The 229,507-nt window shown below is 44.2% G+C and carries 259 protein-coding genes, 1 tRNA gene, 1 other RNA gene, 1 pseudogene, 3 riboswitches and 1 other annotated feature; of the genes and pseudogenes, 45 read left to right on the forward strand and 217 right to left on the reverse strand.

All coding sequences use genetic code 11. The features are described from left to right. Positions 1-247: 247 nt before the first annotated feature. From ACFOJ8_RS08810 to clpB, 5 genes are all read right to left on the reverse strand, one after another. Positions 248-1,024, reverse strand: a complete 777-nt coding sequence (locus ACFOJ8_RS08810) for an amino acid ABC transporter ATP-binding protein (RefSeq protein WP_380657127.1) — start codon at positions 1,022-1,024, stop codon at positions 248-250. Continuing rightward, positions 1,021-1,722, reverse strand: coding sequence for an ectoine/hydroxyectoine ABC transporter permease subunit EhuD (gene ehuD, locus ACFOJ8_RS08815; protein ID WP_380656024.1), 702 nt, complete (start codon positions 1,720-1,722; stop codon positions 1,021-1,023). The genes ACFOJ8_RS08810 and ehuD overlap by 4 nt, the downstream gene beginning before the upstream one ends. Then, positions 1,722-2,384 (reverse strand): ectoine/hydroxyectoine ABC transporter permease subunit EhuC, encoded by a 663-nt coding sequence (gene ehuC / locus ACFOJ8_RS08820; RefSeq protein WP_380656026.1) that lies wholly within the window; start codon positions 2,382-2,384, stop codon positions 1,722-1,724. The genes ehuD and ehuC overlap by 1 nt, the downstream gene beginning before the upstream one ends. 66 nt (positions 2,385-2,450) lie before the next feature. Further along, positions 2,451-3,335 (reverse strand): ectoine/hydroxyectoine ABC transporter substrate-binding protein EhuB, encoded by an 885-nt coding sequence (gene ehuB / locus ACFOJ8_RS08825; RefSeq protein WP_380656029.1) that lies wholly within the window; start codon positions 3,333-3,335, stop codon positions 2,451-2,453. A 231-nt stretch (positions 3,336-3,566) separates the two neighbouring features. Further along, complete coding sequence (clpB, locus tag ACFOJ8_RS08830) at positions 3,567-6,155, reverse strand: ATP-dependent chaperone ClpB (RefSeq protein WP_380656032.1); 2,589 nt, start codon at positions 6,153-6,155, stop codon at positions 3,567-3,569. A gap of 180 nt (positions 6,156-6,335) precedes the next feature. Between clpB and ACFOJ8_RS08835 the strand changes: the two genes are divergently transcribed. Then, complete coding sequence (locus tag ACFOJ8_RS08835) at positions 6,336-7,157, forward strand: undecaprenyl-diphosphate phosphatase (RefSeq protein WP_380656035.1); 822 nt, start codon at positions 6,336-6,338, stop codon at positions 7,155-7,157. 101 nt (positions 7,158-7,258) lie between these two features. Here ACFOJ8_RS08835 and ACFOJ8_RS08840 read toward each other — a convergent pair whose 3' ends face one another. Then, on the reverse strand, positions 7,259-7,567 hold the full coding sequence (locus ACFOJ8_RS08840; RefSeq protein ID WP_380656038.1) for a metal-sulfur cluster assembly factor: 309 nt from the start codon (positions 7,565-7,567) through the stop codon (positions 7,259-7,261). 109 nt (positions 7,568-7,676) lie between these two features. Between ACFOJ8_RS08840 and ACFOJ8_RS08845 the strand changes: the two genes are divergently transcribed. The 3 genes from ACFOJ8_RS08845 to ACFOJ8_RS08855 are packed head-to-tail and all read left to right on the forward strand — an operon-like array spanning position 7,677 to position 10,697. After that, a complete protein-coding gene (locus ACFOJ8_RS08845) occupies positions 7,677-8,489 on the forward strand; it encodes a Cof-type HAD-IIB family hydrolase (RefSeq protein ID WP_380656041.1) in 813 nt (270 codons plus the stop codon). Between the two features lie 19 nt (positions 8,490-8,508). Beyond that, entirely contained in the window at positions 8,509-9,351 is an 843-nt protein-coding gene (locus ACFOJ8_RS08850; protein WP_380656044.1) for a DegV family protein, read from the forward strand. Between the two features lie 2 nt (positions 9,352-9,353). After that, positions 9,354-10,697 carry a CoA-disulfide reductase gene (locus ACFOJ8_RS08855; protein ID WP_380656047.1) on the forward strand — a complete coding sequence of 448 codons (1,344 nt, stop codon included), beginning with the start codon at positions 9,354-9,356 and terminating at the stop codon, positions 10,695-10,697. A 106-nt stretch (positions 10,698-10,803) separates the two neighbouring features. Here the strand turns inward: ACFOJ8_RS08855 and ACFOJ8_RS08860 are convergent, their stop codons facing one another. From ACFOJ8_RS08860 to ACFOJ8_RS08940, 17 genes are all read right to left on the reverse strand, one after another. Next, positions 10,804-12,207, reverse strand: a complete 1,404-nt coding sequence (locus ACFOJ8_RS08860) for an alpha-amylase family glycosyl hydrolase (RefSeq protein ID WP_380656049.1) — start codon at positions 12,205-12,207, stop codon at positions 10,804-10,806. A 132-nt stretch (positions 12,208-12,339) separates the two neighbouring features. Beyond that, positions 12,340-12,714 (reverse strand): YisL family protein, encoded by a 375-nt coding sequence (locus tag ACFOJ8_RS08865; RefSeq protein WP_380656052.1) that lies wholly within the window; start codon positions 12,712-12,714, stop codon positions 12,340-12,342. A gap of 54 nt (positions 12,715-12,768) precedes the next feature. After that, a complete protein-coding gene (locus tag ACFOJ8_RS08870) occupies positions 12,769-13,671 on the reverse strand; it encodes a fumarylacetoacetate hydrolase family protein (RefSeq protein ID WP_380656054.1) in 903 nt (300 codons plus the stop codon). Between the two features lie 49 nt (positions 13,672-13,720). Continuing rightward, on the reverse strand, positions 13,721-14,827 hold the full coding sequence (locus ACFOJ8_RS08875; RefSeq protein ID WP_380656057.1) for a DUF418 domain-containing protein: 1,107 nt from the start codon (positions 14,825-14,827) through the stop codon (positions 13,721-13,723). Further along, the gene (gene addA / locus ACFOJ8_RS08880; RefSeq protein WP_380656060.1) at positions 14,820-18,263 is read right to left on the reverse strand and encodes a helicase-exonuclease AddAB subunit AddA; all 3,444 of its coding nucleotides are present in this window, start codon (positions 18,261-18,263) and stop codon (positions 14,820-14,822) included. Before addA ends, ACFOJ8_RS08875 begins: the two co-directional genes overlap by 8 nt. Further along, positions 18,244-21,753, reverse strand: a complete 3,510-nt coding sequence (locus ACFOJ8_RS08885) for a PD-(D/E)XK nuclease family protein (RefSeq protein ID WP_380656062.1) — start codon at positions 21,751-21,753, stop codon at positions 18,244-18,246. The genes addA and ACFOJ8_RS08885 overlap by 20 nt, the downstream gene beginning before the upstream one ends. A gap of 43 nt (positions 21,754-21,796) precedes the next feature. Then, positions 21,797-22,330 (reverse strand): signal peptidase I, encoded by a 534-nt coding sequence (gene lepB, locus ACFOJ8_RS08890; RefSeq protein ID WP_380656065.1) that lies wholly within the window; start codon positions 22,328-22,330, stop codon positions 21,797-21,799. Between the two features lie 12 nt (positions 22,331-22,342). Then, positions 22,343-22,948, reverse strand: coding sequence for a TVP38/TMEM64 family protein (locus ACFOJ8_RS08895; protein WP_380656068.1), 606 nt, complete (start codon positions 22,946-22,948; stop codon positions 22,343-22,345). A gap of 75 nt (positions 22,949-23,023) precedes the next feature. Next, positions 23,024-24,346, reverse strand: coding sequence for a glucose-6-phosphate isomerase (locus ACFOJ8_RS08900; protein WP_380656071.1), 1,323 nt, complete (start codon positions 24,344-24,346; stop codon positions 23,024-23,026). A gap of 66 nt (positions 24,347-24,412) precedes the next feature. Next, positions 24,413-25,210, reverse strand: coding sequence for a tryptophan synthase subunit alpha (gene trpA / locus ACFOJ8_RS08905; RefSeq protein ID WP_380656074.1), 798 nt, complete (start codon positions 25,208-25,210; stop codon positions 24,413-24,415). After that, positions 25,207-26,412, reverse strand: coding sequence for a tryptophan synthase subunit beta (gene trpB, locus ACFOJ8_RS08910; RefSeq protein ID WP_380656078.1), 1,206 nt, complete (start codon positions 26,410-26,412; stop codon positions 25,207-25,209). The genes trpA and trpB overlap by 4 nt, the downstream gene beginning before the upstream one ends. Next, positions 26,384-27,019 carry a phosphoribosylanthranilate isomerase gene (locus ACFOJ8_RS08915; RefSeq protein ID WP_380656085.1) on the reverse strand — a complete coding sequence of 212 codons (636 nt, stop codon included), beginning with the start codon at positions 27,017-27,019 and terminating at the stop codon, positions 26,384-26,386. The genes trpB and ACFOJ8_RS08915 overlap by 29 nt, the downstream gene beginning before the upstream one ends. Then, positions 27,020-27,784 carry an indole-3-glycerol phosphate synthase TrpC gene (trpC, locus tag ACFOJ8_RS08920; RefSeq protein ID WP_380656089.1) on the reverse strand — a complete coding sequence of 255 codons (765 nt, stop codon included), beginning with the start codon at positions 27,782-27,784 and terminating at the stop codon, positions 27,020-27,022. Between the two features lies 1 nt (position 27,785). Further along, positions 27,786-28,805, reverse strand: coding sequence for an anthranilate phosphoribosyltransferase (gene trpD, locus ACFOJ8_RS08925; RefSeq protein WP_380657130.1), 1,020 nt, complete (start codon positions 28,803-28,805; stop codon positions 27,786-27,788). A gap of 77 nt (positions 28,806-28,882) precedes the next feature. Continuing rightward, positions 28,883-29,047: a hypothetical protein gene (locus tag ACFOJ8_RS08930; RefSeq protein ID WP_380659916.1), complete on the reverse strand. Its 165-nt coding sequence runs from the start codon at positions 29,045-29,047 to the stop codon at positions 28,883-28,885. Positions 29,048-29,119: 72 nt separating this feature from the next. After that, positions 29,120-29,348 (reverse strand) — a binding site (T-box leader). A gap of 96 nt (positions 29,349-29,444) precedes the next feature. Then, on the reverse strand, positions 29,445-30,635 hold the full coding sequence (locus ACFOJ8_RS08935; RefSeq protein WP_380656095.1) for a MalY/PatB family protein: 1,191 nt from the start codon (positions 30,633-30,635) through the stop codon (positions 29,445-29,447). Between the two features lie 85 nt (positions 30,636-30,720). Then, positions 30,721-31,311, reverse strand: a complete 591-nt coding sequence (locus tag ACFOJ8_RS08940; protein ID WP_380656100.1) for a TetR/AcrR family transcriptional regulator — start codon at positions 31,309-31,311, stop codon at positions 30,721-30,723. Positions 31,312-31,433: 122 nt separating this feature from the next. On the opposite strand from ACFOJ8_RS08940, the gene ACFOJ8_RS08945 reads away from it, so the two are divergent. Then, positions 31,434-34,748, forward strand: coding sequence for an efflux RND transporter permease subunit (locus tag ACFOJ8_RS08945; protein ID WP_380656105.1), 3,315 nt, complete (start codon positions 31,434-31,436; stop codon positions 34,746-34,748). Between the two features lie 62 nt (positions 34,749-34,810). Here ACFOJ8_RS08945 and ACFOJ8_RS08950 read toward each other — a convergent pair whose 3' ends face one another. From ACFOJ8_RS08950 to ACFOJ8_RS08975, 6 genes are all read right to left on the reverse strand, one after another. Further along, positions 34,811-36,055 (reverse strand): Glu/Leu/Phe/Val family dehydrogenase, encoded by a 1,245-nt coding sequence (locus ACFOJ8_RS08950; RefSeq protein ID WP_380656113.1) that lies wholly within the window; start codon positions 36,053-36,055, stop codon positions 34,811-34,813. Positions 36,056-36,125: 70 nt separating this feature from the next. Beyond that, positions 36,126-37,319, reverse strand: coding sequence for an ornithine--oxo-acid transaminase (locus tag ACFOJ8_RS08955; protein WP_380656115.1), 1,194 nt, complete (start codon positions 37,317-37,319; stop codon positions 36,126-36,128). A 70-nt stretch (positions 37,320-37,389) separates the two neighbouring features. Further along, on the reverse strand, positions 37,390-38,931 hold the full coding sequence (gene pruA / locus ACFOJ8_RS08960; RefSeq protein WP_380656118.1) for an L-glutamate gamma-semialdehyde dehydrogenase: 1,542 nt from the start codon (positions 38,929-38,931) through the stop codon (positions 37,390-37,392). A gap of 296 nt (positions 38,932-39,227) precedes the next feature. Further along, entirely contained in the window at positions 39,228-39,626 is a 399-nt protein-coding gene (gene ygs / locus ACFOJ8_RS08965; protein ID WP_380656121.1) for a S1 domain-containing post-transcriptional regulator Ygs, read from the reverse strand. Between the two features lie 138 nt (positions 39,627-39,764). Beyond that, the gene (locus tag ACFOJ8_RS08970) at positions 39,765-39,971 is read right to left on the reverse strand and encodes a hypothetical protein (protein ID WP_380656123.1); all 207 of its coding nucleotides are present in this window, start codon (positions 39,969-39,971) and stop codon (positions 39,765-39,767) included. A 126-nt stretch (positions 39,972-40,097) separates the two neighbouring features. Further along, entirely contained in the window at positions 40,098-40,688 is a 591-nt protein-coding gene (locus tag ACFOJ8_RS08975; RefSeq protein WP_380656125.1) for a peptidylprolyl isomerase, read from the reverse strand. A 189-nt stretch (positions 40,689-40,877) separates the two neighbouring features. On the opposite strand from ACFOJ8_RS08975, the gene ACFOJ8_RS08980 reads away from it, so the two are divergent. From ACFOJ8_RS08980 to mnhG, 7 genes are read left to right on the forward strand one after another with little or no spacing between them, the layout of a single operon-like run. Continuing rightward, positions 40,878-43,286 carry a Na+/H+ antiporter subunit A gene (locus tag ACFOJ8_RS08980; RefSeq protein WP_380656127.1) on the forward strand — a complete coding sequence of 803 codons (2,409 nt, stop codon included), beginning with the start codon at positions 40,878-40,880 and terminating at the stop codon, positions 43,284-43,286. Then, positions 43,261-43,728 (forward strand): Na(+)/H(+) antiporter subunit B, encoded by a 468-nt coding sequence (locus ACFOJ8_RS08985; protein WP_380656130.1) that lies wholly within the window; start codon positions 43,261-43,263, stop codon positions 43,726-43,728. Before ACFOJ8_RS08980 ends, ACFOJ8_RS08985 begins: the two co-directional genes overlap by 26 nt. Beyond that, on the forward strand, positions 43,728-44,069 hold the full coding sequence (locus ACFOJ8_RS08990; RefSeq protein ID WP_380656133.1) for a Na(+)/H(+) antiporter subunit C: 342 nt from the start codon (positions 43,728-43,730) through the stop codon (positions 44,067-44,069). Before ACFOJ8_RS08985 ends, ACFOJ8_RS08990 begins: the two co-directional genes overlap by 1 nt. Then, the gene (locus ACFOJ8_RS08995) at positions 44,059-45,552 is read left to right on the forward strand and encodes a Na+/H+ antiporter subunit D (protein ID WP_380656136.1); all 1,494 of its coding nucleotides are present in this window, start codon (positions 44,059-44,061) and stop codon (positions 45,550-45,552) included. Before ACFOJ8_RS08990 ends, ACFOJ8_RS08995 begins: the two co-directional genes overlap by 11 nt. Beyond that, positions 45,553-46,032 carry a Na+/H+ antiporter subunit E gene (locus ACFOJ8_RS09000; RefSeq protein ID WP_380656139.1) on the forward strand — a complete coding sequence of 160 codons (480 nt, stop codon included), beginning with the start codon at positions 45,553-45,555 and terminating at the stop codon, positions 46,030-46,032. Further along, the gene (locus ACFOJ8_RS09005; protein WP_380656142.1) at positions 46,029-46,328 is read left to right on the forward strand and encodes a Na(+)/H(+) antiporter subunit F1; all 300 of its coding nucleotides are present in this window, start codon (positions 46,029-46,031) and stop codon (positions 46,326-46,328) included. Before ACFOJ8_RS09000 ends, ACFOJ8_RS09005 begins: the two co-directional genes overlap by 4 nt. Beyond that, complete coding sequence (gene mnhG / locus ACFOJ8_RS09010) at positions 46,321-46,695, forward strand: monovalent cation/H(+) antiporter subunit G (protein WP_380656144.1); 375 nt, start codon at positions 46,321-46,323, stop codon at positions 46,693-46,695. Before ACFOJ8_RS09005 ends, mnhG begins: the two co-directional genes overlap by 8 nt. A 43-nt stretch (positions 46,696-46,738) precedes the next feature. Here mnhG and ACFOJ8_RS09015 read toward each other — a convergent pair whose 3' ends face one another. The 6 genes from ACFOJ8_RS09015 to ACFOJ8_RS09040 all read right to left on the reverse strand — a co-directional run bounded on the left by ACFOJ8_RS09015 (position 46,739) and on the right by ACFOJ8_RS09040 (position 51,006). Beyond that, positions 46,739-47,116, reverse strand: coding sequence for a hotdog fold thioesterase (locus ACFOJ8_RS09015; protein WP_380656147.1), 378 nt, complete (start codon positions 47,114-47,116; stop codon positions 46,739-46,741). Then, positions 47,109-48,596, reverse strand: a complete 1,488-nt coding sequence (locus ACFOJ8_RS09020; protein WP_380656150.1) for a leucyl aminopeptidase family protein — start codon at positions 48,594-48,596, stop codon at positions 47,109-47,111. The genes ACFOJ8_RS09015 and ACFOJ8_RS09020 overlap by 8 nt, the downstream gene beginning before the upstream one ends. A gap of 11 nt (positions 48,597-48,607) precedes the next feature. Continuing rightward, positions 48,608-48,925 carry a YuiB family protein gene (locus tag ACFOJ8_RS09025; RefSeq protein ID WP_380656153.1) on the reverse strand — a complete coding sequence of 106 codons (318 nt, stop codon included), beginning with the start codon at positions 48,923-48,925 and terminating at the stop codon, positions 48,608-48,610. 70 nt (positions 48,926-48,995) lie between these two features. Next, positions 48,996-50,201: an NAD(P)/FAD-dependent oxidoreductase gene (locus tag ACFOJ8_RS09030; RefSeq protein ID WP_380656156.1), complete on the reverse strand. Its 1,206-nt coding sequence runs from the start codon at positions 50,199-50,201 to the stop codon at positions 48,996-48,998. A 126-nt stretch (positions 50,202-50,327) separates the two neighbouring features. Then, positions 50,328-50,690, reverse strand: coding sequence for a HesB/IscA family protein (locus ACFOJ8_RS09035; RefSeq protein WP_380656159.1), 363 nt, complete (start codon positions 50,688-50,690; stop codon positions 50,328-50,330). Positions 50,691-50,742: 52 nt separating this feature from the next. Beyond that, positions 50,743-51,006 (reverse strand): DUF1450 domain-containing protein, encoded by a 264-nt coding sequence (locus ACFOJ8_RS09040; protein ID WP_380656161.1) that lies wholly within the window; start codon positions 51,004-51,006, stop codon positions 50,743-50,745. Positions 51,007-51,110: 104 nt separating this feature from the next. Here ACFOJ8_RS09040 and ACFOJ8_RS09045 point away from each other — a divergent pair, with 104 nt between their 5' ends. Next, entirely contained in the window at positions 51,111-52,169 is a 1,059-nt protein-coding gene (locus ACFOJ8_RS09045) for an NAD(P)/FAD-dependent oxidoreductase (RefSeq protein WP_380656165.1), read from the forward strand. A 41-nt stretch (positions 52,170-52,210) separates the two neighbouring features. On the opposite strand, the gene ACFOJ8_RS09050 is transcribed toward ACFOJ8_RS09045, so the two are convergent. Next, positions 52,211-52,453: a NifU family protein gene (locus ACFOJ8_RS09050; RefSeq protein ID WP_145284074.1), complete on the reverse strand. Its 243-nt coding sequence runs from the start codon at positions 52,451-52,453 to the stop codon at positions 52,211-52,213. Positions 52,454-52,551: 98 nt separating this feature from the next. Here ACFOJ8_RS09050 and ACFOJ8_RS09055 point away from each other — a divergent pair, with 98 nt between their 5' ends. Next, the gene (locus ACFOJ8_RS09055; protein WP_380656170.1) at positions 52,552-52,860 is read left to right on the forward strand and encodes a YuzD family protein; all 309 of its coding nucleotides are present in this window, start codon (positions 52,552-52,554) and stop codon (positions 52,858-52,860) included. 38 nt (positions 52,861-52,898) lie between these two features. On the opposite strand, the gene ACFOJ8_RS09060 is transcribed toward ACFOJ8_RS09055, so the two are convergent. From ACFOJ8_RS09060 to ACFOJ8_RS09075, 4 genes are all read right to left on the reverse strand, one after another. Beyond that, positions 52,899-53,441, reverse strand: a complete 543-nt coding sequence (locus tag ACFOJ8_RS09060) for a biotin transporter BioY (protein WP_380656177.1) — start codon at positions 53,439-53,441, stop codon at positions 52,899-52,901. Between the two features lie 121 nt (positions 53,442-53,562). Then, positions 53,563-54,519, reverse strand: coding sequence for a 2-hydroxyacid dehydrogenase (locus ACFOJ8_RS09065; RefSeq protein ID WP_380656183.1), 957 nt, complete (start codon positions 54,517-54,519; stop codon positions 53,563-53,565). Then, positions 54,520-55,284: a TIGR01457 family HAD-type hydrolase gene (locus tag ACFOJ8_RS09070; protein WP_380656188.1), complete on the reverse strand. Its 765-nt coding sequence runs from the start codon at positions 55,282-55,284 to the stop codon at positions 54,520-54,522. Then, the gene (locus tag ACFOJ8_RS09075) at positions 55,274-55,705 is read right to left on the reverse strand and encodes a DUF86 domain-containing protein (protein ID WP_380656193.1); all 432 of its coding nucleotides are present in this window, start codon (positions 55,703-55,705) and stop codon (positions 55,274-55,276) included. Before ACFOJ8_RS09075 ends, ACFOJ8_RS09070 begins: the two co-directional genes overlap by 11 nt. Positions 55,706-55,792: 87 nt before the next feature. Here ACFOJ8_RS09075 and ACFOJ8_RS09080 point away from each other — a divergent pair, with 87 nt between their 5' ends. Next, positions 55,793-56,059, forward strand: a complete 267-nt coding sequence (locus tag ACFOJ8_RS09080; RefSeq protein ID WP_380656196.1) for a DUF3055 domain-containing protein — start codon at positions 55,793-55,795, stop codon at positions 56,057-56,059. Positions 56,060-56,109: 50 nt separating this feature from the next. Here ACFOJ8_RS09080 and ACFOJ8_RS09085 read toward each other — a convergent pair whose 3' ends face one another. From ACFOJ8_RS09085 to ACFOJ8_RS09115, 7 genes and pseudogenes are all read right to left on the reverse strand, one after another. Continuing rightward, a complete protein-coding gene (locus ACFOJ8_RS09085; protein ID WP_380659925.1) occupies positions 56,110-56,241 on the reverse strand; it encodes a hypothetical protein in 132 nt (43 codons plus the stop codon). 17 nt (positions 56,242-56,258) lie between these two features. Further along, positions 56,259-56,519, reverse strand: a pseudogene (locus ACFOJ8_RS09090) (YutD family protein); the annotation flags it as partial. A 4-nt stretch (positions 56,520-56,523) separates the two neighbouring features. Continuing rightward, positions 56,524-57,444 (reverse strand): lipoyl synthase, encoded by a 921-nt coding sequence (lipA, locus tag ACFOJ8_RS09095; protein ID WP_380656201.1) that lies wholly within the window; start codon positions 57,442-57,444, stop codon positions 56,524-56,526. Positions 57,445-57,576: 132 nt separating this feature from the next. Beyond that, a complete protein-coding gene (locus tag ACFOJ8_RS09100; RefSeq protein ID WP_380656203.1) occupies positions 57,577-59,169 on the reverse strand; it encodes a Na+/H+ antiporter NhaC family protein in 1,593 nt (530 codons plus the stop codon). Positions 59,170-59,254: 85 nt separating this feature from the next. Next, positions 59,255-59,417, reverse strand: a riboswitch (Lysine riboswitch). Between the two features lie 47 nt (positions 59,418-59,464). Then, positions 59,465-60,781: a bifunctional metallophosphatase/5'-nucleotidase gene (locus ACFOJ8_RS09105; RefSeq protein ID WP_380656206.1), complete on the reverse strand. Its 1,317-nt coding sequence runs from the start codon at positions 60,779-60,781 to the stop codon at positions 59,465-59,467. 10 nt (positions 60,782-60,791) lie between these two features. Next, positions 60,792-61,613, reverse strand: a complete 822-nt coding sequence (locus ACFOJ8_RS09110; RefSeq protein WP_380656209.1) for a sulfite exporter TauE/SafE family protein — start codon at positions 61,611-61,613, stop codon at positions 60,792-60,794. A gap of 73 nt (positions 61,614-61,686) precedes the next feature. Continuing rightward, entirely contained in the window at positions 61,687-62,535 is an 849-nt protein-coding gene (locus ACFOJ8_RS09115) for a DUF72 domain-containing protein (protein ID WP_380656212.1), read from the reverse strand. 51 nt (positions 62,536-62,586) lie between these two features. Between ACFOJ8_RS09115 and ACFOJ8_RS09120 the strand changes: the two genes are divergently transcribed. Both ACFOJ8_RS09120 and ACFOJ8_RS09125 read left to right on the forward strand, forming a co-directional pair. Continuing rightward, complete coding sequence (locus ACFOJ8_RS09120) at positions 62,587-63,291, forward strand: ABC transporter ATP-binding protein (RefSeq protein WP_380656215.1); 705 nt, start codon at positions 62,587-62,589, stop codon at positions 63,289-63,291. Next, entirely contained in the window at positions 63,288-64,049 is a 762-nt protein-coding gene (locus tag ACFOJ8_RS09125; protein ID WP_380656219.1) for an ABC transporter permease, read from the forward strand. Before ACFOJ8_RS09120 ends, ACFOJ8_RS09125 begins: the two co-directional genes overlap by 4 nt. A gap of 113 nt (positions 64,050-64,162) precedes the next feature. Here ACFOJ8_RS09125 and ACFOJ8_RS09130 read toward each other — a convergent pair whose 3' ends face one another. Next, entirely contained in the window at positions 64,163-64,312 is a 150-nt protein-coding gene (locus ACFOJ8_RS09130) for a hypothetical protein (RefSeq protein ID WP_380656222.1), read from the reverse strand. Positions 64,313-64,323: 11 nt separating this feature from the next. Further along, the gene (locus ACFOJ8_RS09135; protein ID WP_380656224.1) at positions 64,324-64,881 is read right to left on the reverse strand and encodes a thioredoxin family protein; all 558 of its coding nucleotides are present in this window, start codon (positions 64,879-64,881) and stop codon (positions 64,324-64,326) included. Between the two features lie 127 nt (positions 64,882-65,008). Here ACFOJ8_RS09135 and ACFOJ8_RS09140 point away from each other — a divergent pair, with 127 nt between their 5' ends. Then, positions 65,009-65,917 (forward strand): EamA family transporter, encoded by a 909-nt coding sequence (locus tag ACFOJ8_RS09140; protein WP_380656227.1) that lies wholly within the window; start codon positions 65,009-65,011, stop codon positions 65,915-65,917. A 43-nt stretch (positions 65,918-65,960) separates the two neighbouring features. Here ACFOJ8_RS09140 and ACFOJ8_RS09145 read toward each other — a convergent pair whose 3' ends face one another. The 17 genes from ACFOJ8_RS09145 to ACFOJ8_RS09225 form a co-directional block, all read right to left on the reverse strand. After that, positions 65,961-66,893 carry a prenyltransferase gene (locus tag ACFOJ8_RS09145; protein ID WP_380656230.1) on the reverse strand — a complete coding sequence of 311 codons (933 nt, stop codon included), beginning with the start codon at positions 66,891-66,893 and terminating at the stop codon, positions 65,961-65,963. Between the two features lie 33 nt (positions 66,894-66,926). Then, positions 66,927-67,241 (reverse strand): hypothetical protein, encoded by a 315-nt coding sequence (locus tag ACFOJ8_RS09150; protein ID WP_380656233.1) that lies wholly within the window; start codon positions 67,239-67,241, stop codon positions 66,927-66,929. Next, positions 67,238-68,779 carry an NAD(P)H-hydrate epimerase gene (locus ACFOJ8_RS09155; RefSeq protein ID WP_380656235.1) on the reverse strand — a complete coding sequence of 514 codons (1,542 nt, stop codon included), beginning with the start codon at positions 68,777-68,779 and terminating at the stop codon, positions 67,238-67,240. The genes ACFOJ8_RS09150 and ACFOJ8_RS09155 overlap by 4 nt, the downstream gene beginning before the upstream one ends. A gap of 197 nt (positions 68,780-68,976) precedes the next feature. After that, positions 68,977-69,846 carry a YitT family protein gene (locus ACFOJ8_RS09160; RefSeq protein ID WP_380656238.1) on the reverse strand — a complete coding sequence of 290 codons (870 nt, stop codon included), beginning with the start codon at positions 69,844-69,846 and terminating at the stop codon, positions 68,977-68,979. Positions 69,847-69,928: 82 nt separating this feature from the next. Beyond that, positions 69,929-71,326, reverse strand: coding sequence for a Fe-S cluster assembly protein SufB (sufB, locus tag ACFOJ8_RS09165; protein ID WP_380656239.1), 1,398 nt, complete (start codon positions 71,324-71,326; stop codon positions 69,929-69,931). 5 nt (positions 71,327-71,331) lie between these two features. Continuing rightward, positions 71,332-71,784, reverse strand: coding sequence for a Fe-S cluster assembly sulfur transfer protein SufU (gene sufU / locus ACFOJ8_RS09170; protein WP_380656242.1), 453 nt, complete (start codon positions 71,782-71,784; stop codon positions 71,332-71,334). Continuing rightward, on the reverse strand, positions 71,774-72,994 hold the full coding sequence (locus ACFOJ8_RS09175; RefSeq protein WP_380656244.1) for a cysteine desulfurase: 1,221 nt from the start codon (positions 72,992-72,994) through the stop codon (positions 71,774-71,776). The genes sufU and ACFOJ8_RS09175 overlap by 11 nt, the downstream gene beginning before the upstream one ends. A gap of 21 nt (positions 72,995-73,015) precedes the next feature. After that, entirely contained in the window at positions 73,016-74,332 is a 1,317-nt protein-coding gene (gene sufD, locus ACFOJ8_RS09180; protein WP_380656247.1) for a Fe-S cluster assembly protein SufD, read from the reverse strand. A gap of 14 nt (positions 74,333-74,346) precedes the next feature. After that, a complete protein-coding gene (sufC, locus tag ACFOJ8_RS09185) occupies positions 74,347-75,132 on the reverse strand; it encodes a Fe-S cluster assembly ATPase SufC (protein ID WP_380656250.1) in 786 nt (261 codons plus the stop codon). A gap of 212 nt (positions 75,133-75,344) precedes the next feature. After that, the gene (locus ACFOJ8_RS09190) at positions 75,345-75,680 is read right to left on the reverse strand and encodes a DUF4870 domain-containing protein (RefSeq protein WP_380656252.1); all 336 of its coding nucleotides are present in this window, start codon (positions 75,678-75,680) and stop codon (positions 75,345-75,347) included. A gap of 145 nt (positions 75,681-75,825) precedes the next feature. Beyond that, complete coding sequence (locus tag ACFOJ8_RS09195; RefSeq protein ID WP_380656255.1) at positions 75,826-76,674, reverse strand: MetQ/NlpA family ABC transporter substrate-binding protein; 849 nt, start codon at positions 76,672-76,674, stop codon at positions 75,826-75,828. Positions 76,675-76,711: 37 nt separating this feature from the next. Continuing rightward, positions 76,712-77,404 carry a methionine ABC transporter permease gene (locus ACFOJ8_RS09200; protein WP_380656258.1) on the reverse strand — a complete coding sequence of 231 codons (693 nt, stop codon included), beginning with the start codon at positions 77,402-77,404 and terminating at the stop codon, positions 76,712-76,714. Continuing rightward, positions 77,401-78,420, reverse strand: a complete 1,020-nt coding sequence (locus tag ACFOJ8_RS09205) for a methionine ABC transporter ATP-binding protein (RefSeq protein ID WP_380656261.1) — start codon at positions 78,418-78,420, stop codon at positions 77,401-77,403. The genes ACFOJ8_RS09200 and ACFOJ8_RS09205 overlap by 4 nt, the downstream gene beginning before the upstream one ends. A 97-nt stretch (positions 78,421-78,517) precedes the next feature. Then, positions 78,518-78,617: riboswitch (SAM riboswitch) on the reverse strand. A 36-nt stretch (positions 78,618-78,653) separates the two neighbouring features. Continuing rightward, positions 78,654-78,968, reverse strand: a complete 315-nt coding sequence (locus ACFOJ8_RS09210; protein WP_380656264.1) for a thioredoxin family protein — start codon at positions 78,966-78,968, stop codon at positions 78,654-78,656. Continuing rightward, positions 78,922-79,329 (reverse strand): toprim domain-containing protein, encoded by a 408-nt coding sequence (locus tag ACFOJ8_RS09215; protein WP_380656267.1) that lies wholly within the window; start codon positions 79,327-79,329, stop codon positions 78,922-78,924. The genes ACFOJ8_RS09210 and ACFOJ8_RS09215 overlap by 47 nt, the downstream gene beginning before the upstream one ends. A 61-nt stretch (positions 79,330-79,390) precedes the next feature. After that, positions 79,391-79,771, reverse strand: coding sequence for a glycine cleavage system protein GcvH (gcvH, locus tag ACFOJ8_RS09220; RefSeq protein WP_380656270.1), 381 nt, complete (start codon positions 79,769-79,771; stop codon positions 79,391-79,393). A 68-nt stretch (positions 79,772-79,839) separates the two neighbouring features. Next, complete coding sequence (locus ACFOJ8_RS09225; RefSeq protein WP_380656272.1) at positions 79,840-80,196, reverse strand: Spx/MgsR family RNA polymerase-binding regulatory protein; 357 nt, start codon at positions 80,194-80,196, stop codon at positions 79,840-79,842. A 141-nt stretch (positions 80,197-80,337) separates the two neighbouring features. Between ACFOJ8_RS09225 and ACFOJ8_RS09230 the strand changes: the two genes are divergently transcribed. Then, positions 80,338-80,655, forward strand: a complete 318-nt coding sequence (locus tag ACFOJ8_RS09230) for a thioredoxin family protein (RefSeq protein ID WP_380656275.1) — start codon at positions 80,338-80,340, stop codon at positions 80,653-80,655. Positions 80,656-80,697: 42 nt separating this feature from the next. On the opposite strand, the gene aroD is transcribed toward ACFOJ8_RS09230, so the two are convergent. Further along, the gene (gene aroD / locus ACFOJ8_RS09235) at positions 80,698-81,441 is read right to left on the reverse strand and encodes a type I 3-dehydroquinate dehydratase (protein ID WP_380656278.1); all 744 of its coding nucleotides are present in this window, start codon (positions 81,439-81,441) and stop codon (positions 80,698-80,700) included. Positions 81,442-81,691: 250 nt separating this feature from the next. Here aroD and ACFOJ8_RS09240 point away from each other — a divergent pair, with 250 nt between their 5' ends. After that, positions 81,692-82,012, forward strand: coding sequence for a DUF3243 family protein (locus tag ACFOJ8_RS09240; protein ID WP_380656280.1), 321 nt, complete (start codon positions 81,692-81,694; stop codon positions 82,010-82,012). Between the two features lie 47 nt (positions 82,013-82,059). Here ACFOJ8_RS09240 and ACFOJ8_RS09245 read toward each other — a convergent pair whose 3' ends face one another. From ACFOJ8_RS09245 to ACFOJ8_RS09315, 15 genes are all read right to left on the reverse strand, one after another. After that, the gene (locus ACFOJ8_RS09245; protein WP_380656283.1) at positions 82,060-83,517 is read right to left on the reverse strand and encodes a Mur ligase family protein; all 1,458 of its coding nucleotides are present in this window, start codon (positions 83,515-83,517) and stop codon (positions 82,060-82,062) included. Positions 83,518-83,614: 97 nt separating this feature from the next. Beyond that, entirely contained in the window at positions 83,615-83,992 is a 378-nt protein-coding gene (locus ACFOJ8_RS09250; RefSeq protein ID WP_380656286.1) for a YbgA family protein, read from the reverse strand. Positions 83,993-84,366: 374 nt separating this feature from the next. Beyond that, a complete protein-coding gene (locus ACFOJ8_RS09255; RefSeq protein ID WP_380656289.1) occupies positions 84,367-84,789 on the reverse strand; it encodes a universal stress protein in 423 nt (140 codons plus the stop codon). Positions 84,790-85,325: 536 nt separating this feature from the next. Then, a complete protein-coding gene (locus ACFOJ8_RS09260) occupies positions 85,326-85,637 on the reverse strand; it encodes a hypothetical protein (RefSeq protein ID WP_380656292.1) in 312 nt (103 codons plus the stop codon). 1 nt (position 85,638) lies between these two features. Further along, positions 85,639-86,031, reverse strand: a complete 393-nt coding sequence (locus ACFOJ8_RS09265; protein ID WP_380656295.1) for a YolD-like family protein — start codon at positions 86,029-86,031, stop codon at positions 85,639-85,641. 80 nt (positions 86,032-86,111) lie between these two features. Then, complete coding sequence (locus tag ACFOJ8_RS09270) at positions 86,112-86,756, reverse strand: hypothetical protein (protein WP_380656298.1); 645 nt, start codon at positions 86,754-86,756, stop codon at positions 86,112-86,114. Then, positions 86,757-86,924, reverse strand: a complete 168-nt coding sequence (locus ACFOJ8_RS09275; protein WP_380656301.1) for a hypothetical protein — start codon at positions 86,922-86,924, stop codon at positions 86,757-86,759. 310 nt (positions 86,925-87,234) lie between these two features. Next, positions 87,235-88,338: an N-acetylmuramoyl-L-alanine amidase family protein gene (locus tag ACFOJ8_RS09280; protein ID WP_380656303.1), complete on the reverse strand. Its 1,104-nt coding sequence runs from the start codon at positions 88,336-88,338 to the stop codon at positions 87,235-87,237. Between the two features lie 43 nt (positions 88,339-88,381). Further along, positions 88,382-88,651, reverse strand: a complete 270-nt coding sequence (locus tag ACFOJ8_RS09285) for a phage holin (protein ID WP_380656306.1) — start codon at positions 88,649-88,651, stop codon at positions 88,382-88,384. Positions 88,652-88,844: 193 nt separating this feature from the next. Beyond that, positions 88,845-89,156 carry a hypothetical protein gene (locus ACFOJ8_RS09290; RefSeq protein WP_380656310.1) on the reverse strand — a complete coding sequence of 104 codons (312 nt, stop codon included), beginning with the start codon at positions 89,154-89,156 and terminating at the stop codon, positions 88,845-88,847. Positions 89,157-89,220: 64 nt separating this feature from the next. Beyond that, a complete protein-coding gene (locus ACFOJ8_RS09295) occupies positions 89,221-89,514 on the reverse strand; it encodes a hypothetical protein (RefSeq protein ID WP_380656312.1) in 294 nt (97 codons plus the stop codon). Then, positions 89,507-91,366, reverse strand: a complete 1,860-nt coding sequence (locus tag ACFOJ8_RS09300) for a phage tail protein (protein ID WP_380656314.1) — start codon at positions 91,364-91,366, stop codon at positions 89,507-89,509. Before ACFOJ8_RS09300 ends, ACFOJ8_RS09295 begins: the two co-directional genes overlap by 8 nt. 124 nt (positions 91,367-91,490) lie before the next feature. Next, a complete protein-coding gene (locus ACFOJ8_RS09305; protein WP_380656317.1) occupies positions 91,491-91,682 on the reverse strand; it encodes a hypothetical protein in 192 nt (63 codons plus the stop codon). A gap of 7 nt (positions 91,683-91,689) precedes the next feature. Further along, positions 91,690-92,745: a hypothetical protein gene (locus ACFOJ8_RS09310; protein WP_380656319.1), complete on the reverse strand. Its 1,056-nt coding sequence runs from the start codon at positions 92,743-92,745 to the stop codon at positions 91,690-91,692. A 73-nt stretch (positions 92,746-92,818) separates the two neighbouring features. Beyond that, positions 92,819-95,302 carry a M14 family metallopeptidase gene (locus ACFOJ8_RS09315; protein WP_380656322.1) on the reverse strand — a complete coding sequence of 828 codons (2,484 nt, stop codon included), beginning with the start codon at positions 95,300-95,302 and terminating at the stop codon, positions 92,819-92,821. 72 nt (positions 95,303-95,374) lie between these two features. Between ACFOJ8_RS09315 and ACFOJ8_RS09320 the strand changes: the two genes are divergently transcribed. After that, a complete protein-coding gene (locus ACFOJ8_RS09320; protein ID WP_380656325.1) occupies positions 95,375-95,587 on the forward strand; it encodes a hypothetical protein in 213 nt (70 codons plus the stop codon). A gap of 97 nt (positions 95,588-95,684) precedes the next feature. Here the strand turns inward: ACFOJ8_RS09320 and ACFOJ8_RS09325 are convergent, their stop codons facing one another. The 49 genes from ACFOJ8_RS09325 to ACFOJ8_RS09565 form a co-directional block, all read right to left on the reverse strand. Continuing rightward, positions 95,685-96,680 (reverse strand): hypothetical protein, encoded by a 996-nt coding sequence (locus ACFOJ8_RS09325; RefSeq protein ID WP_380656328.1) that lies wholly within the window; start codon positions 96,678-96,680, stop codon positions 95,685-95,687. After that, complete coding sequence (locus tag ACFOJ8_RS09330) at positions 96,680-100,582, reverse strand: phage tail tape measure protein (protein ID WP_380656330.1); 3,903 nt, start codon at positions 100,580-100,582, stop codon at positions 96,680-96,682. Before ACFOJ8_RS09330 ends, ACFOJ8_RS09325 begins: the two co-directional genes overlap by 1 nt. A 3-nt stretch (positions 100,583-100,585) precedes the next feature. Then, the gene (locus tag ACFOJ8_RS09335; RefSeq protein WP_380656333.1) at positions 100,586-101,017 is read right to left on the reverse strand and encodes a hypothetical protein; all 432 of its coding nucleotides are present in this window, start codon (positions 101,015-101,017) and stop codon (positions 100,586-100,588) included. Then, entirely contained in the window at positions 100,957-101,481 is a 525-nt protein-coding gene (locus tag ACFOJ8_RS09340; RefSeq protein ID WP_380656336.1) for a hypothetical protein, read from the reverse strand. The genes ACFOJ8_RS09335 and ACFOJ8_RS09340 overlap by 61 nt, the downstream gene beginning before the upstream one ends. Positions 101,482-101,535: 54 nt before the next feature. After that, positions 101,536-102,126, reverse strand: a complete 591-nt coding sequence (locus ACFOJ8_RS09345; protein ID WP_380656339.1) for a hypothetical protein — start codon at positions 102,124-102,126, stop codon at positions 101,536-101,538. Beyond that, positions 102,127-102,549 carry a phage tail terminator protein gene (locus tag ACFOJ8_RS09350; protein ID WP_380656342.1) on the reverse strand — a complete coding sequence of 141 codons (423 nt, stop codon included), beginning with the start codon at positions 102,547-102,549 and terminating at the stop codon, positions 102,127-102,129. It lies immediately after the preceding gene. Continuing rightward, positions 102,546-102,974, reverse strand: a complete 429-nt coding sequence (locus ACFOJ8_RS09355; protein ID WP_380656344.1) for a hypothetical protein — start codon at positions 102,972-102,974, stop codon at positions 102,546-102,548. Before ACFOJ8_RS09355 ends, ACFOJ8_RS09350 begins: the two co-directional genes overlap by 4 nt. Beyond that, positions 102,964-103,290 carry a hypothetical protein gene (locus tag ACFOJ8_RS09360; RefSeq protein ID WP_380656347.1) on the reverse strand — a complete coding sequence of 109 codons (327 nt, stop codon included), beginning with the start codon at positions 103,288-103,290 and terminating at the stop codon, positions 102,964-102,966. Before ACFOJ8_RS09360 ends, ACFOJ8_RS09355 begins: the two co-directional genes overlap by 11 nt. A gap of 8 nt (positions 103,291-103,298) precedes the next feature. Then, positions 103,299-103,673, reverse strand: a complete 375-nt coding sequence (locus tag ACFOJ8_RS09365; protein WP_380656350.1) for a hypothetical protein — start codon at positions 103,671-103,673, stop codon at positions 103,299-103,301. 9 nt (positions 103,674-103,682) lie between these two features. Further along, positions 103,683-103,976: a hypothetical protein gene (locus ACFOJ8_RS09370; RefSeq protein WP_380656353.1), complete on the reverse strand. Its 294-nt coding sequence runs from the start codon at positions 103,974-103,976 to the stop codon at positions 103,683-103,685. A gap of 42 nt (positions 103,977-104,018) precedes the next feature. Next, a complete protein-coding gene (locus tag ACFOJ8_RS09375) occupies positions 104,019-105,044 on the reverse strand; it encodes a major capsid protein (RefSeq protein ID WP_380656355.1) in 1,026 nt (341 codons plus the stop codon). 31 nt (positions 105,045-105,075) lie between these two features. Then, positions 105,076-105,444 carry a hypothetical protein gene (locus tag ACFOJ8_RS09380; RefSeq protein WP_380656358.1) on the reverse strand — a complete coding sequence of 123 codons (369 nt, stop codon included), beginning with the start codon at positions 105,442-105,444 and terminating at the stop codon, positions 105,076-105,078. Then, on the reverse strand, positions 105,445-106,074 hold the full coding sequence (locus ACFOJ8_RS09385; RefSeq protein ID WP_380656360.1) for a phage scaffolding protein: 630 nt from the start codon (positions 106,072-106,074) through the stop codon (positions 105,445-105,447). 123 nt (positions 106,075-106,197) lie between these two features. Next, positions 106,198-106,425, reverse strand: a complete 228-nt coding sequence (locus tag ACFOJ8_RS09390) for a hypothetical protein (RefSeq protein ID WP_380656363.1) — start codon at positions 106,423-106,425, stop codon at positions 106,198-106,200. A gap of 176 nt (positions 106,426-106,601) precedes the next feature. Beyond that, entirely contained in the window at positions 106,602-106,826 is a 225-nt protein-coding gene (locus ACFOJ8_RS09395; protein WP_380656366.1) for a hypothetical protein, read from the reverse strand. 29 nt (positions 106,827-106,855) lie between these two features. Continuing rightward, positions 106,856-107,920: a phage minor capsid protein gene (locus ACFOJ8_RS09400; protein ID WP_380656368.1), complete on the reverse strand. Its 1,065-nt coding sequence runs from the start codon at positions 107,918-107,920 to the stop codon at positions 106,856-106,858. A gap of 6 nt (positions 107,921-107,926) precedes the next feature. Beyond that, positions 107,927-109,558, reverse strand: a complete 1,632-nt coding sequence (locus ACFOJ8_RS09405) for a hypothetical protein (protein WP_380656371.1) — start codon at positions 109,556-109,558, stop codon at positions 107,927-107,929. Between the two features lie 12 nt (positions 109,559-109,570). Next, positions 109,571-110,851 (reverse strand): PBSX family phage terminase large subunit, encoded by a 1,281-nt coding sequence (locus ACFOJ8_RS09410; protein WP_380656374.1) that lies wholly within the window; start codon positions 110,849-110,851, stop codon positions 109,571-109,573. After that, a complete protein-coding gene (locus ACFOJ8_RS09415) occupies positions 110,848-111,273 on the reverse strand; it encodes a terminase small subunit (protein WP_380657132.1) in 426 nt (141 codons plus the stop codon). Before ACFOJ8_RS09415 ends, ACFOJ8_RS09410 begins: the two co-directional genes overlap by 4 nt. A 307-nt stretch (positions 111,274-111,580) precedes the next feature. Beyond that, positions 111,581-112,000: a hypothetical protein gene (locus tag ACFOJ8_RS09420; RefSeq protein ID WP_380656375.1), complete on the reverse strand. Its 420-nt coding sequence runs from the start codon at positions 111,998-112,000 to the stop codon at positions 111,581-111,583. Positions 112,001-112,007: 7 nt separating this feature from the next. Further along, positions 112,008-112,502, reverse strand: a complete 495-nt coding sequence (locus tag ACFOJ8_RS09425; protein WP_380656378.1) for a Holliday junction resolvase RecU — start codon at positions 112,500-112,502, stop codon at positions 112,008-112,010. Positions 112,503-112,547: 45 nt separating this feature from the next. Next, positions 112,548-113,006 (reverse strand): dUTP diphosphatase, encoded by a 459-nt coding sequence (dut, locus tag ACFOJ8_RS09430; protein ID WP_380656381.1) that lies wholly within the window; start codon positions 113,004-113,006, stop codon positions 112,548-112,550. Then, positions 113,003-113,311 (reverse strand): hypothetical protein, encoded by a 309-nt coding sequence (locus tag ACFOJ8_RS09435; protein WP_380656384.1) that lies wholly within the window; start codon positions 113,309-113,311, stop codon positions 113,003-113,005. The genes dut and ACFOJ8_RS09435 overlap by 4 nt, the downstream gene beginning before the upstream one ends. After that, positions 113,312-113,590: a hypothetical protein gene (locus ACFOJ8_RS09440; RefSeq protein WP_380656385.1), complete on the reverse strand. Its 279-nt coding sequence runs from the start codon at positions 113,588-113,590 to the stop codon at positions 113,312-113,314. 4 nt (positions 113,591-113,594) lie between these two features. Beyond that, a complete protein-coding gene (locus tag ACFOJ8_RS09445; RefSeq protein ID WP_380656388.1) occupies positions 113,595-113,816 on the reverse strand; it encodes a hypothetical protein in 222 nt (73 codons plus the stop codon). Next, a complete protein-coding gene (locus ACFOJ8_RS09450; RefSeq protein WP_380656390.1) occupies positions 113,817-114,281 on the reverse strand; it encodes a class I SAM-dependent methyltransferase in 465 nt (154 codons plus the stop codon). Continuing rightward, on the reverse strand, positions 114,278-114,673 hold the full coding sequence (locus tag ACFOJ8_RS09455; protein WP_380656393.1) for a hypothetical protein: 396 nt from the start codon (positions 114,671-114,673) through the stop codon (positions 114,278-114,280). Before ACFOJ8_RS09455 ends, ACFOJ8_RS09450 begins: the two co-directional genes overlap by 4 nt. Continuing rightward, positions 114,670-114,855, reverse strand: coding sequence for a hypothetical protein (locus ACFOJ8_RS09460; RefSeq protein ID WP_380656396.1), 186 nt, complete (start codon positions 114,853-114,855; stop codon positions 114,670-114,672). The genes ACFOJ8_RS09455 and ACFOJ8_RS09460 overlap by 4 nt, the downstream gene beginning before the upstream one ends. Positions 114,856-114,889: 34 nt before the next feature. Next, complete coding sequence (locus ACFOJ8_RS09465) at positions 114,890-115,210, reverse strand: hypothetical protein (RefSeq protein WP_380656399.1); 321 nt, start codon at positions 115,208-115,210, stop codon at positions 114,890-114,892. Between the two features lie 10 nt (positions 115,211-115,220). Next, positions 115,221-115,988: a ParB N-terminal domain-containing protein gene (locus ACFOJ8_RS09470; protein ID WP_380656401.1), complete on the reverse strand. Its 768-nt coding sequence runs from the start codon at positions 115,986-115,988 to the stop codon at positions 115,221-115,223. Positions 115,989-116,000: 12 nt separating this feature from the next. Further along, on the reverse strand, positions 116,001-116,210 hold the full coding sequence (locus ACFOJ8_RS09475) for a hypothetical protein (RefSeq protein WP_380656404.1): 210 nt from the start codon (positions 116,208-116,210) through the stop codon (positions 116,001-116,003). Then, on the reverse strand, positions 116,207-116,656 hold the full coding sequence (locus tag ACFOJ8_RS09480) for a DUF7448 domain-containing protein (RefSeq protein ID WP_380656407.1): 450 nt from the start codon (positions 116,654-116,656) through the stop codon (positions 116,207-116,209). Before ACFOJ8_RS09480 ends, ACFOJ8_RS09475 begins: the two co-directional genes overlap by 4 nt. Then, on the reverse strand, positions 116,653-117,033 hold the full coding sequence (locus ACFOJ8_RS09485) for a hypothetical protein (RefSeq protein WP_380656409.1): 381 nt from the start codon (positions 117,031-117,033) through the stop codon (positions 116,653-116,655). The genes ACFOJ8_RS09480 and ACFOJ8_RS09485 overlap by 4 nt, the downstream gene beginning before the upstream one ends. Beyond that, entirely contained in the window at positions 117,008-117,463 is a 456-nt protein-coding gene (locus ACFOJ8_RS09490; protein ID WP_380656412.1) for a hypothetical protein, read from the reverse strand. The genes ACFOJ8_RS09485 and ACFOJ8_RS09490 overlap by 26 nt, the downstream gene beginning before the upstream one ends. 5 nt (positions 117,464-117,468) lie before the next feature. Beyond that, complete coding sequence (locus tag ACFOJ8_RS09495; RefSeq protein ID WP_380656415.1) at positions 117,469-118,431, reverse strand: phage replisome organizer N-terminal domain-containing protein; 963 nt, start codon at positions 118,429-118,431, stop codon at positions 117,469-117,471. A 15-nt stretch (positions 118,432-118,446) separates the two neighbouring features. Further along, on the reverse strand, positions 118,447-118,956 hold the full coding sequence (gene ssb, locus ACFOJ8_RS09500; protein ID WP_380656417.1) for a single-stranded DNA-binding protein: 510 nt from the start codon (positions 118,954-118,956) through the stop codon (positions 118,447-118,449). After that, positions 118,949-119,371: a hypothetical protein gene (locus ACFOJ8_RS09505; protein WP_380656420.1), complete on the reverse strand. Its 423-nt coding sequence runs from the start codon at positions 119,369-119,371 to the stop codon at positions 118,949-118,951. Before ACFOJ8_RS09505 ends, ssb begins: the two co-directional genes overlap by 8 nt. Positions 119,372-119,373: 2 nt before the next feature. Beyond that, positions 119,374-120,198 carry a recombination protein RecT gene (recT, locus tag ACFOJ8_RS09510; RefSeq protein WP_380656423.1) on the reverse strand — a complete coding sequence of 275 codons (825 nt, stop codon included), beginning with the start codon at positions 120,196-120,198 and terminating at the stop codon, positions 119,374-119,376. 2 nt (positions 120,199-120,200) lie between these two features. Then, complete coding sequence (locus ACFOJ8_RS09515; protein ID WP_380656426.1) at positions 120,201-120,395, reverse strand: hypothetical protein; 195 nt, start codon at positions 120,393-120,395, stop codon at positions 120,201-120,203. 7 nt (positions 120,396-120,402) lie between these two features. Beyond that, positions 120,403-121,344: a YqaJ viral recombinase family nuclease gene (locus ACFOJ8_RS09520; protein WP_380656429.1), complete on the reverse strand. Its 942-nt coding sequence runs from the start codon at positions 121,342-121,344 to the stop codon at positions 120,403-120,405. A 22-nt stretch (positions 121,345-121,366) separates the two neighbouring features. Next, positions 121,367-122,059, reverse strand: a complete 693-nt coding sequence (locus ACFOJ8_RS09525) for a hypothetical protein (protein WP_380656431.1) — start codon at positions 122,057-122,059, stop codon at positions 121,367-121,369. Positions 122,060-122,078: 19 nt separating this feature from the next. Next, positions 122,079-122,285, reverse strand: a complete 207-nt coding sequence (locus tag ACFOJ8_RS09530; RefSeq protein WP_380656434.1) for a hypothetical protein — start codon at positions 122,283-122,285, stop codon at positions 122,079-122,081. A gap of 15 nt (positions 122,286-122,300) precedes the next feature. Then, entirely contained in the window at positions 122,301-122,504 is a 204-nt protein-coding gene (locus ACFOJ8_RS09535; RefSeq protein WP_380656437.1) for a hypothetical protein, read from the reverse strand. Between the two features lie 5 nt (positions 122,505-122,509). Then, positions 122,510-122,905, reverse strand: coding sequence for a hypothetical protein (locus tag ACFOJ8_RS09540; RefSeq protein ID WP_380656439.1), 396 nt, complete (start codon positions 122,903-122,905; stop codon positions 122,510-122,512). A 122-nt stretch (positions 122,906-123,027) separates the two neighbouring features. Beyond that, positions 123,028-123,192 (reverse strand): hypothetical protein, encoded by a 165-nt coding sequence (locus ACFOJ8_RS09545; RefSeq protein ID WP_380656441.1) that lies wholly within the window; start codon positions 123,190-123,192, stop codon positions 123,028-123,030. Beyond that, positions 123,192-123,413: a helix-turn-helix transcriptional regulator gene (locus ACFOJ8_RS09550; protein WP_380656444.1), complete on the reverse strand. Its 222-nt coding sequence runs from the start codon at positions 123,411-123,413 to the stop codon at positions 123,192-123,194. The genes ACFOJ8_RS09545 and ACFOJ8_RS09550 overlap by 1 nt, the downstream gene beginning before the upstream one ends. Next, a complete protein-coding gene (locus ACFOJ8_RS09555) occupies positions 123,410-123,916 on the reverse strand; it encodes a hypothetical protein (RefSeq protein WP_380656446.1) in 507 nt (168 codons plus the stop codon). The genes ACFOJ8_RS09550 and ACFOJ8_RS09555 overlap by 4 nt, the downstream gene beginning before the upstream one ends. 117 nt (positions 123,917-124,033) lie before the next feature. Next, positions 124,034-124,378 carry a hypothetical protein gene (locus ACFOJ8_RS09560; protein ID WP_380656448.1) on the reverse strand — a complete coding sequence of 115 codons (345 nt, stop codon included), beginning with the start codon at positions 124,376-124,378 and terminating at the stop codon, positions 124,034-124,036. Then, the gene (locus ACFOJ8_RS09565) at positions 124,378-125,160 is read right to left on the reverse strand and encodes a phage antirepressor (protein WP_380656450.1); all 783 of its coding nucleotides are present in this window, start codon (positions 125,158-125,160) and stop codon (positions 124,378-124,380) included. The genes ACFOJ8_RS09560 and ACFOJ8_RS09565 overlap by 1 nt, the downstream gene beginning before the upstream one ends. Before the next feature lie 52 nt (positions 125,161-125,212). Here ACFOJ8_RS09565 and ACFOJ8_RS09570 point away from each other — a divergent pair, with 52 nt between their 5' ends. After that, on the forward strand, positions 125,213-125,497 hold the full coding sequence (locus ACFOJ8_RS09570) for a hypothetical protein (protein ID WP_380656453.1): 285 nt from the start codon (positions 125,213-125,215) through the stop codon (positions 125,495-125,497). Here the strand turns inward: ACFOJ8_RS09570 and ACFOJ8_RS09575 are convergent. From ACFOJ8_RS09575 to ACFOJ8_RS09585, 3 genes are all read right to left on the reverse strand, one after another. Then, complete coding sequence (locus tag ACFOJ8_RS09575; RefSeq protein ID WP_380656456.1) at positions 125,475-125,633, reverse strand: hypothetical protein; 159 nt, start codon at positions 125,631-125,633, stop codon at positions 125,475-125,477. The two genes, ACFOJ8_RS09570 and ACFOJ8_RS09575, sit on opposite strands and share 23 nt — an antisense overlap. A 228-nt stretch (positions 125,634-125,861) precedes the next feature. Then, positions 125,862-126,098, reverse strand: coding sequence for a hypothetical protein (locus tag ACFOJ8_RS09580; protein WP_380656457.1), 237 nt, complete (start codon positions 126,096-126,098; stop codon positions 125,862-125,864). 11 nt (positions 126,099-126,109) lie between these two features. After that, positions 126,110-126,331, reverse strand: a complete 222-nt coding sequence (locus tag ACFOJ8_RS09585; RefSeq protein WP_380656460.1) for a helix-turn-helix transcriptional regulator — start codon at positions 126,329-126,331, stop codon at positions 126,110-126,112. Between the two features lie 162 nt (positions 126,332-126,493). On the opposite strand from ACFOJ8_RS09585, the gene ACFOJ8_RS09590 reads away from it, so the two are divergent. From ACFOJ8_RS09590 to ACFOJ8_RS09610, 5 genes are all read left to right on the forward strand, one after another. Beyond that, on the forward strand, positions 126,494-126,838 hold the full coding sequence (locus ACFOJ8_RS09590; RefSeq protein ID WP_380656462.1) for a helix-turn-helix domain-containing protein: 345 nt from the start codon (positions 126,494-126,496) through the stop codon (positions 126,836-126,838). Then, on the forward strand, positions 126,835-127,530 hold the full coding sequence (locus ACFOJ8_RS09595) for an ion channel (RefSeq protein ID WP_380656464.1): 696 nt from the start codon (positions 126,835-126,837) through the stop codon (positions 127,528-127,530). Before ACFOJ8_RS09590 ends, ACFOJ8_RS09595 begins: the two co-directional genes overlap by 4 nt. Positions 127,531-127,605: 75 nt before the next feature. Continuing rightward, positions 127,606-128,352, forward strand: coding sequence for a hypothetical protein (locus tag ACFOJ8_RS09600; RefSeq protein ID WP_380656467.1), 747 nt, complete (start codon positions 127,606-127,608; stop codon positions 128,350-128,352). 97 nt (positions 128,353-128,449) lie between these two features. After that, positions 128,450-128,896, forward strand: coding sequence for an ImmA/IrrE family metallo-endopeptidase (locus ACFOJ8_RS09605; protein WP_380656469.1), 447 nt, complete (start codon positions 128,450-128,452; stop codon positions 128,894-128,896). Between the two features lie 11 nt (positions 128,897-128,907). After that, on the forward strand, positions 128,908-129,969 hold the full coding sequence (locus ACFOJ8_RS09610; protein ID WP_380656471.1) for a site-specific integrase: 1,062 nt from the start codon (positions 128,908-128,910) through the stop codon (positions 129,967-129,969). 83 nt (positions 129,970-130,052) lie between these two features. On the opposite strand, the gene ssrA is transcribed toward ACFOJ8_RS09610, so the two are convergent. The 16 genes from ssrA to ACFOJ8_RS09690 form a co-directional block, all read right to left on the reverse strand. Then, positions 130,053-130,418, reverse strand: a transfer-messenger RNA (tmRNA) gene (ssrA, locus tag ACFOJ8_RS09615). 71 nt (positions 130,419-130,489) lie between these two features. Continuing rightward, the gene (gene smpB / locus ACFOJ8_RS09620; protein ID WP_380656474.1) at positions 130,490-130,957 is read right to left on the reverse strand and encodes an SsrA-binding protein SmpB; all 468 of its coding nucleotides are present in this window, start codon (positions 130,955-130,957) and stop codon (positions 130,490-130,492) included. A gap of 2 nt (positions 130,958-130,959) precedes the next feature. Further along, complete coding sequence (gene rnr, locus ACFOJ8_RS09625; protein WP_380656477.1) at positions 130,960-133,293, reverse strand: ribonuclease R; 2,334 nt, start codon at positions 133,291-133,293, stop codon at positions 130,960-130,962. Positions 133,294-133,307: 14 nt separating this feature from the next. Continuing rightward, a complete protein-coding gene (locus tag ACFOJ8_RS09630; protein WP_380656480.1) occupies positions 133,308-134,054 on the reverse strand; it encodes an alpha/beta hydrolase in 747 nt (248 codons plus the stop codon). Positions 134,055-134,151: 97 nt separating this feature from the next. After that, the gene (secG, locus tag ACFOJ8_RS09635; protein ID WP_160654022.1) at positions 134,152-134,382 is read right to left on the reverse strand and encodes a preprotein translocase subunit SecG; all 231 of its coding nucleotides are present in this window, start codon (positions 134,380-134,382) and stop codon (positions 134,152-134,154) included. 104 nt (positions 134,383-134,486) lie between these two features. Beyond that, positions 134,487-135,452, reverse strand: a complete 966-nt coding sequence (locus ACFOJ8_RS09640) for a carbohydrate kinase family protein (RefSeq protein ID WP_380656483.1) — start codon at positions 135,450-135,452, stop codon at positions 134,487-134,489. A gap of 128 nt (positions 135,453-135,580) precedes the next feature. Beyond that, complete coding sequence (gene eno / locus ACFOJ8_RS09645) at positions 135,581-136,882, reverse strand: phosphopyruvate hydratase (RefSeq protein WP_380656485.1); 1,302 nt, start codon at positions 136,880-136,882, stop codon at positions 135,581-135,583. Between the two features lie 62 nt (positions 136,883-136,944). Then, positions 136,945-138,468, reverse strand: coding sequence for a 2,3-bisphosphoglycerate-independent phosphoglycerate mutase (gpmI, locus tag ACFOJ8_RS09650; RefSeq protein WP_380656488.1), 1,524 nt, complete (start codon positions 138,466-138,468; stop codon positions 136,945-136,947). Continuing rightward, positions 138,468-139,220, reverse strand: a complete 753-nt coding sequence (tpiA, locus tag ACFOJ8_RS09655) for a triose-phosphate isomerase (protein WP_380656491.1) — start codon at positions 139,218-139,220, stop codon at positions 138,468-138,470. Before tpiA ends, gpmI begins: the two co-directional genes overlap by 1 nt. 36 nt (positions 139,221-139,256) lie before the next feature. Continuing rightward, positions 139,257-140,444 (reverse strand): phosphoglycerate kinase, encoded by a 1,188-nt coding sequence (locus tag ACFOJ8_RS09660; protein WP_380656494.1) that lies wholly within the window; start codon positions 140,442-140,444, stop codon positions 139,257-139,259. Between the two features lie 106 nt (positions 140,445-140,550). Beyond that, the gene (gene gap / locus ACFOJ8_RS09665; protein ID WP_380656496.1) at positions 140,551-141,552 is read right to left on the reverse strand and encodes a type I glyceraldehyde-3-phosphate dehydrogenase; all 1,002 of its coding nucleotides are present in this window, start codon (positions 141,550-141,552) and stop codon (positions 140,551-140,553) included. Between the two features lie 32 nt (positions 141,553-141,584). After that, the gene (locus tag ACFOJ8_RS09670) at positions 141,585-142,607 is read right to left on the reverse strand and encodes a sugar-binding transcriptional regulator (RefSeq protein ID WP_380656498.1); all 1,023 of its coding nucleotides are present in this window, start codon (positions 142,605-142,607) and stop codon (positions 141,585-141,587) included. Positions 142,608-142,724: 117 nt separating this feature from the next. Further along, positions 142,725-142,985: a glutaredoxin family protein gene (locus ACFOJ8_RS09675; protein WP_380659917.1), complete on the reverse strand. Its 261-nt coding sequence runs from the start codon at positions 142,983-142,985 to the stop codon at positions 142,725-142,727. A gap of 2 nt (positions 142,986-142,987) precedes the next feature. Then, positions 142,988-143,440 (reverse strand): threonine/serine exporter family protein, encoded by a 453-nt coding sequence (locus ACFOJ8_RS09680; RefSeq protein ID WP_380656502.1) that lies wholly within the window; start codon positions 143,438-143,440, stop codon positions 142,988-142,990. A 10-nt stretch (positions 143,441-143,450) separates the two neighbouring features. Continuing rightward, entirely contained in the window at positions 143,451-144,236 is a 786-nt protein-coding gene (locus tag ACFOJ8_RS09685) for a threonine/serine exporter family protein (RefSeq protein ID WP_380656505.1), read from the reverse strand. 19 nt (positions 144,237-144,255) lie between these two features. Beyond that, a tRNA-Arg gene (locus ACFOJ8_RS09690) sits at positions 144,256-144,327 on the reverse strand. 180 nt (positions 144,328-144,507) lie between these two features. Between ACFOJ8_RS09690 and clpP the strand changes: the two genes are divergently transcribed. After that, a complete protein-coding gene (gene clpP / locus ACFOJ8_RS09695; RefSeq protein WP_380656508.1) occupies positions 144,508-145,101 on the forward strand; it encodes an ATP-dependent Clp endopeptidase proteolytic subunit ClpP in 594 nt (197 codons plus the stop codon). A gap of 111 nt (positions 145,102-145,212) precedes the next feature. Further along, positions 145,213-146,154, forward strand: a complete 942-nt coding sequence (locus ACFOJ8_RS09700) for a TIGR01777 family oxidoreductase (RefSeq protein ID WP_380656511.1) — start codon at positions 145,213-145,215, stop codon at positions 146,152-146,154. Positions 146,155-146,201: 47 nt separating this feature from the next. Here the strand turns inward: ACFOJ8_RS09700 and whiA are convergent, their stop codons facing one another. The 22 genes from whiA to ACFOJ8_RS09810 form a co-directional block, all read right to left on the reverse strand. Next, a complete protein-coding gene (gene whiA / locus ACFOJ8_RS09705; protein ID WP_380656514.1) occupies positions 146,202-147,149 on the reverse strand; it encodes a DNA-binding protein WhiA in 948 nt (315 codons plus the stop codon). A gap of 19 nt (positions 147,150-147,168) precedes the next feature. Continuing rightward, positions 147,169-148,149, reverse strand: a complete 981-nt coding sequence (locus ACFOJ8_RS09710; protein ID WP_380656517.1) for a gluconeogenesis factor YvcK family protein — start codon at positions 148,147-148,149, stop codon at positions 147,169-147,171. Beyond that, positions 148,136-149,020 carry an RNase adapter RapZ gene (gene rapZ, locus ACFOJ8_RS09715; protein ID WP_380656520.1) on the reverse strand — a complete coding sequence of 295 codons (885 nt, stop codon included), beginning with the start codon at positions 149,018-149,020 and terminating at the stop codon, positions 148,136-148,138. The genes ACFOJ8_RS09710 and rapZ overlap by 14 nt, the downstream gene beginning before the upstream one ends. A 162-nt stretch (positions 149,021-149,182) precedes the next feature. Next, on the reverse strand, positions 149,183-150,127 hold the full coding sequence (gene trxB, locus ACFOJ8_RS09720; protein WP_380656523.1) for a thioredoxin-disulfide reductase: 945 nt from the start codon (positions 150,125-150,127) through the stop codon (positions 149,183-149,185). 80 nt (positions 150,128-150,207) lie between these two features. Continuing rightward, entirely contained in the window at positions 150,208-151,626 is a 1,419-nt protein-coding gene (locus ACFOJ8_RS09725) for a tetratricopeptide repeat protein (protein ID WP_380656526.1), read from the reverse strand. Then, positions 151,619-152,107 (reverse strand): acyltransferase, encoded by a 489-nt coding sequence (locus ACFOJ8_RS09730; RefSeq protein WP_380656529.1) that lies wholly within the window; start codon positions 152,105-152,107, stop codon positions 151,619-151,621. Before ACFOJ8_RS09730 ends, ACFOJ8_RS09725 begins: the two co-directional genes overlap by 8 nt. A 3-nt stretch (positions 152,108-152,110) precedes the next feature. Then, positions 152,111-152,938 (reverse strand): prolipoprotein diacylglyceryl transferase, encoded by an 828-nt coding sequence (gene lgt / locus ACFOJ8_RS09735; RefSeq protein WP_380656532.1) that lies wholly within the window; start codon positions 152,936-152,938, stop codon positions 152,111-152,113. Next, entirely contained in the window at positions 152,928-153,866 is a 939-nt protein-coding gene (hprK, locus tag ACFOJ8_RS09740) for an HPr(Ser) kinase/phosphatase (protein WP_380656535.1), read from the reverse strand. The genes lgt and hprK overlap by 11 nt, the downstream gene beginning before the upstream one ends. A gap of 192 nt (positions 153,867-154,058) precedes the next feature. Beyond that, positions 154,059-155,216, reverse strand: a complete 1,158-nt coding sequence (locus ACFOJ8_RS09745) for a DUF4097 family beta strand repeat-containing protein (protein ID WP_380656537.1) — start codon at positions 155,214-155,216, stop codon at positions 154,059-154,061. A gap of 1 nt (position 155,217) precedes the next feature. Beyond that, on the reverse strand, positions 155,218-158,058 hold the full coding sequence (gene uvrA, locus ACFOJ8_RS09750; RefSeq protein WP_380656540.1) for an excinuclease ABC subunit UvrA: 2,841 nt from the start codon (positions 158,056-158,058) through the stop codon (positions 155,218-155,220). Between the two features lie 6 nt (positions 158,059-158,064). Then, positions 158,065-160,044: an excinuclease ABC subunit UvrB gene (gene uvrB / locus ACFOJ8_RS09755; RefSeq protein ID WP_380656543.1), complete on the reverse strand. Its 1,980-nt coding sequence runs from the start codon at positions 160,042-160,044 to the stop codon at positions 158,065-158,067. Positions 160,045-160,123: 79 nt separating this feature from the next. Continuing rightward, the gene (locus ACFOJ8_RS09760; RefSeq protein WP_380656546.1) at positions 160,124-160,360 is read right to left on the reverse strand and encodes a DUF2198 family protein; all 237 of its coding nucleotides are present in this window, start codon (positions 160,358-160,360) and stop codon (positions 160,124-160,126) included. Positions 160,361-160,363: 3 nt separating this feature from the next. Continuing rightward, complete coding sequence (locus ACFOJ8_RS09765; RefSeq protein ID WP_380656548.1) at positions 160,364-161,002, reverse strand: YfbR-like 5'-deoxynucleotidase; 639 nt, start codon at positions 161,000-161,002, stop codon at positions 160,364-160,366. Continuing rightward, positions 161,002-161,589, reverse strand: coding sequence for a TlpA family protein disulfide reductase (locus ACFOJ8_RS09770; protein WP_380656550.1), 588 nt, complete (start codon positions 161,587-161,589; stop codon positions 161,002-161,004). The genes ACFOJ8_RS09765 and ACFOJ8_RS09770 overlap by 1 nt, the downstream gene beginning before the upstream one ends. Positions 161,590-161,729: 140 nt before the next feature. Beyond that, a complete protein-coding gene (locus ACFOJ8_RS09775; RefSeq protein ID WP_380656553.1) occupies positions 161,730-162,833 on the reverse strand; it encodes a LysM peptidoglycan-binding domain-containing protein in 1,104 nt (367 codons plus the stop codon). A gap of 335 nt (positions 162,834-163,168) precedes the next feature. Further along, positions 163,169-163,630, reverse strand: coding sequence for a c-type cytochrome (locus ACFOJ8_RS09780; RefSeq protein ID WP_380656555.1), 462 nt, complete (start codon positions 163,628-163,630; stop codon positions 163,169-163,171). A gap of 378 nt (positions 163,631-164,008) precedes the next feature. Then, positions 164,009-165,119 (reverse strand): peptide chain release factor 2 gene (gene prfB, locus ACFOJ8_RS09785; protein WP_380656558.1). Its coding sequence is split into 2 segments (ribosomal slippage): positions 164,009-165,046 and positions 165,048-165,119, totalling 1,110 coding nucleotides; the frame shifts between segments, so codons are not numbered across the junction. A gap of 17 nt (positions 165,120-165,136) precedes the next feature. Next, complete coding sequence (gene secA / locus ACFOJ8_RS09790) at positions 165,137-167,659, reverse strand: preprotein translocase subunit SecA (RefSeq protein WP_380656561.1); 2,523 nt, start codon at positions 167,657-167,659, stop codon at positions 165,137-165,139. Between the two features lie 148 nt (positions 167,660-167,807). After that, positions 167,808-168,368 (reverse strand): ribosome hibernation-promoting factor, HPF/YfiA family, encoded by a 561-nt coding sequence (gene hpf, locus ACFOJ8_RS09795; protein WP_380656563.1) that lies wholly within the window; start codon positions 168,366-168,368, stop codon positions 167,808-167,810. A gap of 55 nt (positions 168,369-168,423) precedes the next feature. After that, a complete protein-coding gene (locus tag ACFOJ8_RS09800; RefSeq protein ID WP_380659918.1) occupies positions 168,424-168,942 on the reverse strand; it encodes a ComF family protein in 519 nt (172 codons plus the stop codon). A gap of 143 nt (positions 168,943-169,085) precedes the next feature. Then, complete coding sequence (locus ACFOJ8_RS09805; protein WP_380656570.1) at positions 169,086-170,336, reverse strand: DEAD/DEAH box helicase family protein; 1,251 nt, start codon at positions 170,334-170,336, stop codon at positions 169,086-169,088. 67 nt (positions 170,337-170,403) lie between these two features. Beyond that, positions 170,404-171,276, reverse strand: coding sequence for a DegV family protein (locus ACFOJ8_RS09810; protein WP_380656573.1), 873 nt, complete (start codon positions 171,274-171,276; stop codon positions 170,404-170,406). A 99-nt stretch (positions 171,277-171,375) separates the two neighbouring features. On the opposite strand from ACFOJ8_RS09810, the gene ACFOJ8_RS09815 reads away from it, so the two are divergent. After that, complete coding sequence (locus ACFOJ8_RS09815; protein ID WP_380656576.1) at positions 171,376-172,008, forward strand: YigZ family protein; 633 nt, start codon at positions 171,376-171,378, stop codon at positions 172,006-172,008. Here ACFOJ8_RS09815 and ACFOJ8_RS09820 read toward each other — a convergent pair whose 3' ends face one another. Next, a complete protein-coding gene (locus ACFOJ8_RS09820) occupies positions 172,009-173,061 on the reverse strand; it encodes a glycosyltransferase family 4 protein (protein ID WP_380656578.1) in 1,053 nt (350 codons plus the stop codon). Positions 173,062-173,207: 146 nt separating this feature from the next. On the opposite strand from ACFOJ8_RS09820, the gene ACFOJ8_RS09825 reads away from it, so the two are divergent. Then, entirely contained in the window at positions 173,208-174,164 is a 957-nt protein-coding gene (locus ACFOJ8_RS09825; RefSeq protein WP_380656580.1) for an LCP family glycopolymer transferase, read from the forward strand. A 21-nt stretch (positions 174,165-174,185) separates the two neighbouring features. Next, positions 174,186-175,232, forward strand: coding sequence for a GGDEF domain-containing protein GdpS (gdpS, locus tag ACFOJ8_RS09830; RefSeq protein ID WP_380656583.1), 1,047 nt, complete (start codon positions 174,186-174,188; stop codon positions 175,230-175,232). 29 nt (positions 175,233-175,261) lie between these two features. Here gdpS and ytxJ read toward each other — a convergent pair whose 3' ends face one another. Further along, positions 175,262-175,582 (reverse strand): bacillithiol system redox-active protein YtxJ, encoded by a 321-nt coding sequence (gene ytxJ / locus ACFOJ8_RS09835; RefSeq protein WP_380656586.1) that lies wholly within the window; start codon positions 175,580-175,582, stop codon positions 175,262-175,264. A 103-nt stretch (positions 175,583-175,685) separates the two neighbouring features. Here ytxJ and ACFOJ8_RS09840 point away from each other — a divergent pair, with 103 nt between their 5' ends. Continuing rightward, positions 175,686-175,928 (forward strand): hypothetical protein, encoded by a 243-nt coding sequence (locus tag ACFOJ8_RS09840; protein WP_380656589.1) that lies wholly within the window; start codon positions 175,686-175,688, stop codon positions 175,926-175,928. A gap of 9 nt (positions 175,929-175,937) precedes the next feature. Here ACFOJ8_RS09840 and ACFOJ8_RS09845 read toward each other — a convergent pair whose 3' ends face one another. Then, a complete protein-coding gene (locus ACFOJ8_RS09845) occupies positions 175,938-176,834 on the reverse strand; it encodes an EMYY motif lipoprotein (protein WP_380659919.1) in 897 nt (298 codons plus the stop codon). A 167-nt stretch (positions 176,835-177,001) separates the two neighbouring features. On the opposite strand from ACFOJ8_RS09845, the gene murB reads away from it, so the two are divergent. Continuing rightward, positions 177,002-177,919, forward strand: coding sequence for a UDP-N-acetylmuramate dehydrogenase (gene murB, locus ACFOJ8_RS09850; protein ID WP_380656594.1), 918 nt, complete (start codon positions 177,002-177,004; stop codon positions 177,917-177,919). A 56-nt stretch (positions 177,920-177,975) separates the two neighbouring features. Here murB and ACFOJ8_RS09855 read toward each other — a convergent pair whose 3' ends face one another. The 13 genes from ACFOJ8_RS09855 to nrdI all read right to left on the reverse strand — a co-directional run bounded on the left by ACFOJ8_RS09855 (position 177,976) and on the right by nrdI (position 190,520). After that, the gene (locus ACFOJ8_RS09855) at positions 177,976-179,007 is read right to left on the reverse strand and encodes a siderophore ABC transporter substrate-binding protein (protein WP_380656597.1); all 1,032 of its coding nucleotides are present in this window, start codon (positions 179,005-179,007) and stop codon (positions 177,976-177,978) included. A gap of 107 nt (positions 179,008-179,114) precedes the next feature. Then, on the reverse strand, positions 179,115-179,936 hold the full coding sequence (locus ACFOJ8_RS09860; RefSeq protein WP_380656599.1) for an iron ABC transporter ATP-binding protein: 822 nt from the start codon (positions 179,934-179,936) through the stop codon (positions 179,115-179,117). After that, positions 179,933-180,892: an iron chelate uptake ABC transporter family permease subunit gene (locus ACFOJ8_RS09865; RefSeq protein WP_380656602.1), complete on the reverse strand. Its 960-nt coding sequence runs from the start codon at positions 180,890-180,892 to the stop codon at positions 179,933-179,935. The genes ACFOJ8_RS09860 and ACFOJ8_RS09865 overlap by 4 nt, the downstream gene beginning before the upstream one ends. After that, the gene (locus ACFOJ8_RS09870; protein ID WP_380656604.1) at positions 180,885-181,853 is read right to left on the reverse strand and encodes an ABC transporter permease; all 969 of its coding nucleotides are present in this window, start codon (positions 181,851-181,853) and stop codon (positions 180,885-180,887) included. The genes ACFOJ8_RS09865 and ACFOJ8_RS09870 overlap by 8 nt, the downstream gene beginning before the upstream one ends. Positions 181,854-181,991: 138 nt before the next feature. Continuing rightward, entirely contained in the window at positions 181,992-182,669 is a 678-nt protein-coding gene (locus tag ACFOJ8_RS09875; RefSeq protein ID WP_380656607.1) for an SDR family NAD(P)-dependent oxidoreductase, read from the reverse strand. A gap of 85 nt (positions 182,670-182,754) precedes the next feature. Further along, positions 182,755-183,162, reverse strand: a complete 408-nt coding sequence (locus ACFOJ8_RS09880; RefSeq protein WP_380656610.1) for a FixH family protein — start codon at positions 183,160-183,162, stop codon at positions 182,755-182,757. Positions 183,163-183,302: 140 nt separating this feature from the next. Next, entirely contained in the window at positions 183,303-183,767 is a 465-nt protein-coding gene (gene ribH, locus ACFOJ8_RS09885; protein ID WP_380656612.1) for a 6,7-dimethyl-8-ribityllumazine synthase, read from the reverse strand. A gap of 11 nt (positions 183,768-183,778) precedes the next feature. Next, the gene (ribA, locus tag ACFOJ8_RS09890; protein WP_380656614.1) at positions 183,779-184,951 is read right to left on the reverse strand and encodes a GTP cyclohydrolase II; all 1,173 of its coding nucleotides are present in this window, start codon (positions 184,949-184,951) and stop codon (positions 183,779-183,781) included. Further along, complete coding sequence (locus ACFOJ8_RS09895; protein WP_380656620.1) at positions 184,944-185,585, reverse strand: riboflavin synthase; 642 nt, start codon at positions 185,583-185,585, stop codon at positions 184,944-184,946. Before ACFOJ8_RS09895 ends, ribA begins: the two co-directional genes overlap by 8 nt. Positions 185,586-185,590: 5 nt before the next feature. Then, positions 185,591-186,625: a bifunctional diaminohydroxyphosphoribosylaminopyrimidine deaminase/5-amino-6-(5-phosphoribosylamino)uracil reductase RibD gene (gene ribD / locus ACFOJ8_RS09900; protein WP_380656622.1), complete on the reverse strand. Its 1,035-nt coding sequence runs from the start codon at positions 186,623-186,625 to the stop codon at positions 185,591-185,593. A gap of 148 nt (positions 186,626-186,773) precedes the next feature. Next, positions 186,774-186,916, reverse strand: a riboswitch (FMN riboswitch). Positions 186,917-187,039: 123 nt separating this feature from the next. Continuing rightward, the gene (gene nrdF / locus ACFOJ8_RS09905) at positions 187,040-188,014 is read right to left on the reverse strand and encodes a class 1b ribonucleoside-diphosphate reductase subunit beta (protein WP_380656625.1); all 975 of its coding nucleotides are present in this window, start codon (positions 188,012-188,014) and stop codon (positions 187,040-187,042) included. Positions 188,015-188,044: 30 nt separating this feature from the next. Beyond that, positions 188,045-190,150 carry a class 1b ribonucleoside-diphosphate reductase subunit alpha gene (nrdE, locus tag ACFOJ8_RS09910; protein WP_380656627.1) on the reverse strand — a complete coding sequence of 702 codons (2,106 nt, stop codon included), beginning with the start codon at positions 190,148-190,150 and terminating at the stop codon, positions 188,045-188,047. Beyond that, complete coding sequence (gene nrdI, locus ACFOJ8_RS09915) at positions 190,113-190,520, reverse strand: class Ib ribonucleoside-diphosphate reductase assembly flavoprotein NrdI (RefSeq protein ID WP_380656630.1); 408 nt, start codon at positions 190,518-190,520, stop codon at positions 190,113-190,115. Before nrdI ends, nrdE begins: the two co-directional genes overlap by 38 nt. Positions 190,521-190,895: 375 nt before the next feature. Here nrdI and ACFOJ8_RS09920 point away from each other — a divergent pair, with 375 nt between their 5' ends. Then, the gene (locus ACFOJ8_RS09920) at positions 190,896-191,762 is read left to right on the forward strand and encodes a DMT family transporter (protein ID WP_380656633.1); all 867 of its coding nucleotides are present in this window, start codon (positions 190,896-190,898) and stop codon (positions 191,760-191,762) included. Between the two features lie 35 nt (positions 191,763-191,797). Here the strand turns inward: ACFOJ8_RS09920 and recQ are convergent, their stop codons facing one another. From recQ to ACFOJ8_RS09940, 4 genes are all read right to left on the reverse strand, one after another. Then, a complete protein-coding gene (gene recQ, locus ACFOJ8_RS09925; RefSeq protein ID WP_380656635.1) occupies positions 191,798-193,588 on the reverse strand; it encodes a DNA helicase RecQ in 1,791 nt (596 codons plus the stop codon). Positions 193,589-193,740: 152 nt separating this feature from the next. After that, positions 193,741-194,682: a hypothetical protein gene (locus tag ACFOJ8_RS09930; protein WP_380656638.1), complete on the reverse strand. Its 942-nt coding sequence runs from the start codon at positions 194,680-194,682 to the stop codon at positions 193,741-193,743. After that, positions 194,679-194,936, reverse strand: a complete 258-nt coding sequence (locus ACFOJ8_RS09935; protein WP_380656641.1) for a hypothetical protein — start codon at positions 194,934-194,936, stop codon at positions 194,679-194,681. The genes ACFOJ8_RS09930 and ACFOJ8_RS09935 overlap by 4 nt, the downstream gene beginning before the upstream one ends. Positions 194,937-194,961: 25 nt before the next feature. Then, positions 194,962-195,174, reverse strand: a complete 213-nt coding sequence (locus ACFOJ8_RS09940; protein ID WP_380656644.1) for a hypothetical protein — start codon at positions 195,172-195,174, stop codon at positions 194,962-194,964. A gap of 63 nt (positions 195,175-195,237) precedes the next feature. Between ACFOJ8_RS09940 and ACFOJ8_RS09945 the strand changes: the two genes are divergently transcribed. From ACFOJ8_RS09945 to ACFOJ8_RS09955, 3 genes are all read left to right on the forward strand, one after another. Further along, the gene (locus tag ACFOJ8_RS09945) at positions 195,238-195,420 is read left to right on the forward strand and encodes a hypothetical protein (protein WP_380659920.1); all 183 of its coding nucleotides are present in this window, start codon (positions 195,238-195,240) and stop codon (positions 195,418-195,420) included. A 145-nt stretch (positions 195,421-195,565) separates the two neighbouring features. After that, positions 195,566-196,753: an MFS transporter gene (locus tag ACFOJ8_RS09950; protein ID WP_380656647.1), complete on the forward strand. Its 1,188-nt coding sequence runs from the start codon at positions 195,566-195,568 to the stop codon at positions 196,751-196,753. Between the two features lie 114 nt (positions 196,754-196,867). Continuing rightward, entirely contained in the window at positions 196,868-197,128 is a 261-nt protein-coding gene (locus tag ACFOJ8_RS09955; protein ID WP_380656650.1) for a GlsB/YeaQ/YmgE family stress response membrane protein, read from the forward strand. Between the two features lie 34 nt (positions 197,129-197,162). Here the strand turns inward: ACFOJ8_RS09955 and ACFOJ8_RS09960 are convergent, their stop codons facing one another. Continuing rightward, entirely contained in the window at positions 197,163-197,465 is a 303-nt protein-coding gene (locus tag ACFOJ8_RS09960) for a hypothetical protein (protein ID WP_380656653.1), read from the reverse strand. Positions 197,466-197,600: 135 nt separating this feature from the next. Here ACFOJ8_RS09960 and ACFOJ8_RS09965 point away from each other — a divergent pair, with 135 nt between their 5' ends. Next, positions 197,601-200,474 (forward strand): DUF3427 domain-containing protein, encoded by a 2,874-nt coding sequence (locus ACFOJ8_RS09965; RefSeq protein WP_380656655.1) that lies wholly within the window; start codon positions 197,601-197,603, stop codon positions 200,472-200,474. A gap of 33 nt (positions 200,475-200,507) precedes the next feature. On the opposite strand, the gene ACFOJ8_RS09970 is transcribed toward ACFOJ8_RS09965, so the two are convergent. Next, entirely contained in the window at positions 200,508-201,836 is a 1,329-nt protein-coding gene (locus tag ACFOJ8_RS09970; protein WP_380656658.1) for a hemolysin family protein, read from the reverse strand. Positions 201,837-202,189: 353 nt separating this feature from the next. Between ACFOJ8_RS09970 and ACFOJ8_RS09975 the strand changes: the two genes are divergently transcribed. Beyond that, a complete protein-coding gene (locus ACFOJ8_RS09975) occupies positions 202,190-202,633 on the forward strand; it encodes a MarR family winged helix-turn-helix transcriptional regulator (protein WP_380656661.1) in 444 nt (147 codons plus the stop codon). A gap of 16 nt (positions 202,634-202,649) precedes the next feature. Here the strand turns inward: ACFOJ8_RS09975 and ACFOJ8_RS09980 are convergent, their stop codons facing one another. From ACFOJ8_RS09980 to ACFOJ8_RS10020, 9 genes are all read right to left on the reverse strand, one after another. Beyond that, on the reverse strand, positions 202,650-203,501 hold the full coding sequence (locus ACFOJ8_RS09980) for a DegV family protein (protein ID WP_380656664.1): 852 nt from the start codon (positions 203,499-203,501) through the stop codon (positions 202,650-202,652). 62 nt (positions 203,502-203,563) lie between these two features. Beyond that, on the reverse strand, positions 203,564-205,180 hold the full coding sequence (locus ACFOJ8_RS09985; protein ID WP_380656666.1) for an ATP-binding cassette domain-containing protein: 1,617 nt from the start codon (positions 205,178-205,180) through the stop codon (positions 203,564-203,566). Continuing rightward, positions 205,180-206,736, reverse strand: coding sequence for an ATP-binding cassette domain-containing protein (locus ACFOJ8_RS09990; protein WP_380656669.1), 1,557 nt, complete (start codon positions 206,734-206,736; stop codon positions 205,180-205,182). The genes ACFOJ8_RS09985 and ACFOJ8_RS09990 overlap by 1 nt, the downstream gene beginning before the upstream one ends. A 62-nt stretch (positions 206,737-206,798) precedes the next feature. Then, positions 206,799-207,824: a GTP 3',8-cyclase MoaA gene (gene moaA / locus ACFOJ8_RS09995; RefSeq protein ID WP_380656672.1), complete on the reverse strand. Its 1,026-nt coding sequence runs from the start codon at positions 207,822-207,824 to the stop codon at positions 206,799-206,801. After that, complete coding sequence (gene mobA, locus ACFOJ8_RS10000; protein ID WP_380656675.1) at positions 207,799-208,407, reverse strand: molybdenum cofactor guanylyltransferase; 609 nt, start codon at positions 208,405-208,407, stop codon at positions 207,799-207,801. Before mobA ends, moaA begins: the two co-directional genes overlap by 26 nt. Then, positions 208,404-208,637: a MoaD/ThiS family protein gene (locus ACFOJ8_RS10005; protein WP_380656678.1), complete on the reverse strand. Its 234-nt coding sequence runs from the start codon at positions 208,635-208,637 to the stop codon at positions 208,404-208,406. Before ACFOJ8_RS10005 ends, mobA begins: the two co-directional genes overlap by 4 nt. Before the next feature lies 1 nt (position 208,638). Next, complete coding sequence (locus tag ACFOJ8_RS10010; protein WP_380656681.1) at positions 208,639-209,082, reverse strand: molybdenum cofactor biosynthesis protein MoaE; 444 nt, start codon at positions 209,080-209,082, stop codon at positions 208,639-208,641. Next, a complete protein-coding gene (mobB, locus tag ACFOJ8_RS10015; protein WP_380656683.1) occupies positions 209,069-209,536 on the reverse strand; it encodes a molybdopterin-guanine dinucleotide biosynthesis protein B in 468 nt (155 codons plus the stop codon). Before mobB ends, ACFOJ8_RS10010 begins: the two co-directional genes overlap by 14 nt. After that, positions 209,533-210,789: a molybdopterin molybdotransferase MoeA gene (locus tag ACFOJ8_RS10020; protein WP_380656686.1), complete on the reverse strand. Its 1,257-nt coding sequence runs from the start codon at positions 210,787-210,789 to the stop codon at positions 209,533-209,535. Before ACFOJ8_RS10020 ends, mobB begins: the two co-directional genes overlap by 4 nt. A gap of 62 nt (positions 210,790-210,851) precedes the next feature. Between ACFOJ8_RS10020 and moaC the strand changes: the two genes are divergently transcribed. Continuing rightward, a complete protein-coding gene (gene moaC, locus ACFOJ8_RS10025) occupies positions 210,852-211,334 on the forward strand; it encodes a cyclic pyranopterin monophosphate synthase MoaC (protein WP_380656689.1) in 483 nt (160 codons plus the stop codon). A gap of 20 nt (positions 211,335-211,354) precedes the next feature. Here moaC and ACFOJ8_RS10030 read toward each other — a convergent pair whose 3' ends face one another. From ACFOJ8_RS10030 to ACFOJ8_RS10080, 11 genes are all read right to left on the reverse strand, one after another. Next, the gene (locus ACFOJ8_RS10030; RefSeq protein WP_380656692.1) at positions 211,355-211,849 is read right to left on the reverse strand and encodes a MogA/MoaB family molybdenum cofactor biosynthesis protein; all 495 of its coding nucleotides are present in this window, start codon (positions 211,847-211,849) and stop codon (positions 211,355-211,357) included. 9 nt (positions 211,850-211,858) lie between these two features. Continuing rightward, the gene (locus ACFOJ8_RS10035) at positions 211,859-212,860 is read right to left on the reverse strand and encodes a ThiF family adenylyltransferase (RefSeq protein ID WP_380656695.1); all 1,002 of its coding nucleotides are present in this window, start codon (positions 212,858-212,860) and stop codon (positions 211,859-211,861) included. Between the two features lie 4 nt (positions 212,861-212,864). Then, positions 212,865-214,049 (reverse strand): nitrate/nitrite transporter, encoded by a 1,185-nt coding sequence (locus tag ACFOJ8_RS10040; protein ID WP_380656698.1) that lies wholly within the window; start codon positions 214,047-214,049, stop codon positions 212,865-212,867. 97 nt (positions 214,050-214,146) lie between these two features. Beyond that, on the reverse strand, positions 214,147-214,680 hold the full coding sequence (locus ACFOJ8_RS10045) for a hemerythrin domain-containing protein (RefSeq protein ID WP_380656701.1): 534 nt from the start codon (positions 214,678-214,680) through the stop codon (positions 214,147-214,149). 15 nt (positions 214,681-214,695) lie between these two features. After that, positions 214,696-215,346, reverse strand: coding sequence for a response regulator (locus tag ACFOJ8_RS10050; protein WP_380656705.1), 651 nt, complete (start codon positions 215,344-215,346; stop codon positions 214,696-214,698). An 11-nt stretch (positions 215,347-215,357) separates the two neighbouring features. Continuing rightward, the gene (locus ACFOJ8_RS10055) at positions 215,358-216,389 is read right to left on the reverse strand and encodes a sensor histidine kinase (RefSeq protein WP_380656708.1); all 1,032 of its coding nucleotides are present in this window, start codon (positions 216,387-216,389) and stop codon (positions 215,358-215,360) included. After that, positions 216,382-216,843: a GAF domain-containing protein gene (locus ACFOJ8_RS10060; protein WP_380656711.1), complete on the reverse strand. Its 462-nt coding sequence runs from the start codon at positions 216,841-216,843 to the stop codon at positions 216,382-216,384. The genes ACFOJ8_RS10055 and ACFOJ8_RS10060 overlap by 8 nt, the downstream gene beginning before the upstream one ends. Before the next feature lie 32 nt (positions 216,844-216,875). Further along, a complete protein-coding gene (gene narI / locus ACFOJ8_RS10065) occupies positions 216,876-217,550 on the reverse strand; it encodes a respiratory nitrate reductase subunit gamma (protein WP_380656714.1) in 675 nt (224 codons plus the stop codon). After that, positions 217,543-218,121, reverse strand: a complete 579-nt coding sequence (gene narJ, locus ACFOJ8_RS10070; RefSeq protein WP_380656717.1) for a nitrate reductase molybdenum cofactor assembly chaperone — start codon at positions 218,119-218,121, stop codon at positions 217,543-217,545. Before narJ ends, narI begins: the two co-directional genes overlap by 8 nt. Next, positions 218,114-219,667, reverse strand: a complete 1,554-nt coding sequence (gene narH / locus ACFOJ8_RS10075) for a nitrate reductase subunit beta (protein WP_380656720.1) — start codon at positions 219,665-219,667, stop codon at positions 218,114-218,116. The genes narJ and narH overlap by 8 nt, the downstream gene beginning before the upstream one ends. After that, the gene (locus ACFOJ8_RS10080; RefSeq protein WP_380656723.1) at positions 219,657-223,328 is read right to left on the reverse strand and encodes a nitrate reductase subunit alpha; all 3,672 of its coding nucleotides are present in this window, start codon (positions 223,326-223,328) and stop codon (positions 219,657-219,659) included. The genes narH and ACFOJ8_RS10080 overlap by 11 nt, the downstream gene beginning before the upstream one ends. A 219-nt stretch (positions 223,329-223,547) precedes the next feature. Here ACFOJ8_RS10080 and ACFOJ8_RS10085 point away from each other — a divergent pair, with 219 nt between their 5' ends. After that, positions 223,548-224,252 (forward strand): response regulator transcription factor, encoded by a 705-nt coding sequence (locus ACFOJ8_RS10085; RefSeq protein ID WP_380657135.1) that lies wholly within the window; start codon positions 223,548-223,550, stop codon positions 224,250-224,252. Further along, positions 224,249-226,030 carry a two-component system histidine kinase PnpS gene (gene pnpS / locus ACFOJ8_RS10090; RefSeq protein ID WP_380656725.1) on the forward strand — a complete coding sequence of 594 codons (1,782 nt, stop codon included), beginning with the start codon at positions 224,249-224,251 and terminating at the stop codon, positions 226,028-226,030. The genes ACFOJ8_RS10085 and pnpS overlap by 4 nt, the downstream gene beginning before the upstream one ends. A 64-nt stretch (positions 226,031-226,094) precedes the next feature. Here the strand turns inward: pnpS and ACFOJ8_RS10095 are convergent, their stop codons facing one another. Beyond that, a complete protein-coding gene (locus ACFOJ8_RS10095; RefSeq protein WP_380656726.1) occupies positions 226,095-226,781 on the reverse strand; it encodes a DUF542 domain-containing protein in 687 nt (228 codons plus the stop codon). Between the two features lie 136 nt (positions 226,782-226,917). Here ACFOJ8_RS10095 and ACFOJ8_RS10100 point away from each other — a divergent pair, with 136 nt between their 5' ends. Both ACFOJ8_RS10100 and ACFOJ8_RS10105 read left to right on the forward strand, forming a co-directional pair. Then, positions 226,918-227,889: a hypothetical protein gene (locus tag ACFOJ8_RS10100; protein ID WP_380656729.1), complete on the forward strand. Its 972-nt coding sequence runs from the start codon at positions 226,918-226,920 to the stop codon at positions 227,887-227,889. A gap of 44 nt (positions 227,890-227,933) precedes the next feature. Next, positions 227,934-228,497 carry an LOG family protein gene (locus ACFOJ8_RS10105; protein WP_380656732.1) on the forward strand — a complete coding sequence of 188 codons (564 nt, stop codon included), beginning with the start codon at positions 227,934-227,936 and terminating at the stop codon, positions 228,495-228,497. Between the two features lie 22 nt (positions 228,498-228,519). On the opposite strand, the gene ACFOJ8_RS10110 is transcribed toward ACFOJ8_RS10105, so the two are convergent. Together ACFOJ8_RS10110 and ACFOJ8_RS10115 are read right to left on the reverse strand one after the other, a co-directional pair. Next, a complete protein-coding gene (locus ACFOJ8_RS10110; protein ID WP_380656735.1) occupies positions 228,520-229,074 on the reverse strand; it encodes a GNAT family N-acetyltransferase in 555 nt (184 codons plus the stop codon). A gap of 87 nt (positions 229,075-229,161) precedes the next feature. Continuing rightward, positions 229,162-229,506 (reverse strand): hypothetical protein, encoded by a 345-nt coding sequence (locus tag ACFOJ8_RS10115; protein ID WP_380656738.1) that lies wholly within the window; start codon positions 229,504-229,506, stop codon positions 229,162-229,164. Position 229,507: the final 1 nt, after the last annotated feature.

The raw sequence follows: 229,507 nt of genomic DNA on the forward strand, positions 1-229,507 counted from the left end.
TGTCGAATTGCGCAAGATTGCCGCATAAAAAGCTGAGATTCTAATCAATTAGAATCTCAGCAAAAATTATTTTATTCATCTGTAAACTTTAGTGGTCTCAGGTCAGTTTTAACTTCTGCGGGCATTATTTTTATTACCGTTAGATGACTACATCAAAGGGGAAAATCGATTGCGTCAAACCGAATTCAGTTATCAGTTAATTTCTTCAATTAGTGGTTTCACTAAAGAAGTAGTGTTTTTTCCCAATCTACACTTCTTTTCTGAAACGCTTCAGAAATTCCTGTAACCTAGGATTTTCAGATTTGTTAATGACCTCGTCAGCAGTACCGGATTCCGCTATGACACCATCGTCTAAGAACAATACACGGTCTGCAATCTCTAAAGCGAAGTCCATTTCATGAGTAACAAGTACCATCGCCATCTCTTCATGCTCAGCAAGGTCTCGAATTACTTCCAGTACTTCTCCAACGAGTTCTGGGTCGAGCGCAGATGTGACTTCGTCGAAAAGCATTATTCTTGGTTTCATGACGAGCGCACGCGCCATGGCGACGCGTTGCTTTTGTCCACCAGAAAGGTTAGAAGGATACATCTCATATTTATCTCCCAAACCAACACGTGTAAGCATTTGTTTAGAAAGATCGATCGCTTCTTCTTTTTTCATTTTCTTTACTTGTATAAGGGGCATGACACAGTTATCAAGTATCGTTTTATGAGGGAATAGATTAAAGTGTTGGAATACCATTCCGATATCTTTCCTGACGGAACGAAGGTGTTTCTCATTAGCTGTCTTTTCTTTTCCGTTCACTTTCATCTTCCAAAGATTCTCTCCAGCCACTATGATGTCCCCATCGGTTGGTTCTTCAAGTGTCATAAGAAGACGAATAATAGTAGTTTTCCCGGACCCACTCGGTCCAATGATCGCAATTTTTTCAGTCGGATGGATATCAAGATTGATACCCTTTAAAACATGGGTATCACCAAATGATTTATGGACGTCGTCATATTGTACAATCGGCTCCATTATTCAACCGCCTCCACTTTCTTCTGCTTTTTATCAAATTGATGGTTCATTTTATTCTCAAGCCTTCTAATTAATAAACTAGAAGGATAACTTAGCAATAGGAATAATATAGCTACAATGGTTAGCGGTTCAATATAGGACCATGTTTGAGAACCGTAACTCCTTGCGATACTCAGTATGCCCACCACGCCGATGGTTGCTGCAAGTGGCACTTCTTTAAACAATATGATCAAGTAGTTACCAAGCATAGGAATTGTAGGCGGCAGCGCTTGCGGCAGCACAATCTTCGTCCACTTATCGCGCATCGAAAAGTTTAGTGCTTTTGAAGCTTCCCACTGGCCTTTATCGACACTACCGATTCCTGAGCGATAGACTTCACTAATATATGTAGAAAAGTGAACGCCGAGAGCGAGCATGGCAGCTACAAATGGTGTAAACGACACTCCGATATAAGGTACCATCGGAAACGCAAAGTATAGAAAGAAAATCTGTACGATCGGTGGCGTCGAACGGATGAATTCTCGGATCCAGTACACTACGAAGTTAAATGGTTTGAACGGTGTCGATTCAAGTATCAACCATACGAAACCTATAATTAATGCTAGTAAATAGCTGACTACCGTAAGCCCAAGTGTAATCTTGAGCCCTTCCAAAATAAGTGGAAATGCGTCGAGGAATGTTTCCCAACTCCAGTATGTCATCAGTTAGCCACCCCTTTCCCAGAGATTTTTTCACCTTTTTTAGAAAGCCAGATGAGTGGCAGTGCAATAATGAAATACATGACTAGTACCATCATGTAAGCCATTGGTCCTTGAGACAGGTTTGAAGAACGATAAATGTCCCCATAATATAATATGTCTGTCAGTCCAATTAGAGAGACCAGTGCCGTGCCTTTAAGAATCTGAATAGAGTAATTCCCAAACTCAGGTAACATCAATCTTAGAGCTTGAGGCACTACGACGTAGCGCATACGTTGGAACCTTGAAAGGTTCAACGCAATACTTGCTTCCGTCTGGCCTTTATTGATCGAAAGAATAGAACTTCTGACCACTTCTGACATGTACGCCCCGTAGTTTAAAGCAATTGCGATGACGCCGACCCACCAATTGCTACCGAGGTTAATGTTGAATAGCATTGGTACAGCGTAATAGAGCCAAAACAGTTGTACAATCAAAGATGTACCTCTAAAAACTTCAACGTAGACAGTGGTGAAACCACGGATCAGTGGATTTTTTGCGAGCCTTAAAAGACCAGTGGCGAATGCCATTATGAACGCTAACAATGCGGAGGCCAGAAAAATACTCACTGTCGTCCATACACCCTGCGATAGAAATTCTAGTATGTTCACCCCAGTACCAAACATTTTTTCACTCCTTTTATAACAATAAAAGGTCCAGTGTTTCCTTAGGAATGACTGGACCTAGTAATTTTATTCTCCTGCACAAAGCTGCTCAGTTGTCATTTCGCCGACTTCTACGCGGTTATCCTCTGCTGTAAATCCTTCAGCATTATCCAAGACCTCATCAATTGTGCCATCTTCTTTCAATGTTTCTAATGCCTCATTATAAGCTTCACGAAGTTCTTCGTCTTCGAGATTGAAAGCTACAGCACCAAAACTTGGGATACCTTCGATATCAGGTTGTTCAAAGTCCTCCACGAGTTCGATATCGTCACTATCGAGTGATTCGTATGCCCTTCTAAGTGTTGCGTCAGTCGCTGCTGTTACATCTGCGTTTCCAGACTGAACAGCAGATAGTTGCCCAGGAATGTCTCCAACTGACATGAACTGGCTTGAATCTACACCTTCTTCCTCAAGGAATTCAAATTGTGTCGTTCCTTCCATCAGCGCCACAGTCACATCCGGATTATCTGCGATATCAGCATAACTGTGGATATTCAGTGGGTTACCTGAAGCAACGATGAGTCCTTCGCCATATTGCATCTCAGGTTCAGCGAAAAGCGCATTGTCACATCGATCCGGTTGAATTGCCATACCAGCCGTTACAGCGTCGTACTGGCCAGCTTGTACTCCTGGAATCAACTCGCCCCAATCTGTTAAACGACCTTCGACATTATCAATTCCCATTTCTGAGAATACTGCTTGAGAAATATCGATCGCTGCACCTTCAAGTTCGCCGCTCTCTGAGTTTTGGTAGGCATAAGGCGGTTCGTTCGCAAATCCAACATTAATTGTTCCGTTTTCTTGAAGTTCATCCAGTTTTCCCGAACCTTCGTCGGAGTCTGAACTTCCATTACCACATGCTCCAAGCGCGAGCACAAGGCCAAGTGTCAATAATCGTGCGTAGTTCTTCAAAAAATCTCCCTTTCAGTGATATATTTTGCTGATTAAGCACGTGTACGCTCTCAGTATACAGAACTCATTATATGTGTCAAATCGCCATAAAAAGAAATAATGCCCAATTATTGATTTTTGTGGTTGCATTATTTATGTCTTTTAAGTTGAAAAATTCTATGATAACGAGTCAAATTCACACTAAAACTATGTAACAAAAAAAGCCACACCCATCATAGGTGCGGCTTTACACTACATATCAAATTGAAGTTCACCATCGCGATAGTCTATCTTTACGTCAATACCCTCTGTCATGTCCGCTTCAATGAGCTTCCTTGCAAGCGGCGTTTCAATATGACGCTGGATGAAGCGTCTGAGTGGCCTGGCGCCAAACTGCGGTTCATAGGCTTCATCGGAAATCCAGTCCTTGACGGCGTCAGTTACCTCAATCGTCATGTGCTGATCTGCAAGGCGTCTGTTCAGATCGCTAATCAGTTTATCCGTGATCATTTTCATATGTGCCTTGGACAATGGACTAAAGATGACGATATCATCCATACGGTTAATGATTTCAGGTTTGAAATACTGATGGATTTCTTTCATGACATAGCTTTTCGTATCATCAGAAATCTCTCCGTCCTGTCTGACATTATCGAGTAAGTGACTAGAACCGATATTTGATGTCATGATGATGATTGTATTCCTAAAATCCACAGAGCGTCCTTTCGAATCGGTTAGACGCCCTTCATCGAGCAACTGAAGCAGAATATTGAATACGTCTGAGTGGGCTTTTTCCACTTCATCCAGCAAGATGACGGAATATGGTTGACGGCGAATGGCTTCTGTCAACTGGCCACCTTCCTCGTGACCAACATAACCCGGAGGCGCACCGATCAGTCTGGATACGGCATGTTTCTCCATGTACTCACTCATATCGATTCTAATCATATGCTTCTCGGAATCGAACATTGTAGCCGCAAGAGTTTTTGCAAGTTCCGTCTTACCGACACCAGTCGGACCAAGGAACAGGAAGCTACCAATTGGACGATTCGGGTCTTTTATGCCTGCGCGTGCCCGTATGACAGCATCCGCAACGAGATCCACCGCTTCATCCTGACCAACAACACGTTCATGCATGATGTCGGAGAGTTTGAGCAATTTATCCTTTTCTGTTTCGACCAGTTTCGATACCGGTATACCGGTCCACTGACTCACGATATAGCCGATTTCATCCTCTGTTACCACTTCTCGGATGATACGGTTTTCACCAGCACTCTCTTCTTGCAGTTTTTCTTCCAGTTCATGCAATTCACGCTCAAGTTGCGGCAGTCTGCCGTGACGGAGCTCAGCGGCGCGCTCAAGCTCATAGTTGTTCTCTGCATCTTCAAGTTCCTGACGGGTGCGGTCCACTTCTTCGCGCTTGTCGTTAACTTTCTGAATCTGGCTTCTTTCTTTTTCTACACGTTGTGCGAGAGTCTGCTGTCCTTCACGTGCTTCTGACAATTCCTTTTGGAGTTCTGTCAGCCGCGCTCTTGAAACAGAGTCGTCCTCTGACTTTAGTGCTTGCTCCTCAATTTCAAGTTGCATGACCCGGCGGTTGATCTGGTCAAGCTCAGTCGGATTTGAACCCATCTCTGTGCGAATCGTAGCACTTGCCTGATCCATGAGGTCTATCGCCTTATCCGGGAGGAAACGATCAGTGATGTAACGGTCTGATAGTTCTGCTGCGGCCACGAGGGCACGGTCCGTAATTCTGACACCATGATGTACTTCGTAACGTTCCTTCAATCCGCGTAGTATGGAAATCGTGTCTTCGACGTCAGGTTCTGGAATCTGCACTTTTTGGAAGCGGCGTTCTAACGCAGAGTCCTTTTCGATATACTCTCGGTATTCATTTAACGTCGTCGCACCGATGCAGTGGAGCTCACCCCGAGCGAGCATCGGCTTTAGCATATTGCCGGCGTCCATGGCCCCTTCCGTCTTGCCTGCACCAACGAGCATATGGATTTCATCGATGAATAGAATGATGCGGCCATCCGATTCTTTTACTTCCTTAAGCACCGCTTTGAGACGTTCTTCGAACTCGCCACGGAACTTGGCCCCTGCAACCAGTGCAGAAAGGTCAAGTTCGAAAATGGTTTTATCTAGAAGGCTGTCTGGTACATCCTTGCGGACAATGCGCTGTGCCAAGCCTTCCACAATTGCTGTCTTACCGACACCCGGCTCACCAATCAGTACAGGATTGTTCTTGCGTTTACGGCTTAGGATACGGATTGAGTTGCGGATTTCTTCATCCCGTCCGATGACGGGATCCACGTTCCCACTGCGCACTTCTTCCACCAGATCGCGTCCATATTTTTCAAGCACTTCATATTGAACTTCCGGATTTTGTGTTGTCACACGATTCCCTCCTCTGACTTTATTGATGATTTCTTTGATCACTTCTTCTTTATTGCCGACCGCTTCTTTCATTACAGCTTCTGTTTGTATACTTGCAAGCAGCATATGTTCGACTGAGACGTACTCATCTTCCATCTCTGCCATGATTTTCTCAGCACGGTTTACAAGCTGGGTAAAGCCGTTCGACATATACTGGCCATATTCGACATTATCGCCTTTGACGACATTATATTTGGATAACTTATCGTCATATCTATCAAGCATCTGGTCGACATCGATATTGGCACGTTCAAGCACGTCGCGTGCCATGCTGTCATCCACGGTTAGCAGTGCCTTCATGATCGCTTCCACCTCGATCGACTGGAGCTTCATATCCACTGATAGCGACTGTGCGCGTTCGATGATGGACTGGACGGTATAGGTCATCTTGTTAATATCCATTTACCTCACCTCTTTACTGAAATAGTGTTCAATTACTTTAAAGAAAAGCATTCGTAATTTATTTGACCTTTTTTGACCTTTAATTATATTATACACTTACCCTATTATTTTTCAAGTAATCAATAGCTTTTATCGGGTATTTATTTTATATTATAAGCTAAGTCTTTAGGAGGTTTGAAAATGGATATCATTGAAATTATACGTTACATATTTTTGGGACTGCTGCAAGGCTTTACAGAACCTATACCTGTTTCATCAAGCGGACATTTGGTCATTGCCCGTGAACTTTTAGGCATAGAGGCAAGAGGGCTATCCTTTGAAATACTTTTGAACACTGCTTCACTGATTGCGGTGCTTTATATTTATCGAAAGGATATTACAGCAATCATTGTGAATTTAAGTCGCTACTTGTTCAAAGGCGCACGTGATGCGGAAGCGAAGACAGACTTCCGCTACACTATCTATCTCGTCATTGCGACCATTCCGGTCGGTGTGCTCGGTATTCTGCTCGGAGACATTATCGGTGACGGTGCTTCCATGCTGACAGTTGGAGTGATGCTACTTGTAACTGGTGTTGCCCTTTGGTTCATCAAGAATAAAAGGGGTGTCAAACGAGACGGTGATTTGAATTTAAAAGATGCAATCATCGTCGGTATTGCACAGTGTGTTGCACTCATGCCTGGTATCAGCCGAAGCGGTGCCAGCCTTGTCGGTGCGATGAGTGTCGGAATGAACCAGAAGAACGCACTGCGGTTTGTTTTCTTGCTCTATATCCCAGTATCACTCGGAACAGCACTCATCTCTATTGGGGACATAGCCAGTGATCCTGAACTCACGACACTCGCCCTCCCTTATGCCCTATCGTTCATTGCGGCCATCATCGCCACATACTTCGGTTTGAAGTGGCTACAGGGTATCATGGAACACGGCAACTTGATTATCTTCACCTACTACTGTTTCGCACTAGGAACATTTTCCATTCTGTACTCCCTATTCACCTAGTATAGAAAAATAATATTAGACCGGTCGACCACAGCGTCGATCGGTTTTTTTATGCAGAAAAAAAGTCCTCCTGAATCAGGAGGACTTCACTATATGATAGCTTAGCTTACACCGAGTGCAATTTTAGCGTAACGGCTCATTTTATCTTTATCCCATGGTGGATTCCAAACGATGTTAACTTCCGTCTCTTTGACTTCAGGCAGTTCGGAAAGTGCTGTCTTGACTTGGTCCACAATCTGTGGTCCCATCGGGCAGCCCATGGATGTCAGAGTCATTTCAACGCCTGCTCTGCCATCTTCGTCTAGGTGCACACCGTAGACGAGACCGAGATTGACGATATCGATGCCAAGTTCAGGGTCGATGACGTTCTCGAGTGCGCCCATCATGCTTTCTTCCATTGCTTTATCCATTTATCTCACTCCTTCCAGAGTATATACTATTAATATATCAAAAAAATTACACTATATAAACATAAATGATATGATAGTTTTATGAATATCGACAAGGAGATTTAACGTAATGGAAAAACACCTTATATGCTTGGACCTGGATGGCACGCTGCTGACAGACGAAAAAATCATCAGCCCATTCACCAAGAAAGTATTATTTGAACTTAAAACACGCGGTCACGCACTCATGATTTCAACCGGCCGCCCCTATAGAGCGAGTGAGCCTTTCTACCGCGAACTCGGTATGGATACGCCGATTGTCAATTTCAACGGTGCTTTTGTTCACCACCCGCAAGATCTATATTTCAAGACCGTACACGAGGAACTGGATCTTGAAGTGGCTCGTGAGATCGTCAAACGTGTCCCGGACTTGAACATCCAAAACATTATTGCTGAAGTGAAAGATCATGTCTACATTCATTACCACGATGAAGTATTGTTCGAAGCTTTCGGTATGGGCAGTCCCCAGGTCAAGATTGGCGATCTGACACAGAACATAGAAAGCGGACCGACCTCAATTCTTATCCAAGCTGAGGAACCGGAAGTGCCAGGGATTCGCCAAGCACTCGATGATCTTTTCGCGGAAACAATCGAACATCGCCGCTGGGGGGCGCCGTATCCAGTCATCGAGATTATCAAAAAGGGCATCAATAAAGCAGTCGGTGTCGACTATTGCCGCGGCTATTTGGGTATCGATAAAAAACATACCATCGCTTTCGGTGATGAAGATAATGATACTGAGATGTTGCGCTTTGTAGAGCATGGTGTCGCCATGGGTAACGCCATAGACGAAATTCAAGAGGTAGCAGACCATAAGACGGATACAAACAACAACGATGGCATTGGCCATTTCCTGAATGACTTTTTCAAATTGAATTTATAATAAAGAAGGGAGCAATCGTATGCAATTGATCGCAGACAGCTGTTCTGATATTTCCTTAGAGACGCTGAAAACAATGGGAATTGAAATGATACCGCTTAAAATCACAATCGACGACAAGGATTATCTAGACCAGCACGAAATTTCAAGTGAGGAAGTACTCAAGAGCATTAAAGACGGAAAGCGTCCACTTACCAGCCAAGCCAATCCGGAAGATTTTACGAAAGTATTCTTAAAATATGTGGAGAAAAACGAGCCGGTACTCTATGTCGCATTCTCCAGTGAGCTCTCAGGCACCTATCAGAGTGCGGTCATTGCACGGGACACCGTTCTTGAAGACCATCCGGAAGCGGATATCACACTCATAGATACAAAAGCAGCAAGCTATGGGCTGGGTCTGATCATCGAGCGTGCGCATGCCTACTTGGAAGAAGGACTCGATAAAGACACGCTCCTCGCGAGACTCGAGAAAGATGTCAAAGCAATCCGCCACTTCTTTACAGTTCAGGATCTCGACTATCTTGCCAAAGGCGGTCGACTGTCAAAAGGCCAGGCGTTCCTCGGTGGACTACTCAATATCAAGCCGCTCCTTCATGTCGAAGAAGGCAAGCTCGTACCACTTGAGAAACATCGTGGCGTTAAAAAAGTGCACAACAGTATGATTCAGCACCTGATTGCAGATAATGTTACACACGAAGTGCATATCACTCATGCTGATGCAGCCTCCCAAGCAGAGCAGCTGAAAGACAAAATACTGGCTGAAACGAAAGTTTCCGAAGTTGAAGTCAGTACAATCGGTCCGACAATCAGCAGTCATACCGGAAACGGTACAGTCGCCATGTTCTATTTCAATGAAGGAGTGTAATGATGCCTAGAGTAATTATTGTAGGTGGAGTGGCAGGCGGTGCGACAACTGCTGCCCAATTACGTAGAATAGACCCAGACATCGACATCACTATATATGAAAAAGGCCGCGATATCAGTTACGGAAATTGCGGACTGCCCTACCACATCGGTGGGGAGGTCAAGGAGCGTGATCAGCTCATCGCAGCGACTCCGGAAAGCTTCATGGAACGTGATATCGTTGTCAGAACATATCATCAGGTGACTGGTATCGATGCTGATAAGAAGAAGGTCCAGGTCAAAGATATACTGAATGATCGAACGTTCGACGCTGAATATGACTATCTCATCTTATCGCCTGGTGGTGCCCCGCGAACCATTCCTGCACTGCTTGATGTGCCACAGGCATTTGTCCTCCACACACTTGAAAATCTGGATGAGATTAAAGCCCACATGCACAATAAGACTATTAAGCATGCAGTCGTTGTCGGCGGTGGTTATATTGGTCTAGAGATGGTTGAAAACCTTGTCCACCGGGACATCGATGTAACGCTTGTCCATCGTTCAGAAAATCTATATCATCCTCTCGAGCCCGACATGAGTGCTTTCATCGTAGATGAACTCGCAGCAAAGGGCATCGATGTAAAATTAAACGCAGAAATTGTGGAAGTCGTCGGAGACACGGTCACTCTATCAACAGGTGAAGAAATTGATGCACAGATGATCATTGCCGGCATCGGTATTACGCCACGAACTGATTTCCTCAGAAACTCCAATGTCGTTTTGAATGAAGCCGGGTATATATGTGTCGATCAGTACGGTCGGACTAATTACAAAGATGTCTATGCCGTCGGTGACGCCATAGAAACTTCTTACCAGCATCTGGATCACCCCGTCAATGTCGCATTGGCCTGGGGCGCACACCGCATGGCTTATATCATAAGCAACCACATCAGTGGTGATAAAGCGGCACGCTTCGAAGGTCTACTTGGTACCAATATCATCAGATTCTTCGATCATGATATTGCTACACTCGGACTGCAGGTGTCAGAGCTTGATAGCTATCCACATTTCGTTATCGATCATAAGCAGAAAAATAAAGCAGGGTATATGTCAGATAGTGTACCGATTCACGTGCGCCTCCATGTGTCAAAGAGTGATGGAAAAATCCTTCGGGCTGCTGTTGTCGGTACCGAAGGCGTCGACAAACGCATCGATGTTCTCGCCGCACACATTCGACTTGGCGGCACTGCCATGGACCTTGCCAACATCGAAGTCGCCTATTCTCCACCTTACTCTAGCCCAAAAAGTGTACTCAACATGGTCGGATATAAGGCGATAGAAAAGATGAAAAAATTAAAAGAATGACGAAATATGCCCCCCCTCCTAGAAATCTAGGAGGGGGCATTCTGTAGATTACAATTAAAGATATTCAATGATCAGATCTCGTACACAACAGTTATAATGTGCGATTTCAACGCTTACGTCTTTTAGCTACAAACCAGATGAATATACCGAATCCACCAAATATGAGAAGACCGGCATAGAGATAGCCATTGTTGAATCCAGTTTCTTCAACGATAGCGTAGAGTTCCGTCTCTTCCCGATCGAGAATTGCGTAAAATGCATCGCCCTCAGTATCGCTGCTACGCAGTAGATCACCAATCAAGAGACCACTGAGCATTTTCCCTTCGTCTTCTGCCTCTATTGGTACATCGACACTCTTCGTTACGGAACTGTCGTTGATGTTCAGGATAAAATCAACATCCGACGTTCGGTAACGCTGAACGTAATGTCCTTCTGCGTTCTTTATTACTTCCCGCTCTCCATTATAGAGTTGCGGATATTTTGAGAAGACCTCATTGAGTGCGACGATGTGGTCGACCACTTCCTTATCCGTCCATAAATCCATCTGCGGATGGATTTCAGGGAAGTCCGACCCGTTGAAGGCAACTTCTGTGCCGTATTGGAAAGCAATTGCACCAGGGTAGCCATACAAATAGGTGATCAGCTGACTGATACGTGTGCCTGGAAACATGTTCGCTTCGACTGCATGTATCGTGAAACGCTCTGTGAACCAGTGATCTGCAAGCAGCAGTATATCTTCCGTCGGATATTCCGGTATTTCGGTATCTACTGTACTGAATGCCTCAATGATGGCGTTTCGCAGTGCTGGATCGGTCGTATGATCGAAGCCTTCCACAGTGACGTTCTCACCTTCAATGATCGCATACGTTTCCACGCCTTCTGGCATAAAGCGCTGGGCGTCGATATCACTCTGGATGACATTCATGCTCAGTCCGTCGACATTATATTCGTCAACGAATGTCTGGGCCATCTCTTGATATTGTGCCTGATTGTCTATATCAGTCAAATCGATGAACTGGACATCGGTTGTATCATAGTAACTCTGTTGAATATCGCTCAATACCGGGGTGTCCAGCACTTCATAACCATCGACTACTATAACCGGCATATCAACGATGATTTTCATACCGCGTGCATGGGCAGCATCAATCAGATTCTCGAGTGCTTCCCCACCGCCGAATGACGCTGCAATCTCTTCGTAACTCTCGACATCGTAGCCGAGGTAGTCATCATCGGCCTTTTCAAATACCGGAGAGAGCATTACCGTATTAAACCCCATCTCCTGTATGTATTCTAAATTATTCTCAATACCGACAAAATCGCCACCAAACGGCAGCGCCTCGCTTTTATCCTCAGTAACGTTCACGTCATTGGAATCATCACCATTCAAGAAACGGTCTACAATGACCGTATAGATGCGCTCAGCCTCTCTATCTTGGGCAGAAGCTTGTGGACTGAAGATGCCAACGCCTGCAAGCAGGACTGCCACATATATCACTAGTTTCCTCATTGCTATCCTACCTTCTGTTTTTATAATGCCAGTATACTAGATAAAATTTCAAAATAAGTACATGTCAATAAACGTTCACAAATTTACATTAAAAAAAGGCACTCTTTGAGAGTGCCTAGGCCCTGCTTTAGCCTATGAGAAAAGTGCAGTCAAAGGACCAGCTGGCAGATATATGCCGAGGGCAATCGTTACAATCAGAAATACAATCAGTATGATGACCAAATTTCGTCCAGTTCCGGATTTTCTTTGCCTAATCAACGCCATTTCCATCAGACCGATAGAAACCAGACCAGATAGGAACTTAAGACCGTACATCATCTGATCGCTACTACCGTAATCAAGGAACATCATAAGACCTGTAAAGATGACGATAAGGTAGATGAGTCTCAGGACCATGTGCAGTGGCTTGGAGTAAGCGGACTGACCATCCGGAGTATCCACTGAATTGTACGTGATGATGAATAGGATGACTGCCAGCACGATTGCTGTCAAATGCAAGTGTATCATCGAATCTTCCTTTCAAATATGAATCATGAATATCTTATCATATTTCAGAAGAGATTACTTGTCGATATATGTCGTCAATGTCCCGATTCCATTGATCGAAACACGCACCTCATCACCAGGTTGCAGATACTGGGGTGGCTTCATGCCTGCCCCGACCCCACTTGGTGTACCTGTCGCAATCACATCACCCGGTTCGAGAGTAACATATTTTGATACTTCCGCAATTAGTTCATCCAGTTTCAACACCATCTCCTTTGTGCTACCGTCTTGTCTAATTTTGCCATTGACTTTTGTGACAATAGAAGTCTGTTCCGGATTCGGTAATTCATCTTTCGTTACGATAAATGGACCCATCGGGCATCCTCCTTTTAAACTTTTTGAAAGGAATGCCTGGTGATGCTCCTTTTGAAGATCACGTGCCGTAATGTCGTTGATGATTGTATAACCGTATATATAGTCGAGCGCCATTGAACTCCGTATTTTCTCAGCACGCTTACCAATTACTACACCGAGTTCGCCTTCATAGTCGAGCTGTGAAGTGATGTCCTGATGATTTGGTATTGTTTCCTCATCGCCTGAAAGGCTTGAAGCTGCCTTTGTAAACACATAAAGACTTTGAACTTCGTTGTTTAGCTCTTCTGCGTGAGACTTATAGTTTCTACCAAATGCAATGACATTGTTCGGCGGTGTCACAGGCGCACGGAATGTGATTTCATTGAATGACGCCTTGTATTTATCTGCTTTACCGGACTGCTGTGCTTTTTCCACTAATTTTCGAACATGTTCCTGGAAATCCAATGTATGATATCTAGAGATACCTTCTAACAATGTTTTGGGATAGTTTTTATCGTCCCCGAAAGCTTCAAAAAGTTTCGGAAGAATCCATGCACTTTCCTCACGTTTTACTTTAACGCCATAGTACGTCTGATCCCGATATTCAAATGTTAGAAATTTCATGGAATACGCTCCTTAATATGTGTATTTCCTTTATTATAACAGACTATAACTATTTGTTGATTCCATTTTCAGAATTATTGGTGAACAAATTTTCTAAACTCCCAATCCGATATCTGTGCATGACGGCTGCGAGCACCATGATGAAAATATAAATCACGAGTACGATCCATACCATTCCAACGATCTCAACCTCTCCATACAACCGCAGGCCAATACCGTAGAATATAAACATGAAAAGAATGTTCGACAAAATATAGAGTGTCAGTGCATACCTTCCAATTCGACTTAAGATGTCGAGCGTTCTTACAGGGGCGATGACACTTAGGAGAATTAGCAAAATGAAGTATCCAAGCGCAAGTACAGGCCCACCGAAATTCTCTGCCAGAAGCCTGCCACTGTAGCTGCCGAGTGTCAGCACCTGTATGATTTTTATCGCCATTCCCCCGCCAGCGAGAACTAAGAAAAGCAGCGTGGTGAGTAGAAGGTTCGATTTTGTAAATTTGGCTATACCGATCTTGCCGAGGCTCATGCCGACGAGAATCCATGGCAGTATGGTGAATACGAGCGCATAAAGCGAACTTGCTACGTTACTCGTGAGAATTTCAATGTTCAGACCGATGATCGCAAAGTAGTCTGTATTTGCAAATACACTAGTGTAAGTGTTAACGTCCTGCAGTGCTGTATAGACGATGTCGCTTGATGAACCGACGTTGGCAAAGAAGCCAACCAGTACGTTCATTATCAGATGAAAAAGAAAAAGTGCCATACCTGAAACAAACGTTGCCACAAATCCGGTACGCAAGAAAAAAAGTGCAATAAGTGTCATCAGTGCGAGCCCTGGCAAAAAGTCGAAACCAAAGATGAAAATGGTTTGTATGATGCCGATGATCAAGATGAAAACTGTTATCTTGAACAAGTTGCTGATGCCATGATCCCTAAACGTATGAATTGTGTAGCCAACAGCGAGCGCTACCAGCGGCACGACGGCCCCACCGATGAATATGTCGAGTATCTGGTAACTGCTCAAATTGCTGCCACTCAGATACTCGTAAGGATTGACTGCTTCAAAAGGCATCATATAGTGGAGGCCGTTCAACAACAATACCCCCATCAAGATGATACTGAAAAGCATTGTTGGACGGTGTTTTTCATTCATCAAATCTAATCGCTCCATAATCAAAGAAATATAGATATACCGTAACATCTTTCTGTAATGCCTGCATCAAAGACCGTCTATAGATATCCATCTGGGTGCTGTATCGGGCAATTAGGTCCGCTTCGGTCAGGCCAGTGTGCTGGACACGATCCGTCTTGTAATCGATGATAACGAAATCGTCGTCCATCTCGAGCAGTGCATCAACGATTCCTTGCACCATTTGATGCTCAAAATTCGAATAGCCGATGGCTTTCTGGTTCATGATAAAAGGTATTTCAGTGTGAATCGAACGTTGCCCTTCGAGTAAGCTGCACATCATTTCGTCTTGAAGAAATGTATCAATATTACGGATCATCTGCGCTTGGTGCGCTTCTGTAATGAGCGGATCATCAGACGTCTGAGTCATGATCATTTCTTCGATAAACACACTTCTCTCCTGTGTTTCGAGCTTACGTAAATCGTCGTAGCGGTTGAGGAGATGCATCATCATCTGGTGCATCATCGTGCCGAATACTGGCGCATCCAATGTATCATTACGGAAATTCGGCGCCCGGAAATTCGGGGTTCGGTCATGGCGGATGATGGCACTGTCGTCAGGTGGCGTTTCATTGCGTCGCTTGATTTCCGTCACTGATTCCTTATATACCGTCTCCGTGGCCTCTACGTGAGGATAACGGTAAAGTATACGTTCTTTTAGCAACTGATTGTCACCGATCTTCATCGCCTCGATTTCATCTAGAGAAGTATGTTGAATTGTGCGCGGTGCTGGTGTTATCTCTTCAATATACCGTATTTTAAGTGCATCCAGTGATGTATTGACGAGCACTGGCGCCAACAAATCTTGAATACTCCGGATCGATAGCCGGTCATCGGCATGCACCTTTCCGCCTTCGTAAGTAAACTTCTCCGTCATCTCCTGTTTATAGATAAACGGGATAACGAGCTGGTCGATGGCCCGCGTCATTGCAACATAGACGAGGCGCATCTCCTCACTGATTCGCTCCTGTTGGATCATCTGTCGGACCACCTGCGCGTGAATGCTCGGTAAGATGACTTGACCAACCGGCATGAAACGCTTAAAGGCAATGCCTGCATCCGGATGAATAGTGACCTTCTTCATTAGATCCATCATATTGAGTTGCCTATAGAGGCCTGCATAAATGACATACTTGAATTCGAGCCCTTTAGAAGCATGGATCGTCATGACACGCAACGTATCGGCATCATCAGAAACTGTATTCTCCTCACCGAAGTCTTGGCCGTCTTGGATCATACGATGGATATATGCAATGAACTCATACAGTGATAGATGAGACATCTTTTCAAATTCCATTGCTTTCTCGATGAATCCGTTCAGATTAGCGCGTCGCGTCAATCCACCCTTCAATCCTGCAAAATATTCTACAATATTGAGTTCGATATAGATTTCGTCAATCAGCTCCGGTACACTCATATATCTCGCATAGGACTGAAGTGTCACGAGTGTATCCACAAATGTCTCAATTTTCTTCATGATAAGTGCCGGACCTTCATAAAGTCGCAGCGCTTCAAACATATAATCGCAGTCGGAAGATGCACGTATGTGGGCAATATCATCTTCAGTGAAATCGAACATCGGTAGACGCATGGTACCAACTAAGTGATCGTCTTGCAACGGGTTATCGACAATCGACAGAATACTAATCATGGTACGAATCTCTAATGTATCGAGGTAACCGGAACGGTTATTTACGAAAACCGGCAGCTCCGCTTCCGATAGAAGTTTGCGGTAAGCTTCATTATCCCTCGTATTGCGTGTCAGAATAACGATGTCGCTATAGTCGACACCTTCCTTTTTGAACTGCTTTACGACTTGTGCGATATGCACAATCTCAGCATCATCCCCATGCTCTTCGGCTTCCTCAATGACATGACATTCCGACTGTAGCGGAGGGGCATCCAGATGATTGCCCTGAACGAGACGGTGAGTGTCGTCATATTCGACTTCTCCAACCTCCCTGTCCATGATGCGCTCAAAGACCGCATTAGTCAGGTCGATCACTTCACCTCGAGAACGGAAGTTGTGGTTCAGACTGATCAGCCTGCCACTATCTGGATTACCGAAGCGTTCCGACTTCTCGATGAAAAGCGACGGATCGGCTTGTCTGAACTTATAGATGGACTGCTTGACGTCCCCGACCATAAACAAGTTACCCGTCGCTTCATCGCCTGTTTTAAGAGATTGGATGATGGCTTCTTGGACCCGGTTGATGTCCTGATATTCGTCGATCATAATTTCCTTAAAACGGCTTTGGTAGAGCTTTTGTACAGCACCACCTTCAGCGTTCAAAATGGCAAGCGCATAGTGTTCATAATCTGAGAAATCCATTTCATTACGCGACAATTTCTGGGTTTGGAAACGATCGACAACATCTGTAACGATGCTAATCAGCGTGTTGCTTGGTCCATTCATCGGTGACATTTCTTCTGCAACACGGTCGAGCGTATAACTGCGCGTCTCCTTGATTTCGGCGTAGCGCTGCTTTACCCTATTCTGCAAAGTGAGCAACTGCGCTTTAGCATCCGGGTCCTCGATATTTTTAATAAATGCCGTCCGGCCGTCCTTGAGTGCAAATGGGGGGAGTTCTAAAGGCTCACCATTCCGGTTGGCCTCAATTGACTGGCGGACTTTCCCGGCAAGTGCTTCCAGTGCATCGAAAGCATCGCGTACCTGTGTATCTTTAATTGTACTATGCGATACAGTATTATAGTGGTGGCGCAGCAGATCGACATCATGTGCCAAGGCATCCAGCTTGAGCTTGATGTTGTGTGCATGGGCATCAAGAATCGACTGCAGGTGTTCCATGTTGCGGTACTGATCCATATTGCGCGCTAGATAACCCTTGGGATCCGGACTGGCGACTGCAGTGTAATAGAGGTCGCGCACCGTGTTCAGTAGACCATCGTTGCTCTTGTCGGTCGACAGCATCATGGCAAGTGTATTGAAGTCCGCATGACTTTCTGAATAATAGGATTCAAGCACATTTGAAATGACTTGATCCAATCGGATCTTCATTTCGACGTCGCCAAGTGTCCGCATATCAGGAGACAGGCCAATCGTATTGTAGTGCATCTGGATCAGATGCAAGCAGAAGCTGTGGAGTGTAGAAATGTGAGCTTCTTTCAACTTCAGCATTTCATTGTAAATCTTTGGATCGCGTTTATGCTGATAGGCTTCTCTAAGTGCTTTTTCAATCTTATCCTTCATATCCCGCGCACTCATATTGGTGAATGTGGCAACAAACACCCCATCAATGCCATAGCGTCCATCAAGCACCCGTCGGATAATCCGTTCGACAAGAACCGTCGTCTTTCCACTGCCTGCTGCAGCGGCCACCAAAACATCGGATCCCTCGTATTCAATTGCCTCAAGTTGCTTATCTGTCCACTGGACCATCAATCGACACCTCACTTTCAAATAGACTGACTGCTTCATCGTTCAATTCGTTCTTACGTATATCCGGTCGATTCATAAGTGCATCGATATGACAGGCCGACTTGAAATCGCACATCTCACACGCCAGCCGTCTATTTCCTGAATCGATCGCCATTGGTGACGCACACACTTCGCCGCCATATATTTCATCAGTTGCATTGCGATACATATCCATGATGTGACCGGCATAATGCTCGAACAGTCCAGGGCTTAAGTATTTTCCCTTCGTCCGCGCATTGATCTTACCGTTTTTTGACACCGATATCGGCAGATAATCTCCATAGTCCTTGAAGTCTGGCAACGTAGACAGCATGCCACTGATACCAATTGAAGTATCGTCAAGGATTGAATCATAAGCTTCATTTTCATTGATGAAGACACCATCAGGGCGCATGCGTTTCTTATGCTCGCGCGCAATATCTTCTGAAGCCGCCTCATCGTCAAGTGAGAGCAGTGGATCCTTCACCGGGAAGAATAACATGCTGTTTGGCATGATTTTCTCCTTCCCGAAATATGCCGGTCCTTTTGTCATTAGTACATGCATATAAGTCATCATCTGAAGCTCGAGACCATTCAGTATACCTTCTCTTGAGAGGCTCCTCGCACTCGATTTGTAGTCGATCAGATTAACGTAGGCACCCCCAGTGGTTTCGTACATGTCGACGCGGTCGATTTTTCCACGCAGATGAATCTGATAACCGTCTTTACTTGTTAAGGTCATCTCTTCCATTGGACTGTCCTTGAAGCCAAAAGAAAGTTCGACGTCCGCAATCTTGTAGTTCCCTAGCTTCTCAATATCCTTCATAAATAAGAGCAGCTTAAGAATGGCTTCTCTTGCCCGGGATTTGAGTGACTGGTAGTAGCCACTATGTTCGAAGATACCGAACTGGATTGCTTGGGAGAATTGTTCAATGGATTTTGCCACTTGTGCTTTTATACTTTCTTCACTGTGATCCAATGTATACTCAAGACGCGTGACGACATCGTACAGCACTTCATGGTACAGATTACCGAGCTCAAGCGGTGCGACTTGATATGGTTTCCTCACCCTGAGTTTCAGACCGTATCTGCTGAAATGCTGAAATGGACATCTGAAAAAAGATTCGAAGCGCGATACACTGGCATTCATTTCTTCGGAGTATAGTGCCTCTGCTACTTCCCGTGACAATTTACCAGCACGGTTATCATAAGTTAGGTTGCGCCTGAGCCTCGGATACACATCATGCCAACGTTCTTCCATCAGTACATGATAAGCTTCGAGCCAGCCTCTATATTCCGGCAATTTGAGAAACTCCGATGGAGTACTGACCGGTGCTGACATCATCTCGCGTACTTTCAAGTGTAAGGTCGGTTCCATGCTCTCTATGGAAGTGATGAGACGGGTTGGATTGAATCGATCATACTCCATAGTCCGTCTATATTCGTAATTTCTTACTTTACGCTCTCCTGGTAGCATCTCATCGAGGAAAGGACTGATTTTTGTCACTTCACCAGATGGCAGTGTGGCCGACCAGCTGAGATAAAGCCCCTCAGTCGCACGTGTCGCCCCGAGATAGAATACGAACCGTTCATCTTGACTGAGTGTACGGGAATCCGGTGACAACTCAATAGACGCATTCTCGAATACGATTTTCTCCTCGTCGGAAATGAGGTCTGTATTGCGGCTCTCACGTGGCATGACGTCGCGGTTCAGACCAATGATAAAGATATATTTTTTGTTCTCCACCTTGGAAAGATCAAGAGATCCAACCATCACTTGGTCGATGGTCGATGGTAACAGGCTAAATTCCGCATTCTTCAATCCATCAATGAACGTCTCATAAAAGATGGCGAACGAGACTTGTTCATTATCAAACACCGTATAGGCATCGTCCAGTAGGCGGATGAACATATTATAAGCCTGCTCAGTTTCATCCCTTGTCTGTACGTCATGACGCGCATCAAGTGTTTTCATCTCTTCTGACAGTTTGTCCAGTATGTCTTCTTCCAAGACAAAATTATAGATGGCGTTGATGTAATCGCGGACAGTTTGTTCTTCCCTGAATGATTTGAAGAGATTTTCAAGTTTTGTAAGCACTTGATTCTTGAAGGTGATAACGCCAGCGTTGGCTTCACTCCTGTCCACACGTTTGAGACCATAGTCGGTTACTTCCATATGGTAGCGGAACTGATCATCATCGAATAATGCAGCACCGTTCAAACCACGTTCAAGCGCAAAATTCTCGAGCTGATCGATGTGGTGTCTTTCAGAAGCCTCGCATAAGTAGCCTGTCTTCAGTACATTCATGAAAGCACCAAATTCATAGTTTCTCATGTAGCATTCAAGAAGACTCATGATGAACTGAACAAAAGGGTGAGACCGCATCGGCACCTTCTTGTCGATATGGTATGAAATGTTGTATCTGCGGAAAGCAGTTTGGATGACCGGTTCATAGTTTGTATCACGATAGAGCACACCAATATCCGTATAGTATGCCTTGCCCTCGAACACGAGAGACTCTATCTCGCGTGCAACATCATTGACTTCTTCAAGGACATTCGGAGCTTCGGTAAAGATTACTCCGTCGTAGTCGTAAATCTGCTCTCCGAGGTCGAAGTAGTGTTCAGTCTGGATAAGTCCTGCCCGAGTGGAACGCCTAAAGTCCTCCCCGAAATGCTCAAACGTCAACTTGTCATCGCCGAGAAGGTAGCGTAGTCGCTCGATGACTGCATCCGTCTTTCTGAATAATTGCTTGTTCGTCCCCTGATGGGTCAGCAGCAAATTGATATCTCGCACACGGGTTTCGAGTGCTTGTATCAGTGCGAACTCACTTTCCGTAAAGTTATGGAAACCATCGATATAAATCACAGCGTCTTCAAGTGAGCGGATTGGTGTATCTGTGTATAGTAGATTGATGAACTGGTCGCTTAGATTGATGTCTTCGATCTGGAGTTCTGTGATGCGCTCCTCCCAGTTACGATAAATAAGTTCGAGATCGTGCATCTTATCTTGCACGCGCCCGGCAGGCGCATCTACCCTTTCAAAGTCATCCGGCGAGACCCGATAGGAGCGGAATTCACTCAGCATATCGAGCACCTTGCCTGAAAATTTTATGTACTGTGCACTGTCGCGGTAAAAGTCGAACTCCGCCTTCATTTCATTCATCATCTTATGGATTAGCATGATATGTCCACTCTCTGACAATGCATCGCGTGTAGAATGACCTGTCTCATTGAAGACATGCCACATCAGTCGTGCAAAACTGAATACCGCTGTACGCAAACTACCGATACCTGGATTCTCATCCGTCGGATTGGTAATTATATTTTCATATCTCAACGTATTCTGGGTCGGGGTGATGATATATATACTTGAGCCGAGGGGCGCCTCGCTTGTAATCGCTTCTATCTCCTCGAACATCCGCCTGGTCTTTCCTGTACCACTGACACCTGTCCAGATATTGATTCCCATATATTTCTCTCCTTATGCAAAAGACACCCCGCAGGGTGCCTTTCTAGTCAAAATTCACTGCAATCCTGTTCAGCGGCCAGAATCTCAATTGTACTTCTCCAACAATTTGGGAGTCGTCGACTGTACCAAAATCCCGACTGTCCCGGCTCACCGGCCGATTGTCTCCAAGTACTATATATTTTCCTTCAGGTAATGTATCACCTTCCACACCAAGCTCCGGCAAGGTGAAATCATCCAGGTACGTGTCTCCTGTGTGCACAACATAATCCTCTTCAAGTGGTTCACCGTTCACAAGAACCTGCTTATCTTCCATGACTACAGTGTCGCCCGGTGTACCAATAACACGTTTGACATAGGCAGGGCCGGCCTCGGAATTGAAAACAATGACGTCTCCTGTTTCATATTCGCTGAAATGCTCCATGAATTTATTTACAACTACTCTGTCTTCATCTTCAAAAGTCGGATCCATGCTCAAGCCGTCCACAGTATAGGAAACGAATAGAAACGATCGGATAATGACGATGAGGACGACAGCAACGATAATCGCAACCAGCCACTCACCAATTTCCTTCTTCACTCGACTTCACCTCTATTTTTCTAGTTTGCTGTTAATATATTTTTGGTACCACTTTGAAAAGAAATAGAGTAGCACCAAGAAAACGATTGAAATGGTCAACTGTAGCGGTGAAGTGAAAAATGACGTGATATCGTAACCGACAACTGACATCAGCAGAATCATGATCGCTTTTGCTACAACCAATATAAATAAGTATACGCTTTTTCTGAGATTCGATAAAGCAGCAATAACATTGACAACGGAACTCGGAGTGAACGGGAGCGATATGAGAATTACTAGGAAGACAACCCCTCTTTGTTCGATAAAATTCAGCATTTTACTAAGTTTTTCATGCTTGGCTATGTACCTCTGGGCAGGTCCCCTGAAGAAGTACCTTACTATCAAAAAGACAAGATAACTGCCAAGCACAGTACCTGAATAGCTCGTCAGAAATCCTAAGATAATGCCGTATGAATTGAGATTGATGATCACAATCGCGAACAGCGGCAAAAAGGGCAAGAACGCTTCTCCGAGCACAAGTAGAAAACCGACAATAATACCGAGTGACTCGAAATCTTCGAATAACAATTTCAGCCCTTCTTGCGTTGTTAATCTTTCAAACAGATCTTGAACATCCAATAGTATGACCTCGCATATCTAATAAAGGCTATATTACAGAGTAATATAGCCTGATTACCATTAATTATATAATTTTTAATTAAGTCTGTCATTCAATTGCTTCTTCAGATCCTCATAGCCTGATTTACCAAGAAGCGCGAACATATTCTGCTTATATGCTTCGACGCCTGGCTGATTGAAGGGGTTAACACCAAGAAGATAACCACTCATTGCACATGCAAGCTCGAAGAAGTAGGCCATATAGCCGAACGTGTATGCATCGAGCTTCGGTACAGTGACAATCATGTTCGGTACACCACCGTCAACATGGGCAAGTACAGTACCTCTCATGGCTTGATGATTAACTTCGTCTACAGTCATGCCTTCAAGATAATTCAGACCATCAAGATCCTGCTCCTCTGCTTCGATGGTAACATCGCTGAGTGGCGTTTCAACATTGATGACTGTTTCCATCAGCATACGTCTGCCTTCTTGGATATATTGACCGAGCGAGTGCAGATCAGTCGTAAAGTTTGCACTGTGCGGGAGAATGCCTTTGTTGTCTTTCCCTTCGCTCTCTCCAAAGAGCTGTTTCCACCACTCACCGAAGTAGGACAAACGATCGTCATAGTTGATCAGCATCTCTACGTCATACCCTTTATTGTATAGGGCGTTACGGACTACGGCATACTGGTAAGCCGGATTACTGTCGAGCGAAGCCTCCTGGAGTTCGTCCATGGCATCACGCGCACCTGACATCATTGCCTCGATATCTATACCCGATGCAGCAATCGGCAACAGACCGACAGCCGTCAGCACTGAGTATCTCCCCCCTACATCATCTGGGACAACAAACATCTCGTAACCTTTTTCGTTGGCAAGTGTATTGAGCGCTCCCTTTTCCTTGTCTGTCGTCACATAGATGCGCTCGGTCGGATTGTCGTACTTCTCTTCTAGCAGCTTCTTGAAGACGCGGAATGCGATGGCAGGTTCGGTTGTCGTTCCAGATTTACTGATGACATTGATTGAAAAATCTTTGTCTTTGAGATAATCTTTCAGCTCATTCATATAATGGCTTGAGAGATGATGACCGGCAAAAACAATCTCAGGTCCATCGTTACCGAATGTCGGCGTCAGCATTTCAACAGCTGCTTTTGCACCTAGGTAGGAACCACCGATCCCGATGACGACGAGGACCTCGGAATCGGATTTTATTTTCTCTGCGGATGTCTGGATTCTCGAGAACTCTTCCTTGTCGTAGTCCTCAGGCAACTTCACCCAACCCAAGTAGTCATTGCCAGCACCTGTACCGTTGTGAATCATGTCGTGTACACTTGAAACAAACGGTGATAGACCAGAGAGTTCCGCTTCGCTCATAAAAGGCGTTACATTGGAATAGTCAAATTTAATGTGTGTCATAGTATCCTCCAAAAGTTTTTTACATGCTTATATTGTATTGTATTTAAAACAGGGACACTATTTCAATCAATTTGACGTATTTATCGCAATATCCGCACTTCTCGGGATGAGTCTCTTTATTTCTTCGATATCGTTCTGCTGGAGCAACTCAACAATTCGACTGCCTACAATGACGCCATCGCAGTGCGAACCGACCTTTTGAGCTTGATCGTGTGTACTGATGCCAAAACCGGCACAAACAGGTACATCACTCATTTCAGAAATACTTTCTAGATAGTCATAAAGCGTGTCATCAAATCCCTCTCTCGTGCCTGTCGTTCCTCTGACTGTAACCGCGTAGATGAACCCTTGTGCACCTTCAATGACTTCTTTAATACGGGCTTTTGAACTGCTGAGCGTAATAAAACGGATCATTGCGATGTCATGTGCAGCAAGTGGTGTACTGAACTCCGCGGCTTCTTCAAGTGGGACATCGGGAATGATGACGCCGCACACGTCTGCCTGAGCTGCCATTTCTGCAAAGGTATCCGCGCCCAGACGGAGTACAGGATTCGCGTAGGTCATGAGAACGACTGGGATGGAAATGTCCTCTTTAATACGCGCAAGTTCAATGAGGATACTTCTGAGTGTCACACCTTCTGCCAGTGCACGTTGCCCTGCTGCCTGAATAACAGGGCCATCCGCTACCGGATCGGAAAAAGGGATGCCGAGCTCTATGACAGACGCTCCTGCCTCTTCTATCGACAATATTTGATGCTTCAGGTTATGAAGACCACCGTCACCAGCCATGATATAAGCAATGAATGCTTTCTCTCCTTTGTTTCTCAATGTCTCGAAGGTTTGTTCCATCTTCATTCTGCTCATAGTTCTCTTCCTTCCTCACGTGCTTTGATCTGAGCAACATCTTTATCGCCACGGCCAGACAGGCAAATGACTAGAATCTCATCCGAGGACATTTCCCCCGCCACTGCCACTGCATGATATACTGCATGGGCACTTTCAAGTGCCGGAATGATGCCTTCCGTATAGGACAGCATCTTGAATGCTTCGAGCGCCTCTTCATCCGTTACGTGTGCATATTCAGCACGTCCGATATCTTTTAGGTAACTGTGTTCCGGACCAATGCCGGGGTAGTCGAGTCCAGCGGAAATCGAATAGGCTTCTTGTACTTGTCCTGCCTCATCCTGAAGCAGGTGCATCTTCGATCCATGGAGGATGCCAACCTCCCCCTCATTCAACGACGCGGCATGCTGACCAGTCTCGATGCCGTGGCCTGAAGCTTCAACACCAATGAGACGGACCTCTTCGTCATCGATGAAGGGATGGAACATACCCATAGCATTACTGCCACCGCCGATGCACGCAACAACAGCTTCAGGCAGCCTACCTTCTATATCCATTATCTGCTCTTTTGTCTCCCGGCCGATAACGGACTGGAAATCACGTACAATCTGTGGAAACGGGTGGGGCCCCATCACAGAACCAAGGATATAGTGAGTATCCTCAACATTGGCCACCCAGTAGCGCAACGCTTCGTTTACAGCATCCTTCAGTGTCCCTCTGCCTTGATCGACACTGACCACCTTTGCACCGAGTAGCTCCATTCTAAAAACATTCAGTTCCTGTCTTTTAACGTCTTCCTTGCCCATGAAGATGACACACTCGAGCTTGAGTAGTGCACACACTGTCGCTGTTGCAACACCGTGCTGGCCAGCACCGGTTTCGGCAACCACCTTCTTTTTGCCCATTTTTCTAGTGAGTAATGCCTGACCGATCGTATTGTTTATCTTGTGTGCACCGGTGTGGTTCAAATCTTCCCGCTTAAGGTAGATTTTCGCACCCCCCGCCTTTGCTGTCAGCTCTTCTGCAAAGTAAAGCGGTGTTTCCCGGCCGACGTAATCCTTCAAATAATGATCAAGTTGTTGCTGGAAGACCTCATCATGCTGTGCTGCTCTATATTCTGATTCAAGTTCCTTGATTGCACCCATCAATGTTTCTGGTACATATCTGCCACCAAATTCTCCATAATGTCCGCTTTCATTCGGTTGTGTATAAGTTTTTACCATTTCTATCGACACCTTTCATCTTTTCCATCAGTTCGTGAATTTTTTTCTCATCCTTCTTACCACCGGTTTCTACACCACTCGATATATCGACACCTGCCGGAGCAACCGACTCGTAGGCTGCGCGAATATTGAGGCTGTTGATGCCACCGGCCAGAATCAGCTTGTTCTTGTCGATTGCTGAATCATCAAGAGCCGACCAATCGAAGGCATGGCCTGAACCGCCGCGGTATTTGCCAGGCGGGCTGTCGATCAGTATATAGTCTGCATCATACTGGAACATTTCTCGTACGCTCATCTGATTGATCGAGAAAGCTTTAATAACAGGAAGACCGAGTGTGTTTACATATCCCTTCGATTCGTCACCATGAAGTTGCACATAATCCAGTCCGACTGCTTCATATATATCCATCACTTCACGAGCGGGCGCATTGACGAATACCCCGACACACTGAATGCGTCCCCTTACCGCATCCACTATCCTTCGTGCTTTTTTGGCGTCGAGCTGCCGGCGGCTTGGTGCAAACACAAGACCGATCATATCCGCTCCCGATTCCACCGCCCATTCGGCCGCTTCAGGCGACTGGATGCCGCAAATCTTGATTTTCATCTATAGCGCCACCTTGAGAGTTTGTATGACTTTTTCAGGATGTTCTGATCGCATCAGTGTTTCACCAACGAGTAGCGCACGCGCTCCGGCATTCTTCATGCGTTGTGCATCTGCTTCGGTGCGGATACCACTCTCTGCAATAAAAATCGTATCTGCATCACCGTACTTTGCTAAAAGCGCTTCTGTGTTTGCGATATCCACTTCGAATGTCTTTAGATCCCGGTTGTTGATGCCGATCAGCTCTGGCGCCAATTTCAACGCCCGCTCCATCTCCACATCGGTGTGCACTTCAACAATGCATTCCATGCCATAGCTACTGGCGTGGTCATACAGCCGCCTGAGTGTCTCGTCGTCAAGCGCGGCAACAATAAGCAAAATGACATCTGCACCGTAGAGGTAGGCGCGATCGACTTGGCGTTCGTCTATAATGAAATCCTTGTTTAGTACGGGGACATCAACCGCACATTTTACAGCCTCAAGATCTCTCAATGATCCTTTGAAATAGTTGCGGTCCGTCAGAACAGAAATGACATCGACCCCACCCCTTACGTACTTCTCGGCCTGCGCCTTCGGGTCGATATCAATATTGATATCTCCTTTCGAAGGGGAGGCCCGCTTCACTTCGCCGATGACTGACATCGTCTCGGCGTTTTCGAGCCTTTGCCTAAAAGATACCGGTCTGCGGCTTTTCACAACTTCCTGCGTATCCATTGCTTCCACTTCAGTGCGTTTATAAGAGATGATTTCTTCAAGTATTGCCGACATTTTAGATTCCGCCTTTCTGTGTATAATCGATCAGATGATTCAGCTTAGAGAGCGCTCTACCGGAATCAATACTCTCTCTCGCTTTTTCAATGCCTTCTCGTATTGTTTCGGCTACACCGGCACTGAAAAGACCGATTCCCGCATTGAGTAAGACCGTATCCCGCTGTGCAGGCGTCGCTTCGCCTGATAGGACGTTCGTGAGAATCTCTGCATTCTCCCGGCTGTCGCCACCTGTGATTTCCTCTATCGCATATCTCGGCAGGCCAACTGATTCTGGCGTAAATGTCATGTTCGTGATGCGACCATTATCTAATAGTGTCATGTGATTTTCGCCAAGCAATGAAGCCTCATCCATTGAGCCTGCACCATTAATGACGACTGCCCGTTTTCTGCCAAGCCGTTTCAATACGTGGGCCATCATCTCTACCTTATCCGCCTTATATACACCAAGAAATTGATAATCGAGCTTTACAGGATTGATCAATGGACCAATCAGGTTGAATATAGTCGGTACTTTGAGGTCGTTCCTCACTTTCATGACCTGCTTGATCTTCGGGTGCGCATGTGGCGCAAATAGAAAAGCGATGCCATTTGTATCCAACAGCAGATCAATGTCTTCGGGATTGAAAGAAAGAGACACTCCCACTTCCGACAATACATCCGAACTACCGGTCCGGCTGGTGACGCTTCGATTACCGTGTTTTGCAACCTTTACACCGGCACCCGCTAGTACAAATGCTGATGTGGTGGAGATATTGAAGCTATTGGAACCATCTCCCCCGGTGCCACAGTTATCCATCACCCCTTCGAGATATCTATGAATCGGCATTGCGTGAGTTCTTAGCACTTCGACAAGTGCTGCGATTTCATCGACTGTCTCTCCTTTGGCCTTTAGACCCATAAGGAATGCTGCAACCTCACTATCGGTAACTGATTCGGTCAACAATATCGATACCGCATCTTGCATTTCCTCAAATTTTAAATCTGCTCTCTCCGATAGCTTTGCCAAATATGGTTTCATGCTTCTTGTCGTTGTTTTCTGAACTGCTTCTAATCTCATCATTTTTACCTCCCAGAATATAAAAATCCTCCATAGACTTATAGTCTATGGAGGACGATATCACCGCGGTGCCACCTCATATTGAACGCATTGCGCTCCAGCTTAACATCACGTAACGTGTGACAGACGTGTGCATTCGAATCAGGCCCATTCATAATACAGGCATGCATCGGTTCCCAGTAATCCCGACTCTCTGTAGGCATGCGGTGTACTACTACTTGTTCTGATATGCACTAATTTTCTTTTTTAAAATACAAAAAGCTCCCCTGTCTCTTAAAAAGGACGGGGAGCCGTGGTACCACCTTTATTGACCAGCTGTTGCTGGTCCACTCAAGATGTGGATACACTATATCCACATCAGCCATGTAACGTTGGTAGACGCCAGTGCCTTTTGGCAACCGGTTATACAGAAGTCCATTCACAAAATCATTGCACCGGTTCACAGCACCCACCGGCTCTCTTTGGCATTGAGAAATTGCTACTTCTCTTCTTCAATCAATATATTCATTTGATTGGATATCATATTAATACATATTGGAGACGATGACAACCCTTAAGCTCAAAAAAAGAAAACTTTTTCAGAATTATTCGTCTTTTCGACTAGTCGAGATCTTTAAATGCATCTTTAATTCTGTTCATGGCTTCTTCTAGCACAGAGCGTGGGGAAGGGACACAGATTCTCTGGAAATCATTACCTTCTTTGCCGAACATCTTGCCGTCTTCGAGAAGTACGTTAGCCTCATTGTAGATGCGGTCGTGAACCGCCTTCTCAGAGATACCATAACCGCTGAAATCCATCCAAAGCACATAGGTCCCGGCTGGACGATGGACTTTGACCTTTGGCATTTCTCGCTCTAGGAAGTCGAGGATAAAATCGATGTTGCCGTCGATATATGCCTTCACCTGTTCGAGCCATTCGTCTCCTTCATTGTACGCTGCAATCAGCGCTGCCACTGTAAACGGACTCGGCAGACTCATCCCTTGTTCATCTTGGAATTTTTTCCTAAGTGCCTCATCGGAAATGATGACGTTCGTACAATGCAGCCCCGCCAGATTGAATGTCTTATTGATAGCGGTCAGTGTAACAATGTGAGCTGTATGCCTAGACGCCTTGATGATTGGGGTGAACGACTCGCCCACCCGGATCAGATCGCCGTGAATCTCATCTGCGATGATGGTGACATCATTGTCATGACAAATATCTGAAAGCCGCTGCAGTTCATCCGGTCGTATGATGTTGCCGGTCGGATTGTGTGGGTTGCACATGATGAACATTGATGTGTCGGCTTCTTTAGCCAATGCTTCAAATCCTTCAAAATCAATGCTGTAACTTCCACCTTCATTGTGTATCATTGCATTATTTCTTACAATGCGACCATTATCTTCTATCGCCGAAGTAAAAGGCGGATAAACCGGGCGCTGTATGATGATGCCATCCCCTTTTGTGGAATACGCTTTGACCGCGATATTCAAGGAGTGTACTGTACCCGGTGCATAGACGATTTCTTTCTTCTCTATATTCCAGTCATACTTCCGAGAAAACCACTTCTGTATGGATGCATAGTAAGTATTTGGAGCAATCGTATAGCCAAATATTTGATGATCGACCGTCTTTCTTAGAGCGTCGACAATCGGTGCGGCCACCTGGAAATCCATATCTGCGGTAAACAGCGGGATAGTATCTTCATCATAGCGTTCCGTCAATCCGAACTCCTTGATCATTTCACCGCCATCCCATTTCATGGCGTATGTATTTCTTCTGTTGATTGGTGTATCAAAATCGTATTTCAACTCGACCCCTCCTAATGATTGCATATGTTGCAATTATAAACTCAAAACACGAAGATATGAAACGATTCGATTATCCACATGGAATCTATATTCGATCATTAAGCATGCGGTTGGCTATGCTTAGAGATCCTTCATGCGAAATCCGCTCGTATAGCTGCTTTAGCGTTTCTTCGGATATATTGCTTTCATTCTCGACCCACAGCTGATACATATTGATCATGCCGGATACATGATACTCTATAAGGTACTCGTATTCTTCAGTTTCTCGGATATTGAGCTCTCGGACAAAATTCATGATGATGCCGCGCACTCTTGCTTTCAGCTCATGAGTGAATTTTGGATCTCCGCCTGGCCCAAGCAAAATGGCAATCCGCTCACCATGATCCTTTAGATACTCGGAAACGCCATTAATTGATTCTTGTATCTTGCCATCGTTGTTACGCAACTCTTTGAGTGGATCAATTAGCATGTCTTCAGTCGGCATTAGAGCCGCCTTCTGTATTTCCAGTACTTCATAGACATCCGAAAAATACGTATAGAAAGTCCCTCTATTGTATCCGGCCAAATCCGTTATATCCCGAACTGTAATCTTTTCTATGGGTTTTTCTATATATAAGGACCAAAATGCGTCTAGAAGATTTTTTCGCGTCTCTTCCTTACGACTTGATTTCGACATAATCTTCCCTCTTTTCAACACTTGGCATTGGATTGTTTATTGAATGAACTATATAATATGACTTACTATTGAACATTGTACAACATGTTGTTGGATTAGGGTATCCATTAAAATTTATAGGAGTGAAAGTTTTGAGACTAGCGGATTTTTCAATAAAAAGACCAAAATTCACCATCGTCGTCATGATTATTCTGATTTTACTCGGAGCCGTATCATTGACGAGATTACCGCTCCAGCTCCTGCCGAACGTACAGCCTCCCGTTGCAGCAGTAGCAACTACATATCAGGGTGCTGGACCTGAGGAAGTCATGCAGGATGTCACTCGGCCACTAGAAGCGGAACTGTCGACTGTCAGTGGCCTGACGAATATCACCTCCCAATCACAGGAGAGTTCATCTATCATTATTCTTGAATTCGGATACGACATGACGATAGAAGACGTCGAAAACGAAATCACTCGGACAATTAGTGATACCGAACTGCCCGATCAGGCTGGAGATCCTTCCTTCCTGGAGTTCGATATCACCATGTTCCCAAGCATGACCCTTGCTGTTACTTCGGAGAATGAAAGTATCGGTGAATTTCAAGGACAGGTCGAAGATCTGATTAGTGAACTTGAGAACATCAATGGTGTGGCTTCGATCAGCGAAACCGGCAACATTACAGAGGAGATCAGTGTCACGCTCGACACGGAAGCACTGGAACAATATCAGTTGAGCCAAAGTGACATTGCCAATATTATCGAGGCGAATAATATCTCCATTCCAAACGGCACCATCGTCGATGAAGAAGCAGGAGAATCCATCACTACGCGTACAATAAGCAATATCGATGGCGTAGAATCCCTTGAGCAGCTCGTCCTGCTCGATCTACCTGAGGATGGTGGTACTGTAACGCTTGATGATGTCGCAGATGTAGCCATCACTGAGGTGGACAACGATGTCTTCACACGACTGAACCAGGAGGAGGCGATGCAGGTTGAAATGAGCCTGTCATCGGACTCAAACGCCTCTACCGTCAATTCCGAGTTCCGTTCTGTACTGGAAGAAAAGCTCGACACGGAAGAGTTTGAAAATCTGACTGCAGAAATCCTATACGATGAGGGTGAATATATCGACATTGCCATAAACAGTGTCTACCTCTCACTGATCAGTGGAGCGATTCTTGCGATGGTCGTCCTTTTCGCTTTCCTGCGTAATCTGAGATCACCACTCATCATCGGTATCGCCATTCCATTTTCAGTCATTACAACATTTGCATTGTTGTTCTTTACAGATATCAGCATCAATATGATGACACTCGGTGGACTGGCTCTTGGTATCGGTATGCTCGTCGACAACGCTGTTGTTGTCATAGAGAACATTTACAGACATCTATCCATGGGCAAGCAGCCCAAGCAGGCAGCGGCCGATGGGGCAAGAGAAGTTGCTGGTGCCATCACAGCATCGACCATGACGACAGCTGCAGTCTTCTTACCGGTTGTATTCGTTAGTGGTCTGGTCGGCCAATTGTTCACACCATTCGCAATTACCGTGGTTTTCAGCCTGCTTGCATCTCTGTTTGTTGCATTGACTATAGTACCTATGCTCTCAAGCCGCATTCTTACTGCCCTACCGGCAGATGCAGAAGACAAGCGTCAGAATCGCTCGTATATGAAAGTCATCAGGAAACTATCACGCTGGACACTTGCACACCGAGTACTCGTGTTGTTCCTGACAGGCGTCATCCTCGCGGTCGGTGTTGTAGGCATCTATCTCCAAGGCATCAACCTGCTGCCTGAGAGTGATGAAGGTGCGTTGACTGTCGAAGTGACTATGCCACAAGACGCCATTCTATCCGACACGGAAGAAACGATTAGCCGTATAGAGGAAAAGCTTGAAGAATACTCAGAAGTCGATTTCTATATGAGTACCATTGGATCTGGTTCCACCATGAGTCCAGTCAACGAAAGTAACGTCGGAAGCATCACAGTAACAATGGTCGACCCAGGAGACCGCAATACTACGACTAATGAATTTATCCGAAATATTGAAAGTGAAATCGAGAACGTGGATACCAGTGCTGATATCAGTGTCAATCCGGTATCCCAGACAGGAACCGGTTCAGATCCGAACACACTGACTGTAAATCTTTCCGATGAAAATCCAGAGAATCTCGAAGAATCCGAAAATACGATTATTGAAGCACTGGAAGAAGATAGTAGAATAGAAGAAGTCACTTCGAGCCGTGAGAATATGATTCAGGAGCTGCAAGTCAGAGTCGACCGCCAAGCTGCGCGGGAGAACGGTCTGCAACCAGGAGAGATCGGCACTGCCATCTACGAGGCAACGAATGGTGTGCCTGCCTCCACTGTTTCAGAAGGCAATGACTTCCTGACAATCAATGTCAGATACCCAGAGAGTGTTACATCAAGTCTTGAAGACTTTGAAAATATCCGAATTGTGAATGGTCAAGGGGAGTACGTGCCTATTGGCGATGTCTCTGAGTTCGAGGAAGCTGAAACATTACCGTTGATCACCCGTATCGATCAGAGGGAAACGACTGAGCTTACAGTGCGCTACGATCCACAGATGAGCTTGAACCAGGCTGGAGGCCATGTAGAATCGATTATAGACGATACCGATTTCAGCGATGATACTGATACTTCCATCGGCGGCGATCTTGAAATGTTGACTGATGCCATTCCTCAGTTAACACTCGCTGTCATACTCGGCATCATCTTTATCTATCTTGTTATGGTCGCACAATTTGAATCATTCAAGCACCCATTCGTTGTACTATTTGCTCTGCCACTGAGCATCATCGGTGTGATGTTCTCATTGCTCATCACAAATAACCCACTCAGTGTAATAGCTGTAGTAGGGATTATCCTGTTGCTTGGTATCGTCGTCAATAACGCCATACTTCTAATAGATTACATTAATCAGCAGAAGGAGAAAGGCATGCCGACGATTGAAGCAATTGAAAAAAGTGTACAAGACCGCTTCCGTCCGATTGTTATTACCGCGCTTACCACTGCACTGGGTATGCTGCCTCTTGCAATTGGCATCGGCGAAGGTGCTGAACTCGTTGCACCGATGGGTGTCGTTGTTATTGGTGGGTTAGTCAGCAGTACATTCTTGACGCTATTCATCATCCCGATCATATACAGCTACTTCGATAATGAAACGAGAAAAATGAATAAGAAGTATATGACACCTGACGGTGAGATTATTACTCAAAAGGAAATCGATGCAAACAAACGGAAAGAACAGGAACTGGCCTCAACAACTGATGACTACGACTACAGTGATTCTACATCAGAGACAGTTACGGATGAATACAACGCACCAAAAGTACAAGAAGATCATCCATCCTCGAAAAATTCTGAAGAAAATTATCTTGATGAGTTACAGCGTTTGATCGACAGAATGAAAAAAGATAGAAGAAACGACTAACGCATAAGAAAAAGGCGGTTCATCCAATTGGATGAACCGCCTTTTTTAATGCACTGGATAACCTACGCCCAGCCTCTATAGCGCGCAGCTTCAGCTGTACGTTTGATTCCGATGATGTAAGCCGCAAGACGCATGTCGATATGACGCTTCTCATGGAGATCGTAAATATCATCGAAAGCCTTCTTCAGCTTGATTTCAAGCTTCTCATTCACTTCATCTTCATCCCAGTAGTAGCCCTGATTATTCTGAACCCACTCGAAATAAGAAACCGTTACACCGCCTGCAGATGCTAAAACATCCGGCACAATGAGCTTTCCATTATCAGTTAGGATACGTGTTGCTTCTTTTGTGGTTGGTCCATTGGCCGCTTCACAGATGATGTCAGCTTTGACACTGTGTGCATTATCGACAGTGATTTGGTTAGCGATGGCTGCTGGAATCAGAACGTCGCAATCGATACCGAAAAGCTCTTCATTCTTCATTACGTCATCAAAAAGGTTCGTCACCATACCGAAACTATCGCGACGGTCGAGAAGATAGTCTATATCCAGGCCATTCGGATCGTGAAGTGCACCGTTGGCATCAGATATACCGACAATCTTTGCCCCTTTGTCGGAAAGAATTTTGGCAAGGAAGCTACCTGCGTTGCCAAAGCCCTGAATGACGACACGAATATCTTCTATTCTCATACCACGCTTTTCAAGCGCCTGTTGCAGACAGATGATGACACCCATTGCAGTCGCACGGTCCCTGCCTTGGGAGCCACCAAGAACAAGTGGTTTACCAGTGATGAATCCTGGAGAGTTAAATTCATCGATGATACTGTATTCGTCCATCATCCATGCCATGATTTGGGAGTTGGTAAAGACATCCGGTGCTGGAATATCCTTAGTCGGCCCGACAATCTGGGAAATGGCCCGAACATATCCACGGCTAAGCCTTTCGACTTCAGCGATGCTCATTTCTCGCGGATCACACACGATGCCGCCTTTACCCCCACCATATGGCAAGTTCACTATTCCTGATTTCAAGGTCATCCACATTGACAGAGCAACGACTTCCTCTTCGTTGACATCAGGGTGGAATCGTACGCCTCCCTTAGTTGGCCCAACAGCATCGTTGTGCTGCGCACGGTAGCCCGTGAAAACTTTTACGGAACCGTCATCCATACGCACCGGAATGCGTACTTTAAGAAGACGTAGTGGTTCTTTGATCAGTTCATACATCCCCTCGTCAAAGCCGAGCTTGTCTAGAGCTTCATGAATGATGGCCTGTGTGGAAGTGATAAGATTAGATTTATCTGACATTTTGTATCCGCCTCTTTTATGGAACTGTTTTCACTGCTATTGTAACACATTAAAGACTGTTTGAAAGGGGTTATTTGGAGAGGACTTGCTTCACTTTTTCAATGGCCCAGTCCAGGTCTTCCTGAGAAATTACGAGCGGCGGAGCAAAGCGGATTACGGTATCGTGCGTTTCTTTACATAGAATACCGAGACTCTTTAGCTCCTCACAATATGGGCGTGCAGATTCTGTCAGGTCGACACCTATGAATAGACCGCGCCCTCTTACTTCCTTGATCAACGGTGTGTCAATCTTCTCGAGCTCGCCTTTAAAGTAGTCACCGAGTTTACGTGAACGTTCCACAAGATCTTCATCGATTAGAACATCAAGTGCAGCTTCTGAAACGGCACATGCCAATGGATTCCCACCAAACGTGGAACCATGAGATCCTGGGTTGAACACTTCAAGAACTTCCTTATCAGCAACGACACATGAGATAGGGAAGACACCACCGCCAAGAGCTTTACCGAGTATGTACATGTCAGCCTTAACATCTTCCCAGTCTGTCGCAAACATTTTACCTGAACGCCCAAGGCCCGCTTGGATCTCGTCGGCGATGAATAGAATGTTATGTTCATCACAAAGTTCTCTGACTGCTTTCAAGAAGCCTTCTGGTGGAATGTTAATACCTGCTTCACCTTGGATAGGCTCAAGCAGTATCGCTGCAGTATTTTCCGTCACTGCATTTCTAATCTGCTCAATGTCACCAAAATCGACAAGCTTTATGCCATCGAGCAATGGACCATAGCCTCGGCGATATTCAGCTTCCGAAGACAGGGATACTGCAGCCAATGTACGGCCATGGAAGTTCTGGTTCATGGCAATAATTTCAGCTTTGTTGTCTTCCACGCCTTTAACGTCGTAAGACCAGCGGCGCGCTGCCTTAATTGCTGTTTCAACTGCTTCTGCCCCAGTGTTCATTGGCAATACCATTTCCTTGCCTGCAAGCTTACATACTTTTTCATACCAAGGACCAAGCCTGTCGGAGTGAAACGCTCTGGATGTCAACGTCAACTTGTCCGCCTGATCTTTCAATGCCTGTATAATTTTCGGGTGTCTATGCCCCTGGTTTACTGCAGAATATGCACTAAGCATATCAAGGTACTTATTGCCTTCTGGATCTTTGACCCACACACCTTCTGCTTCCGAAATAACAACCGGAAGTGGCTTGTAGTTCGGTGCCCCATACTGTTCTGTCTGACTAATAATTTCTTGTGATTTTGTCATTGTCTCTTCCTTTCCAAAAAACAGCGGGTAGGTGCCCGCTGTTTTAATTTAAATTTAATTATAATCCATTCTAGAATTGTTCGGAACTTGTCTTACCCTGCATGTGCAGCGTTAGATAGTCCGGACCGCCCGCTTTCGAATCCGTACCGGACATCTTGAATCCGCCGAACGGCTGATAACCAACGATGGCTGCTGTACAACCACGGTTGAAGTACAAGTTACCGACGTGGAAGTCACGACGCGCCTGCTCGATATGCTCACGGTTTCGTGTAATTACCGCACCCGTCAGACCGTAGTCCGTCGAATTGGCATATTCGATTGCTTGATCGAAATCCTTCGCTTTGGCGAAGCCGACTACTGGACCGAAGATTTCTTCTTGCATGATCCGATCATCGTGCTTCAAACCTGAGAATACCGTTGGATGAACGAAGTGACCTGTTTCATTTTCAGTCTCTCCGCCTACTTCAAGTGTACCTTCTTCTTTTCCAATTTCAATATACTTTTTAATTTTTTCAAGTGAAGCGTCATCGATAACCGGACCGACATTGATATCTGATTCCGGATTACCAACCTCTAGTTTCTTCGTCTTCTCTACTACCTTATCCAGTAGTTCATCATGGATGTCGTCTAGTGCGATGACACGGGAGCATGCAGAACATTTTTGTCCACTGAATCCGAATGCAGAAGTAACGATAGCTTCCGCTGCCAATTCGAGATCTGCATCAGAATCGACAACGATCGTATCTTTACCACCCATTTCAGCAATAACACGCTTCAAGTGCGTCTGTCCTTGCTGTACAATCGCAGCTTTTTCAAAGATACTTGTACCCACGTCACGAGATCCAGTGAATGAAATGAAGCGTGTATCCTTATGTTCTACAAGATAATCACCAATGTCTCTTGAGGAACCAGGAATGAAGTTGACAACGCCTTTTGGCAGTCCCGCCTCTTCCAGCACTTCCACAAACTTATAGGCAATGACCGATGTGCGGGAGGACGGCTTAAGGAGTACTGTGTTGCCTGTCACCGCAGCTGCAGCTGTAGTACCCGCCATGATAGCGAAGGCGAAGTTCCATGGAGAGATTACGAGACCTACGCCCAGTGGAATGTAGTGGAACTGGTTATATTCGCCTGGACGAGATTCAACATGGTCGCCATTCTTCAATTTGAGGTGGTTACGTCCATAATATTCGAGGAAATCGATTGCTTCTGCCGTATCAGCATCCGCCTCTTTCCACGGCTTTCCGCCTTCTTTAACAAGGAGTGCCGTAAATTCGAACTTTCTTTTTCGAATGATGGCTGCTGCTTTGAACAATACGTCCGAACGGAATTCAAACGAAGATTTTCTCCATGTCTCAAACGTTTCAAGTGCCACGTCCATTGCTTGCTGGGCATGTTCTTGATTTGCTTGGGATAGATACCCAATTTTTTCTTCTTTATATGCAGGGTTGTAGGATTCTTTCTTATCATCTGTCATGATGCGCTCTCCACCAATGATCAGTGGATAATCCTGACCGAGATACCCCTTGACTGTATTCAGACCCTCTTCGAGTTTCCTCCGGTTTTCCTCTTTCGAAAAATCCGTAAATGGCTCATGTTTGTACGGTATCATTAAGATAACCTCCTTAAAATATTAAACTCTATGAATAATAATGGACTTTTTTTCAGACTTTTTCAAGCTTTTTGATAAAGGGTATGTGAGCGCTTCAGTACGCTCTGCAAAGGTATTCAGCACTATGGATATCTATGCTCAGATGAAAGAATGGATATCATTCACACTGTTGGTTGCGCTTTCAATAATGAAATGACTATGCAATTTACAGAATAAACAGAAAGCCCGCAAATCATTGATTTGCGGGCTTTCTGTTTCGCGAACGGTGCATTGTTACAAGCACTTGACCGGACATTCTACTTCATACGTCGTTTCGCCATTTCTATCCATTGCGGCATCTTTTGTCTAAGGGACTCGAAGCCATATTCTTCCGTATCCTTGATCTGATCCAAGACTGAACGTCTGTCCCGTTTCCTTTCCTCATTCCTGAAGTATTCATTATCTTTCAGGGTCAAGTTCAGTTTGCCATTATCGTCCACACTGAGCACTTTCGCCTTGACGATCTGACCTTTAGATAAAAACTGATTGACGTCATGGACATAATCGTTCATCACTTCTGAAATATGAATGAGTCCTTCTTGATTATCAGGGGTTTTGACAAAAGCACCATACGGCTGGATACCGGTTACTTTGACCTTCACAAACTGGCCTTTCCGATATTTCTTTGTCACATGGATTACCCCACTAACTTTCATTAGTTCATACGCATCCATTATTTTATCATAATAGGAGGTGATTATCTAATCATCGCTCAATTGGAAATAAAAAACGCAAGGATTGCCCCACCAGAGGCACCTCGCGTTACATATAGTACGGGAAATCTATACCGTTTACTACGACCGTCGGGACGTTTCCCTGTCTTCCTGTTGCATTCTTTCCATTACCTGTTGCTCAAAATCTCTCATCTTCTCCTCTTGGCGATCGGAGTGCCTCTTGACGATACGATAGGCAATATAGGCGAGCACGATTGCAAGCCCGACAACAAGAAGGGCGGGTATATATTCAGTTTTATCATCAGGAAAATATAGAAACTCCATCATAGTCGATCACTCACCTTTACTGCCTACAGTATATCAAAAACCCGTTCCGCGTAAATTACCCATTAATGACCATTTTGTGATCATTTGATATCAAAAAAAGGACTCCCAGAGTCCTTTTTAATATTTCTATTCAACTACATTAATTGTTTCGATGACAACATCCTGCATCGGACGATCCTGAGGTCCTTTTTTAACATCGGCAATTTTTTCAACGACGTCCATGCCTTCGATTACGTGTCCAAATACAGTATGGCGCTGGTCAAGCCATGGTGTGCCACCATGCTTTTCGTACGCTTCAATTATCTCACTCGGATAGCCTGCGCCTTCGAGTTGGCCGAGCATCTGAGCCGGAACTGCCTTGGCTTGGACAATGAAGAACTGGCTACCATTGGTACCAGGTCCCGCGTTCGCCATGGACAATGCACCATAAAGATTGAAAGCCTCCGTTGAAAACTCATCTTCAAAGCTTCCACCGTATATACTTTCTCCGCCCATGCCTGTGCCGGTCGGGTCACCGCCTTGAATCATGAAATCTTGGATAACGCGGTGGAATATCTGGCCATCATAATAGCCATTTTTAGCATGTGTTGTGAAATTTTCGACAGTCTTTGGTGCGATATCTTTGAAAAGCTTCACTGTTACATCACCGTGATTTGTCTTGAGGACAGCTTGCACTTCATTGCTGCCAACTTCAGATGATAGCTGTGGGTAAGTCATATTAGTGCCTCCTGGTTTCATTTATTGCAGATCCTGCGATGAAAATATGAAAATTCTATGACAGATCACTGCTTTTTTCCTATTTATACTATACCTTCATTTTTACTTTTTTAAAACCCTAATACATTTATTTAACCTTGTTATTACTGTATAATCATTCTATATGATGTTAAAAAAGGAGGATATATTTTGACGCTAATACATCTGGCGATTATACTGCCGATACTTGCTGCCATAGTGGTACGCATCATCTATAAGTATTATAGACGTCTTCATCTGGGCTGGTTCGTATTACCAGTTCCCCTAATTATATTTATATACTTGCTGACCTTCATCCCTCGGGTGAGTAGCAACGAGGTTGTATATGAAACAATGCATTTCATGCCGAGAATTGGGATGAACTTTGATGTCTACATAGACGGTCTTGGGCTTCTGTTTGCGCTATTGATTTCCGGTATCGGCGCACTGGTTGTTCTCTATTCCATCGGCTACCTGTCGAGGGAAGAGCACCTCGGCAATTTCTATGTCTACCTCCTTATTTTCATGACTGCCATGCTTGGGGTCGTACTAAACGACAATGTCATCATGCTCTATCTCTTCTGGGAACTGACTTCAATCTCCAGTTTCCTGCTTATTGCCTTTTGGCATAAACGAGAGCGGTCCCTCTACGGTGCACAGAAGTCGATGCTCATTACTATGTTCGGCGGATTTATGATGCTCGGTGGTTTCTTGCTTTTGCAGAATATTACTGGCACAGCAAGTATCAGAGGAATGCTCGACTCTGTCGCTCTCATTCAGGAAAGCTCATTAGCACCGCTTGTAGTTATACTCATCCTGCTCGGTGCGTTTACAAAATCGGCACAGTTTCCATTTTATATCTGGCTACCGGATGCAATGGAAGCACCGACCCCTGTCAGTGCATATCTGCACTCGGCTACAATGGTTAAAGCAGGAATCTACCTGGTTGCGCGCATGACACCACTCTTTGCATTTTCGGAGATGTGGGTGTGGATTATCCTGCTTGGTGGTCTAATCACAATGACCTGGGCTTCGATTAATGCTGTCGTCAAAGACGACTTGAAAGCTGTACTGGCATTCTCTACTGTCTCGCAGCTCGGGTTAATCATGTCTCTACTTGGTCTTGGGGCGCTCAGTGTACTGACCGGTGCAAATGAAGCTCACTTCTCAGTTGCGGTTGTTGCAGCAGTTTTCCATCTGATCAATCACGCAACATTCAAAGGTGCACTATTTATGCTGACTGGTATTGTAGACCACGAAGCAGGTACAAGGAGTCTTAAGAAGCTTGGCGGACTGCTTACAGTCATGCCGATATCATTTACCCTGACAGTGATTACTGCGTTGTCTATGGCAGGACTACCACCGTTTAATGGTTTCCTATCTAAGGAGCTTTTCCTTGAAGCTATGATCGATGTGCCTGAAGCAGGATTCAGTTCGCTGGCAAACGTAGGCTTTATCTTCCCGCTACTGGCAATTATCGGAAGCATCTTTACATTCGTGTATTCGATTCTTCTAATATATGGTGTCTTCTTCGGTAAGCGTACTTACGACACACCTAAGGAGCCTCATGAAGCCCCGGCGCTTATGCTGATTTCACCCATTTTCTTATCTGCTCTAGTACTACTCTTTGGCTTCTTTCCAAACATTCTTTCAGGAAGAATCATTGATCCGGCTGCCATGAGTATCATGGCCTCCGACACGCCGCTTGGCACTAACCTCTACATGTGGCATGGATTTGATAACCCTGCATTATGGGCAACTATTGCTGTTGTCATAATCGGTTCTCTGCTATTTTACTTCAAGAACAAGTGGATCTTTATTTATGACTATCATAAAGAACGTTTTACCCTGAATTATCTTTATGATCAAGGGTTGATCTATAGCCGTCTTGGTTCACAGAAACTGACGGATGGGTACATGACAGGTTTCCTTCGTTCCTACATGGCTTACATCTTCTTGTTCTTCATTATCATTGGTGCAGTGACATTCATAAACACTGGGTTCCAAATGGACTTTAGCGACCTTGCACCAGTTGGGATACAGGAGATTATTGTTGCGATCATCATACTTGCATCACTGGCTGTAATACTTGTTACAAAATCCCGTCTTGTTGCCATCATCATGCTTGGTGCAATTGGCTTTGCTATGTCACTATTCTTCGTATTCTTCAGATCTGCGGACCTTGCATTGACACAGCTTGCAATTGAAACAGTGACGGCCGCACTTTTCTTGGTCTGCTTCTATCACCTGCCGAAACGGAGCCGTCACGAGGAACGTATGCGTTTTAAAATGACGAACTTCCTAATCGCCTTAGGTGTCGGTGTCATGTCAATACTACTTGGGCTTTCTGCTTACTCGAATCGTCTTTTTGATTCGATCAGCCAGTTCCATATTGATAATGTCTACGAGCTTGCTGCCGGCGGTAATATGGTCAACGTCATACTTGTCGACTTCCGTGGTTTCGATACATTGTTCGAAACGCTTGTCTTTGGTATCGCAGGTATCGGAATATATGCTTTGATGAAATTAAGACTGAACAGAAAGGATGAGAAGGATGAAACACAAGCTAAAAAAGGCTGACTCGCATAAGGGCCAAAAGCAGATGAATGATGTGTTTCTGCAATTCGTTTCCAAAGTGGTCTTTTTCATCGTCATAATGTTCTCGTTCAACCTGTTCTTTGCAGGCCATTATACACCGGGAGGCGGTTTCGTTGGGGGGCTGCTTGCAGCTTCTGCTCTAATCCTACTTCTGATTGCATATGATAAAAAGACAATGCAAAAAATGTTGCCAATAGACTTCAGAATGATCCTTGCTGTCGGTCTACTGTTTGCAGCTGGTGTTCCAACGCTCTCGTTCTTGTTTGGAACACCATTCTTTACGCATCAGTTCACCTATATCGAAGTACCAGTTTTCGGTGAGATTGCACTGCACTCCGCTGTTTTGTTCGACATTGGTGTATTTTTGACTGTTGCTGCAACATCCCTTTTCATCATCGTACTTGTCGGGGAGGCTGAAAACTAATGGAAATCATTACAATTATATTAGCCGGCATCCTGATTGGTTCTGCTGTTTATCTGATTCTATCCAAAAGCGTTATCAGAATCATCATAGGTACTGCGGTTTTGAGTCACGGAGTCCACCTAATGTTCCTAACCATGGGAAAGCTAAAGCGTGGTAATATTCCGGTTCTAGATGACGATGTTTCCAACTATGCTGACCCACTGCCTCAGGCACTAATTCTTACAGCAATTGTCATCGCATTTGCACTGACCGCCTATACACTTGTATTGGCACTTAGAAGTTACCGGGAACTCGGTACAGATAATGTTGAAGAAATGAAAGGAGTTCCACATGACGACTAATATTCTACCTCTTTTGCCGATCATGATTCCTTTTTTCTCAGGTATTATCATGTTATTCATCGGAAAACGCCCGGTCGCACATAGAGTCATCGCAGCAATCAGTGGGTTGCTTCTCATACTTTCGTCACTATGGCTGATTATCGAGGTCTACCAAAATGGCACGATGGTGACTTTCCTCGGGAACTGGGCATCGCCTTTTGGTATTAGCTTGGTCATGGATATGGCTGCAGTACTTCTGATTACGACAACAGCCATCATCACATTCCTGACCGTCATCTATTCGTTCCAGACAATCGGTATCGAAAGGGAGAAGTTTTACTATTATGTGATGATTATGTTCATGATCACCGGCATCAACGGTGCATTCTCAACTGGTGATATATTCAACATGTTCGTATTCTTTGAAGTTTTCCTGCTTGCCTCATACGTCCTGATTACTTTGGGCGGTACAAAAATACAGCTTCAAGAAGGATTTAAGTATATTGTTGTAAACATCATCGCCTCCAACTTTTTCGTACTTGGCCTTGCCTATCTGTATTCAGTGACAGGATCCTTGAACATGGCTGATATCAGTAATAAGCTCTCCGGATTTGATGGAAGTTTCAGCATCATGAGTTTGATTGCGATTGTCTTCCTATTTGTGTTTGCGACGAAGGCGGGATTATTCCCACTTTACTTCTGGCTTCCAGGATCCTACTACGCTCCGCCGATGCCTATTCTCATCTTCTTCGGGGCATTGCTTACAAAGGTTGGCGTATATGCCATCGCAAGGACTTATAGTCTGTTTTTCATGGACAATACAGCTTTCACACACCAGTTGCTGCTGTTTTTAGCACTTATCACCATCGTGATGGGATGTATCGGTGCGTTAAGCTTCTCTGATATGAAAAAGATCATCATCTACAATATCATCATCGCCGTCGGAATCATTCTTGTCGGAGTTGCTATGATGGATGAATCAGGTATGCTCGGTGCTTTATACTACCTAATACATGACATGATTATAAAAGCAGCACTCTTCATGCTCGTCGGTTTCCTAATCTACCGGACAGGACAAACAAATGCAGATAAGCTTGGTGGTCTGATAAAACAGCATCCTTTTGTCGGGGTGATGTTCTTCGTAGCTGCACTGGCACTTGCAGGCGTTCCCCCTCTCTCTGGTTTTTACGGAAAACTGTTCATCGTACAGTCAGCATTCGAAAATGGTCAGCACATCGCCGGTATCGTTGTTTTGGCCTCTAGCCTAGTTGTCCTTTATTCCGTCATGAATCTTTTTATAAAAGTATTCTGGGGAGAAGAGATGGATTTTACAACTTTAAGACCTGTTAAAAGTGACAAGATACTGTTTGCTTCCATCGCAATGGTAATCGTATCGATTGCTTTCGGCTTGGCGGCTGACGCATTGTATCCATTGTTCGAAATGGCTGCACAATCTTTTTATGACCCATCCTCTTATTCAGAATATATAACGGAGGTGGAATAGATGGCCTTACAAATACTCATCAACCTCGCCCTTGCGTTCCTGTGGATGTTTATGGCTTCGAACTTTTCTGTAGCATCATTCTTTGCCGGATATATACTCGGTTTTCTGGCAATCTACATGCTTAGGAACTTTCTACCAGAATCGATCTACACTAAGAGATTGTACGCTATCATTCGTCTTTGTTTCCTGTTCATATGGGAAATGACGAAAGCGAACATCGATGTGATAAAAATTGTACTTAGTCCAAAAATGGATATACGTCCTGGATTTTTCGCGTACCCATGTGAACTTGAAGATGAGTGGTCAGTCAGTTTACTCTCCGCTCTGATCACGCTTACCCCAGGTACTGTCGTCGTGGCAATATCAGACGACCATTCCACCCTGTATATTCATGCTTTGAACATGAAGGATAAGCAAGAAGAGATAGATTCAATCAAGAATGGTTTTGAAAATGCAATCAGCGAGGTGAAACAAGGATGAATACATTTCTTGAGGTTGTTATCATATTCAGCATCATCGTCCTTGCCCTATCTATGCTGGGTATGGTCTACCGCATGATCAAAGGACCTTCACTTCACGATAAAGTTGTTGCGCTAGATGCATTCGGAATTCTCCTTATGGCTATGATTGCCTTAGTAGCCATGCAGCTGCACACTACCTACTTGCTGGTTGTCATTCTGTTAATTGGAATACTTGCATTCATCGCTACCATCGCATTTGCGAAATTCTTGGAGAGAGGTGTGATCATCGATAATGATAGAGATTATAATGACTAGTATCATTGCTTTTTTCATACTTGCTGGTGCTTTTTTGGCAGCAGTCAGTGCAATCGGAGTCATCCGTCTGCCCGATGTCTACTCAAGGCTCCATGCATCGTCGAAAAGCTCAACGCTTGGTGTAATGATGATGATGCTCGGCACTTTCCTCTACTTCTGGTACATTGATGGATACGTCGACAGCAAACTGTTTCTGGCAATCCTCTTCATTTTCATTACGGCACCCGTATCAGCCCATATGATTTCGCGTAGTGCAATTCACTCGAACGTCAATCCTTATAAAATGACGATTATGAATGAACTTGCAAGAGATGAAGAAGGTGCAACCGATTTGCCTAATGAACTGGAAACACACGAACACGACTAAAATAAAAAACGATGGATTCCCTTTTTTGGAATCCATCGTTTTTTTATCTCTTCTTTTTCACTGCCATCGTACATCGGGAGAGACAGACAAGATTTGCTTCCTCATCTGTAATTTCTATCTCCCATATTTGCGTACTTTTGCCCTGATGACGGCATTTCGCTGTAGCAGTAAGCTTACCCGATTGCTTGGTCTTGATGTGATTTGCATTGATTTCCATACCAAAAGTGATTTCGTCCTCTTCGATAATTGCTGCTGCCCCCATACTTGCTGCAGATTCAGCAAGTACAACGTTGGCACCGCCATGTAAGTAACCAAATGGCTGCAACACTTTCTCGGTCACTGGCATCTCCATAATCATGAGACCAGGGCTATCTTCAACTGTAACGATATCTAGAAGTTCAATTAGACCGGTCCTATCCATGAAAATGACCTGCTTCAAACATTTTTACGATAGTGTGAATCATCACACCGGTAGATCCTTTAGGACCTTGAGGTGTCGCTTTAGTAGTGGTTCCTGTACCGGCGATGTCAAAATGGATCCATGGGGTACCATTTGCAAACTGCTTAATGAAGCAGGCAGCAAAGGAGGCACGCCCTGGTTTCTCTACATGGTTGGTTAGATCAGCAACTGGTGACTGGCGAACACTTTTTTCCTCTATATCGGAGATTGGCAACTGCCAAACGGCCTCTCCGGTTTGCTCCGACATTTCAATTAACGGCTTTAGGAAGTCAGCATCTTTATTCGTGAAGACACCTGTACGTTCATCACCCAGTGCCGCAACTACAGCCCCTGTCAATGTAGCGAAATCCATAATTAAGCTTGGTGAGTACTGTGATGCATGGAATACGGCATCTCCAAGTACGAGACGTCCTTCTGCGTCAGTGTTCTTTACTTCCACTGACTGACCACTATAAGATATATAAACGTCATCTGGCCTCATGGCGTTGCCGTCAATCATATTCTCCGCCAATGCAACAACACCAATAACATGTACAGGTAGCGACATGCTGGATATTGCGTTCAGCATACCGACAACATTCGCCGCACCACTCATGTCATACTTCATCTCAGGCATCCCTGTCTTTGATTTAATGGAGTATCCACCCGTATCGTAAGTGATACCTTTTCCGACGAGTGCCACGGGCTTGTGGCCTTTTGCGTCCGGATGACAGTATTCGATGGTTACAAGGCGCGGCTTGGCATGTGATGCTTTCCCTACTGCTGTAATCAAACCATAGCCTTCTGACTCAAGTGTATTTTCATCTTTGACCATCCCCGTGACATGGGGGTGAGACTCGAAGATTTCTGCAATCTTACCTGCCATGACTTCTGGTGTCATAAGATTTGGTGGTGTTTCACTGAAGTTCCTAGCCATATTAATACCTTCACCGAGCTTTCCATAGCGGGAGACAGTTTCTTTAACATCTATGCTACTTGTTACAGAAAAGGTAGCCGTTTCACTGAACAAAGGTGGTTGATCCATTTTATAGGAATAGAATTCATACACGCTGATGTTTGCCATGAGTCCGAGTAGCTCAGCCGCACTATGCACTTCAACAGGGAATGTGTCTAGTAAGATTTGGCCTTTGATAGTATCCGTATCTTTAAGGAACTGGAACATACTGCCGAATGCTTCCGACAGTCTAATCCGGTCGAGCAGCGAGACATCCCCAAGACCGACGGCGATAACTTTATGATAGTCACGCTGGATAACTACGCCGGTCGTAGTCACGGCTCCGAATTCTGTCGATAGTACGTTTTCTTTAATAATCGCCTGCAGTTGACCATTGAGTAGTGTATCAACCTCTTCGTAGTTACTCATTTGCGTAGGCTCGTGCGGTAGTCCAATTATAATTGGTTCTTCTGTTGCGACGTATTTATCGCGGAATTGAAATTGCATCATTGTTCCTCCTAGAACATCTGGTATCCGGCTTTACGCAAGTAGCGAATTGTCATACCTGCAAGTATTGTTCCTACCAGCCCACTCCCGAGCATAAGAATATCTGCAATATGCAGACTGACAAGTCTTTCTCCTAAAATACTGAAAGCCTCAGATGTATTTGTGAAATATTCTGCTGTTGATATGCCATCGACGATGAACAGGACTATAAAAGGATAGACGCCCACCATCAGCCATGTCATCTTCAATATCATATTCAAAATGAAACTGATTCCATAGAATAGGACAAAGAAAAGCAACATGGATATTGCAAGTTGTATTATTGACATTTTCTATTACCCTCCACATAAAAAAGGCATGGGCATTAAATCAATACCCATGCCTGTGTTATCGGTTGTATCAGAGCATTTTGCCTTTTGAAACAGCAAGCATCGGTCCACCGATTTTGAATACTGCTCTGGAATCGATGACGCGTTTCATAAGCGCAGCCTTGCGGCCTTTAATCTGACGCCCCATTACGAGACCAATTCCATCTTTAGAGCCGAGCGAACAAACTGTACCACGGTCATTGTAGGAGAACGGTTCAAGCTTATCGCCTTTTAATGACAATTGGATATTTTTCGCTGTATGCTCAGCAAGTTGCATTGCGATTTGAGCAGTGGTCGGCCATGGGCGGGATTCTTCACCATTCATCACTGCTGCCACATCACCGATTGCGTAAATATTATCGTAACCTTCGACCCGTAGATCTGCATTTACCATAATACGCCCGCGCTTGACGCCTTCGAATGATTCGTCCATCAACCTATTACCGCGCACGCCTGCTGTCCACACGATGCTGCTCGCTTCAAGCTGTTGCTTCTCACCCTCTACCTCGACAACGAAGCCGTTCTCATTGGCAGCCACGATTGGCGTACCCACCATGAACTTAACACCCCGGTCTTTCAAGTACTGCATAGCATATTCCACAAGATTTTCTGGGAACATCGGTAACATTTTCGGCGCTGCTTCGACACAAGTAAGATTTACTTTATTGTAGTCGATGCCATGACGTTCACACAGCTCGGGAATACTTTCTACAAGTTCACCAAGGAATTCGATACCCGTAAAGCCAGCACCACCAACAAGGATGGAAATATCCTTATCTTCATTGGACTGCTTATACTTGGCAAAATTGCGCTCGATCTCTTGGCGTGCTGCAAGTGCAGTCTGCGGGTTGACGAGTGAGTGCGCGTGCTCCGCCATACCTTCGATGCCGAACGTTTCACTTTCAAATCCAAGTGCTACGACGAGAATATCGTAGTCGAACGTCCCTTGAGTCGTTTCAACCTGCTGTGACTCTTTATCGATCGCAGTCACTTCGGCAGGCACAAAGACAACTTTCTGAGTATCAATGACTTTATTGATTGGATAGACGCCCTCTTCCCAATCAATCGTCCCAGCAGCCGTTTCGTGCAACCACGTTGCTTCGTAGTGATATTCGTCTTTATTGATGAGTGTAATGTCGGCATCCTGATGAGATAGCATCTTTTGAAGTTTGGTCACAGTCTGCAGACCAGCGTATCCTGCACCAAGTACAAGAATTTTCTTTCTCTCAAAGCTCATTATTAGTTCACCTTTTCTCTCCGATATTTAAATTTCACATAAATTTAGACATAATGAAATCGCTAATATTATTCTTCTATAATATTAGCGATTTTCTTCACATATATCAAGCGGTTTGCTAAATTATCAGCAATCCGGCTGAGGTGTCCCAGCGTTCGCAGCCGTTCTGAATGACGAGCCGCAGCCGCAGGATAATGTGGCGTTCGGATTTTCTATTGTGAAGCCGCCACCCATCAGCGACTGTTTATAATCTATGACAGTACCATCGATGACAGGAATGTCGTACTTGTCCAATAGTACTTTGACACCATGGAATTCATATACTTCGTCGTTTTCGGACTGCTCCATTTCGGCACCCATACCGTAAGTTAGACCTGTACAACCGCCACCTTGGACTTTGAATCTGAGGTAGCCATCCGCCATGTCGTTGCTCTCTAGCATATCACGTACTTCATAGGCTGCACTTTCCGTTAAAGTTATATGAGACATTTTATCACCTCTTATTACCTTTTATTAAACTAATTATAAAGCAAACATTGGACTAGTTCAAATCATCCATCCAATCTGAAACTTCGTTCTGATTTCTCTCTATTCTTTTATAGATTTTTTCAAGAAGCTTATCTGGTGTCATCGCGCTGACAATTTCACCATCTACGAGTACAAAGAATGCCTTGCTGCATAGGCCGCAATTGTTAAGGCATCCGTAATCCAAAACATCGATTTCCGGATTCTCGTCGAGCTCACGATACACTGCTTCTGTTCCTTTAAGCATGTTCGATGAACAGAACTCCACAAGGGTAAACATTGGATTCCCTCTTTCTCAGTATTATTACAGGCTTCGATTGTAGTTTATACTGTTAAATATTATAATGAAAGTAATAGACTTTCTAAAACAAGGCGGTACTGACTATGAAAAATATTGTGTGTCTCGGAGGCGGATATGGCAACATGCGTTTCATTCAACGCATACTGCCTAAATTGCCACCAGACTCTACTATCACACTGGTTGACAAAAACCCATTTCACGGGTTGAAAACAGAATATTACGCGCTTGCTGCTGGAACAAAAAGTGAAAAGAAAGTTCGGGTGGACTTCCCGGATGACGATAAGGTCAACATTATTTACGATACGATCAAAAGTATTAAACTCGAAGAAAATGAAGTGATTCTTGAAAACAGCACAATTGGTTACGACACACTCATCATCGGGCTCGGCTGTGAAGATAAATATCATGGTGTACCGGGTGCCAGTGAGTACACATATAGTATCCAAACCCTAAGACAATCTCGCACCACTTATGAGAAAATTGGTTCGCTAACTCCGGGAGCCAAAGTAGGCATCATCGGTGCCGGGCTCAGTGGTATTGAAGTGGCTAGTGAGCTCCGTGAGGCGCGCAGTGACCTTACCATCAAACTATTTGACCGTGGAGATCGCATATTGCCCATGTACCCTGCACGTCTCAGTGCTTATGTGAAAAGATGGTTTGATGAAAACGATGTTGCTGTCGTCCCGAACGCCAATATTGTCAAAGTGGAAACAGATAAGGTTTACAATAACAATGAATCCCACGACCTCGATATGATCATATGGACAGCAGGTGTACAGCCTGCAGAAGCAGTACGAGAGTTGCCAGTAGAATTCGGTGCTGGTGGGCGCGTTGTCCTTAATCAATACCATCAGATTCCAAATTTCGAAAACGCTTACGTTGTTGGGGATTCTGCTGCATTGGAGCATGCTCCTTCAGCGCAAGTCGCAGAAGGTCAGGCAGAACAGATTGCCGAAGTCATTGATCTTCTTATAAAGGACAAAACACTTCCGACTGAGATGCCTGAAATAAAGATGCAGGGAATTCTCGGTTCCCTCGGATCCAAAGAAGGATTCGCCTACTTGAAAGAACGTACCGTAACGGGTCGTATTGCGCGGATGCTAAAAAGTGGTGTATTGTGGATGTACAAGCTCGGTAACTAAAGAACAGCCCCCGCATAGCGGGGGCTGTTGATGTATATGATTTAAAATACCTGCTCGACTTCCACAAAACCCGGAACTTCCTCAAGCAGTGCACGTTCAATACCAGCTTTAAGTGTAATCGTGGAGCTTGGGCAAGTTCCACACGCACCAAGAAGGCGCAGTTTAACAATGCCATCTTCTACATCCACAAGTTCACAATCTCCGCCGTCTCTAAGTAGGAACGGGCGCAATTTATCAAGCACTTCATCGACTTGTTCGAACATCGTATCTTGGCTAGTAGTCATGAAATTCACTCCTTATTCTTTCTTACGCAAATGATTATATATCTATTATAATGGATATGATAAGAAAAATCCATCATCTGAAAGGCGGATGTTATTCTATGAAATATGTGATCAACGTATATGGACGCGACGTCGTTTGTGCCAGCTGTGTCAATGCACCGGGATCGAAAGATACTTATGAATGGCTTGAAGCGGTTCTAGCACGCAAATATCCGACAGAGGATTTAAATTTCAATTATATCGATATCGATCGCACCGACAATCTCTCTGATTTCGATGAAAGTATCATCGAACGCATCAACGAAGACGAATTGTTCTATCCGCTTGTGACAATAAATGATGAGATTGCTCAAGACGGTCACGTCCAGCTAAAGCCCATCCAAAGAATGATTGAGAAGCAAGCATGAGCCCCGCCACTGGAATATATCCAGTGGCTTTTTATATTCTAGTTGCTAGCAAGATTCAGCCCACGTGCATGCAGCGTTCGTGCGAATAGACTGGTGAGTACAGCAACTACGATATCCTTCAAGATGAAGGGCAGGACTGCCACCTTAAATGCTTCAGCTGCATCCATCGGTGTACCGAGCACGATGTTCATAATGAAGATGAAATATAGAAAGCCGAGTAGGAAAACCGATATCAGTGCCAGTAGTGTAAAACCAATGCTACCTAATAGTTGTGTTCCATAAGCAGTACCAAGACCCGCGAAGAAAGCTGCCGGTATAAGTCCAACGATAAAGCCAAACGTCGGGGAGAAGACTGTCGCAATACCTCCCCCACCAGCAAAGACAGGCAGACCGACGAGTCCCATCAGCAAATATACGATGGTACTCAGTGCCCCAAGTCTTGGTCCAAGAAGTAGACCTGCAAGAAGTGCCATTGGTACTTGGAAGGTGACGGGCACCGGTCCAATGGGAAGTCGGATCTGAGCACCGACCGCAATGAGTGCAGCAAATAAAGCAACATAGACTAGATGTTTTGTTGACATGTAGTTCCCTCTTTTCGTGATTTGACTACTATCATACCACCAGCCACCTTATTTGTTAACCTATTTTTTATAAAGGTTTACAAATAATTTATAATTAGATCCCCTTTAGAGGGGATCCACTCTACTTCACAGGTGTAATAGGCTGTCCACCGTTCAGTACTTCCATTATATTATTAACGCACAGGTTCATCATGTTGTTTCTCGTATCTACTGAGGCACTACCGATATGCGGAAGCAGGGTCATATTATCTATATTGACAAATGGGTGATCCTTGTCGATCGGCTCATTCTCAAATACATCCAGAGCAGCACCTTTGATCTGGCCCTGTTTCACCGCTTCAGCTAAATCCGCTTCAACAACATGGGCACCGCGCCCGATATTTATGAAGAATGCCGTGTCTTTCATTCGCTCGAATGCTGCTTTGTCAAAGCGATACTTCGTCTCATCTGTCAGAGGTGCTGCACATAATACAAAGTCGGATGCAGACAGCAGGTCCTCGAACGATACAAATTCTGCTCCAAGGGAGTCTCCGAGTTCTGACTGACTACGATTATGATAAAGCACTTTCGTGCGAAAGCCACTAAGTCTTCTCGCAAATGCTGCACCGATTGAGCCCATACCAAAAATACCGACTGTTTTTCCGAATATATCAGTACCAGCCATATGATACGGACTCCAACCAGACCATTCCCCTGCCATCAGTTGGCGGTTCGCCTCGAGTACCCGGCGTGCTGATGTAAGCATGAGAGTAAACGCGAGCTCTGCGGTGGTCTCTGTCAAAACATCCGGTGTATTTGTAATGATGACGTTATGGTTTCTTGCCGCCTCGATATCGATATTATCGTAGCCCACTGCAAGATTGGCGACCACTTTGAGGTGCTTCGCATTCGCAAGCATCTCTTCGTCAATCTTGTCGCTAAGCATGGTGAGTACGCCATGAGCATCTGATGTTTCCTCAAGGAAACGTTCACGCGGCATTGGCTGCTCGGCTTCATCCCATACAAAGACTTCAAAGTCCTTTTCAAGCTTTTCAACCATCGACGGATTGATCCTTCTCGTAATTACAATCTTCTTCATTTACTCAACACTCCATTCACTCAATTGATCTATCATATGTTCAGGCTGTCTTTCTTGCGTCTTTACCTGTTCCCGAGAAGTAACACCAGTATTGACATGTAGCGTCGCCACTCCGTTATCAAGACCAGTCCGAATGTCAGTATCATAGTTGTCACCGACTAGAATTACTTTATCTTTAGACAGACCCAGTGCTTTGACAGCTGCCTCAAGAATAATACCTTTAGGTTTGCCGATGACAATCGGTTCCACATCCGTTGTGCTTGCAAGGACAGAGACGAGTGAACCATTTCCCGGGAGGAACCCTTCATCACTTGGAAACTTTCTATCCGGGTTGGTCGATATAAATTTTGCCCCTGCAGAAATCAGGCGCGCCCCATGTGCCAATTTTTCATACGTAAGTGCAGTATCAAGACCCATGACGACAAAGTCAGGGTTCTCATCTGTTAAAACACATCCTGCAGCCTCCAAAGTGGAAGACAAGCCACTTGTACCGATGACATGAACGGAGGCCCCAGGAAACTCTGCCTTCAGATAGGCAGCTGTCGTCATGGCAGATGTATAGAGTGTTCTTGGGTGGATATCAAATCCCATATCAATTAGTTTTTGCGCTGCCTCGGTCTGTGTTTTCGTCGCGTTATTTGTCAGAAATACATAAGGGATGGCTGCTTTATTCAATCTGTCTATAAAATCAATTGCGCCTTCAATCACCGTGCCACCGTTGTACATCGTACCATCCAGATCAATCAGATACCCTTCATACTTCATGTTGACCTCCTCGAAAAGCTGTAATTGCCTGACCTTCATTTTGGAAGAAATTGAAGACATTCTCTTTGTAGTCCCGGTAAGCTGATAGATGTGCAATGAAGTCATCCTTCATCTCTTCGTGGCTGAGATTTGTATAGTTGCGTGTGAGCTCGCTACGCCACTTAAACGTTGCCTGGAAATGGTGGTTGTCTGACTCTTTTATTACCCCTTCATTGGCCATGATATCCATAACATCTTTATAGCTGCCTGGATCACGCAAAATGAATGCGTCTATAATCATGTTGCCTACGTCTACGACCGCCTCTATTAACATGTGACAAGCCCGTTCCAGAGCAAGTCCATGCCTTTTTTCAAACGCCTCTGTCAGTTGTTCTATATAATCGAGACGCTCTAGCAGTACGTCTTTATCTACAAAATACATTATCGACACTCCTATCACCGTTCTTTTGTAACTCACTCAATAATATGATAGCATAATTCCTGTATACTTGAACTGGAGGAGAACGCCGTGATCGACTTCTTTCTTTATGATGAATCGGAAGATACAAATACACGCTACGTCAGTTTCGTTGGAGAGCACTCCCGATACGATTTGGCGATTATACAGACTGACCGCTACTTCGGTAAGAGTCTCGTATTGAATACCCAGAGTAACAGATTTGGTATCATCGGAAGCGATGACCTTGAAGAAGAGGGCTATATCGCCCATATACTCGGACTAAACGACGAAGAGGCTGCTGAGGTGGAGTCTTTCCTCTCTGAAATCATCGTTTAAATGAATATAAAAATCGAGCCTGCGTTTCCCCTTCAGGAAACGCAGGCTTTCTACTGTTTATTACTATGCTGGCGGGCAGCGAGTGTTCTCGCGTTTGTTTGAGTCTCAGGAACTTCGTTCACTGTTTCAGCTTCCTTAGTCTCCACCGCGTCTTCATCGCCATCCTCTTCGCGCTCTTTCATTTCCGTCTTAGGGACTTTGCGCAGAACAAAGTATGCACACCCGAAATTACAGTATTCGTATAGATAGTCCTGGATAGCACTATACTTCTTATCCCGTTCTACCTTTTTTTATTATCTCTGTAGAAACCGGTCAATCGCAGCTTTTCGTAGCCGATATCGCCAACAATATAGTCGTATTTGTTAAGGACTTCACTGTACTTGCTTTCAAACTGCGTTTCATCAAAAGCATCTCGGTAATTTTCGACCAGTTCGAAATTCATATGGTCCACCGTAATCATAGTTCTACTCACCTTTCAATAATTCGTCGCCTATAGCCTGTCTTGCTTTGGCTGCTTCATTCACCTGCTCATCGGCATGATAGCTTGAACGCACCATCGGCCCCGCCTGACAGTGCTTGAAGCCTTTTTCCATCGCCACTTTTCTAAGTTTACCAAATTCAAGTGGTGTATAGTACTTCTGGACTTTGAGGTGTTTTCTTGAAGGTTGCAGGTATTGGCCGATTGTCATGATATCTACATCATGTGCTCTCAAGTCGTCCATTGTCTGGTGAATTTCCTCCACCGTTTCACCTAGGCCGACCATAAGGCTTGATTTCGTCGGTATTTCAGGATACATCTCTTTGGCACGCTGCAGAAATTCGAGAGTTCTGCGGTATTTTGCTTTAGCACGCACCCTCGGTGTCAGGCGCTCGACAGTTTCGATATTATGGTTCATGATATCAGGTTTGGCATCCATTAATGTCTTTAAGTTGTTATACTCACCGCCCATATCGGAGGGTAATACCTCAATTGTGGTAAATGGATTCTTCTCGCGCACTTTTCTTACAGTTTCTGCATAGACAGCAGATCCTCCATCTTTCAGGTCGTCTCTTGCCACTGCAGTAATGACGACATGCTTTAAATTCATCAGCTGTACAGATTCCGCTACACGGTTCGGTTCATCCCAGTCGAGCTCATTCGGAAGACCAGTTTTCACAGCACAGAATCTACAGGCGCGTGTACATACTGCGCCAAGAATCATGAAAGTCGCTGTCCGACGCTCTCCCCAGCACTCATGTATATTAGGACACTTTGCTTCCTCACATACAGTATGCAGATTCTTCTCACGCATCATCTTCTTCAGACCAGTGTAGTTCTTGTTGGTGTTCAATTTGATTTTCAGCCAGTCGGGTTTTCTTAGTATTTCTTCGTTTTTCGTGACCATAACGCAACGCCCCCCTATATCTATGTCATAATCATATTATCATAATTATACTATTGTAGTAGGAAAAATTTAAATTGTTTAAATTATCGAATATACAAAAAACCACCACTGTAGAGTGGTGGTTTTATCAAACTAGGATTGTGCTTTCTTTCTGTTGATCGGCGTATAAATGACCTTCGCTACAACGAAGACAAGTATGATTAATACCAGAAGTACACCGAGTGATAACAGGAGACTCGATGTCAGTCCAAGAACCAAATAGCCGATCAGTGCGATTATCGCAGACCCGACTGCATAAGGGAGCTGTGTCATAACGTGCACAATATGATTACACCCTGCACCAGTTGAGGACAGAATTGTGGAATCGGATATCGGCGAACAGTGATCACCGAATACCGCACCAGCGAGCACAGCAGCGATACTTGGTAGCAGTAGATCTGTTTCTCCAAGTGAAATCATGATTTCACCAGTGATTGGAATCAATATACCGAAAGATCCCCAACTCGTCCCTGTGGCCAAAGCCATTATACAAGCTACAGCAAAGACGACAGCAAGCAGTACACCGACCGGTAAGTTGGAACGTTCGACTATATCGCCGAGAAGTTCCCCCGTACCAAGCTGACCGATCAGATCACCGATCATCCACGCCAGTGTCAATACAAGGATGGCTGGGAACATCGCCTTGAAACCAGTCTTAACACCGAGCCAAATTTCACTCTTGCCGAAGTCTTTATCATGACGAGTGTCCTTGAAGAAATAGAACAAGCTCAGCGCTAGTCCGACAACACCCCCGATGACGAGCGAATGTGTAACTAGCGTATTCTCGAAAATACTGAAAATATTCATGGACTCACCGGTGATTGCCCCTGTTACAAACATTGAAATGACGACAGTGATTGCAAGTCCAAGTATTGGAATGATCAGTGCTTTCGCTGAGCCGTCCGGATGTACTGGGAGTGCTTCATCGGTCTCTCCCGGAGCTTCCCGTGGGTTTTCAACAAGTTGCCCTTCATTGAGGGCCAACGTTTCATGTTTGCGCATCGGTCCGATATCAAATCGGGTGACGATGACAATGAACATCATAGCAATCGCGGTCAGTACATAGAAATTCATTGGAATCATATAGACGAAAGCTTGAAACGGCGTGATTGCAACGAGACCAGCTGCTGCAAGCAATGGCGCCACAAGACCCATGATACCAGCACCCCAGCTGGATATCGGGGCAATGACGGAGACCGGCGAAGCGGTCGTATCAATCAGATAAGCCAGTTTGGCCCTGGAAACGTTGTATTTGTCAGTCAGTGGCTTAGCCACTTGGCCGACAATCAGTGCACTAAAATAGTCGTCGATAAAGACAATGATACCAAGCAGGGCTGTTGTTAGATTTGCCCCCCTGCGTGACTTTACTTTTGTCAGTGCCCATCCGGTAAATGCTCTGGCACCGCCCGACATATTAATGAAGGCTGTCATAATGCCAAGCAAACTTAAAAAGATAAGGATGAAGGCGTTCCATGTATTGATGGCACCATCATCAACAAAAATCATAGCGAAGCTACCCCAAATTATCTGAAGGGTTTCTAAAATTGCGGCCCCTGCAACGACAAATGCTGAAGTAACAATACCGACACCTAGACTGATGCCTACTTTACGTGTCAGTATCACCAAAAGCAGGGTAAGCAGTGGTGGAATGAGGGAGTTGTACTCCCAGTTGAGTATGCTTTCCATATATTTGTAACCTCCTAAAACTTATTTGAACCACAAAAAAGACATCACAGCAGCATTACAGAATCAGCCACCGTGACGTCTCTCACTAGTTTGTAGCGCATCATCGCAATGACAGTGCCAAGCCTATTCGACCTGACCCCAGAAAAACACCCCGCCGGGTGCATTCTTCGGCAACTGCTCCTTTCCACGATTTCAAAGCATGCCTGCTCCCTCGTGTACTCATGGCCGTTGCGACCTCTACCTTTTATTCTTCAATTGTTACAGCATATTATAGCACATATTGTGTGTTTTTCAACTACAATTCGGAACCGTAAATCTTGACGATGTCTCTTAGGAATTCGGGCATTTTGTATATCTTCTTTGAATATCTAAATTGCGGGAATATCCTGCCGAATGTATACATGTCGAGTGTGCCGAGGGTATAATGCTTTCGGTCCTCAATCACTTCACCATTAACATAATATTCGCGTTCGGATTGGACGTAACCGATATTCTCGGCAACAAAGCAACCGAATATATCGCCCCTGAAACCGAGCCCTCTTATAATCTCGTCTTTGAACTCATGCTTTGAGGCCTGATTGAATACTTCTTTCAATTCACGCCCCGTCAGCTCAATCTGGACTGTATTGATGGCATGGGGAAGTACTTTGTGAAGATCATAGTCTGTCAGTGCCCCGCCCTCAAACGGTTTTACGATAAGGCCAGTATGGATTAGACTTACGTCGCTGTCTGTAAATAGACGGACCATACGAGCGAGTGAAGTAATAAAGTGACTCGTTGAATATAGCCTGCGTTCTATCGGTGCAGCGGAATCTTTGATTACGGTCGACAACATGTCGCGTCCAATTTCGTAATAGTGATCGTCACTGCTTGTAAGCAGATCGGTATCATAAAGTCGGGCACGTTTGCCGATAAGTTTCTTTCCTTCAAACTGGAGGGTCACCTCACCGACATAATCACCATACCGTCCGGCTGCCCCAAGCAGTGTATCGCCGATCCATTCTCCTTCTTCAAAATAGTGATGAGTATGGGAACTTAATATGACATCTATCTCGGGAAACATCATTGCGAGCGATTCGTCGTCATATCTGCCAAGATGACTCATCATGACGATGCAGTCTACTTCTGTATTAATTTCACGTATCGCTTTTAAAACCCAATCGAAGCTTTCTGACACTTCCCAGCCAAGTGCCTTATAGAACGGTGTAAACTCTACAGTTGCTGCGATAAAACCGAATTTGATGCCATTGACTTCCTTGATAACGTAGGGTTTGAAGTATGGAGATTCACTGCCTACTTCACGCAGGTTGGCACAGATGATATCAAAATCTGCGTTATCGTAAAGAGATTTGAGATCGTCCTTTTGCAGTGTAATCCCTTCATTATTACCGATGGTTGCCACGTCGCATCCCGCTTCGTTGAGTATGTCGATATTCCCTTTGCCGAGTGTCGCTTCAGTGTAGGGATGCGATCGATCGACGTGATCACCGAGGTCGACATATACCATTTCGTCTTTAAGTTGTCTTTTTTTATTGTTTAGAAAGTCTTTTATCTTCAAATAGTTGTACAGATGACTGTGGATGTCATTTGTATGAAAAAGCTTCACTTCCATCGAATCACCTCTATATGATGGTCTGTAAAATCATGTATACGCCAAGCAGCAACAGCACCGTACGCAGCACTACCACCATCGTATCGGAATTAAAGCGCCGATTGATGGAGACACCGATCTTGGCGCCAAGGAAGGCTGCTGGAACGAGGAACAGTACGTACCAGAAGTCTACATTACCCTGGAGCACATGACCAGTAGCAGCAGCCGTCCCAGAGAAGAAAACCATCATCATGCTCGTACCGATGGCGATGGATGCCGGCATACGGAACACAAGCAACATGAGCGGTGTCATAAGCGCCCCCCCACCAATACCGAAAAGACCAGTAAAGAAGCCAACGATGAATGTCGAGATGATGGCGATGTACGCTGGGAATCCATAGTGGTGGACTTCCCCCATATTGTCAACATGCGGCTCCATGTAGCGTTCGTTCTGGAAAATTGAGATCGGTTTGATTCTATCTCTTACAAGAAGGAGAGTACTCAGGCCAATCAGAAATATACCGAAGTAGAGGTTGAAGCTGTCGATGGTGAAGAACTGGCTGGCGTAAGAGCCAACAAAAGCGCCTGGCATGATGCCGATCAAAAACCGCAGGCCATTTTTCATATCGACTTGGTTGCTTCGTCCATAGGAGAGCATCGCAGACAACCCGATAACAATCAGCACAACACTTGACGTACCGACGGCACTCTGCGGAGTGATTTGTTCTAGTATTCCTATGTTGATACCAAAAAATATCAGCAGCGGCACAATGATGACACCGCCACCAATGCCGACCAGAGATCCAAGGGTAGACGCAAGAAGTCCGATCAGTACGAGGATGACGTATTCCATTTCTATTACTCCTTTAGAGAACCAGAGAATCCTGGCTTAATTATCCCTTGGAATTTTCCCTTTGTTTAATTGCCTAAAATAGTTTTAGCTGTTTGGGTGAAAGCCCATCATAACGAATCCCCATCAACGTCATGAAATCTTGAGCATTACCTGCGGCATGGCCACCTGAATTATTGTTGAAGACGATATAGACATCTTTGGTCTTATGCTTTAGAATTTCAACCTGTTTCTTGAGCCATTCCAGTTCTTCTTTGTTATAATCGTATAGATATCTGACGTTGCGCCATTCCTCACTCGTCCGATCCTTCTGCGTCCATCCATGTACATTACGACCATGGAGTCGGATGAAGGCCGTACGATTTGTCACACGGTTGACGAAAGGAATGCTGCCGATGCCGGCCTGCGGTTCATCACAGATGCTATGGATGACATCATTGCTGTCTAGAAATGATAATGTCTCCTCCCGGTACTGCTCTTGGAACCACGTTTGGTTTCTGAACTCGACAGCCACTTTATAAGGTTTGAGTTGCTCTATTGCGTATTTTACGTAGCGGATATTTTTATGGCTGCAGTCAAACCACGGTGGAAATTGAAGTAGAACAAACCCAAGTTTCCCTGCCTTATCCATCGGTCGCAACATATCTCTGTATGCGCTGAAGACATCTTTAATGGAGTCGTAGTGGTCACGGTAGTCACTGTGTCCAGTCATATACTGATGGGCTTTGACAACAAATTTAAATTTGTCCGGCGTTTCACTACACCATTTTTCGATTGTTGACGTTTGTTGGATGGCGTAATAAGTTGAATCCAATTCAACAATAGGGAAATAGCTGGCGTATGTATTCAGTTTGTCTTTTTTATTTGAGAGGTCTGTATAGAGATCATGATGGTCTCCCCAACCTGTCAATCCAATATAGATCATAGAAATCACCTTGCTTTATTGTAACACAACTTTTAAGGAGCACACTTCAATATGAGTATAATCGAATTTGAAAATGTTAGTCATCGGAATATCCTCCATAATATCAGTGGCCAATTCAATAAAGCCAGAATTACGACTTTTGTTGGTCCAAGCGGTGCAGGTAAGACGACGTGCTTGAAGCACATTAACGGTCTTTTATCACCGGATTCAGGAAACATATTCTTTGATGGCGAGAACATTCAGAACATGGATATGATTGAACTGAGAAAACGTGTCGGTATGGCTTTCCAAAGTGCGCCGATGATTGGTGGGACGGTATACGACAATTTGAATTTACCGAAAGCCATCTTTGATGAGAGACTGACGCCGGATCGTGCTGTAGAACTGCTTGGACACGTCGACCTCGGGGGTATTCCACTCGATCAGAACATCAAATCGCTCTCCGGTGGAGAAAAGAGTCGTGTGTCCCTCGCCCGGACACTCGTCAATCGTCCGGAAGTGCTGCTGCTTGATGAAATCACATCAAGTCTTGACTACCGCATGGTCAAAGAAGTGGAACGACTCGTAGTCAGACTACAGCGTGAATTTAACGTCACAGTCATCTGGATTACCCACGATCTTGATCAGGCGCGCCGTGTCAGCGACGACATGTGGTTCCTTGCAGACGGTAGGCTCGTTGAATATGGGGATGCTACGTTCATCGATGATTCGAATAACCCGATCATCAGAAAATTTCTAGAGGGGGAAGCACTTTGACATATACACAACTCGCCTTATCGCTCATCTTCATAGCCATTCCCCTCGGACTCGCTCTCGTGCTCAAGCTCGGCCTTGAGAAAGATATCATCATTGCGACCATCCGATCAATCGTACAGCTACTAATCATCGGCTATATCCTTACATTCGTCTTTGAGAGCGACACCCCGCTCTTTATACTGCTTATGATCCTACTCATGATCGCCGCAGCAACACAGAACATTATCAAGAAAGGAGATGGCATCCCGGGTATCACCTGGATGATCGTCTTTACACTTGTTGTTGTAGAGGTTTCTACAATGGGTATTATGCTCGGATTCGGCATTATTCCGTTTGCACCAGAAGAAGTCATTCCTATCAGTGGAATGGTCATTGGGAACTGCATGGTCCTCTCGCTTCTTTTCTTAAATAAATTTAAAGATGAAGTCGACCGCAGTGATGAGACTATAGAACTGATATTGTCCATGGGCGGCCAGCCGAAAGTCGCCATCGACAAAAGTCTGAAATCCGCCATACAGACGAGTATGATACCGACAATTGAAGCACAGAAGACCATGGGGCTGGTTCAACTTCCGGGCATGATGAGTGGACTAATTATTGGAGGTGCCGATCCAATGGAAGCTGTAATGTATCAGCTTTTGATTCTATTCCTCATATTGACCACAGCAGCCATGTCCTCAGTTATGGTTGGGTATCTAGCTTATCCGAAACTCTTTAATCAAAAGATGCAGTTCATCGGTCTGCAGTATAGAAAATAGACACAACAGAGAGATAAATACTGTTATTTTTCCCATCATGACAGTGTCTAGAAAGAATTTTCGTATAAAATCTTCGAAAAAACATGCGCCCTCATTACGAGGAGCGCATGTTTTCATTTATCATTTGTCACTTCTTCATATCTTACGGCGATATACGTAACAGCCCCTGCGAGGATGCCTGTCATGACACCTTCTAGTAGCCCACCAGCTAGTCCACCTACTAAAACATAAGATAAAGCACGCCTTTTCATCATTTTAATCACAACTATCCCCTTTAGATATTTTTTTCAAGCGTGTCCTTAATACTTTCATATGTGTCATGCCACATCTTCTCTTCGGTTGTAAAACGACCTGTCAATGTCTTGATTGCCGCTTTGAATGCTGCATCGTATTCAGATGATTCCTTATCCGGTAGTCCACCCATTAACTGGGTAACTTCACTCTGAACAGCATCTGCCCGCGGCCCCCAATGAGTAACCTCTTCTCCCTCATCATCAATAAAGATGAATACCGGAATTGACCGGGATTTGCCGTTGGTCAAGTACTGATCCATCAGTTCCAGATTACTATCCCGGAGAATCATGCGTACTTGCATATGGCTTTTCTCGGCAAGATGGAGCAGAATGGGAATATTCATCATTGCATCCCCGCACCAGTCTTCCGTGATTGCAATTACACGTAAAGACCGCGCTTCAAGATTTCGGAAGAAATCGTCATCCTGTGGAATCTCAAATTGATCGTAGACTCTCTGCAAGTTCTCCTTATGCTTTGCCATACCTTCAATATACGCTTCTGCTGTGATTGCCTGATCGTACCAATGATCAAGTGTCATTCTTTCTCCTCCAATATCTGTATTATGCCACCAGTATAGCATGGGACCTGTCGATAAATTGAACATCGTGCATTGAACTCGCCATCAATTTCAACTATTATTTTGATAACGAGAAAGGAGCATGTACATGACAACTGGATCGAAACACGTCCGCGGATTGATATTCGTACTGCTCGGCGCCACATTATGGGGCATCGGTGGAACAGCTGCCGACTACATATTCAAAAACACACCCGTCACTGTCGAGTGGTACGTTGCATTCAGACTCAGTGTGAGCGGTATTATACTCCTTTTAGCATACTGGTTGTTCTCAAGAAAACAGCAACCCATCAGAATGGATCGCCGTACACTCATCATGCTCATCATCTACAGTCTTCTTGGTATGACAATGGTCCAGTATTCATTCATGGCAGCGATCGGTTATGGCAATGCGGCAATCGCGACAGTACTCCAATATACTGGACCGATCTATATTATTCTATGGCTGGTCATACGTGGATTCTCAAAATGGCGCTTTTCCGACATCTTCATTATCCTTGGCATGATTACCGGCATTGTTCTGCTGGCGACGAACGGAAATCTTTCGTCGCTCATCGTCTCTCCTAAAGCACTTATATGGGGACTGGTATCTGGAGTGGCCCTTGCCTACTATACACTCCATGCACAGATTCTACTCCATCGGTTGCACCCGCTGCAGCTTGTCGGAGGCTCGATGTTCTTCGGGGGAATCGCAATGAACTTCATTCATCCACTCTGGCAGTTCGATCGTGGATTCGAATGGACGACACCGTTGGTCGCAATTCTCCTTTTATCGGTCCTGATTGGCACCACGCTGGCATTTTTGCTTTATATCAGTAGCCTAAAGCATATTTCCTCTAAAGAAGCCGGCATTCTGGGTACACTGGAACCTGCATCGGCAGTCGTGAGTTCCGTCATTTGGCTCAACATCAGCATGGGTTGGTATCAAGTGCTCGGCATCGCCATTGTACTCGGGATTGCTTTATTCATTTCCGTTGGTCGTAAGGACAAGACATAAAAAAGAGAGCTCCGATTTACAGAGCTCCTTGGGGATGGCTTTTCTACATACCCGGAAACAGTCCAAGCCATATCGCTGTGCCCATGGCGAGTAGCAGCAGCACTTTCTCGTAGGCCGTCACCTGTTTGACATCATCGACGTTGATCTTCAGAACTAGATAGATCCCGTACCCCAGCATAAGCAACGTACCGATTGCTGCGATCGGACGATCCCAGATGACGGAAATTGCGAGCAGGCCGACAATAATCAAATAGATCAGTGCAGGCGTTGGTGCAGCTTTCATACCGAACTTTTGAGCAGCCCATACGACGGTTGTTTGCTTCATTGGTGTTGCATTTTGGTCCGCCTTTATATCGGGAACGTGATGAATCATTACCCAAGCCATACACCAAAGCGCATTAATCAGTGCATTCTGCCAAGCCCACAGCGGAATGCTCTCCAGCATGATCCATGGCGCTGCAAGACCGAGTAGAAACATCGATGGGAACAGGCTGAGCCATTCACCAAGAAATGGTCTGTATGCAAAACGGAACGGCTTTAATGAGTAGCTGATTGCCCCCCATAAACCGACAATCGTAAGTATTGCGAGTTCCACCCGTCCAAAAACGATGAAGAGTCCAGCTGCGACCAAGAGAAGAAGTGTGACTACTGTACCAATGCGTACAAGCATACTGAAAGACATTACTCCATTTTGAAGCACTCGACTACCGCCAGAAAGCATGCCTGGACTCTCTTGATCTGTACCAGACTTGAAATCAACAATATCATTGAATACGTGTGTCAATACGCCATGTACAAGTAGTGCGCCGACCACTAGCAGAATGAATAGTAAAAAAAGATCTGTTTTTGAAATATCATATCCGAATGCTAGTGGCAATACAGTCGAGATAATCGTTGCGATGCTTGATGTAACCACGGCCACTACTCTGAGTAGCATACCGAACCCTTTTAGGCTCAATGATCCCTGTTTTTGCATAACCTTGCCCCTTCCGTCTCCTTATAGCGATATCTAATATCCATTTTCTAATGCCTGCTCAATCTCCCGTTTCCAGCGTTTCCTCTTATTAACGACAAAGCGCATCGTATCGCCACTGTGCAGAACGATTTCCAAACCATTTGATATCGGAATCAAGTTGAAAATACGGTGAGAAATCAAGTGGACTTGAGAAATTTCGCCCAGTGCAATTTCCGTCTGCTTTTTATTTAAGTTCATGGCGTGTGGGATATGGTATACGTACTCGGAAGTTAGATGTAACTTGCCACCTACGGCGACACCATTTTTTAAAAGGTTACCATTACCACTTCTGATTGTCCTCTCCTTCATACATTATCCTCCATCTGTCTGAGCACTTTCTTACTTGATGAGATGATTATTTCCGGAGTCACTCCATAGTGCGAGCACTCGATTGCTGCATTTTCCCCTGAAGCTGCATGCAGATAAACGCCAGCCCGCATCGCATCTTCGGGCAGTGCACCTTGAGCCAAGAAAGCAGCAATCATGCCTGTAAGAATATCCCCACTGCCTCCTTTAGCTAAAGCATCATTGCCGATTGGATTGATCCATGTACCATTTGGCGTTGCTACAATCGAACGATGACCCTTAAGTACAAGATTTACATCATGTGTTTTGGCAAAATTTTCAGCAATACCCATGCGATCGGCCTCCACTTCAGGGACGGATTTGCCGGTCAGCATAGCCATTTCTCCTGGGTGGGGCGTCAAAATGACAGAGCCATCATAGTGGGTCAGAAATTCCAGCTGATTTTTCATATGAAATAGCGCATCCGCATCAATGACGACAGGCTGTCCGTCAAGATGTTCCATAATATCCATGACGAATTCAGGGCCTTTATGGAAACGCCCCATTCCAGGACCGATAACAACAGCTGTTACTTTTTCAAAGAGTGTTGCTTCTATCCCTTCGCCAGTGAAATGACCATCTTCGCTTGGCAAAGTTTGAATTAATGCAGTTTGATTCTGGCTTGCAATGACTGGATAGATCTCCTCGGGAATAACTAAAGTAGAAAGGCCGACACCGCAGTGAAATGCTGTATGGCCACTGTAAATTGGGGCACCTACAAACGGTTTTGAGCCACCAAAGACAATTGCGTGGCCGAACGTTCCCTTATGACCAAAAGTTGGCCGCTTCGGCATGGATGCCGCTGCCAGTTCACGAGTAATGACAACGGGGTTTTTCATATCGAGTGTCTCTGCTAATGTCTCAGGTACGGAAATATCCTTCACTTGCCAGTGACCGATTACAGAGGGTCCCTCCTGCAAGAAAAATCCGATTTTTGGCATGACGAATGTAAATGTCTCGTCTGCTTTTATCGCCACATTTTCGATATTACCTGTATCGCAATCGAGACCGGAAGGAATATCAACTGATATGACATGAAGATCGTGTGCATTCACCTGTTCGATAATCTGGTCAAATGGCTCTCTGACTGCACCTTTCACACCTGTACCAAGCATCGCATCCACTAATACTTCCGACTGCTCTAATACTGCCTCAAGACTCGTCATGCCTTCTCCTATGACATGAAGCGGCAGTTTACGCTTTTGATAAATGTCGTATTGTGTACGGGCATCGCCTTCAAGTTTTTCTTCGCTTGTTAGTAACCACACCTCAGGCGTATAACCCGCATCGAACAGCCGCCTCGCAATAACGAATCCATCGCCGCCATTATTCCCACTGCCGATTAATACGACAATATGTACAGATTGATTTGGATATGCTCTCATAATTTCTTCGGCAACCTGATTGCCTGCAATCTCCATTAATACAGCACCAGAAATACCGATTTTATTCATCGCATAATCTTCAATATCGAGCATCTGTTTGCGACTTGCAATCTTCATTGTAATCCCCCGTTCACTCTTTATGTCACTATACCCTTTATTCTTGGGAATAAATAACACATATGAAATTACGCCCAATCAGGTGTAACCCCTCGACATACAGGGCTATCACCAGTGTAGAATACTATGAAAATAAGATTACATTCAAAGTGGAGCGAAATCTCTGTGAGCATCGCTAAAGAAGGTACATAGTATATTTATTGACGAACATCCTGCTTGATAAAGGAGCCTTTTCTGACATCAGAAACATCGTATACAGTGAGAAAGGCCTGAGGGTCAATTCTTCCGACTACTTCTTTCATCTTCTGTTCTTCCAAACGGTTGATTACGCACGTAATCTGTGTCAGCTCCATTTTACTGTACCCGCCTGTAATAGTATTGTATGTACACGTTCTTCCAAGTTCTTCTCTTACTGCTTCAATGATAATTTCAGGATGTATGGTAACGATAACGAATGCTTTCGATCCACTGAGCCCTTCTTCGATTAAATGAATCACTTTTGAAGCGATAAAATAAGCAATGGCTGAAAGAATAGCTCCTTGAAATCCGAATACAGTGGAGACAAGCAAAAATACAAACGTATTCAGAAATAAAATGAGATCACTCGTGCCGAATGGTAGTTTCCTTGAAAGTAGCACAGCGAACATATCAATGCCATCAAGTGCCCCACCGTTACGCAAGGCAATACCCATACCAACACCTATGATGACACCACCGACTACAGTGATTAAAAGTGAGTCGCCTTCGATAATCGCTGGCAGGTGATGCATGATTGCAGTGAAATATGCTAATGATAAGATACCTGCCACCGACAAAGCTGCAAACTTGATTCCGATTTGACGGTAACCGAGCCAAATGAAAGGAATATTCAATAAAGCAATCAACAGGCCTAACGGTATACCAAATGTTGCAGAGCCAACAATGCTGATACCGGTTACACCACCGTCAGATACCCGGTTCGGAATCAGTACCGACTCAAGGCCATAAGCCGTAATAAATGCACCAGTGATCACCATGATGATGCGGCCTATAAAGATAAGAACCTGTTTTTTCTTCAAATTTTTCATGAATGTTATACTTCCTTTTTCCAGTTCATTTCTAACAAAAAAGACTCCCTGCCGTAGTATGACAGGGAGTCGAGCAGTGCTATTAACCGATGGACCCTTCCATTTCGAAGGAGATTAGACGGTTCATTTCGACCGCGTATTCCATTGGCAGTTCTTTTGTAAATGGCTCGATAAAGCCCATGACAATCATTTCTGTCGCTTCGACTTCACCGATACCACGACTCATGAGGTAGAAGAGCTGTTCTTCTGATACCTTTGAAACTTTTGCTTCGTGTTCCAGCGAGATATTATCGTTCAAAATCTCGTTATAAGGAATCGTATCTGAAGTGGACTCATTGTCCATGATGAGTGTGTCACATTCGATGTTAGAACGTGCATTATCTGCATTTCTACCGAAGTGAACCTGTCCTCTGTAGGATACTTTACCGCCTTGTTTTGCGATGGATTTAGAAACGATTGTAGATGATGTGTTTGGTGCAAGGTGAATCATCTTCGCTCCAGCATCCTGCAATTGTCCTTTACCAGCAAGTGCAATCGATAGTGTCATACCGCGTGCGCCTTCACCTTTAAGGAATACCGCTGGATATTTCATGGTAATCTTAGAACCAATGTTTCCATCGACCCATTCCATAGTACCGTTAGCATCAACAAACGTACGCTTTGTTACAAGGTTGTATACGTTATTTGCCCAGTTTTGGATTGTTGTATAACGGCAATATGCATCCTTCTTGACGATGATTTCAACTACTGCAGAGTGCAATGAGTTTGTTGTATAAACAGGTGCAGTACAACCTTCAACGTAGTGTACACTAGATCCTTCGTCACAGATAATTAGAGTACGTTCGAACTGACCCATGTTTTCCGAGTTAATACGGAAATACGCTTGAAGTGGCGTGTCTAGTTTGACACCTGGTGGGCAATAGATGAATGAACCACCGGACCAGACCGCTGAATTGAGTGCAGCAAATTTATTATCTGTATACGGAATGACTGTTGCCCAGTATTCTTTGAACAACTCTTCATTCTCACGTAGTGCGGAATCAGTATCCTTAAAGATAACACCTTTATCTTCAAGATCCTTCTCCATATTGTGGTATACAACTTCGGATTCGTACTGTGCAGAAACACCAGCAAGGTACTTTTGCTCTGCTTCAGGGATACCGAGCTTGTCAAACGTACGTTTGATTTCTTCCGGTACTTCATCCCAAGAGCGTTCTGACTGCTCAGAAGGCTTTACATAGTACGTAATTTCATCGAAGTTGAGTTCGGAAAGATCGCCACCCCAAGTAGGCATTGGCATTTTATAGAAATGGTTCAAAGATTTCAGTCTGAAGTCGAGCATCCATTCCGGCTCTTCTTTCATTTTGGAAATTTCGCGTACAATTTCTTCTGTCAGTCCACGATCTGAACGGAAAATAGATACGTCTTCATCATGGAAACCATATTTGTAATCATCAATTTCCGGTGCTTTTTTAGCCATATAACTCACTCCTTATTATTATTGCTATCTGAGGTCTTAACCCCTTTTTCAAGTGCTTTCCAAGAGAGGGTAGCACATTTGATGCGTGCCGGGAACTGGCTGACGCCTGATAGGGCTTCAATATCTCCCATATCTTCGTCCATTTCGTAATCTTCGCCCAGCATCATTCTGCTGAACTCATCTCCCATAGCAAGTGCTTCGTCGATTTTCTTACCAGTGATGGTTTCGGTCATCATTGAGGCACTGGCAATGGAGATGGAACAGCCTTCGCCATCGAATTTGACATCTTCGACAACATCATCGACAACATTTAGCGTCAACCGAATACGATCGCCACAAGTCGGGTTGTTCATATCCACAGTAAGAGTGCCATCTTCGATGGTGCCCTTGTTACGCGGATTCTTATAGTGGTCCATGATGACTGAACGGTAAAGCTGGTTGAGATTATTAAAATTCATACGAGAAAAACTCCTTCGTTCGCTTGAGCCCTTCTATAAAGACGTCGATTTCTTCTTTGGTGTTATATATATAGAAACTTGCTCTTGCAGTTGATGATACTTGGAGCCACTTCATCAGTGGCTGTGCGCAGTGGTGCCCTGCTCTGATGGCAATGCCTTCGCTGTCAAGGGCCGTAGCAAGGTCATGTGGGTGCACATCGGCGAGGTTGAACGTAATCAAACCAGCGCGTTTGTCCGGACCATAGATTTCAATACCTTCCACTTCACGCATCTGCTCAAGCGCATATTCTACAAGTTCCTGCTCATGCTGGAGGATTGTCTGTGGACCGATTTCTTCGATGTATTCAATCGCATGCGCAAGTCCAATCGCTTCGGCAATCATTGGTGTACCTGCCTCGAATTTGACCGGCAAATCGGTCCATGTGGAAGTTCTAAGATCTACGAAGTCGATCATATCACCACCATATTCAATCGGCTCCATCTCATCGAGTAGTTCACTTTTACCATAAAGTACACCGATACCAGTTGGACCAAGCATCTTATGACCACTGAATGCATAGAAATCCACATCCAAATCCTGCACATCTACTGACATGTGTGGTACCGCTTGGGCACCATCCACAGAAATGTAGGCACCATGTTGCCGTGCGACTTTAGCAATTTCTTTGATGTCGTTGATTGTTCCAAGCACATTGGAAACATGAGTAATCGCAACAATCTTTGTTTGCTCACCAATTGTCGCCTCTACATTCTCCATTGAAAGCGTGCCGTCCGAATCCATCGGGATGAACTTCAGTTCTGCTTGCTTTCGCTTTGCCAGCTCCTGCCATGGCACGATATTGGCATGGTGCTCCATTTCGGTCACAACAATTTCATCTCCAGGTTCAATGACCATGTCCCCGAAACTGCGCGCGACAAGGTTGATTGCTGCAGTGGTTCCCCGTGTGAATATGATTTCCTCGTACCGTTTCGCATTGATGAATGATCGCACTTTCATACGCGCCTTTTCATAACCATCCGTTGCTTTTGTACCGAGGGTGTGCACACCGCGGTGCACGTTGGAATTGTATTCCTTGTAGTAAGCAGTCATTGCATCTATTACAGGTAGAGGTGTCTGGCTTGTCGCTGAGGTATCGAAATAGACAAGCGGCTTACCATTGACCTGCTGATCAAGGATCGGGAAATCCTTTCTGATATCGTCAATATTCATTCGGGAAAACCCCTTTAAAGCTTATTTTGAGAGTACTTTCAACTCGATAACTTCCTTGAGTTGTCTTTTAACAGACTCAATCGGCAATGCACTGACAACAGGATCAAGGAAACCATGAATAACGAGTCTTTCCGCTTCCTTCTTTGAAATACCGCGGCTCATCAAGTAGAAGAGCTGGATTGGATCCACACGTCCGACGGAAGCCGCGTGTCCTGCTGTTACATCGTCTTCATCGATCAGGAGAATTGGATTCGCATCTCCACGTGCTTTTTCACTGAGCATCAACACTCTGGATTCCTGCTGAGCATCACTGCCTGCAGCGCCGTGCTTGATATACCCTACACCATTGAAGATGCTAGAAGCGCTGTCTTTCATGACACCATGTTTCAGAATATGTCCATTGGAGTCTTTTCCGTAGTGGATGATCTGCGTTGTAAAGTTCAGTTTCTGATTTCCGCGTCCCACGACAACAGTCTTCAGGTTTGAATTAGAATTATCCCCCATCAGATACGTCGTATTGTCATTGATGACATCCGAATCGTTCATCAAACCGAGCGCCCAATCGAGCGTTGCATCTCTGCCAACAATACCGCGTCGATTGATGTAGCCAGTGAATCCTTCAGCGAGGAAGTCCACGGCACCATAATCGATTTTGGCGTTATCCTTGGCAATGACTTCAGAAATGATATTAATTTGCTCTTCGGATTTATCGACAGTGGAAAGATAGTTTTCTACGTAAGTCAGTTCCGAACCTTCATCTGCCACGATAAGGACGTGGTTGAAAAGGGAAGTCTTTTCGTCGTCATGGAGGACGACCATTTGTACGGGATCTTTGATTTGTACATTTTTAGGTACATATACAAACAATCCGCCGTTAAGCATTGCTGTGTGATATGCTGCGAGCTTATGCTCATCAACTTTGACACCTTCAGTCATGAAGTACTTTTCGACGAGTTCAGGATGATTCGCACTTGCTTCGATGATGTTCTCAATCACCACACCCTGCTCGAGCAATTCTTCTGACACCTGTAGATATGCTGGTGTGTTGTTATGCTGAACATACACATTCTTTGTATGCTCTATATCAAGTAGATTTCTTACCGCTTCTGGCAATTCTTCAAGCGAACCATATACTGCACTATCGGTTACAGGCTCGGAAACAGTGAAGAAGTCCCATTTGTTCAGTTTTGTCTTATCTGGCTTGGGCATTTCAAGATTTTCGATAGTTGCCAATGCTTCTTTCTTCTTGCTGATGAGAAGTTCAGATTCTCCGCGTGATTCTGCACGGGAGATGACTTCATCAGCGTTAATAACAAATTCATTAACTTCAGTAGCCATGGTCATCCTCCTGTCTATTCTACATCTGCAGCGATAGTTTCGTCTTCGATGCCAAGTTCTTCTTTGATCCAGTCATAACCTTCAGCCTCAAGGCGCTGTGACAGTTCCCCACCGCCGGATTTAACCACACGACCTTGCATCATGACATGCACGAAATCAGGTGTAATGTAGTTGAGAAGACGCTGGTAGTGTGTAATGATTAGCGCGCCGAATTCTTCTCCGCGCATTTCGTTGATACCTTTGGATACGACTTTGAGTGCATCAATGTCGAGGCCGGAGTCGATTTCGTCGAGAATACCGAACTTAGGCTCAAGCATCATAAGCTGGAGTATTTCGTTACGTTTTTTCTCACCACCGGAGAAGCCTTCGTTCAAGTAGCGTGTAGACATGTCGAGATCCATTTCCAAGTAGTTCATATTTTTGTCTAATTTCTTGATGAACTGCATCAAGTTGATCTCGTTACCTTCTTCACGCTGTGCATTGATTGCAGAACGCAGGAAGTCGGAATTTGTTACACCAGAAATCTCGGATGGATATTGCATACCGAGGAAAAGACCTGCTTGCGCGCGCTCGTCCACTTCCATTTCAAGGACATTTTCACCGTCAAGCAATACTTCGCCTTGAGTTACGTCGTATCTTGGGTGCCCCATGATCGCCTGGGCTAGCGTGGATTTACCCGTACCGTTTGGTCCCATTACAGCATGGATTTCTCCCTGTTTGATTGTGAGATCGACACCTTTGAGTATTTCTTTGCCGTCTATTTCGACATGTAGATCTTTGATTTCTAGAACAGAAGCCATTTGTTAACCCTCCAACAGATAATTTATATAATATTCTCTGTACCAGTTTATAATAATTCTAAATAATAGTCAAAGTCTGGCACAGGATTTTATTTACTACTACATTATAACGTAAATGCGCCCCACTTTAAACCTTTAGACTTATTCAAAAAGTTGTCAGCTCACAAAATAAACCCTGCGACTGATAATAATCGCAGGGTAAATGAAAATAACTATTTGATGATGTCTAACGTAAATGGCGGTTTGTACACAATGCCATCGTTGGCTTTTATCGCACCGACAATCAAAAAGACGTAGAATAGGACGGTGACGATAGGTCCAAGGATCAGACCAATAAGCACAACAGATGAGAGCCAAGCGATGAACATATAGAGTGTGTAGGAAATGCCGAAGTTTAGCACATGACGCAACGCTTCTTCGGTTGCCGGGTTGTCATCCTTTTTCAGTACCCAAATGAGCAGCGGACCGATAACTGCTGTAAACGCTGAAATAATGTACGACACCATGACGAGGGCCTTATCAAAAGACGGGGCATTTTGTCCATTCATTTTACTTCCTCCTTCGTTAATACATTACACAATAAATATACGCTTTAATTGGAAAAAGTAACAGTGATAAGGGTACTAATTGATAATAACTAGGCGAATATTTTCAATTAAAAACCCCAAGACCTCAGGTCTTGGGGGGATCTAGCTATTCGGCAGGAATTACTGCACCTTCATAATTATCTTCGATGAACTGTTTGATTTCATCACCTTGTAGTACTTCAACAAGTTTTTGGATATCTTCACGTTCTTCATCACCACTGCGTACAGCGATTAAGTTAGCGTAAGGAGACTCACCATCTTCGACAACGATAGAATCATCAACTGGGTTTAGTCCACCATCTAGGGCGAAGTTTGAATTGATGATCACTGCTGGTGCCTCATTGTTTTCGTACATTGAAACAAGTAGTTCAGGTGCTGTCTGATTATTGAAGTCGAAATTCTTCGGATTCTCAGTAATATCATCGAACGTTGCATCTTGGATTTCGATACCTTCTTCGATTTCAATCAATCCTTCATTAACAAAGAATGATAAGAATCGTCCTTCTTCAGCAGGGTTGTTGGATACGAGGATCGTTGAACCGTCCGGCAGGTCTTCTAGAGAATCATAGTCTTGGGAGTATACAGCCATTGGTTCGATATGAACGTTTCCAGCGCTCACAAGGTCATAGTCGTGTGAAGCCGACTCCGTTTCAAGATACGGCGTATGCTGGAAGAAGTTTGCGTCTACTTCTTCATCTGCGAGCAAGCGGTTCGGTGTTGTATAGTCGTTGACGATTGCTATATCGAGTTCAATACCTTCATCTTCAAGGAGCGTCGCTGCCTCTTCAAGAATTTCTGCGTGCGGTGCCGGAGAAGCTGCGATGGAAATCGTTCCACCGTCTTCTGTGCTCTCTGCGCTTTCGTCCGATGTTGATTCGTCGGAACCACCATTGCCACATGCTGCTAGAATTACTGCAAAAACCGATAATGTCAGTAAAAGGACATATTTTTTCATACTGATCTACCTCTTTTCATTTTTTATATTTTGACGGTTATCGCTTATCGACTGCTTTTGCTGTCAGATCACCTATGACCTGAATGATAAAGACGATAACCAGTATTACCACTGTTGCGACTAAAGTCACGTCACTCTGGTTTCTTGTAAATCCGACCATGTAGGCCAAGTTGCCAAGGCCGCCTGCCCCGATGACGCCTGCAATCGCAGTCGATCCGACAAGCATGATGGCAGTGACAGTGATACCTGAAATCAATGCCGGTAAGGATTCCGGCAACAATACTTTACGTATAATTGTCCATGTCCCTGCGCCCATGGACTCTGCCGCTTCTATTACACCTTTATCGATTTCCTTCAGTCCGATCTCGACCAGGCGGGCATAAAAAGGCGAGGCGCCAATAATGAGTGCAGGCAGTGCCCCTTGCGATCCCATGATCGTTCCCATCACCACTTTTGTGAATGGTATGAGCAGGATGATCAGAATGATGAACGGTATTGCTCTGAACAGGTTGACAAGAAAGGCTGTGACACCATAAAGCGGTGTACTAGCTACGTTTTCACTTCTTGAAGAAAGAAAGAGTATGATTCCAAGTATCAAACCGAAAACGAATGTAAACACCGTCGAAATGACTGTCATGTAGAGCGTTTCATAAGTTGCGGTAAACACATCGTCCCACTTTACATTTTCAAAGGAGAACATCTCAGCAAATGCATTAATAAATCCAATCATCCTTCTACCTCCACCGTAACAGCGTGTTCGGCCAATTCTGCTTCCAAGTTGGCAAGATCCGCTTCATTGATGTCGATCGCCACATAAAGATGACCATATGATTCATTATTGGTCCGCTTGATGTTACCTGAGAGAATATTGAGATCCAGGTTATACTTTTTGACAACTTGAGAAACAATGGGTGCCTTAGACTGGGAGCCGACAAACCCGAGCTTCAATATCTTCGATGTCGGGAACATCTCCCTGACTTCTTCAAAGGAAAGGGCGGTCTCTTCATCATTGATGTCGTCCTTGACGAACCGTTTCGTAACATTGTGCTCTGGATTCTGGAAAAGCTTGATCACAGGACCCGTTTCAACTACCCGACCGTTCTCCATTACAGCGGCACGGTCGCAAATTTTACGGATGACATGCATTTCGTGCGTGATCAATACAATCGTCAAATCCATCTCGTCCCGTATCTTGACCAGCAAGTCCAATACTTCGTCTGTCGTTTCGGGGTCAAGTGCACTCGTCGCTTCATCACAGAGCAGTACTTCTGGGTTATTTGATAGCGCCCTTGCGATGCCAACACGCTGTTTTTGTCCGCCTGAAAGCTGGCTTGGGTAATTGTTGCCACGTCCTGTGAGACCAACCAAGTCGATGAGGTCGGCAACACGCTGTTGTCGTTCCTTTTTCGGTACACCGGCGATTTCCAGTGGAAAACTAATATTCTCCTCAACCGTCCTCGACCATAGAAGATTGAAGTGCTGGAAAATCATCGATACTTTCTGGCGTTTCTTCCTAAGCTTTGCCCGGTTCATGGTACTGATGATGTCCTCTCCGATGACTACTTCACCGGAAGAAGGTTGTTCGAGTCCATTCAGCATTCGAATGAGGGTGGATTTCCCGGCTCCAGAATAACCGATGACACCGAAGATCTCACCTTGCTCGATGCGGAGTGTAACATCATCCACCGCTTGTATGTCGCTGCTCTTTGTCTTAAAAATTTTAGTCGCATTGCGAATGTCGATCATATGCCTCATCCTGACTTTTATATTGAATAGCACAGCTATCTTTTTCCATAAAAAAACCTACTCAAAAGTTGAGTAGGCATTGGTTTCGTTTACCAGCCTCTCATCTTTGATCAAATGATCATGTGAATTGGCACCTTGTCACAATGACGGTTGCCGTGGTTTCTTAGGGCACTTCCCTCCACCACTCTTGATAAGAGTTTTATTAGATTTTTTTAATAATACCATCTGTATTCCTATTCGTCAACAAGGAATTCATCCATTACTTCCGTTAGATAAGGCACGGATTGGAATGCGTAAACTTCCTTAACAAGTTGGCCATTTTTGAACAATAGCAATGCTGGGGTTGATCTGATTTCATAGGCTTCAATAAAATCTTTCTGATAGTTCAGATCTATAGATGTATATGAAAACTGCCTCAATTCCGCCACGACATCGAGCATCCGTTCAGCAATCTGACAGTTCGCACATATTGGCGCATAACCATAAATAATGAACGTTTCCTCAGACTGGATACGACTGGTAATATCTTGTGTTTTCGATTCTTTCATCATTACTGAACTTACCTTTCATGATCAAGCTTGTATCTATATAAAACTCATGTCTCATGAGGAGGTTTGCCAAATAGTCCCTCGGACAACGACCCACCTCACCGAACTTCGGGTCTATATATATATGAGTACTTTCACTCAAATGCTTTTTAAACCATTTTCTGATGTTTCTTCCTTCTTTATCTGCATCGGACAGAATATAGATTTCAGAACCATTCAGCTGGTCGAGAATATCATCCAATTTTGAGACACTCATTGTACCATGAGTGCATATAATCTGTACAGGTTCAATCAGGACTTCTTCGATGCGCCGTTTATCAGTCTTACCTTCGACAATAAGCACTTTATCGGAAAAATACATAGTCATCACCCTTGGTATGATATTTTAAAAAAACTCCAGACCATGTCCAGAGTTTACATTTCTATGCGTCCACCATTTCATCGTAGGCGTCAGCATCCATCAATTTATCAAGTTGGGATTCATCGGATAGTTCAACGACAACCATCCAGGCGTTTTCAAATGGAGATTCATTAACAAGCTCCGGGCTGTCCTCTAATCCTTCATTAATTTCAACGACAGTACCACTTACAGGTGCATAGAGTTCAGAAACCGTCTTGACGGACTCGACACTGCCAAATGATTCACCAGTAGTGAGTTCGTCACCTTCAGCAGGCAATTCTACAAATACGATGTCGCCGAGCTCGGACTGGGCAAATTCGGTAATACCGATTGTCGCCTTGCCATCTTCAACTTTGACCCATTCATGATCTTCTGAATACTTGTATTCTTTAGGTGTTGCCACGACAAAAACCTCCTTTTTCTACTACACTCATATAATCTCATAAGTCCCACTGTGAAGGCAAGGCTAATCTAGTTGTCTACAAGCGCCCTATATTCCGCTTCCTTGAATCCGAGCAGTACATTTTTACCATCATACAGCAATGGACGTTTAATCAGCATCCCGTCTGAGGAAAGGAGTTCAAATTTCTCTTCTTGTGACATCTGATCGAGACGGTCACCCAGATTAAGATCCTTGTACTTTTTACCTCTTTTATTAAAAAGCATATCTACGTCTGTACCGGAAGCTTCTGACAGTTCACGGAGCGTATTGGCAGTTGGCGGGTACTTCACCATATCAATACTTTCGAAATCGACCCCACTATCGTTAAGAAATTTTTTCCCTTTTCGGCATGTTGTACATTTCGGGTACTCATAATAGTTAATCATTGATTATCCTCCAGAAAGTTTCTTGCTTTTAATATACGTAAAAGTCCTTTATTTTTGCAAGTGGAATAAGCATGTATCTTTCATAATATACCTTAAGAATGGTAGAATGAGAACAATTAATCAGGTAAAGGAGCACTCATAATGGAAGCAATTAGACAATATGACGACTATAAAGAAAAGATACAGGGCGACGATAAGATCATCATCAAATTCTTCGCCGACTGGTGTCCAGATTGCACACGCATGAATATGTTCATCGATCCAATCCTCGAGGAGTACAATCATCTCGATTGGTATGAACTGAACCGCGATGAGTTGCCTGAAGCGGCAGATGAAAATGATGTCATGGGCATCCCAAGCTTACTCATATTCCAAAACGGTGAAAAGCTTGGTCACCTACACTCAGCAGATGCTAAATCACCGGAATCAGTCAAAAACTTCCTCCAGAATAATCTTTAAATATCAGAAGGTCCCGCTAAAACAGCGGGATCTTTTAATCATCTATTCGAATATTTGTAGATTGTTTTTCAGATCCTGAACATGAAACTGGCCTGGAGCAGCTTTGTGAGAGATGTAACCATACGTAAGACAAGAACCAAATACGCCACCTGCGACACGCGTAATCTTACCCAATTCTCCCATGCTGATGCCGACGACTTGGCATTTCAGTTGCTGGCGTGCATCGTGTACGGCAGTAAGAATGCTTAAGACATCCCGTCCATCTGCAGGATTGTATGCAAGCTTCAATATATCGCCACCTCGTTCATGCATGTCTTTATATGTGGCCATTATCTCATCAAAGTCCGGCGTATCCCTGAAGTCGTGCTGACTCAGTACAACCAGTACGCCTTTTCGCTTCGCTTTTTCAATCAACGTATCGACAATATCCTCATACATGAAGAACTCGACATCAATCAACTGAATATCGCACTGATCAAGCACAGCATTGAGCAACGATTCATACTCCACCGCCGTCTTCTGTCCCTTACCCCCTTCACTTTGGGTCCGGTACGTATAGAGAATCGGATAATCCTCAAGTTTCTCAGATATGTGATTAACAAGCTGCAGATGCTCTTCCTGACTGAGTGCATCAAATGCGTCGCTTCTGATTTCGACAATATCGACTGCTGATGGGTTGTCTAGTACGCCTTTGATCTCTTCATCCACCGTCTCTTTCGAATGATTCGAGAAGGAAACGACCACTTTGGGTTGTCCACTCCCGATGCCTACACCTTTGACATTCATACATATCCCTCTTATCATCGTTATTTATTTATATACAATATAGAAAGTATCAAAAAAATTCAAATATAATATCGAATCTCTTTCTTTCCCTTAATATGTTTAGGCAGGGCAATAAAAGGTTAATATATGATTAGAGCAACTAATTATCCGGCCAATATCATTTCCACCGGAAGCTCATACTACTGTACTCTCATATTTCAGAACGATGCGTAGTTTTACCATATTCAGAAAATTATAGGAGGAATTTAGAATGGCTAACGAAGAAATGAATAATCCAGAACAAAAAGCACAAAATATGGATCAGGAAGACAAAAATCAGATTCTTGAAAGTTACAACAAGTTCATCGATTATCTCGGAGACCAGGTCCATAAAGGCGAGAAGGTTGGAATGAACGAAGACCAACTAGCAAAAGCTGCTAAAAAGGTTGCTGATTACCTCGCCAAGAATGAAGAACCACGCAACCGCGAAGAGCAGGTTCTAAAAGAACTTTGGAAATCTGCAGAGAACAATGATGAAAAAGATACAATCGCTAAAGCGCTTGTTAGAATGGCTCAGAAAACAAATAATTAATATTTAAAATATCGTAAAAAAAGACACTCCATATGAAGTGTCTTTTTTTATTGCTCAAGATGATCATAGATGAATGACTTATCATCATGATCTAAAAGTTCACCACGATAGTGCTGAGGTTCGTTGATGCCAGTCAATAAGATGATTGAATTAGCATCCGCATGTTCAATGGCTTTGACGATACCTTCTTGCCTTGAAACAGCAGTGACCGTATTTGTGCCATCGTACGTTGCTGGCAGTGATGCCTGCATCATACGAACGATTTCATACTCATCCTCGTAGCCAATCTGCTCTGCTGCAAGCACAAGATGATGCAGATTTTCAGGCACTTCTTGCATCGTCATTCTGATCTTTTCATACCCTCTCAGACCGATGCCCGTTACCATGACAATCAGTTTTTTGTCGACCTTTTCTGCATACCTCATTGCATTAACAATCGACTCATTAATCGCGATTGGGGTATGCGCAAAATCCAAAATGAAGTCGTAGGTATTTTTAGAGAATAGTTCGAAGCGATGAACTGGCGGGCTAATTCTATCCGATGCTTCAATGACCGAATTCACATCATACCCAAGTTTTAATAAAGCGAATATACTTGTAGCTAGATTAATATAGTTGTGTTCACCTAGGAATTTCGGTTTCACTCTATACTGATTATCCCCTACTACCAGATCGATGTGATCGATGTCGGTGCTGAATCGATAATATGTGTCCTGATATTTAGAAAAGTGAAATGAATCATCCATCGCGCTTCGATATTCTGGAACATCCGCATTAATTAAACATTGATCACTTAATGCTGCAAGTTTGAGCTTCGACGCCAAATAATTTTCCATAGTCAGATGATAATCCAGATGCTCGGGGCTGAAATTATTGAAGACACCTAATTCATTCCTGATGAAATCTGTCCGTCTCTGATCTAAAGCGATCGATGTTGCTTCATAAACGATGTAATCATAGTCACGTAGTGAAAAATACTTGATGACTTCAGCGAATTCGAAATGCATCGGTGTGGTTGGTGTTGAATGTGTAAAAACGACTTTCTCATATGTATGATCATAAATCCCTAAAGTGCCTACCGTGGCCACTTTAAGTCCAAGTTCTGAGAGAAGACGTCCAATAAAATGACTGGTTGTCGTTTTACCATTGGTTCCAGTCACTGCGATGTATTTGAGTTGACTGATATGTTCTCCATAGAAAAGTTCCACCATTTCAATAGAGACATCATTGTAATGCTCAATATAGATAATGTTGACCTGTCCGTGGAATGCCTTGAAAGTATCCACTTCAAAGTCAGTAATGATTAGGGCAGGCTTGCAACTAAGGGCGGATTCCATGTATTTCTTAGAACTTTCCGATGCTTTCAACATGAATACATATCCAGCCCCAAGATTCTGATACATCGAAGTAATTCCTTGGATTTCCTCGTGATCATCTACTAACTGCAGTGAATTAGGATTAATTATATTCTCTTTTATCGCTTCTACAACTTCTGATACCTTCATTAAATTCCCCTTCAGCCAGTTCTTATTAGTAAGTTGTTATTACTATTTTATTTAACTATAAAGCAAATGAAAACAATATGAAATAGAATCAGACATTTTATTTTTCAGATTGTATTAATGATGAATTAAGCAAGTAGGACACCTGATATTTCTCTGACAAGTGCTTTAGGAATCCAATCATCACTGTATCTTCTTTAATATCCGAGAGAATTGCTTGTTTCAATACCTTGTATTCTTCTTTCTCTGCCGTGTCACATATGTTTTTAAAATACCCCCATACATGGTCAAACGTATTTATTCTTGAGCCTTGCGTTGGCGGTACTGATTGTGCCGATTCAATCAAAGTTCTCACTGTCTCGTAAGTCGGTTCACTCTTTAGTACATTACGTAGATGGTTGTAATGGCTCTGACTATGGTACATCACTTTATACTTTTCTTTAGCCCATAGTTTCTCGATATGCACCCGTGTGCTCATCTAATTTCATCCTTCCGAAATCTAAATACCCAAAATCAAAAGCTTCAAGCCTATTCCCTCTATTTCCAACTACAAAATTTATTTATTCAGTAAAATTATAATCGTTTATAAATCTAAAGTGAGATAGACTAGCACCTCAAATACTTTTCATCTAAAATAGAATCTATCTTAATACAGGCACTGCTTAAAGAAACCATGTCAAAAAGCCTGCAACCAAAGTGTACAGGCTTTAAAAGAGAACGGAAATTCCTCTTATATCGTAAAGTTAGTTCATCGATGAGCTGGCTCAAGAATATTCAGATAGCGAAGATTCTCCTGGATGAAATTTATAAACCAGCCTATACCTGAGCAATCAAATTCTTTTCAACATAAAGTTACTTGATGATTAGAACCGGTGTATTGACACGTTTTGCGACTTTATGCGTAACGTGTCCGAGAACATGCTTTACATCCCGCTTCGAACGTCTATTACTCATGACGACGATTTCATAATCATTTTCTTTTATTTCTTTCAGAAGCTCATTGACTACACGACCTGCTTTGAAGCGGGTAGTATAACTCACTCCGAGTTCATCCAACTGATCCGTAAACGGTTTGAGATCTTTAATCTTATCGTTGATAATATCATTAAAATGCTTACCACGATATTTCACATTATCCACCTGTTCACTTTCAGGAATTACGTTAAAAATCGTGATTTTGGCCTCTTTGCTGTTTTCTGTCAGCTTCTCCAATTGCTCAGGCACATTGTAAAAGGAATTGCCGAAATCATAAGGGAGCAGTATATTTTTGTACATTCTCACACACCTCGCTGTTCTTCATATTGTTCTTATATATAAATTAACACTTTTCACTACTCCGATTCAATAACTATTCCGAGCTTTTTACATAAAGTTACAGAATACTTTCAAAACATCCGATAATATCAGTCCCGTCATTAGACTAACACTTATAGTTTTTTGCTTTTACTAAATTCTACCCTACGTGGCATTTGGTAAAACTCGATAAATTGCTGGAGGCTATCCGAACAGAATTCATATAAAAAACCTCCGGTTCATTGATGATCCGGAGGTCGATGTACAGTTTAATTGCAATATGGAGACGGCGGGAGACTGTCGGGACGTTTATCGACCGTTTTTATATCTTTCTATCGTTGTTAATTCCGCTTAAAGCGGAATACTCCATGTAGTAATGCCTCTTATATGGTAGAAACACGACTAATCCGAGACCACAATAAGGTATCTACGTAAAAAATAAGAGCATCCGAGGATACTCCATGGCTGGTTGCCTTATGCTTCTATTATACTACATATATCTAAACGAAGATAATTACTTAAATCAGCTTATCGTCCATATCCCTAATTAAGAACATCACTTCTTCGTGCCAGTCGCCATCAAACCAGCCGATATGATGCATCTCCCGAATGCCGTTATGGTCTGGTGGTTGCTCCTCATCCATATAGCTAACGTCGAGAGAACAGGCAACATTATGTTTATCCCCTTTTTTAACCTTGCGATTCAACAGATCGATGATTGTATCCAACTTATCTTTATTAGAACCAATATCTACAAACTCGACCTGATTAGCCATGATCATATTATCTTTCTGCTCCCAAACCATTACAAAAATTTTGAAACGCCCCATGCTACCAGCCTCCATCCACTTCATATATCTGTACAAACTTTACGTGTATCAACTCAAGACCTTTACTTACGATGACGATGCCTGTCTTGTCGTCGATGTATTCTACCTTACACTCCAGAGGAACCTCAAAACCGTTATTCCAATACCTCAGTACGATCTCTTTGCCTAGATTCCTTCTGACCTTTTCCTCTATCATAACTAAAATGTCGTTATCAAATTGTGGCGGACTGCATTTCGCCTGGTCATCAATCATTTGCTCAATCCGACGATACTGCTCAGGCATCGTCGCAAACGGCTGCCACTTAATCATGCCCCTACCTTGGGGAATATTTGAGTTAAGTTGTTCCACAGGTATCTTTCTGTAGTCTGTCTCTTGATTAACCTTTGTATTCATCACCATCACCTCTTACGGTGATTATAACGAACACTTGTTCGTATTGTAAAGTAAAAAAAGACCCACCCATTACGGGCAGGTTAACTTATAGACATAAATGCCATTTTCAATCCGGTTGGAGAAGTGTAGTCTTCAACTTCAGAAAAGCCGAAATCATTGTAAAGATTTCTCAGTTTGTCTTTATTTTCATATTCTAACCAAATGTAAGACCCACCTGCTAACATTTGAGCATCTAAAATAGTGTCATATGCCAATGTTAACAAAATCTTTCCGTTAACTGCTTTCGTCTTGAGGGCTTCATCAGTATGGTTCTTACCTAACTGCCCTATGAGAAAAGCGCTAATACTATGATTGTTTACATCTTCACCGGAATTACTAGACCTTCTTCTTATCCTTTTTTGAACGCTTACACTATACCTAGATAGCTGTCTTTTAGTAAAGACTAAGGCTTTGTTGGATATAGCGTAGTAGCCCACCAGTACTTGCTCTCCTTTATATGGAGCAAATACTAGATGCGTTTTTGATATGCCAGACTTATCAAATTCAATTGCTCTTTTTTGAAGAAATCCTTCTACGTCATGTTGCTTTTTGTCACCACTCACTGAAATGGATTTGAATTTGTTCAATAATTCTTGAACTTCTTGCTCTACCTTCTTTTTGTCTCCAGGCAGGGATTCATCATAAGATGACAGCAAATTAGATAACGCGACTACTTTCAACGACATCTAACGAGAAGACTTCCTTAACAAATCACGAATTTCTGACTTCTCAGATAATCTGCTGACATTTACACGTACTGGTTTTGCTTTGCGTTCTCTCTCCATTGCACTCAAGACTTTAGTGGCCGACTTTTCGTTGAACTTATAGTCCGTTACAAATGTCTCGGTAGCCATTCCGTTCTCCCCCTAGTGTCACTCACTCACACATTAATCTTGTACCTATATTCTAGTACAATTAACCACATTTTACACGAGATTGGCTTAAAATAATATAGTTTACTAAAATTAATATCACTTTGTAACAAAAAACGAAGTATTTTAGACACAAAAAGTGTTCGTAATTATTGTTACCCGTATAAGTAAAAATAATGCACTTTGATACCACTTAATCATATAGCTTGTCGTTACATAGAAGACGATAAATGTTGAACTTGTCTAGTCCTTTTGTGTTACATGTGTATAGGGGCATAATTGCCCCTGAATATTACATTAACTGATTTACTTTTGCTCTAACTTTAGCGTACGTTGCATTACCTACGCCAAGCCATTTTTGTCTAGCAGCATGACCCTTTGGCACTCTCGGATTGTTAATGATTTCCCTCGCCATTTCGTTGATGGATCGCTTTGGCTTAGAAACGCCAGCACGTCGGTTCACTTCTGCTTTAACTTTATTGTAAACGGCCTGAGTGACTCCTAGAGAAATTCTGCGGTTGTAGTGGCCATCACCATGTTTGCCGGATTCGACTTCATCGGCCATCTGACTAACAGACTTGGACTTCGGCTCGGTCGCTTGTTTAACTGGTTTGGCACCACTCTGCAGCTTTTTCAGGAGCTCGATGTTCTGTGCTTCTGTGCCCTGGTAATTTTTAATGCCATAAGTCTTGGCCAGTCGCGCACGGTTGTTGTAACTGGAGTCTATCTTTCTGTCGTCCAGGTAGTTTACAACTGAGGTGTATTTATTAGATGACGCTGGCTTCACTGCAGGTTTTGGTGTAGGTGATGCCGCTGGCTTGTCGGTATTCCCTTTGACACTTTTCAAGCCGAAATACTGTTCAACAGCTTTCCCTACTGCCTCGCCTTGAGCCGTCAGTTTGCTTTCATCTCTCATTGCTACAATATCTTGATTGGAGTCCATGAACCCCCCTTCAATTAACATGGCAATCTGATGCGGTTCGCGCGTCTCGTGCAGATTTGTTACCTTCACACCACGATTCGCAAGGCCCATCGCTTTCGCAATCAAGGGCGCTGCAATACGTGCAAGTGCTGCAGCTTGTGGTGCGTTCGGCCTTACATGCACTTCAGACCCACCGCCATTGAACCAGACGCCTTGATATGCGTTGTGGTGGAAAGCAATGTAGATGTCGACTCCGTATTTGTTCGCAAGATTTGTTCGTTCGACAAGCCCTGTATCTACCTCTCCAGTTGGATCGGCCACTTCAATAATTTCAACGTTATCGAATTTCGTCATGTAACGAATAAAAGCGTTGGCAACAACGTTATTGAAGTACCACTCTCTTTCACCTGCAGGTGATCGTTTACCCGCTGTGTATTTACCGTGTCCTCTTGAAACACCGATTTTCAAAGTCATTCAAAACACTCCTTAAATTTTTGTATTAAAAAAGACACCCAAATTATTGAGTGTCTCGGTCTTTCTTCAATTGACGCGTGACTGCGGTACCGATACGCCCTTCTTTACTGGTTGGCATGTTCTTGTACCAGGCAATTGTACCGACGATGACGTTGTAGCCCGTGACAAGTAGTGTCTCCATATCTCCTTCAGAGAATGGCAGTGGACTGTGGCCCAATAGAACCAGGCTTTGATTCACGAAACCGATAACCAGTAAAGCCAAAATAATCCACGACGGTTTACTGGATACTTCTGTGTATTTTTCTTCAGACATTGTTTGCCTCCTTTAATAATAAAACGCGTACCCGAAGGCACGCGCTCTGGATTTAGATAAACCATTTAACAATGGCCATCACATTGAGTTTCTTCATCGCTCGACCCGACCAACCAAAGCGATTACACTTGCGACCGAAAAATAGGCAACTGAATCCATCCCACATATACTCACCCCCTTTCATATCGACTATTTAGAGTACGAACGCGTTGATAAATGCACCGACGACGATGGTGAGTACCATGAGGATGAGTGCCCAAGATTGTCCCTGCGCACGATCTGCCTGCTTCCCTGCACGTTCTTCGGCTTTCTGAGCATTGTGAACGACCGTGTCGAGTTTGGTATGCAACCCTGCATTCGACATCTTCAACTCATAAAACTTATCGTCCAACTTGTCGTCAATACCATCGACCTCAATCTTCAGTTTATCGATGCGGTCATGGATGGCATCGATGTCATTTTTATAGCGCTTGAAGTTAAAATTATTGTTCTCGATTCTCACCACCCCTTTATGCTGAAAATAAAAAGAACCTGACCTTATCGGCCGGCTCTCCAACTTCCATTCACATTTATTTCAAATCCACACCATACCTATCCACTTTGAACTCTTTTAGATCATCCGGAATGATTAGCTTGGGTGGAAACTCTTTAGACACTTTCACCCTATCCACCTGGAGACTGACTTTCATATCGGTTTTGAACGTCAAACAATCATCCCTGGGAATCTGTGTATTACTGGTTTCAAAATCGACTATGTGACCTTCGTCATCTACCTCATATACATATAAGAAGATAGGACTGGTGGCCACCATGCTCAACACATCAGCCTCATTCACAAATTCATTTACGGGAATACTATTCATTTCTCGCATTTCTTAACAACTCCCAATCTCTAAAGTCCGTTTGTCCATAGGTGTTACCCGTGTACTGTACAAATTCCCCGGCCACTCTCGATGCCGTTTGGATGTAGAACTGGATTCGATACCCGGTGGGTGGTCCTAAATCGATATAGACCACTTCATAGGTCGGATCAATACCTGGTAAACTATACCGTTTATCAAACAGCGTGTATTCCCCCTGCTCACCAAAGCCTAGTAACCGCAAGTCGAACCCTGGACTATTCGCACTGGTATACGCGGTAAACGATACACGGAAGTACCGCCGGGTGTGCTCGAACATGATCGCGTTCATCGTCCGGTAGTATTGTTGGAAATGCGTATACCGGTGGTCGACGATTTCCACATCCGGATGTACAAATGCGGGGTCGGTTCCTGGAAGCCGCTCAATGAAGCGCATCTTCCCAGCAATAATTGTAGGAATACCCCCATCGTCTCGGTCGACCTGCATCTTACCGCCTGCGATACGCAGACCGTTCTCAGGCGTGATCTCTACATAGGCGTCCGGATTACTTACGTCCCAGAGCTTAATCCTTTCGCCGTTCACCTCGACACGTTTATTGCCATCCGCCCCATATATCGTTATGCGATTGGCATCGATGGTGCCGGCAGTCAATGCCTCAGTGACAACACCCAGGTAGGTGATCGCATTATTGTAAGTCTGTCCCCCATCCCGGCTGAACCCGATACCGTTTGCATTGTATCGGGTGATTCCGAGAGGGTTGTCGAGGTTGACCCCATAGATTTCATTGTTTCGGTAGTAGAATTGTGTGTTGCTGCCCGCATTGATTACTTCTGTCGCTTGCCTAACAGCTGCTGGTAGCACAGAATACGGAATCGGCTTCTTGCCATTCATAATGTCCCGGACATCCTGGATGGCATCGTACTGCATCTTCCGATACTGAGCAGAAATGTTCTCATTGCCGAAGGTGTACGTCGCCCCGATCAGCTCCCCCTCTGCATCGAAATGTTCATCAATTTCAACCACACGAATGAACATATTGATGGACTTTGAGGGATAGATTAGCCGGACCTCATCTCCTTCATTCAGCGGTGTTTTAAACCGCTTGGCATCTATCGTGAATGAAGTTTTCCAAGTAGATTCTTGCTTAAGCCGACAGGCTTCTTTGATGGACTCTAAATCTTCAAAACGTTCATCATATACAGGCTCTCCCCAATGGATTTTATACTTCGATGCCATCGGAGAAATATAATCGTAGGTCCGCGTCGGGATTTTTTCAGTATTATCGCCCCCAGGCTCCCGGAATCTGTAGTACCCCTTGATGGCTGTACAGAAAGAAGAGGTATCGGTATCGATCTGAAGATCAATCAGGTTATCGTCCTCATGAATAATGATGTCATTACGCTTCACACCAATCCGATTTCTCAGCTGGACCGTCTGGGTGCCGATGGGAATTTCAAACTCTGCATTATGCCGATTGATGAAATACAGGAACCGTTCTGTATTACTCTGCTGCCTGGAATAGTTCATTGTGTTCGCGTAGAAGTTATCGATAATCCGCAGTGCATACGCCTTGTTGATGAAAAGCGGGCCAACACTGTCCTCGATCATCATTGACTGATCCTGCACCTCGTCTACGTGCCAGAAGCCGTTGAAGTAATGGAAGAAGTGCAGCATGCCGTCAAATGACTTCGTGCCGTGCTTATCCTCTTTGGGGCTGAACAGATAGTACCAGTCGCCCTGGAAGTTAACCTGCCACCCAGTTTCGATTTCTTTGAGAAACTTCTTGTTAATATCTGACCATGAAAAAGAGAGCGATATCTCACGCTCCCCGTTGACCCTGCGTATTCTGTCCACTGATGCTTCAGCGACCTTTTCTTTACCATCTAATCCTTTGACTATGAGCTGCTTGATTTAAGTTCACCCCCTAAAACTATTTTGTACATAAGATATTCAATAAAAGCATGTTGCAAAGCAATATTTAATAGTGCTTATTTTCATAGTAAATAGCATTATCTAGATATTTTATAGCCGAATTAACAGGTATAAAGTCATCACTCAGCGCGTTGCGGCCGTGTTGTTCTTCCAATTCATCAAGTACTTTTTTCAATTCATTTCTGGCTTTGATAACCCGTCGCCGCTTTTCTTCATCCATTAAAATAAACACTGACATCACCTCTTTATAAAATTATTTTTTTCATTCTATTAATGTGATTGACAAATGATCTTAAAAGATAATTGTATGGGTACAAAGAAAACCACTTCGGCAAATTATGAGTAACCCTATTAAAGTCTTTTGTTAATTCCTCTTCCAATACACCTATGATACCTATAGCAAATGGATATTCAATATCTAGTCCGTACTTTCCCTTAAAGTAATTTCTATGCTCTTGTTCTTGAAAGTATTCAACATAGTCTAAAAGCTGCGCCTGCAAATCATTAACATCTGACTTGAAACTCGTTCTAACTTTACCAACATTCTTTAATATTTTTTTTTGTGATCTTTTATAATCCACGATAACCCATTTGTTCTCTTTGGCATCAAAAGCTACAGCATCGGGCTTGAGATCTTGACCATACTTTTCTAAAATATCTTTTAAAATAGGTTCCGAGATAAACTCATCCAATTCCAGTGTTAAATTTAATATCTCTTTATTGAAGCTTAAAAAGTCGTCTAACTCTTTTTCGCTAGTGTTGGAATCTTCTATTTTCCCTTTAAATTCAAAAGCTAAAGATTCTAAATATTTTATTCTTGATTCGGGAGTGGTATTCGAGTAAGACAGGCGATCTGTAGCTAAAAAAGAAGAGGTCATAAAGTATGCTATATCCATAGTATTATTTCTGTCTTTCAAAAATTCTTCTAATGAATATAGCTTTCCAAACCCAAATCTCTCTATATAAGGTGGGTCAAGAATAGGGTTTGCTAATGAATAAAAATCATGAAAATCTCCAAATTCATTATCGAATATTTTTGTTCGCCAACTATCATCGTAAATGTTGAAATGAAAGTATGCCTCTCTGCCCCTTAAGAAATTAATCTCAATCATTTGTTTCTCTTCGTAGTAGTAGGCACTAACGACTAAAGTTGATAAATCATCAAAAGGAACAGGTAAAAATTCATTGATATCAATACCTACTCCCTTATAGTTTGTTTCAAGTTGATTGAAGGAATCTACCAAATCTTTAGCATACTTTTCAATCAAATACCCAAGCACTTTTTTCTCTGAATCTGACATGTAAAAACTCCCCTATAGTATGATAGTTCAATTGTATCAAATATAGGGATTACTGATTGGTGATTCATCTCTCTCATAGACTATTTCTATAGATCAGGTACAACCAATTAACAAAGCCTTCAAGTGCCCATGTCATCGCAGTGCTGTCATACATCTTACCGCCGGCCAGTCGAATGGTCTCACAGCTCTCATACAATGTGGCATTGAATCCCTCATTTTTAGCCAACCAATAGATGCCGGATGTGTTGAGGTCGACCCAGCCCAGCGGCTTGTTGACATCAACAAAACTATGCTTCTTGCTGAGATTAGCAGTAAGCGTTCGAATGAACATCTGGCCGACCTGGCTTGTGAACCGGTCCGTCCCTGCGACCCAGAAGTTTTTATTGATGTCTTCATTCGTAGAGAAGTTGTGGAAGTCCAAGACATACGTCCAGTCTTTATGCTCCTTATAGGATTGGTAAGCATAACGCGCCTCCAATTCGGATAAAGCATACGGCCCCCTATAGGTGGAAGCGTTCGGATCCGTGGTGCCAGAATCAAAGGATATCGGATAGTTCCGGACGAGATCGACCCCATTACTGTTCTTACGTGAATGGTTGATTACGCCCCAAGGGCATACGACAGGGATTACAACGAAGTGTACATTAAACCGCAGATGCTCAAGAATCTTATTGTCCTGCCAGTTGTTGCACAGCATTTCAAAGAATTTGTAGACCGTATACATCGGCACTTTCTCGGACCCATGTGTACCGGTATGAATAAGAATCTTTGGATATTCGTTTTTGGCAAAATCCACATCAGCTGGCTTGAAGTCATATTGCATGATCGGTGTGCCATGGGGATCATTCCCCCAGACCTTACTGGTTGGGTAGCTCTCAGCTACAAGTTTGTCGTATCTGTCGTAGTAGTCCTGCGGCATCAAGTCTTTGAGATGCACAGAATCGTCGACCGTCATACTCGGCTGTTCAGGCGCATCAAAGTACAGATCAGTGTCTTGAACTGTCTTTTGAAAATTTCTTCTTTTCAGATGATGACCGAAGGGCGCATAGGGTTTATTGATCTTCCCTTTTGTGACGTACGCTCTGCCGATGTAGAGACGATGAATATTTAAGCGCATGAACCGGGCATTCGCTGGTGTTCTAAACGTGATCGGCTTGTCGCTGATTGCTGTATGATAAGAAATAAAATTCATGTCCTTGTCATAAAAAGCGATCCGGTTGCTTTGAGCCACATCCGCCTCGTAAGTAGTGTCACCACTGACTGCGATTACACCCGAGACATTCACCGAAATATGCTCTTCGGTCTGCCCGCCGTTTTGAGTGCTGAGCGTTCTTCCATACTGAATTTGATTCTCGTCTACAAGATTATCTGATCTCGACAGGATATCCTGAACCCCTTCAGAATAGATATTCCGCATCTTATCCCGCTTGTATGGTGTATAAGGCAGTATAGCGGCGCCCTTGTTCATCTGCGCTTTACCGAGGTAACTGTTGTGGACGTTTGTCGAGAGATAGCGTGTATTCGCTGTCGTTTCCACAGTGGCAACATCTGTTTGATAAAAACGCTCGATAATAAACTTGCCCTCTCCATCGAACAAGAATACTCGATGTGTATTCGCTGTCGAGAGTGTGTATTTTGTCAGCGGCTGCACACGTACTTTATTGGCCACATTGTTTGAAGTCGATGCTGAGGGCACGCCCTGGGACCCCTCCAGTACTGCAGACCCACTTAACAAGTCGCTCTCGTCAATCAAATTCTCTGTTGTTTCTAGGAACTCAAATTTGTCTGCAGTAATCTCACGGTCTCCGATATTTCTCTCTTTAACAATGCCGCTTGAGAGAGCACGAATTTCCACATTTGTATCCAAATACTTATAAGGAGGCTCATAAGGCTTCAATGTGCCCTTGTTTAACTGTGCTGTTTCACGACTGGTCAGTCGCACATTCAGTCGGGCAAAACGTGCGCCGTTTGTCGTCGTAAACGGTGTAGAAGTACTCGACTGAGTGCTTATAAAATTCTTTGCCCCATCATATAGCAGCCACCTGGATACGTCTTTGAAATGGTAGGTTGTGTTTGGTTCTACAGGAATAAAATCTGTGTATCCAAAACTTGCATTGATGCTCTCTGCGTTGGCACCATCCAGTGCGAACCCTTCTTTAAAGTTGGCGAATGAGATCAGGTTGCTCGACACTTTGATAAAGTCTGTTTTTCTGGCTGTGACACCCTGATCTGCAACTTTGTCTTCTGTGACACTCCCTGGTGCCACTTCTGAGAGTATGTTCGCCCCTGGTTTACCTAACAGTGCATCCATTAGACCCTGATCAATCATTGCTTGGTGGATCTTTCCTCTATTAACATTAATGTCGTGCACCGACACGTCTCCACGCGGAATCAAGGCATGTATGGCTGTAAGCAGCTCTGAAAACTGCTGCGGGGTTAATTGACCTTTAGCAATCAAATCCCGAATCGTCTGTCCTTGTTTATTGACAGATCGGATGGTTGAATTCACTATGTTTCTACTTTCGCCACTTAAAATATTTCTAACTTCAGGTATCAAATGACCACTCCTTTCGTAAAATAAAAATCTCCCACTCTGGTATAATCTGTAACCAGAAGGGAGGTGTGATATATGATAAAAATTGTTATACATCTAGTGGATGGAACTCGTATAGAAACTGACGATCGCTCTGGTTCTCCTTTTAATGTCGAAGGAGATATAGGAGAAACGCTTCAAGCAATCAAAAGAAATAATGCTCCAATAAGTTTCCAACCCGGCAACATGGAACCTTTCACTGTAGAAGGCAAGGATTTGAGATCTATCGAGTTCGTATTAGATGATTAATTAGAGAGGGCCTATTCGCCCTCTTTTGTTTCTATGTGACCTGCTGTAATTGTCATACCTTCTTTACTGATTTCCACTTTTTTCATCTTCATCCCTCCTAATCATATAAAAATCTAAAATCAATTTTGAACTCATACCGATCGAGATTTCTAATCTCCCACCTATTCCATCCCTTACTAACAATTAAAAAGTTGTAGTTTGTCTCCCCGATAACGTTGTTGCCGTTCAAGGTGATCTCACTACCTATAATTCTTAGAACATCACCAGTGGATACCGCTTTGTTCAAACGGAATACGGTGCCTTTGCCGTCGACGATTTCAAACCAAGATGCGGATTGATTGATCTTCAGTTCAATGATCGACTCCTTTTGCTGGATAAGCTTAACCTCTTCGGTGCCAGCATTGTAAAAACGCGGTTGCTGATTAAAGAACGAATAGCGCCAGGAGTCTTCATCGAATAGAGTACCCATTCCATATGCCCACTTGTCGTTAAAGAGTATGCCTTCTTGGCGGATAGTTTGAGTCGTGTGGAGAGATTCTCCATAGATACTACCTGCCTTGACAAATTCCAAGGCACATTCTCCATAAGGTACATGATACTGCGGTTGCTCAAATTCGATTTCTTGATTAATCATTACCTTGTATAACTTAAATGGTTGTCGGACATCAGCGACATAAAACTCTTCCAAGTTGTTTAAGAACGCACGATACTCAGATACCTTCATAGAAAAATCGATTGAATCACTGGCAAATAACTTAAAGATGACACGTATGGGCGGACGTGCACTTTTATTATGCTTTCCTACGCTGATATATCCCCAAGACTCATTGTTATTGAAATTGATATTTCTGGTGGTACTGGGGATGTGTATCGATTCAGCAACCAACCCATATTTAGCTAGCGGTCGAAGCATAGGATCATCTAGCGTGCCATTCTCTTGCAAGGATTCAAGTTGAGATGGCGACAAATTCACTTTATGCGAAAAGCCATCCGGTTTAACCTTCATTGCCTCGCCATAGTATTCTGCAGGTAGATGGATGATCCGCCGATGTTTGTCGTATAATATAAAGTTTTTAGTCAGTGGCATTGCCATCAATCTGCACCTACCCTTCCAGTAAACTGCTTTCTTTTTTGAATCTCTCTTGTGTCCTTGCTGTTGTATCCTTCGAAAATGTCATCTACTCGAACAACTGGATCTTTATCGATGATTGCGTTCTCTACGCGTTGAAGAAGTCTGTTCGTAACCTTGGTGTATTTAACAACTTCTTTAAGCGCTTCAACTGATTCATCGTTACCAAACCCAAGCTGCTGTCCAGTGGTTCTCCAAATGTCCTCAGACCGTTCTTTACGCGCCGGGTTCCAGGAGATGACACTTTCTTTAAAGCCTTCCTCGTTGAGCCATGCAAGCTCTGGTATGCCGCTTGTAATGCCACCTTTGAAGTAGCCACCTATCTTCTGCAGCAATGGTAGTGGATTGATGGCGAATCTATTGCCGATACCGCCTTTCATGGCTTGCGTGTGTAGGTGGTAGCCAGTCGTGCGTAATCCTGTGTTACCTGTCACGCCTAGGTTGGTTGCACCTGCTTTGACCATGTCGCCCACTTTTCTAGCGATGGACTGCATGTGCATGAACCACCAGGTCAGATCACCTGCAGAAATCTGTATGGCGTTCCCACCAAACTTGTCATGCCACACTCTGCTGACTTTACCGGTGACAGGAGAGGTTAGTCTTTCATACTTATGCGCTGTATCCAAACCGTAGTGTCGTGTGACGCCGAGCTGTCTGGCGATGTGCGCTGGATAACTACCAAATCGTGCGGTGATTGCTCTATTGAGTATGCTCCCACCATCAACTTCACCACCGGCGCTATCGAACCACTTACCGAAGAAGTCACCGATGCCAGACGTCAGCTTCTTAACACCACCCGTTGCTAGATCAAGCGGCACTTGCGGTAACTGGAAACCAAGGTCCAAGTTGCTCACCAATTTACTGGCAAGCTCTCCCGGGTTACTCATGTAGTCCCATACATCAGTAATAAAATCAGATACCTTACTAAACGCACCAGAGACACCGCTCACAATCGATGATGCCTTATCCTTGCCCCAGTCAACTGCACGAGAGACCCAACCGCCTTCGTTGTCCCTGTCCGTACCGGAACCTGCGCCGAATTTCTTTTCTGTCAGTTTATTGTTCAGGACTTTCGCGCCAGTCGGTAAGTCATCGATTAGTGTTTCCTTGTTAAATAGCCAATTGCGACCATTCGGCAGTGACACAATCTCTCTGGTACCATCGCCGTTACCCGGACCTTTGTCGCCTACGATGGCTGCGCCGCCTTTGTGGAAGTCAGTCCCTGTGGAATATCTGGCGACATTGTAATTGCCGCTTCTTCTTCGATTGTTATTACTGCTGCCGCCAGATTCAATCAGTGGAATCTCGGACAGTAAATCATCGATGCCGAGTAGCTTACCGACTGAGTTGACGCCGCGAATCAGCTTGTTAAAACCACGAATCGCTGCGTTAGCAATACCGGTTCCGAGAGACGTTGCTTTTTCAACAACCGCTTCTCTCTTTCGGTCTATCCAGTCGCCTATACCGTCCATCATATCTTTGGCTCCCGAGACAACAGATTGGAACCGATCGATCGTATCATCTTTGAGATCCGTGAAATATCCGACGACCGTGTCTTTGATGTCCCTTGCTCGAGATTTTGTATTCCTGAATAGCTCTAAGAACCACTCTTTTCCGCGGTTGACCAAGTTACCAAAAATCTCAACACCGAGGTCTCTCATGCGGGAGATATGCGCGACGATCCGGTCTTTTATGGATCCTGCCGTATCACGTAAAATCTGCCAAAATTTCGACCAATCGCCTTGGATTAACGCTGATGTAGCGGCAATAATGCCTTGAATCAGGTCCATCCCGATCCCTATGATTGTTTGCAAAGTGGACCAGGCAATTCGAGTGGCTGTCGTAACCACTAACCATAGTAAATCCCAAATTTTTGTGATTTTCCGGTAGGTGTCCTGGAAATTCCAATCTATAGAATTAAGGATAGCGAATAAAATTTCTTTCGCTTTGCCAAAAACAGAGGATATAGCGCCAGTAATTAACGGGCCATATTCTGACCACCAGACTTGTATATCACTGAAAGTTGACTTGAAAAATCGACCGACCGCAGAGAGCGCATTCGATACATCGTCCTTCATATTGTTAAAACGGAACATGATTCCGAGGACGGCATTTTCTATTGCGACAATCTGATCTGGCGTAAACCCAAGCTTCTCAAGTATTGCGCGACCGTCTGTCCAGTTGCCTTTGAACATTTCAATCATGCTTGAGAGGACGCCTTTAACCAGATCTACTTTCTCTTTAACCTGCCAATAGAATTCTATGAAATATCCTGTGATATCCCATAGCCTCTGAGCCATGTCTTGTGATAATCCAATAGATGTCAGTATATCTATCCCGGCCATGCCGTCGTCTTGGAAGAGCCCAAGGATACCGTCCTTGAATTTACCGATCCATTCAATACCTTGACTGAACTTGTCTCGTAATCCATCTATGAAATTCCGGAAAGTCTCGGACTTCTTGTAAGCCGTGATAAAAACTGCACCAAGTGTTGTAATAAGCCCTATTGCGATACCGACTGGTCCAAACAGGAAGCTGAATCTGGATGCCAGTGTTTTAAGTAGGCCAGTCAGCCCCTTCTCTCCTAAACCAGGGAGCAGCGAAGTAACAACCTTACCTATACCCCCTAGGGACATCATCAGTTGTCCAATAACGAGCAATACCGGCCCTATGGCGGCGCCAATTAATCCAAGAATGACGAGCCATTCTCGTTGTTGTTTAGTCAACTCGCCAAACCAGTTTGCTACAGCTTGGATAGCAGCCGACACTTTTGGCATCCAATCTTCTACCATCTCGAGTAGTATCGTGCCCAGTGGTTCAATAGCTAGTTTCATCTCGTTGAACAACCTAGAGACTTTTTGACCGAAAGTTTCTGATTCTTCTGCTGCGGCACCAATAGTTTCTGGACTACTTTCAATTGTCTCCAGTAACTCTTCGAGATCAAAGCGTCCTTCACGTATCGCGGATGCCATATCAGGACCGGCACGTGCACCAAACACTTCCATAGCAAGACCAGTTGCTTCCGATTCACTTCCAGCTTGTTGTATGGCTTCGATCGTTTGCATCAGTCCCTCGCGCGCATCAATGCCTTCACGTGCGAAGTAGCCCAGTCCTTGACGCATAGATCCCATAACGAGTTCGGCGTTGACGCCTTCCTTTTCGAACTTGGCCATGATAGCTGCCGTTTCATCGAACTCAAACCCCATCTGTCGCATTGGGGAGCCGAACTGCACAACTTTCTGCATCAAGTCATTGACGCCAATGCCCGTGTTTTGGGACACCTTGAACAGATAATCTAACGTGTCTGCTTGATCTTCAGTCGCAATGTTCCAATCCCCAAATACGCGTGTGCCATTCGCAATAAGCGTCGGGACATCTTCACCAGTAATTCGCCCAAGATCGAGGAATTGCTTCGTCATACCTTCCAATGCCTCTCCTGTTAATCCTGTACGTGTATTGAGATCTGCCAATGCGGTACCAACCAATTCGGCATCATCTGGGACATCTGCGAAGACGGTTTTAAAACTTTCCTTTAGTTCTTCAAGATCGTCGCCTGTTGCTCCTGTACCTGTTCGGATGATTGAGTAGGCTTTATCGATATCGTTGGCCGCTTTAAAAGCAATACCGCCAGTTGCTAGGAGTGGCGCTGTAACGTACTTAGAGAATTGTCCGCCAACATGCCGTATTTTCTGTCCACCGCGTTGCATCTTATCGAACCCGGCATACATTTTCTCACCCATCGTCTTACCGGTTTCATCAGACTCTTTCTTCAGCCCCTTGAAGTCATCGCGAAGCTTCTGGACACCGGCGCGCATGTTACTGGCGGAGGCTTTAAAGACTGCCTGCATCTCGCGTATTGTTGCCATAAGTTACCTCCCTTCTTTAAGTTTCTGTTTTTCCTCCATTGCTTTCTGGATGTGCTCTGGCCATGCCAGTTCCTCGACATCTTGCTGTCCGAGTGATTCTGCCATCTTGCCTTTAAAGTCTGTCAGGCGCCTTTTGTGATCTTCTCGACGCTGACTAAATTCATGACCGTCACCTGCGTTGCTTGGGTCGGCCAGTAGCATGCTTTGATACGCAATGTACTGGTCCATCTTCTTTTCGTTGTAGTCATTCTCATCTTTGTCGCGAGACATGATCATGTGCTCCAGCGCCTCAATGATTGGCATGTCCATAACTTCAGAGCGTCCACCCATGACAGGAGATAATTTGAATATGATTTTTGACTGTAAGCCGATGCTTACTCCGTCAGGCTGCGCAGGTTGGCCTGACTTTCCTCTGCTTTCTTCTGTTTCTGCCATGCTTTCGTGAGGTCGGAAGAAAAATTTTTAACCAGATCCGCCAGTCGGTTGATATCATTTACTTCAATCACCGCTTCAATGACTTCGAAAAAGCTTTCGTCCGTTAGCATTTCGACTTGGGATTTCTTAATGTTGGCAGCCGCAGATACGAGCTGAATCAATTCGTCTGGTAGGTGTTGCAAAGCAAAGCCAAGCGCCCCCAGCGTGTCGCCTTCAATTTGCTTTTTAAATGTCTCGAGCAATTCTCCGCTATCCTGGTCCAACCAGTTCTCATCCACATTACCGAAGAAATGGTATTGAACAGCCTCCATAATGGCTGGGTCTTGTTTGATTTTTGTGATGACACCCCCGACTGTTTTGGATAATGTTGCGTACTGGAATACACGCGCGCGAATTACGTTAAATGGTTGAGACTCTTCCTCGCCCTTTAGGTTAATCGTTGTCAGTTGTACTTCTTTAAGCATTCAAATAATCTCCTCTCATAAGTAGAAATAAAAAAGAGCGCTGAATTAGCGCCCTTACGGTGTTGTTGGTGCGTTCGGATCTACAGAACCGGTGTAGTAGAAGTTCGCGCCTTTAGAAGCATCAGCACCGTCTCTCGGATATGCTTTCAGCTGAATGTTCACTGTGCCCTGTTCCAGGGAGAACGGTCGCTCATAGTTCTCTGTCGGCGCCATCTTGTATACGATATAATCCAGTGAGTTGTCGTCGCCCATGTTTCTTGGGTGGATACGCACTGGGACACCCTTTTCTCGGTTGGACTGACCAACAGGTGCATCCGTCAGACCGGTAACATCACCTGAATCTGCGTCGACTACGTCCTGTGTGCCAGCAAGTGCCAGCTTCAATGTCTTAACATTCTCTTTAAGCGCAACAATATTAACCGTCACCCCGACGCCTGTTGAATATTCATCATAATCACCTTCGCCGTAATCAATGGACGAGATGGATGCGAATGTTGGCGTAATGTTGATGGAGCCACCTTCAGCTTGTAGTTGGGAGCTACCTTCTCCTTGCTCGCCGCTCGTCGCTTTACCATCGAAATTGATGGCTTCGACACCCTCGCCGACGATGATATCGGCTGGACCAAATGGAATCTTATCAGTCATCTATAATTCCTCCTCTTTCAAAATGTTTAATGTTGCATCAAAATTGATGCTGTATTCGTGCGTGTTGTTCTCAGCTGCACCCAAAAAAGCAACGCCACCCACGTTTTCAAGCAGCATGACATCAATCGTCAGTCGCTTTACGGGGATGGCGCTTTTATATAGGTGCGCAATCATATTGTCGTTTGTATACTTGTGAAGCATCGTTTGTACCTTGTAGGCATATAGTTCCGCCTTACCCCGATCGGATGATCGGATCAGTACTTGGTACAACGGCCGGTGGATATCACCCTCATACCTGGAAGCTCCTCTGCCTTGCCGATTGTAAACCGCACCGACATCATCACTTGCTCGGTAGTTATTGACTGACCAGGAGAGGTCAGGCATTTCAGCTTTCAGTATATTCATTAATGGTTCATGAATCATCTGCGTCCCCCTCCCATCACGGAATTGAGAATATCGTCCATTGTCTGGTTCCACTCCGCTTCTGAACCGAGCACGGCATTGTCGAGATACTTTTCACCTGGTTGGTAGCCGTGCCACGGCGCCTTGTTTCGTGTCTTTTCGCCCCAATTCAAAGGGCTTTCGTGTACTTTCAAGGCATAGGCGATGTTGGTACCGAGAGAAAACTGGTAGTCCTGTCCGACTTTCTCGACAGCAGAACTTGAAATACTCTCTCGAAGGACACCTGTGTCTTGTGGGGCAAGGAGTTTCGCGCCGCGTTCTGGCACCTTACTGAAAGCGGTCATCTTGATAATGATGAGACGTTCCACACCCAGATCCATTTCTCCAAGGAGCGCAATCATCTGGTCGAGGCCTTGCCAAGAAATATCGAATGCATCACGTGCCATCGACCATCAACACCTTAAAGTAGACTTTAGTGGCAGAGAGATTGGTCGACTCTTTTATGTCTTCGATTCGACCCGCACCCTCATTGCCTTCGATATCCACGTACTCGATATCCTGCCCGGCTTTGACTTGCGCCTCAGCGGGCACATCAATCTCCAAGTTTGTATCTACCGTTGTGCCATCTGGTTTCTGGATTACATTGGATTCTCGCCTGACACGCGCATCATAATCTAATGTCTTTTCAGTCATGATTGGGTCACCATAGCGATCCGTATCACCATTGTCCGTTTCAGCCTTGTGCCAAATCTTCTGATGCATTGGGGGTCTCATATCAATCTCCCCACCCTTCCACGTCGTACAAGCGATGGATTCAGCCGTTCGATAATCTGTACCGCTTCTGCGGATAACGACGCTTGTGCGCCTTCCTGGAAGCTGACAGACACATCTTTGACTGAGTAGGACTGCACGCCGTGTGCTTTAAGCTTGGCGTACTCTTCCGCATCGCCATCGATTTGATGAAGTACCTGGAGCGCAATGGCACGTTCTGAGAGGTTCGGATTCACTGCCGGAAGGAAATGCCCTTTCAAAGACTCGCGCGCCTTGAATACCTGCTTGTCTTGAATGGCAGGATCCATCTCCTCGAAACCTTCACTATTCGGCAGCTGCGTAATATATGCTTTGACCGCATCTGTATTCGGCATAGCACTCACCTACTTTTCTAGAGCTGTGATGTAGTCCTCTTTCTTGAACGCGCCATTCTTACCAGTGCCGACCACTTCGATGGTTTCATCGGCATCAGTGAGCGCCTTCAGTTGCTCCATACTCATGTCTTTGTAAGACGTTTCGTTGTTTGCAACAGCAGCCTCTGTTTCTTTCACTTCGGCTTTCTTGATGAGTCCTTTCAGACCTTCCGCTTGTTTGTCGGTCAGTTCGATTGTTTCGCCCTTCTTGTAGCCCTTGCCCGCTTTAACAATCACACCAGATTCAACAGTATACTTTTCCATTGTTCTGCCTCCTTTGATTTATAAAAAATAGACTGTACTGGATTACAGTACAGTCATGATGACATTGTTATTCACTGCTTTGAGTGCCGGAATCGCCGCTTCCATTACGATGATCTTCTCATGTACTGGATCCGGAACAACGATTGGGTCTGTCGCAATGCCGAATTGGTACGTACCATCGGACGTCTTGACCTGACCACGCGCTGTTGAACCCATGATGTTGTCATAGAGCACAACCTTGCCGGAGTCGAGTAGATCACGGGTCACGGTTGTACGCTCGCCATCGACAATGTCCTCAAATGTTACAGAGTCTTCATTGACAAAGTACTGTGGCAACTTGTGGCGTCTAAATAGCGCTTGTAGCTGTTCGGAATCGACCATACGCGCATCATCAGGTTTGCCATAAACCGCAAGCTTAACTGATGGGGATTCAAGCATTGCATCCTCAACGTCCTGAGCAATATCGATACGCTCTGGCTTCTTCTTGGAGTTCGTCGCTGTTTGATATTGCTTAACAGCGGCTTTGAGGTCTGCAAATGGATTCGCTGCTGGATCATCCCACTTCGTCGCAACCGCAATATTGTTGCCATCTGGACGGGCCACCTCAAAGGAAACCTTCGTTTCACTGAATGGATCCACATACTCAAGTGCACCATCATATACAAGCTTGGCTCTAAGGTATTCAATCGTTTCTTGTACACCTAGCTTGAGGTTTCCGACGTCTTTTAGTGCATTGTTAATGGCGTTTCGATCCTCATCCGTTCCTCGTCTCGGCATCGCAATCGCACGGTCTGTAGACTCGTCGATAAAGTAAGCGTCTTGAATCTTCGTGAGGCGACCCAACGCTTGCTCTGCCTGTGCCATGCCACGAATCGGTGCAGAGGAATCGAACCCTGTCACCTTCGCTGCAATAACTGGTGTACGCTTGATAATGTCGTAGATGAACTTGTCGTCGTACACTCTTTCATCTGGGAACGCAGAAGCAAGGCGGTATTGATTGGTATTCGGCACTGCTTCAATAAATGCCTGTAGGTTGGGTCTTTGAAATTGTTCTAGCTCTAGTACCATATATTATTTCCTCCTTATCTGTTATCTGGCTTTAATACCAGAAGAAATTACTTGAGTTCTTAAACTGATCCGTCACGCCTGTAGTGAGCGCTTCGATGACGTTGCCTTTCGTGAGAGCGGCAACATGAACGTTCTTAGACGTGTCTTCTACTGTGACAGTGTGACGTGTCAGCATTGGCGCAGTGAGTCGAGCGTTTTCTTCCCCTTCTGCTGGTGCCGTCACAAGCTCGTAAAGCCCAGTGTCTTTGTTCTTGCTCACCGCAGTCCCGCTTTTAACGACAGCGCCTGCAGTAAACTTGGATGCATCGAGTGTGATGTTCCCAGTGGAAAACTCGACGCCAACGCCATTGCGCAGAAACTCGTGACCAGACTTTGCTGTAACGCGTTTTTGTTCAAACATTTAATCTTCCTCCTTCTGTGTTCCATAGATTTCTGATGCCATTTGACGACCGAGATCGCCTGCTTTAGGTTCCTTGCCTCCGTTGCCTTGCTTGTTACTACCAGGCACATAGTCGTTTGTTCCTGCTGGTGGTGTGCCACCACCGTTGCCACCGTCATCACCAGGGTTTGTCTCTTCGATATCGAACATGTAGCCATCAGACTCAATCACGTTGTCGAGTTGCTCTTTCAAGCCTGTCACTTTGCCATTCTCGTCGAGTTTGACGGTATCCATATCAAGCAGTGACTTGACCGCTTTCGGATTCTTAGCCTTCGCATCTCTAACAGCAAGCAGTACCTCGTACTCAAGTTTCTGATCGTCTAGCAACTTCTTACGCTCGGTGTCTTTTGTCGCATTTGCCGTTTTCAGGGTTTGAATTTCACCCTTCAGCGTTTCGACATCATCCGTGCTATTGCCAAGCTTTTCAATCTGACTGTCGCGATCTGCTAGGTCTGTTTTGAGGCCATCACGTTCCGTCGTCAATGTCGCAACCTGTTGATTCAGTGGATTAACCGTCTTGCCATGTTCAGTCATGATCGCATCGATTACATCTTTTTCGAGACCCTGATCTTCTAGAAACTTTCTATTCATAGTTATCTTCTCCTTACGTTTTGTTTTACGCCTACGACAGGCGATTAGGATAGCTCAATAACGTGTGAGCACACGAAAAATAAACCTTTTAACGACATGTCTAGGTCGATATGTTCTTATTGCCTACATCAAGCGTTTGATAGTTTTGAACTCGTCTGTACATAGGTACATGTGACGTATATTTAACCTATCCTTATCGAGCGCTATCGGCTCGTCATCATCTTTATAAATTACAACGGACTTGTCTTTTTGAGTGATGTCGACCATAGCTATATTATCCAATATAACTTCTTTCACATGCTCTTCGCTCGTGCTATCAGCTTCAACTGTTTGTACATAATTAATCATCATATCTATCTACCTGCCTATCTTATTTGATTTAGTCGCAGTGTCTTTATACTCTGACTGCCACCAGGAAAGAGTAGCCAGTTTATGACTATCAAGACATTCCCACTCGTATCATCATGGGTGACCACCTCCGATTAGGATTTCAATGCGTATGCAATAAAGCATCACCCCTTTCAACGTTATTCGATTTCGGAAAGGCTCAATACATCTTTTTTGGCTACTTCTAGCATGCCGACGATGCCAATCGTACTGCTCGTACTTAGATGTGTTTCGATTGTCGTATCCTCAAAAGATACTGAAACAACAATGTCGTCAATCTCTCCAGAACGGTCCAGTAAATCTTGAAGCACCATTCTTGGTGTGCGCTCCCTGTCTTTGAGCATGCGTTTCTCTTTTAGATCCATCTCTATCATCTCTCCTATGCTTTAATAATTTACGACACAGAATGTGTAGCACTTAGATAGTTAGAATAAAGCTCTTGGTAATTCAATGTATTGGCCCGCTTCATCCGTCGGAAGGCGCCGAGATCCTTTGGTGCGTCTGCGCCAAGTAATGCCTGCATACGGGCGTACATCTTCTTCTCGGCATTCTCCTGACGTTTCTCAACCATCAGGGCCTCATAGCGCGCCTTCTCGTAATTCGAACGCCTGTCATCAGCTGGCGCAAACTCACTGTTACGATCCTGCATGGTTTTAATCTCATTACTTGACATGTATTGAATCGGCACAGGAAGCAAACCACATTGACAGTGTGGATGTAGCGGCAGCAAGTCAACTGGGTACTTCGGATAACCTGGTGTCTTTCCAGATAAGCTGAAAACCATCCCTTGATACCTGGCACATGTCTCACACGTTGGATTGTTACCTACAATCTCTACCAAGTCAGTACCTTCTTCTGAGTACCGACTGATGTGCCCGTTGACGGATGCCTGTCTGGACTTCGTAGCGGTCACTGTGGCTGCGTAAAAGTCGAGCGGTAGCTTCTTACCGTCTTTCGTGATAAACGCCGTCATGCCCTCTTTCAGGAACGCATCAGATACACGTTGCCTAACTTGGTTCCGTGTCGCACCAGTCACTGTGCCAGTAGTCAATTCCGCTTTGACACTAGAAAGCGTACGCTCTATTGTACTGAGTGCATTAGCTTCTGCCGTTCGATACGCAGCAAGCAAGTCACTCATCGTATCGTTCACCACTTCGGAAACGGCGTTGAGATGGATCTGAGTCTTGAAGCGCTCTGTGATTCTTCCATTCTCAGCAATAAAACGTACTTGGTCACCTGAGAGATTGAACTGCGCGCTTTCCATGCCCCTGTAGTACTCAAGGAGCAATGCCTGTGGGATGACTTCTTCCATGCGGACGTGTAACCGCCTGAAGGCATCTTCAATGGCTGAGGCCACTCTCCGAGCTTCTCTATCCTTCGTAAGATCGTGTGACTGAATCAGGGCGATGATGTGATTCCGAAGTTCAGCAGTGACTTGGTCGAGGTTTTCGATGGTCATGGGTTATCACCCTTCTCTTCTCGAGCCGTCTTCATTAAGCGGTGCACCATCTATATCTCGGTTGTTGAAGAACCCTTGTACCGTCTGCTGCCCGCGACTCATTGCCATCGTGTCTGCATTGTTCGCTTCACTTTGAATCTCCAGTACTTCTTCATCCACCCAAGCATCAGATTTATTCGGATGCAGTTCGCGGACAGTCTGTTTGAGAGACTGCGCTTTCGCATCTCGCTTCTTGACCGTCCCTTCATCTCGCTCAGCTTTCGGTACAGGAATCATGTCTCGCACTGTAATGTCTGGTCGCTCGATGATGACGTTGGCGTTGTCTTCATTGGCCAACCATAAAGCCGACTCCATCAGGTTTTGCAGAAAGTCGATGTATTCGTCGAGTAGGTGCTGCGCCTTAATGATTGAGCTGAGTAAGTCGTAGAACTTAGCAACACCCGACTGCGCGGAACTTGTGGAACCATCGCGCATCATTTCGACCGCCTCAAGGGAAGTACTGGTCTCAGCAAGCATGGCACTAACGATGTCCTTAATATGCTTGAAGTCACCAATCTGGGAGATGTCAATCTGATGGGTCTTGATGGAGTTACCATTCTCGTCCATCTCAATGAGTTCAAGATCGCGATGATCAATTTTAGTCGCCCCTTGACCCTCTACACCATCAACACGTTCTTTTGCAAGGTCTTCCAAACGGTCCCATGTCTCACTCGTGATAGAGATGCGCGGCCGACCATTGCGCTCCAATGTGATGCCCGCACGGGTCAGTGTCCAGTTGATCTCTTCCTGCTTCCCTTCCTGACCGAAGAGCGCGCTTGTGCCGAGCGGTGTACTTAAGGTCGGGTTATTTGCCCAGTAATCTATGAATGGGCGGTGACGACCTATATATTCACGTTCCAGCTGGTCCATCTTCAGGATGTCTTTAGCGGTGTCGTCGTCCACTTGCTCCAGATCACTCCCACTTATCGCACGCGTGTACAATCGGTTATATGTCTTGAGCACCCCGTTTTCTTGGCGCTCGGTATACACTTGAACATAGTCCTGACCATTTTCATCCTTGATATCCAGTTCATAGACGAGATCCGCACCCATATCATCATCATGTGGATAGTAGACATTACGCTCCTTGAATTGGATGCTGATCTGTCCATTGCGTTTAACGGGTACGCCAACAATGCCACCATCCATCTGATGCTGCACGATGATCTGTTTATGCTTACGCTTCAACTTTGAGTTACGCACAATCTGATTGATTGTTTCCTGCTGTAGATCATCGACTGCTTCGTTATAGGAGCCATCTTGTGTGCCTTCAAGCATCTGCGTTTCTTCTTCAGTACTTGCTTGAGCAGTCGCAACCCGGTCCTTATGGTTGGATTCGATACTGCCAACGGCACCCGAAATAAAGTATGCAGGCACGTCACAAATGATTCTGGATATGTTAATCATCAGGTAAGGCGTCCGCACATTGCGCGCTTCCTTGTGCCCCTGAGTCAGTATGTCGATGATTTCGCCGTTGTCTATCAGGTTCTTCGCACGCGGCGAATGTTTAGCATGCCGATAAAAATAAAAATCACGGTACATATACATGTCCCCGTGTGTGTTGATGATGGTTTGCTTATCAAATTTACTCCACTCCATTGTTTCCCTCCTTTACCAGACGTTCGTGCGAGACACACGCGCCTTACCTTTTCTATTCATATCATCATCGAATGCGTACCGGGTCGCATCGATGGTATGGTTGTCTTTATCTTCAAGACGCGCTTTCGGATTGCCATCCTTATCTGTTTGGTAGTCGATGTTCTCAAACTCCCTTGCGATGTTCGGTGTGCGCTCAGGATCAATCCAGATAAAGTCCAGATCATCGAGCCATTCTTCTCCATACTCCACACTGTCAGGGCCTTTCTTGGCGCCACGAATGCGGCGGACGCCATGCTCTTTCTTAACCTCGTTATTTGACTTCGGTTCTGCAGAGTCATCGATAATATCGTCTTGGTCATACCCTTGTTTCTTAATCCAGTTGGCAATCTCACGGTTACTGACTTTGACATCGTAATGTTCGTCCATTGCGTATATGCCATTTTTCTTCTTGTCATAGTGCCAGCGCACGAAAGCCAGTGGATCGGTTGCATATCCGTAGTCGAGACCCTGGCGAATGTTGTCGAAGGTTTGGAACAAATCATCGGGAATCGGTTCAATCTTCAGGTTGTCAAATGGAATGACACCGGATCCGATTGCCTCCCCCATATACTCGTGTCTGTACTTCCGTTCATTCCGCTTTTTGGTTGCTTCTGCCTCTTCGATGAATTGCTTGGATATATACGGATTGTCTAAGTATGTTGAGTGATGCACCATTGTGTTCTTGGCAACAAAAGCAGACTCATACTTCTTATTGACCCAGGACTGTTTTCTCTTCGGTGGATTGTATGAGTAGAAAAACTTATAAAAAAGACCATCAGCCAGTTCCCCGCGTAGTAAGGAGTTGGTAATGGTCGTGACTTCATCTTCAGTTTTAAAATCCGCCAGTTCTTCTATCCAGCCAATCGCAAAGGGGAAGTTGGCATCCTTCAATGATTTGATGCGTTCAGGGTCCAAAGCGCCACGAAAAGCAATGTAGTTCCCTCGCGGTTTATAAGTGATTCGCATCGGCGACTCTTTAACCCGAAATAAGTGAGATACCTTCTGTTCTGCGATGGCCCATTTGATTTGTGCGAATATGGATAACTCAATCGTATTATCTATCTTACGTATGCCGACAGCATTTACAGGATAGCGCATGATCAGCTGCACAATGATATGCGCAATGTCAGATGACTTACCAGAACCACGACCACCCTTACAGACGACGTTCAGCTTGTCAGGGTCCTTGGCTGCTTTCCAGACGGGATGAAACGGCTTAGGTAATAACTCTGATATCTTAATGGCAGTCGTCATTCTATATCATCTACAAACTGCACAGCCCCTGAGTGTTCGATTTCCTGTTTATCCGTCCATAGCTTGTATCGTTTACCCAGAAGTTCAGCAGCTTTAGTACGTTGTGAGGTGTCAGAACGTCGCTCATGGCGTTGTACTTCACTTTCAAAGTCGCCGAGAGGGACGACCATCAACTCCTCGTCTTGCACTTGTCCACGTAATACAGAGGTGAGATATTCCATGACCTCTTGCTGGTCCGCAACAGCCTTTGACTGTAATTCTGCTAAACGCTCGTCAATATAGGCTTTTACACTCACATTTTCCAACAACTTACTAGAATTACCTTTAGCATACGCTTCACTATAACCGGCATTAATAGCTGCCCTATAGACGTTCGCATGTATTAGGTATTCATCTGCAAAGCGCTGCTGCTTGAGTGTCATCTTCTTTTTAGCCACTTCATATCTCACCTACTTTCTATGTTTTATGTATTTATTTGTTCAAAACCAGTGCTGATTGCCACCTTAGTCAATTAAATGTAAGGGATGTTCTATGTGGATCAGCACCAGTTTTCAGCAAGCAAAAAAGCTACCCGATTGGATAGCTTTCTAATTTAAGGGGAATCTGTCTTTTGACGGCGAGTGTTTGCCTCACCTGCCGCCCTTCCAGTGTAATATTTTTGTGTTATATCCACCAAATTAATTATTTTCGGTATTTCTGATATTTTTGGTATTTTTGGTATTTCTGGCACTAGTCGGTTAGTATCTCAGCACATTCCTCCAGTAAGGCAGCAACCTTATTCGGTGACTGCTTCATGATTTTGGATATCTCTTTCATGCTTGTGCCGTTCAGTCTATGATGTAGCGCAATGGCTTGGTATTCATCTACGATACGGTCGGTTCGCTTCTGGATATATTCGACCTTATGCTTATATCGGTCGACCATCTTGTCCTGCTTGATGCGGCGGTCCACTTCGAAGAGTATCGGCTCACTGACACCCCCGATCGCTTTCGGCATGCCAGCTTGTTCGCCATATTGGGACACCAGGCCGGAGCTGGAGAGCTCCTGGTGTGCCCGTATCAGTTGGTCAAACGTATGAATGTTCTTGTTGTATTCATGTATCAATACCAGAACATCCTCTTTTGTATAGTCCTCAGTCGCATAATTCATAATTCAGCTACACCCCGTTTATGTTTTTAAGGTAGTCCAGTGGCAGTCCGTAGCCACTTTCGATTAGCACTGCATTGTCTTTAATCCATTGATGCGGGATGCTCTTGCGGTCTGCAGCTTGCTTGTAGGTGACGTACTGATCGATGGTCAGTCGATAGCACTCTCGTAAATCTGTGAAGTACAGGAGCAGAAAAGCAACATGCCCCATTCTGTTCGTATACTCCATATACTCAATCTGATGGTCTGTCACATTAGCGAAGGGAAACGACTTCCCTTTAGTCTCTTTGGCATCAAACGCGATGAATGGGCCGCCATTGGCCATACATCCGATAAAGTCCACCGTACTCTTTTTCTCATGAAAGGCCTTATTGGTCCTGGTGTTGTAATTGATCGGTGTGGCTACTTTCTCGATAAGTGCTATGCCTTTAGTTTTGTAGGTGATGTTCGATCGTTCGATGACTGATTCCAGAAACTTGCCTCTATTGGCATATGTTGACTTCAATCATTATCACGCTCCAATATCTCTTTTACTTGTTGCAGTATGTCTTTATCTTCCTGTACTTCCAAATCCATTTGCGCCTCTTGCTGACTCACTATCGAAATCCTCCACTACTATTGGTTTTGGGGTGACAATCGGTGAGATGACCAGTTGGGCGATTTTGTCGCCTTTACGAATCTTGTGATACATCTTTAATATTTCCATTTTTTCTTCATCAAAATTTACATCATTGCCATAGTCCACTATCACTTTGACCTCACCGTTATACCCTGCATCTATAGTGCCTAGCTGAACCCTCAACCTAGTTTTACTTGTTAAACCACTGCGAGGGCGTATCGTACCCTCAAATCCTTCTGGAATATCTACTGCAATACCTGTTGATATTTTCGTACCGTTGGTAACGGGTACTGACTCATTCGCATACAAGTCCAGTCCTGCATCCGTCTTATGCGCCCTCGTCGGCACGATTGCATCAGGGTGTAGTTTCTTTATTTTGAGTGTGTTCATTCCGATTCCTCCCCATAATCAATTGTCGCAAGATTCACCTTCACTGCTAACATTTCCTCAAGAACAGACAAAGCATTATCTACAATAACCCCGTCACGTTCTAAAGACGTTCCTTTGAAACTTTCTCTACTCAACTCATCCACCGTTACAGGGTACGGAATCCTTAAATTCAAGCGATTCGCCATTTGGAATATCTCTGTCGCTTCTTGACTGCTTCTAACTAGAATGTAGCACCCTGTTTTAGATGACTCTCTTATAGCTTTAGCGGTTTTCCCACTTGATCTGCTGCCTTGGAATATTTTCATTCAGATTCCTCCGCTTTCTGTTTCAATTTCACCAGTAAGCACAGCTGATAATTCCTTAGCCATTGTGTAATATCCTTTAGCTGGTGTAATGAGTTTTTTCTCATAGATATCACTGTCAATCTCATGATGAATTTTTCTCATTTCATCAAACGCTTCAGCCTTACGAAGCGTCATCTTTAGTTCATTGTATTCAGCAGCTTCGCCACGAATAGGACTTCTTTTCTCGAAGCGATGTTTATAGTGCTGAATCGCTCCTTCAAGATATGGATACTCACTCATTCCCTCACCCCCAATGCCCGTTACGTTTTAGAATCTCGATTACTTCATCCGCATAAGGCTCGTCTTGGTTGATGACGATGTACCAATGATCTGACACCTTTCTGTCTTGCTTTCGCCCTCTATGAATCTTATTGCCTATCCTTGTCAGGTTGCCTTTATCGAGCGGACCACAGTAGTCATCCACATCACTCCGCTTGATTACATAAAACTTATTAAGTCTACTCATTCAACTCACCCCCTTCATGAATACCAACCAATGCGTATCGCCTCTTTGATTTCCGAAGAGCGGTTTATATTCTGTGCAATAGAGCACTTCCTTCAATGGTATCTGGCACTCTGACCATTTGAAGATGAGTGTGCCGTTTGGCTTCAGCACTCTCATACACTCAGAAAATCCTTTTCTTAGATCTTCTGGCCAAGTCTTGTTCAATTCGCCGTACTTGGCTTTCATAATTGATTTCTGACCGGCCCACTTAAGATGTGGTGGATCAAATACAACCATGTAGAAACTTTCGTCATCAAAAGGCATATCCCTGAAGTCTGAGATTAAATCTGGTTTTACTGAAACGTGAGCATCGTATATATCGAACTCTTCGTCTCTGATATCAGTGAAGAGCGTGTGTTCTTGATTCCGCTGAAACCAAAACATCCGAGAGCCGCAGCAGGCATCTAGTATTTTCTTTTCTGTCATCTTGCTGCCTCCAATAAATGAATTTCATTCGCTTGTATATCCATTCCTGATTGTCCGTAGTTAGTTAAGATGAACAAGCGTTTATGCTCCAAGTAGTAAAATGCTTCGTAAAGATTTTCTGGCGTATCGCCATTCACTGCAAAGACTGACAGTACTTTCTCTTCACTGCTATATGTGCCTTTGTATTCTAGGAATGATCCTTCATCAATATTGATTGTTCTTGCTTTTCTATCGTTTTTGCCTATGAGGGTAATGTGGTCGCCGGGAGTAATAACTTTGTCTGCGATATGCAGGAATTCTTCTCTGATATCGGATGGCTCTAACCTGATGAAGTTAGCTTCTTTAGTCATAAAGAATTCTTTGTCTCCGAAACTGCTTACTAGTGCTTTCACTCCCCCACCTCAATTCTGCCTGGCCAGTTCGCATCAGACCGGTTGGCAATCCTCTTTTTCTTCTCCTGCCTGCGCAGATAGCCATTCTCTGCCTGTAGTCTTCTGATCGTCTCCGCTTGCTGCTCTATACGCTCCTCACAAGTGCCATTACATCGATGGGTATACTGTACTGTTTCCGGCATGGTCATCATCCTTTTTAGTTAATCAGTCGCATAATCAATTCTCGATAAACTTAAATATATCCATCTGGTCAGGACGGGATAATTTGGTTACAGAAGCCGCTGACGGTTCCATTTCAGCTTTCAGGGCACTCAGGTCTTCCAAAGGTTTTATAACGCCCTTGGTGGTCTTCTCGACGTAGCCATGGTCAGTTATGAATGTGCGATAGGCTTCATCGGATAAATTGTCGATATCGTTAAGCAGAATATCCTGATAGAGATGCGCAAATATCTTGATGTGATCCTTTCGTGGTATGGCGGTCGCAAATTTCACATCCTCAAGGTATAAATGTCGCAGGTTCTGGAAATAGGTCGACATGTTATCCCCCCTAGATATACGGCTTGAGCTGGTTGTTATTCCACTGCTTGAATTTGATGTGCTCGGACTTTTTCAGATCCTTGTTATAAATCTTTGCAATGGTCTCCATGATCTTCGGAATTGTGTTCATCAGCTGAATTTCTTCTTCCGTCACATTAATTGCAGTGACAAGTCGTCTCGTGTCTACCCCGATGTCATATATGTTCTTGATGGCAGAGACAATCTTGCTCGTTGGCGATTCCATGCGCATACGTAGCACCACTTCGTCCACAAAGTTATACGCATCTTCCTCATAGCGGACTTCAAACAATCCATACTGCAGTACCTTAGCTTCTGACTTTATCTTCTTGTCCTTGCTACCCCCAAGAATACGCATGGCAGTGCCCCACTGTAGTTCGCTATATTCTCTAAATGCTTTCAGCTTGATATAGTGTGCGTTACCTTTCTTGATGTGATACTCGATATGCTGGGCAGTCGTCCAAATTTTTACGTTCGTATTGGCTTTCTGCAACGTGTTCTCTTTCATGTTTTCCTGAATAATAAAACGTATAGGGCGTTGTAGCATTTCATGTGCCATTAGGCGATGCTGCCCATCGATGACTTTCAACTCTTCATCCACAAGAATCGGCGGCATCTCATACCCTTCTTTGATGTTTTGAGCCAGACGATTCACATGATTCATTGCGACATCCCGGTTTTCCTCAAGAAACGTGAAATCATCAAATTTTTTTGTCTCGTATACGCTATAGGCGACTGAATACTTTTCTTTAACTGTCATACTTTGCCTCCTCTAAATATCGAATATGCTTAATTGCAATAGCTCTTCTTCAAACAGGAAACCGAAGTTCTCTTTGTACTGATCGAATTCGTCATACTCGAGCATGACGTTGGCATAGTGATTATCCGAATGAAACGTTACATGTGCCTTGGAAACACGTCTGAGAAATTCCACTTTTCCGACATGCTGCTTTTTGTGGTCGTATAGATCTTTTGATTTCACTCCACTTCCTCCTCGTCGGTTTCTCCTGATTCGACCACTCGGTAAAACACGTCTTTGACCAACAACGATGCAACGGAATAATAGAACCCACCATTACCAGCATCTGCGGTCGCTTCTGCTTGAGCGATCTCATTCTGATTGTGATACAGCTTGATGACTGCACTTGATTCGTAAGTGTCGCCATCGTATAAATCATGGCGCTTCTTATCTCCAATCGTTATATCTGTAATGGCAGCATCCAACTCAACATTTGTGAATCGACCACCAGCGGATGCACAGCAATCCCATTCACTCATTTCGATTGTTACCACTGTACCGTCGTTCAATACAATCTTATCTTCTGTCCATTCGACAACTTTTCGGTAAAGCAACTGTTCTTTCAATTCATCAAAAGTACCGTATTTTGAATCCTCACCATAAAAACTAGTTAAGTTTTCTGTATTCATCCAATCTCCTCCTCGTCATCATCCAGTGGCACCAGGACAGCCTTGTGTCCCCGTTTCTGCGCCGCCGGTGTTTGATACCAGCGCAGGGATTCTCGCTTAATGCCAAGCACCTCTGCAATCTCTGTCATCGTTCCCATGGCAATCAGATCTTCGCCTTTGTATAATGCGTATTCCGACTCCGAAGCCTTGATGCTGTTTACATAGACCAGGTGGTGTTTGCCGACTTCCGGATCCAGCTTCTCATTCGGTTTCAGCCGCGGCATACGATCGAATGTCTTGGCTGCCAACCCCACCTTTTGCGATAATTCCGCAACTGTACCTGTATGCTGATAGGTGTTATAGCGGTAGTAGTCATAAACCTTGCGCGGTCTGCCCATTCATCTCCACCACCTGTTCCCTTGAGTCATCTACTGATCCCGATTTTTGTGCATATGGCTCACATATACGCACGAAGTGGATGTCTTTACTGTGTCGATGCCCACGCCTCAGTGGACCTTTGTGTACCAGATGCTCGATTGCTGCCTTCGTCATGCCGGTATGAGTCGCTAACTGATACTTATCTCCAGCTGCTTGAAATTCGCCATTGACGTAGTAACCGTAAATCTTACGCTGCGTAGCCGGATTCGTTTCGAGCGCCGTCTTAACAGGTGTCACATCCTTCAGAGTCAATCCCATTTTCTCCAGGCGCTTGACCATTGGCTTCGGCAGTAGCGGCGGATAATCAACACCGGCCATCTGTAAATACTTGATGCGGCCGGCAACTTCCATAAACTCGTCTAGGGGTTGTTCATAAGCCGTTGTACTCATAGTGATCATCCTTTCCTAAAATCTGCTATCATTCTTTGGATCTCTGGATCATCAGCAGCCGTTTTCACTGGACCAGATGGTTTATCTGGTTTTGACTTGTCTTCATCCTTCAACCAGAAAGGAGTGACTTCACCGGGCTGTTCGCGTCTTCTCTGCTGATATGACGGTTTCAGTTGTTCAAGCTGTTTGCGCTTCTCCTCAGCTTCAACTTTATCGATAGTTGTAAGTCCTCTCTGCTTCCAGTTATTTAAGATACCGTTGACGTAATTCATCGTGGCCTTATTGTTATTGGAAGCCACCTCAAGAGATTTAATAACGACATCTGGTTCAAAGATTTTTAACCATTCAGTAATCTGTTCCGCTTTGAAGGCATTAATGGCTCCGAAACCCAATTCCACATACTTATCGAAGACGACACCGACACGCTCTTTCTCTGTGTCTGTCTCTTTGTCTTTATCTGTATCTATATCTTTCTCTGTGTCTGTCTCTTTGTCTTTATCTGTATCTATATCTTTCTCTAGTTCTAACTCTGTCTCTATCTCTTTCTCTGTGTTACCTAAGTGTTTCTGCTCAGTTACATCGTTGTTACTTTGTAACGCTTTTTGTTCTCTATGTTTCCTCACTCTTCTCGCAGACTCTGTTTCTGAGCCGATCATGGAGGCAATATTCGTCATTGCCAACTCTTCGTCAGCAAACTCTATAAGTCCTTTTTGGGTTAAATAGTTAAAAGTAATCTGTGTGTTCTGCACATCTTCATCGATATCTAGAGCAATCTCTTCGACGAAGTTATCAGCGATCCCATCGAAGTAAATCTTTCCGTCATTCTTTAAACTGAGTAGTAGCATCTTTAAATAGATGATTGTGTAAGTGTCTCCACCTGCAATGCGTCTTAGCATCTTAATTTCCTTCTGGCCAAAGAAATCGTCTTTCAACTTCAACCAAAAATAGCGTTTATTCTGTCCTGACATGCAATTACTCCTTTCTTAAAACGGCAGATCATCATCGCTGATATCCACTGGTCCATCACCCTGGAATGGGTTCGGTTCTCGTTGTCCGCTATAAGCATTCGTATAGCTGTTGGATTGGTTCTGACCTCTTGTCTCGTTGCCATAGCTGCTGCCTGAGGCACTTCTTTGATTTTGAGGGGCTGATTGTCCGCCAGAGCCATTCGAGCCTTTAGGCTCCAGGAATTGAACGCTGTCAGCGACGACTTCGGTGATATAAACGCGCTGTCCTTCTTTATTTTCGTAAGATCGACTCTGTAGGCGGCCATCCACTCCGGCCAAGCTTCCTTTTTTCAAATACTCATTCACGTTCTCAGCCTGCTTGCGGAAAGTGACGATGTTGATGAAGTCGGCACCACGTTCGCCGTCTGAGTTTGTAAATGGGCGATTGACTGCCAAGGTGAAGTTGACGACAGATACGTTAGATTGACTGACTTTTAACTCCGGATCTTTAGTGAGACGGCCGACAAGTACGACACGGTTAAGCATTGTCTTTGTCCTTTACGACGTCATCAAGAAATCCATCGACAGCGTTCCAAATTTCAGTTGTCAATCCGTTATCGTGCACGATAAGCAACGATCTTAAACCTACAACATCAAATTTCTTGTTAATGTCATCCATACTTGAATCTTCATAGCATGCCGTTCTTATACAACCAGAAGGATTTTTATAGGTGAATAAGAGTTTGTCAAAAACCGTCTTCTCCGTTACTTCTTCCTCGACTTGAACAGTGAATAAATCGTCTTTAGCATAATTCATATCCAGAAACTCAAAAATTCCGTCTGACCCTACCGTGATTTCAACTCCGTTACTGGACTCGAAACCCGTGTTTCTAATATCGTTGTCAAAAATATACTTAATCAACTCATCCAATCTCATATGCTTTGTTGTTTTGATTTTCATACTTACTCCCCCTCAGTTTCTTCCTCTGCTGGTACGTCTCCGACTATATCAGGGATATCTACATAGGCTTCATCGTCTGGCGTAATATCCTTGATGTTCTTACCAGTGCCCTCGTCATGTTCGACCGCATGCTGCATTTCTACAGATACCGGAAGGTACTTCCACATGTGACGGATGACTGTTTTCTTTGCCATTTCTCCGTAGTCCGTCGCCCATGGAGAATAGTTACTGCTGCCTGCTTTACTGCGCGCTCTACGTTTATCTATTTCAGATTTCGGCATGTACTCAAATTGATAGCCACCATCCTTAAAGTGAGCAACTGCATAAGCGCCTTTAAACTGACCGCGATTGTCCTCAGCTGGCTTGTGCTTTAAATCACTGTGCAGACCGAGTTCGTACTCGAAATCGTCGTTCTCGTAAACTTCATGGGCATAGATGCTTTGAATGTGACCCGAACGCCTGGCTAAGTCGATCATGCCGCGATAGCCTATTATAAATGTGACGTCTGTGGTGCCCTTTTTATTGTTCTTGAATGGCAGGAAGTAGCAGTGTCCCATTGGACCTGGTTCCAAGCCAAGTTGCGCAGATTGCATCACTGCACCGAGCAGACTGGAGACGTCTGCCTCTTTCAACTGAGGTGTGGTCCTGATCACTGTCGTCGCCATTCTGGTCATACGTTCGACACTCATGTGTTTCGGAAGCGCCTCGGCCATTGCTGGGGCCATTTGATTAATATAATCATTGATGGTCATTGGCTTCTTGCCGTTTGCCACCTCGTTCTTCTGCTTTGTTGCTACCTGGTTTTTCAAACTGTCATTGGTCGCCATAATTATAATTCCTCCAAGTTAATATATTCTGGTTCGGTAAGATTATCGATTTCAGCAAGATGTAAACCGTCTTTTGTATAGAAGTCAACTACCGTTCTTGTAGGGTCTTCTTTGTCTCCTGAGCCAACTATTGTGTGCACTTGAATGACTTCAACAACTTTAGCGTGAGTCGGTCGGCCCCTTCTTCTCTCTGCCATATAGCTATCACTCCTTAATTTCTTTGATGGTCAGTTTGCGATACGTTGTTTCCTTGTGCAACGGATCTATGACGTCCTTGCCGTACTTCTCTTCCAGTGCCTTTTTGTCAATAGAACGTCTAGTCTGCGGTTTCCAAGTGACAAGGAAGTTCGATGTCTTCCCTGCTACGTTGTGGCCGAGCTGATCTTTCAGTTGATTCTCATACTTAGACTGCAGATCTTTCGTCTCTTTGATGTCACGCTTGCACGCTTCGATGGCCTTCAGCAGCGTATCAGCATCTTCACTGAGTGCGACTTCTTCATTGTCGATATCTTTGTACATGTGATTGATAAAGTCGCTTGTTGCTTGGCTACCATCAATTTCAGGAATAACACCGGCCTTCACATTGTTCTCCCAGAAGTCTTTTTCCGACTGAATGATGATGTCAATCAGTTCTTCATCACGTTTTATCTCTTTCCAGATAAACGTATTTCCTCCCAGAAGCACGGCAATGTAGGCTTTCTCGTAGCCTGTGACCGCCATGTAATGCTGAACCTGGCAAAGGTACTGTGCTGGGATATCATCGCCTTCCCATTGGTCCTTATTAAATTGAGAGGTGGTCTTGCACTCAAGCAGCGCCTTCTCACCGACGACTACACGATCCAGATTGGCAATCATGAAGTCATGCTCCGGATGCCTCAGCATTCTGTTATCTCGTCTGACACGCTTTCCTGTACGTCTTGCAAACTCTTCAGCAACAATGTTCTCCAAGGTGTTGCCCCAGTAGATGAATTCATTGTCGACTTCCTGTATCATTTCCGGATCTACTTTCTCGAAGAACAGCTGTGTTTTCGACTTCCACTTGTTGACGCCAAGGATGGTGCCGGCGTCACTGCCTCCAAGCCCTTTCTGACGTTCCTTGAGCCATTCCTGACGTGTCAGTTGTTTGATATTAATGGGTTGTACCATGGTAGACCTCCTCGTGTTATAATTAGATTGGTTTATTTCTTAACTTCACGGGTGTTTTGATGATTGCGTCATCAGACCACCCTTTTCTTTTTCTGCTGCGCAAAGTGTCAGCTCTTACACCTAAGATTTCAGACCACTGAGCAGCCGTTTTCGTCATTCCCATTGCAGAAATATGCACGTTTTGACGCGTATTGTTGTTCTGAACTTTTTGATTAACCCACCTGCAGTTATCAGGAGAATAATCACCATTATTATTTTTTCGATCTATGGACAACTTGTCTGTATACCCATTTTTGAGCGCCCATTTTTTAAAGTGTTCATAGGATTTCAGCCATTCAGCGCATACTGTAATGCCTCTGCCGCCGTAGTGTTTGAATTCTTCTGCTTCTTCGTTGTAGCAACGATAAATCATTTTGCAATATATTCCGTGTAGCCTCGTCCTCGAATCACCATGGGTTGCCTTAAACAAATATCTTTTGCCATACATACACCCGCAGCTTTTACTTCTGCCTTTTCGTAAAGGAGAAAGGCCGACCGTTTTTAATGTTCCACACAGGCACTTCACCCTAAAATAATGATGTTTAATGGTTGTATTACTTTGAGTTTTCTGGTTGTAATATTCATATTCTTCACAGTGTGAATAGCCCAATACTTCCCAATTGCTAAATTTTTTACCTACATAGTCGTAAGGATTGAACTTGGATTTTCTCGGCATCTATCTCCCTCCCTTCAGTTCATGCTTTTTCGATATCGCATGCGAAACTGCACGATTTTGCTAAAAAATTAGAAGCACCACGATTCTCTTCGAGCTTTGTCTGTACTCCAGGCTCGAACCATATGCTGCCACCCTCGTCTGCCACATGGACAACCTCGGCAACGTGATCCGTCTTTTCTCCGAACCAATCAGTGATGTGTATCAAATCTCCCACTTTGTATGTCATCTATCTCACCTCCCTTCAATAATCTTCAAGCTTCAAATCCACAAGCTCAGTCGTTTCATAATTGGCTTTGGCAACAGCATCCTCGACCTGACGTCTGACGTAATCTTCATTAACAGTGTCTTCGTAATCAACAAAGTACCTGACGTCTACAGTGGCGTTTATCGTGACTTCGATGGACTTAAGCTGCGGGACTGGCAGTGTTGGGTTTGCGCCATGCACGTGGATCACTCCTTTGCGTTATCAATTGTTTCTTTCAGGTTCCGTTCTACGTAGTGCATAGTCTTGTACCTCTCTCTCCACACAGGGTCTTCTTGCTTCAACCAGTGTGGATAGTGTTTCTCCTCAAGTTCAACTCTTCCAGGAGACATATCATTCAAGTGTGCACAATCAAACCCTATTTCGTTGTCTTGCTCCCAAGTAATTCCGCAATGAAAGTTTTTCTCTGCACTCTGAATAATTGCGCTTGTTGGTGACTTGATATATCCGCACAGATGCCCCAATGCTACTGTCCGACGGATTTCGCATTCAAAGCCTTTGTAGACAAATACCTTATAGTCTGTTTCGTTTTCTTCTATATACTTTGCAGCCTCTTTGTAGTCAGCGATTTCATATACTTCCATTCTCTTCACTTCCTCCCTACATATTTCGCGAGTATCTTCTCGAACCCGTCTTTAACAGTTAATGCGCCGAAAATAATGAGTAGCCACGTCATCATGAAGCAACCGAGTACCAGAACGATCATCTAATTCCCCTGCTTTCTTGCGAGTTTTTCTGCGATGACTGGCGCAACCACTGTAAGCAGTAGGATGGTGACAAACGAAATGCCGAGTAATTGTTGCGTGGTTAAGATGTTCAATATGCCTAGTGTTGTGAGTGCACCAAATACGAATACTGTAATCCACTTCATTAACTCACCTCTTTTTGTATGAATGGCGTTTCCTTGAACAGTTCATCGACGGGCATATCATAGTGCTTCGCGAGCTTGAAAGCTTCGGGTAGCGAGAAAGCATTGATGCCGTTCTCTTTCGCCCAGTACGCCGACTTCTTTACGCCGATCAATGCCCCAGCATCTGCGGTAGACTCCCCTGCTTCGTTCCTAGCGATATAGAGTGTGTAGTATTTCTTCATATTCTTCGCTCCATTTTCAATCTGGCATCCCGATTCTTTCTTACGGTCTGTGGGGTGATAAAGTCATAGTCCTTAACCAGTTTTATCAGGAAACCTGTGGCTTCAAAGATAACGTCCTGAACCTCGGCAACGATGTGATGGATCTCTTCTTTGTCTTCTTGTGTGAGAAACTGTGGATGTTTATCCAAGTTGTGCTCTGCCATGACCATCTTAAGTTCTTTCATTTCTCGAACGACGCGCATGCTGAAAGCTAGGCGGTGATCGTCGTACACGCGATTCGATGGTGAGGGGGATGTGTAGCCTTGTGTCAGTTCGTAAGCCAGGTCATTCAGTAGATGACTGTCTGGTGCGTTGGCAAAGCCTGCTTCAAGCATGGAGACGGTGACATTGCGCCGCCCCTTTTCGATGTTGCAGATATTGGACTTGTCGGTGAAGAAGATGTCTGCAATGTCCTGCTGGGTGATCCCGCTACGTTTGCGATAGTTGACAATTGACTGTTGCATGATGTTGTCCTCCTGTATATTTTTCTCTATTGATAGTTGTCATACCTTGCGGTTACTATTGAGTTAGAGTTAATCAGTCGCATAATTGATAACTCAGTGGTAAGGGGTAGTTGGTCGCTACGCCTTACCGCCTTCTAAAATAGTGAACCTCTTTCCGCTTTGGGGTCTTTCACTGGTTGAGTGCATGTACTCTTTTAATTGTTTGATATTGTCTTCTGTCAGACTGAATTCTTTAGAATGTCTGATCATTTCTTCGGTAAGCTTTACGCCTTCCGCCTTATTCTTCATCGATTCTTGATCTAGCTTTTCAATAAGCAACTGCGCAAAGTCGTAAATGCCGTTCTTTTCTAGCATCTTCATTTCTTCTAGTGCATCGGTGATGTGTCCAACGGTACTTCCAATTAATTCACTGCGCCCAGTCACTCTACCGACAGCCCACAAATGTGTGCTTGTGTTTTCCATTACGCGCCCTCCATTTCTTGTTCAATCATCGGCAGATAACCGTGGTCTTTTAAAATTTTGTAAAGGAAAATTCTACCTTTCTGCGTCCACTTGGTATTCATCTTCACTGACACGCTGCCATCACTGCGTGGTACTTCGACAGGTTCGGAATGGGTATAGCCTTTCGCTTGATGTTTTGCGTATAGAAACCATTGATTGGACTGCTTGTATTGAACACCCAGTTTATTCAAAGTTTTATTCATTGCTTGCGAGGACACGCCGTAGTCTTTAGCAATAGAAGTGATCGTGATCAGGCTTTTATTCTTGAGGATAAGGTCGTAGTAATCTGCCTTGGGCTCCAATTCTTTAACCTTCATTTCTGCAATCGCCTGCTTATCTTTCGCTTCTTTGTAGTTCTGCAACAACTGAATCGCAGTATCAGGATCGCTCAGCATAGATTCGACTGTTTGTGATGTTGCGTACATTCCGTGTTGGCGGATGTCCTTTAAAACTTCTTTTACTTGTTTCTTAAACTTCTTGGCGATTGGCTTTCTGGACTGCATGAGCACTTCGTACATGCCATCTTCTGTAAGAAACCACATCTGACGATTTTGACCTGATGCAAGGATTGTTTGCATCAGCTTTTCATCATCATCAATACTCTTTAGCATTTCTGATGTCCTACTGTGTTCAATCCAATCAGCTACATCTTTCGCTAGAAACATCGGTTCCTCTTGCGTGCCGTAAATTTTAAAATTCTGGTTGAGTATGGTTTGTTCTGTTAATACTTGTAATTGTTCCATGTTCTACCTTCTTTCTTTGTTATAATCTGCCTTATAGGAAGGGGGTGAAAATATGGGAAAACCTTACTTGATAACTTATGACTTGAAGTCGCCAAGCCCCAAATATGAGGAAGTCATTTCTACTATTAAAGAGACTCTTGCAACAAGTGGGTGGTGCAGTTACTGGAGGTCATCGTTTTTGATTAAATCTAGATATACTCCAGACCAGATGTTAGAAATGCTCAAGCCGTACATCAATAGTGGTGATAGATTCCTTATTATCGAAGTGGTGAATAATAAGCAGGGATGGTTAACTGAAAAGCAATGGAAGTTCATTAATGAAAATATTGTGGATTAGTCATTCCTGGTCCGCCTTTTGATGGACCTCTCGAATCCTCAGGGATCCATTTAGAACCTTCTTTTTCACTCGCAATCCTCTTTGCGATAACCGCCATTGTCACTAGGAGGGTTGCTCCTACTAATAGTTTCTTCATGTTACGCCTCCTTTTGATATACTCCCTTTAGGTGGGAGGTGATTAAATGAGTAAAAAGATTCCTGAACAAGAATTTGCTTTGGCTGTGGTTCAGGCTACAAATCTAGATGGTTCTGACGATGAAAATATTGAGCGAGCACTCGATATTTATTGGAAGGCTTATGAGCGTTGCGTAGAAATCAACGAAAGTAATAAGAAGCCAGCCAGGACATCTCGTCACAATCCCGGCTATGAGTCCATTTCTTTAATGAGTTGTTGGAGTAAAGTGGATTGTAGTTCCAAATCTTCTTTGCTCCTGTCTTTGCTAACTTGTTGACCAAAGAAATCAAAGGCATCTGAGACAGGTCCGTAAATGTTGTCTTCCGGCCCGCCAGCAATGAGTAATTTCTCTGCACCAGTCCTTCTTTTTAATTCATCCGCAAGTGCTTGATTCGAATGCGACTTCAATGATTTACGTTTTAACATGTTACGCCTCCTTAATTTATTTTTTCTTTGTCGTACGATACGCTTACCTTATCTTCAAAAAAAATAGTCCATTCTACGTTGAATACCACCGCCAACTTCATCGCCATAGGTACAGTAATATTTCGATTCCCCTGTTCATAACTTGATATAGTACCAGTTGAAGCCCCTACTTTCTTCGCAAGTTCCTCTTGTGTGTATCCGTGGCTTGTGCGGAACTCTTTAAGATTGCTCATTCTTATCACCTCCTAACTACAACATTTCGTTGTACTAAAAATATACTACGATACGTTGCACTTGTAAAGTATAAACTACAACATTTTGTTATATTTTATTATTTCTCTCTAAAACAAAGTATTACATTTTGTTATACTTCAATTATGAAAGGGTGTGATTCTATGGTAGGAGATAAATTAGTAGAACTTAGGAAGGCTAAAAGAAAAACGCAACAAGAAATGGCAGATATACTAGGCGTTGTTAAGGGTACATATTCTTCTTATGAACAGAATAGGCGCACTCCTGATAGTGAAATGCAGATTAAAATTGCTGACTATTTTGGTATCACATTGGATGAGTTGAACGGTAGAGAGTATAGTCGTAACGACCCTTTCGAAGATGCCGACGCGCTCATGTTTTCCGACAAGGAAGGATTCGACAATCTTTCCGAAGAGGACAAGCAAGAATTGAAAGATATGCTGAATGATCAACTAGAATACTGGATAAATAAGAAGAATAAGAAATGAAACGGCTAACGCTAGTATACGAACTGATCATGTTCACTCTGGCAATCATTTCGGTTTCACTGATATGGTCTGAATCTCAGCAGTTTCAATATATAGATCGAATTGTTTGGTTTATTTTTCTAGTGGATGTTTCTGTGAGAGTGATATCGTCAGATAACAAGAAAGAATGGTTTAAAAACAATTACTTTGATGTCATTGCAATTATTCCATTCGATGCCATTTTCCAGTTAGCGCGTTTCGCGAGGCTCTTTAGAGTCATTCGGCTTGTGTTGATTGGAAGACACTTCTTAGCTCCACTTTTTGGTATCCTAAGAACAAATGGTTTAAATAAAGTCATAGCAGTAACGTTCATCAGTCTATTGGTCTCAGCAATACCTATCAGGATTTTCGAACCATCGATAGCCACCTACATGGACGCAATTTGGTGGACGATTGTTACAACGACTACTGTTGGGTATGGGGATATTAGTCCGGAGACAGTCATCGGCAGAATTATTGCTATATACTTGATGCTTGTTGGCATTGGATTGGTCGGTATGATTACCGGCTCTATTGCCACCTACTTCATAACAGAAGAAGATCAAGATGACACAAAGGAATACATTAAAAATGAAGTCGATAAGCTTGGGAATCTTACAAATCAGGAAATCGACCGATTGGTTAGAGTTATTGATACTTATCGAAATAACTAGGGCGACGCCCTTTTATTTATAAATTAATAAGCCAATTTCATACATTATTGGTATTGGTTATAAGGGGGACTCACGTTGAAGAAATACTTATTGAGTGGTGGATTTGCCGCAGTATTAATGCTTGGCGCTTGTGGTGGAGGAGAATCTGCTGAAGAGTCGACAGAAGAAACGGCTGATGAGGAAACTACAGAAGAGACAACCGAAGAAGCCGACACAGTAGCAGAGAGCACAGAGGAATCTACGGAAGAAGAAACGACTGAAGAGGAAACTGCTGGATCAACAGAAGCGACTGAACAAGCTGAGGCGGAAGGGAAAGAAGAAATTGCATCGGAAGTCGACGCAGACACTGACGTAGTTGAGGAAGTGAGCGAAGACAACGCAGCGATGCATACAGTGGTTGATGAAACGCTGGAATTGGATACTGTTAATCTAACTGTAGAAGAAGCGATTATCACTAATGTCGAAACGAACCAAATGGATGCCGCTATGATTACTTCCAGAGATGTAGAGGCTGGGCAAGTAGTTGAAGTGCTAGCTATTAAATACACTCTTGAAAATACAACAGATGATCCGCGCACGTTTTTTATTGATCAGTCTGAAATAGTAACATCCACCGGGCAGCAGCTTAGCCCTGAAATGCTTCTATCGGAAGGTCTGACACCTAACATGCAAGGCGCTGTATCTTCTACTGGAACCGTATTGTACCTGTTGGATGATGGGACTGGAGAATCAGTTGAATGGGTAGACGTTCTCCTGCCAATGGTAGCAGACAGAGACTTTAATATGTACACTGATGAACAAAAATACAGAATCGAATTTTAATATACATCACCAGCTGACCACTGGCACTATATGTGGTCAGTACTTTTTTACCATTAAAACCGAACACACGTTCTAATTCAAGGGGGATTCAAGGTTTATGCGTATTGAAGAGAAAGTCAACGAGATAGTGGAACGGTGCGTCACAGATCGCCTAGACTTAAACATTCCACATTTGTCATACATGTTTTCTGTGCACGTTATGTATAACCACATCAATACGACCTATATGTCTAGGCGTGGGATTGATATCATCGCGCTTAAGGTGGAGAATCAATTTAAGATGTGGGAGAACTTTTGCCACGAAGCCGGCCATATGTTCCTGCACTGCACGAATCAGAATCACATGCCAAAGACGTTTAACGATAAACAGGAAGCAGAGGCTGCGCGCTTTGCCCTACTCCTCATGATGCCTGAGAAACTGATTATGCAGCACCAGTTATATGAAGCGCGCGATATTGCCAACTACTTTGGCGTGCCGATTGATATGGCCTTACAACGTATCGAGATGCTGATTGAAAGAACACGCATTACAACGTTTAATTAGGAGGGATTGGAATGCCAGTTTATAAAGATGAAACGAGAGGGACGTTTTATGTTCAATTATCCTATACGGATAAATTCGGCAAACGCAAGCATTATAAAAAGCGCGGGTTCAAACGGCGAAAAGAAGCCCGGCAACACGAAGAGGATTATATGCAACTGCTGGATGGCGACTCTATTAAAGATAAACTGCCGTTTGATGCGCTCGCCGAGGAATACAAAGCGTGGTACAAGGAGCGCCGGAAGCCATCGAGTTACAAAACGCTTGAGACACATTTGAATACACACCTGGCGCCCTATTTTAAGCAGATGAATGTACACGAGATGACGACAAGAGATGTATTGGACTATCAGCGCCATATGTTAGATAAGGATCTGAGCGCTTCTTACATTAAAAAGAATATTGTATTTTTAGGGGCAATCGTGAAACACGGGGTCAAGTTTCATGAGCTCAGAAATAATGTGGTATCGATTGTGGGAAACATTGAGAAAGTGGATAAGATTGTCCGGAACTACTGGACGATGGAGGAGTTCGAAACATACTATGGAAGCCTAGAGGATGTCATGCATAAAGCGATATTTCGCACTTTATTTTACAGCGGCATCAGACTTGGGGAGTTACGTGCACTAACCTGGCTAGATGTCAACTTCACACGAAACTATTTGAACATCAATAAGACCAACTATAAAGGCATTGTCGATGATCCAAAAAGTACTGCTTCCATTCGGCTAGTATTCTTACCGGATCATGTGATGGACATACTAAAAGCATATCAGGAATGGTACAAAGAGAATCTGCCCTATAAACCAGAGTATGTGGTATTCGGCAGTTTTTATAAGTCAATTGGTGAGACAACCGTCGGCGTATGGCATAATGAAAATTTAAAGCATGTTAAATTGCACAGAATCAAAGTGCACGAGTTTAGACATTCTCATGCCTCCGATTGTATCAACCGATTGAATATGGACCAGTATGCCCTGATGAAACGACTTGGTCATAGTGACACAAATCAGATTCAACGCATCTATGGTCATCTGTATCCAAGCTCGGCTCAAAGTGCCATCGAAGGGCTATAAATAGGGGCTTTATGTGCCAAAACGCGCCCATAGCGCGACCACAGCAAACAAAAAAGGCTCAACCACAGGGGTTAGAGCCTTTAACATGGAGACGGCGGGAGTCGAACCCGCGTCCAGAGACTTTGGCACAACTCTTTCTACGTGCGTAGCCTATTTTTTAGTTTCGCATGGCTGGTGGTAATAGACAGACCCCAGATCCATGCTAGTCTGATTAATCTCTTCATCCCGGTCTGCAGACGGAAGACCGGGATGCGTATCCTACTAAGGTTGAATCATCCAATCAAGACGCATAGGAAACGTCATGGGATGATGCAGGCTACTCTTAGGCAGCTACTGCGAAGTTGTTTTGTTTGCCAGTTATTATTAACTGAGTATCGTTGATGACGAAGCCGATACCTCCGACACGCTTAAGTTGCTCAAACAGCCCCTGTCGAATCCGGAACGTCCCCGGATTATAAACACGTCTTTACGAGACGTTCAGTATATTATAACAGATTGGACTCCATTTTTCAAGATTGTGCTACTGCATACGGTCTTTCATTGCACGGTCGATATCACGCTTCATCTGTTTCTTCTTCAAGTCTTCACGCTTGTCATACTTTTTCTTGCCCCGGGCAACACCAAGCAGTACTTTGCAGAAACCGTTCTTGATATAGAGCTTGAGCGGAATAATCGAGTAGCCGGGATCTTGCGTCTCTCCGAGCAGCTTGTCGATCTCCTTCCGCTTCAGAAGCAGCTTTCGTGTTCTCAGAGGATCATGGTTATACCGATTACCTTCCTCATAAGGGGCAATGTGCATGTTGTAAACATACATTTCACCCCTATAGACGCGGGCATAGGAATCCTTCAGGTTAGCTGAGCCTCGTCTGATGGATTTTATCTCCGTACCTCTGAGTTCGATGCCCGCTTCGATTGTATCCTCAATCGTATAATCATGGCTTGCTTTTCTATTCTGCGCAAGCGGTTTATCATGTGTCTTCTTTTTCATAACTATTTCTTCTTTCCATTACTTTTTTTCGCACCTTTGTAAAAAGGCTTCTTGTTGGTTTTGTTTTTGTCATTCGGTTTTTTACCATTCTTTGATTTGCCACCATTATTTCTGTTCTGGCTATTGCTTTTCTTCTGACCACTTCTAGGTTTGGATTTCGCTTTGATTTCTACAGGTCTATCCCTGCGTTCTCTCGGCTGACGATCCGGCATGCCAACGACCTTGAAGTCGATCAGCCGCTCTTCTAAGTTAACATTCAATACCTCAACCTCAACGGGGTCACCAATGCGGTATATAGTACCTGTACGATCGCCAATAAGCGCCATATGCCTCTCATGATACTGATAGTGATCGTCAGTCATGTACGAGACATGTACGAGCCCCTCAATTGTATTCGGTAACTCGACGAACATACCGAAATTCATCACACCGGCAATAACACCTTCATACGTCTCGCCCACATGCTGAATCATGTACTCTGCTTTTTTCAGATCATCCGTGTCCCGCTCTGCATCTTGAGCACGTCTCTCCCTGTTGGATGTATGCTCTGCGATGTCAGGCAGTTCGGAAGCAATCTCGTTTACGGTTCTCTGGCCTGTCTTACCCTCAATCAGATACTTCCTAATCAATCGATGTACTACAAGGTCCGGATAGCGTCGAATTGGAGAAGTAAAGTGGGTATAATACTCTGCCGATAAACCGAAGTGTCCCAGGTTATCTTCAGAGTAGCGCGCTTGCTGCATCGAACGGAGCATCAGGGTACTGATAACCATTTCTTCTGGTCGTCCTTCCACTTCTTCGATGATTTCTTGGAGTGCACGTGGATGAATTTCATTACCCTTCCCTTTGACGACGATGCCGAAATTTGTGATGAACTCGAAGAACTGTCTTAACTTTTCCTCTTTAGGATCTTCGTGCACACGATATAGGAATGGCACTTCCATCCAATGGAAATGCTCTGCAACTGTTTCATTCGCTGCAAGCATGAACTCTTCAATCATTTTTTCACCAACGGAACGTGTACGCAACACAACTTCAGACGGTGTACCATCTGACTCTACAAGTACTTGAGCTTCATTGAAATCAAAATCAATTGCCCCACGCTTTTCTCTTCTACTACGAAGAATCTTCGCCAATGCCTCAGCATCTTGAAGCATCGGATAGACATCACTGAACTCTTCGATCAGTTCTTGGTTTTCTTCGTCAAGCATCTGGTTGACGGCACTGTATGTCATGCGGCGATCAGAGTGGATGACACTCTGGAATATATCATGATTAACGACTTTGCCATCACGGTCAATCTCCATACGACAGCTCATCGTCAGACGGTCGACATGAGGGTTCAATGAACAGATACCATTTGATAAGCGGTGGGGAATCATCGGTATAACCCGATCGACCAAATATACACTAGTCCCCCGTTCGTAAGCTTCCTTATCGAGCGGTGCGTCTTCTTCAACATAATAGCTGACATCCGCGATGCTTACAGTCAGTTCGTAATTGCCGTTCTCCAAGGCCTTGACGGATATGGCATCATCGAGATCTTTGGCATCCGCACCATCGATTGTGATTGTAAACTCATCGCGAAGATCTGTGCGGTCCTTGAGTTCATCTTCATTGATGACTTCAGGTACCGCTTCTGCGGCTTTCAACACTTCTTCAGGAAATTCGATTTCAATCCCATGCTGATAAATGATAGAAAGGATATCTACACCCGGGTCATTTTTGTGACCGAGTATCTGAATGACATGACCTTCTGGATTGTCATCATTATTCTCACGATATTTAGTAATCTCAACAAGCACCTTATGCCCATCTATGGCACCGAGATTCTGTCTACCGGGGATAAAGATATCGTCCACAATCTTTTTAGAATCCGGCACAACAAAACCGAAGTTCTTGTTGGCGTGATATTCACCGACGACGCGAGTGACACCTCGAGTCAGTATGGATGTAATCTGTCCTTCCTGATTGTCCCCTTGAGACTGTTTTTGTACTTCGACCAGTACTGTATCTCCGTCCAATGCACCGTTAATACCAGTTGGCGGGATGAAGATATCCTCAAGCTCTTTGTCTTCAGGTCGAAGAAAACCAAAACCGCGTTTATGCATAGCAAGCGTTCCTTTAACCAGATCAGTTTCACTCATCTTCATGAACTTATCTTTTTTCGTTCTATATACTTCACCAGATTCTTCAAGGGCAACGATGTCCTTCACCATTTCCTTGAAATCTTCGGAATCGTATGCTGAAAGCTCTTGTTGGAACTGGTCTATTGTCATTGGCTTGTAGTCTTCAGAACCAATCAATGTCAAAATCTTTTCTCTATAGCTACCCATGAACTTGCCTCCTATTACGCATCCCAGTCTAGTTGACCCATAAATGCGTGTATATCATTAAAAAGTTGTTGTTTTTCCTTATCTATTGTCAAAACGTGTCCGGATTCAGGGTACCACTTGAGTTGCTTCTCTTCTTCTTCCGTCGAAGCCTCGTCATAAATGATATTTGCAGAATCCGGATTGATCATCTGGTCTTTTTCGGACTGAGCCACAAAAAGAGGGACGAAAACATCCGGCAGACTTTCCTTTGCAAGTGAAATCATCCCCCGTACTTCATCCAGCATCTCGGTCGGTTCGAATTGTGCCATCTCGCGCTCAATTTCCGCTTCCGTCTTGCCTTCCATTCTCTTGAATCCACGGGCGTATTCTAAAACACCTGCATACATGGTCTCGCGATCTTTTAGGTACATCGGACTGCAGATTGTTGCTATACCGACAACATCGCGTACCGTGGCAAGTCGCACCGCAAAAACACCACCAAGAGAGAGTCCTGCTACAAAAATTTTCTCATAGCCGCGTTCCACTAGAAAATCGTAGGCCGCGAGTACCTCAGACCACCAAACATGAGGACTGGATTTCAGCAAGTTCTCAGGCGGTTCTGCGTGACCTTCGTAATGAGGTGCATAGGACGTAATGCCTTGTTTCTGAAGATAGCGTCCAAGCTGTCTGACATCCGATGAATTACCGGTGAATCCATGGAGCAGTAGTACTGCTTGCGCCCCTTCTTCAAAGAAAAATGGTTGCGGTAACTGTATCTTCATTGTTTATACCCTACTTTCAATTCGTTAATTTCATTGTACGTTAAAAACTGTTCTTAGAAAAATAAAAAACCCCCTATATCATAGGAGGCTCGATTCATTAGCTTAAATATGTGAGCAGTAGCATGATCATGAAGAACAACAATGACAATATGACCGTTGCCCTATGAAGTATAAGATCCATGCCCCGCGCTTTTTGTTTACCAAATAATTGCTCTGCACCGCCACCGATTGCACCTGAAAGGCCGGCACTTTTCCCTGACTGTAGCAATACCACTGCAATTAAAGATACACAAACGATAATCAGAAGTACAACGAGTAATGTTTGCATGTGGTAATCCCTCCGAATGATATTAACATTAAAAATTCTATCAGAAATGTGAATAGATTGCAAACGTATCGGGAAAAGGTGTTTTCACACTATTGAATGCACAATCATCCTTTTTTTAAGAAAGTAGCAACCGCTTCATGCGTCGGCAGACTAGTAATGGCACCTTTTTTTGTTGTTGAGAGCGCCCCGACCCCATTCGCGAATCGGAGTACTTCAGGGCCGTTCTCCCTCAGTATTTCAATGGCCGAATGCGTGCTCAGCGAAAGCTGATAAAGCATAGCTCCAATAAAAGCATCCCCTGCTCCTGTAGTATCTATTGTTTCTACCACATAGCCTGGATGTTCGCAGTAGCCGCCTTCTCTGTAAATAATTTGGCTGCCGGCGGGGCCCTTTGTATATATAACCGCTTTTACGTAATCAGTAAAGAGTGCACTTATCGCATCGGATTCATTCTCGATCCCGGTAATGAATTCCAATTCCTCATCAGAAACTTTAACGATATCAGCAAAACGCATAAATTCGAGGACGGCTTCCCGGCACTCATCTTCATCATCCCAAAGTGGCAGACGGATATTCGGATCAAAGATTACAGTGCCCTGCGCCTCTCGCACTTTTCCAATGACTGTGCGATGTGTTTCTTTCATAGCACTCTCAACAAGATCAACTGAGCAGAAATGTAGCAGGTCATTCTTACCGAATTCTATACCACTGGTTGCAGATGCATCGTATAGGAGATCAGCAGATGGGTTCCTATAGAATGAGAAGTCCCTGTTGCCCGTATCATCAAGAGACACAAATGCCAAGCCGGTGTTAGCTCGACGTGTACGAGTAATATAATTAGTATGTACACCTTTCGATTCTAGTAGTTCAAGGATACGATCACCGAATGCATCTGTCCCAAGTTGTGTCAGAAGATGCGACTCTCCACCGAGTATGGCGTAGGTAGCAGCAACATTTGCAGGAGCACCACCGACTTGTGGTTCAAATGCATTGATATCCTTTAGTTTTTTCCCCTTCTCAGCAGGTATAAAATCGATTAGTGCTTCTCCAATTGTAAAAAGACGTCTCAATGTTACCAACTCCAATCTTATCTATTGCCAAAAATTATATCATATCCACACCTACTAATATCAGTACAAAAAAACAGGCCGGGAATCATCCGGCCTGTAAATTTCCCCGCAAGGAGGAGAAATGGAAACTATTGCTCATCTAGATTATAGAATGAAGCGAGTCCTGAATATTTTGCTGTTTCAAACAACTCATCTTCGATTCTGAGAAGTTGATTATATTTAGCTACACGGTCTGTACGAGAAGGTGCACCAGTCTTAATCTGTCCTGCATTGACAGCAACAGCGATATCGGCAATAGTTGTATCTTCTGTCTCACCAGAACGGTGGGAGATAACTGCTGTGTATCCAGCACGTTTTGCCATTTCGATTGCTTCGAATGTCTCAGTCAGTGTACCAATCTGATTCACTTTAATCAGGATGGAATTACCGACGCCTTCTTCAATAGCACGTGCAAGCTTCTTCGTGTTTGTAACGAAGAGGTCATCACCAACAAGCTGAACTTTAGAACCGAGTTTTTCAGTTAGAAGTTTTGTACCTTCCCAGTCGTTTTCGTCCAAACCGTCTTCGATAGAAATGATTGGGTATTTCTCAATCATTTCAGCATACCAGTTTACCATCTCTTCAGAAGTGTAGGATTTACCTTCGCCTTTAAGCTCGTACTTCTTCGTATCCGGATCATAGAATTCGCTGGATGCAGCATCCATTGCGAGGCGAATCTGTTCTCCAGGTTTGTATCCGGCTTTTTTCACTGCTTCTATGATAGTAGAGAGTGCTTCCTCGTTGGAACCGAGGTTTGGAGCGAATCCACCTTCATCACCAACACCTGTATTGTAGCCTTTTTCATTCAATACTTTCTTCAAGCTGTGGAAGATCTCAGCACCCATGCGCAGGCCTTCTTTGAATGATTCAGCACCAACTGGCATAATCATAAATTCTTGGATGTCTACATTGTTGTCTGCGTGCTCTCCACCATTGATGATATTCATCATTGGTACTGGAAGCTGAACTGCATTAAATCCACCGAGATATTTGTAAAGTGGCTGACCAAGGAAGTCTGCAGCAGCTTTTGCTACAGCCATTGATACACCAAGAATAGCATTAGCGCCAAGCTTACCTTTGTTTTCTGTACCATCAAGCGCAATCATCATCTTATCGATAGAGACTTGCTCAAGTACACTGAAGTCGCCATCGACAAGTTCAGGTCCAATGACTTCATTGACGTTCTCGACTGCTTGTTCGACACCTTTTCCAAGGTAGCGTGTGTCGTCTCCGTCACGTAGCTCAACAGCTTCGTATTCTCCTGTGGAAGCGCCTGAAGGAACCAGTGCGCGACCGAAAGCGCCGCTTTCTGTCAGTACTTCCACCTCGACTGTCGGATTACCCCGGGAGTCAAGAACCTCACGTGCATAAACATCTGTAATTAATGGCATAGCAATGTCTCCTTTTTTGTTGGTTTCTATATTATTATCCGAAAGTTACCTCTCGGCAATAATCATCTTATCAGACTTTCGCCTGTCATTTCTTCTGGTTTTTCAATTCCCATGAGATCAAGCATCGTCGGGGAGAGATCCGCCAGGCGACCGCTTTTCACTTCTGCACCTTCGCTAGTGACAATCACCGGCACAGGATTCGTTGTATGGGCGGTCATAGGCTCTCCGCCGAGTGTCGTTACTTCGTCGGAATTACCATGGTCTGCAGTAATAATCGCTGTTCCACCCTGGGCAAGGATTTCATCGACAATTGGGCCGAGACACTCGTCCACTGCTTCGATGGCTTTAATCGTCGGCTCAAGCTTGCCGCTATGTCCAACCATATCAGGGTTGGCGAAGTTCAGAATGATCATATCGAGATCTTCTTTTTTAAGTTCCTCAAGACATCTATCTCTTACTTCGTAGGCGCTCATTTCAGGCTTCAGATCATACGTCGGTACTTTTGGTGAATCCACGAGCACTCTACGTTCTCCGTCGAATTCTTTATGACGTCCACCACTCATGAAGTAAGTCACGTGCGGGAACTTTTCAGTTTCTGCGATACGCAACTGTTTGCGTCCGGCTTTGGAGACGACTTCACCGATGGTATTGACAATATCTTTCTTCTCGAAGACGACATCTGCTAGGACATTATCACTATATTTGGTGAAAGTGACAAACTTGAGATCGGAATATTTTCTATCAATCTCAAATCCCATGAATTCCTGGTTAGTGTAGATTTCCGACAGCTGTGCTGCGCGATCCGGCCGGAAGTTGTAGAAGATGACTGCATCATCATTCATCACACCCCGATCATAGTCGCCATCATGTCCCAAGACAATGAAAGGTTTGACGAATTCGTCGTAGATGCCAGCATCATAGCTTGCCTTAATACCCGCTTCGGCACTTTCGTACCTTTCTCCGACACCATTCGAGATTGCCTGATACGCCATCTCCTCACGGTCCCAGCGCTGATCACGATCCATGGCATAGTATCTGCCGCTAATGGTGGCAAACTCACCGACACCAATTTCCTTGAAACGTTCCTCCGATTCCTGAACGTATCTAATGGCTGAGTCTTGCGAAACATCCCTTCCATCAAGGAATGCGTGAACATAGACTTTTTTCAGTCCCTGTCTCTTAGCCATGCGAAGTATCGCAAACATGTGTTCATAATGGGAGTGAACACCCCCATCACTCAGCAGTCCCATGATGTGTAACGCACTATCATTATTTTCGACATGCTGCATTGTATTCAGAAGCACTTCATTATCAAAGAAGTCACCTTCTTCGATGGATTTATTAATCCTCGTCAAGCTCTGATATACTACACGCCCTGCACCAATATTTAGGTGGCCCACTTCGGAATTGCCCATCTGTCCTTCAGGTAATCCAACATCAAGACCGCACGCACTGAGTTCATTATGGGGATATTTATTAAAGAACCGATCGAAATTGGGCTTGTTGGCCGCCTTGACCGCGTTCCCTTTTTCTTCATCTCTGTTGGCAAAGCCGTCGAGAATGATCAGGCCTACTGGTTTTGACATTACTTAGCACCTTCCAACAGTTGAACGAAGGATTCAGGTTCGAGTGAAGCCCCGCCGACAAGTGCACCATCAATATGCTCCTGCGCCATATATTCCTTAATGTTTTCGGGTTTTACAGAACCACCATACTGGATACGTACAGCTTCTGCTGTTTCCTCATCGTACAGAGAAGCGACTGTTTCACGGACGACGCCACACATTTCATTGGCATCTTCGCTTGTTGCAGATTTTCCTGTACCAATTGCCCAAATCGGTTCATAGGCAATGACAGATGCTTTGACCTGCTCTTGTGTCAGACCTTCCAGTGCTTTTGAGACTTGGTCTCGCACCTTATCGGCCGCTTTACCGGATTCACGCTCTTCGTCTGTTTCTCCGCAGCAGATGATTGGTACAAGGTTTTTAGCATGTAGCGCATGCGCCTTCTTGTTTACTGTTTCATCCGTTTCGTTGAAATACTCCCTACGCTCGGAATGACCAACGATCACATACTGCACGCCAAGGTCCTCGAGCATGGATGGAGAGACCTCTCCAGTGTATGCGCCATTATCTTCAAAATGACTGTTTTCAGCACCGACGCCAATTTCCAGATCCTTCGTCTTTTCGACAAGTGAAGGCAGGTGGATGAATGGTGCACACACTGCACTTTCCACTTCAGAACTTTTTGGCAGTTCACCGAGTGCATCAATAAATGCATTACCTTCTGAAATTGTCTTATTCATTTTCCAGTTTCCTGCTATAAATGGGGTTCTCATAATCTTCCTCCTCATATTGTTGAAGTCACACGTTGATTACTTATCTTCGATTACGGAAAGGCCTGGTAGTTCTTTGCCTTCGAGATATTCAAGAGAGGCACCACCACCTGTGGAAATGTGGGAGAAATCGTCTGCATACCCAAGATCCATGGCTGCTGCTGCAGAGTCACCGCCACCGATAATTGTTGTGGCATCCTCAAGTTCAGCAATCGCTTTGCAGACACCGATTGTTCCTTTAGCGAAATTCTCCATTTCAAATACGCCCATTGGTCCATTCCATACAACTGTCTTTGCACCTTCGAGTACTTCTTTGAATTTTTCAATTGATTTCTCACCGATATCGAGGCATTCCATATCAGCAGGTATTTCATCTACAGAGACAGTTTTATGCTTGGCATTCGGATCGTAGTCTTCAGCTGCAACCACGTCGACAGGCAGTACGATTTTGTCCCCTGCTTCTTCGAGCAGCGTTTTGGCCATATCCACCTTATCTTCTTCAAGTAGTGATTTGCCGATTTCTTTACCTTGTGCTTTGAAGAATGTGTAACCCATGCCCCCACCAATAATGACGCGATCTGCCTTATCTAGGACATTCTTGATGACACCAATCTTATCGGAAACTTTCGCGCCTCCTAAAATCGCCACGAAAGGACGTTCAGGCGCATCGATTGCTCCACCAATAAAGTCGATCTCTTTTTGCATAAGGTAGCCGGATACAGTCTCGAGATGGGTGCCGATACCCACATTGGAAGCATGACTCCTATGTGCCGTACCGAAAGCGTCATTGACAAAGATATCACCGAGTGATGCCCAGTACTTACCGAGGGCTTCATCGTTGCCACTTTCTTTTTTGCCTTCGACATCTTCAAATCGGGTGTTTTCAAACATCAGGATATCGCCATCTTCGAGATTGCTGATTCCCTGTTCAAGCGCTTCACCACGTGTGTGCGGCACAAACGCCACATCTGTATCAAGTAGCTCAGTTAATCTTTCCGCGACCGGCTGGAGTGTTTTATCCTTCTTATCTTCCTCAGTTTTAACTTTTCCGAGGTGTGAGAAAAGAATGACTTTACCGCCCTGTTCAATGATATATCTAATCGTAGGGAGTGCCTGTACAATACGGTTGTCATTTGTAATCTCTCCATCCGCCATCGGGACATTCAAATCAGCGCGAAGCAGTACTTTTTTGCCCTTCAGTTCTACATCTTCTACAGTTTTTTTCATTGCAGTGCCTCCTATACTTTTCTGTTCCATTCCATTATACCCATCTATAAATCGGAATAAAATAAAAACGGGCGGTCCCCCGCCCGTTTTTATCTATCACCAATTACTAATTGCTTTTAACCAAGTGGTTAAGTGTTCTGACAAGCTGGGCTGTATAGGACATTTCATTGTCGTACCATGCAACTGTACGTACGAGCTGTTTGCCGTCTACATCAAGGACACGTGTCTGTGTTGCATCAAACAGTGAACCTGCTTTGATTCCAATGATGTCAGAAGAGACAATCTGATCTTCGTTGTAGCCGAATGAAGGGTTTTCAGCAGATTTCATTGCTTCGTTTACTTCTTCAGCTGTTACTGTTTTATCAAGTACTGTAGTAATCTCTGTCAAGGAGCCAGTTGCTACTGGTACACGTTGCGCACCACCATCAAGCTTACCTTCGAGTTCAGGAAGTACTTGACCGATTGCTTTTGCTGCACCAGTGGAGTTAGGTACCACGTTCACTGCTGCTGCACGTGCACGACGGTAGTCACCTTTAGGGTGTGGTGCATCCAATGTGTTTTGATCGCCAGTATACGCGTGGATTGTAGTCATCAGTCCGCTTTGGATACCGAATTTGTCATTCAAGACTTTAACGACAGGTGCCAGACAGTTTGTTGTACAAGAAGCAGCAGAAACAACTTCTTCTGAACCATCAAGCACATCTTCATTCACACCAAATACAATTGTTTTCATGTTACCTTTACCAGGTGCAGAAACGAGTACTTTCTTAGCGCCAGCTTCGATGTGCTTTCTCGCACCCTCTTCGTCTGTGAAGAAACCAGTACATTCGAGCACTACATCGATGTCAAGCTCGCCCCAAGGCAGTTCTGCTGGGTTTTTCTGGTTAAATGATTTAACTTCGTTGCCATTGATCTTGAAACCACCCTCGACCTGTTCAACTTCACCTTCGAAGCGTCCTTGAGTAGTGTCATACTTGAAAAGGTGTGCAAGAAAATCGTCATCTGTAAGATCGTTTACTGCAACCAGTTGCATATCGTCGTAATTCTGAATTTCTCTCGCTGCAAGTCTTCCGATACGTCCAAATCCATTAATTGCTACTCTAACCATGTGTAATGGCCTCCTCGATTTTGTATATAATATTATTTGCTATCCAACAAAAACTGCGCGATGGTCTCATCAATGAAAAGCATGGTATTCTTCGGTGCAATCTTCATGTAGGCACCTACAGCTTCCTTCTTGCTGCTCCCGCCTGCAACGGCCAGTATAGCGCGTTTGGTTTCCAAATCTTCGAGTTGAAGACCAATCGTCCTGACCTTGCGGACAATATCACCGTCAGCGTTGAAATAGTAACCGAAGGCTTCACCAACAGCCTCTTTTTCTTCAAGTTCTAAAAGCGTTTCACTACTGACGTTGCGGCGATGTGCCATCATGAATGCTTCGCCAATGCCGTGAATAACATAATGCGACTGCTTATTCAGCTCGGCAACTTCCATTACAGAAGGCTCGGACTTAAGTGATTCAAATACATTCTCACCAACACTATCTGGTGCATATAGCACTTTGTGCTCCCCGCCAGTAGCCGTTGCAAGACGGCTAGCGATGGAGTTTGCCTGATTGATAATCTCTTCCCCGAGCCCTCCACGAGCCGGTACAAAGAGCACATGTTCCTCAACTGGCTTAAGATGATTGCCAACGTTTGCCATCGTCGAACCGCCTGCTACGGAAACGATGGCACCTTCAAAGAGCATTTTCTGAAGTTCTTCAGCCATCAGTTTCGGCAATGCCTGCTGTAGTTCTAGATTCTCGTCGGCATCACCACGAATAATGAAGAAGTCCTGAAGCTTGTATTTCTCCTTCAGTTTACGCGCAAGATCCATCCTGCGATCAAGCGTCGTCATAAAGGGAGAAAGATCTTGTAGTACTTCAATACCCGCTTGAGAAATGGATATGCCCTTCTTATCGATGACAATCAGACCTAAATCATGAAGTGTATCCACTTCCTTCCTTAGGATCCTTTCAGTCATGCTAAGTTGTCTTGCAAGTGTTCTGCGTCCGATAGGCTGATACGCTTCTATTTGCTTGAGAATACTTGAGCGTTTCTGTAATTCCACGATGATCTCCGGAGCTATGCGTTTCTGGATGTCCAATAGCTTTTGCCACATGAGACACAACACCTCTCGTTTAAGTGAGACGTATGACGTCCCACTAGGGACAAAAAATAATTACACACTTAATATATCACAGATATTAAATAATGCAATTATTTATGTTTAGCTATTTTATTGTTTACCCACGTGCGTCTTTAAATAATCATAGACCTGGGCAAAATCAATGATACCTTCTTGTACTACATTGCCATCATGGACTAAGACGGGAACACGAATCATGTATTCTTCTTGCAGTGCATCATCCGAATCTATATCAACTTCGCTCATCTTGACGTCGTTATATCTTAGTTCTGATAAGGCAAGGTTTACTTGCTCTTTCCCTTGATCACATAAAGGACATCGCTTTCTAGTATAATATGTCATTTCCAGCATATTCATACCCCTTCTTTTTTCAGTTTCTTTCTGATCGTCTGCAAAACCTGATCCGTCATTTCGGTACTGATAATACCCATAGCGATAGCTAATGAAATAAGAGCTGCTTCAAATCCGTACTCCAGAGCCGTCATATAGTCTTTTAGTACGACGTGACGCATGGCGTTATAGGCAAGTCCACCGGGTACAAGCGGAATGATACCGCATGTGATAAAAGCAATGATCGGCATTTTTTTGTGCCGTGAGTAGAAGATTGCAGCAGTGGACAGGGCGATGGCACCAAGGTATGAAGCTAAAATAAGATCAGTACCTGCTTCTCTAGAAATATAAAAGACTATCCAGCCAAGTGCACCCGTCACACCGCAACTGGCAAGCGCCTTCCTAGGCGCGTTGAAAAGGACACCAAAACTTGCCGAGGCGAAAAAACTAAGCACGAATTGATAGAAATAAATCATTCTCTCCCTCCTATACCAACAGGAACACCAGACCAACACCTGCCCCAATGGCAATGGCTGTCAGACCTGCTTCTGCCCCTTTAATCACCCCAGCCATCAGGTGACCCCGGATCATCTCACGGATTGCATTTGTTATCAATACACCCGGCACAAGTGGCATTACTCCAGCGATGATAATCGTGTCGAGCATAACACCAAAGCCGTTATTGACAAGAATGATTGATGCGATAGCTATATATAGTGACGCGAAAAACTCAGTAAAGAATTTAACCCTCGTATAACGCTGGATGCCTTCCATGATAAGCACGCCACCTGCGCCCGCTATGAAAGCGGCAGGCAGGTCTGCAACAACGCCATCGAACAGCAACAGGAAGAGGAAACCGATGGCCCCACCTGAGAGGACGACGAGCCAGAAAGGGAAAAAATCCGTATTATGTATCATCTCAAGTCTGCTGATTGCCTGTTTCAAAGGCAGTCCTGCCGAAATACGGCGAGATAGTTCATTAACACTCATTATCTTCTCCAAATTATTGGCCCGCTCATCGATGCGTACGGTCTGTGTCAGGGCATAATCATTCAGAGAAAAAATAATGACCGTGGGAGTGACAAATACTTGGGCATTTTCAATACCGTAACTGGATGCGATGCGCAGCATCGTATCTTCAATCCGATATGTTTCAGCTCCACTTTCCAACAGCATCTTGCCACAATTGACAGCAATGTAGAATACATCGCGCACAAAATCTTCGCCAAGGACTTTATCTGGAGCTTCAATTACCTCAAGTTCGCCACTCACACGGCCCACCTCGATCTAGCACCCCCGGAGAGGATCGAACTCCCATCTCAAGAACCGGAATCTTACGTGTTATCCATTACACCACGGGGGTATGATTAAATTATGTTGCGGATTCGCAATAAAGCAAATATAAGTATAGCAATAAACAACCACGAATTAAAGCCTTAATTTTACCCTGCGGACTACAAAGTGTTTCTTTTGACCTTATTTGACTAATGTGGTATAACTGAATCAGTAAAACAAACTCAACATATTATCAGGAGGTAATAGAATGAATCTCATTCCTACAGTTATTGAACAGACGAATCGCGGGGAACGTGCTTATGATATCTACTCAAGATTACTGAAAGACAGAATCATCATGATCGGTACAGGCATTGATGATAATGTTGCGAACTCAGTAGTTAGTCAGTTGCTCTTCCTGCAGGCTCAGGATCCTGAAAAGGATATTTTCCTATATATAAACTCTCCAGGAGGTAGTGTTACTGCTGGCATGGCAATCTACGATACAATCCAGCATATCAAACCGGATGTACAGACAATCTGTCTTGGTATGGCTGCTTCAATGGGCTCCTTCCTATTGGCTGCAGGTGCTAAAGGTAAGAGATTTGCACTGCCAAACGCTGAAGTGATGATTCACCAGCCACTTGGAGGTGCGCAAGGACAAGCGACAGAAATCGAGATTGCAGCTAAGCACATATTGAGAACACGAGAGAAACTGAACAAAATTCTTGCTGAACGTACAGACCAGCCTCTCGATAAGATTGAGAGAGACACGGACCGCGATTTCTTCATGAGCGCCGAAGAAGCAAAAGAATATGGTATCGTCGACGAAGTAATGGAGCCTGAAAAACTCCAGAACTAGTCTGATGGTTCGAAAAGGTCGAGGAAATCCTCGGCCTTTTTTATTTTTTTCTTCGATTATCGATTATGGACTGCCTTTAAAGGTTATAATCACACTAAGGAGCGTGATGATATGAATGCACTGATTACTGGTGGTACAGGGTTTGTTGGATCCAAACTTGCAGAAATACTAAGGCAGGAGTACGACCACGTCTATATACTTACCCGTAGCAAAAAGACTTCTGAACACCCATACGTACACTATGTAGAATACAATCCGGATTATCCCGAAGATGATTCTTGGATGAAGGAGATGCCTTTAAAAGTAGATGTCATCTTCAACCTTGCTGGTGCCTCCTTGCAGGAAAGGTGGACCGATGAACACAAAGAAGCCATTTATAATTCTAGAATAGATGTAACGCGTATGCTCAGGCGTTACGCAGAGCAGGCCGAAGTGACGCCAGGCGTGCTCGTTAATGCCAGCGCTATCGGCTACTATCCTGTGAGCAAAAGTGTGCGGTACACTGAATCGAATACTTTTGCAGCCCATGATTTCCTATCGACAGTCGTGACGGCTTGGGAAAATGAAGCGTGCCGGTTCGAAGATCTCGGTATAAGAGTGGTCTGTGCCCGTTTTGGTCTCATCCTCGATTCGAAAGAAGGTGCCCTGGCGAAAATGAGCATTCCTTACCGACTGGGCGTCGGTGGTCCATTAGGAAGCGGAGAGCAGTGGTACAGTTGGATCCACATCGACGACTTGCTCAATGCGCTGCTCTATACTGCAGTACACCCTGAAATAAAGGGAACAGTAAACATGACAGCTCCCCTGCCGCTCAGACAGAAGCAGTTTTCCAAATATCTAGCCTCTGCCTTAGGGCGTCCGGACTTCTTCAAAACACCCGCTTTTCTAATCGAAAAGATACTCGGGGAGCAATCCATACTCATACTCAAGGGACAATACGTTCTGCCTGAAGTATTAATGGAGAATGACTTCAAATTCGTTTTCCCTACACTGGAAATTGCGTTAGAAGACCTTTTCGATCTGCAGGACAAGAAGAAGACCATTTCCGATTGATGATACTACAAATAAAACTGCGTGTACTTATTCAAGTACACGCAGTTTTATTTGAATACTACTTCCTCCCCGCTTCTGAGCTTGTCTGCAATGGCATCCAATTTTCTCAGACGATGGTTGATTCCAGACTTTGAAATGGTTCCAGTCGATACCATCTCTCCAAGTTCCTTCAAGGAAACATCTTGGTGTTCTACGCGAAGTCTGGCAATTTCCTTGAGACGTTCGGGCAACTCTTCAAGTCCTATTTTCTGATCGATGAACTGGATGTTTTCGACCTGCCTCATAGCTGCCCCGATTGTTTTGTTAAGATTAGCTGTTTCACAGTTGACCAGTCGATTGACTGAGTTTCTCATATCCCTGACAATCCGTATATCTTCGAACTTGAGGAGTGCCTGATAACCGCCGATCAAACTCAGAAACTCTGCGATCTTTTCCGCTTCTTTAAGATAGGTGATATAGCCGCGCTTTCGCTCTATATGCTTGGCATTGAGTTCGTATCCATTCATCAATGCAGTCAGGCTTTCTGCATGCGCCTCATATAGCGAAAATATCTCGAGGTGATAGGCGGATGTTTCCGGGTTATTTACTGAGCCGCCCGCTAGAAACGCACCACGCAGATAACTTCGGATACAGCATTCATTATCCTTAACTGTATCGCTGACATCGTTTGAGAGTACGCCATCCTTCATGATATCGAGGTCTTCAAGCACTTTTTTACTGTCTTTCTTGATGCGGGATATATATACATTATTTTTTTTGAGCTTCATTTTTTTACGTACGAGCAATTCTATCTCGACGCCGTACAGATTACGGATTAAAGTGAATATCCTTCTGGCTATCGCTGCGTTTTCTGTCTGTATGTTGATGATCCACTCGCCGTTGAAATGACTCAGTGCACCATTCATTTTGATGAGTGCTGAAAGCTCACTTTTCATGCAGCATGGTTCCACTTCAATCCTCGACAATTCATTCTTCATCTCGGAAGCAAATGACATGCGATCACGCCCTTATCGTTTATTTCTTATACTGTAGCGTGCTGATTTCTCTAAGAGCAATATCATATATGATTTCTGCCAACACTTTATTGTCGTGACGAACAGCGCCATCATCGTCGATCTCGACCAGCCGGTGATCTGTTACGACAGTGGCGCCCATCTCCTTCAACCGCGCGCGATCACTTTCAACGATGGTCATGTCGTTACGATCGTAATAGTCAGAAATGCGTCCTTTGATGTCTTCTTCGTTCAATATGATAAAGTCAATCACATTTTGACCCATATGCGTATTAATCGCATCCAAATGATCTGCAGCAGAATAGCCCACTGTCTCACCGATCTGAGTCATGATGTTTGAGACAAACACTTTTATACCCGGCGCTTTACAGATGGTTTGCTTCATTCCTTCAGGTATAAGATTCGGAATAATGCTTGTATAAAGACTGCCTGGGCCAAAGACAATCACATCAGACTTTTCGATAGCTTCGATGGCCTCTGGGGTGGCAACGGTATCGTTTGGTATAAGATACACTTCCTCTATTTTTTGCTTTACCTCAGGAATATAGCTCTCCCCAACAATAATCGAGTTATCTTCCATCCGAGCAGCAAGCTTCGGGCTAATATTGGTTGAGGGAATGACCGTCCCTTTGACATTGAGAAGCTTGCTCAGCTCCTTAACTGCAACAGCAAAGTCACCTGTCATGTCGTACATAGCAGCAAGCATAAGGTTGCCGAGCGCATGACCCCCGAGCGCCTCTTTTTTAAACCGATACGCAAACAAGTTCTCAAGCTTTGTCTCCACATCGCTCAAGGCTGTCATAACGTTTCTAATGTCACCTGGTGCCGGCATATCAATCTGATCGCGTATAATGCCGGTAGATCCTCCGTCGTCGGCTACAGAAATAATGGCGGATATATCAACGGGATATTTCCTCAGCCCTCTGGCCAGTACGCTGAGTCCCGTGCCACCACCAACGAGTGTGATTTTAATCTTTTCCATTTTCTGAACCTTTGATCGGTGCATCTCTATGCACCGCCCGAATTGCAAAGTCAAAGTCCTCACTGATGTCTTTTACCAGCTTTTCTGCAAGTGTCACCGAGCGATGCTGGCCGCCTGTACATCCAATAGCAATAATGAGCTGCGATTTTCCTTCTTTCATAAACTGTGGAATCATATACTTGAGCAAATCGTAGAGTTTGGCATAGAACACTTTCGTTTCTTTCCATTTCAGAACATAATCGGACACTGGCTTGTCCAGTCCTGTTTGGGGACGTAGTACATCAACGTAGTGCGGATTCGGCAGGAAACGCACATCGAACATGAGATCAGCATCGATCGGCACACCGTGTTTAAAACCGAAGCTCATCACATTTACATTGAATGCAGGTCGATTTTCGCCTGCGCATTTATCGAACATGATGCCTCTGAGTTCCTTGGCAGACGTGCTGGTCGAATCAAGAATATGTGTTGCACGCCCTTTTAATTCACTAAGTAGTTCCCGTTCCTTCTTTATGGCATCGAGCAGATTCATCTGATTATCCAGTGGATGTGCTCTGCGGGTCTCCTTGTAACGCGTGACAAGCCGATCGTCGGAAGCATCGATGAAAAAGATTTCTAGAGCAAGACCTGGATGGTCCCTCAGCTTTTCGATTTCTTCAACCAAACGATCAAAGAACTCTTTTCCCCTTAGGTCGATGCCAAGACCGACCCGGTCCATCTGACCATCGGTCGTCTCCATCAGTTCGACGACTTTTTGAAGTAAGATTGGCGGCAGGTTATCGATACAGAAGTATCCCATATCCTCCAGTGCTTCAATGGCTACAGATTTCCCAGCACCGCTCATGCCTGTTACAATAATCAGCTGCTTCATTGGTCCACATCCCCTTCGATCATTTTATGTGTACTTCCTATTAATTAAATCATGCCCAAAGCTTTGTAGCAATGTTATATGAAGTGCATTTTTAACTTTGGTCCTGATTAATCGATTATGGTAATACGGAAAAATCCCCCAGGAAGAACCCGGGGGGATTGGTTATCTGCTTTCCTGCTTATCCGCGAGGTGTTCGATATAATGCTGTGCATTTTGAGCGGCGATGCTGCCGTCTCCAGTTGCAGTGACAATCTGACGCAATGTCTTATCGCGCACATCGCCTGCTGCAAAAATACCTGGAATGGCTGTTTCCATTTCATCGTTGGTTTCAACATATCCAAGCGCGTTCAATATACCGAGATCTTCAAACGGTGCTGTCAGAGGTTTCATACCTACATAGACAAAGACACCATCGGCTTTGAAGTCGTACTCGGAACCTGTATTCTTATCCAGTAGCGTTACGCTTTCGACTCTGCTCTCACCGTTGATGGCCTGGATTTCTGTATCCCAGATAAAATCGATCTTATCGTTCTTGAACGCTCGATCCTGAAGGATTTTCTGCGCACGCAGCTGATCTCTTCTGTGGACGATCGTTACTTTGCTTGCGAACTTGGTCAGGAAGACACCTTCCTCAACTGCCGAGTCACCGCCACCGATGACGACCAATTCCTTCTCCTTGAAGAATGCGCCATCACACACAGCACAGTAGCTGACCCCACGACCGCCGAGCGTCTCTTCACCTTCAACACCGACCTTTTTATATTCGGCACCTGTCGTAATGATAACCGACCGTGTATGGATATCTTCACTGCCTGTTTTCAGTACTTTGATCTCTCCATGGTCTTCAATGGATTTGAGGTCCCCATATTTATATTCAGCACCAAATTTCTGGGAATGCTCGAACATCTTGGTAGAAAGTTCTGGTCCTGTAATGAAATCAAAACCAGGGAAGTTTTCCACTTCTTCGGTATTCGCCATCTGTCCACCTGGCATCCCACGTTCTAGCATGACCGTTTTCAGATTGGCACGGGAAGCATAGACAGCTGCTGTCATTCCAGCCGGTCCGGCACCAATAATGACGACGTCATAGATATTTTCTTCAGTCATGAGACAAAACTCCTTTTCTTCTATTCCTTATCTTCTTTATCAACTCTAAAATATTATATAGAAATCTAAGTCACTTTTCATCAAATCTGCTTGATAAACTCGAGGGCCTTGTTCAGTCTATAGAGCGTCGTATCAAAGTTTTCGACAAGTGACCGCTTGGTGATCTTTCTACCTCGCTGGTGGAAGTATAGCGTAGCCGCCGTAAAGGCTTTGATATCTTCAAGTTCCACCTTGTTGTCATAAAGCGCGTGGAATGTCTCTATCCAGGCCAATTGGTCGACCTCTTCGTCATACCCTGCCTTACGCATGGCTTCGAGCCCTTGATGCATACGTCCGAGCCGTACCAGTTTGAGCCCTTGGAACAGAAACGAAATATAAAGTTTCTCATAATCTTCGAGCGACTCGATGGTATCCCATACTTCATGTCCCAGTATGGCATCACGCGGAACGATATTGTAAATCTTGTATAATCCAAGCAGCCGTCTATATGGATCGTCATCCTTCAGGTACTTTGATTCCAATTCTGTAATACGGGCTGTCGCTTCATGTCGCTGCCATGGGCTATATATTTCGCTCACTTGGTGAAAAGTCTGCATCCTATCCCAGAACATACGCGATTCCTCGATATGACCGATATGATAGGTGGCATGGCTCAAGGCATGCAAGAGTTGGAAACTGATAAATACTTGATTCTTATACAGGGGGAAGAGCAGTTCATAAGATCGTTCATACTGCTGCAGAAAATTGAGCACTAGACCAACCTTGAATCTTGCATCGTCGTCGAGAGGTTGGACTACTTCCATCTTCTTTAGAAAAGCATGATACTTTTCCTCTTCACCCGTGTGATAATAGAGCAATGTCATATGACTGAGAGCATGCATATCCGTACGGTCTTCCTTGAGTAACTGTTCAAGCAACTCATGCGCTTCTTCGAAGCGGTTCAGGAAAAGGGCCGCCATCGCTTTTTGATTACGGAACTCCCGCTCTTCCTGGATAGCTATGGGAATTGTATTAAGATAGTCGAGCGCCTCTTCGATCCGAGCATTCATAAATAGGTGCTGAAACAGATGCTGACCGGTGAAACGAGTAGCTTCACGCTCCACTTCATCCTCATCTTGGATGCTCACTTCAAACATCTGCTCGAGTTCGTCGTCGTAGCCGGAATCCGGCTCATACTTTACGTACTCCACTCCAAACAAAAAAGCCTTGTTCGGATCATTCATAATGACATAGAGTTGACTCAACATAAAATAAAATTCAGCATCATACTGATGCTGAATGAAGGCATTTATCAATATATTTTCAGCTTCTGCTCCCCGTCCATTTTCAGCAAGCAGATATGCGTACTGGGAAAGGTAGCCCAGATTATTCTGGTCGAGCTCATAGGCCTTCTGAAAACTTTTCAGTGCCGCATGCTTCTTATTCTGTTCGGTTTTTTTCAGCCCCTGATTGAAATGGAACTCTCCATTCTGGTCAAAGGGAATCACTTTCCTATTCATTATCCCTACTCCTTACTATAAGCGGATTGCCATAGCAGATTGAATGGTCAGGAACATCCTTCGACACGATGCTGCCTGCTCCGATGACTGCATGGGAACCGATGACTACACCTGGCAGAATGGTGACATTTGCGCCGACCATTGTATCATGCCCGATGCGTACATCTCCGACCCTGTACTCATCTACAAGATATTCGTGTGTCAATATTACTGTATTATAACCGATTATACTGTTTTTGCCAATGTGGATGCGCTCTGGATACATAAGATCAGGCATCGCTTTAAAAGCAAGCGATACATTATCTCCGAGCTGCATCCCAAGGAAGGTGGTGTAAAGTTTGTGTTTCCATTTTGTTGAAGGGCAAAAACGTCCGACTTCGATGACTAGGAAGTTTTTGGCAACTTTAAATCTGGAAATTGTGCGGTACATATGCCACAGCGGATTTATCCCACCCGCTTTCACTCTTTTCACTCTTCTCATGTATCATCTTCCTTTATATACGCCCTCTGTTTTGCCGTACTTCGGTAGTTTATACTTCGTATTGCGGTAGATCCACACTACTACTGCTAAAGCGACAAGCAGAATTGAGATGAATTGTGCTGTTCGCAGACTTTCACCGATCATCAGACTATCTGTACGCATACCCTCAATGAAGAAACGTCCTACAGAATAGTAGATTAAATAAAGCAGGATCGTCTGGCCGATAGCGAGTTTCGGTCGGATCAGTATCAGAAGTATGAAACCGATGATGTTCCATATCGATTCATACAGGAAAGTCGGATGATAATATGCGCCGTCAATGTACATCTGGTTGATAATCCAATCGGGAAGTAGCAGAGAATCGAGAAAATCGCGGGATACTTCTCCGCCATGGGCTTCCTGATTCATAAAATTCCCCCAGCGTCCGATTGCCTGTCCGAGTATAAGACTTGGGGCAGCGATGTCAGCAAGCTGGAAAAAACTGAATCCTTTAACCCGGGCGTAGATGATACCTGCCAAAAAGCCACCGATCAGCCCACCGTGAATCGCCATGCCTCCTTCATTCACCATAACAATGTGAAGCGGGTTCTGACTATAATAATCCCACTGGAAGATGACGTAGTATAGCCGCGCACCAACAATGGAAGCAATGATGATATAAAACATCATGTCCATGAATAATCCTTCTGGCAATCCTTTTCGATCTGCTTCGCGATTGGCGATAAAATAGCCGAGAAGCATGCCTAAAGCAATGATGATGCCGTACCAGTAGATACTAAGCGGTCCGAGTTCCAACGCAACTGGACTTAGAGGTGATGTACTATAAATCATCAATCATTCCTCCATTGACTTGAATCTGCCGGTTCAATCTATCGTTAAATTCCTGTGCTGCATCGTATCCCATGTGTTGCATCCGGTGATTCATGGCTGCAACTTCTATAATACCTGCCAAACTTCGTCCAGGACGGATTGGGATCGTTTTTTGATCAACTTCGGAATTGAGTATTCGGAGCTTTTTTTGATCTAAGCCGAGACGTTCATACGTCTTTCCGGATTCCCAAGTCTCAAGGTTGACATTGAGCATGACCCGCTTCTCCTCAAGGATGCTACCTGCGCCAAACAGCGTCATGACATTGATGATGCCAAGACCGCGTATTTCAAGAAGATTACGGATCAGCGGCGGTGCTGAGCCCATGAGGACGTTTTTTGATACTTCCTTGATTTCAACGTTGTCGTCTGCGACGAGACGATGGCCATTCTTCACAAGCTCGAGCGCCGTCTCACTTTTCCCGACACCACTTTCACCAGTAATCAGAACGCCAATTCCATATATATCAACCAATACCCCATGCATATTCGTCTCTGGAGCAAGTGCCGTTTCCAGAAAGCTTGACATGCGGCTAATGAAGTTTGTCGTATTATCTTCTGTGACAAGTAACGGTATATGTGTCTGGTTGCAAGCCTCGATCAGCTCCAGTGGCGCCCCGAGGTCGCGTGTTATAATGATACATGGCGTTTCTTTGCGGCATAGGCGCTTTGAACGATCTTCACGTTCCTCTTCCGTTAGCATTCGCTTGAAAAAAGAGGATTCCGTCATTCCGAGTACTTGAACTCGGTCAGAGGAATAGTGTGAAAAGTACCCGGCAACTTCGAGACCAGGCCGTGAAACATCTATATTGACAATCTCCTTATCGATACCTTCGTTACCGGAGATGATCTTTAAATTGAACTTATCTATGATTTTCTTTACTGTAAGCATTCTGTCACCTCGGTGATTTATTATCTCAACTATAAAGAAACACCATGCCATTTTCAATATATCGTGTTTCAAAGATGTATTATTTCCTAGAGATTCGATTTTTATTCACACAGAAGCCACATTTGAAACAACTGTAAAGATATAGAAAAACCCGTCACAACCAAGTGACGGGTTTTTTAAAATTTCGTAAAATCAGCTACGGTGTAGTGTAACGCTACCGAACTTAGTGCCTGCTTCAAGAAGCAGGGCTTTATCCTCAGAGTGATTCAAGAGCATCAGTTCCTTGAAACCAATATCTTGGGATTTCATGAACCTGACATCAAGATCAGGGGGATAGTTAATCTGTCCGATGACTGTACTTAATCTGCCTTCTAACGCACGATTATGAGGTACATTGATGTTGATGCTACCCATATTTGCATTGATGGTGGCGGACTCTGTTGCCCCTTGTAGCGAGATGTTTACTGAACCGTTCGATGATACAGTAACGTCCTGTGCGTTCAATGTTTCCGTATTCACTGTGCCGAGCATGGAGATCAGTTCGAGCACTCCATGTGATCCTCCACCTACGTCGATGTTGCCCCTCGAAGTACGGATGAATGCATTACCGCTCACCACTCTGTCGAGGTCGATATTACCATTTAAGAGGTCCACTGTCAGGTCAGTGAACTCCTGGCCTTCTATTGAGACATTACCATTTGATCCAGATACAATCAATCGCTTAACGACAGAAGGATTGACATGGAGTTCCACATTAACCCTTGCAGCTCGTATATCCGATACGATAAGAAGTTCATCATTTTTCACTTCACAGATAATATCCTGGAAGTAGTTGCGTTCATTGTCGAGTTTGCGGTAGAACGGAGTCACTTCAAACTTCGCAGTGGTTACCCGATCTGTTGGGACTACTTTGACGTTGCCGTTAGTAATATCAATGGAGATATTCGAATAGCTATCTTCGACTGTTTCGATCAGGCGATTCTTCGATCCTTGGGTGAACATTGAATCAATTGTACTGTTTTTAACACTATCGAAAGCTTTTTCGAAAGTTCTGTAGACTTGTGCAGTTTGCTTCTGACTCCCCATTTTGTTCTTGACCTGACTGAACGCTTCATTTGCCTTATCGGTGTTGACGTACTTTTGAAATTCACTCATGAACTGCTGGAAAACATCCTTCTGTCCATCGTTTGTCTGGCGTCGAGTGTTTTTGCGTCCGGAATCTGCCTGCTGTTGGTAGGAAGTCTGGTCGGCCCCTGGCTTCGACTCCATTGCATCTAGTAAACGTATAGCCTCTTCGGATGAAATCTTTCCTTCTTCAAGCATTTTTAGAATGCGATCTTTGTTATCCATTTCAATCCCCCTGGTGGTTTCTATCCAACCATTTTTTAAGATGATAACCGGTGTAGCTTTCTGCTTCTGCCATAACTTTCTCTACAGAACCGTTCACGACAATTGTACCCCCGCCATCGCCCCCTTCAGGACCAAGGTCGGTAATATGGTCTGCCACTTTAATAACATCCAGATTGTGTTCGATGACAATGACGGTATCACCATTATCGACAAGTCTTTGTATAACTGTGATCAGCTTACCGATGTCTTCAGAATGCAATCCTGTTGTCGGTTCGTCAAGTATATAAAGTGATTTACCATCCGAGCGCTTATGCAGTTCTGACGCCAACTTCACGCGTTGTGCTTCTCCACCGGACAAGGTCGTAGCAGGCTGTCCGAGACGAACATAGCCAAGTCCGACATCGAGCAATGTCTTGAATTTGCGTTTGATTTTAGGCATGTTTTCAAAGAAATAATAGGCTTCTTCCACTGTCATTGCCAGTACATCTGCGATACTGCTATCTTTGTATTTTACTTCCAATGTTTCTCTATTATAACGTTTTCCATCACAGACTTCACATGGTACGAATACATCCGGTAGAAAATGCATTTCGATCTTGATGATACCATCACCGCGACAAGCCTCACATCGACCGCCTTTCACGTTAAAACTGAAGCGCCCCTTCTGATAGCCACGCACTTTTGCTTCATTAGTCTGAGCGAATACGTCACGTATATCATCGAACACGCCTGTGTATGTTGCCGGATTACTCCGCGGTGTACGGCCAATCGGTGACTGGTCAATATCAATGATCTTCTCGATATTTTCAGCACCTTTGATTTCTCTATGCTCACCTGGTATATGCTTAGATTTGTACAACTTAGTATGCAGTCCCTTGTACAGTATCTCATTGACAAGGGTACTTTTTCCCGAGCCTGATACCCCTGTTACAACATTTAGTACAGACAGAGGTATTTTGACATTAACGTTTTTTAGGTTGTTTTCTTTGGCACCTTTTACTTCAAGGCTTTTCTTCATGTCAGGCTTTCTGTAGTTCTCAGGAAGTGGTATCTTCTTTTTGCCGCTCAAGTACTGCCCTGTAATGGAATTATCGTCATTCATCACCTCTTCTGGTGTACCCTGAGACATGACTTGCCCACCATGTTCCCCAGCGCCTGGACCAATATCGATAAGATGATCACTTGCGAGCATGGTATCTTCATCATGTTCAACGACAATTAGTGTATTGCCAAGATCACGCATATCCTTCAAAGTACTGATCAGTCGGTCGTTATCTCGCTGATGTAGCCCGATTGATGGTTCATCGAGGATATAGAGTACGCCGCTCAAACGAGAACCGATTTGGGTGGCCAGCCGGATACGCTGAGCTTCTCCACCAGAAAGTGTGCCGCTACGACGATTCAGTGTCAGATAGTCGAGTCCAACGTTATAGAGGAAAGTCAGACGTTCATTTATTTCTTTTAAAATTGGTGCGGCAATCTGTCGGTTCTTTTCAGACAACTCAAGATGTGTGAAGAACTGAAGTGCCTCCTTAACCGCTTCATCGACTGCCTCGCCAATATGCCGTCCATCTATCTTAACGGATAGAGCTTCCTCGTTGAGACGGTAGCCAGAACACGTCTTACATTCAATCTCTCTCATGTACCTACTCATCACATCGCGCGTATATTCCGAAGGACTTTCCTTATATCTGCGCTCGATATTATTAATAATACCCTCGTAAGGCATCTTGCGCTGGCGAGCAACACCATTGTTCTGGTTGAACGTGTAGCTAATCATTTCGCCTTTAGAGCCAAAAAGTATGATCTCTTTTTCTTTCTTTGTCAGATCCTTGAAAGGCTTTTGCATATCAATACCGAAGTGGTCACACGTTTGTTTGAGCAGTGTCGGATAATAGTCCGAACTAATCGGCTGCCAAGGGTTTAAAGCACCTTCTTCTAATGTCAGTGAAGGATCAGGGATGACTAGCCGTTCATCCACGGCCATTTTCATCCCTAGACCATCACAATCCGCACATGCACCATAAGGTGCATTGAATGAAAATAACCTCGGTTCCATTTCAGAGAGCGTGAATCCGCACTCTGGACAGGAAAAGTGCTCAGAGAAATGCATATCTTCTCCTTCGATTACATTGACGGTAACGTTTCCCTCACCTTTCTCGAGTGCGGTCTGCATTGAATCGCTAAGCCGAGCTTCGATGCCATCACGTACTGCGAGTCGGTCGATGACAACATCTATACTATGCTTTTTATTCTTTGTTAATTCCGGGACAGACTCAATATCGTACATTTCTCCATCGACGAGAACACGCGCATAGCCTTCCTTCGCAAGTTGCTCAAAAATTTTCTCATGCATTCCTTTTCTACCCCTAATTATAGGAGCGAGTACCTGTATTTTAGAGCGTTCAGGCAAATCCATTACCTGATCCACCATCTCTTGAATAGTCTGTGAGGTAATTTCTATACCATGAATCGGACAGTACGGTGTGCCTGCTCGTGCGTAAAGCAGACGCAAGTAATCGTAGATTTCGGTAATCGTTGATACCGTTGACCGCGGATTATTACTTGTTGTCTTTTGATCAATGGAAATGGCAGGAGAGAGGCCTTCAATTGAATCCACATCTGGCTTTTCCATCTGTCCGAGAAATTGCCGAGCATAGGCACTCAGTGACTCTACGTATCTCCGTTGTCCTTCAGCATAAATTGTATCGAATGCGAGGGATGATTTGCCGGATCCGGACAATCCTGTCATTACAACAAGCTGATCCCTTGGAATATCAACGTTGATATTTTTTAGGTTGTGCTGTCTGGCCCCTCTGATGCTGATATTTTTATTTTTCAAAGATGATCACCCTTCTGCTTTCAGTTCAAATAATGCATCTCTTAGCTCAGAAGCAGTTTCGAAGTCGAGATCTTTAGCAGCTTGCTTCATATCTGCTTCTAGCTGAGCCATTACTTTTTCTCTTTCCTTCTTCGTCATCTTGCCTTTTTTACGTGTACTCTCTGCTTTTTCTTCCCTGTCTTCCTTCACTTCAACCTGGGCGCTAATAGTATCACGAATTTCTTTTTGGATGGTCTGTGGTGTGATGCCGTGGGCTTCGTTATAAGCCATTTGTGTTTCACGACGCCGCTTTGTTTCATCGAGCGCATATCGCATGGAATCAGTAATCTTATCACCATACATGATGACGTGCCCACTGCTGTTACGCGCGGAACGGCCAATGGTCTGAACTAGGGAACGGCTTGAACGTAGGAACCCTTCTTTATCGGCATCCAATATCGCAACGAGTGATACTTCAGGAATATCTATCCCTTCACGAAGTAGATTGATACCGACAAGAACATCGTATGTTCCCATACGCAGTTCTCGGATAATCTCGATGCGTTCGAGTGTCTTTATCTCAGAGTGCAGATACTGCACTTTTATTCCTGATTCCTTCAAGTACGCCGTCAAATCCTCAGACATCTTCTTGGTCAACGTTGTAATCAACACGCGTTCATTCTTCTCAGACCGTGCAATGATTTCTTCAAGCAGGTCATCAATTTGATGTTCCGATGGTCGGACATCGATTGTCGGATCAAGCAGTCCCGTCGGCCGAATAATCTGTTCGACCATTTTTTCAGTGTGCTCCATTTCGTACGGACCCGGTGTGGCTGAAACGTAAAGCATCTGCTGAGCTTTCGATTCAAATTCTTCGAATTTGAGCGGACGGTTATCAAGTGCACTCGGCAATCTGAAACCGTGATCGACCAATACTTTTTTCCTCGCTTGGTCACCGTTATACATGCCGCGCACTTGGGGCACTGTCACGTGCGATTCATCTATCATAATGAGGAAATCATCGAAATAATCAAGCAATGTATAGGGCGTAGAACCCATTGGGCGTAAAGTAAGATGGAGTGAGTAGTTTTCTATACCGGAACAAAAACCCATCTCTCGCATCATCTCAAGGTCATAGTTAGTGCGCTGTTCTAAGCGCTGTGCTTCGAGCAACTTATTGTCATCCCGTAAAATCTTAAGCTGTGACTCCAACTCTTTTTCTATTCTTTCGATGGCTACTTTCATCTTTTCTTCGCGCGTAACGAAGTGAGAAGCAGGGAATATTGCAAAGTGTTCTCTCTCCGCCATCACTTCACCTGTCAGATGGTCCACTTCCCTGATGCGATCAATTTCGTCTCCGAAAAATTCGACACGGATACATTGTTCGTCTCTTGAAGCTGGAAATACTTCTACTATATCTCCTCGTACCCTGAAAGTCCCACGTCTAAAATCGATATCATTACGAGCGTATTGAACATCTACTAGTTTACGTAGGAACTCATTACGATCCATCTGCATGCCAACACGTGCGCTCACTACCATATCTCTATATTCTTCAGGGTTACCGAGACCATAGATGCAACTGACAGAAGAGATGATAATAACATCATCTCTTTCAAAAAGTGAGCTCGTCGCAGAGTGACGCAGTTTATCTATTTCATCATTGATCTGTGCATCCTTTTCGATGAAAGTATCAGTCTGTGGTACATATGCTTCCGGCTGATAATAGTCATAATAGCTGACAAAGTACTCTACCCGGTTATTCGGAAAAAACTCTTTGAATTCACTATAGAGCTGTCCTGCAAGTGTCTTGTTATGGGCAATGATTAATGTCGGTTTACCGACCTCCTCAATCACCTTACTCATCGTATATGTCTTACCGGTCCCTGTAGCACCAAGCAGTGTTTGGTGCCTATTTCCGGATTTGATCTGTTCCGTCAGTTCTTTTATTGCTTTAGGCTGATCGCCCGCTGGTTTGAATTTCGAAACAACTTCAAATTTTGCCATTCAGCTCTTCCCCCATTTTTTACTCACACACTATTTTACAAAATAAAAATAGAAATAACAAACATTTGTTCGGTTATTTCTATTCTTCATCTATTTGGTCTACTTCAAAGATTTCTACTAGCATATACCCGATGACTATAGAAAGAGCGTCAATGAAAATCACCCATTCCGTGTGATAGAACCCGCGATATATTGACACGCCGAAAATGACAAATGTTAATAGGACGGCAATGAATTTATTGCGCGTCAAACGTGCAAAAATCACAACGGTTACCGCTGGAACGACCATCGCCATCATATACCAGTATAACGCCATTCATCAGGTCTCCTTGCTCATGATGGACTCTGTAATATCCATCAGTTCAGTTTTTGGTATGAATCGCTCTTTCAACATATCTGTAAGAATGTTCTCCAGAAAATCTTGAACACAAACGAGGTGAGAGAATTTCTTGATTGTAATCAACGACATCTCATAGATTTCGAAGAACAAAGGTTCCGGGTTGCGCTTCTGGATCTCACCAAAAGATTCATAGAGAAGATCGATTTTATCAGCAACCGATAGGATTTGGCCTTCCAACGTGCCATCCTTCCCTTCTTGTAGACGTCTCATATAGATTGATTGGTATTCTTGGGGGAACTCTTCTTGAATAAATCGTGAAGTCATACTTTCCTCGACTTCTTTGAAAAGTGTATTGAGCTCTCCAGACGCATATTTGACCGGCGTTTTGATATCTCCTGTAAAAATTTCAGGATAGTCATGATTCAATGCTTTTTCATAAAGACTTTTCCAATCGATCTCACTCCCGTGATGTTCCTCCACTGTTCCGAGGTATTGCGCGATTTTTGTTACTTTGAAAGAGTGCGCTGCAACATTATGTTCCTGATATTTAAACTTCCCAGGACACCGGATCAGCTTCTCAAGATCATTTAAACTTTTAAAATATTGGTGAACTCCCATTAGGATGCCTCCTTGACATAGTTGATATAGTTACTGATTAGTCTCTGTTCTACTTCGCCGATATAGGCTCTAATGACCTCTCCGTTCTGATCCACAAAAAAAGTTGTTGGCATTAGATTGATTTTATACGTATCAATCGATGCTGATTCGTCTGAAAACGCATATACTGGGTATTGGACATCGAATTCTTCTAGAAATGCATCCCTATTCGCTGCCTTGTCGTCGATATTAATACCAACAATCTCTATCGATTCATCTTGGTGCGCTTGGTAAAATCCATTCAATTCCGGCGTCTCTTTCCGGCATGGGTCGCACCATGAAGCAAAGAAGTTGATTACAGTCACTTCGTTTGACTGGATAATGGATTGGAGAGACTCAGAGTCGTTAATGACTCCTTCCACTTGCTCCTCCATCATATTCATACCCACTGCGTGATGGTTGTCACGCCCCTCAGACTTCTGGAGGGTCTGAATTGACTGTTCACGAAGCCCTTCTTCGGACATGTTAACCACTGCAACAATGCCAGCACCTACAATAAGAAAAAACATTGTTAATACAAGTACTATAAATATATTTTTCTTTTTCATCATTCAACATACCTTATCATTTATTTAGCCTAGTTTAACATAACATTTGTCACCTTACATTGTTGAGACACGCAAAAAGGCCAGAACAAAGTTCTGACCTTTAAGGTTCATATATATTAATATCAAAAATGTTTCTTATATTAGTATCTGAAGTAACCGTCGATTGTACCATGTACATAGCTTACTGAACGCTGTCCAACACCTTCTGAAGGGTTAAGTGCGTCAACCATTTGACCGTTGCCGATGTAGACCCCAACGTGAGAACCGCCATTGAAGAATACAAGGTCACCCGGTTGTGGGTTAGAAACTTGTGTACCTGCAGCCATTTGAGCCGCCGCTGTTCTTGGAAGGCTTGTACCTTTATAAGCTTTCATGAACTGCTGTGCAAAGGCTGAGCAATCTACTGCAGTCGCAGAGTTACCGCCGTATACATAGGACTTGCCAGCTGCTACAGAGTGAGCTACAGATGCTGCGTTGCCGCCAGTGGAAACCTGTTGTACCTGAGCCTGCTGAGCTTGCTGCTGCTGGGCTTCCGCTTGTTCAGCTTGACGCTGTTCAATTCTTTGTTGACGTTGCTCCTCTGCCGCTTGTTCTGCTGCACGTTGTTCAGCAGCTGCTTGTTCTGCTGCACGTTGTTCAGCCGCACGCTGTTCAGCAGCCGCTTGATTGTTATTTTGAGCTGCTGGGGCAGATGCTTGCTCGTTGTTTTGAGTTGCAGGAGCTACTGCTTGTACTTCAGTAGTCTCTTCAGCTGGTGCTGATTCCACAACTTGAGTTTCTTCAACTGCTGGTGCTTCTTCAACTGCTGGTGCTTCTTCAACTGCTGGCGCTTCTTCAACTGCTGGCGCAGCACCTGCTGCTACGATTAGAGTCTTGCCAGCATAAATCATGTCAGAGGAAAGGTTGTTCCACTCCATGATTTCATGGTAATCGACATTGAATTTTTGTCCAATTTCAAAAAGAGTGTCACCTGGTTGGATAACATACGTGCCATCGTTGGATTCTTGAACAACTTCTTCATTTCCTGCTTCTTCAGCATCAAGTTCAAGTACGTCCCCAGGGAGTATTAGATCTCCAGAAAGTCCGTTTGCTTCTTTAAGTGTAGATACGGAAGTTCCATTCTCGTTTGCAAGACCCCAAAGTGTGTCACCGCTCTGTACCGTATATTCTGCTGCAGAGATATTGTTTGATGCGATCCCTGTAAGTGCTGTTACTGTTGCGACTGATAGCAATGTCTTCTTCATAAAAAGTAGTTCCTCCTAGTTTCCTTAACCCTGATTAATAAAAATAATTATGTTTATATTATGACCCGACCGGGTACAATGTATGTGATTAGGACTGCATTTTTGTGTCGTGCTGATTACGTTCAACACTATAGCACACAGAAATTGCTTTGTGGGTGTTTGTAACCCACTTGTAATAAAAACGAAATGACTGAAACACGCTGTAACAAGCTATTACTTCTATATGTACATATGTCAAAAACCCGGCTGAGCCCATGCTCAGTCGGGTTTTTTCGAATTATGCTAACCTATGATTATTATTGTCGAATTTGTGTAGCTTAGGAATCTGTAATATTCTATTCTCCTGTTTGAGAAGCCAACCATTGTACAATTGCGTCAAGTTCTTCTTCATCTGTTACTAATCCTGATGGCATTGCACCCGGACCTTCTTCAATCACGTTACGGATTTCGTCTTCAGAAAGTCTATTGCCAACATCTGTAAGTGCTGGTCCTGAAGCGCCTTCCATATCTTGACCATGACATTGTACACAACTGTTATTCTGATAGACTTCCATTGCCAATTCGGAATCTGCTGCATCTGCACCTGAGTCAGATGATGTATCGGAATCTTCTTCGGTAGAGGCGTCATCAGAACTTTCCTCGGACGATTCTTCACTATTTCCATCGCCTGATTGGTCAGCCGTTTCACCATCGGACGCGTCGTCTACTGTGCCCTCAGTCTCGTCAGCAGAATCTCCGCCACATGCCCCAAGCACAAGCACCATCGCAAAGCTCATTATCATCCACATTTTTTTCATTTTATTCTCTCCTTGCTAATTTAGTTTCACTCCGTTTTCCTCAACGCAACAAATTAAGTAAATACTTCACACTACATATGCTAAATCATCAATTGAAGGAGCTATTATGGTATATTTCGGCTCATTCAGCTGCCGAGAAAAATCGTTGAGAGCTATGAATAGTTATGATTAAAATCGGCAAGTTGACAGGCGCTATCTACTACCATTTTCTCCTATAATAGCACAATACCCCAAAGCACAGAGTATTTAAACCATATCTTTCATATTAGTGAATGCTGATTAATTATCATAGGTTCTGCATTTATTTTCGTACTACGTTCCTACATATCATACTCGGATAAAAAATATCCATTCCTAATGGAATGGATATCTCAGACTTTAGTTTTCGTCCATTGTAGAACGCAAGTAGGCATCAATGAAGGGAGAGATATCTCCGTCCATTACTTTATCTGTATTCCCACTTTCTGCGTTAGTGCGGTGATCCTTCACCATCGAATATGGGTGGAATACATAAGAACGTATTTGACTGCCCCACCCGATTTCCTTCTGCTCACCTTTAATTGCATCGATTTCAGCCTGCTGCTCTTCCAGTTGCCTCTGGTACAGTTTAGATTTGAGCATTGTCATGGCCTGGTCACGGTTTTTGATTTGTGAACGTTCGTTTTGGCACGTGACGACGATGCCTGTTTCGTGATGTGTTATGCGGACTGCGGAATCCGTTGTATTAATGTGCTGTCCTCCGGCACCACTTGCCCGATACGTATCGATGCTGATGTCTTCAGGTTTTATCTCTATCTTTATATCAGTATTCTCAAACTGCGGCGTCACCTCACAGGAGACAAAAGAAGTGTGTCGTCTGCCGGATGAATCGAATGGTGAAATACGCACTAAGCGATGAACGCCTTTTTCAGCCTTGAGCAGCCCATAGCTGTTCAGTCCCTTAATCAATAGCGTCACACTTTTAACACCTGCTTCATCGCCGGACTGGTAATCCAAAGTCTCCACTCTAAAGCCCTGCTGATCGGCATACCGCTGATACATTCTGAGTAGCATTTGAGCCCAATCTTGGGACTCGGTACCACCCGCTCCCGGGTGCAGTTCGAGGATGGCATTTAGCGCATCGTGTTCGCTGTTTAGCAGGATATTCAGTTCGAATGCTTCGATTCTCGCCTTAACCTGTCTCACGTTCTCTTCAAGCGTCAGGTGCATATCTTCATCCGTCTCCTCTTTTAGAAGTTCGTAGGATACTTCGATATCTTCCACTGCTGCTTCAATCTCCCGAAATTCATCCACCACTTTTTTCAGGTTGTTATTGCTGTCGATGACTTGCTGGGCCTCCTCCTGGTTATTCCAGAAACTTGGGTCCGCCATTGTCTCTTCGTATTCCCTGATTTGCGTCTCTTTTTCCTCTAAGTCAAAGAGACCCCCTGAAGTCATCTAGTTTTCCATGCATATCTGCGATGAAATGTCTTATCTCGTGCAATTCCATAATTATCCCTCTTTCGTCTATTTACCGTGACAATTCTTATATTTCTTCCCTGAACCGCATGGACAAGGATCGTTACGCCCGATTCTTACTTCTTTTTTAAGTGGTCCCTTTTTGACCTTCTCCTTACTGTCCCCAGCTTGCATCTCACCTTTTGAAATGACTTGTTCACGCTTGATCTCCTCATCGGACTTCACTTCAGTCTTCAACACATATTTGGAAGTGTCATCTTCGATGGATACAAGCATATCTTCAAACATCTGCAGTCCTTCATTTTGATATTCGCGTAATGGATTAATCTGTCCATAGGAGCGAAGATGAATGCCTGTACGGAGTTGATCCATGCTATCAATATGCTCTACCCATTTCTGATCAATTGTACGCAACATCATCATACGTTCGAAGAGTCTCATTTTTTCTGTACCTAGCTTCTCTTCTTTTGCTGCAAGTTCACTTTCGACTTTGCCAAGAACCAACGCAATGACTTCTTCATTCTCTTTGCCTCTGATATCGGCGATTTCCAGGTTCTCTCCAGTCAAGTACGTATCAAGAACGGTGCGTACGAATTGCTCATAATCCGTCAGCTCTTCATCATCCAGTATATAGTAGCTGACCGTCCTTTCTATAGAAGATTCTATCATGCCCATAAGCTGATCACGAACATCTTCTTTATCAATGACTTCGTTTCTTTCTTGGTAGATAATCTCTCGCTGGCGTCTCAATACATCGTCATACTCAAGCAATTTTTTACGGGCATCGAAGTTGTTTCCTTCGACTCGCTTCTGCGCAGATTCCACTGCTCTGGAAATCATCTTGGATGTCAATTCTTCTTCTGCCATCCCGAGACGCTGCATTGTACTCTGCATACGTTCCGAACCAAAGCGTCTCATCAGGTCGTCTTCGAGAGATAAGTAGAACGTGCTAACACCGACATCACCCTGACGGCCTGATCGCCCACGGAGCTGGTCGTCTATTCGCCTGGATTCGTGGCGTTCTGTCCCGATGACTGCCAGTCCCCCAGCTTCCTTGACCGCATCTCCAAGTTTAATATCAGTACCACGTCCTGCCATATTGGTTGCGATTGTCACTGCACCTTTCTTACCAGCACTGGCAATGATTTCTGCTTCCCTCTCATGGTTTTTCGCATTCAACACATTATGTCGAATGCCTTTTTTGCGAAGCATATCAGAAATGTATTCACTTGTTTCCACTGCAACTGTACCAATTAGCACAGGTTGCCCATTTCGATGGCGCTCGACCACTTCATCAACGACATTTTTAAACTTATTCGCTTTCGTCGAGTAAATCTTATCGGTGTTGTCGATTCTCGCAATCGGACGGTTCGTAGGTATGACCGTCACCTTCATGTTATAGATATTCAGAAACTCTTCTTCCTCAGTCTTTGCAGTACCTGTCATACCTGAAAGCTTGTTAAACTGTCTAAAGAAGTTCTGGAATGTGATAGAGGCCATTGTTTTTGATTCATTTTGTATATCTACGCCTTCTTTTGCTTCGATTGCCTGATGCAAACCATCCGAGAAACGACGTCCACTCATCTTACGACCTGTGAACTGGTCGACAATAACAATCTTCTCATCTTCAACCACATAGTCGATATCGTTCTGCATAGAGAAATGTGCTTTCAGTGCCTGGTTAATATGGTGGAGCAGGTTAACGTGCTTTACGTCATACAGGTTGTCCACCTTAAACCATTTTTCAGCTTTTTCCATACCTTCATCATTCAGTTGGATATTTTTGGTTTTAATGTCATAGGTGAAATCTTCATCTTCTTTCAACATCTTAACGAAAGCGTTGGCCTGAATGTATTGGGTGTTCGACTGATCAGCCTTCCCCGAAATGATCAGTGGGGTACGCGCTTCATCTATCAGAATGGAGTCGACTTCATCAATGATCGCGTAGTTGAGCTTTCTGAGTACACGATCCTTCTTGTAGGTGACCATGTTGTCTCTCAAGTAGTCAAAACCAAGTTCGTTATTTGTTGTGTACGTGATATCCGAAGCGAATGCTTCTCGCTTCTCTTCGCTGTTCTTGGCATTCAGGTTCAAACCAACACTCATTCCAAGGAAATTATAGAGTGCTGCCATTTCTTCCATCTGCGTGGCAGAGAGATATTCATTGACTGTAATGACATGAACGCCATCACCAGTCAGCGCATTCAAATACACCGGCATCGTGGCAGTGAGGGTCTTACCTTCCCCCGTTTTCATCTCTGCAATGTCGCCTTTGTGCAGCGTAACACCCCCCATAACCTGGACGGGGTAGGGTTCCATGCCGAGTGTCCGTTTTGCAGCTTCTCTTACAGTTGCAAAAGCTTCCGGTAATATCTCGTCCAGCAGTTTGTCCTGTTGCTTGTCGTCTTTAGCCTCACTAAGCCTGCGTTTAAATTCATCCGTTTTCGCCTGAAGTTGCGCGTCGCTGAGCTTGGCGAATTCTTCTTTATAGCTTTCCACTTTATCGGCAATCTTTCTGAGAGAACGCAGCTCCCGTTTATTGCCGTCATAGACTTTGTCCAAGATACCCATGGATTTCTCTCCCTCGCTGTGTTTCACTGTTAATTCATCTAATAATAATAGCACTAAACAGGGTAAAAATAAAACGAATCATCATCACGGCAAAACCCTGACTGCATGCAGTCAGGGTTTTGCCATCACTCGCTTCCGAACAAGCATTCTAATTCGTCTCAATTAGACCATACTTGCCATCATTTCTCTTATATACGATGCTCGTACCTTCAGTTTCCCTATCGTTAAAGATGAAGAAGTCGTGGCCCAGCATATTCATTTGAAGTACCGCCTCCTCCGAATCCATCGGCTTCAACTGAAACTGCTTGGAACGAACAATATCCACGCCTTCATCTGTATCCTCTTCGGTCCTGCCATTGGCATTTGCCTCAAGTGATGCGAAGAATTCCTGTTCAGGGTTCTTTTCCCTAAACTTACGGTTGATCTTCGTCTTATGCTTCCTAATCTGTCTCTCCAGCTTATCTATAACCAGATCGACGGCGGCGTAGAGATCATCATGTCTCTCTTCTGCCCTCAATGTAAGATCTTTCATAGGAATGGTGATTTCTGCTTTGGCTTTCTTATTGCTGTAGGTCTTGATGTTGACGTGAGCATGTGTATTCGGAGCGTTCGTAAAATAGCGTTCCAGCTTGCCCACTTTTTCCTCAATGTGGTTTCTGATTGCATCTGTTACCTCAATATTTTCTCCACGAATTTCACATCTAATCATGATGAAACCCCTCCTTGAGTACGTTATTGTTCCTACTCCCAGTATACCAAAACCATCACGCTTTTGAAAACGTTAACACATCAATGGCAGCCGGTTTCAAATCATAGAGTTTCTCCATAGCCTGATGGACGGTGATCCCTGTTGTATATATATCGTCGACAACTAGGATGCGCCTGCCTCTAATTTCAGCCGCAGCTTTTACGGAAAATGGATTTGCCTGTTGGCTCCTTTTTCTCTTGTCGAGCTTCGACTGACGTGCCACCTTGCTGGTTTCTAGCAATTCCTCATATTTAATGCCTTTGACATCAAGTACCATTGTCGTCTGGTTGTATCCACGCTCCATCATACGTGATGTGGATATGGGAATCGGAATGATTACATCATATTCCCTATACCTGGTTTGAAGAAACACGGAAATTACTTCAGCCAAAGCACAATCCCCCATAAATTTATACCGATGGAATAGCATTTTCGAAACTTCATGGTAGTCGAGTAGGCATGTAATCTTTCCCGGTGGTCTATAGCGCTTCGAAAGAAAGGCACAGTCGAGGCAGTGTTTCTCATCTTCAGCCATCAAGCGGTGGCAAAATTCACAGCGTCTGCCTGGACGCCAACTGGAAAGATTTATAAAGCACTTTTCACATATTGGCTTTTGTACTTTGAAGAGGGTAACGATATCCACCTGGTGTGGAAACAATTCATGACAGTAGTAGCAAATCATACTTCTACCTGTGCTGCATTAAATTTGCGGATGGTTCTGAATGTGCGCTTTATATCGACGGTCTGGTAGTGCGCGAAAAACCAAATGTTCCCTACAGGATCCGTACGCTTTCTACCTACCCGACCACACATCTGTATCAAGCTCTCTTTATTAAACCTTTCTGCATGAACTATAATCGCATCGAGCTTATCGAAGGTGACGCCTCGCTCCAGGATTGTTGTGGTTAAAAGCACGTTGATTTCCTGATTGCGCATCTGCTCGACCTTTATATTTCTGTCCGGGTCTCCACTATGTACAGAAACGGATGCAGGGTAGGTTTTTCTAACCATTTCCAGCAGCTTCTCCATCAATGAAATTTCTGGAACGAATATCAGAACATACCGCCCTTGCTCGATGATACTTGCGATCAGTTTAATCAGTTTTCGAGGCGTTCTGTTCCGATTGAGATCTTTTTGAATATCGTGCCGAATTAGTGTGGGTATAGCCAAATCATGCCCGTGATATCGCCTTGGCAATGTGATAATGCCACCTTGACCGACTTCCTTGACTAGTTGCTTAGATGGCGTTGCTGTCATGAAAATTATTGTCGCTTTCGACGATGCTGCACGACGGATGGCCTGCATGAGAAGGGGATCTTCCGGTAGCGGAAAGGCATCGGTTTCATCGACAATAATGAAATCGAAATGGTCGACGAAATTTAAGAGCTGATGGACAGTACACACAGTGAAATGGTTATCGTAGACTTTTTTCACGCCATCGTACATCAGATCTATATGGCTCGATTGAAATGCTTGGCATAACCGGATGTGGACTTCCTTCACTACATCTATTCTAGGCGAAATAAAAGCAACGTTCTTTCCTTGGCGACGTGCCCATTCTATTCCTTGGAATGTCATCTCCGTTTTTCCAGCACCTGTTACGGCATAGAGCAGCAGTAATCCCCCGGTCTCTAGCTTCTCCATGATTCGTGCTGATGCATATGCTTGCTGAGTACTTAGTTTAAAATCAAGATGATACGGAGTGGCAATCTTAGCTCTTGAAGTCGCTCTGCATCTGATTGGCGTCCTGTCGTCTGAGCGTCCTAGACTGATGCATTTCATGCAGTAAGTCACACGCGCACCGTCGATCGGTGAGACATAGCTGTAGAAGTGCTTCTTCGAGCTGTTACCGCACCGATGGCACAGCGTGCCTTGTTCGTTGACACCTGAAGTTTTGTATATCATTTCCCCTTTGTGATCCAATATCATCGGTTGTCTCCTTCTCCAATATAATAAAAAAAGACGCAGCAAAAACAGCTGCGTCTGAAAATTCTATTTAATATGTGGTATCCACCTCATAAGTGGTATAGCCGAGCCCCAGTGCCCCTTCGCCTAGATGTGTCGCAATGACGGGGCCAAAGTAGCTAAGCCTGAAAGTGATATCAGGATACTGCCGCTCAAGACTTTCCATCCACCTCTGTCCCTCTTCGTATGCGTTGCTATGGATGACGACAGCTGTGATCGGCTTGCCTTTGTGGAAAGCCATTTCCTCAGCGAACACTTCTTCCACTCTTTTCATAGCTTTCTTCTTTGTACGTATCTTTTCAAATGGGACTATTTTGGCATCCTTGAAGTGGAGAATCGGCTTTACTTTTAGCATACTGCCGATTAATGCCTGAGCATTTGTCAGGCGTCCCCCTTTTTGAAGATTCGATAGTGTATCCACTATGAAATACGCATTCGTATTCTTACGTCGCTTCATTTCATCAATTTGCGAAAGCAAGTCAGCAAGTGGCATCCGCTCTTTATTCTGAGCAGCGTAAAGTGCGATGAACCCCTGAACATAGCATGCGACCTCGGAATCAATGGCGTGAACTTCAATACCTTCTACGCTCTGTCCTGCAGCTACCGCATTTTGATATGTACCACTAATCTGACTGGAGAGGTGGACACTAATGACATCTGTGTATCCTTCAGCCTTCAGAGATTCTAACAGTAGGATGTAATCCCCAATGGATGGCTGACTCGTCCTGGGCAGCTCGTCCCTATCCCGCATGCTTACGAAGAATGTATCGTTGTCGATATCCTCGTCCTCTCTATAAGAACGGTCACCGATGATGACGTTCAGCGGGATGGTATGGATATCGTGTTTCTTTTTCAAATCTTTTGGGAGATAGGATGTAGAATCCACAACTACCGCAATTTTCATACTACTTCCTCCAATTCGACCATTCACACTCAATATTCAGTTTACTACAACCCTACTAATCTCGTCCATGTGTTAATATATTTTTAGAGGTGAACATACATGGAACAGCAGTATATGAATAGAATCGATACGACTACCGAAATGGTCATCAGCAAATCAAGATTCATCACCCACATCGCCCGTACTGATACGGAAGAAGCAGCAAAGTCCTTTATCGATTCAATCAAATCCGAGCATAAAAGTGCCAATCATAACTGTAGTGCCTACATTATCACACAAAGCGCACTAATCCAGAAGGCAGACGATGACGGTGAACCTTCAGGGACGGCGGGTGTGCCGATTCTTGAAGTGCTCAAAAGAGAATCCCTTTACAATGTTACCGTGGTTGTAACCCGGTATTTTGGGGGCATCAAACTCGGTGCAGGTGGACTCATCCGAGCATATTCAGGTAGTGCATCGGAAGTTGTGAGTACTGCGGGAAAAGTCATCGAGATAGACGTGCTCCCTTACCGAATTACGATGGACTATACCCATACTAATCGCTTCGAGCATGCGCTTGAAGAGACCGACATCGTAATCAAGGAAACAACCTATACAGATAAAGTCACTTATACGGTCCATGTCAGACATAACGATGCAGAATGGTTCATAAAAACAGTCCAGGAAATAACAAAAGACACCTACAGCCTAGATGCATTGGACATGATCCGGGCTGAAAGTGCCGTGGAATAGCTATAAAAATATGCGGTGGAATAGCCTCCTGGCAAAGTCCAGTACTGGTCTTTTATTAGTGTCGATCAAGTTGGTCGACTCTACAATGATTTGTGTAGTTAAAATGAGCAGTAGCATGATAATAACCATTCCAGGGATTGTAGAAAGATAGAGAATAACGCTCGCTCCGGAGTACAGTACCGCAATGAAATAAATTAGCACTACACTTTCTGCGTGGGTATAGCCGAGATTCTGCAGCCGATGGTGGAGGTGACTCCGATCAGCTTTGACCAGTGATACATTGCTCCGATACCGTCTTAATGCTGCATAGAACATATCTATGAATGGGACCGCGAGTATGATGATTGGAAAAAAAAGTGACAGCAGTGTAATATTCTTAAAGCCCATCAGTGAAACGACACTGATAATGAAGCCAAGCAACATGGCTCCGTTATCCCCAAGGAATATTTTCGCGGGATAGAAATTATATACCAGAAAGCCGAGACAAGCACCAATCAGAATGACACAAATCATCATCACGAATATATTACCCTGCAATATCGTGATGAACCCTATGGTTGAGAGCGCTATAATCGATACTCCCGTAGCAAGTCCATCCAGACCATCAACAAGATTGATTGCATTAATGATGCCGACTATCCAGAGTACAGTAAAGGGTACAGCCAGAACTCCAAATTCAATTTCGACACCAAAAGGTGTGATTCGATCGATAACGATGCCGTTTGCAACTGGCACAAGGCCCGCTGAAATCTGCCCAATCAACTTAAGACCTGGCTTCAAGTCATATTTATCGTCAATAATGCCGACTATAACAATGACAATCCCGCCAATAATGAGCGTTTTATATTCGGCCTCGATGGGACGAGATATGAGAACACCGATAGCAAAGGAGATGAGGATCGCTACCCCACCCAAGTATGGTATCGGCTTTAAATGAACTTTCCTGTTATTGGGATGGTCGACAAAACCGAATCGTCGACTCGCCCAGATGAAAATTGGCATCAGAATCAAGGAAATCAGAAACGACACCGTCAATAGAAATAGAGTATACATATCATCACCGTCTTAAATATTTCCAATCCACTATATCACATTACACTTTGTTTAGGGTGTATGCATCCATTATTGTGCATTTATATTTTTCATTGTCAGCCAATTCGTTGTATAATTATGTCATTATGTCAAAGGAGATCTTATAGATGAGAAGAAATGAAAGAAAACGCATGCATCCTGCATTAAAAGTGTTGATTGCGTTGGTGCTCGCTACAGTTATCTTGTTCGCAGGTGTCATCGCATATGTATACTTCCAATTAAAAGGTGCAGCCAATCAAGTATTCGACGATGATTTCTCGGGTTCGGTTTCAGAACTCAGGGAAACTGACGTCAGTTTTAACAATGGCGATCCTGTGTCTGTTGTGCTATTCGGCACTGATGACGATGAGGAGCGGAATGAAAGTGGAATGGGACAGCGTTCTGACACGATTATGGTGGTCACACTCAATCCGAATACCGATGATGGTAGAATTGTCAGTATTCCAAGGGATACACAGACTGAAATTGCCGAGCGTGGCACAGTAGAAAAAATTAACCATGCCTATGCTTATGGTGGACCTGAGATGGCAAAACGTACCGTTGAGAATTTCATGGATATGCCGATTGACCATTTTGTTTCCATCAATATGGATGGATTTACAACGATAATCGACGAAATTGGCGGTGTCTCTGTAACCAGCCAAGATACTTTCGAGCAGTCAGGTTATCAGTTCACAGCAGGAGAAACATATGAAATGGATGGCGACATGGCTCTTGCATTTTCTAGAAGTAGAAAAGCAGAAGGTGCCGGTGGGGACGCCGGCCGACAACAGAGACAGCAACAGGTTACAGAAGGTATTGCCCGGGAAATATTGAGCCTTCAAACGATTACGAATTTCAATTCAGTTCTGAATGTTCTCAGCGACAATGTACGTACTGATATACCATTTGGTGAATTGAATTCATTACGATCGAATTATCAGGACTCAGCGCGCAATCTCGATCGTCTAGTATTAGAGGGAACAGACCAAAGACTAGAAGATGGCTTATGGTACTTCCTTCCAAATGACGATTCCTACAATCAGGTAAGAAACGAAATGCGTCAGAACCTGGAACTGGAATAGTAGAAAAAGGGGAAATAGTATATGCTCATTGACTTTGTACTCAATATCTCAATCACCATCAGCGGCATATACCTTTTCCACCGGCTTCAGTATTTGGAAGACCGGCGGATTATTGATTCCAATATATTTCAAGCGCTGCTAATGACCACTTTGGCAGTCCTCTTACTCATGGTGCCAATTGAAATTCAAGATATGAGCTTTAGTCTGTATTTCATTCCCCTGCTCATTCTTGTCAAATACAGCGTACCGTATATGATGATCATCTCAGCAGGCGCTGTATTTCTGTTTCATCATCTGATTTTCAATTTCGATTGGCAGCGTTTTCTGGTTTTTTTAATTCTTTATGTAGTGATGATGCTGATCCTACCGTTCCTCAACTTCCAAAAACTAAAGGAACTAACCATTGTCGTTCTCATATTCACTGTATTATATGGACTAGGTATTCATGTATTTGTTCAGCCGCTCACCCTTTTTCAGGCAATGGTACTCATAGCCGCGAGTACAGTCGTAATGTTTTTCGCAATCATGATGTACGAGGATATCAATAAGATTCTCGGGTTGTTGAAACGATATGAGGAAGAAGAGTATAAAGACTTTCTTACCCAACTTGGAAACGTTAAGGCGCTCGATAACAGTGCAGAAAAGATGATTGAATCAAGTCAAAAAGTGAGTCTACTGCTCATTGATATTGATAATTTCAGCCTGATAAATGAGCAGCATAGCCATCTATCCGGCGATGCACTAATCAAGCAGATGGCTAGGCTTTTAAATAACTATGTACCAAATGGTGGTATGCTTTTTAGAAGTAGTGGTGAGGAGTTCTCGATGATTGTACCTGACATGTCTTTTGATAAGACTGTAAGGCTTGCAGAGGCTGTCCGTAACAGCGTAGAGCGCGCTCATTTCCATATTAGCGATCGCGAAACAGTCCATCTGACGGTATCTGTTGGCATTGCTCATCAGACAGTTTCTTCGGATACAAAGGGCGCCCTCTTTAAGGAAGCCGATGATATGCTTCATGCAGCAAAAAAGTATGGTCAGAATCGTGTCATGTTTAATCCAATATAAAAACCAGGATTGCGCTTGCAATCCTGGTTTTAGTCCTCTACTGAAGAAAGATTCTTAAGGGTAATATTTTGATGAGAATCATTCCACTTAAGCTTACCTGCCTCAAAATAGAAAGCTTGGGGAGATTCATGTCTAACGTTGAAATTTTCAGCAATATAGTCAGAAAGTTTTCTGTGATCTTGAACAATCAGATAATACCCATCCATGTCCCTTTCATAGTGAAACTTCTGGAACTCTTCGAAGGCAGTCGCCGATATCGGGCATGTGCTGCTGTGTTTCATAAAAAAGAAATCTTTATTCGCTTGCAACAACTTTTGAAATGACTCAATCGATGTTGTTTTGGTCAGCATTTCATCACCTTCTCATTAAACTGTTAATAACTTATCATTTATTATGAAATTTAGCAAATCACGTTTTGGATTGTGTTATAATGACATGGATTGGAGGCGTGACATGAATAATCGACCACTTAAGAGATGGACATTTCTTGATACAATCAATGCAGCTTTGCTGATTGTCGTCCTACTGTTCATGCTCGATTTTGAAAACAATAGAACTGTATCGTTCATTCTTCTGGCTGTTTTTGCATTTTGGATTACAACAGTAATTCTCAGAAATGTCTTTATATCAAAACTTCAGAAGGACCCGAACCATCCCATGCACAATCAGCAGACGGAAAACCATAAGAAGAAATAGAGAGCGAACTCACAGTTCGCTCTCTATTTCTTCTATTTGAGTATCGTATTCTCGATCCAGCTCTTCGTAAGTTTCGCGCAACGGAAGTATATTCTGCAACTGAAGTTCCTGTAGCCGGTTATTGTACTCCATTGTATTTTTCCGCTCCTGGTAGTATTTCTTAAAACCGTAGTACATCTCCAGTGTCAAACTGCGGACACGCATAGCTCTATCCGTATCAAGATTCATCTGGTTCAGACTTTGGATGTGACTATCGATTAGCGGTAACATTGTGTCATCGATATGCGCCATCTTGTTTGATTGAGATTCATCTAGTTGAAGCATTTGAGATTCCTCTTCCAACTCTTCGCTATTGTCGTTAATTTGCGAGATGAGTCCCTCAATCTCATTGCTTTCGCTCTCTTTTGTAGCGGATTCAATTACTTCATCCCGTTCACTTTGATTTTTCATAAAGTCCTGGCTAAGTTGAATCAGTTCTTCAGTCGATCTAACAGATGAAGAGTATGTTTTAACATAATCGTTTAGATTCTGAACAAAATTCTGTTTGACTTCCATACTTTCGATATAAGTTTCATGCAGGTCAACCAGTGAAGACTCTGTCACCTCGATACCTACTACCTTATCGTTCATCCGCTCAACAACGGGCACAATTTCTTGGTCCAGTGTTTCACTGATCGAAATCAACTTTTCGAGGTTAACCTCCGAATTTCTAGTAGAGACCTCCTCTGGCAGATCATCAATATCCAGCTGTGCAATTTTTTCATCATATTCCTCATCCAGTGCATGAACCTCTTCCATACTGGTCATATAGTCATCAAATTCTGCATCAAAATTCGAACCGCATCCGGCAGCCAGTACCACGAATATGAGTATAAGAGCGATATTAATCAATATTTTCAAACGCAAAGAAAGTCACTCTCCCACCATATAGTATCTGCATACCGTTTCTGAATTACTAAACAAAATATAGCACATATCCTAAGTCCCCACAATGTACATAACTTCAATTGGCAATGGGTGTCCGATTCCCTTATAATAGGAATAAGTATTTTCTTTTGAAAGGAAACATTATAGTGAATCATACCCAAATAGAACAGGATCTGAAAGCTTTATTGAACCATTCTGAGATCAAATTTTATGAACCATTGAAAAAATATACGTATACTCGCACCGGGGGACCTGCGGATGTCCATATCACTGTACATGATACCGAAGATGCTTCCCGCGTCTTACAATACAGTCATAAGCACAGCATACCTGTAACGTACCTTGGTAACGGCTCCAATATTATTATCCGTGACGGAGGAATTCGTGGAATTGTATTAAACCTTCTCGAACTGAACGATCTTAAGGTAATAGACGACATCATTACTGCTGGTAGTGGCTGCGCCATTATAGATGTTTCAAACTATGCCAAAGATCTCTCCTTGTCAGGTCTGGAGTTTGCATGCGGCATACCAGGTAGTGTGGGCGGTGCTGTATATATGAATGCCGGAGCCTACGGCGGGGAAGTCAAGGATTGTCTACTTGAAGTCACAGTGCTCGACAGTACAGGGAAAAGAATTGTATTGAGTAATGCCGATCTCGCACTTGATTACCGCAGTAGTGCCGTACAAGATAACGGATACGTGGTAGTTGAAGCAAAGTTCAAGCTAGAACCGGGCAAACTTTCTGATATTGAAGAGAGTATGGCTGATCTTACAGAACGTCGTGAAACAAAACAACCTTTAGAATTTCCTTCCTGTGGCAGTGTCTTCCAACGACCGCCTGGCAACTTTGCGGGTAAACTCATTCAAGAAGCAGGTCTACAAGGTCATCGCATCGGCGGCGTTGAGGTTTCCCAGAAACATGCTGGATTCATGGTCAATGTCGCGCAAGGTACTGCAGGGGATTACGAAGCACTTATCGAACATGTTCAGGACGTCGTACACCATAGATTCGGAGTACAACTTAACCGCGAAGTGCGGATTATTGGAGAACCTCTCCGTTAAAAAGTATCTTAAAGCATCAAAAAGGACCCATTTCCATGGGCCCTTTTTGATGCTTTTTACTGTCCAATTGCTTGTTCTATTTCTTCAAGTTGCTCAATCGTTGTAACAACGCCGCCGCCAGCAAGATACCATAGCTGAGCGTTCAGATCGACTACTCGATCATTCTTTATCGCGTCAACATCTTTGATGACATTGTTATCTAGAACAGTGCTCGATGCGGATTCTCCGCCGATTGCACTTCCTCTATCCAATGCTAGGATGATGCCCGGGTTCCTATCGTTAATATATTCGTAGCTGATTGCCTGACCGTGACGGCTTGTAGCAATGTCACCATCTACTGGGGTAAAACCGAGTTCGTCATAGATGAAACTATAGCGCCCGCCTGGCCCGTGTGCAGAAAGTTCTCCTTCGTTTGCCATGACAAACAGTAGTGTATCATCTGTATTTTCAGCCATTTGTTTTACTTCTTCAATTTTATTATCGAAATCCGCTATCAGTGTTTCGGCTTCATCAGATTTGTCAAAAATGTCTCCAATTACTTGAGTGTAATGTTTTACTTCTTCAAAGTAATTTTCGTTAGAGGGTCCTACATAAAGTACTTGCGCATCCGGTGCAGCTTTACCAAACTCTTCAATGATAGTGTCTGTTGCCTGACGGCCAGAAATCATGATGAGGTCCGGTTGGACTTCAGCAATTTTCTCGAAATCAGGATCTTTCAGACCGCCAAGATTTTCGTATTCTTCTCCTAGAAATTCATCAAGTTCCTCTGGCAATGTACTTCCGCCATCTCCTTTAGGTAGACCAACTACGCTTTCTGCCTCACCCAATTCCTGTATTGTGGAAAGTGCACCATAGTCGAATACAGCGACTTTCTCAGGATTTAATGGCACTTCGATTGTTTCTGACACTTCTTCTTCAGATTCTTCTCCGTCGGAAGTTTCATTTGAAACCATGAAGTTGTTCTCTACAGATACGGTTTCATTCTCTTCCGCTTCCGCTTCTGTACTTTCTGCAGTTTCTTCTGTATTACTACATGCCGCAATCACCATAACCATCATTACAGCAATCAATAAGTAAAATTTCTTCATTTCTCTTTTCCTCTTTTCTTTAGTGTGTTTTCAGCCCCCACTAAAAACGTTCATATATCCGATAGGTTCCCGCTCACCCCCTTAAATGATTAAATCAATTTAAATATCTAGGCATGTACTTTAAGCTGCGCCTGGTCCTCAATGAAATCATCGACGGATGCATCCTTGTGTTCATCAAAGTATACACAGATTTGCTGGCCGTAGATACATTCTATGTTGATATCCATCTCGTATATATCTTCGAGAATTTCCTTACGGATTACCTCGTCTTTACTTCCACTGATAGCGACCTCACCATTTTTCATTGCTACGATATTATCCGAATAACATGAAGCAAAGTTGATATCGTGTATCACAATGATGATGGTTTTATTACGTTCCCTCACTAACCTTCTCAGTATTTGCATAATCTGCACAGAATGCTTCATATCGAGATTGTTGAGTGGTTCGTCTAGGAATATATACTCAGTATCTTGAGCAATCGTCATGGCAATATAGACCCGCTGTCTTTGACCCCCTGATAGTTCATCAATATAGCGCTCTTCAAACTGCTCAAGCTCCATATAGCTAATTGCTTCGTCGATGATTTCATGGTCTTTTTGCGTAAGCCTGCCTTTAGAATATGGAAAGCGACCAAAGCTGATTAGTTCACGAACAGTAATCTTTAGATCCAGATTGTTTGATTGCTTTAAAATAGCAATTTTCTTCGCGAGTTTATCACTTGGTGCTTGAAGTATATTTTCTCCTTCAAGTAGCACGTCTCCACTGTCCTGATCAAGTAATCGTGTCACCATGGATAGCAAGGTACTCTTTCCGGCACCGTTTGGTCCAATAAAGGAGGTAACCTTTCCCTTCGCTATTGATACCGATACGTCGTTAACAACCTTCTTTTGGCCATAGATTTTTGAGATACTTTTAAGATCTATCATCTTCGACTCTCCTTAAGCATTAATATGATGAAATATACTCCGCCTACTAGGTTTATGATGACGCTAATTTCGATCGCTTGTTTAAATACGTATTGCGTCAGCATCTGACCGACGAGCAATGTGATCATTGATATGAGTGTACTACCTATAAGCAGATAGCGATGTTTAAACGTTCTGAATATCTGATGTGCCAGATTGACGACAAGCAGACCGAGAAACATGATCGGTCCGACCAGAGCGGTCGAGACAGACACGAGAACTGCGATAATTAGTAGCAATTGGGACACTTTTCTATCATAGTTGATTCCTAAGTTTACTGCATGATCCCTACCTAGGGCAATTACGTCGAGAGAATGGAAATCTCTTAAAACAATGATCAGCAGCAATAGTACAATGGCGCCAGTAATCCAAATCAATGATTCGTTAATCGCATTGAATGAGGCGAACATGGAGCTTTGTAGAATCAAAAAATCGTCGGGATTGATTAACATCTGCATAAATGATGAAAGACTGCTGAAGAAAGTACCAAGTATGATTCCAATAAGCAACAACAGAAATACGTGACTGCCGGTAAGTTTAAATAAATACTTGAAAACGAGTACTGTGAATGCCACAAGAGCAACCATACTGATGATATAGTTGATGAAACCATTCGTCAGAAGAAATGATTGGGCCCCTACAAGAAATACGATGAGTGTCTGTATGAAAAGGTAGACTGAATCTAGTCCCATTATGGAAGGTGTCAGAATACGATTTTTTGTGATTGTTTGAAATATTACTGTTGAAACTGCGATTGCTGTTCCGACAATGAGCATTGTGGCTACCCGATTGAGACGAGAAGGCAACTGATAATACAATATATCGAAATTAAGCTGGTAGAGTACATAAAACCCACCAATTAATAGCGTAACGATGGTCAGGATAAGCAGCAGCCGGTTATTCTTTTTATCAAGCATTCGACTTCACTCTCCTGAATATCATAATCAGGAAGATGAAACTTCCGACGACTCCTATCATCAAGCCAATTGATATCTCGTATGGGAAGATAATTAGACGACCCAAAACATCACATATCATAACAAAAATGGCCCCAAGCACTGCAGTAAGAAGAATTGTATTCTTCAAATGATCTCCACGAAATATTGATATAATATTCGGAATAATTAGCCCGAGGAATGGCAGCATACCAACAGTGACCACAACGAGCGCCGTGATTACTGCTGTAATCAGCAACCCGATATTGATAACACGCTTATAGTTCAATCCAAGGTTCTTCGAGAAATCTTCTCCCATGCCTGCAATTGTGAATTGGTTGGCATACAGCAGACCAATAATCAGAAAGGGAATGCTTATATATAGAACTTCGTAGCGTCCCGATATGATAATTGAGAAATCACCTTGCATCCAACTTGAGAGAGACTGTACAGAGTTTGTTCTTAGACTGAGGAATGTTGCTACACTCGATACGACATTACCGAGCATCAATCCGATGAGCGGAACAAATACAACGTCTTTAAATTGTACACGCTGGATGATCTGCATGAAAAGAAGTGTGCCTGCCAGACTCAATGCTGAAGCAAACAGCAGTTTTACAAGCAAATTAGCTGTTGGGAAGAACATTAAAGCAAGTAAAATGCCTAAACGTGCCCAATCCATGGTACCTGCTGTTGTTGGTGAGACGAATTTATTTCTCGTTAACTGTTGCATAATTAACCCACACACACTAAGAGAAGCACCTGCAATGATAATCGCAACAGTTCTTGGAAATCGACTTTCAATGATAATATTTTTTTGATTCTCACTAAGGTTCAAAAGGTCTTTTGGAGAAACCTCAACAACCCCTACAAACATTGAGATGATGGATAACACAATCAATAATACAATCATGATGTCCAGCCTGAAAAGTTTATGTATCATATTGATCCACCTTAATTGATAATGATTATCAGTGATAATCATACCTCCAATTATACATGCCATGCTTATTTTTTCAAGAGAATAAAAGAATAATTCAAAAAAACGCCACCTGATAATGTTCAGCTGGCATTTTTCCTCTTAATTTATGATAATAGTGTTGCCATTTGGTATTTCTTCCGATTCTGTCAGAATTGCCATAACTTTATCGATTGCTTGCAGATTATTACGTTCTGGCGATTCACCATCGCCGAATGGCGGACGATAGCTTAATGCATAGACATCTACATCTTCCTTACTCAGCTCAGCTGCAGTAGAATGGGTCAATGCTTCGATTGCACCTGTGACTGTATAGTACAGGTTTCTTTCGAATACATCATCAAATGATGGGCCGATGACGTTGATAATCTTAGCATCACGACCGTCCTTTAACAATGGCCTTAGCGTACGAATACCCAAGTATGTTCCCCATACATGCTCATACATCACCTTATTGAATTCATCAAAAGAAACATCGTAGACAGAACGGTTTTCTGTAAATATAGTATGTACGAGAATGATACCATTTAGTGTACTGTGATCTCGCTCGATTTCTTCTACAGTCGCTAACCAGTCGATTTCTTTAGACTGCTCCAAAAGAACCACTTTGTGGCTTCCCTCCGAACTGCTCTGGATTGCCTCCAGAAGGGTGTCCAGTTCCACATGTTCAGTACCTGCCAGAATGACATTTGCACCTTGCTGTGCCAAATGCATGGAGAGTTCCTTTCCTAGCGCTGTCACAGCATTCGATACAATATAAGTTTTAGCCTGTAGATTCATGTTTTCCTCCTGATTCGGCTTCCAGTTTCTATATATATTGTAAACCCTACAGAGCTTCATTACAATAATCAGAAGGAAAGGTGGTTTATTCTATAGTGATCTCACTCTGCGGCATGGTATGGAGTTGGAATGCATCGACGTGGGAGATGACAGTATATGTTCCTGCCTCATCGAATGTATGCTCGATTGTATAGTTGCCATTCTCATCATGATCTGCTTCAATCATTTGAAGGCTATCTTCATCCTGTAGGACTTCGAACATTACACTGTCCGCATCCGGAACATTTTCTCCATTCGAGTGGACATGCGCGGTAAACTCGACTGCTTCACCTATTCCTGCCGTCTCTGGGACCTCAAGATCGACTTCTAGGGATCTCACCTCGTCTTCGCTTGGATGGTCATGATGCATCTCTACAGTGTCTTCCTCACTGCCGCAGCCCCCGATTATACCTAGTGTCAGAACAGCTGCAGGTAATAGCAATTTCAACTTCACATAATCCTCTCCTTTTCTTCATATATAAAATCATAGCATGAAAGTGTATCTGCTGAATTTTTGTTTGATGACGGTTGTTTGAAGTAATTATGTCAAATCCATGGCAAAACAAAAAGCCGGTTGGAACCGACTTTTTACCTCTAGCGTATTTTTTTCATGAGGTTAGCCATCTCTACAGCTCCAAGAGCAGTTTCAGCACCCTTATTCCCAGCTTTTGTTCCCGCACGCTCTATCGCCTGTTCGATATTTTCAGTTGTAATAATTCCAAACATAACAGGTATGCCTGTCTGCATCCCAGCTTGAGAAATACCTTTCGCCGCTTCGTTGCATACATAATCGTAGTGTGTCGTGCTGCCACGGATGACGCACCCGAGAGCAACGACCGCGTCGTAGTTGCCGGATTCGGCTAACGTTTTCGCTGCTAGTGGAACTTCAAAGGCACCTGGTACATAGACGAGATCTATATCATCTGTATTTACATCGTGACTGACAAGTGCGCCTTCGGCACCTGAAACGAGCTGGGAGGTGATGAAGTCATTGAACCTCCCTGCGACAATCGCTATTTTAAGGTCTGTTCCAATCATTTTTGTATCTATTCTATTCATATCTATTCCTCCTAGAGCATGTGTCCGAGTTTGTCTTTTTTCGTTTTCAAATAATCTTTATTGCTGATATTGGCTTTAATGATATGACTTTGGCGATTCACTTTAATACCTTCCGCTTCAAGCCCCTTAATTTTCCTCGGGTTGTTGCTGAGTAGCGTTACTTCGTGAAGACCTAGCTGATGCAGCATTTCGGCCGCTACATCATACTTCCTCAAGTCCGCATCGAAACCTAGATGTTCGTTTGCGCTGACAGTATCATATCCCTGCTCAATCAATTCGTATGCTTTGAGCTTGTTCATCAGTCCGATGCCACGGCCTTCCTGACGCATATAGAGGATTACACCATTCTGTTCACTGATGATGCGCATCGCTCGATCTAATTGTTCTCCACAATCACAGCGCTGGCTATGAAAAACGTCGCCGGTTAAACACTCTGAGTGGATTCTGACTATGGCATTCTGTGCAAGATTTCCATGTACGAGCGCAAGATGCTCCTTACCTGTATCGTTGTCGACAAATCCGTACATTTTGAATCTACCATAATCCGTCGGTAGCTGGATGGTACTTTCGAGAGTAACACCGGAGTGCTTTTTCATATGCTTCCTAAGGTCTTCTATCGTAATCATTTTAAGACCATGATTCTTCTGGTAGCTCTTAAGATCATCGAGCCTTGCCATTGTCCCATCGTCATTCATGATTTCACATATCACCCCGACCGGTGAAGCCCCGGCAAGACGTGCCAGGTCTGTTGCTGCTTCAGTATGACCCATGCGCTCCAGCATACCGCCCTTTTTCGAAAGAAGGGGGAACACATGACCTGGTGCATTAAAGTCTGCCGGTTTGGTATCCTTTGCTGTCAGTGCTTGTATTGTCGCATGTCGCTCATGGGCACTAATTCCGGTCGTCGTTGATACATGATCGATGGAAGTCGTAAAGGCGGTGCCATGCGGATCACTATTTTTGTTTACCATCGGGCTAAGTCCTGCCCTTTCAGCGATTTCGGTAGTTACGGGCGTACAGATTAATCCACGTCCATGTGTTGCCATGAAGTTCACTTCATCTGCACTAATATACTCAGCAATACCTACCAAGTCCCCTTCATTTTCACGATGTTCATCATCTACTACAATGACGAGTTTTCCTTGCTTTAAATCTGCCACAGCAGACTCGACCGTATCAAACATCTTGCCCCCTCCTTCCGGCAATTGAGTTGCTGACCGTTGCATCGGAGAAGTTGAGCAAGTGTGCTACATGCTTCATCAGCATATCCGCTTCGATATTAACTCTATCACCGATATTTTTACTGGAGAGTGTTGTCCGTTCTTGCGTTTCCGGTATCAAGTTCAAAACAATCTCCGAAGCTTTCATGTCTACATCAAACAGAGTTAGGCTAATACCGTCGATAGTTACAGATCCTTTTTCTACCATATACTTCATCAGCAAATCTGGGCATGTAATATACATGACGATGGCACTGCCATCATTGTCAACCCGCACGATTTTACCCGTTCCGTCCACGTGACCGGAAACAAGATGACCACCAAGGCGACTATTCAATGTCAGCGCGCGCTCCAAATTAACATGCATGCCGTCACTTACTTCATCCAGACTGGTCACTCGTTTCGTTTCGTTGACCATCTCCACTGTAAATGCCTCTTCAGTCAGACCAGTGACCGTCAGACACGTTCCATTGACACTAACTGAATCCCCAAGATTCAAATCATCAAATATACCTGTAGTAATTTTGAAGACTGTGTGTGCTTGTGTAGCCTGTACTTCCTCCACTATTCCAATCTGTTCAATAATACCTGTAAACATAGTGCTCAAGCCTTTCCATAAGTTAATTTAAGATCCGACCCGAGCTTTTCAACATCAATCAATTCAAGATGGACGCTCTCTTCCATGGAAGAGAACTGCTCCTTATATAGTGTATGCCTCGACTCACCGAATATTTTCGGGGCAATATAAATTAATATCCGGTCATACAATTGCTGCTTTATAAATGACGTCAGTATTGTGGACCCTCCTTCTACAAATAAAGAAGAAATACCTTGCGCATAAAGATCCTCAAGAATGGCATCGAGTGGCCATTCGCCAATCCTGATATCGTAATTCTCACTGTATTTCAAGTTTGCTTCGTTCGTCGTGTAGATGATTGCCCGTTTGGGATGGCGCAGAATCATTTGATCGTCAGACAGTTCTCCGTGGCCGAGTAGTATTACCGGAACTGGAGAGTCTCCCCCACCTTCAATTCGCGCAGTCAGTTTTGGGTCATCATGTAGAAGCGTTCCACCACCGACTAGTATGGCATCATGCTGATGCCGTTCATTATGAACATCAGAACGTGCCGCCTCGCCAGTAATCCAACTACTTGTCCCGTCGTCAAGCGCAAGTCTACCATCTAGGCTAGTGGCACATTTCAACGTTACATTTGGTCGCTTGGATACAAGATGCTTGAAGAAAGGTGCGTAAAAACGGTCGATGATTGCATCCGGCGTATGTGCTACGTGTATGCCTGAATCAAGGAGTACCTGATGTCCACTTACTTTCGGATTGAGATCTTTTGCTGCATAGAAAACTCTACTGATGCCAACCTCGATAATTGCTTCTGTACACGGTGGTGTTTTACCGTAATGGGAGCATGGCTCCAGAGTGACATAGATATCTGCTCCCTCCGTACTCTCGCTGCAACTGGCAATTGCCTGACGCTCAGCATGCGGTTTGCCATAGCCCAGGTGCGCGCCCATCCCAATTACTTTTCCTTCTTTTACTATAACGGCACCGACCGCGGGATTTTTTCCTGTTTGGCCCGCAGTCATACGTGCCAATTCGAACGCCATACTCATATATCGATTCAAGTTTTTCCCTCCTGAATATAAAAAGCGCCGATGAAAGAACTCATCATCGGCGCTTAAAAATATATGCAGAAATAAGCATTGCTAGTCAATGCTGAATAAACCTACTTTTTTAGATAAATCGGACAGACTTATCTCCTAGTATGTTCTGCAATTCTTTCTCCCATCCAGACTCTTACTGTCGGCTCCAGAATTTCCACTGGATCAGCCATACCATCAGAAGATGATACAGGTCGCGGGCTTGCCGTATGGCCTACCGCCGGTTGGGAATTCCACCCTGCCCCGAAAGAATGATTGTATTCAGTTGAAAAACTCTAACTCAATCATATGCCATTCATATGAATTGTCAAGACAATTGCTTCGTTACGATAGCATATAAAAAACCCAGCACCTGATCGGAGCTGGGTTAAGGATTTCCTATTTCACTTCGTCAAAGAGGAAGTCTTCATCTTGGATTGGCGCGACGTTGAGTGCAATGACGTAGCCATCTCCCTTAACACTGAAGAAGTCATGGTTCTTCGTTGTCGTATCCAATGCATTTTCAATAATTGGATTGAATGCCTTCTCCTCAAAATAAGGATCAAATCCGAGGTTTGCCAACGCTTTGTTTGCATTGTACTGGACGTAATTGAGTACGTCTTCCGTCAGACCTAAGTTATCGTAAAGAGATTTCGTATAGAGTGCTTCATTATTATACAATGCCTTCATCAGTTCGTACATCTCTTTATCTGCACGCGCTTGCTCTTCAGCAGAGAGTTCGGCCCTTAGAGATTGTGCGTCAAGACCGGTGAACACACCGTGGATGGACTCATCGAGAAGAATCTTTCTGATGACTTCTCCACTTGTCGTCATTCTGCCCTGACCCGCTAGGTACAATGGATAATAGAAGCCAGAATAGAATAGGAAAGACTCTAGAAAGACACTGGCAACACGCGCCATATACTGATCATAGATAGTAGCTTCTTTACCGAACAGTTTATGGTAGTACTGTACAATCTTATCCGATTTGTATTTCAAGTGCTCGTTTTCAATGACCCACTTGTCTAGAAGTTCATCAGTCTCCCTAGATGAAAGGAGAGTTGAGAAGATGTGCGAATAAGATTTTGCGTGAATCTGCTCCATCATTCCCATAAAGGAGTAGACCGCCTTTTTTCGGAGATCTTTAGTATGCAGCATGATGAGTGGCATACCATCATCTGCTTGGTGAGTATCGAGTCCTGTTAGGCCTGCCAATACTTTCTTGAATGTATCTTTCTCATCCTCTGTTAGGCCAGACCAGGAACTGAGATCTTTTGAGACCTTAAATTCCGATTCCACCCACATCTGCGAGATGTTCTGACGCCAAAAGACATTTGTCATATCGTCCTCTTTATTCCAGTTTACTGCAATCATGTTATGACTCCTTTGTTTTCGCTCAATTGATTATACGGAACAGCTTGTACATTCTTCTACACTAAGCAGTTTGTTCCTTGTGTAGTAGAGGGATTTCAACCCTTTGTGATGAGCGTAAATATATAGTTTAGCGAGCTCTCTTGTAGAGATATCGGAATTCACATACAGAATGGTACTGATGCCCTGGTCTATATGCTGCTGTATTGTTGCAATCATATCGATGATTTTCATCTGATCGGTGTTGAACGCACTCTTATAGAACCACATTGTCTCAGGGGAGAGGAATGGCATCGGGTAGAACGTCTCGGAGTTTCCATAAGTCCTACGCTCGATGGAATCTACAATCGGCATAACAGAGCTTGTAGCATTCTGTACGTAAGAGATGCTCTGTGTCGGTGCAATTGCCAGACGGTAGGCATGGAATAGTCCATGCTCCTTGACCTCTTCGGCCAGCGCTTTCCAATCCTGACGTGTTGGTACGTGAATATCTGCGAAAAGAGCCGCGACCTTGTCTGACTTCGGCTCCACTACTTCTGAGATATAGCGCTCAAAGTATTTGCCTGATGCATATTCGGACTTGTCGAAATCCTGGAATGTTCTGCCACGCTCTTTAGCAATCATCATTGATTTTTCAAGAGAGTAGAAGTTGAGTAGCATGAAAAATACATTTGCGAAATCTCTTGCTTCCTCGGACTCATAACTGATCTTGTTCTTTGCGAGATAGCCATGGAGGTTCATTGCACCAAGACCGACAGAGTGCAGCTCGTCATTCGCTTTTTTGACACCTGGCGCATTGGCGATTGCTGTGGAATCACTGACGACAGTCAGCGCTTCGATACCATCGTGGACGGATTCGCGAACTTTTCCTGAGTCCATGACATTCGCAATGTTCAATGACCCAAGGTTACATGAGATATCACGACGAATGACATCGTCCGTACCGTAATCATTGATTGTGGAGGTTTCTTGAAGCTGGAAGATTTCAGTACATAGGTTGCTGATCTTGATCTGACCGATATCCTTCAGTGGATGGACCTTATTCGCATTGTCCTTGAACATGATGTATGGATATCCAGATTGCAATTGCGTTTGGGCAATCGTATTCAGCATCTCACGTGCATCCATTTTACGCTTTTTAACTTTATCGTTGGCTACGAGTTCGTCGTACATTTCATCCAGATTCATATCATCCAATGGTTGACCATATTCACGCTCTACAGTGTGTGGCGCAAAGAGGTAGAAAGGATCATTGTTTTTTGCCAGGTCGAAGAACTTGGACGGGACGACCAGTCCTGTTGAAATTGTTGCCAGGCGAAGATCCTCATCCGCGTTGACCTTTTTCGTATCCAGAAATTCAGGCAAGTCATAATGGAAGATGTTCAAGTAGACCGCACCGGCACCAGGTCGCTGACCCAGTTGATCGGCATAGCCGAATCCACCTTCAAGTGCTTTTGCTACTGGAAGTACGCCTTTGGCCACGCCTTCGATACCTTTAATCGCTTCTCCGCGGGCACGTAGCTTAGATAGGTTGATGGCTACACCCCCGCCAATCTTGGAGAGCTGCTTTGCTGTGGAATCGATGTAGTTAATGGAATTTAGACTATCATCTACTTCGAGTAGGAAGCAAGAGACCATCTCTCCACGTCTTGCACGCCCGGCATTGAGGAATGTTGGTGTGGCAGGCTGATAACGTTGCTCAATCATAGAGATGATGAAACGCTTCGCCTGCTCCTTATTTCCTCTCGCCAGATAGAGGCTGACGATGACAACATGCTGCTTGTAGTCTTCAAGATACTGCTTCTTATCATTGGTCTTCAATGTGTAGTCCTTGAAGAACTTACTCGCAGCCATGTAGCTTTTGAATTGGAAAGGAATGCTCTCGGCATACTCCGAGATCTCCATGACGTCCGCTTCGGAATACTCTTCAAACAGGTTATAGTAGAAGTCGTTGTCCACCAGGTAATGGATACGTTCCAATTCAGTGTCGAAATGGATTGTCTTTTCCTGGACTTCCTCCATAAATACTTCTAGTGCTTCTTGATCTTTATGAAGCTGATAGAAACCTGTATCGTCCCGTTTCGTCACTTCGTTGTTCAGTTCAATATGATTGTATTTTTTCTCGTCCAATACTTTCATGTACAGCCCCTGCCTTTTCAATGAATTCTTCTCTATCTTTTTTGTTACCATGGAGCTCAAATTTCATCAGCAATGGTACTCCGTAATCATTGCTGACATGTTCTCCTGCACGTGCAAAATTCTGTCCCCAGTTTCGGTTTCCACTAGAAGCAACTGCAAGTAAACAGTCACTATTCACTTCAAGGAAGGATTTCACTTCATCTGGGACACCCCCGAAACCGTACGTACCTGTGACAAGTATAAATGGTTCCTGAATGCGCTCACGGCAATTGCCCGCCTGGATTTCATAAGTATCGTACTGCTCAGCCACCCCGGAATTGGCGATGAAACGTCTCACATTTCCAGTCATGGAATAGAATGCTATCAGCATACCATCCCCCCTTTGTCCTTACTCTGGCAAAATAAAATAATCGAACTTACGTCCGACAATCGTCAACCTTACCTTATTTTCTTTACACCTTTACCAGGAGAATTAAACACTATATGTTGTATCTCGTTAAAATTTCGCACACAACATATATGATTTACTCGTCTAATGATGCCATAATCATCCATAATTATCAATGGCATAAATAGACATTTCATTGGGAATAATGTCACTTAAATAGACCCGAAGTCCCATCATATGTATGTTATACTATATCGAAAATTGTTTTGATTTTTTTTGTTTAAAATTGTACCCGGACGTAACTATGAAATAAAATGTAGGCCGGAAAATAAATAAAGAATACGGAGTGTCAGTTACATGAACAATACACTAAAAGGCATCATCGCCCTTCTCATATCCTCTCTCGGATTTAGCCTTATGGCATTACTCGTAAAATACAGCGGTGATTTGCCAACAGTCCAAAAAGCTTTCTTCAGAAATTTCGTAGCGATGCTCGTCGCCCTCTCTTTTGCATTGTACTACAGAACAAAACTTTTTGGTCGCAGAGAGAATCAAGGACTTCTGATCTTGCGTTCTGCACTCGGCGTCTCGGGTGTTCTCCTGAATTTCTTCGCCATCGACCGTATGGTGCTGAGCGATGCAGACATTCTGAACAAACTGAGCCCCTTCTTCACCATCATACTCTGTGCCATCTTTTTAAAAGAATATATACGTAGGTATCAGATGATTGCGATTATCATTGCGTTCATCGGCGCGATATTCATCATTAAACCTTCCTTTTCAAGTGAGACGTTCTATGCGCTCGTAGGAGTACTCGGTGCACTTTTCGCGGCTGGAGCCTATACTGTACTCAGAGTACTTGGTAGTCGTGAGAAGTTTTATACCGTCGTTTTCTATTTTTCCTTCTTTTCATCAGTTGTGCTTTTGCCATTATTCATATGGCAATATGAACCGATGACGATGGCTCAGTTCTGGATACTTGTATTGGCTGGGCTATGTGCAGCATTCGGTCAATTTGGTCTGACCATCGCTTATAGTTATGCACCTGCTCGCGAGATTTCCATATTCTTTTACTCCACGATACTTTATACAGCAATCTTCAGTATTGTTTTCTTTGGCGAATTTCCCGATATGCTGTCAATTCTAGGATATGTCATTATCTTTTCTGCAGGATTTTATATGTTCATGAGAAATAAACCATCGAAGCAAGAAAGTACGTCTTGAGCATCAATATAAGCCGGCTGTTTGGCCGGCTTCTTCTATTCCGTTTCCGCCATCTGCGCCTTATACTCGAGGATGGTGTCTAGAAAATACGGGCAGTAGTGCTTGAGCTTATAATTACCTACACCCTGTATAAGCACCATATCCTGTTTTGTTTCCGGCACTTTCTTAGCAAATTCCCTGAGTACATTATCAGTGAAAATATTCTCCGGCTGGGTGTCGTATTTTATGGCAAGCCGGCATCGTGTATTGGCGAGTTTTTCGTACAATATCTCATTCGGCGAGCTTGCCGTACTGATGTCGACCTTTTCATTGAAATATCTCCTAAAAGGGACCGTATACAACTTCACACGGTGATTCAGCACTTTATGGCTCATCTCAACAATATGGAGCTGATCCGCCTTCATGTGGAGATAGCCTCTGTAAACGAGCTCTTCAATGATGTGGTTGATTTCACTTGTCAGATAGTTCTCCATGGTGCCGAAAGCACCCAGTGTATCCAGCTGGAAAGCCAGTACATTTTCAGCGGTCTCTCCCCTAAGTATCTGGATCGCCTGCTCCTTAGTCACAGGCACTTCACTTTGTGCGACAAGGTTCAGCACGAGACCTGCTTCCATCGTCATATCGTAGCTACGGTTGGCACTCAAACAGTTCGAACACTTCCCGCATTCCACCACATATTCATCTGAATCGAAATATTTTGTGATGAAGCTACTCAGACATTTAGTCGTGCGGTTATACTGGATCATACGATCGAGTTTCGCACGCATATGATCCTTGTACTGCTCCGTCGAGTTTGAACGGTCGATGAAAAACTGATGTAGATTAACATCCCGTGGGCTTGACAGCAGGATGCATTCACTCACTTTGCCATCCCGCCCTGCGCGGCCAATCTCCTGGTAATAGCTTTCTAAATCTCCAGGCAGATTGTGATGTATGATAAAGCGGATGTCCGGTTTATCGATTCCCATACCAAAAGCATTGGTTGCGACCGCAATATCCACTTCGCCTGTAGTAAAAAGACGCTGGTTGAGATTCCGTTCTTCTTTGCCGAGGCCGCCATGGTAGATAACGTTACGGATATCGTGCTCCTCGAGGTGCAGAGAAATCTTCTCCACCTCAGCACGCGTTGCTGCATAGACAATTCCTGGCGATCCTGGACGGCTTTTTATATATGATTCTATGAATTGTTCCCGCTGATAAGTCGGATCGACATTTAGATGTAAGTTCTCACGTGCCACGCTAGTGGTGAAGACATGCGGACGGTCGATGGTCAGAAGATCTTGGATGTTCTCTTGTACTTCTTCTGTAGCTGTTGCTGTCAACCCAACTGTAACTGCATCTGGTACGAGCTGTTTCAACACAGGAATGATGTTTTGGTAACTCGGCCTGAAGTCATGCCCCCACTTCGAGATACAGTGCGCCTCATCAAACGCAATCAGTGATATATCAAGTCGCTTAATCAGCTGGTTGAAGTCGTCATTATTGAAGCGCTCTGGCGCCACATAAAGAAACTGATATCGACCTGCCTCAAGATTTCCCATGACAGTATCAATCTCTTTCTTTTTCAATGTCGAATTCAAATAGGCCGCAGGAATATCCTGTGCGTTTAGCGTCCCTACTTGATCACGCATAAGAGAGATCAGAGGGGAGATGACGAGTGTGAGTCCCTCAAGCTTCAGTCCAGGCACTTGAAAACAGAGCGACTTCCCCGATCCTGTCGGTAGGACCCCCAGCGTATTATGGCCTTTTAAAACCGATTCTATAATTTCTTTCTGCTTAGGCCTGAAATTTTCAAATCCAAAATACTGTTTTAAAATTTTTTCCATATCGAAACCAATCCCACCGTTCACTAGTCGCTATCGTTCCTCTATTTCTGATATATCATTATACCGTATTTTACATTAAATTTGTTGCCCACTCCTAATTTTTAAGGGTAAAAATAAAAATTCCGAGGCAAAAGCCCCGGAATTAAAAAATACTACATCTTCTCTTTGATCAATTCTTTCGACAATTTATAGTCGATAGCTTTAAACAAGCTCTTCTTCCAGAGATGGTGCGCATAAAGATTGGCATGTGCATCGTCCGCTTCGATGCACTTGAAGCGAATTTTCGAACCCGAACGTTTCTGGACGAGCTTATGCATATGATAAGACGGAATAGTGCCGACATGGGAGGCTGTCGTATATGCATTGAAATCGTTGAGTGCAAGTACGGGCTGTCCATCGGCAATATAGACACCACCCTTGATTCCTGGATGTTCAACATCAGTGTCTGGGATTTCAATTGCCTCACCTTCAAGGTACAAAGCAATACGATATTTTTCGTTTCTTACTGTATACTCCCTAGCTTCTATGGCCTCATAGACATCATCCGATACGTCAGGGCGTTTAACAAGGTGGTACGTATCTGACATGTAGACTTCGACGAGCGCATATGTATCTACACCCCAGCTTACTTCGTGCTGTTGCTTCAGCATGTTGAATAGCTCGTCGTGTTGTGCAGTGTAGTTTCTACACATTATAACCTCATCTCCTGATGAGAGTATGTTCGAGCCCTCAACTTTTATGCCTCCTGCAACAGCCAGATAGACTCTATTCCCTCTGGTCGATTCACCAAAGACAAGTTCATCTCCACGATCGAAAAGATAAATTCTATTTACATAAATTCGACGGTCCCCAGATTGGGCTTTGAATTCCGCTCCGGAGAAGGCGGCAATTGTCGGCTCAGTGAACTTTAGGACCCCCGGACGCAGTGTCATTTCAATAGTCGGCTGGTCGGGATCGTTACCGACCAATTGATTCGCAAGCTGATGCGCCAAGCGATCGCAAGCTCCGTTGTATTCATTACCTTTAGCTGAATCTTCACGGTCCAACGTTTGCAGAATTGTCAGTAGCCCACTTTCTTGAATGATTACACTCATATTGAAAACTCCATTCCTGTGAGAAATTTTCTGACTTCCTCTATGACAACATCACTAGGTTCTATAGTGTTGTGTTCCTCCATCACCTTGACCGGTGAATAGTAGAAGGTGAGTGTGTTCCCAGTTGTAGTCATATCCAGCAGATAAATATGACTACCATTCTGAAAAGACTGTTTGAGATCTTCACGCCTGGCAGGGCTGAGTGGCTCCTGCTGCTGGTATGTGACATGACAGTCTCCATTAGCAAAAATCATGAGTTTTTCCTCCTATAAACTTCTCCTAGTTATCGTTGTAGAAAATGGCCAGCTCCTGTGCGGCGAAATCGGTAATGCCACTAATGATGAACTGAACAACGATGATTGCAGCGATGACACCGACGAAAGCAAACAGCACACCGACGATCTTTACATCATTTTCGATGAGATAGCTCACTACGAAGTGCGTGAACATCACAATCGCAATTACCAGTACTATTAAAAAAAGTGTTAGCATGCGTTCACCTCAAAATATTTAGATCGATTTCAGCCTGACTCAGACCGCTGATCGTTTTATCTCATGTATCACTTCTGCGTTAACGCGCACGTGACATCATGGAATGCGTCCGGTATTACAACCGGCCGCGTGATGGTATCCATTATAATACAAAATGGCCCGGAAATCATTGATGTACTGTATAAAATGATTACAGTCCGCTACAACACTCTGTCTGCATCCACATTCCACCATGTTACCACTTGATATTTGTTAAATAAAATCAAATATACTCTATATGACGGATGAAAAAAATATTTCAGTCCTGTAGAATGTCTATAGATACTTTTTTCGGAAACCGAAATAAATATACCGGTTTAAAAACAATACTCAGTAAGAAGGTTGAAATTACATGTCGGAACAAAATCAGAAGATCTGGACTAAGGACTTTATTCTCATCGTCATCGTCAACTTCTTCATATTCACTGCCTTTCAAATGACCCTTCCCACACTGCCACTCTTCGTCCAGGAAATCGGAGCAAGCGATCGTTGGATCGGTATCGTCGTCGGTATCTTCACATTTTCTGCCTTGCTTATCAGACCGAGCGCAGGAAAACTTTTGGATACGAAAGGACGCGCACCGATATTCCTGACGGGTCTGATCATCTTCGTCGTATCCATGTTTTCGCTCGCCGCTAGTTTTACCATCTTTATGCTCCTGATGGTCAGAATCATGCAAGGAGTAGGATGGGGTCTCTCAAGTACATCCTCCGGCACCATCGCAACAGATCTAGTGCCAAAGAGACGTCGCGGGGAGGGGCTTGGTTATTATGGCTTAAGCGGTAATATCGCACTGGCATTTGGGCCTGCACTCGGTTTGTTTCTCGTAAATCACATTTCATTCACGATGCTTTTCTCTATATGTGGCATACTCGGTGCTCTGGCACTCATACTGGCAGCGAATATCCAGTATGAAAAACCGAGTAAAGATATACCTACTAAAAAAAAGAATACCTATGTACCGCATTTTGATATCGTCGAGAAACGTGCTGTGCCAGCGGCATCCCTACTCTTTTTCATTACAGTTACATTCGGTGGTATCGCAACATTCCTTCCTGTGTACACATACCAGCAAGGATTCGACTCCACTTACATCCAGTTTTACTTCGTTATATACGCAGCCTTTCTGATGCTCTCACGCCTCCTTGCCGGGAGACTTTACGATAGAAAGGGGATTGCGATCGTATTCATTCCAGGCTCGCTGTCAATCATCATAGCCATGCTCATGCTAGGCTTTCTGCCAAGCCCTACCTATCTGTTCATCGCCGCGGCGCTCTATGGCTTTGGATTCGGTTGTGTACAACCGGCACTTCAAGCATGGGCAGTCAACCGCGTTGAAAATAATAGACGCGGCATGGCCAACGCCACATTCTTTTCCGCCTTCGATCTCGGGGTCGGTCTCGGCGCAATCAGTTACGGTTTCGTAGCGGAAGCATTCGGTTATAGCACCATCTATTTCACAAGTGCAGCCAGTGTAACAGTTGCCCTTATAATATTCCTCTTCATCATGCAAAAACATAAAAAAGAACAGGCTTTTTAACAAAAATACAATAATATTGTTTAGAGTTTTCAGCCCGTGGGTATCCATTCTAGTAGAACGAAGTATTGTTTTCTTACTAAAACAAACATACGAACACACAAGGAGGAATCATCCATGGGTTGGATTATCACATTGATTGTAGGCGGCATTATTGGTTGGCTCGCCGGACTTATTCTAGGTAAAGACGTACCATTCGGTATTATTGGAAATATCATTGCTGGACTTGTCGGCGCTTCTATTGCAAATGCGCTTGGACTAAGCTTTGGTCCTGAAGTTGGCGGCGTGAGCATCATTGGTGGTTTACTTGGTGCAATCATTCTTATACTGATTGTTTCATTCATCATGAAAGCACTCGGTCGCGGCACAAGAGCATAAGTGCAATTTAGATTAAACCCCTCGTAACATGAGTTTACGAGGGGTTTTTCTCTGTCTTTTTTTCTTCTGTATCCTGTATAAGCCAGCGAGACGCTCTGTCATCCTCCAGTCGACCTTTCTCACGCTCTGCCTTCATCCGGTCGAGCTCCAATTGCATCTGCTTATTTTCAATCAGGAAATTCTCCTGTCTGATCTGTTCAAGTGCTTTTTCTTCTTGTATCTTTCTGATCTCAAGCTTCTGCTGCTTTTGCTTATGACTGATGTTAATGGCATAAAGTGGGATAGAGAAGAACAGAACTACCGGAACTGTCGCAATAAGAAATTCAAAGATACCCATATGGACACCACCCTCATTTGTTATGTATAGTTTAGCATAACAAACGTTTTTTTTTGCATAATTTAGGAAAGATGAAATGAAATATGGGAAAGTAAAGGACACTTCAATATAATTGATCTAAAGAGGTGTAAGGACATGGGAATAAATAAAGAACATCTGCTGAATGCTTATGAGCATGGGTTCATAGATCGTAGTACAGAGAAAGTCGGACATCATTCCCCGCGCATTATCATCAATTCCAATGAAGATAACGTACTTTCATCAATGCTTGATGAACTGGAAGAATGCCGCTCATTTTCCATCTCTGTCGCCTTCATCACAGAAGGCGGTCTCGCAACATTGAAATCGACTCTTCATGAACTGGCTAAAAAAAATGTGAAAGGGCGCATCATCACTTCGACTTATCTCAACTTCAATAAACCCAAAGTTTTTAAAGCCCTTCTTGGCATACCAAATGTTAAGGTTAGAATAACAGACAAGGAAGGATTCCATGCGAAAGGGTATGTATTTAAAAACCAACACTACACATCCATGTTCATCGGAAGTTCAAATCTCACCGACGCTGCACTAAAAAAGAACTACGAGTACAACCTCAAACTGACCAGTTTAGATAATGGCGCCGTCATCCAGCATTTCAACGATCAATTTGATGCCTTATGGCGTGATTCCGCACCTGTTGATCGTGCATGGATTAAAGCATACGAAGAGGCTTATATCGAGGAGCCGATACAAAGAAAAGTACTCGAAGTCATTGAAGATCGTTCCATTTATCAATATAGAAACGCAACCAGTCCTGTTATAAAGCCTAACGTCATGCAGCAGGAAGCACTTAACTCACTCGATCAACTGCGCCAGACTGGCAAAGATAAAGGACTTGTGATTTCAGCTACAGGAACCGGGAAGACCTACCTTGCAGCATTCGATGTAAAACACTTCAAACCTCAACGCATGCTTTTTTTGGCGCATCGTGAGCAGATACTAGAGAAGTCGAAAAATGACTTTTCAAATCTGATCGGAGAGTCTCAATCGGACTTCGGCATATTTAGCGGTAATAAGAAAACAGACGAGGCAAAGTACTTATTTGCCACTGTCCAGACACTCTCCCGCGAAGCTAATCTCAACCACTTCAATCCTGATGATTTCGACTACATTATAATAGACGAGGCGCATCGTTCGGGAGCAAGTACATATAAGAAGATACTGGAATACTTCAATCCATCCTTTCTGCTTGGTATGACCGCTACACCGGAGCGGACAGACGACACAGAGATATTCAGCCTCTTCGACTATAATATTGCCTACGAGATCCGCCTGCAACAGGCTTTGGAAACAGAGATACTCGCTCCCTTCCATTACTTCGGCGTAACCGATTATGAGAAGGATGGTCAAGTCATCGACGACACAACAGCGCTAAGTCAACTTACAAACACTGAACGTATTGAACATCTGATCGCCAAAATTGAATACTATGGACATTCGGGAGAAATCCTCCGCGGGTTAATGTTCGTGTCGAACCGTGAGGAGGCACATGCACTCAGCTCATCTTTAAACATGCATGGATATAAAACAAAGGCACTTACCGGACTGGATACACAGCACGAACGGCAGAAAACTGTGCAGGCATTTGAACGCGGCGACCTGCATTATATTATCACCGTCGACATTTTCAACGAAGGTGTCGATATTCCGTCCATTAACCAGGTAGTCATGCTTCGCCAGACAAAATCCAGTATCATCTTCATACAACAACTTGGACGCGGCCTCAGAAAACATGAAGACAAAGAATATCTAACCGTCATAGATTTTATTGGAAACTATAAAAACAATTATATGATTCCCATTGCGTTGACAGGAGATAAATCTTATAACAAGGATAGGCTAAGAAAGTCTCTGCTCAGCCGCAATATAATAAGTGGGTTATCCACCATCAATTTCGAAGCAGTTGCTAAAGAGAAAATATATAAGTCCATCAATACTACTCCAGTCAGCAGACAGAGCTTTCTTAAGGAAATGTACGTATACTTGAAAAATAAACTCGGCCATGTTCCGACACTGCTCGACTATCATAAAGATATCGATGTCATCGACCCCACTCTCATTCTCCATAAATATAATCATTACTTGGAATTCCTCGCAAAGATTAAAGAAATCGAACTGGATATTCCACATGATAGTCATCAGATTCTCACTTTTCTTTCCAAAGAAATTTCGGAAGGCAAACGTGTTGCTGAGACATTTCTGATAAAGACAATCATAAAAGGTCCTGTAGAGGTAGAAGCTTTTCAACTTGAAATGCGCAAAAAAGGGTATCGCATGACGGACGACACGATGCAATCAGTATTAAGGGTGCTCACTCATCAATTTTACACCGAACCGGACAAGAAAAAATATGGAGAACCTCTCGTCGAAGTCATAGGTAATAAAATTCAGGCAACACATACATTAATGAAGACACTGGAAAATCCATTTTTATATGAGCATATTCATCAGGTGTTAGCGTTGTCCGTAGAAAACAGCAAAGCGTATAACCAGTCGAGTGCACTCACAATCAATCAGAAGTATTCAAGAAAAGATGCCTGTCGTCTGCTTGAATGGGATAAAGATGAGGCGTCTACAATGTATGGATATAAATATAAACATAATACTTGTCCGATTTTCATCACATACCATAAAGATGAGACGATTGAAGAAACGATTCAATATGAAGATCAGTTTCTGGACCGGAACACACTCAAATGGTCTACGAGAAGTAATCGGACACTTCAGTCTAAAGAGGTCAAAGCCATTCTTAAAGCGCATGGTGAAGGTGCACATATCCATATCTTCGTAAAAAAAGATGATGACGAGGGCACTGAGTTCTACTACCTCGGGCAAGGGCATATCGACTATGATACGCTTCAGGAGAAGCAGATGAACAGTGGTTCTGGCAAACCGGTTGTAATGATGAATATGATTATGGAGAAGCCTGTAGCGTACGAAATCTACAAGTACTTGGAATCTAGCATATAAAAATAAGAGCAGACCTCAAATTGAGGTCTGCTCTTATTCCACTTCGCTGTTCTGCGATTGGTTATACCCTTTAAGCAGAGCTACTTGCTTGACGAGATGGTTATCCATATCAAGAACAATCCATTTATCTTCTTTAGTGTTGAAATGATCATCTTTCCCTATGTCAGTATTATTACTCTGAAGCCAGCCGCCGATTGTATCTATATCGTCACTGTCATTAAACATGATTCCGAACTTCTCTTCCAGGTCATCCAGCAATACACGACCATTTATATGGTAGATGTCATCCTCTACTTTAACAATGTCCGGCTCTTCATCTTCGTCGAATTCATCTCTGATTTCACCGACGATCTCTTCAAGTATATCTTCCATAGTAATCATGCCTGCAGTACCACCATACTCGTCGATGATTAAGGCAATGTGCACACGTTCTTGTTGCATTTTAACCAGTGCGTCACTGATGCGTGAAACTTCTGTAATCATTGGTATTTCATGAATATGATCCTGTGGTGTGACATCTTCGTCTGATACATGGTTTGTCAGAAACTCCCTGACATTGAGGAAGCCAATAATCTGATCCTTGTCGCCACTCTCATCAGTAACAGGGTAGCGGGTGTAGTTATGTTCTTTAACATTTTCTAGCACGTCGTCGATATGCACGGGATCTGTGAGTGTAATCATCTGTGTCCTCGGCACCATGATATCTTTGGCTAGTCTTTCGTCAAAAGAAAAGATGTTCTGCATATAAGCGAGTTCTGTCTGATTTATTTCTCCACTTTGATAACTTTGTGTCATTATAATCTTAAGTTCATCTTCAGAGTGGCCCTGTTCTACTGGTGCCTCTTTTAGACCAACCAGCCTGACGAGCATCCGTGCTGTACCATTCATCGTCCAGATGAGCGGCTTTAAAATGACTCCGAAAAAATACAATGGTCCTGAGAACAGCAATGCCAATTTCTCGGCATATTGGATGGCGACTGTTTTTGGTGCCAGTTCACCGACAACGACGTGAATGAAAGTAACAATGAGAAATGCGACTGCGACGGTCATTACGGTCGTTAGTTGGTCAGGTAAACCTAGAAAGCTAAAGAACGGATTTAGTATGAATTCAAAGGTCGATTCACCAATCCAACCGAGCCCGAGTGCTGTTACAGTAATACCCAGCTGACATGCAGACAAATAGTAATCAAGTTCTGCAGTCATGGTTCGTACTCGTCGCGCTTTCCGATTGCCTTCTTCAACAAGCTGTTCGATTCGGGAATGTCTTGCTTTTACGAGTGCAAATTCCGACCCGACAAAGAGCATTGTAAGTACTATAAGAATTACAAATAAAATCAAGTTCCATATTGTGGTTATGTCCAATTAGTTCCCTTATTTAAAAGGGATTCACCTCCGGTAATGTATGACTACAATCTGTGCGTTGAATGCTTGGTGTGATGGGTCTCTCTTCGTGCTCAGCATCTTAACCGGCATAAAAACCTTCAAATTCGCCTTCCCAATTGCAGCCACCTCCCAAAAGATAATAGTTATAGACATTCTATCACAGTATTTTTTATAGATGCCACTTTTATCCACACATTCTAATAATACGCTACTTAATGGCATTTATTTTTCATATTTTGTATATACATAAATTTATATTGAATTTGCATATAATAAAGTATTATAATAATCATATGAAGTTGCAGGACAATATAGAATGGAGGTCAGCCTTCATGACCAGGTCCACTTTGGATGATCGCGTTTGTTTCAATCTATACAACCTTCAGCGGCAGATCAACCGTTTTTATAACAAGTCCATTTTGAACGAAATGGATATTACCTATCCGCAGTTCCTAGTACTTAATATTCTGCAAGATAAGAAGCAGGTAAATATAAAGACACTAGCCAAGATGTTGCGGTTGGATACAGGGACAATCTCACCTTTGATCAGACGGATGGAAAAACTTGATCTCGTCTACCGCTCAAGAGATACGGAAGATCAGCGCTTGGTTTATATAGAAGCAACCGATAGAGGGAAAGAAATGGAAGAAAAGTTGGAGAAGGCTTTTAATTCTTTCAGCGAAGCAATTGGCATCGCTCCTGAAGAAGAAAAGGCACTTCTTGCCCATATAAAGCATATTGATGCTATGCTTACAAAAAATGCGTTTCGGAGTTAACTCCGAAACGCATTTTTTATTTATTTCTAGTAAAGCCAAAACCGATTGTCCCATGCCCCGTGTGTACACCAGCTACTGTTACTAACGGTTCTACCACCAAGTTCAGCTGCGGCATTCTCTCCTCAATCTTTGTTCTCCATTCCTTGGTCAAATCGACATTCCCAGCATGGACGATTGCGAGAGTCTTTACTGCTTCTTCCTTGACGTGTTTCTCAAGTCCCGCCAAAACAGCATTAACCATCTTCTTTTTCGTGCGCAGTTTCTCGTCGATAATTACCTTGCCATCATCAAACTTCAGCTTGAGGTGAATATTCAAGACCGAAGCAAGCATCGACTGGGAGGCAGAAATACGTCCACTCTTCCTAAGCTGATTGAAGCTTTGTGGCAGTAAATACAGCTGTGCCCGTTCACGCATCGATTTGATATCTTCCACGGATTCTTCAATACTTTTGTCGGAATTTCTTGCCTCAACTGCTTGCTCAACCATCTGCTTCATAGGATAGCTTCCGATTCTAGAATCGATGACATAGACAGGCTTAGTCAGTCCTTCAGAAGCGCTGAGAGAGCTTTGGTAAGTGCCTGTCAGCTCGCTTGAGGCATGGACAGCTATAATTGCTTCGTAATCGTCATCCGCTTCCAATGCTTCGTACACTTCCATAAACTCTCCAATTGGGGGTTGTGAAGTTTTGGCACCTTCTCCACTTTTTTGAAGCATATTGTATATTTCTTCCGTCGTAGCGTCGACACCATCTCTGTAGGAAACACCGTCAATGATAACAGACATCGGCAGCACCCGGATATCGTGAGCTTCCATGTAAGCCTTATCAATTCCGGATGATGAATCCGTTACTACTGCGATTTTTTTCATATCATCGTCTTCCTTCCTGCCACATCTATTTAAGATAGTGTAGCATTTACTGAACTGCATTACTACAGAAAGTCCTTAAAGCGCTGGACAGCTTGATGAACCTGTCCGTGACGCTGCATAAGATCTCCATATGTGCCAGACTCTATGATCCTACCTTGCTCCATGTAATGGATATAATCAAATGAATCAAGCCTGCTCAAGTCGTGCGTGCTGACAATAACTGTCGGTTTCGAGAGTATATAATCCCACATCTTCTGTTTCAGCCGATCATCGAGACGCGCAGTCGGTTCGTCCATAATCCACCAACTTTTATCTTCAGCGAGCATACGTATAAACTGCAAGCGCTTCTGTTCCCCACCGGATAACCTCCCAGTGAATTCTATCATGGTGTCAGGCTTGTAGTATGACATCTCCAATAATTTAAGATCTGATTCGATGGCTGATCGATCTCTTTCGATATGACCGAACATCGTAATATTGTCCATGACAGATGCATTATAGAAATCAAGTTGTTGGGGCATGACCGAAACCCGGGCATCAGTGCCATCAGATATTATTTGTCCGCTCTTATCATATAATGTGACCGCTGGATTGTGATCAATGATCTGATTGATTAGGGTCGTTTTTCCGGAGCCACTGCTACCGATGACTGCATGCTTCTCTCCTTCTTTTATAGACAAAGAGATATCCCTTAGCACATCGAGGGAAGCATTAGGATAACGGAAGTTCAAATCATCAACTTCAATGACTGAAATTTTATCAGATTCAACTGGAATGCCCTTGTCTACAATCTCAAGTTCCAATTCAGAAACTGCTGCTTTGACCGTCTTGTACTGACTTGCAGGATTCATTACAGGCATGATGAGATCAAAGTAGCTAAGTGCAATCAGCATAATCATTGGGACCCACAATGGTGTCTCTGCATAAAGCATTACGATAATCAGAACAATGGCTGAGAGCTGAGCGATTTGTCCCAACAGTTGCATCAGAGACTCATTTAGGACCATTTTATTCTCGTTCTTTCTTATGGATTGAATACCAGGTACAAGTTTCTCGCCTTCAGAATCCAACCTGCCTGTAACAAAAAGATTGGTGTAGTCATGAATGTAATGATAGAGCTTTGAATAGAGCACATCATCCGTCTGATCACGGAATTCGAGTGTTTTAGACATCCGGTTCTCGAATACTTTTGGAATTCCATATAGTAGGATGAAGGCAACAATGGCAGTCATCGCTGCAACTCCGAGACTTACATAAGCCGCAAGTACCATAATCAGTATAGAAATAAGTACAGCGACAATATACGGATAGATAATACGTATATAATAGTTTTCTACCTGCTCGAAATACTGATTTAACTTTTGAATGAATTTGACACTATGAGTATCCTGTACGGAACCGATTGTACTTTTGAAATAGTTCAGTCTAAGCCGACCAATCAGCTTGAATGTCGCTTCATGCGAAAGCAGTCTTTCAACATATCTAAAAGCCCCTTTCATCATACCGAAAAGCTTTATGACTGCGATGATCAGGATGATCACGAAAAATGGGGGGTCAAAGAAACTGAGACTGATCATGTAGCCGCTAAGGCCAAACAGCGCAATGCCGACCAAACCACCAATCAGGCCTAGCAGTATGCTGTAGAGAATCTGTTTTCTCTCACTTTTCAAATACTCCATCATGCCCCTCCTTTCTGAAGGACGACTTGTCTATTACTGAAGGTATAATGATGATCGGCAATCTTTAATAGTTTACGACGGTGCACCACTGCAACAATCGCCGCGTCCTCTTTTAATTCAGCAAGGTAGTCCATAACCATTTCTTCTGTTGTCGCATCCAAAAATTCTGTTGGTTCGTCCATCAGAATGATCTTCGGACGACGTATGAGAACCCTTGCCATCTTAAGTCGAACAATTTCACCGCCGGACAATGGGATATTGTGATTGACGATTGGCGCATGAATGCCTTGGTCAAGGTTATTGAGACTCTCCATAAGCCCAAGTTTTTCAAGTACTGCGAGCACCTTTGCCTCATCATATTCGCCATCGGATACATATTCGTAAATTGTCGTATCGGAGAAATAAACTTCGTCAGAAAGGAAGCCAATATCCGTATTCGACAGTGCAACACTACCATTTTTTGGACGATGGAGACCGAGTAGCATACGGATGAACGTGCTTTTACCGATACCGGAAGGCCCGGTGATGGCTGTGAATCCTGTTTTAGGAAGTGTGAGGTCCACACCTTCGAGTAGTAAATCTCCGCCATGACCCATGGAAACCCCTTTGAGCTCAATCGAATGGGACGAATCGAAATTTCGATAATCTGCATTATCACCCTCGCTTTCAAGCCACGCCTCGATACGCTGCAAGTTACCTTGGGAGAGCTTACCATTATGGAATTCAATGCCCAGCACTTTCAGTGCATTGTAGAACTCGGGAGCGAGCAATAGCGTAAAGAAAGCAGCATAGAAAGTGATGTTTTCAAAAATAATAATTTGCAATCCAACTTCCAGTGCAATCAGACCGATACCGAGAATCGTAATGAACTCGAGCATCAGCGTGGACTGGAATGCGTATTTCAATATATGCATAGTTTCTCTGACATATTGTTCATTATAATGCTTGAGCCTTGAGAGCACGGTACGCTCCGATCCTGTGTACTGTACCGTGTTTTTACCTCTAATGAGGTTAAGGAACAATGTTCCAAGTTCGTCGAACTGAGCGGCCTGTGCTTCTGACTCATCCTTTGTTCGCAGACCTACAAGTACATAATAGAGTGGGACAAAAGGTGCTGTAAAAATCATGATGAGTGCAGCATTCCTGTGAATGAAAAACATCGCTATAATGATAATGGTAATTTTGACTGTGGTCTGGATGACAGTCGGAATGAACACCTTCTCAAATGGCCTATACTTTTCCAGATGGACAAAGATTGCATTGAGCATAGATTCTGAATGCTTCCGTGTCTGATCGTCAATTTTAGCGACCACTCTTCGCGTTAGATTCTCGATTCGCTCGTTCGCCACCTTCGCACCTACTATTCTATAGGCAAAAGTCAGGAGAGCGTACAGTAGGAAAAACACCCCGATCCATACAAGACCCGAAGCCGCGGGTGCTTCCCCGGCAATCACAATATCATCAAGCAGTACAGAAAGATAATGTCCGAACACTATGAATGCGAGCACACCGAATGCAGACATTACGCTGTACAGAAGGATAAACTTTTTTGGCATATTCAGCTTCATATCTTTTCCTTTCCAGCAATAAAAAACGTGAAGATGATCTTCACGTTTTCCTAGCCTCCGATATAACTCATATTAATCTTGTTCCGCTTGCGCCGGTTCTCGGATGTGATTTCTGTCCTGAGATCGGAGTAGCGGTCGTCCCGTCTATTCCAGACACCCGTCAACACCTCAGTCAGTTCCTCATCAGAGATGCCTTCCCTGATTAGCTGTCTGACATCAAAGCCATCTACAGCAAATAGGCAGCCATAGAACTTGCCATCAGATGATAGTCTCGCTCGGGTACAGGTGGAACAGAAACTTTCGGAAACACTCGTGATAAACCCGAGGTAAGACTCTGCATCTTTATGGCGGTATACTTTCGCGACCTCGCCGTAATAGGCAGGGTCAAGGGGTTCAATATCGAATTCTTCTTCAAGCATCGACACGATCTGTTTCTTCGTAATGACTTTATCAAAGTTCCAACCATTATCATTACCCACATCCATGAACTCTATAAACCTTAATGTTACTGGTAAGTTTTTGAAAAAGCGCGCCATGGGCAGAACTTCGTGGTCGTTGAGACCTTTTTTAACAACCATGTTAATCTTGATTTCAAAACCAAGGGATAGGGCATATTTAATCTGCTCGATAATTTTTGATGTACCAATGCCCCGATCGTTGATCTGGCCGAACAATTCATCATCCATAGCATCCAGACTGATGTTGAGTCGTCTTAATCCAGCCTCATACAACTTTTTACCATGTTTTTTCAGGAGAAGTCCGTTTGTCGTCATACCGATATCTTCTATGCCTTCTATACTGTAGAGCTTGTAAATAAGTTCATCCAGATCTCGTCTAAGCAATGGCTCTCCGCCTGTAATCCTTAACTTTTTGACACCAAGTGATGCATATATTTTGGCAATTCGCTCTATTTCTTCAAAAGACAGCAGCTGCTCGCGTTTCATGAATTCGAAGTCGTTACCGAATATTTCCTTTGGCATGCAGTAGGTACACCTGAAATTACAACGGTCAGTTACGGATATTCTCAAATCTCTGATCGGTCGTCCAAATTTATCTGTAATGCTCTCCACTTTCATACCCCCTCAAGCGGATGTCGGTCTTTCTATTGATATTCGTGAATATTTTTTCATCGATATCGTAAAACGCTGCATCCACTTCAATCGTCTGCCTTTCTTCGAATAGCCCACGCATGCTTAGTCTACCTCTGTCTATCAGATGTCTCAGAGTGTCCGATAAACCTGATCCCTGATAAATACCAATTAGCGGATGCAGACGATCTTGTGCTTTGGTGACAATCAGGGCGTCTGGATAAGCGGCGGCCCTGCTACCGAGAATACGCAACCATTCCGGTGAGACATGGGGCGTATCGCACGATACGACAAGTAGGCAATCTTCTGGAAAAGCACGCGATACTTCATGAAGGCCACCGAGAGGACCACAATCCTGAAAGTTACCATCAACGATAGTATCCATATCTTCAAAGCACTCGGCAAGACGCTGATTAGTGCTGATAATTACCTCATCGACTACACCAGATGTCCAAATTGTATCGACTACGTGGCGATACATAGGTTTGCCTTCAAGTTTAAAAAATGCTTTATCCTCCCCAAAACGTGTTGAATTACCGCCAGCCAGCACGACACCGATTGTTTTTTTCATCCACCGCTCACTGGTGGGATCAAGGCAACCTCATCATGTTCATTTATATTATGCTCGTCCTTAACAAATGCTTCGTTGCACGCGACTTGAAACACCTCTCCGTCAAGTGAAGGGTACTGCGCGTATATTCTTTTCTTCAGGTCTCCGGCAGTCAGGGATGCTGGTGTATCTATGAGAATACGCCCTTGACCGGCCATTTCCTTCAAACCTGCAAACAACATCACTTCCATATTATTTCTCCTCCAGGTCTGGGTGATACTGGCGCTGGTCACCCATCCATTCTGCGCCATCTTCCCATATTTCCTTCTTCCAGATTGGCACAATCTCCTTGATTCTCTCAATAGCATATTCATTCGCCTGATAACTGTCTTTTCTATGCGGCGCGCTCGTAACGATAACAACCGCGATATCGGAAATCTCAAGCTTTCCTATACGGTGGGCGATAGTCGTTTCGACACCCGGCCAACGTTCATTGATCTCGGCACCAATCTGTGCCAATTTTCGTTCTGCCATCGGTACGTATGCCTCGTACTCCAAATGGACTGTGCGCGTGCCTTTTGTCCATTCCCTTACATGTCCGGTAAACATGCACACGGCACCCTGCTTCTCATTTATGACAAATTCATGATATTGATGGATATCTATCGGATCTTCTACTATTTCAAATTGTTTCATCATCAGAACTCCATTCATCAAACCATTCAATAATCTTATTCTCATCATACCGCATATCTGCATATATTAAAACATTCACAAACTTCATTCCACCGACATTTGTGTGTCCATTTGTCACTGAATGTGTCAGTACAATCTTGGGATATGTTTCATGCTTGTACCCTTCTATCAGTAGTACGTCAACCGTTCCTTCAAATTGCTTGATTTGTTCCTCGAGATTCGGAGCATCATTATCAATGCGCATACTCATATTTGGCGTGTTGAGAAGTGTCACATCTGCCCCACTTGCGGCAAATTTGCTGGTATCACTATCTCTTGCGATAATACCACCGTCAAGGTGATGATGCTTGATGACAGCGACTTTCAGTCCTCTCACCTTGAGCAATCCAATCATCTTATCAATAAGCGTTGTTTTTCCAGTATTTTTGAACCCGACGACTTGAAGAACTTTCATATGTCGAAATGATCGATGCCACTTGTCATATCTGTCATCATCACTTTGATGGCATCGCCTTTTTCATATCCCCGCGTACCACCTGGCAATACAATGATACCGTTGCTTTTAGCAATTGAAGTGACAGCATTTGACTTGTTGAAGCCGGCAGGGCTAGCATAAATCAAACCTTCTCGGTAGTCGATTTCAGCACGGATGAAACGTGTGAAAGGATTTGCTTTTTTGAAGTCCCCATCGAGCACTGCGTCGAGTACCGGTGCAAAAATACGATCGTGACCCATCATTTTAAGAAGTGCCGGACGTGCGAATAGTTCAAAACCTGTGTAACATGCCGAGGGATTGCCACTCAGACCAAACATCGGTTTTGACCCGAGCATGCTGACGGTTGTGACACTGCCAGGCCGCATACCGACTTTATTGAAAAGTTCTTTGGCACCTAGCGACTCATAAAGCTTCGGCAAGTGGTCATAATCTCCGACTGACACACCACCTGTGGTGATGACTGCATCCACTTCATTGAGCATCTGCTTTACTCTTTGAAGCAATGTATCGAAATCGTCCGCTTCCAACGCGTACATACGAGCCTCGATGTTCATACGCTGCAGCTGGCTCCTTACCATCGGGCCGTTTGAATTCCGGATTTTCCCCGCTTCAAGCGGTACATCGATATCCACTAATTCACTGCCGGTCGCAAGAATTCCGACCACGGGCTGCTTTCGGACTTCTATTTCTTTATAGCCAAATGTCGCAAGTGCTGCGACGGTACCTGGGTTGATGAGAGTGCCAGCAGGAACTATAACATCCCCGCTCCTACATTCCTCACCTTGTCTCGCGATATTTTCTCCCGATGTAAAGGGCTTCCTTATTGAAAATGAGCGTTCATCCTGCCTTGTCTGTTCAAACATCACCACAGCATCGGCACTCTCTGGTATAGAGGCACCGGTCATAATGCGGAAAGCCTCACCTTCGCTCAATTCGTAGCGACTTGTAGCACCAGCCGGCACTTCTGCTACGACTTCAAATGAGACTCTGTTTTCGCCGGAAGCACCTTCGCTGTCTTTGGCACGAATGGCGAATCCGTCCATTGCCGACTTGTTAAATCTCGGTACATCCATGGATGCTTCTAGATCTCGTGCAAGTATGCGCCCATAGCTTTCCGTATAAGGAATTGTTTCTACTGGAAGCTTTGACAGGCCGGAGATCACTCGACGGACCGCTTCCGAAACGGCAATCGGGGTACGATTCAAATTCATATCATCACTACTTTCGATTTGCAGATTCTGTTATACTCATTGTACTAGAAAGGAAGTTGAAAATGTCTGAATTCACTCATTTCAATCAGGAAGGCAGAGCACGTATGGTGGATGTTTCCGACAAGGAAGTAACAACCAGAACTGCTGTAGCCAAAAGCGTACTTGGTGTTTCTGAAGCAATCCATCAAGCCATTATTGGAGGTACAGTCAAAAAGGGGGATGTACTTTCAGTTGCTCAAGTTGCCGGCATCATGGCAGCCAAGAACACCCATCAGATCATCCCGATGTGCCATCCACTCCCTCTTTCCGGTGTCGATATCTCATTTGAATGGATTCATAAGAAAGAGTGGTTCCTATGTATCGAAGCCACTGTAAAGACAACCGGTCGTACGGGAGTCGAAATGGAGGCTTTGACTGCAGCAAGCGCCGTAGCACTCACCATCTACGATATGTGCAAGGCAATCGACAAGGGCATGGTTATCCATGAAACCGCACTTGTATCAAAAACAGGTGGCAAATCTGGAGATTACCATATAGACAAGTAGAGCGTGCCTTGAGGCACGCTCTACTTGTTCAATTCGTGGACGAAGTGATTGAGCTCAGGTTTAATCAGCCGCTCCATGCCAAGTCTTACTGCACCGGTCGAACCCGGCAGCGCAAAGATGACTGTCTGACCGATGGTACCTGCAACAGCACGCGACAACATGCTACGCGAGCCGATATCTTCGGTGTAGCTGAGCATTCTGAACAGTTCGCCGAACCCCTCAATCTCCTTATCGAACAGCGGTCGCAACGCCTCAATCGTTACATCACGATAAGCGATGCCAGTGCCTCCTGTTGTAATGATGGCATCTACGCCGCAACGTAACTGATGCCTTACAGCTTCTGATATTGCCGCAGCATCATCTTTTACGATGCGATAGTCATCAATAACCGTATTGAGTGACATCAGTTGATCAATGACTAGGCGTCCCCCTTTGTCCGTTTCCTCATTACGTGTATCACTGATAGTGATGACCCCTACTCCTATATCCCGATCGATCCGTCCCACAATACTCATGACAGCCTCCTAGCCGAATAGTTGATTGACAAGCGTTCTTGCCTTGTTCATATCACCGAGCCCATGGATCAGCAGCCGACCGTTATTAAAACAGACAAACCGAAAGTTCTCATAATGGAACTCTTTAAAATAGGGTGTATGGTTCACTTCTGTACCGAGTCGACCAAGGGCGTGGTCGACGACCGCTCCGTTAATACGTGGGTCCATCACCTGAACGGTATCTCTGCCACATAGCCGCATGGCATGATCAGCCTGTGCCAAAAGCGATGGGTACACCGGGCGGATGCCACAAGTTTCACATTCATCGGAGTGCATCGCATCCATACGGAATTTCATATGATCCATATCCCAGATGTTACCGACACGCATATAGTACGGTGGAGCAAACTGTTCCGTCAGAATCTTAAGACCAGTTGTTACCTGCTCGGCAACCGCCATCTGCACAGCTGGCCCGATAATTCCAGCCGTATCGCATGTCAACGTTGTTGACGGCAATATAGGCACGAGGCACCGGTAACACGGTGTTGATCCTGGTATAAACCCAGCACTACTGTAGGATGCTTCGACACATGCTGCGTATACCCATGGTATGCCAATTTTATAGGCCACATCGTTAATCATCAGACGCGTATCAAAGTTGTCCGTGCCATCAAGTAGCAGATTCGCAGATGCCGCAACTTCCATAAGCAACTGTGCATCGCAATGAGCAATGTGCGCCTCCACTTCAAGATCCGGCCGAATTTCCATGAGCCGTCCCTTCGCTGCAATCACCTTCGGCGTCTTCTCCTGAGCATCGTGCGCTGTGTACAATGTCTGGCGCTGAAGATTGGAATACTCCACATAATCGCGATCGATCAGAATCAGCTTCCGGACACCGGCACGGGCGAGCATTTCAGCAGATAAAGAGCCAAGCGCACCGACACCGACAATAAGTACCGTACTCGTTGAAATGAGATGTTGCCCACTTTCACCTATTCCCTTATAGAGCACCTGCCTTGAATAACGTTCCATGTCATCACTCCGACACCAGTTGATTTTTCTTAAGGTTACTATTCATATAGAACATTGTAAACAGACTGATTAGACAGAAGAGTGACAGAAGTATAAAACCAATGGCATAGCTGCCTGTTAGATTATGTGTCTGGTCGATGACGATTGGTGGGAAGAATCCACCGAGCCCGCCCATCATCGCGACAAAACCATTGCTGATACCCGCCTGTTTTGAGAAGTAGGTTGGAACAAACTTGAAGACCAGTCCATTGCCGATCCCGGCACAAACGGCTGTCAGCAGACATCCGATTGTAAACAAGATGATGACATTGTAAGTGAAAGCCAGCAGCAGACCAGATAATGCCAGTCCGACGAATGTGATGGTCAGCGCGTGCAGTGCATTGAACCTGTCTCCAATCATTCCACCAATTGGTCTGAGCACTGTCGCTATGACAATGAATACCGCCGTTCTGATACCAGCATCGATTGTGCTTAAGTTGAATAATGCTTCATCGGTCAGGAATCCCGGCAAGAACAGGCCGAAGGCAACAAAGGCGCCAAATGTAATGAAATACCATAGATTGAAAAAGTAGAATTTATAGTCTTTCGCCACTTCCTTGAACTGTTTAGCAAGTGGCAGATTAACTTTTTTCTCATTTCGATCTCCGAGAACAAACTGCATGATGGCAAAGAATGCCAGTATAACTAAGTAAGTCTGAACCGCTGACTGCCAACCGTTAAAAAATAATGCTAATGCCGGTGCACCAAAGCTCGTTACTGCAGTACCGATGTTGCCCATGCCGTATACACCATTGACAAAGCCATGCTTTTCCTTTGGATAGTACTTCGGAAGACTGATGACACCAATGCTGAATGTTGCTCCGCCGACACCTAGGAATACTGCTGAAATCATCAAATCCGCAGGTGTCGTAGCGATACTCAGGTAGAACACGGGCACCAGCAAGAAAATGAAACTGAAAAGAAAGATGATACGTCCCCCCATCTTATTGGCAAGAATACCGAAAGGTATACGCAGTACGGAACCGAGTATTACCGGCAAGGCAACGATGAGTGCACGGTGGTCGGCGGCCTCCGGTATATCCTTAACAATTTCAGGGAACAGTGGCGCAAGCAGCGTCCACACCATAAACCCTGCAAGTAGGCTGAATGTCTGGAGTATCAATTGTTTTTTACCCTTTTTTTCATTCATGCAGATCAACCTCATTTACTTTAGATTGTGATTTAATTTACAAATATATTATATAATCTGCACATCAATCCAAGTAAGAAGGGAAAACCCTACATTTCTAGCCACTAGTTATCATGGTATTCACTTGATTAAGCAACACTTCTTCATCGACTGCCTTCAGCACTTTATCCGCCATCGTGAATAATACCGCTTCCTCCTTGACCATATGTACCATCAACACCTCGTATGCCTCCATCACGTCCTTGACCATCTCCTTCATGCGCTCAAGCGACATTTCTCCGGAATCATGCATGGAGTGGTGGAAAAAGTGGTCGATATAGGCCTCGATTTCCTTATGTTCTTCCTCTATCGACAGAATCGGCCCCTGCTCGTATCCAATATATGTCCCGAGCATTGGAAAAAAGTACTTTTCCTCCTTTTCCTGGTGCTGTTTCAGTGGCTCTTGGAACGCTTTTAGCCTCTGCCTCAGATCTTTGGTAACCATCAACCCTTCGAGATGGCTTCTGACGTCATCGTGCTCGAACTTCAAAGCTAGACTGAACCAATCGTCCATTAGATATTTGAGGTAACGATGTTCATTTTCTAAGATGCGTAACGCCTTCAATTTAAATTGAAACTCTCCCTGTTCCATCGAATCCACCTACATTCAGAAATCTATCAATTTTTTCTTCATCGCATATTCCACGAGCTCAGGCCGACTGGCTAGTTCGAGTTTCTCCATGATTCTCGACTTGTGGGCTTCTACCGTCTTGACAGACACGAAAAGCATCTCTGCGATATCTTTATTACCGTACCCTTTGGCAATTAGCGGTAGAATTTCAAGCTCCCGCCGTGTCAGAATACTAAATGGCTCTCCTGCCTGCTTGGGCAATACCTCATTATTAAGCAACCTTTCAATGTTCTCATCCATCAGTACAGGATCCACATATCGCTCTCCGCTATATACTTTTCTAATTGCTCGGATCAGCTCATCATCTGGTGAATTCTTCAAAATATACCCTTTGGCACCACTCTTGAATGTGTGGACGATATACTCCTCATCGTCATACATCGTCAGTATCAGTATCTTCACTTCCGGAAATGTATCATTGATTCGGCTAGCAGCAAAAAGACCGGACTCTCCTGGTGGCATACTGAGATCCATCAGGAGAACGTCCGGCCCGAGCGCCTTCACTTTATCAAAGGCTTGCCGGCCATCGGCCGCTGTACCGATCACTTCCATATCCGGCTGATAGTTGATCAACATGCTGAAGCCTGTCCGCACTACCGCATGATCATCTGCAATGACAATTTTCATCTAATCTCCCCCTATACTGGAATGGAACCAAACACCTTGGTGCCTCTACCAGGCGCACTGTCGACACTGACAGTGCCCCCAACACTGCTCGCCCGCTCGGACATCCCAAAAAGACCGAGCCCCGTGCCAATCGGTGCATCTTCTGTACGAAAACCAATTCCTGTATCCTCTATTCTAAACTTGATACGATGGTTCAGTCCGTTTTCCGTCTCTTCGAGCACAACTTCGACGGAATCCACTTCAGCATACTTTGCTGCATTGAACAAAGACTCCTGGATGATTCTGTACAGCACCGTCTCGACTTCAGCATTGAAACGCTTCTGGTTGACTTCAAAACGGAAGTCCACACTAATGCCATATTGCCTTTCAATCCACTTGAAGTGGGTTTTGAGTGCCGCTTCTATTCCCAAATCGTCCAGACTGGCTGGCCGTAGCTCCACTGAAATATTTCTGACATAGTCGAGAAGTTGGCTCAAGGATTCTTCTGATTTGGCCACCTTATCATTGAGGGCCTCACGGTCGTCCACATATTTGAGGAGCCGCATTTCAAGTAGAACGTTCAAGAGCTCCTGGGTTACTCCATCATGCAGGTCCCTCGATATACGCTTCCTCTCACCCTCTTGAGCTTGGATGATGCGTTGCGTCAATCTTTTCTGGTGCTCGATTTCTTGCGTCTTCAGCTGTTCGGCTAATGGATTCAAAGTAAATACACTGATTTCATTTGTAGGATCGATACGCTGGAAGTTGGCAATGAAAGGCACTACTTCGCCTTCGCGCGTGCGCATGTAGACTTGGAAGGAGACGATTTCTTCTTCGTAGAGATAACAGTTACTACAGGCCACGCGTCCCCCATCCATGTACATGCCTTGACAATGACTACATATATGCTGGAACTGGCTTCTATCATACCCTGTTTCATCCAGTGTACTGGCAGCGTGGGCATTCATATGGACGATTTCCCCACTTTTATTGACGAAGAGGATCATCTCCTTAGAATGATGGAACATCGCCTCAAGCAGAGCGGTCAGATTGGGTTCATTCATTTACCATCAGCTCTTTCAGTATTTGTTGTCTGAGTGTATCCTCGGCAGCCTGCCTAATCGTTGCATACTCCGCATCTTGAAACGTTCTGACGCTGCGGTTCCCCATCAGCAGAATACCCATGACCTCCTCGTCGTCATTCCATAAGGGCATGGCGATGAAGCTCTTAAGGCGCTCTATTTTTAGTATCGGGTAGCGGAAAAGGTCACGTTCGATGTCTGTTTCGGCGATATCATGTATAACCATCGATTTACCGGTTTTCATGACTATGCCCGGCACCCCTTTGCCTCTTGGCAATGCGATTTTTTTCCATTGGTCCCCGCTACTGCCGATGCTGTACTTCCATTTAATCATATAGTTGGTCTGCCTAATCCGAATATCTGTCAGAGCGACAAGATCAAAACCAAATGCTTCTCGGATACTCGCCAAGGTTATTTCAACGCTACTCGTGTTCATAGTATACCCCCGCTTCCAGGAGATCCCCTCTGCTACTTATTCTTACGATAGATGATATAGCTTCTGCCAATGTAATTGAACGGCAGACTCCACGCATGTACAAGCCGTGTTGCAGGCCATAAGGCAAAGATCAGAAATCCAGTTATTACATGTATTTTAAAACTCAATGGTACATCTGTCATCAAATTTGCGTCCGGCGAGAAAACGAAGAGGCTTCTCAGCCACACAGAAATAGAGGTCCGATAATCAAAATCCGTCACCACTGCATTGGTAACCAGTGTCGCGTAGACACCCATAAATGTAATGAAGAGCAGCAAGAAATTAACAGTGATGTCGGAAGCAGAACTCAAACGGCGGACTGTCTGTTTGGTGATGCGTCTAAAAGTCAGCATAATCATGCCGATGAGCATGACGACACCGAAAATACCACCAATATATACTGCACCGATATGGTAGAGATGTTCGGTGACTCCAATTGCCGAGAGCCAGTGTGCTGGAATGAATAACCCCACAATGTGACCGAAGAAGACCGGGATGACCGAAAAGTGAAAAAGGATACTGCCGATCATCAGCTGTTTCTTCTCGATGAACTCACTAGATTTTGCCGTCCATCCAAACTGATCGATTCTGTAGCGCCACACGTGGCCGATGACGAATACTGCCACGCAGAGATATGGGAAAATGACCCATAAAAACTGATCAATCATTCTGCACCCCTTCTTTCTCCGGGGCCTCTACACATGCTTTGAATGTCTCCCTCAGTCCTTTTATCAGATTGAAATAAGGGCTTTTGTTTTTCTCAAGTGCTTCGATGACATGGTAGGTCCCGTCTTCAAGAACCATGATGAGGAGCGTCATACTCTCCTTTGCCCGGTCATCCCCGCGCCAGTCGGCAGCATAAAGGAACTCGAGCATCAGTGGCAGATAATCACTCAATTCATTGTCCGGCATCTCCAGACCAAACATTTCATACAGGACTTTGAGCTTGGCAAGCATCTGTCCACGCTCTTTTTGGTCTTCGAACTTAAAATAGGTCATATATAGATTAGTATGTTTATCAAAGTCGAAAGTCTGTGTATACACCTGCTGAATTTCATCCAGGCTGATTTCGTGCATATCCTCCCAGTACTGTTCGATGAACACTTTGGCCGGATGTCCCTCATGGAACACGCCCTCGAATGCCCTCGGATGGAAATCCAACTTTTCTGGATAAGTGAGCTGATTGGCAAAAAATCCGAATGACTGCTTATAGTTATATAGTTTATCAAGATTAATCACGCCAGATTCCTCCGTAGAAATTCTCTTCATAGACTTCTTTCCCGGACTTCACCATCGAAGCCTGTGATAGAGACGGGCCGCATCCATCACAATCCGATCCCCCAAAGCCAAACCCGCTGCTGCCCTGTGCACGATAAGGATCCGTATACTGTTCCCTATGTGAAGTCGGAATGACGAAACGGTCTTCGTATTTGGCAATGGCAAGCAGACGATACATCTTTTTCGTTTCAATGGCAGACATACCGATACGGTCAAGCCTTGACTCGTCGAAATCCTTGCCGCTTGATATGGCACGCATGTACTGTCTCATCATCGCCATTTTTTGAAGCGCGCCCTTTACAGGCGTCACATCTCCTGCAGTCAGCATATTGGCAAGGTACTGCAGTGGGATGCGCATTTCCTCGATTGCCGGGAAGATGGCGTCCGGATTCTTGATCGAATCGCGACCTTCAAAGTAGTTCATGATCGGGCTGAGTGGTGGACAGTACCAGACCATCGGCATGGTGCGGTATTCTGGGTGCAACGGGAAGGCTAGTTTATACTTCACAGCAAGATCGTATACTGGCGAACTCTGCGCGGCTTCAAGCCAGTCAGCTGAGATTCCATCACGTTCCGCCTGTTCAATCACTTCTGGATCATTTGGATCTAGGAATAAGTCAAGCTGGGCTTCATAGAGATCCTGCTCATTTTCGGTAGAAGCCGCTTCAAGCACACGATCTGCATCATAGAGCAATACACCAAGGTAGCGCATTCTGCCAGTACATGTCTCAGAACAGACCGTCGGTAGACCTGCTTCAACGCGCGGGAAACAGAATGTACATTTTTCAGCTTTATTCGTTTTCCAGTTGAAGTACACCTTCTTATAAGGACAGCCAGTCATGCAGTAGCGCCAGCCGCGGCATGCTTCCTGATCGACCAATACAATCCCATCCTCATCCCGCTTGTACATCGCTCCGGATGGACAGCTTGCGACACAACTCGGATTCAAGCAGTGCTCACAAAGTCTTGGGAGGTACATCATGAAAGTCTGCTCGAAGTTAAATTTAATCTCTTCCTCGATTTTTTCAATGTTCGGATCCTTCGGGCCTGTAATGTGTCCACCCGCAAGGTCGTCCTCCCAGTTTGGTCCCCATTCAAGATCCATTTTCTTACCGCTGATGACGGAATGGGCCTTTGCCACAGGACTGTGCTCACTTTCCTTTTTAGTGATCAGATCGTGGTAGTTATATGTCCACGGCTCATAGTACTGCTTCATTTCCGGCATATCCGGGTTATAGAAAATCTTACCGAGCGCAATTTTAGAAAGCTTCGTACCACTCTTTAGTTCCAGGCGACCATTTTTAAGTTTCCAGCCGCCCTTGTAGTGCTCCTGATCTTCCCACCTTTTCGGATATCCGATACCAGGTTTTGTTTCCACATTGTTGAACCACATGTATTCTGCACCGGGCCTATTGGTCCATGTACTCTTACATGTCACACTGCACGTGTGGCAACCGATGCATTTATCGAGATTCATTACCATTGCGATTTGCGCTTTAATCTTCAAGCCAGTCGACCTCCTTCATTTTTCTTACTGCGACATAGACATCCCGCTGGTTACCGATTGGGCCGTAGTAGTTGAAACCGTAGCTCAACTGTCCGTAGCCCCCCACCATCTGTGTCGGTTTGAGATGGATTCTTGTTGGGGCATTGTGGCTGCCTCCGCGAGTATCCGTAATCTCGGAACCCGGCATTTCGATGTGTTTGTCCTGTGCGTGGTACATGAACATCGTGCCTTTAGGCATCCTATGAGAAACAACCGCGCGTGCATTGACGACACCGTTACGGTTGTATACTTCAAGCCAGTCATTGTCGTTGATATCATGCGCTTTTGCATCAAGTTTCGACAACCATACCGTCGGACCCCCTCTAAAGAGCGTCAGCATATGCAGATTGTCCTGGTATGTGGAGTGAATATTCCATTTGCCGTGCGGTGTCAGATACCTGAGCACCAGACTATCGACGCCACCTTTTATCTTCTTATCACGCGTACCGAATACCATCGGCGGTAAAGTCGGCTTATACACCGGCAATGCTTCACCGTACTGGAGGAACATATCGTGATCGATATAGAATGACTGGCGTCCTGTGAGCGTTCTGAACGGCACTTGCTTCTCTATATTTATCGTGAATGGACTATACCTTTTACCAGGTTGATTGTAGCCCTGGAATACGGCGGTCGGAATGACTTCCCTTGGTTGCGATGTAATGTTTTTAAAAGTAATCTTCTCATGTGTACGGTCTGCTGATATGTCCTGAAGTTGCATTCCTGTCTGCTCTTCCAGATTCTCGTAGGACTTCTTTGAGACTTCACCATTTGAGCAGGAGGCAACATGAAGAATGACATCTGCTACATTTCTCGCTGTGCCCATGACAGGCAAACCATTTTTTACGGTGTCGTCAGTGTATACGCCAAGCATCGATTTCAGTTCTTCGTACTGCTTCGATACATTGAATGCAACCCCATGGGCACCGATTTTATTTTTAAACAGTGGGCCGGCTGTGATGAACTTGTCGAAGATCGCAGTAAAGTCGCGCTCGACCACTTTCATTGCCGGCATGGTGCGTCCCGGAACTGCCTCAATTTCTCCTTTAGACCAGTCCTTCACCTGACCGAGCGGCTGGGAGATTTCCTGCTTTGTATCGTGTGCCAATGGAGAAGCCACAAGGTCCTTGTGTGTACCAGGCAAGTGCATTTCTGCCATGCCACTGAACCGCTTCGCTAGATCTTTAAATATATTCCAGTCCGATTTCGACTCCCACAGCGGATTGACCGCCGGATTGAATGGATGGATGAATGGGTGCATATCAGTACTTGAGATATCGTGCTTTTCATACCATGTTGCTGTTGGCAGAATGATATCCGCATAAATTGGGGTTGCCGTCATCCTGAAATCTATCGCGACCATCAGATCAAGTTTGCCTTCGACATCTTCACGCCATTCGATTTCTTCCGGTACAAATGTGTCGTTTGGTGATGCCAGAAGACCACTTTTCGCACCGAGTAAATGCTTCATAAAATACTCTTGGCCTTTGGCGGAGGAAGAAATCAGATTGGAGCGCCAGACAAAGAGTGTCTTCGGATGATTTTCTTTGGCACCTGGATCTTCAATCGCAAACTTCGTCTCTTTGTCTTTTAGCTGTTTAACTGCGAGATCAACGATGGCGGCATCGGAATCGTCGCCCTTTGCTGCGGCTTCCTTGGCAAAATCGAGACTGCTCTTGTTGAACTGTGGATAACTCGGTAGCCACCCCAGACGTGCAGCAAGTACGTTATAATCGGCAGGGTGTTTGTAATCAATCTTTTCTGCCGTCGGTGATTGCAGTGTATCCGCCCCTGCCTCTTCATACCGCCATTGCTCTGTGGCAAAGTAGAACCAGCTTGTTGCGTTCTGCTGACGCGGTGGTGCTTGCCAGTCTTTGGCGAATGCCACGTGACCCCAACCTTCGTATGGCCGTACTTTCTCTTGACCCACATAATGTGCCCAGCCACCACCATTCTTGCCTTGACAGCCACACAACATAACAAGGTTGAGTATGGCTCTATATATAGTGTCGGAATTAAACCAGTGGTTGATCCCAGCGCCCATGATGATCATGGAGCGTCCATTTGTATCTACTGCATTCTGCGCAAATTCGCGGGCGATTTGGACAACCAGCGACTGTTTGACACCTGTAATTGTCTCTTGCCACGCCGGTGTATAGATGCAGGATACATCATCGTAGCCAGAGGCTTCATTTTCAGTGCCGTAGCGGTTGACGCCGTACTGGCTCAGCATAAGGTCGTGGATAGTGGCGACAAATTTTTCCGTACCATCGGCAAGCCTTACTTTTCTGGCAGCGATTGGTCGTCTGAATATACTGTTGCCGGCATTGTCAAAGTAAGGAAATGCAATTTCAACAATTTCCGACGCCTCTCCCTCGACGGTCAGGGCAGGATCGATTGCGGACCCATCCTCTCGTTCCAGTGTCAGGTTCCACTTCTTCCCCTCTTCCCAGCGTTGTCCCATGGTACCGTTTGGCGCGAGAATCTCGTCAGTATTAGCATCCAAAATGACGGGTTTCCATTCAGCATGCTCGGACTCTAGTCCAATATCGCTCTCTCTTAGGAAACGACCAGCTTTTAGCGTATCGTCAAATGTATCCAGCATAATGAGAAATGGCATATCCGTGAACCGCTTCGCATAATCGATAAACATCGGTTCCTGCCTCTGATGATAGAATTCATCTAAGATGACATGAGTCATTCCCTGCGCCAGCGCAGCATCTGTTCCCGGATTCGGTGCCAGCCAGTTATCAGCAAATTTCACATTCTCGGCATAATCCGGAGCGACCGAAACAATCTTTGTCCCTTTGTACCTGACTTCTGTCATGAAATGCGCATCTGGTGTTCGTGTCAATGGCACATTCGAGCCCCACATCATCAAATAGTTGGCATTATACCAGTCTGCCGATTCCGGTACATCCGTCTGCTCCCCCCATATTTGCGGCGAAGCGTTGGGGAGATCGGCATACCAGTCGTAGAAGCTGAGCATCTCGCCACCGAGCAGAGAGATAAATCTTGACCCTGCTGCATAGCTAATCATGCTCATGGCAGGAATCGGGGTAAAGCCTGCAATGCGATCCGGGCCATATTTTTTAATTGTATAGATAAGCTGAGCGGCAATCAGTTGGGTGGCATCTTTCCATGTCACACGTACATGGCCACCCATGCCACGGGCTTTTTTATATGAGGCGGCCTTCTCTTCGTCCTCGACAATGCTTGCCCATGCTTTAATCGGATCACCCTCTTCTTCCAAGGCCGCACGCCACAGACGCCACAATTTTCCTCGCATATATGGAAATTTGATACGCATCGGACTGTATTCATACCATGAAAACGAAGCACCGCGCGGGCACCCCCTTGGTTCATATTCAGGCATGTCCGGGCCGCAGGATGGGTAGTCGGTTTGCTGGTTCTCCCAGGTGATGATGCCGTTTTTGACAAATACTTTCCATGAGCAGGAACCTGTGCAGTTAACACCATGAGTTGTTCTGACAACCTTATCATGGCTCCAACGCTGTCGGTACATCTTCTCCCATTCCCTGCTTTTCTCTTCCATTATTGACCAGTTGCCGTTGAATTTTTCTGTCGATTTGAAAAATTTCAGGCCGAACAATTTTTCCATCTGTGCCACTCCTATCAGATTATCTGCTGTATCTTTGAGATACATCCATTATCTGCCTGACACCGATGGAAAGATATTAGGGAAATTCCTACTTTTATCACATACTTCCGAAAGTTTGTGACAAGTATGTAAAGTTTATAAATTTTCCGTTTGTGTATGGTAAAATGTAACGGCTAACATATACTCGATTGACTGAGTGATAAATGAAAGGGAGTTATTATTTTGTATAAAATCCTCGTTGTTGATGACGAACCCTCTATTGTGACACTTATAAAATTCAACCTTGAAAATGCAGGTTACGAAGTGATGACAGCGGCGGATGGACGACAGGGGCTGGATATTGCTCTGACCGAAAAGCCAGACCTGATTGTCTTGGACTTAATGCTACCCGGCATGGATGGCATGGATGTCTGTAAAAAGCTGAGGCAGGAGAAGATGGATACACCGATACTGATGTTGACGGCTAAAGACGAAGAATTCGATAAGATTCTTGGCCTCGAACTCGGTGCAGATGATTATATGACAAAACCTTTTAGTCCAAGAGAAGTTGTCGCACGTGTCAAGGCGATACTGAGAAGGACACAGGTAACGAAACCGGATGGAGTGGAAGACTCTACCGTCATGCACCTTGGCGAGCTTGAGATTCGCACAGATACTTACGATGTCTATGCAAGAGGTAAACAGCTTGTGCTTACACCAAAGGAATATGAGCTTCTTCTGTACCTTGCCAATCATAAGAATAAGGTACTCAGTCGGGACCAATTACTGAATGGGGTATGGGATTTCCACTATGACGGAGATACAAGAATCGTCGATGTACATATCAGTCACCTCCGTGAGAAGATTGAAGCAGACACAAAGCGACCGACGTATATTAGAACCATACGCGGATTCGGCTACAAACTTGAGGTCCCCGCTGAATGAAACGGCTGTGGTCCAGGATAGCCCTCTCCTTTTTCATCCTGATCCTGACACTCGTCATCGTACTATGGTTTTTCTTGACTGCGATCATCAAAGACGCCTATACGGAGATGACCCGCGATCATCTGGTCGAAAATGGCCAGATGGTTTCGCAATTGATCGCGACCTCCAACAACTTTAACGACCCAGAAGCACTACAAGGACTAATCCAGCAATTCAACCAGCCGATTGAAATGCGGTATACAGTTGTAGACGAAGAAGGTGTCGTACTTGCAGACTCAGAAAACGACCCCTCAACGATGAATAACCATATCAATAGGCCCGAAATCCAAGCGGTCATCCGCAATGGCAGTGCACTGGGCGAATCCGTACGTTACAGTACAACCGAGCAAATCAATATGATGTACGTTGCACTGCCGATCATCGAACAAAACGAGACAGTGGGTGCCATCAGAACCTCATTGTCACTTAGTGTGGTTGATGAGGCTCTGTCCAGACTTTGGGTCAGCCTGTCGATTGTGCTTGGAATAATGTTCCTCATCTCCGGAGTAGCAAGCGCAATGCTTGCAAGAAGCATCATGAGACCCATCGATAATATTATGGATGCGACGTACCGTTTGCGGGAGAAGGATTACAGCAGCAGGGTAAATGCTCCTTCCAAAGGAGAGTTCGGCGATCTTTCTCTCTCCATCAATTCACTAGCTGCAAGTCTACAAAAGCAGATGAAGGAAATCGAGGAGAATGAGCAGCAGTTAACCAGTATCATCTCGAATATGGTCAGTGGTGTTATGCTGATTAACGAGGAGGGCAGGGTCGTCTTATTAAACTCCGCAATGGAACGATTCCTTTCGCAGCACAAAGACAATATCGTCGGACAGGCCTATGAAAAGGCCGGTGAACGCTTTGCACTCAGCCCACACATAAAATCAGTTCTGGAAAATGGTCTTAAGGTACATGAAGAAGTCCATTCGTATTTCCCTGAAGAGCGCGTGATGGATGCCCATCTAGCCCCCTACTATGGACAAGGTTGGCAACAGAAAGGTGTCATTGTGGTCCTGCACGATATTACGAATATTAAGAGGCTTGAGAAGATGCGTAGCGATTTTGTGGCCAATGTATCGCACGAATTGAAAACACCCGTAACTTCTGTCAGTGGCTTTTCTGAAACACTGCTCAGTGGTGAAGTGACAGATGAAGCAACAAAGAAGCAGTTCTTGCAAATAATATACGATGAAAGCCAGAGGCTTAACAGGTTGATTAGCGATTTGCTGCACCTTTCGAAGATTGAGAAAAAAGAGATGCCACTTGATCTTGAAGTCGTCGATATGACTGGTCTCGTCCATGAAGTGGCCAAGACGCTACGGAACGCAGTAGAAAATAAGAAGACACATTTGACCCTACCTGAAGTATCCAAGAAAATTTATCTTCAAGGAGATCAGGATCGTATTAGACAAATCATTCTCAATCTACTTGGCAATGCCGTCAATTACACGGCTGAAGGAGGTCACGTTGATATTTCCCTTAAGGAAAACATCAATACAGTCCGCTTGGTTGTAAAAGACGACGGCATCGGCATACCGGAGGAAAGTCTACCAAGAATTTTCGAGAGGTTCTATCGCGTTGATAAAGCGAGGGCGCGTCATTCCGGCGGAACAGGCCTCGGGCTCGCCATAGTGAAGCACCTGATAGAATCGCATCACGGTGAAATAGAAATAGAGAGCAGAGAAGGTGAAGGCACAAAAATCACTGTTACGTTCCCGAAAGACCAAAATGCGGATTAATTCTTTTAAAACGGCGGGGCTGGCTCCATTTATGGAGCCAGCCCCGCCGTTTTATTCGGGATTCTCAGTTGTAGTGCCTCTCCCGCATCCTTTTAAATAAAATATTGTTTTCGAGATGAACGTGATCCAAAGTATCCTTCTCTAGTTTCTCCAGTCTTCTATACACGAGCCTGATTGTACCGGAAGCCTCGTCCGAAGGTGTATAGTCGTTGGTCATATCGCGCAGTCTCCAGAAAGCTTCTGCGGCGTTCCGGTGCTCGTCTTCAAGTTCTGTGATGTGGGGTTTGAGTGCTTCTTTTTTATTCTCGGACGGATCCTCCAAAAAGGAACCGAGCATCGGGAAGATATTTTCGTCCTCATCACGGGTATGATCCAGCAGTGCAGTCTTAAGATTAAGGAATATATCCTCGACCATTTCGAGTTCACCATCCTCTTTGACCATTTTCTCAGTATAGGATTCTAGAATTGGCAATTCATCTTTTAGGTCTTCATGATATTTCCTTTGGATGTAACTTATTATGCTCTGTTCATCCATATATTTAATATCGATGCCGTCTTGGTTTTCAGTTCCCATACCGTTAATTTCATAGAGTAGATTATCCAGTGATAGCTGATGAACCTGCGCAACTTCATCGAGGGTTCTATTACCATCGTTGGCAAAATCTATCCTCTGTTTCCTGAAAATGTCCCCGGATTTCGGAATTTCTGTTACGATATTACTAAGTGTCATCTGTCCTGTAATTGTCTTCACCCTACATTCCTCCTCATTATTACTTCAATCATACCTTTATCACCGGGTATTCAAACGAATTTACCTACAGTTTAGTGAAAGTGTAGTGAGGGTATATTATAATCATCCTATAACGAAGATGCCGGAGGTTAAATGAATGAATGATAAAGTGAAAAAGGCCGTAACGCTGCTACCTGTAGTACTCGTTCCCCTTTTCAACGAAAGAAACCGCATCAAGAAGCACCCTGATGTACAAAAACTCAGTAAAACATCGAACACCATTTACCATTCAGCAAAAGATAAAAGTACCAGTGCTGCGCAAACGGTAAAAAGTGCAAGTACATCCACATACCAAACGGGTAGAAATGCCGTCTCTAAAGTAGGAGATGCTGTCGCCGATAGACGTACACAGCATGCTTACAAGAAAGAGCATAAGCAGTATCAAAAAAACCTCCAACAAGAAGAAGCATTACTTAAGCAGTTTGAGAAAGAAAAGGAAAAGCATAGAAAACAGCGTTTAAAAGAGCAGGATCAGTCTGCAATACCTGTACCTAAAATCATGCAGTCAGATGCTGGGAAGAATGATAATGAAGATAAGTCACATGCAATGACAATAGATGATGCATATAAAGCAAGCGAAGTTAAGTCACCTGAAACAAAGGCCGAGATGAAATCGAATCCTGACAATCACGGTTTTGCCACAGAGTATAAAACCGACCAGTCAAGTAATCGTGCGAGTTTGACAGAAGAAGACGAAGCACGTCTGGAAATCGATGCTGTTGAACCGGAGCAAACAAACAATAATAACGAACAGGAGAGATTTGACCATATGGATCAAAACATGAACTACTGGATTGACAATAAAGTAAAAGGGCATGAGACGGATAGTTATGAGAACGGAAAACTATTCACGAAGCATAAGAATAGATTGGATCCGAAACATGCAGTGACGGCAAAGAAGAAAACAGAAAAGGAAGACTCTCTTTTTAACAGACATCGTGATCTACACGAAACAAAAATGACTGAAAAGGGGCGCAAGACGGGTGAGTCTAGCGCAATAACGAAGTCTAAAAGACAGAAAAAACTGGAAAAGAAAATCGAAAAGCATAAGCAAAAGCAGTATAATTAATCAATTCACTATAACAGCCTTTAACAGAGGGAGGTATTACAAGAGTGAAGATTCGAAATGCTACCATTTTCTGCGGTTCCCGAAATGGCGATGACCCTGTCTACCAAGATCAGGCCTACGCACTTGGTGCATTACTTGCCGAAAAAAACATAGGCGTTGTGTTTGGAGGTGGTGCTGTCGGGCTTATGGGGACTGTAGCTGATGGCGCGCTCTCGAATGGAGGCAGTGTAACCGGTGTTATACCAAGGTTCTTGGTTGATAAGGAAATGGCCCATCCCGATGTTCAGCATATGGAGATCGTAGAAACGATGCATGAAAGAAAGGCAAGAATGGTAGCATTGGGCGACGTGATTATTACATTGCCTGGCGGGGTTGGCACCCTGGAAGAATTCTTCGAAGCTTTCACTTGGGGCCAGATTGGTCTAATAGAAAAACCCATCGGTCTGCTCGATGTCGACCATTTCTTCGATTCACTCTCACAACTTTTTAAGAAACTAATTACTGAAGGATTCCTTGAAGAGGAACATATGTCGCAACTTTTCATCAGTAGTGATCCCAGTGATATCCTAAGAAGTTTGGAAGCATTCGAGCCTACCGGATTTAAATAATAAGACACAAAAAACGGCGTCCCTAGGGACGCCGTTTTTTTATTTCGAGCTTATAGACAATGTGTGGTTTTAGCGAATGGCCGTCAGCAATCAGGGGATGATTGAATGTTTCCAAATGAGACATGCCTATTTTCTCCATGACATGGATAGATGGAAAATTCTTCTTAGCTGCAAGGGCATATACTTCTTTGATGTCGGTATGCCGTTCTACAAACTTAAGCACACCTACTGCTGCCTCTGTAGCAAAACCCTGGTTCCAATGCTTTTTCATCAACCGCCAGCCAATCTCGATGCAAGGTAGGAAATCCAGCCTGAAAGGGCCATCCTCTTCCAGTACTTGTATACCTGTAAAACCGATGAACTCTCCTGTGTCTCTTCTCTCTACAGCAAAAAGTCCAAACCCTCTGTCTTCGATATCTTTTTGTGCATCAATCACAAACTGCCGAGAAGCTTCCCTAGACAGATGGTTTGGGAAGTAGCGCCGCACGTCTGGGTCTTGGTTCATCCTTATGAAATGAGCGATGTCGCTCTGTTGCCAATCACGTAGTATTAAACGCTTGGTTTTGATGTATTTCATGCTCATTTTCAACCACTCTCTCAATTGTTAATGTTCTTAATCCGTAAACATCAGATGAAATTGAAAGAGACAGGAATGCACGTATTTCTACCGCTCTTCCACCTTATCGCTTTCATTATCCATCGGTGCATCCATTCTCTTATAAGTAAGGAGCTGGACCTCAACTTCTTTATCGCTGAAATCGTAGTCTTCTAAGTCCTCTTTCTTTTCGGTAGTAAATACCACATCTACAAAGTCATGTGATTTCTTGAAGTCATACCTCGCGTTGAATGTCTCGAACTCCTGATCCAGATTTGGCTTCTTGGCTACGAAGCGGGATGTGTCTCCTTCGAAATGCTCCACTGCCATTCCAGTAATTTCTTCTATTTCGTAACCCAATGCTTCAAGTGTCATTTTTTTACCTTCGATGATATTGAACTTATCCTCGTGCATT

This window comes from Salinicoccus sesuvii (assembly GCF_042648145.1).
Taxonomy (GTDB): Bacteria; Bacillota; Bacilli; order Staphylococcales; family Salinicoccaceae; genus Salinicoccus; species Salinicoccus sesuvii.

Coding starts and splice junctions, on each gene's coding strand:
- ACFOJ8_RS09955 (WP_380656650.1), top strand. CDS start 196,868: ATGGGTTGGATTATCACATTGATTGTAGGCGGCATTATTGGTTGGCTC.
- ACFOJ8_RS09345 (WP_380656339.1), bottom strand. CDS start 102,126: ATGACTGATAAGATTCCATTTGGTCCAGCCGATATCATCGTCGGCGAG.
- eno (WP_380656485.1), bottom strand. CDS start 136,882: ATGCCATTAATTACAGATGTTTATGCACGTGAGGTTCTTGACTCCCGG.
- ACFOJ8_RS09160 (WP_380656238.1), bottom strand. CDS start 69,846: ATGAAAAATTTGAAGAAAAAACAGGTTCTTATCTTTATAGGCCGCATC.
- ACFOJ8_RS09190 (WP_380656252.1), bottom strand. CDS start 75,680: ATGAATGGACAAAATGCCCCGTCTTTTGATAAGGCCCTCGTCATGGTG.
- ACFOJ8_RS09100 (WP_380656203.1), bottom strand. CDS start 59,169: ATGGAAAGCATACTCAACTGGGAGTACAACTCCCTCATTCCACCACTG.
- ACFOJ8_RS10080 (WP_380656723.1), bottom strand. CDS start 223,328: ATGGAAAAATTGTTCGGCCTGAAATTTTTCAAATCGACAGAAAAATTC.
- lipA (WP_380656201.1), bottom strand. CDS start 57,444: ATGGTCACGAAAAACGAAGAAATACTAAGAAAACCCGACTGGCTGAAA.
- ACFOJ8_RS09365 (WP_380656350.1), bottom strand. CDS start 103,673: ATGCCGAATACAGATGCGGTCAAAGCATATATTACGCAGCTGCCGAAT.
- ACFOJ8_RS09800 (WP_380659918.1), bottom strand. CDS start 168,942: ATGGCTGAAGATGAGAAACACTGCCTCGACTGTGCCTTTCTTTCGAAG.
- ACFOJ8_RS09150 (WP_380656233.1), bottom strand. CDS start 67,241: ATGAAGGAGAGGACAATCAGAAGTGGTAATGGTAACCTTTTAAAAAAT.
- ACFOJ8_RS09745 (WP_380656537.1), bottom strand. CDS start 155,216: ATGGATAACAAAGATCGCATTCTAAAAATGCTTGAAGAAGGAAAGATT.
- secA (WP_380656561.1), bottom strand. CDS start 167,659: ATGGGTATCTTGGACAAAGTCTATGACGGCAATAAACGGGAGCTGCGT.
- ACFOJ8_RS09210 (WP_380656264.1), bottom strand. CDS start 78,968: ATGAAAGAATCGAAAACACAAGATATTACCAGTCGTATCCAGTCTGAG.
- ACFOJ8_RS09135 (WP_380656224.1), bottom strand. CDS start 64,881: ATGACACTTGATCATTGGTACGATCAGGCAATCACAGCAGAAGCGTAT.
- gap (WP_380656496.1), bottom strand. CDS start 141,552: ATGGTTAGAGTAGCAATTAATGGATTTGGACGTATCGGAAGACTTGCA.
- ACFOJ8_RS09175 (WP_380656244.1), bottom strand. CDS start 72,994: ATGAATATTGACGATATCAGAAAGGATTTCCCGATCCTTGATCAGCAG.
- ACFOJ8_RS09250 (WP_380656286.1), bottom strand. CDS start 83,992: ATGAGCACACGGGTGCATATCGAGAAACTATGGGCTAAAGAAAAGTAT.
- ACFOJ8_RS09560 (WP_380656448.1), bottom strand. CDS start 124,378: ATGGAAAACACAAGCACACATTTGTGGGCTGTCGGTAGAGTGACTGGG.
- ACFOJ8_RS09810 (WP_380656573.1), bottom strand. CDS start 171,276: ATGAAAATTGCGGTAGTTGTGGATTCTACATCCTATCTCCCAAAAGAT.
- ACFOJ8_RS09115 (WP_380656212.1), bottom strand. CDS start 62,535: ATGATCTATATTGGATTGACAGGTTGGGGAGACCATCATGATCTCTAT.
- ACFOJ8_RS09075 (WP_380656193.1), bottom strand. CDS start 55,705: ATGTATTTTGTAGATAAAGACGTACTGCTAGAGCGTCTCGATTATATA.
- ACFOJ8_RS10005 (WP_380656678.1), bottom strand. CDS start 208,637: ATGGAAGTGATGTTGTTTGCAGGTTTGAAGGAAATGGCCGGTCAAGGG.
- ACFOJ8_RS09770 (WP_380656550.1), bottom strand. CDS start 161,589: ATGAAAAAGAAAAATATATTTATAGTACTTGTATTAACAATGTTTTTT.
- trpC (WP_380656089.1), bottom strand. CDS start 27,784: ATGTCGGCAATACTTGAAGAAATCATCTCTTATAAACGCACTGAAGTG.
- ACFOJ8_RS09240 (WP_380656280.1), top strand. CDS start 81,692: ATGGCTAACGAAGAAATGAATAATCCAGAACAAAAAGCACAAAATATG.
- ACFOJ8_RS09495 (WP_380656415.1), bottom strand. CDS start 118,431: ATGTCAGGACAGAATAAACGCTATTTTTGGTTGAAGTTGAAAGACGAT.
- ACFOJ8_RS08975 (WP_380656125.1), bottom strand. CDS start 40,688: ATGACTTACCCACAGCTATCATCTGAAGTTGGCAGCAATGAAGTGCAA.
- ACFOJ8_RS09400 (WP_380656368.1), bottom strand. CDS start 107,920: ATGACCATCGAAAACCTCGACCAAGTCACTGCTGAACTTCGGAATCAC.
- ACFOJ8_RS09520 (WP_380656429.1), bottom strand. CDS start 121,344: ATGGTACAACCCATTAATATCAAACAACTGACACGTCAGGAATGGCTC.
- ACFOJ8_RS09990 (WP_380656669.1), bottom strand. CDS start 206,736: ATGCCAAAAAAGTTTATCCTTCTGTACAGCGTAATGTCTGCATTCGGT.
- ACFOJ8_RS09775 (WP_380656553.1), bottom strand. CDS start 162,833: ATGAAGAAGACATTGCTATCAGTCGCAACAGTAACAGCACTTACAGGG.
- ACFOJ8_RS09020 (WP_380656150.1), bottom strand. CDS start 48,596: ATGCAATTTCAATTCCGCGATAAATACGTCGCAACAGAAGAACCAATT.
- sufC (WP_380656250.1), bottom strand. CDS start 75,132: ATGGCTTCTGTTCTAGAAATCAAAGATCTACATGTCGAAATAGACGGC.
- ACFOJ8_RS09440 (WP_380656385.1), bottom strand. CDS start 113,590: ATGAGTGAGTATCCATATCTTGAAGGAGCGATTCAGCACTATAAACAT.
- ACFOJ8_RS09960 (WP_380656653.1), bottom strand. CDS start 197,465: ATGGGTATCTTTGAATTTCTTATTGCGACAGTTCCGGTAGTTCTGTTC.
- ACFOJ8_RS09930 (WP_380656638.1), bottom strand. CDS start 194,682: ATGAGTGTAATCATTCAAGAAAGTGGGCTACTGACAATTCTGCAAACG.
- ACFOJ8_RS09335 (WP_380656333.1), bottom strand. CDS start 101,017: ATGGCAGAAACAGAAGAAAGCAGAGGAAAGTCAGGCCAACCTGCGCAG.
- hpf (WP_380656563.1), bottom strand. CDS start 168,368: ATGATTAGATGTGAAATTCGTGGAGAAAATATTGAGGTAACAGATGCA.
- ACFOJ8_RS09660 (WP_380656494.1), bottom strand. CDS start 140,444: ATGAAAAAAACTGTAGAAGATGTAGAACTGAAGGGCAAAAAAGTACTG.
- ACFOJ8_RS09320 (WP_380656325.1), top strand. CDS start 95,375: ATGATAAAAATTGTTATACATCTAGTGGATGGAACTCGTATAGAAACT.
- narI (WP_380656714.1), bottom strand. CDS start 217,550: ATGATTGATCAGTTTTTATGGGTCATTTTCCCATATCTCTGCGTGGCA.
- ACFOJ8_RS10045 (WP_380656701.1), bottom strand. CDS start 214,680: ATGGAACAGGGAGAGTTTCAATTTAAATTGAAGGCGTTACGCATCTTA.
- ACFOJ8_RS09580 (WP_380656457.1), bottom strand. CDS start 126,098: ATGTTAAAACGTAAATCATTGAAGTCGCATTCGAATCAAGCACTTGCG.
- ACFOJ8_RS09155 (WP_380656235.1), bottom strand. CDS start 68,779: ATGAAGATTGCAAGTCGCAAACAGATGCTCGATATTGAAGATTATGCG.
- ACFOJ8_RS09225 (WP_380656272.1), bottom strand. CDS start 80,196: ATGATTAACTATTATGAGTACCCGAAATGTACAACATGCCGAAAAGGG.
- ACFOJ8_RS09675 (WP_380659917.1), bottom strand. CDS start 142,985: ATGCTGGAAATGACATATTATACTAGAAAGCGATGTCCTTTATGTGAT.
- ACFOJ8_RS09895 (WP_380656620.1), bottom strand. CDS start 185,585: ATGTTTACAGGTATTATTGAACAGATTGGAATAGTGGAGGAAGTACAG.
- ACFOJ8_RS09680 (WP_380656502.1), bottom strand. CDS start 143,440: ATGATTTATTTCTATCAATTCGTGCTTAGTTTTTTCGCCTCGGCAAGT.
- ACFOJ8_RS09540 (WP_380656439.1), bottom strand. CDS start 122,905: ATGGAAGTATATGAAATCGCTGACTACAAAGAGGCTGCAAAGTATATA.
- ACFOJ8_RS09200 (WP_380656258.1), bottom strand. CDS start 77,404: ATGATTGGATTTATTAATGCATTTGCTGAGATGTTCTCCTTTGAAAAT.
- dut (WP_380656381.1), bottom strand. CDS start 113,006: ATGAACACACTCAAAATAAAGAAACTACACCCTGATGCAATCGTGCCG.
- hprK (WP_380656535.1), bottom strand. CDS start 153,866: ATGCTTACAGTAAAGAAAATCATAGATAAGTTCAATTTAAAGATCATC.
- ACFOJ8_RS09285 (WP_380656306.1), bottom strand. CDS start 88,651: ATGTCTGAAGAAAAATACACAGAAGTATCCAGTAAACCGTCGTGGATT.
- ACFOJ8_RS08855 (WP_380656047.1), top strand. CDS start 9,354: ATGCCTAGAGTAATTATTGTAGGTGGAGTGGCAGGCGGTGCGACAACT.
- ACFOJ8_RS09265 (WP_380656295.1), bottom strand. CDS start 86,031: ATGAATACAAAGGTTAATCAAGAGACAGACTACAGAAAGATACCTGTG.
- ACFOJ8_RS09055 (WP_380656170.1), top strand. CDS start 52,552: ATGAAATATGTGATCAACGTATATGGACGCGACGTCGTTTGTGCCAGC.
- ACFOJ8_RS09490 (WP_380656412.1), bottom strand. CDS start 117,463: ATGAGTACAACGGCTTATGAACAACCCCTAGACGAGTTTATGGAAGTT.
- ACFOJ8_RS09805 (WP_380656570.1), bottom strand. CDS start 170,336: ATGATATTGGATCACAAAGGGGAAATGATATACAAAACTTCAGGTGTC.
- nrdF (WP_380656625.1), bottom strand. CDS start 188,014: ATGATTGCAGTAAACTGGAATAAAGAGGACGATATGACAAATGTCTTT.
- mnhG (WP_380656144.1), top strand. CDS start 46,321: ATGACTAGTATCATTGCTTTTTTCATACTTGCTGGTGCTTTTTTGGCA.
- ACFOJ8_RS09815 (WP_380656576.1), top strand. CDS start 171,376: ATGGAACAGCAGTATATGAATAGAATCGATACGACTACCGAAATGGTC.
- ACFOJ8_RS09415 (WP_380657132.1), bottom strand. CDS start 111,273: ATGACACTCAAGCAGCAGCGCTTTGCAGATGAATACCTAATACATGCG.
- ACFOJ8_RS09375 (WP_380656355.1), bottom strand. CDS start 105,044: ATGGTACTAGAGCTAGAACAATTTCAAAGACCCAACCTACAGGCATTT.
- ACFOJ8_RS09195 (WP_380656255.1), bottom strand. CDS start 76,674: ATGAAAAAATATGTCCTTTTACTGACATTATCGGTTTTTGCAGTAATT.
- ACFOJ8_RS09505 (WP_380656420.1), bottom strand. CDS start 119,371: ATGAAAATCAAAACAACAAAGCATATGAGATTGGATGAGTTGATTAAG.
- ACFOJ8_RS09355 (WP_380656344.1), bottom strand. CDS start 102,974: ATGGCACGTGATGCATTCGATATTTCTTGGCAAGGCCTCGACCAGATG.
- ACFOJ8_RS09350 (WP_380656342.1), bottom strand. CDS start 102,549: ATGATTCATGAACCATTAATGAATATACTGAAAGCTGAAATGCCTGAC.
- ACFOJ8_RS09380 (WP_380656358.1), bottom strand. CDS start 105,444: ATGTTTGAACAAAAACGCGTTACAGCAAAGTCTGGTCACGAGTTTCTG.
- ACFOJ8_RS09015 (WP_380656147.1), bottom strand. CDS start 47,116: ATGGATAGGACCGGTCTAATTGAACTTCTAGATATCGTTACAGTTGAA.
- gpmI (WP_380656488.1), bottom strand. CDS start 138,468: ATGTCAAAACCAGTAGGCCTGATCATTCTCGACGGCTTTGCCAACAGA.
- recT (WP_380656423.1), bottom strand. CDS start 120,198: ATGGCGACCAATGACAGTTTGAAAAACCAGGTAGCAACAAAGCAGAAG.
- ACFOJ8_RS08990 (WP_380656133.1), top strand. CDS start 43,728: ATGGAAATCATTACAATTATATTAGCCGGCATCCTGATTGGTTCTGCT.
- ACFOJ8_RS10115 (WP_380656738.1), bottom strand. CDS start 229,506: ATGCACGAGGATAAGTTCAATATCATCGAAGGTAAAAAAATGACACTT.
- ACFOJ8_RS09005 (WP_380656142.1), top strand. CDS start 46,029: ATGAATACATTTCTTGAGGTTGTTATCATATTCAGCATCATCGTCCTT.
- ACFOJ8_RS09040 (WP_380656161.1), bottom strand. CDS start 51,006: ATGTTTACCCTTGTGGAGTTCTGTTCATCGAACATGCTTAAAGGAACA.
- whiA (WP_380656514.1), bottom strand. CDS start 147,149: ATGTCATTTGCTTCCGAGATGAAGAATGAATTGTCGAGGATTGAAGTG.
- trxB (WP_380656523.1), bottom strand. CDS start 150,127: ATGACTGAAGAAAATATCTATGACGTCGTCATTATTGGTGCCGGACCG.
- ACFOJ8_RS09555 (WP_380656446.1), bottom strand. CDS start 123,916: ATGCAACAGTCAATTGTCAACTATCGCAAACGTAGCGGGATCACCCAG.
- ACFOJ8_RS09370 (WP_380656353.1), bottom strand. CDS start 103,976: ATGGAAAAGTATACTGTTGAATCTGGTGTGATTGTTAAAGCGGGCAAG.
- ACFOJ8_RS09585 (WP_380656460.1), bottom strand. CDS start 126,331: ATGAGCAATCTTAAAGAGTTCCGCACAAGCCACGGATACACACAAGAG.
- ytxJ (WP_380656586.1), bottom strand. CDS start 175,582: ATGCTGACCAAAACAACATCGATTGAGTCATTTCAAAAGTTGTTGCAA.
- ACFOJ8_RS08845 (WP_380656041.1), top strand. CDS start 7,677: ATGGAAAAACACCTTATATGCTTGGACCTGGATGGCACGCTGCTGACA.
- ACFOJ8_RS09395 (WP_380656366.1), bottom strand. CDS start 106,826: ATGGATCTAAAAGAGAAACGCATGCTCAAAGACAGGGAGCGCACACCA.
- ACFOJ8_RS09340 (WP_380656336.1), bottom strand. CDS start 101,481: ATGCTTAAAGAAGTACAACTGACAACGATTAACCTAAAGGGCGAGGAA.
- ACFOJ8_RS09935 (WP_380656641.1), bottom strand. CDS start 194,936: ATGATTTTTGCTAATGGAGACTGTCATGTCACATACCAGCAGCAGGAG.
- ACFOJ8_RS09215 (WP_380656267.1), bottom strand. CDS start 79,329: ATGTATTTTTCCGATAAAGTGCTTATTGTCGAAGGTAAGACTGATAAA.
- ACFOJ8_RS09725 (WP_380656526.1), bottom strand. CDS start 151,626: ATGAATAGGAAAGTGATTCCCTTTGACCAGAATGGAGAGTTCCATTTC.
- ACFOJ8_RS09050 (WP_145284074.1), bottom strand. CDS start 52,453: ATGACTACTAGCCAAGATACGATGTTCGAACAAGTCGATGAAGTGCTT.
- ACFOJ8_RS09855 (WP_380656597.1), bottom strand. CDS start 179,007: ATGAAGAAATTTTACTTATTGATTGCTGTAATGATGGTTATGGTGATT.
- mobB (WP_380656683.1), bottom strand. CDS start 209,536: ATGAAAGTTCTTCAAGTCGTCGGGTTCAAAAATACTGGAAAAACAACG.
- ACFOJ8_RS09310 (WP_380656319.1), bottom strand. CDS start 92,745: ATGTCAGATTCAGAGAAAAAAGTGCTTGGGTATTTGATTGAAAAGTAT.
- mobA (WP_380656675.1), bottom strand. CDS start 208,407: ATGAAAAAAACAATCGGTGTCGTGCTGGCTGGCGGTAATTCAACACGT.
- aroD (WP_380656278.1), bottom strand. CDS start 81,441: ATGAATGTCAAAGGTGTAGGCATCGGGAGTGGACAACCCAAAGTGGTC.
- ehuC (WP_380656026.1), bottom strand. CDS start 2,384: ATGTTTGGTACTGGGGTGAACATACTAGAATTTCTATCGCAGGGTGTA.
- ACFOJ8_RS09325 (WP_380656328.1), bottom strand. CDS start 96,680: ATGGCAATGCCACTGACTAAAAACTTTATATTATACGACAAACATCGG.
- ACFOJ8_RS09975 (WP_380656661.1), top strand. CDS start 202,190: ATGACCAGGTCCACTTTGGATGATCGCGTTTGTTTCAATCTATACAAC.
- rapZ (WP_380656520.1), bottom strand. CDS start 149,020: ATGAAGCAGCTGATTATTGTAACAGGCATGAGCGGTGCTGGGAAATCT.
- trpD (WP_380657130.1), bottom strand. CDS start 28,805: ATGAAACCATATTTGGCAAAGCTATCGGAGAGAGCAGATTTAAAATTT.
- ACFOJ8_RS09865 (WP_380656602.1), bottom strand. CDS start 180,892: ATGCTTGATAAAAAGAATAACCGGCTGCTGCTTATCCTGACCATCGTT.
- ACFOJ8_RS09945 (WP_380659920.1), top strand. CDS start 195,238: ATGTATCACTTCTGCGTTAACGCGCACGTGACATCATGGAATGCGTCC.
- secG (WP_160654022.1), bottom strand. CDS start 134,382: ATGCAAACATTACTCGTTGTACTTCTGATTATCGTTTGTGTATCTTTA.
- sufD (WP_380656247.1), bottom strand. CDS start 74,332: ATGGCTACTGAAGTTAATGAATTTGTTATTAACGCTGATGAAGTCATC.
- ACFOJ8_RS09230 (WP_380656275.1), top strand. CDS start 80,338: ATGGAAGCAATTAGACAATATGACGACTATAAAGAAAAGATACAGGGC.
- ACFOJ8_RS09610 (WP_380656471.1), top strand. CDS start 128,908: ATGCCAGTTTATAAAGATGAAACGAGAGGGACGTTTTATGTTCAATTA.
- ACFOJ8_RS08875 (WP_380656057.1), bottom strand. CDS start 14,827: ATGAATGAAAAACACCGTCCAACAATGCTTTTCAGTATCATCTTGATG.
- ACFOJ8_RS09710 (WP_380656517.1), bottom strand. CDS start 148,149: ATGGAAAAGATTAAAATCACACTCGTTGGTGGTGGCACGGGACTCAGC.
- ACFOJ8_RS08850 (WP_380656044.1), top strand. CDS start 8,509: ATGCAATTGATCGCAGACAGCTGTTCTGATATTTCCTTAGAGACGCTG.
- ACFOJ8_RS08915 (WP_380656085.1), bottom strand. CDS start 27,019: ATGAAAATCAAGATTTGCGGCATCCAGTCGCCTGAAGCGGCCGAATGG.
- pruA (WP_380656118.1), bottom strand. CDS start 38,931: ATGATACCGTACAAACATGAGCCATTTACGGATTTTTCGAAAGAGGAA.
- moaA (WP_380656672.1), bottom strand. CDS start 207,824: ATGAAAGTGGAGAGCATTACAGATAAATTTGGACGACCGATCAGAGAT.
- clpB (WP_380656032.1), bottom strand. CDS start 6,155: ATGGATATTAACAAGATGACCTATACCGTCCAGTCCATCATCGAACGC.
- ACFOJ8_RS10035 (WP_380656695.1), bottom strand. CDS start 212,860: ATGGAACGTTATTCAAGGCAGGTGCTCTATAAGGGAATAGGTGAAAGT.
- ACFOJ8_RS09255 (WP_380656289.1), bottom strand. CDS start 84,789: ATGTACAAAAATATACTGCTCCCTTATGATTTCGGCAATTCCTTTTAC.
- ACFOJ8_RS09545 (WP_380656441.1), bottom strand. CDS start 123,192: ATGAAGTGGATTACAGTATTCGTATTTGGTGCACTCACAACACTAGGC.
- sufB (WP_380656239.1), bottom strand. CDS start 71,326: ATGGCTAAAAAAGCACCGGAAATTGATGATTACAAATATGGTTTCCAT.
- ACFOJ8_RS09630 (WP_380656480.1), bottom strand. CDS start 134,054: ATGAAGATACAGTTACCGCAACCATTTTTCTTTGAAGAAGGGGCGCAA.
- ACFOJ8_RS09965 (WP_380656655.1), top strand. CDS start 197,601: ATGGGAATAAATAAAGAACATCTGCTGAATGCTTATGAGCATGGGTTC.
- ACFOJ8_RS10110 (WP_380656735.1), bottom strand. CDS start 229,074: ATGAAATACATCAAAACCAAGCGTTTAATACTACGTGATTGGCAACAG.
- ACFOJ8_RS10100 (WP_380656729.1), top strand. CDS start 226,918: ATGAATGATAAAGTGAAAAAGGCCGTAACGCTGCTACCTGTAGTACTC.
- ACFOJ8_RS09525 (WP_380656431.1), bottom strand. CDS start 122,059: ATGCCGAGAAAATCCAAGTTCAATCCTTACGACTATGTAGGTAAAAAA.
- ACFOJ8_RS09550 (WP_380656444.1), bottom strand. CDS start 123,413: ATGAAGAAATACTACACACTCTATATCGCTAGGAACGAAGCAGGGGAG.
- ACFOJ8_RS09465 (WP_380656399.1), bottom strand. CDS start 115,210: ATGTCGACCTATTTCCAGAACCTGCGACATTTATACCTTGAGGATGTG.
- ACFOJ8_RS09940 (WP_380656644.1), bottom strand. CDS start 195,174: ATGCTAACACTTTTTTTAATAGTACTGGTAATTGCGATTGTGATGTTC.
- ACFOJ8_RS09980 (WP_380656664.1), bottom strand. CDS start 203,501: ATGAAAAAAATCGCAGTAGTAACGGATTCATCATCCGGAATTGATAAG.
- ACFOJ8_RS09330 (WP_380656330.1), bottom strand. CDS start 100,582: ATGGCAACAATACGCGAGATGCAGGCAGTCTTTAAAGCCTCCGCCAGT.
- ACFOJ8_RS09000 (WP_380656139.1), top strand. CDS start 45,553: ATGGCCTTACAAATACTCATCAACCTCGCCCTTGCGTTCCTGTGGATG.
- ACFOJ8_RS08900 (WP_380656071.1), bottom strand. CDS start 24,346: ATGACACACATTAAATTTGACTATTCCAATGTAACGCCTTTTATGAGC.
- ACFOJ8_RS09670 (WP_380656498.1), bottom strand. CDS start 142,607: ATGTGGCAAAAGCTATTGGACATCCAGAAACGCATAGCTCCGGAGATC.
- uvrB (WP_380656543.1), bottom strand. CDS start 160,044: ATGGCAAAATTTGAAGTTGTTTCGAAATTCAAACCAGCGGGCGATCAG.
- nrdI (WP_380656630.1), bottom strand. CDS start 190,520: ATGCTGATAGCATTCTATTCCATGACTGGAAATGTGAGACGTTTCATC.
- ACFOJ8_RS09085 (WP_380659925.1), bottom strand. CDS start 56,241: ATGAAAGAGCGCGAAGAGGATGGCGATGAAGACGCGGTGGAGACTAAG.
- ACFOJ8_RS09035 (WP_380656159.1), bottom strand. CDS start 50,690: ATGTCTCATATAACTTTAACGGAAAGTGCAGCCTATGAAGTACGTGAT.
- ACFOJ8_RS09405 (WP_380656371.1), bottom strand. CDS start 109,558: ATGGAGTGGAGTAAATTTGATAAGCAAACCATCATCAACACACACGGG.
- ACFOJ8_RS09145 (WP_380656230.1), bottom strand. CDS start 66,893: ATGCAAAAACAGGGATCATTGAGCCTAAAAGGGTTCGGTATGCTACTC.
- ACFOJ8_RS09275 (WP_380656301.1), bottom strand. CDS start 86,924: ATGGCTACCGAGACATTTGTAACGGACTATAAGTTCAACGAAAAGTCG.
- moaC (WP_380656689.1), top strand. CDS start 210,852: ATGTCTGAATTCACTCATTTCAATCAGGAAGGCAGAGCACGTATGGTG.
- sufU (WP_380656242.1), bottom strand. CDS start 71,784: ATGAATTTTAATAATCTCAACCAGCTTTACCGTTCAGTCATCATGGAC.
- ACFOJ8_RS08930 (WP_380659916.1), bottom strand. CDS start 29,047: ATGCCTACAGAGAGTCGGGATTACTGGGAACCGATGCATGCCTGTATT.
- addA (WP_380656060.1), bottom strand. CDS start 18,263: ATGGTCCAGTGGACAGATAAGCAACTTGAGGCAATTGAATACGAGGGA.
- ACFOJ8_RS09435 (WP_380656384.1), bottom strand. CDS start 113,311: ATGAAAATATTCCAAGGCAGCAGATCAAGTGGGAAAACCGCTAAAGCT.
- ACFOJ8_RS10060 (WP_380656711.1), bottom strand. CDS start 216,843: ATGAACACGAGTAGCGTTGAAATAACCTTGGCGAGTATCCGAGAAGCA.
- ACFOJ8_RS09820 (WP_380656578.1), bottom strand. CDS start 173,061: ATGTATACTCTATTTCTATTGACGGTGTCGTTTCTGATTTCCTTGATT.
- ACFOJ8_RS08955 (WP_380656115.1), bottom strand. CDS start 37,319: ATGACAAAATCACAAGAAATTATTAGTCAGACAGAACAGTATGGGGCA.
- ACFOJ8_RS08860 (WP_380656049.1), bottom strand. CDS start 12,207: ATGAGGAAACTAGTGATATATGTGGCAGTCCTGCTTGCAGGCGTTGGC.
- ACFOJ8_RS09825 (WP_380656580.1), top strand. CDS start 173,208: ATGAGAAGAAATGAAAGAAAACGCATGCATCCTGCATTAAAAGTGTTG.
- ACFOJ8_RS08970 (WP_380656123.1), bottom strand. CDS start 39,971: ATGATGGAGTTTCTATATTTTCCTGATGATAAAACTGAATATATACCC.
- ribA (WP_380656614.1), bottom strand. CDS start 184,951: ATGTTTGATACGGTCGAGTCTGCTGTGGCAGATTTAAAGCAAGGAAAA.
- rnr (WP_380656477.1), bottom strand. CDS start 133,293: ATGGGTAGCTATAGAGAAAAGATTTTGACATTGATTGGTTCTGAAGAC.
- ACFOJ8_RS09360 (WP_380656347.1), bottom strand. CDS start 103,290: ATGCATCAGAAGATTTGGCACAAGGCTGAAACGGACAATGGTGATACG.
- ACFOJ8_RS09025 (WP_380656153.1), bottom strand. CDS start 48,925: ATGTCAATAATACAACTTGCAATATCCATGTTGCTTTTCTTTGTCCTA.
- ACFOJ8_RS09140 (WP_380656227.1), top strand. CDS start 65,009: ATGACAACTGGATCGAAACACGTCCGCGGATTGATATTCGTACTGCTC.
- ACFOJ8_RS09390 (WP_380656363.1), bottom strand. CDS start 106,425: ATGATGATTAATTATGTACAAACAGTTGAAGCTGATAGCACGAGCGAA.
- ACFOJ8_RS09875 (WP_380656607.1), bottom strand. CDS start 182,669: ATGAATCTACAGGCTAAAACTTATATTGTATCGAATGCTGTGACAGCG.
- ACFOJ8_RS09700 (WP_380656511.1), top strand. CDS start 145,213: ATGAATGCACTGATTACTGGTGGTACAGGGTTTGTTGGATCCAAACTT.
- ACFOJ8_RS10040 (WP_380656698.1), bottom strand. CDS start 214,049: ATGAATGAAAAAAAGGGTAAAAAACAATTGATACTCCAGACATTCAGC.
- ACFOJ8_RS09860 (WP_380656599.1), bottom strand. CDS start 179,936: ATGATAGATCTTAAAAGTATCTCAAAAATCTATGGCCAAAAGAAGGTT.
- ACFOJ8_RS09570 (WP_380656453.1), top strand. CDS start 125,213: ATGGGAAAACCTTACTTGATAACTTATGACTTGAAGTCGCCAAGCCCC.
- ACFOJ8_RS09780 (WP_380656555.1), bottom strand. CDS start 163,630: ATGAAAAAAATGTGGATGATAATGAGCTTTGCGATGGTGCTTGTGCTT.
- ACFOJ8_RS08940 (WP_380656100.1), bottom strand. CDS start 31,311: ATGTCGAAATCAAGTCGTAAGGAAGAGACGCGAAAAAATCTTCTAGAC.
- ACFOJ8_RS09445 (WP_380656388.1), bottom strand. CDS start 113,816: ATGAGTAGACTTAATAAGTTTTATGTAATCAAGCGGAGTGATGTGGAT.
- ACFOJ8_RS09245 (WP_380656283.1), bottom strand. CDS start 83,517: ATGAAGGTATCAGAAGTTGTAGAAGCGATAAAAGAGAATATAATTAAT.
- ACFOJ8_RS09530 (WP_380656434.1), bottom strand. CDS start 122,285: ATGACATACAAAGTGGGAGATTTGATACACATCACTGATTGGTTCGGA.
- ACFOJ8_RS08865 (WP_380656052.1), bottom strand. CDS start 12,714: ATGATACACTTGCATTTGACAGCAATCGTGCTGGCAGTCATCCTATTC.
- ACFOJ8_RS09060 (WP_380656177.1), bottom strand. CDS start 53,441: ATGTCAACAAAACATCTAGTCTATGTTGCTTTATTTGCTGCACTCATT.
- nrdE (WP_380656627.1), bottom strand. CDS start 190,150: ATGAAAGTATTGGACGAGAAAAAATACAATCATATTGAACTGAACAAC.
- ACFOJ8_RS09605 (WP_380656469.1), top strand. CDS start 128,450: ATGCGTATTGAAGAGAAAGTCAACGAGATAGTGGAACGGTGCGTCACA.
- ACFOJ8_RS09450 (WP_380656390.1), bottom strand. CDS start 114,281: ATGACAGAAAAGAAAATACTAGATGCCTGCTGCGGCTCTCGGATGTTT.
- ACFOJ8_RS09420 (WP_380656375.1), bottom strand. CDS start 112,000: ATGAATTATGCGACTGAGGACTATACAAAAGAGGATGTTCTGGTATTG.
- ACFOJ8_RS09120 (WP_380656215.1), top strand. CDS start 62,587: ATGAGTATAATCGAATTTGAAAATGTTAGTCATCGGAATATCCTCCAT.
- clpP (WP_380656508.1), top strand. CDS start 144,508: ATGAATCTCATTCCTACAGTTATTGAACAGACGAATCGCGGGGAACGT.
- ssb (WP_380656417.1), bottom strand. CDS start 118,956: ATGCTTAACCGTGTCGTACTTGTCGGCCGTCTCACTAAAGATCCGGAG.
- ACFOJ8_RS09270 (WP_380656298.1), bottom strand. CDS start 86,756: ATGTCGTTGAAAGTAGTCGCGTTATCTAATTTGCTGTCATCTTATGAT.
- trpB (WP_380656078.1), bottom strand. CDS start 26,412: ATGGTAAAAACTTATACACAACCGAATGAAAGCGGACATTATGGAGAA.
- ACFOJ8_RS09260 (WP_380656292.1), bottom strand. CDS start 85,637: ATGGGGCGTTTCAAAATTTTTGTAATGGTTTGGGAGCAGAAAGATAAT.
- ACFOJ8_RS09305 (WP_380656317.1), bottom strand. CDS start 91,682: ATGTCAGTGTTTATTTTAATGGATGAAGAAAAGCGGCGACGGGTTATC.
- ACFOJ8_RS09515 (WP_380656426.1), bottom strand. CDS start 120,395: ATGGCAGAGAGAAGAAGGGGCCGACCGACTCACGCTAAAGTTGTTGAA.
- ACFOJ8_RS09205 (WP_380656261.1), bottom strand. CDS start 78,420: ATGATCGACATTCGCAATGCGACTAAAATTTTTAAGACAAAGAGCAGC.
- ACFOJ8_RS08885 (WP_380656062.1), bottom strand. CDS start 21,753: ATGGGAATCAATATCTGGACAGGTGTCAGTGGTACAGGAAAGACCAGG.
- ACFOJ8_RS09105 (WP_380656206.1), bottom strand. CDS start 60,781: ATGGAAGTGAAGCTTTTTCATACAAATGACATCCACAGTCATCTGTAC.
- ygs (WP_380656121.1), bottom strand. CDS start 39,626: ATGAAAGTTAGTGGGGTAATCCATGTGACAAAGAAATATCGGAAAGGC.
- ACFOJ8_RS09030 (WP_380656156.1), bottom strand. CDS start 50,201: ATGAGCTTTGAGAGAAAGAAAATTCTTGTACTTGGTGCAGGATACGCT.
- ACFOJ8_RS08950 (WP_380656113.1), bottom strand. CDS start 36,055: ATGTCAGATAAATCTAATCTTATCACTTCCACACAGGCCATCATTCAT.
- ACFOJ8_RS09565 (WP_380656450.1), bottom strand. CDS start 125,160: ATGGAACAATTACAAGTATTAACAGAACAAACCATACTCAACCAGAAT.
- ACFOJ8_RS09045 (WP_380656165.1), top strand. CDS start 51,111: ATGAAAAATATTGTGTGTCTCGGAGGCGGATATGGCAACATGCGTTTC.
- lgt (WP_380656532.1), bottom strand. CDS start 152,938: ATGATTTATAGTACATCACCTCTAAGTCCAGTTGCGTTGGAACTCGGA.
- ACFOJ8_RS09730 (WP_380656529.1), bottom strand. CDS start 152,107: ATGAGAAGAGTGAAAAGAGTGAAAGCGGGTGGGATAAATCCGCTGTGG.
- pnpS (WP_380656725.1), top strand. CDS start 224,249: ATGAAACGGCTGTGGTCCAGGATAGCCCTCTCCTTTTTCATCCTGATC.
- ACFOJ8_RS10010 (WP_380656681.1), bottom strand. CDS start 209,082: ATGAAACAATTTGAAATAGTAGAAGATCCGATAGATATCCATCAATAT.
- ACFOJ8_RS08995 (WP_380656136.1), top strand. CDS start 44,059: ATGACGACTAATATTCTACCTCTTTTGCCGATCATGATTCCTTTTTTC.
- ACFOJ8_RS09470 (WP_380656401.1), bottom strand. CDS start 115,988: ATGACAGTTAAAGAAAAGTATTCAGTCGCCTATAGCGTATACGAGACA.
- ACFOJ8_RS09065 (WP_380656183.1), bottom strand. CDS start 54,519: ATGAAGAAGATTGTAATTACGAGAAGGATCAATCCGTCGATGGTTGAA.
- ACFOJ8_RS09070 (WP_380656188.1), bottom strand. CDS start 55,284: ATGAAGTATGAAGGGTATCTGATTGATCTGGATGGTACGATGTACAAC.
- ACFOJ8_RS09575 (WP_380656456.1), bottom strand. CDS start 125,633: ATGAAGAAACTATTAGTAGGAGCAACCCTCCTAGTGACAATGGCGGTT.
- ACFOJ8_RS09840 (WP_380656589.1), top strand. CDS start 175,686: ATGAATAATCGACCACTTAAGAGATGGACATTTCTTGATACAATCAAT.
- tpiA (WP_380656491.1), bottom strand. CDS start 139,220: ATGAGAACCCCATTTATAGCAGGAAACTGGAAAATGAATAAGACAATT.
- ACFOJ8_RS09590 (WP_380656462.1), top strand. CDS start 126,494: ATGGTAGGAGATAAATTAGTAGAACTTAGGAAGGCTAAAAGAAAAACG.
- ACFOJ8_RS09985 (WP_380656666.1), bottom strand. CDS start 205,180: ATGGAGTATTTGAAAAGTGAGAGAAAACAGATTCTCTACAGCATACTG.
- ACFOJ8_RS10050 (WP_380656705.1), bottom strand. CDS start 215,346: ATGAAAATTGTCATTGCAGATGATCATGCGGTAGTGCGGACAGGCTTC.
- ACFOJ8_RS09760 (WP_380656546.1), bottom strand. CDS start 160,360: ATGGCGTTATACTGGTATATGATGGCGATGGTCGTTCCAGCGGTAACC.
- ACFOJ8_RS09280 (WP_380656303.1), bottom strand. CDS start 88,338: ATGACTTTGAAAATCGGTGTTTCAAGAGGACACGGTAAATACACAGCG.
- ACFOJ8_RS08835 (WP_380656035.1), top strand. CDS start 6,336: ATGGATATCATTGAAATTATACGTTACATATTTTTGGGACTGCTGCAA.
- ACFOJ8_RS09480 (WP_380656407.1), bottom strand. CDS start 116,656: ATGAATACAGAAAACTTAACTAGTTTTTATGGTGAGGATTCAAAATAC.
- ribH (WP_380656612.1), bottom strand. CDS start 183,767: ATGAATAGAATAGATACAAAAATGATTGGAACAGACCTTAAAATAGCG.
- ACFOJ8_RS09110 (WP_380656209.1), bottom strand. CDS start 61,613: ATGGAATACGTCATCCTCGTACTGATCGGACTTCTTGCGTCTACCCTT.
- ACFOJ8_RS09595 (WP_380656464.1), top strand. CDS start 126,835: ATGAAACGGCTAACGCTAGTATACGAACTGATCATGTTCACTCTGGCA.
- ACFOJ8_RS10030 (WP_380656692.1), bottom strand. CDS start 211,849: ATGAGTATTGTGGGACGGATCGATCGGGATATAGGAGTAGGGGTCATC.
- ACFOJ8_RS09950 (WP_380656647.1), top strand. CDS start 195,566: ATGTCGGAACAAAATCAGAAGATCTGGACTAAGGACTTTATTCTCATC.
- ACFOJ8_RS09460 (WP_380656396.1), bottom strand. CDS start 114,855: ATGCCGGAAACAGTACAGTATACCCATCGATGTAATGGCACTTGTGAG.
- ehuD (WP_380656024.1), bottom strand. CDS start 1,722: ATGACATACTGGAGTTGGGAAACATTCCTCGACGCATTTCCACTTATT.
- ACFOJ8_RS08870 (WP_380656054.1), bottom strand. CDS start 13,671: ATGAAATTTCTAACATTTGAATATCGGGATCAGACGTACTATGGCGTT.
- ACFOJ8_RS09485 (WP_380656409.1), bottom strand. CDS start 117,033: ATGGGCAGACCGCGCAAGGTTTATGACTACTACCGCTATAACACCTAT.
- smpB (WP_380656474.1), bottom strand. CDS start 130,957: ATGAAAAAGAAGACACATGATAAACCGCTTGCGCAGAATAGAAAAGCA.
- ACFOJ8_RS09765 (WP_380656548.1), bottom strand. CDS start 161,002: ATGGGAGTTCACCAATATTTTAAAAGTTTAAATGATCTTGAGAAGCTG.
- recQ (WP_380656635.1), bottom strand. CDS start 193,588: ATGGAAAAAATTTTAAAACAGTATTTTGGATTTGAAAATTTCAGGCCT.
- ACFOJ8_RS09870 (WP_380656604.1), bottom strand. CDS start 181,853: ATGATACATAAACTTTTCAGGCTGGACATCATGATTGTATTATTGATT.
- trpA (WP_380656074.1), bottom strand. CDS start 25,210: ATGAGCAGAATGAAGATGGAACAAACCTTCGAGACATTGAGAAACAAA.
- ACFOJ8_RS09295 (WP_380656312.1), bottom strand. CDS start 89,514: ATGAATAGTATTCCCGTAAATGAATTTGTGAATGAGGCTGATGTGTTG.
- ACFOJ8_RS08985 (WP_380656130.1), top strand. CDS start 43,261: ATGAAACACAAGCTAAAAAAGGCTGACTCGCATAAGGGCCAAAAGCAG.
- ACFOJ8_RS09920 (WP_380656633.1), top strand. CDS start 190,896: ATGAACAATACACTAAAAGGCATCATCGCCCTTCTCATATCCTCTCTC.
- ACFOJ8_RS10020 (WP_380656686.1), bottom strand. CDS start 210,789: ATGAATTTGAATCGTACCCCGATTGCCGTTTCGGAAGCGGTCCGTCGA.
- ACFOJ8_RS09385 (WP_380656360.1), bottom strand. CDS start 106,074: ATGAATAGAAAGTTTCTAGAAGATCAGGGTCTCGAAAAAGATGTAATC.
- ACFOJ8_RS09410 (WP_380656374.1), bottom strand. CDS start 110,851: ATGACGACTGCCATTAAGATATCAGAGTTATTACCTAAGCCGTTTCAT.
- ACFOJ8_RS10055 (WP_380656708.1), bottom strand. CDS start 216,389: ATGAATGAACCCAATCTGACCGCTCTGCTTGAGGCGATGTTCCATCAT.
- ACFOJ8_RS08840 (WP_380656038.1), bottom strand. CDS start 7,567: ATGGATAAAGCAATGGAAGAAAGCATGATGGGCGCACTCGAGAACGTC.
- gdpS (WP_380656583.1), top strand. CDS start 174,186: ATGCTCATTGACTTTGTACTCAATATCTCAATCACCATCAGCGGCATA.